General features: G+C 44.4%; 182 protein-coding genes, 8 pseudogenes and 2 riboswitches (2 of these 192 running past the window's edge). Of the genes and pseudogenes, 91 read left to right on the top strand and 99 right to left on the bottom strand.

What is annotated here, in order from left to right; translation table 11 throughout:
* Positions 1–971, bottom strand: the 5' portion of a protein-coding gene (locus R7Z78_RS08780; protein WP_047101282.1) for a type VI secretion system-associated FHA domain protein. The gene continues 523 nt to the left of window position 1, outside the view; 971 of the gene's 1494 nt are visible here — the first part of the coding sequence; it begins with the start codon at positions 969–971; its stop codon lies beyond the left edge, outside the window.
* Positions 972–980: 9 nt separating this feature from the next.
* Positions 981–1580, bottom strand: a complete 600-nt coding sequence (locus R7Z78_RS08775) for a hypothetical protein (RefSeq protein WP_017633753.1) — start codon at positions 1578–1580, stop codon at positions 981–983.
* 503 nt (positions 1581–2083) lie between these two features.
* Between R7Z78_RS08775 and R7Z78_RS08770 the strand changes: the two genes are divergently transcribed.
* From R7Z78_RS08770 to R7Z78_RS08760, 3 genes are read left to right on the top strand one after another with little or no spacing between them, the layout of a single operon-like run.
* Complete coding sequence (locus R7Z78_RS08770; protein ID WP_017633754.1) at positions 2084–3397, top strand: type VI secretion system ImpA family N-terminal domain-containing protein; 1314 nt, start codon at positions 2084–2086, stop codon at positions 3395–3397.
* A gap of 27 nt (positions 3398–3424) precedes the next feature.
* Entirely contained in the window at positions 3425–6814 is a 3390-nt protein-coding gene (tssM, locus tag R7Z78_RS08765; RefSeq protein WP_104976197.1) for a type VI secretion system membrane subunit TssM, read from the top strand.
* 31 nt (positions 6815–6845) lie between these two features.
* The gene (locus tag R7Z78_RS08760; protein WP_005373369.1) at positions 6846–7298 is read left to right on the top strand and encodes an Lrp/AsnC family transcriptional regulator; all 453 of its coding nucleotides are present in this window, start codon (positions 6846–6848) and stop codon (positions 7296–7298) included.
* Between the two features lie 54 nt (positions 7299–7352).
* Here the strand turns inward: R7Z78_RS08760 and tssG are convergent, their stop codons facing one another.
* The 13 genes from tssG to R7Z78_RS08695 all read right to left on the bottom strand — a co-directional run bounded on the left by tssG (position 7353) and on the right by R7Z78_RS08695 (position 22873).
* On the bottom strand, positions 7353–8351 hold the full coding sequence (tssG, locus tag R7Z78_RS08755; RefSeq protein ID WP_042523537.1) for a type VI secretion system baseplate subunit TssG: 999 nt from the start codon (positions 8349–8351) through the stop codon (positions 7353–7355).
* Complete coding sequence (gene tssF, locus R7Z78_RS08750; protein WP_064376649.1) at positions 8348–10096, bottom strand: type VI secretion system baseplate subunit TssF; 1749 nt, start codon at positions 10094–10096, stop codon at positions 8348–8350. The genes tssG and tssF overlap by 4 nt, the downstream gene beginning before the upstream one ends.
* A gap of 10 nt (positions 10097–10106) precedes the next feature.
* The gene (gene tssE, locus R7Z78_RS08745) at positions 10107–10517 is read right to left on the bottom strand and encodes a type VI secretion system baseplate subunit TssE (protein ID WP_033906409.1); all 411 of its coding nucleotides are present in this window, start codon (positions 10515–10517) and stop codon (positions 10107–10109) included.
* 61 nt (positions 10518–10578) lie between these two features.
* Complete coding sequence (gene tssC / locus R7Z78_RS08740) at positions 10579–12054, bottom strand: type VI secretion system contractile sheath large subunit (protein ID WP_005373378.1); 1476 nt, start codon at positions 12052–12054, stop codon at positions 10579–10581.
* 8 nt (positions 12055–12062) lie between these two features.
* Positions 12063–12569 carry a type VI secretion system contractile sheath small subunit gene (tssB, locus tag R7Z78_RS08735; RefSeq protein ID WP_005373381.1) on the bottom strand — a complete coding sequence of 169 codons (507 nt, stop codon included), beginning with the start codon at positions 12567–12569 and terminating at the stop codon, positions 12063–12065.
* Positions 12570–12595: 26 nt separating this feature from the next.
* Positions 12596–14170, bottom strand: coding sequence for a type VI secretion system protein TssA (gene tssA, locus R7Z78_RS08730; protein ID WP_017633757.1), 1575 nt, complete (start codon positions 14168–14170; stop codon positions 12596–12598).
* Positions 14157–16157 (bottom strand): serine/threonine protein kinase, encoded by a 2001-nt coding sequence (locus R7Z78_RS08725; RefSeq protein ID WP_053349228.1) that lies wholly within the window; start codon positions 16155–16157, stop codon positions 14157–14159. Before R7Z78_RS08725 ends, tssA begins: the two co-directional genes overlap by 14 nt.
* 237 nt (positions 16158–16394) lie before the next feature.
* The gene (locus tag R7Z78_RS08720) at positions 16395–17339 is read right to left on the bottom strand and encodes a hypothetical protein (protein WP_033906406.1); all 945 of its coding nucleotides are present in this window, start codon (positions 17337–17339) and stop codon (positions 16395–16397) included.
* Complete coding sequence (locus R7Z78_RS08715; protein WP_053307562.1) at positions 17332–18324, bottom strand: DUF2169 domain-containing protein; 993 nt, start codon at positions 18322–18324, stop codon at positions 17332–17334. The genes R7Z78_RS08720 and R7Z78_RS08715 overlap by 8 nt, the downstream gene beginning before the upstream one ends.
* Positions 18305–19624, bottom strand: a complete 1320-nt coding sequence (locus tag R7Z78_RS08710; RefSeq protein ID WP_104976199.1) for a hypothetical protein — start codon at positions 19622–19624, stop codon at positions 18305–18307. The genes R7Z78_RS08715 and R7Z78_RS08710 overlap by 20 nt, the downstream gene beginning before the upstream one ends.
* 94 nt (positions 19625–19718) lie before the next feature.
* Positions 19719–20201: a hypothetical protein gene (locus R7Z78_RS08705; RefSeq protein WP_025767908.1), complete on the bottom strand. Its 483-nt coding sequence runs from the start codon at positions 20199–20201 to the stop codon at positions 19719–19721.
* A 2-nt stretch (positions 20202–20203) separates the two neighbouring features.
* On the bottom strand, positions 20204–22282 hold the full coding sequence (gene tssI / locus R7Z78_RS08700) for a type VI secretion system tip protein VgrG (RefSeq protein ID WP_042523523.1): 2079 nt from the start codon (positions 22280–22282) through the stop codon (positions 20204–20206).
* A 72-nt stretch (positions 22283–22354) separates the two neighbouring features.
* The gene (locus tag R7Z78_RS08695) at positions 22355–22873 is read right to left on the bottom strand and encodes an Hcp family type VI secretion system effector (protein ID WP_005373415.1); all 519 of its coding nucleotides are present in this window, start codon (positions 22871–22873) and stop codon (positions 22355–22357) included.
* A gap of 456 nt (positions 22874–23329) precedes the next feature.
* On the opposite strand from R7Z78_RS08695, the gene tssH reads away from it, so the two are divergent.
* Positions 23330–26008, top strand: coding sequence for a type VI secretion system ATPase TssH (gene tssH, locus R7Z78_RS08690; protein WP_104976596.1), 2679 nt, complete (start codon positions 23330–23332; stop codon positions 26006–26008).
* Positions 25995–27626, top strand: coding sequence for a sigma-54-dependent Fis family transcriptional regulator (locus R7Z78_RS08685; protein ID WP_104976201.1), 1632 nt, complete (start codon positions 25995–25997; stop codon positions 27624–27626). Before tssH ends, R7Z78_RS08685 begins: the two co-directional genes overlap by 14 nt.
* A gap of 132 nt (positions 27627–27758) precedes the next feature.
* On the opposite strand, the gene R7Z78_RS08680 is transcribed toward R7Z78_RS08685, so the two are convergent.
* The 4 genes from R7Z78_RS08680 to R7Z78_RS08665 all read right to left on the bottom strand — a co-directional run bounded on the left by R7Z78_RS08680 (position 27759) and on the right by R7Z78_RS08665 (position 46128).
* On the bottom strand, positions 27759–32450 hold the full coding sequence (locus R7Z78_RS08680; RefSeq protein WP_169644419.1) for an OmpA family protein: 4692 nt from the start codon (positions 32448–32450) through the stop codon (positions 27759–27761).
* Positions 32443–33678 carry a TolB family protein gene (locus R7Z78_RS08675; RefSeq protein ID WP_054574686.1) on the bottom strand — a complete coding sequence of 412 codons (1236 nt, stop codon included), beginning with the start codon at positions 33676–33678 and terminating at the stop codon, positions 32443–32445. The genes R7Z78_RS08680 and R7Z78_RS08675 overlap by 8 nt, the downstream gene beginning before the upstream one ends.
* A 1-nt stretch (position 33679) precedes the next feature.
* Positions 33680–35398: a hypothetical protein gene (locus R7Z78_RS08670; RefSeq protein WP_104976203.1), complete on the bottom strand. Its 1719-nt coding sequence runs from the start codon at positions 35396–35398 to the stop codon at positions 33680–33682.
* A gap of 767 nt (positions 35399–36165) precedes the next feature.
* Positions 36166–46128 (bottom strand): tandem large repeat, encoded by a 9963-nt coding sequence (locus R7Z78_RS08665; protein ID WP_225467860.1) that lies wholly within the window; start codon positions 46126–46128, stop codon positions 36166–36168.
* A 253-nt stretch (positions 46129–46381) separates the two neighbouring features.
* On the opposite strand from R7Z78_RS08665, the gene R7Z78_RS08660 reads away from it, so the two are divergent.
* Complete coding sequence (locus tag R7Z78_RS08660) at positions 46382–47344, top strand: peptidoglycan DD-metalloendopeptidase family protein (RefSeq protein WP_104976204.1); 963 nt, start codon at positions 46382–46384, stop codon at positions 47342–47344.
* Positions 47345–47666: 322 nt separating this feature from the next.
* Here R7Z78_RS08660 and R7Z78_RS08655 read toward each other — a convergent pair whose 3' ends face one another.
* From R7Z78_RS08655 to R7Z78_RS08635, 6 genes and pseudogenes are all read right to left on the bottom strand, one after another.
* Positions 47667–48242: a hypothetical protein gene (locus R7Z78_RS08655; RefSeq protein ID WP_064354833.1), complete on the bottom strand. Its 576-nt coding sequence runs from the start codon at positions 48240–48242 to the stop codon at positions 47667–47669.
* 544 nt (positions 48243–48786) lie between these two features.
* Complete coding sequence (locus tag R7Z78_RS25020; RefSeq protein WP_372059719.1) at positions 48787–48927, bottom strand: hypothetical protein; 141 nt, start codon at positions 48925–48927, stop codon at positions 48787–48789.
* 87 nt (positions 48928–49014) lie between these two features.
* Positions 49015–49245: a mechanosensitive ion channel domain-containing protein gene (locus R7Z78_RS25015; protein ID WP_372059718.1), complete on the bottom strand. Its 231-nt coding sequence runs from the start codon at positions 49243–49245 to the stop codon at positions 49015–49017.
* 222 nt (positions 49246–49467) lie between these two features.
* A pseudogene (locus R7Z78_RS08645) lies at positions 49468–50118 on the bottom strand (sodium:calcium antiporter); the annotation flags it as partial.
* A 316-nt stretch (positions 50119–50434) separates the two neighbouring features.
* Positions 50435–51213 (bottom strand): annotated as a pseudogene (locus R7Z78_RS08640) (IS5 family transposase).
* A gap of 132 nt (positions 51214–51345) precedes the next feature.
* Positions 51346–53214 (bottom strand): fructose-specific PTS transporter subunit EIIC, encoded by a 1869-nt coding sequence (locus tag R7Z78_RS08635; RefSeq protein ID WP_104976205.1) that lies wholly within the window; start codon positions 53212–53214, stop codon positions 51346–51348.
* Between the two features lie 267 nt (positions 53215–53481).
* Between R7Z78_RS08635 and R7Z78_RS08630 the strand changes: the two genes are divergently transcribed.
* Together R7Z78_RS08630 and R7Z78_RS08625 are read left to right on the top strand one after the other, a co-directional pair.
* Positions 53482–53784, top strand: a complete 303-nt coding sequence (locus tag R7Z78_RS08630; RefSeq protein ID WP_104976206.1) for a PTS fructose transporter subunit IIB — start codon at positions 53482–53484, stop codon at positions 53782–53784.
* A gap of 8 nt (positions 53785–53792) precedes the next feature.
* Complete coding sequence (locus R7Z78_RS08625; protein WP_104976207.1) at positions 53793–54569, top strand: PTS sugar transporter subunit IIA; 777 nt, start codon at positions 53793–53795, stop codon at positions 54567–54569.
* 34 nt (positions 54570–54603) lie between these two features.
* Here the strand turns inward: R7Z78_RS08625 and R7Z78_RS08620 are convergent, their stop codons facing one another.
* On the bottom strand, positions 54604–55446 hold the full coding sequence (locus R7Z78_RS08620; protein ID WP_104976208.1) for a helix-turn-helix transcriptional regulator: 843 nt from the start codon (positions 55444–55446) through the stop codon (positions 54604–54606).
* Positions 55447–55831: 385 nt separating this feature from the next.
* Here R7Z78_RS08620 and R7Z78_RS08615 point away from each other — a divergent pair, with 385 nt between their 5' ends.
* From R7Z78_RS08615 to R7Z78_RS08575, 9 genes are all read left to right on the top strand, one after another.
* Entirely contained in the window at positions 55832–57739 is a 1908-nt protein-coding gene (locus R7Z78_RS08615; RefSeq protein WP_104976209.1) for a fructose-specific PTS transporter subunit EIIC, read from the top strand.
* Positions 57740–57829: 90 nt separating this feature from the next.
* Positions 57830–59047 (top strand): mannose-6-phosphate isomerase, class I, encoded by a 1218-nt coding sequence (gene manA / locus R7Z78_RS08610; protein WP_373924801.1) that lies wholly within the window; start codon positions 57830–57832, stop codon positions 59045–59047.
* Between the two features lie 233 nt (positions 59048–59280).
* Positions 59281–59721 (top strand): PTS sugar transporter subunit IIA, encoded by a 441-nt coding sequence (locus tag R7Z78_RS08605; RefSeq protein ID WP_104976211.1) that lies wholly within the window; start codon positions 59281–59283, stop codon positions 59719–59721.
* Between the two features lie 11 nt (positions 59722–59732).
* Positions 59733–61133, top strand: a complete 1401-nt coding sequence (locus R7Z78_RS08600; RefSeq protein WP_005453038.1) for a fructose-specific PTS transporter subunit EIIC — start codon at positions 59733–59735, stop codon at positions 61131–61133.
* 121 nt (positions 61134–61254) lie between these two features.
* Positions 61255–64086, top strand: coding sequence for a GH92 family glycosyl hydrolase (locus tag R7Z78_RS08595; protein ID WP_104976212.1), 2832 nt, complete (start codon positions 61255–61257; stop codon positions 64084–64086).
* Positions 64087–64219: 133 nt separating this feature from the next.
* Positions 64220–66640, top strand: a complete 2421-nt coding sequence (locus tag R7Z78_RS08590; protein ID WP_023583928.1) for a GH92 family glycosyl hydrolase — start codon at positions 64220–64222, stop codon at positions 66638–66640.
* Between the two features lie 47 nt (positions 66641–66687).
* Positions 66688–69393 (top strand): GH92 family glycosyl hydrolase, encoded by a 2706-nt coding sequence (locus R7Z78_RS08585; protein WP_104976213.1) that lies wholly within the window; start codon positions 66688–66690, stop codon positions 69391–69393.
* Positions 69394–69465: 72 nt separating this feature from the next.
* Positions 69466–71922 (top strand): GH92 family glycosyl hydrolase, encoded by a 2457-nt coding sequence (locus R7Z78_RS08580; protein ID WP_169644417.1) that lies wholly within the window; start codon positions 69466–69468, stop codon positions 71920–71922.
* An 89-nt stretch (positions 71923–72011) separates the two neighbouring features.
* On the top strand, positions 72012–74492 hold the full coding sequence (locus R7Z78_RS08575; protein ID WP_104976215.1) for a GH92 family glycosyl hydrolase: 2481 nt from the start codon (positions 72012–72014) through the stop codon (positions 74490–74492).
* A 364-nt stretch (positions 74493–74856) separates the two neighbouring features.
* Here the strand turns inward: R7Z78_RS08575 and R7Z78_RS08570 are convergent.
* From R7Z78_RS08570 to R7Z78_RS08540, 7 genes and pseudogenes are all read right to left on the bottom strand, one after another.
* Positions 74857–75037: pseudogene (locus R7Z78_RS08570) on the bottom strand (IS5/IS1182 family transposase); the annotation flags it as partial.
* Between the two features lie 207 nt (positions 75038–75244).
* Positions 75245–75655 (bottom strand): hypothetical protein, encoded by a 411-nt coding sequence (locus R7Z78_RS08565; RefSeq protein WP_225452424.1) that lies wholly within the window; start codon positions 75653–75655, stop codon positions 75245–75247.
* A 1177-nt stretch (positions 75656–76832) separates the two neighbouring features.
* On the bottom strand, positions 76833–77876 hold the full coding sequence (locus R7Z78_RS08560; protein ID WP_005373458.1) for a GMP reductase: 1044 nt from the start codon (positions 77874–77876) through the stop codon (positions 76833–76835).
* 436 nt (positions 77877–78312) lie between these two features.
* Positions 78313–79854 carry an NAD(P)H-hydrate dehydratase gene (locus R7Z78_RS08555; protein WP_104976216.1) on the bottom strand — a complete coding sequence of 514 codons (1542 nt, stop codon included), beginning with the start codon at positions 79852–79854 and terminating at the stop codon, positions 78313–78315.
* 86 nt (positions 79855–79940) lie between these two features.
* Entirely contained in the window at positions 79941–80378 is a 438-nt protein-coding gene (locus R7Z78_RS08550) for a PAS domain-containing protein (RefSeq protein ID WP_005373463.1), read from the bottom strand.
* Positions 80378–81382: a response regulator gene (locus tag R7Z78_RS08545; RefSeq protein ID WP_005373466.1), complete on the bottom strand. Its 1005-nt coding sequence runs from the start codon at positions 81380–81382 to the stop codon at positions 80378–80380. Before R7Z78_RS08545 ends, R7Z78_RS08550 begins: the two co-directional genes overlap by 1 nt.
* Positions 81383–81749: 367 nt before the next feature.
* On the bottom strand, positions 81750–82658 hold the full coding sequence (locus R7Z78_RS08540; protein WP_025767917.1) for an aldo/keto reductase: 909 nt from the start codon (positions 82656–82658) through the stop codon (positions 81750–81752).
* A 95-nt stretch (positions 82659–82753) separates the two neighbouring features.
* Between R7Z78_RS08540 and R7Z78_RS08535 the strand changes: the two genes are divergently transcribed.
* Positions 82754–83167, top strand: coding sequence for a helix-turn-helix domain-containing protein (locus tag R7Z78_RS08535; RefSeq protein ID WP_005387686.1), 414 nt, complete (start codon positions 82754–82756; stop codon positions 83165–83167).
* Here the strand turns inward: R7Z78_RS08535 and R7Z78_RS08530 are convergent.
* Positions 83148–83762 (bottom strand): hypothetical protein, encoded by a 615-nt coding sequence (locus R7Z78_RS08530; protein ID WP_080996737.1) that lies wholly within the window; start codon positions 83760–83762, stop codon positions 83148–83150. The genes R7Z78_RS08535 and R7Z78_RS08530 overlap by 20 nt on opposite strands.
* Positions 83763–84232: 470 nt before the next feature.
* On the opposite strand from R7Z78_RS08530, the gene clcA reads away from it, so the two are divergent.
* On the top strand, positions 84233–85636 hold the full coding sequence (gene clcA, locus R7Z78_RS08525; RefSeq protein WP_005373473.1) for a H(+)/Cl(-) exchange transporter ClcA: 1404 nt from the start codon (positions 84233–84235) through the stop codon (positions 85634–85636).
* Between the two features lie 261 nt (positions 85637–85897).
* Entirely contained in the window at positions 85898–86845 is a 948-nt protein-coding gene (locus R7Z78_RS08520; protein ID WP_017819907.1) for a TDT family transporter, read from the top strand.
* A gap of 45 nt (positions 86846–86890) precedes the next feature.
* On the opposite strand, the gene folE is transcribed toward R7Z78_RS08520, so the two are convergent.
* Positions 86891–87544, bottom strand: coding sequence for a GTP cyclohydrolase I FolE (folE, locus tag R7Z78_RS08515; protein ID WP_005373478.1), 654 nt, complete (start codon positions 87542–87544; stop codon positions 86891–86893).
* Between the two features lie 287 nt (positions 87545–87831).
* Between folE and moeA the strand changes: the two genes are divergently transcribed.
* From moeA to R7Z78_RS08490, 5 genes are all read left to right on the top strand, one after another.
* Entirely contained in the window at positions 87832–89067 is a 1236-nt protein-coding gene (gene moeA / locus R7Z78_RS08510; protein ID WP_017635208.1) for a molybdopterin molybdotransferase MoeA, read from the top strand.
* Between the two features lie 9 nt (positions 89068–89076).
* Positions 89077–89826: a molybdopterin-synthase adenylyltransferase MoeB gene (moeB, locus tag R7Z78_RS08505; RefSeq protein WP_104976217.1), complete on the top strand. Its 750-nt coding sequence runs from the start codon at positions 89077–89079 to the stop codon at positions 89824–89826.
* Positions 89827–90001: 175 nt separating this feature from the next.
* On the top strand, positions 90002–92107 hold the full coding sequence (locus R7Z78_RS08500; protein WP_104976218.1) for an LruC domain-containing protein: 2106 nt from the start codon (positions 90002–90004) through the stop codon (positions 92105–92107).
* Positions 92108–92119: 12 nt separating this feature from the next.
* Positions 92120–92614 (top strand): hypothetical protein, encoded by a 495-nt coding sequence (locus tag R7Z78_RS08495; protein WP_104976219.1) that lies wholly within the window; start codon positions 92120–92122, stop codon positions 92612–92614.
* A 129-nt stretch (positions 92615–92743) separates the two neighbouring features.
* Complete coding sequence (locus R7Z78_RS08490) at positions 92744–93574, top strand: sulfurtransferase (RefSeq protein ID WP_054574699.1); 831 nt, start codon at positions 92744–92746, stop codon at positions 93572–93574.
* A gap of 165 nt (positions 93575–93739) precedes the next feature.
* Here R7Z78_RS08490 and R7Z78_RS08485 read toward each other — a convergent pair whose 3' ends face one another.
* Positions 93740–94741, bottom strand: a complete 1002-nt coding sequence (locus R7Z78_RS08485; RefSeq protein ID WP_005387670.1) for a sugar-binding transcriptional regulator — start codon at positions 94739–94741, stop codon at positions 93740–93742.
* 466 nt (positions 94742–95207) lie between these two features.
* Between R7Z78_RS08485 and tal the strand changes: the two genes are divergently transcribed.
* Entirely contained in the window at positions 95208–96158 is a 951-nt protein-coding gene (gene tal, locus R7Z78_RS08480) for a transaldolase (protein WP_005373488.1), read from the top strand.
* A 125-nt stretch (positions 96159–96283) separates the two neighbouring features.
* The gene (tkt, locus tag R7Z78_RS08475) at positions 96284–98275 is read left to right on the top strand and encodes a transketolase (RefSeq protein WP_104976220.1); all 1992 of its coding nucleotides are present in this window, start codon (positions 96284–96286) and stop codon (positions 98273–98275) included.
* A 141-nt stretch (positions 98276–98416) separates the two neighbouring features.
* On the opposite strand, the gene R7Z78_RS08470 is transcribed toward tkt, so the two are convergent.
* The 3 genes from R7Z78_RS08470 to aroG all read right to left on the bottom strand — a co-directional run bounded on the left by R7Z78_RS08470 (position 98417) and on the right by aroG (position 102573).
* Positions 98417–99979 (bottom strand): methyl-accepting chemotaxis protein, encoded by a 1563-nt coding sequence (locus R7Z78_RS08470; protein ID WP_017819900.1) that lies wholly within the window; start codon positions 99977–99979, stop codon positions 98417–98419.
* 209 nt (positions 99980–100188) lie between these two features.
* Complete coding sequence (locus R7Z78_RS08465; protein ID WP_021035943.1) at positions 100189–101361, bottom strand: MFS transporter; 1173 nt, start codon at positions 101359–101361, stop codon at positions 100189–100191.
* A gap of 159 nt (positions 101362–101520) precedes the next feature.
* Complete coding sequence (gene aroG / locus R7Z78_RS08460; RefSeq protein ID WP_017635200.1) at positions 101521–102573, bottom strand: 3-deoxy-7-phosphoheptulonate synthase AroG; 1053 nt, start codon at positions 102571–102573, stop codon at positions 101521–101523.
* A gap of 459 nt (positions 102574–103032) precedes the next feature.
* Here aroG and R7Z78_RS08455 point away from each other — a divergent pair, with 459 nt between their 5' ends.
* Positions 103033–104025, top strand: a complete 993-nt coding sequence (locus R7Z78_RS08455; RefSeq protein WP_017819897.1) for an OmpA family protein — start codon at positions 103033–103035, stop codon at positions 104023–104025.
* Between the two features lie 88 nt (positions 104026–104113).
* Here the strand turns inward: R7Z78_RS08455 and R7Z78_RS08450 are convergent, their stop codons facing one another.
* Positions 104114–104716: a beta-phosphoglucomutase family hydrolase gene (locus R7Z78_RS08450; RefSeq protein ID WP_017819896.1), complete on the bottom strand. Its 603-nt coding sequence runs from the start codon at positions 104714–104716 to the stop codon at positions 104114–104116.
* 76 nt (positions 104717–104792) lie between these two features.
* On the opposite strand from R7Z78_RS08450, the gene arfB reads away from it, so the two are divergent.
* Both arfB and R7Z78_RS08440 read left to right on the top strand, forming a co-directional pair.
* Entirely contained in the window at positions 104793–105206 is a 414-nt protein-coding gene (gene arfB, locus R7Z78_RS08445) for an alternative ribosome rescue aminoacyl-tRNA hydrolase ArfB (RefSeq protein ID WP_017635196.1), read from the top strand.
* Positions 105207–105306: 100 nt separating this feature from the next.
* Positions 105307–107076: a methyl-accepting chemotaxis protein gene (locus tag R7Z78_RS08440; RefSeq protein WP_025767924.1), complete on the top strand. Its 1770-nt coding sequence runs from the start codon at positions 105307–105309 to the stop codon at positions 107074–107076.
* Between the two features lie 89 nt (positions 107077–107165).
* On the opposite strand, the gene vmeZ is transcribed toward R7Z78_RS08440, so the two are convergent.
* Together vmeZ and vmeY are read right to left on the bottom strand one after the other, a co-directional pair.
* The gene (gene vmeZ / locus R7Z78_RS08435) at positions 107166–110318 is read right to left on the bottom strand and encodes a multidrug efflux RND transporter permease subunit VmeZ (protein WP_064354852.1); all 3153 of its coding nucleotides are present in this window, start codon (positions 110316–110318) and stop codon (positions 107166–107168) included.
* 8 nt (positions 110319–110326) lie between these two features.
* Positions 110327–111448: a multidrug efflux RND transporter periplasmic adaptor subunit VmeY gene (vmeY, locus tag R7Z78_RS08430; RefSeq protein ID WP_169644415.1), complete on the bottom strand. Its 1122-nt coding sequence runs from the start codon at positions 111446–111448 to the stop codon at positions 110327–110329.
* Between the two features lie 419 nt (positions 111449–111867).
* Between vmeY and R7Z78_RS08425 the strand changes: the two genes are divergently transcribed.
* Positions 111868–112332 (top strand): dCMP deaminase family protein, encoded by a 465-nt coding sequence (locus R7Z78_RS08425; RefSeq protein WP_005373515.1) that lies wholly within the window; start codon positions 111868–111870, stop codon positions 112330–112332.
* Positions 112333–112414: 82 nt separating this feature from the next.
* On the opposite strand, the gene pepT is transcribed toward R7Z78_RS08425, so the two are convergent.
* Both pepT and R7Z78_RS08415 read right to left on the bottom strand, forming a co-directional pair.
* Entirely contained in the window at positions 112415–113644 is a 1230-nt protein-coding gene (gene pepT / locus R7Z78_RS08420; protein WP_033906377.1) for a peptidase T, read from the bottom strand.
* A gap of 170 nt (positions 113645–113814) precedes the next feature.
* The gene (locus R7Z78_RS08415) at positions 113815–114678 is read right to left on the bottom strand and encodes a DUF6279 family lipoprotein (protein ID WP_005389049.1); all 864 of its coding nucleotides are present in this window, start codon (positions 114676–114678) and stop codon (positions 113815–113817) included.
* 261 nt (positions 114679–114939) lie between these two features.
* Here R7Z78_RS08415 and R7Z78_RS08410 point away from each other — a divergent pair, with 261 nt between their 5' ends.
* Positions 114940–115113 (top strand): hypothetical protein, encoded by a 174-nt coding sequence (locus R7Z78_RS08410; RefSeq protein ID WP_005373524.1) that lies wholly within the window; start codon positions 114940–114942, stop codon positions 115111–115113.
* A 91-nt stretch (positions 115114–115204) separates the two neighbouring features.
* Here the strand turns inward: R7Z78_RS08410 and R7Z78_RS08405 are convergent, their stop codons facing one another.
* Positions 115205–115819 carry a response regulator gene (locus R7Z78_RS08405; protein ID WP_031777156.1) on the bottom strand — a complete coding sequence of 205 codons (615 nt, stop codon included), beginning with the start codon at positions 115817–115819 and terminating at the stop codon, positions 115205–115207.
* A gap of 4 nt (positions 115820–115823) precedes the next feature.
* A complete protein-coding gene (gene narQ / locus R7Z78_RS08400) occupies positions 115824–117560 on the bottom strand; it encodes a nitrate/nitrite two-component system sensor histidine kinase NarQ (RefSeq protein ID WP_025767926.1) in 1737 nt (578 codons plus the stop codon).
* Between the two features lie 247 nt (positions 117561–117807).
* On the opposite strand from narQ, the gene napF reads away from it, so the two are divergent.
* The 6 genes from napF (at position 117808) to R7Z78_RS08370 (ending at position 122422) form a co-directional block, all read left to right on the top strand.
* Entirely contained in the window at positions 117808–118293 is a 486-nt protein-coding gene (gene napF, locus R7Z78_RS08395; protein ID WP_005373529.1) for a ferredoxin-type protein NapF, read from the top strand.
* A gap of 47 nt (positions 118294–118340) precedes the next feature.
* Positions 118341–118649 (top strand): chaperone NapD, encoded by a 309-nt coding sequence (locus R7Z78_RS08390; RefSeq protein WP_005373535.1) that lies wholly within the window; start codon positions 118341–118343, stop codon positions 118647–118649.
* A complete protein-coding gene (gene napA / locus R7Z78_RS08385; protein ID WP_005389060.1) occupies positions 118646–121135 on the top strand; it encodes a periplasmic nitrate reductase subunit alpha in 2490 nt (829 codons plus the stop codon). Before R7Z78_RS08390 ends, napA begins: the two co-directional genes overlap by 4 nt.
* A gap of 78 nt (positions 121136–121213) precedes the next feature.
* Positions 121214–121669 carry a nitrate reductase cytochrome c-type subunit gene (locus R7Z78_RS08380; protein ID WP_005389061.1) on the top strand — a complete coding sequence of 152 codons (456 nt, stop codon included), beginning with the start codon at positions 121214–121216 and terminating at the stop codon, positions 121667–121669.
* Positions 121670–121697: 28 nt separating this feature from the next.
* Positions 121698–122276, top strand: a complete 579-nt coding sequence (locus R7Z78_RS08375; protein ID WP_005373542.1) for a NapC/NirT family cytochrome c — start codon at positions 121698–121700, stop codon at positions 122274–122276.
* Positions 122277–122287: 11 nt separating this feature from the next.
* Positions 122288–122422: a TIGR02808 family protein gene (locus R7Z78_RS08370; protein ID WP_005373546.1), complete on the top strand. Its 135-nt coding sequence runs from the start codon at positions 122288–122290 to the stop codon at positions 122420–122422.
* A gap of 172 nt (positions 122423–122594) precedes the next feature.
* Here R7Z78_RS08370 and phaC read toward each other — a convergent pair whose 3' ends face one another.
* The 4 genes from phaC to R7Z78_RS08350 all read right to left on the bottom strand — a co-directional run bounded on the left by phaC (position 122595) and on the right by R7Z78_RS08350 (position 126791).
* The gene (phaC, locus tag R7Z78_RS08365; protein ID WP_017819891.1) at positions 122595–124370 is read right to left on the bottom strand and encodes a class I poly(R)-hydroxyalkanoic acid synthase; all 1776 of its coding nucleotides are present in this window, start codon (positions 124368–124370) and stop codon (positions 122595–122597) included.
* Between the two features lie 66 nt (positions 124371–124436).
* Positions 124437–124784 (bottom strand): phasin family protein, encoded by a 348-nt coding sequence (locus R7Z78_RS08360; RefSeq protein ID WP_005373550.1) that lies wholly within the window; start codon positions 124782–124784, stop codon positions 124437–124439.
* A gap of 45 nt (positions 124785–124829) precedes the next feature.
* Positions 124830–126038 carry an acetyl-CoA C-acetyltransferase gene (locus R7Z78_RS08355; RefSeq protein ID WP_031777157.1) on the bottom strand — a complete coding sequence of 403 codons (1209 nt, stop codon included), beginning with the start codon at positions 126036–126038 and terminating at the stop codon, positions 124830–124832.
* 12 nt (positions 126039–126050) lie between these two features.
* Complete coding sequence (locus tag R7Z78_RS08350) at positions 126051–126791, bottom strand: SDR family oxidoreductase (RefSeq protein ID WP_005373555.1); 741 nt, start codon at positions 126789–126791, stop codon at positions 126051–126053.
* 739 nt (positions 126792–127530) lie between these two features.
* Between R7Z78_RS08350 and R7Z78_RS08345 the strand changes: the two genes are divergently transcribed.
* Positions 127531–128151 (top strand): LysE family translocator, encoded by a 621-nt coding sequence (locus R7Z78_RS08345; RefSeq protein ID WP_021035942.1) that lies wholly within the window; start codon positions 127531–127533, stop codon positions 128149–128151.
* Between the two features lie 15 nt (positions 128152–128166).
* On the top strand, positions 128167–128433 hold the full coding sequence (locus R7Z78_RS08340) for a hypothetical protein (RefSeq protein ID WP_017635186.1): 267 nt from the start codon (positions 128167–128169) through the stop codon (positions 128431–128433).
* A 58-nt stretch (positions 128434–128491) separates the two neighbouring features.
* Here the strand turns inward: R7Z78_RS08340 and secF are convergent, their stop codons facing one another.
* From secF to R7Z78_RS08320, 4 genes are all read right to left on the bottom strand, one after another.
* Entirely contained in the window at positions 128492–129394 is a 903-nt protein-coding gene (secF, locus tag R7Z78_RS08335) for a protein translocase subunit SecF (protein WP_169644413.1), read from the bottom strand.
* 2 nt (positions 129395–129396) lie between these two features.
* The gene (gene secD / locus R7Z78_RS08330) at positions 129397–131235 is read right to left on the bottom strand and encodes a protein translocase subunit SecD (protein ID WP_169644411.1); all 1839 of its coding nucleotides are present in this window, start codon (positions 131233–131235) and stop codon (positions 129397–129399) included.
* A gap of 164 nt (positions 131236–131399) precedes the next feature.
* Entirely contained in the window at positions 131400–131879 is a 480-nt protein-coding gene (locus R7Z78_RS08325; protein WP_169644410.1) for a hypothetical protein, read from the bottom strand.
* 168 nt (positions 131880–132047) lie between these two features.
* Entirely contained in the window at positions 132048–132716 is a 669-nt protein-coding gene (locus R7Z78_RS08320) for an SH3 domain-containing protein (RefSeq protein WP_005373574.1), read from the bottom strand.
* A gap of 103 nt (positions 132717–132819) precedes the next feature.
* On the opposite strand from R7Z78_RS08320, the gene R7Z78_RS08315 reads away from it, so the two are divergent.
* Entirely contained in the window at positions 132820–133368 is a 549-nt protein-coding gene (locus R7Z78_RS08315) for an ATPase (RefSeq protein ID WP_169644408.1), read from the top strand.
* 526 nt (positions 133369–133894) lie between these two features.
* Here the strand turns inward: R7Z78_RS08315 and R7Z78_RS08305 are convergent.
* A pseudogene (locus R7Z78_RS08305) lies at positions 133895–134517 on the bottom strand (class I SAM-dependent methyltransferase).
* Between the two features lie 5 nt (positions 134518–134522).
* Positions 134523–134978, bottom strand: a complete 456-nt coding sequence (locus tag R7Z78_RS08300; RefSeq protein ID WP_005373581.1) for an Lrp/AsnC family transcriptional regulator — start codon at positions 134976–134978, stop codon at positions 134523–134525.
* A gap of 148 nt (positions 134979–135126) precedes the next feature.
* Here R7Z78_RS08300 and R7Z78_RS08295 point away from each other — a divergent pair, with 148 nt between their 5' ends.
* Positions 135127–136053: a DMT family transporter gene (locus R7Z78_RS08295; protein WP_169644446.1), complete on the top strand. Its 927-nt coding sequence runs from the start codon at positions 135127–135129 to the stop codon at positions 136051–136053.
* Between the two features lie 94 nt (positions 136054–136147).
* Positions 136148–136810 carry a flagellar brake protein gene (locus R7Z78_RS08290; RefSeq protein WP_047101201.1) on the top strand — a complete coding sequence of 221 codons (663 nt, stop codon included), beginning with the start codon at positions 136148–136150 and terminating at the stop codon, positions 136808–136810.
* Between the two features lie 2 nt (positions 136811–136812).
* Here R7Z78_RS08290 and R7Z78_RS08285 read toward each other — a convergent pair whose 3' ends face one another.
* From R7Z78_RS08285 to R7Z78_RS08250, 8 genes are all read right to left on the bottom strand, one after another.
* On the bottom strand, positions 136813–137850 hold the full coding sequence (locus tag R7Z78_RS08285) for a DUF2955 domain-containing protein (protein ID WP_054574592.1): 1038 nt from the start codon (positions 137848–137850) through the stop codon (positions 136813–136815).
* Positions 137851–137862: 12 nt separating this feature from the next.
* Entirely contained in the window at positions 137863–138921 is a 1059-nt protein-coding gene (locus R7Z78_RS08280) for an HlyD family secretion protein (RefSeq protein ID WP_005373588.1), read from the bottom strand.
* Between the two features lie 38 nt (positions 138922–138959).
* On the bottom strand, positions 138960–139412 hold the full coding sequence (slyA, locus tag R7Z78_RS08275) for a transcriptional regulator SlyA (RefSeq protein ID WP_169644406.1): 453 nt from the start codon (positions 139410–139412) through the stop codon (positions 138960–138962).
* A 331-nt stretch (positions 139413–139743) separates the two neighbouring features.
* The gene (gene luxQ, locus R7Z78_RS08270; RefSeq protein ID WP_169644399.1) at positions 139744–142320 is read right to left on the bottom strand and encodes a quorum-sensing autoinducer 2 sensor kinase/phosphatase LuxQ; all 2577 of its coding nucleotides are present in this window, start codon (positions 142318–142320) and stop codon (positions 139744–139746) included.
* The gene (locus R7Z78_RS08265) at positions 142320–143417 is read right to left on the bottom strand and encodes an autoinducer 2-binding periplasmic protein LuxP (RefSeq protein ID WP_005385634.1); all 1098 of its coding nucleotides are present in this window, start codon (positions 143415–143417) and stop codon (positions 142320–142322) included. The genes luxQ and R7Z78_RS08265 overlap by 1 nt, the downstream gene beginning before the upstream one ends.
* Positions 143418–143748: 331 nt before the next feature.
* Positions 143749–144066: a GIY-YIG nuclease family protein gene (locus R7Z78_RS08260; RefSeq protein ID WP_132937186.1), complete on the bottom strand. Its 318-nt coding sequence runs from the start codon at positions 144064–144066 to the stop codon at positions 143749–143751.
* Positions 144063–144713, bottom strand: coding sequence for a YceH family protein (locus R7Z78_RS08255; protein WP_169644397.1), 651 nt, complete (start codon positions 144711–144713; stop codon positions 144063–144065). Before R7Z78_RS08255 ends, R7Z78_RS08260 begins: the two co-directional genes overlap by 4 nt.
* 165 nt (positions 144714–144878) lie before the next feature.
* On the bottom strand, positions 144879–145082 hold the full coding sequence (locus R7Z78_RS08250) for a hypothetical protein (protein ID WP_031777159.1): 204 nt from the start codon (positions 145080–145082) through the stop codon (positions 144879–144881).
* Positions 145083–145323: 241 nt separating this feature from the next.
* Between R7Z78_RS08250 and R7Z78_RS08245 the strand changes: the two genes are divergently transcribed.
* Both R7Z78_RS08245 and R7Z78_RS08240 read left to right on the top strand, forming a co-directional pair.
* Positions 145324–145638 carry a DUF496 family protein gene (locus R7Z78_RS08245; RefSeq protein WP_005373603.1) on the top strand — a complete coding sequence of 105 codons (315 nt, stop codon included), beginning with the start codon at positions 145324–145326 and terminating at the stop codon, positions 145636–145638.
* 121 nt (positions 145639–145759) lie between these two features.
* Entirely contained in the window at positions 145760–147103 is a 1344-nt protein-coding gene (locus R7Z78_RS08240) for an MATE family efflux transporter (protein ID WP_025767935.1), read from the top strand.
* Positions 147104–147171: 68 nt separating this feature from the next.
* Here R7Z78_RS08240 and R7Z78_RS08235 read toward each other — a convergent pair whose 3' ends face one another.
* The gene (locus R7Z78_RS08235) at positions 147172–149808 is read right to left on the bottom strand and encodes an ATP-binding protein (RefSeq protein WP_115386534.1); all 2637 of its coding nucleotides are present in this window, start codon (positions 149806–149808) and stop codon (positions 147172–147174) included.
* Positions 149809–150423: 615 nt separating this feature from the next.
* Here R7Z78_RS08235 and R7Z78_RS08230 point away from each other — a divergent pair.
* Both R7Z78_RS08230 and R7Z78_RS08225 read left to right on the top strand, forming a co-directional pair.
* Positions 150424–151857, top strand: coding sequence for a glyceraldehyde-3-phosphate dehydrogenase (locus R7Z78_RS08230; RefSeq protein WP_005373606.1), 1434 nt, complete (start codon positions 150424–150426; stop codon positions 151855–151857).
* Between the two features lie 240 nt (positions 151858–152097).
* The gene (locus R7Z78_RS08225) at positions 152098–152319 is read left to right on the top strand and encodes a hypothetical protein (RefSeq protein ID WP_005373607.1); all 222 of its coding nucleotides are present in this window, start codon (positions 152098–152100) and stop codon (positions 152317–152319) included.
* A gap of 125 nt (positions 152320–152444) precedes the next feature.
* On the opposite strand, the gene R7Z78_RS08220 is transcribed toward R7Z78_RS08225, so the two are convergent.
* From R7Z78_RS08220 to R7Z78_RS08205, 4 genes are all read right to left on the bottom strand, one after another.
* Positions 152445–152774, bottom strand: a complete 330-nt coding sequence (locus R7Z78_RS08220) for a hypothetical protein (protein ID WP_005373609.1) — start codon at positions 152772–152774, stop codon at positions 152445–152447.
* A gap of 329 nt (positions 152775–153103) precedes the next feature.
* Complete coding sequence (locus tag R7Z78_RS08215) at positions 153104–153718, bottom strand: LysE family translocator (RefSeq protein ID WP_005373611.1); 615 nt, start codon at positions 153716–153718, stop codon at positions 153104–153106.
* 109 nt (positions 153719–153827) lie between these two features.
* Positions 153828–154742 carry a LysR family transcriptional regulator gene (locus R7Z78_RS08210; RefSeq protein ID WP_017819875.1) on the bottom strand — a complete coding sequence of 305 codons (915 nt, stop codon included), beginning with the start codon at positions 154740–154742 and terminating at the stop codon, positions 153828–153830.
* Positions 154743–154782: 40 nt separating this feature from the next.
* On the bottom strand, positions 154783–155238 hold the full coding sequence (locus R7Z78_RS08205) for an Lrp/AsnC family transcriptional regulator (RefSeq protein ID WP_005373615.1): 456 nt from the start codon (positions 155236–155238) through the stop codon (positions 154783–154785).
* Positions 155239–155565: 327 nt separating this feature from the next.
* On the opposite strand from R7Z78_RS08205, the gene yjeH reads away from it, so the two are divergent.
* Positions 155566–156828 (top strand): L-methionine/branched-chain amino acid transporter, encoded by a 1263-nt coding sequence (gene yjeH / locus R7Z78_RS08200; RefSeq protein WP_005373616.1) that lies wholly within the window; start codon positions 155566–155568, stop codon positions 156826–156828.
* Here yjeH and R7Z78_RS08195 read toward each other — a convergent pair whose 3' ends face one another.
* The gene (locus R7Z78_RS08195) at positions 156829–158274 is read right to left on the bottom strand and encodes a PLP-dependent aminotransferase family protein (protein WP_104976236.1); all 1446 of its coding nucleotides are present in this window, start codon (positions 158272–158274) and stop codon (positions 156829–156831) included. It abuts the gene before it with no gap.
* Positions 158275–158374: 100 nt separating this feature from the next.
* Between R7Z78_RS08195 and R7Z78_RS08190 the strand changes: the two genes are divergently transcribed.
* On the top strand, positions 158375–159031 hold the full coding sequence (locus tag R7Z78_RS08190; protein ID WP_005385609.1) for a pyridoxamine 5'-phosphate oxidase family protein: 657 nt from the start codon (positions 158375–158377) through the stop codon (positions 159029–159031).
* On the opposite strand, the gene R7Z78_RS08185 is transcribed toward R7Z78_RS08190, so the two are convergent.
* The 3 genes and pseudogenes from R7Z78_RS08185 to R7Z78_RS08175 all read right to left on the bottom strand — a co-directional run.
* Positions 159012–160334 (bottom strand): ATP-binding protein, encoded by a 1323-nt coding sequence (locus R7Z78_RS08185; RefSeq protein ID WP_005373622.1) that lies wholly within the window; start codon positions 160332–160334, stop codon positions 159012–159014. The genes R7Z78_RS08190 and R7Z78_RS08185 overlap by 20 nt on opposite strands.
* A 3-nt stretch (positions 160335–160337) precedes the next feature.
* Positions 160338–161030 carry a response regulator transcription factor gene (locus R7Z78_RS08180; RefSeq protein WP_005373624.1) on the bottom strand — a complete coding sequence of 231 codons (693 nt, stop codon included), beginning with the start codon at positions 161028–161030 and terminating at the stop codon, positions 160338–160340.
* 123 nt (positions 161031–161153) lie between these two features.
* Positions 161154–161333, bottom strand: a pseudogene (locus R7Z78_RS08175) (transposase); the annotation flags it as partial.
* A 421-nt stretch (positions 161334–161754) separates the two neighbouring features.
* On the opposite strand from R7Z78_RS08175, the gene R7Z78_RS08170 reads away from it, so the two are divergent.
* Positions 161755–163296: a hypothetical protein gene (locus R7Z78_RS08170; RefSeq protein ID WP_031777160.1), complete on the top strand. Its 1542-nt coding sequence runs from the start codon at positions 161755–161757 to the stop codon at positions 163294–163296.
* Between the two features lie 12 nt (positions 163297–163308).
* Positions 163309–163998 (top strand): annotated as a pseudogene (locus R7Z78_RS08165) (hypothetical protein).
* A 91-nt stretch (positions 163999–164089) separates the two neighbouring features.
* Here R7Z78_RS08165 and R7Z78_RS08160 read toward each other — a convergent pair.
* Positions 164090–165091, bottom strand: a complete 1002-nt coding sequence (locus tag R7Z78_RS08160) for an AraC family transcriptional regulator (RefSeq protein ID WP_104976237.1) — start codon at positions 165089–165091, stop codon at positions 164090–164092.
* 107 nt (positions 165092–165198) lie between these two features.
* Here R7Z78_RS08160 and R7Z78_RS08155 point away from each other — a divergent pair, with 107 nt between their 5' ends.
* The 14 genes from R7Z78_RS08155 (at position 165199) to R7Z78_RS08090 (ending at position 179860) form a co-directional block, all read left to right on the top strand.
* On the top strand, positions 165199–165525 hold the full coding sequence (locus R7Z78_RS08155) for an MFS transporter (protein ID WP_005442452.1): 327 nt from the start codon (positions 165199–165201) through the stop codon (positions 165523–165525).
* Positions 165525–166748 carry an HlyD family secretion protein gene (locus tag R7Z78_RS08150; RefSeq protein WP_104976238.1) on the top strand — a complete coding sequence of 408 codons (1224 nt, stop codon included), beginning with the start codon at positions 165525–165527 and terminating at the stop codon, positions 166746–166748. The genes R7Z78_RS08155 and R7Z78_RS08150 overlap by 1 nt, the downstream gene beginning before the upstream one ends.
* A gap of 101 nt (positions 166749–166849) precedes the next feature.
* On the top strand, positions 166850–168172 hold the full coding sequence (locus tag R7Z78_RS08145) for an ABC1 kinase family protein (protein ID WP_104976239.1): 1323 nt from the start codon (positions 166850–166852) through the stop codon (positions 168170–168172).
* Between the two features lie 112 nt (positions 168173–168284).
* The gene (locus R7Z78_RS08140; protein WP_104976240.1) at positions 168285–169631 is read left to right on the top strand and encodes a magnesium transporter; all 1347 of its coding nucleotides are present in this window, start codon (positions 168285–168287) and stop codon (positions 169629–169631) included.
* Between the two features lie 805 nt (positions 169632–170436).
* Positions 170437–171675 carry a cytosine permease gene (gene codB, locus R7Z78_RS08135; RefSeq protein WP_047101164.1) on the top strand — a complete coding sequence of 413 codons (1239 nt, stop codon included), beginning with the start codon at positions 170437–170439 and terminating at the stop codon, positions 171673–171675.
* 9 nt (positions 171676–171684) lie between these two features.
* The gene (locus R7Z78_RS08130) at positions 171685–172962 is read left to right on the top strand and encodes a cytosine deaminase (RefSeq protein WP_104976241.1); all 1278 of its coding nucleotides are present in this window, start codon (positions 171685–171687) and stop codon (positions 172960–172962) included.
* A 248-nt stretch (positions 172963–173210) separates the two neighbouring features.
* Positions 173211–173849, top strand: coding sequence for an HD domain-containing protein (locus tag R7Z78_RS08125; RefSeq protein ID WP_017819864.1), 639 nt, complete (start codon positions 173211–173213; stop codon positions 173847–173849).
* Positions 173850–174608, top strand: coding sequence for a helix-turn-helix domain-containing protein (locus R7Z78_RS08120; protein WP_104976242.1), 759 nt, complete (start codon positions 173850–173852; stop codon positions 174606–174608). It begins immediately after the preceding gene.
* A 146-nt stretch (positions 174609–174754) separates the two neighbouring features.
* Positions 174755–176608: an MFS transporter gene (locus R7Z78_RS08115; RefSeq protein WP_104976243.1), complete on the top strand. Its 1854-nt coding sequence runs from the start codon at positions 174755–174757 to the stop codon at positions 176606–176608.
* Positions 176609–176724: 116 nt separating this feature from the next.
* On the top strand, positions 176725–177342 hold the full coding sequence (locus R7Z78_RS08110; RefSeq protein ID WP_005385580.1) for a cob(I)alamin adenolsyltransferase/cobinamide ATP-dependent adenolsyltransferase: 618 nt from the start codon (positions 176725–176727) through the stop codon (positions 177340–177342).
* Between the two features lie 104 nt (positions 177343–177446).
* Positions 177447–177587, top strand: a riboswitch (FMN riboswitch).
* Positions 177588–177700: 113 nt separating this feature from the next.
* On the top strand, positions 177701–178357 hold the full coding sequence (ribB, locus tag R7Z78_RS08105) for a 3,4-dihydroxy-2-butanone-4-phosphate synthase (protein WP_005373655.1): 657 nt from the start codon (positions 177701–177703) through the stop codon (positions 178355–178357).
* Positions 178358–178462: 105 nt separating this feature from the next.
* On the top strand, positions 178463–179008 hold the full coding sequence (locus R7Z78_RS08100) for a glutathione peroxidase (protein WP_025767949.1): 546 nt from the start codon (positions 178463–178465) through the stop codon (positions 179006–179008).
* A gap of 10 nt (positions 179009–179018) precedes the next feature.
* Positions 179019–179462, top strand: coding sequence for a DUF3429 domain-containing protein (locus R7Z78_RS08095; RefSeq protein ID WP_005373660.1), 444 nt, complete (start codon positions 179019–179021; stop codon positions 179460–179462).
* Between the two features lie 152 nt (positions 179463–179614).
* Complete coding sequence (locus R7Z78_RS08090; protein WP_033906357.1) at positions 179615–179860, top strand: hypothetical protein; 246 nt, start codon at positions 179615–179617, stop codon at positions 179858–179860.
* Between the two features lie 70 nt (positions 179861–179930).
* On the opposite strand, the gene R7Z78_RS08085 is transcribed toward R7Z78_RS08090, so the two are convergent.
* Together R7Z78_RS08085 and R7Z78_RS08080 are read right to left on the bottom strand one after the other, a co-directional pair.
* Positions 179931–180530 carry a thiol:disulfide interchange protein DsbA/DsbL gene (locus R7Z78_RS08085; RefSeq protein ID WP_005373667.1) on the bottom strand — a complete coding sequence of 200 codons (600 nt, stop codon included), beginning with the start codon at positions 180528–180530 and terminating at the stop codon, positions 179931–179933.
* 83 nt (positions 180531–180613) lie between these two features.
* Positions 180614–180994 (bottom strand): hypothetical protein, encoded by a 381-nt coding sequence (locus R7Z78_RS08080; RefSeq protein WP_033906356.1) that lies wholly within the window; start codon positions 180992–180994, stop codon positions 180614–180616.
* 278 nt (positions 180995–181272) lie between these two features.
* Here R7Z78_RS08080 and R7Z78_RS08075 point away from each other — a divergent pair, with 278 nt between their 5' ends.
* The 10 genes from R7Z78_RS08075 to R7Z78_RS08030 all read left to right on the top strand — a co-directional run bounded on the left by R7Z78_RS08075 (position 181273) and on the right by R7Z78_RS08030 (position 190302).
* Positions 181273–181563: an isoamylase early set domain-containing protein gene (locus tag R7Z78_RS08075; RefSeq protein ID WP_104976244.1), complete on the top strand. Its 291-nt coding sequence runs from the start codon at positions 181273–181275 to the stop codon at positions 181561–181563.
* Between the two features lie 213 nt (positions 181564–181776).
* Positions 181777–182490 (top strand): response regulator, encoded by a 714-nt coding sequence (locus R7Z78_RS08070; protein ID WP_005373673.1) that lies wholly within the window; start codon positions 181777–181779, stop codon positions 182488–182490.
* Positions 182490–183788, top strand: coding sequence for an ATP-binding protein (locus R7Z78_RS08065; protein WP_005373675.1), 1299 nt, complete (start codon positions 182490–182492; stop codon positions 183786–183788). The genes R7Z78_RS08070 and R7Z78_RS08065 overlap by 1 nt, the downstream gene beginning before the upstream one ends.
* Before the next feature lie 119 nt (positions 183789–183907).
* Positions 183908–184300, top strand: coding sequence for a hypothetical protein (locus R7Z78_RS08060; RefSeq protein ID WP_053304549.1), 393 nt, complete (start codon positions 183908–183910; stop codon positions 184298–184300).
* A 127-nt stretch (positions 184301–184427) separates the two neighbouring features.
* Positions 184428–184784: a diacylglycerol kinase gene (locus R7Z78_RS08055; RefSeq protein ID WP_017635149.1), complete on the top strand. Its 357-nt coding sequence runs from the start codon at positions 184428–184430 to the stop codon at positions 184782–184784.
* A 21-nt stretch (positions 184785–184805) separates the two neighbouring features.
* On the top strand, positions 184806–186461 hold the full coding sequence (locus tag R7Z78_RS08050; RefSeq protein WP_104976246.1) for a phosphoethanolamine transferase: 1656 nt from the start codon (positions 184806–184808) through the stop codon (positions 186459–186461).
* A gap of 123 nt (positions 186462–186584) precedes the next feature.
* Positions 186585–187517, top strand: a complete 933-nt coding sequence (locus tag R7Z78_RS08045; RefSeq protein WP_053304552.1) for a Gfo/Idh/MocA family protein — start codon at positions 186585–186587, stop codon at positions 187515–187517.
* 218 nt (positions 187518–187735) lie between these two features.
* Positions 187736–188167, top strand: a complete 432-nt coding sequence (locus tag R7Z78_RS08040; protein ID WP_005373685.1) for a YccF domain-containing protein — start codon at positions 187736–187738, stop codon at positions 188165–188167.
* A gap of 690 nt (positions 188168–188857) precedes the next feature.
* Positions 188858–189196: a hypothetical protein gene (locus R7Z78_RS08035; protein ID WP_053304554.1), complete on the top strand. Its 339-nt coding sequence runs from the start codon at positions 188858–188860 to the stop codon at positions 189194–189196.
* A gap of 257 nt (positions 189197–189453) precedes the next feature.
* Complete coding sequence (locus R7Z78_RS08030) at positions 189454–190302, top strand: patatin family protein (protein ID WP_054576131.1); 849 nt, start codon at positions 189454–189456, stop codon at positions 190300–190302.
* Positions 190303–190444: 142 nt separating this feature from the next.
* On the opposite strand, the gene R7Z78_RS08025 is transcribed toward R7Z78_RS08030, so the two are convergent.
* Positions 190445–191293 carry a pirin family protein gene (locus tag R7Z78_RS08025; protein ID WP_104976247.1) on the bottom strand — a complete coding sequence of 283 codons (849 nt, stop codon included), beginning with the start codon at positions 191291–191293 and terminating at the stop codon, positions 190445–190447.
* 401 nt (positions 191294–191694) lie between these two features.
* Here R7Z78_RS08025 and R7Z78_RS08020 point away from each other — a divergent pair, with 401 nt between their 5' ends.
* The 5 genes from R7Z78_RS08020 (at position 191695) to R7Z78_RS08000 (ending at position 194588) form a co-directional block, all read left to right on the top strand.
* Positions 191695–191904, top strand: coding sequence for a cold-shock protein (locus R7Z78_RS08020; protein ID WP_005373691.1), 210 nt, complete (start codon positions 191695–191697; stop codon positions 191902–191904).
* Positions 191905–192144: 240 nt separating this feature from the next.
* On the top strand, positions 192145–192354 hold the full coding sequence (locus R7Z78_RS08015) for a hypothetical protein (protein WP_005373692.1): 210 nt from the start codon (positions 192145–192147) through the stop codon (positions 192352–192354).
* A gap of 50 nt (positions 192355–192404) precedes the next feature.
* Positions 192405–192545: a PA3496 family putative envelope integrity protein gene (locus R7Z78_RS08010; RefSeq protein WP_017633782.1), complete on the top strand. Its 141-nt coding sequence runs from the start codon at positions 192405–192407 to the stop codon at positions 192543–192545.
* Between the two features lie 237 nt (positions 192546–192782).
* Positions 192783–192882: riboswitch (purine riboswitch) on the top strand.
* A gap of 89 nt (positions 192883–192971) precedes the next feature.
* Entirely contained in the window at positions 192972–193988 is a 1017-nt protein-coding gene (locus R7Z78_RS08005; protein ID WP_169644395.1) for an adenosine deaminase, read from the top strand.
* Positions 193989–194114: 126 nt separating this feature from the next.
* Positions 194115–194588: a peroxiredoxin gene (locus R7Z78_RS08000; protein ID WP_005373699.1), complete on the top strand. Its 474-nt coding sequence runs from the start codon at positions 194115–194117 to the stop codon at positions 194586–194588.
* Between the two features lie 50 nt (positions 194589–194638).
* On the opposite strand, the gene R7Z78_RS07995 is transcribed toward R7Z78_RS08000, so the two are convergent.
* From R7Z78_RS07995 to yghU, 3 genes are all read right to left on the bottom strand, one after another.
* Positions 194639–195046, bottom strand: a complete 408-nt coding sequence (locus tag R7Z78_RS07995; RefSeq protein ID WP_005373701.1) for an SPOR domain-containing protein — start codon at positions 195044–195046, stop codon at positions 194639–194641.
* A gap of 212 nt (positions 195047–195258) precedes the next feature.
* Positions 195259–196428 (bottom strand): D-alanyl-D-alanine carboxypeptidase family protein, encoded by a 1170-nt coding sequence (locus R7Z78_RS07990; protein WP_017819852.1) that lies wholly within the window; start codon positions 196426–196428, stop codon positions 195259–195261.
* A gap of 1184 nt (positions 196429–197612) precedes the next feature.
* Positions 197613–198470 (bottom strand): glutathione-dependent disulfide-bond oxidoreductase, encoded by an 858-nt coding sequence (gene yghU / locus R7Z78_RS07985; protein WP_053349291.1) that lies wholly within the window; start codon positions 198468–198470, stop codon positions 197613–197615.
* Positions 198471–198723: 253 nt separating this feature from the next.
* Between yghU and R7Z78_RS07980 the strand changes: the two are divergent.
* A pseudogene (locus R7Z78_RS07980) lies at positions 198724–198843 on the top strand (dihydrofolate reductase); the annotation flags it as partial.
* 64 nt (positions 198844–198907) lie between these two features.
* On the opposite strand, the gene R7Z78_RS07975 reads toward R7Z78_RS07980, so the two are convergent.
* The 3 genes from R7Z78_RS07975 to R7Z78_RS07965 form a co-directional block, all read right to left on the bottom strand.
* Positions 198908–200362 carry a sucrose-6-phosphate hydrolase gene (locus tag R7Z78_RS07975; RefSeq protein WP_042523221.1) on the bottom strand — a complete coding sequence of 485 codons (1455 nt, stop codon included), beginning with the start codon at positions 200360–200362 and terminating at the stop codon, positions 198908–198910.
* Between the two features lie 31 nt (positions 200363–200393).
* Positions 200394–201317 carry an aminoimidazole riboside kinase gene (locus R7Z78_RS07970; protein WP_053349293.1) on the bottom strand — a complete coding sequence of 308 codons (924 nt, stop codon included), beginning with the start codon at positions 201315–201317 and terminating at the stop codon, positions 200394–200396.
* A 165-nt stretch (positions 201318–201482) separates the two neighbouring features.
* Positions 201483–202922, bottom strand: a complete 1440-nt coding sequence (locus R7Z78_RS07965) for a sucrose-specific PTS transporter subunit IIBC (protein WP_031778838.1) — start codon at positions 202920–202922, stop codon at positions 201483–201485.
* 235 nt (positions 202923–203157) lie between these two features.
* On the opposite strand from R7Z78_RS07965, the gene R7Z78_RS07960 reads away from it, so the two are divergent.
* On the top strand, positions 203158–204144 hold the full coding sequence (locus R7Z78_RS07960; RefSeq protein WP_017819847.1) for a LacI family DNA-binding transcriptional regulator: 987 nt from the start codon (positions 203158–203160) through the stop codon (positions 204142–204144).
* A gap of 63 nt (positions 204145–204207) precedes the next feature.
* On the opposite strand, the gene R7Z78_RS07955 is transcribed toward R7Z78_RS07960, so the two are convergent.
* From R7Z78_RS07955 to R7Z78_RS07925, 7 genes are all read right to left on the bottom strand, one after another.
* Entirely contained in the window at positions 204208–205581 is a 1374-nt protein-coding gene (locus tag R7Z78_RS07955) for a carbohydrate porin (RefSeq protein ID WP_104976248.1), read from the bottom strand.
* Positions 205582–206573: 992 nt separating this feature from the next.
* The gene (locus R7Z78_RS07950) at positions 206574–207149 is read right to left on the bottom strand and encodes a hypothetical protein (RefSeq protein WP_033906347.1); all 576 of its coding nucleotides are present in this window, start codon (positions 207147–207149) and stop codon (positions 206574–206576) included.
* A complete protein-coding gene (locus R7Z78_RS07945; protein WP_050550087.1) occupies positions 207146–207697 on the bottom strand; it encodes an AHH domain-containing protein in 552 nt (183 codons plus the stop codon). Before R7Z78_RS07945 ends, R7Z78_RS07950 begins: the two co-directional genes overlap by 4 nt.
* A 440-nt stretch (positions 207698–208137) precedes the next feature.
* The gene (gene fabG / locus R7Z78_RS07940; RefSeq protein WP_017633598.1) at positions 208138–208857 is read right to left on the bottom strand and encodes a 3-oxoacyl-ACP reductase FabG; all 720 of its coding nucleotides are present in this window, start codon (positions 208855–208857) and stop codon (positions 208138–208140) included.
* Between the two features lie 300 nt (positions 208858–209157).
* On the bottom strand, positions 209158–209952 hold the full coding sequence (locus tag R7Z78_RS07935; protein ID WP_104976249.1) for a metal ABC transporter permease: 795 nt from the start codon (positions 209950–209952) through the stop codon (positions 209158–209160).
* A gap of 2 nt (positions 209953–209954) precedes the next feature.
* Entirely contained in the window at positions 209955–210881 is a 927-nt protein-coding gene (locus R7Z78_RS07930; RefSeq protein WP_169644445.1) for a metal ABC transporter solute-binding protein, Zn/Mn family, read from the bottom strand.
* Entirely contained in the window at positions 210871–212013 is a 1143-nt protein-coding gene (locus R7Z78_RS07925; protein WP_104976251.1) for a hypothetical protein, read from the bottom strand. Before R7Z78_RS07925 ends, R7Z78_RS07930 begins: the two co-directional genes overlap by 11 nt.
* A 208-nt stretch (positions 212014–212221) precedes the next feature.
* Here R7Z78_RS07925 and R7Z78_RS07920 point away from each other — a divergent pair, with 208 nt between their 5' ends.
* The gene (locus tag R7Z78_RS07920; RefSeq protein ID WP_017819838.1) at positions 212222–212893 is read left to right on the top strand and encodes a cupin domain-containing protein; all 672 of its coding nucleotides are present in this window, start codon (positions 212222–212224) and stop codon (positions 212891–212893) included.
* Between the two features lie 73 nt (positions 212894–212966).
* Here the strand turns inward: R7Z78_RS07920 and R7Z78_RS07915 are convergent, their stop codons facing one another.
* Entirely contained in the window at positions 212967–213206 is a 240-nt protein-coding gene (locus R7Z78_RS07915) for a YdcH family protein (protein WP_005373737.1), read from the bottom strand.
* Positions 213207–213434: 228 nt separating this feature from the next.
* Between R7Z78_RS07915 and R7Z78_RS07910 the strand changes: the two genes are divergently transcribed.
* Positions 213435–214238, top strand: a complete 804-nt coding sequence (locus R7Z78_RS07910) for an SDR family NAD(P)-dependent oxidoreductase (RefSeq protein ID WP_047102747.1) — start codon at positions 213435–213437, stop codon at positions 214236–214238.
* 77 nt (positions 214239–214315) lie between these two features.
* Here the strand turns inward: R7Z78_RS07910 and R7Z78_RS07905 are convergent, their stop codons facing one another.
* Positions 214316–215218: a LysR family transcriptional regulator gene (locus tag R7Z78_RS07905; RefSeq protein WP_005373741.1), complete on the bottom strand. Its 903-nt coding sequence runs from the start codon at positions 215216–215218 to the stop codon at positions 214316–214318.
* Positions 215219–215298: 80 nt separating this feature from the next.
* Entirely contained in the window at positions 215299–216168 is an 870-nt protein-coding gene (locus R7Z78_RS07900; protein ID WP_005387011.1) for an AraC family transcriptional regulator, read from the bottom strand.
* Between the two features lie 103 nt (positions 216169–216271).
* Between R7Z78_RS07900 and R7Z78_RS07895 the strand changes: the two genes are divergently transcribed.
* Together R7Z78_RS07895 and R7Z78_RS07890 are read left to right on the top strand one after the other, a co-directional pair.
* Positions 216272–217420, top strand: a complete 1149-nt coding sequence (locus R7Z78_RS07895; protein WP_017819834.1) for a PLP-dependent aminotransferase family protein — start codon at positions 216272–216274, stop codon at positions 217418–217420.
* Between the two features lie 411 nt (positions 217421–217831).
* Positions 217832–218860, top strand: coding sequence for a hypothetical protein (locus R7Z78_RS07890; protein ID WP_047102748.1), 1029 nt, complete (start codon positions 217832–217834; stop codon positions 218858–218860).
* 79 nt (positions 218861–218939) lie between these two features.
* Here the strand turns inward: R7Z78_RS07890 and R7Z78_RS07885 are convergent, their stop codons facing one another.
* Entirely contained in the window at positions 218940–219266 is a 327-nt protein-coding gene (locus R7Z78_RS07885) for a DUF4156 domain-containing protein (RefSeq protein ID WP_017633591.1), read from the bottom strand.
* Between the two features lie 224 nt (positions 219267–219490).
* Here R7Z78_RS07885 and R7Z78_RS07880 point away from each other — a divergent pair, with 224 nt between their 5' ends.
* A complete protein-coding gene (locus R7Z78_RS07880) occupies positions 219491–220201 on the top strand; it encodes a biotin/lipoate A/B protein ligase family protein (RefSeq protein WP_005373753.1) in 711 nt (236 codons plus the stop codon).
* 59 nt (positions 220202–220260) lie between these two features.
* On the opposite strand, the pseudogene R7Z78_RS25010 reads toward R7Z78_RS07880, so the two are convergent.
* A pseudogene (locus R7Z78_RS25010) lies at positions 220261–220338 on the bottom strand (VOC family protein); the annotation flags it as partial.
* 148 nt (positions 220339–220486) lie between these two features.
* On the opposite strand from R7Z78_RS25010, the gene R7Z78_RS07875 reads away from it, so the two are divergent.
* Positions 220487–222055, top strand: a complete 1569-nt coding sequence (locus tag R7Z78_RS07875) for a DEAD/DEAH box helicase (protein ID WP_047102749.1) — start codon at positions 220487–220489, stop codon at positions 222053–222055.
* Between the two features lie 106 nt (positions 222056–222161).
* Here R7Z78_RS07875 and R7Z78_RS07870 read toward each other — a convergent pair whose 3' ends face one another.
* Positions 222162–225041 carry an MGH1-like glycoside hydrolase domain-containing protein gene (locus R7Z78_RS07870; RefSeq protein WP_047102750.1) on the bottom strand — a complete coding sequence of 960 codons (2880 nt, stop codon included), beginning with the start codon at positions 225039–225041 and terminating at the stop codon, positions 222162–222164.
* 220 nt (positions 225042–225261) lie between these two features.
* On the opposite strand from R7Z78_RS07870, the gene R7Z78_RS07865 reads away from it, so the two are divergent.
* On the top strand, positions 225262–226173 hold the full coding sequence (locus R7Z78_RS07865; protein ID WP_020834969.1) for a LysR family transcriptional regulator: 912 nt from the start codon (positions 225262–225264) through the stop codon (positions 226171–226173).
* On the opposite strand, the gene R7Z78_RS07860 is transcribed toward R7Z78_RS07865, so the two are convergent.
* The gene (locus R7Z78_RS07860) at positions 226126–227061 is read right to left on the bottom strand and encodes a LysR family transcriptional regulator (RefSeq protein ID WP_025767969.1); all 936 of its coding nucleotides are present in this window, start codon (positions 227059–227061) and stop codon (positions 226126–226128) included. The two genes, R7Z78_RS07865 and R7Z78_RS07860, sit on opposite strands and share 48 nt — an antisense overlap.
* Before the next feature lie 216 nt (positions 227062–227277).
* Between R7Z78_RS07860 and grxB the strand changes: the two genes are divergently transcribed.
* Both grxB and R7Z78_RS07850 read left to right on the top strand, forming a co-directional pair.
* On the top strand, positions 227278–227907 hold the full coding sequence (gene grxB, locus R7Z78_RS07855) for a glutaredoxin 2 (RefSeq protein WP_104976252.1): 630 nt from the start codon (positions 227278–227280) through the stop codon (positions 227905–227907).
* A 10-nt stretch (positions 227908–227917) separates the two neighbouring features.
* A complete protein-coding gene (locus R7Z78_RS07850; RefSeq protein WP_104976253.1) occupies positions 227918–229042 on the top strand; it encodes an alkene reductase in 1125 nt (374 codons plus the stop codon).
* An 83-nt stretch (positions 229043–229125) separates the two neighbouring features.
* Here the strand turns inward: R7Z78_RS07850 and R7Z78_RS07845 are convergent, their stop codons facing one another.
* Both R7Z78_RS07845 and R7Z78_RS07840 read right to left on the bottom strand, forming a co-directional pair.
* Positions 229126–230184, bottom strand: a complete 1059-nt coding sequence (locus tag R7Z78_RS07845; RefSeq protein WP_104976254.1) for a zinc-binding dehydrogenase — start codon at positions 230182–230184, stop codon at positions 229126–229128.
* Positions 230185–230188: 4 nt separating this feature from the next.
* Positions 230189–230686, bottom strand: partial view of a 2,4'-dihydroxyacetophenone dioxygenase family protein gene (locus R7Z78_RS07840; protein ID WP_104976255.1) — the 3' portion only. It continues 15 nt past the right edge of the window; 498 of the gene's 513 nt are visible here — the last part of the coding sequence; the start codon falls outside the window, past its right edge; the stop codon is at positions 230189–230191.

The raw sequence follows: 230686 nt of genomic DNA, 5'->3' as shown, positions 1-230686 counted from the left end.
GCATCAGTATCGACTTGTGCTTTCGTCGTACTGTTTATCGCGTGCTCTGCCGTAGGTATTTGAAGTTGCTGATTAGTGTTAGGAGAAGGCGTAAAAGATTGGGTCATCTCTTCCCATTTTGACCCTGTGTTAGCCTGCTCTACGACCATCTCAGTAACATTAGGCGTACGATGTTGTCTTTGAATCGTGCTATCTGGGGCTACCGTGCCAGGTTGCATCACCTCAGCTGAGGCAATATCGGCTCTATGTGCCTTACCGCTTTCTGGCGCTAATGCATCATTGACTGATGCGTTACTCTTGGTTTCCGCAGCCATCCAGTCTTCAGGGATTAGGCTTGGCTGATCGAATTCGGAATATATACTGAAACTGTCATCGACCACCTGACGCGTGCTTTCCACGGTTCTAGGTTGTTCAGATTCTGTACGCTCATTATCACGAATTAAGTAATCGTCATCTCGCTGCATCGAAAAGTTAAGGTGAGCAACAGGATCATGACAATCAATGTCATCCTGTTTAGTCTCCATAAACAAATCTTCTAAGGCACCGACTTTTTCTTCCTCTTCGACAACCGCATCTCCTAGACTAACCAGAGGATCGCTAGATACTCGCTCAGGAGCAATATCAGCGGCGATGTCTAGTGTTGAGGTAACGTGCTCAAGAGAAACACCAATCTCATATTGCCCTAAAGAAATGATGTCGCCATCAACTATCGCAACGGGTTGATTTTTTAGTATTTTATTCCCATTTACCATTGTGCCATTAGTTGATACGTCACTTATATAGTAGGTATCTCCATACACGCTGAGCAAACAATGAGTGCCCGATATAAAGCGGTTGTGATCGGCTAAAGACACGCTACAGCTTGGGGAACGACCTATCGAACCACCACTTTCAGGCATTTCAATATGCTTTGCACCGGTGTATTCCTCTGGACACTTTGAGATAAATAAAACTAGCTGATTTGAGTACATTTACGAACCTCAAAAGAGCAAAGAAACTGATAGTTCAAGCCCACCAATTCCATCATTTACAACCGGAAGGATATAAGAGGCCTGCGGGATAATTTGTATATGGGCGTCAGGATTACTGCCTAACTTTATAGCAGTACCAAGGGTCACAACCGCACCTAACTCAAACTGGTCGATGTCTTCAACACTCTCATAACGATAGCCCTCTTGGTCTACTTGCCAGCGATTAGAATATTGCGAGTAACCGACAGACAAGCCCGCACCAACGTATGGCGTGAAAACACTCCAAGAAGTCAACGCATATTGAGGAACAACACGAAGTTCATAGTTCGTCGCTTCTTGATATAAGCCGTTTGCTGGCGCTTCAATATCTTCTGCTAGATAGTTTAGCCCTAACCACCAACGCCAACGGTTATTGTTTTCATCAATAGGACGAGTATGAACCAAGCCGAACCTAAGCGTATCCTGCTCACCACTTTTACCTTCATCGTATTTAATGCTATCGATAGTCAACATACTGGTAGAGAGTCCATATCGCTCCCCTTTTGCCATTGCAACAGAAGAAAATAGACACATGGCTGAAATCAGCCCAATTTGACTTGGTTTTAGCATTTCGTCCCTCTAGGAAAACCGATATTCTACTTAGAGGCGAAAGATATCAATTATATTCTCTTTTTCAATAAGCCTAAAAAAACACCTATAATTTAATACATTTCAACTATCAGGTTGGTTGTTTTACCTACAAACAAAAACTAAAGAACCGACTACAGATTAAGTGACGAGACAGTAAATCTTTCTATTTAAATAGAAGTAACAGAATTTGATTGCTAATTGAACAAAACGTAATCTCCGATAACAATTTAGTTACTTTTTAATCAACGTTCTTATCTTCATATATAAGTTTCTTCTTATAAATAGACTTAACTATTGATATTAATATTATGAACAAAGATCACACTAAAAGTAATTTAATTTCTTTTAATGAATTTTTATTATCTAATCCGCTTATTTTGTCTATAGAATTGCGGCAGATGTGCACTGCTTATAATTTAATATAACAGTAGTGAAATCCTATATAACTTAATACTTCTATATGATCAGTTGGAACTTTCCTTATGTTTTTTACCGACTTCGCTCGAAGACCAATCGATGAAAATAACCCAAGCGGCTCTAATCCTAATGGTTCTGAGGATTTTGACGAAATTAAACGTCAAATAAACAACCTGAATAAAGTCACAGGGAGAGTCTCGTGGAAAACGGTTCAAACACTCTCAAAAAAGATCTTGAGTACCCAAGCGAAAGACCTACGTTGTTGCTGTTACTTTACCGTTGCGTCAACCTATAACGACGGCTTAAGAGGCCTTGTTGAAGGGTTAAACTCAATACTTGATGTGTGTGTCGTATATTGGTTCAACGCGTATCCAGAGCATTCAAAGTCAAAGGCACGAATGAGCGCTATTGAATGGATGGTAGAGCATACTGAAAAACGAATTAATAAGCATCGGGCGTTACCAGAAGAGCTTCCATTGATAGAGGCAGCACATCAATTATGCTTGAGGATTGAGGAAGAGCTTCGTCTTCATTACGGTATTGAAGCGCCGTCATTAGGTCGCATTCGCCGTATTTTGAATCAATGGATTGAGCAGATAAAAGAACAACAAATTGCGGCTGAGTTACGCGAGAAAAAACAAGCCAACACTAGCGCTCCTGCAGCAACGCAGAAGGCACCTGAAATTAAAGTGAATGTGTCTCCCTCTCCCTCACCGGTGTCATCACCCAACCTAAATAGCCAAGAGAAAGCATCACCGGCAAAGTCTGGTCGATTTATGATCTACTTCGTTATTGGTTTGATTGTTACTGCGATATGTTCACATTTCATGTACGAGCAACAACGTTATCGAACATTGGAGCAAAAAATTAATCAAGCTTCACTTAATGAACTTGTAAATTTGGTCGCCTCGTTAGATTACGAAAATAAAAAATATGCTCAGTCATTGAAAACGCAGGCCATTAATCGTGTCGATATTATGATGAATAACTGGTTTTTAGACTCGGCAAAAGTAAGTAACGTCAGCGAGCTCGATAGCTTGACCAATGAATTAATCGCAATCTATCCGGATTCGTCTTCTGCACAGCAGCTACGTCAAAACTTTTTGACACAGAGCGCCCATTTAGAAGACCAGTTTATGGATGTTTATAAGCGATTCTCAGACGCAAGAACGGTGTTTGCCAACGTAGCTAGACAGAATGTAGATAAGAACTCTGAAAAGGCGTACGAATACAGTAACTCGTTATTCCCGCTTTTAGGTCGTATTGAATACGCTGAAAAGTATTCACAGCAAAAGGAAATTGACCGCGCAACCCTTTTACTGAACATCTACCTATATAAATTGAGTCAGCTACAAGCTGAAAAAACTGACAATAAATAACAATACAATTAAAGAAGTTTTAGGCTTATGTTCAAACAAAAACTGTTTAGAAATCCAGTGGTGATTTCTACTATATTGATGTTTTTAGTGGTTGCAATTATCACCACTATTTATCTGCTTTTTCTTGACGAAATCGATCAACTTTATCTTTGGCTGACCCTTGGTGCTATCGCCATTGTTTACGTCACTTTTCAATTCACATTATGGTTGAAGAAAAAGAACAACGCTAAAGCTCAACATTTGGAAACCGAGGAAGAAGCACTTTCTATGGTTATCCAGCCTCTTCTTGCTAACTCAGGCAAGAAACCAATTTACCTGATGCTTGGTAATAAAGGGTCAGGGCGACGTCAATTTTTATTTAATTCTAGTGCAATTAAACCGATGGATCGCACTAGAACCGCTAAGAATGACTTTTTTGAATGGTACGAATCTGACAGCGCTGTGTACATCAAACCAGACCAACGCTTAGTGTTCCAGGAAGTATCAAGCAGTGATGCTTCTTTATGGAATACGTTCATTGAAGAAGTTATTCATCATCGACCTCGAAAGCCATTTTCTGGGTGTCTATTCTTCACCGATTTCGAGTTCATGATCGTCTCTGAGCCAGAGCAAAAAGAGTACACCATTTCGTCGTTATTGGCGCGCTTGAGTACCATCAACTCTAAAACGTCTTCAGCATTGCCAATCTATTTGATTATGTCAAAGCTAGACAAGTTAGATGGCTTTAAAGAATACATGCACTTTAGCTCTCTCAAGACACGTGTTGAGTTCCTCTCTATCCCACTAAAAGAAGCCAAAGGTGTATTTGCAGAGTACTACCGCGATAGCTATCGAAATCTAGTGAGAGTGCTTGAAAGTAATGCGCTAGATGCATCCGCTAATTCAACGGACATTGATGAGAAACAAGCAATACTCGCTTTCCCTAAGCAGTTTGAGCTATGTCAGTCTGAAGTCAGCTATGTGCTTGAGCGTCTATGTGATGTTAACAACGGTGTCTATTCACTAGACATCCGTGAGATTTTCTTTAGTTCGAGTCTGCAAGGCGGTCGCAAGTACAATTTACTTGCAAAAAGTTGTAGTAATTACTTCAACTTACCTATTATCGCGTCAGAGCATACTCAGTTAACAGAAACGCCTTATTTCTCTCGCTTTCTGATTGATTCACAAATATTGCCGGAAAGCGACTTTGCGGGCGAAAACAAGACGTATCTTCGTCTAATTCAGAGACAAAGCCGTTTGGCAATACTCGGCTCTATTATCCTGCTTACTGGGGGCAGTTACTTCTTTTTCACGACATTAGACAGTAACTTACATGTGATGAATCAACTCTTGAGTATCGATGACAAATCACAAGTGGAGCAAGATGCAAGATTCGATGAGCTTTTAGCGAAGGCGACGAAAGCAATAGAGCCTTCTTATGGGGCGTGGCTTAAAGGTTCTAAGGCTTTGGATGAAGAGATATTACCACTCAACATTAGCCGTTTGGATCAAAGCACTCGCATCGCTTACGAAGCATTACTTAAGGACGTTGCTCAACAGTTGATACCTCTCATTGAGAAAGGTTACCGTCTACAACTGACACAAAATCAAAACACTTTTACACGCGCTTTACCTCTATTGAAGGGGTATCTAATGCTAAACGATCCAACAAAGCGTGATATCCGTTTTTTGCGTCATCAAACTCTCCAAATGATGAACGACTTGAGCAACCAAAATGACGTCGTCAATCAGGCGATGCGCTATTTGGACGCTTACTTTCGCACACAGTTTGATCCAATTGATATCAATATGGATCTTGTTCGCGCAACACGTCGCTCATTGCTAGCAAATTCGAATGTTGATCTCGTTTATGCAGGCATTTTAAACGAAGCAAATTCGATTGATTTAGGAACCCTAGATCTGCAACGAGCTGTGGGTTTTGAGTTTAGTAATGTGTTCAACACACCAATCGATAGCGAACGCTTGATCGTAGATAAGATCTATACCTCCACTGGTTTTAGCACTTTTTATCGACCACGCGTGGACCTAATGTCACAACAAGTCATCAGTGACAACTGGGTTTTAGGTCTGTCACAACACGTTATTCCTACTAGTGAAGAACAAGAAGCCTTCAAAGAGGAAGTACGTAAAAAATATACTGACGACTACATCAGTAATTGGCGCAATGCGCTGAGTGAACTAAAAGTCCAGAACTATGACAATGTCGGCGATCTAACGAACGCGATAGACTTAATCTCGGGCCCTTCTTCACCAATGACAACCGTACTGAAGCAGGTCTATGCCAACACACAATTTTCACCCGTTGGTGAAAAAAATGCTCTGATTTCAAAGCTAGACCCGAAACTCGTGGCAGCGGCAGACTCCGCATCAGACGCAGTAGAGGAAGTAGTTAAGCCTGATTACTTGTTGATGAAACGTGTTGAACAAGCTTTTCACTTATTAAACCAACTTCAGGTCAGTGAAACACCAAACTCCCCTACTCCTTGGGATGAGACCGTAACAGCGCTAAGCCGTGTTCGCACGTATATGAAAGACATTGCTGATGCACCTGACCCGCAAATGGCGGCGCTAGCGGCAGCTCAGCATCGAATGAACAGCAGTGAAGCTGACCCATTAATAAAACTTAAACAGATTGCCCAAAAATCACCGGAACCCGTTCGTAGCTGGTTGTTAGATGTGGTTCAACAAAGCTGGTCAGTCATGATTAAAGAGTCCGCTAAAGGCATTCAAACCCAATGGTACAGCGAGATTTACACCAAGTTTAAAGAGATAGGGCTAGGACGATACCCATTTGATCTAACAGCGACCGAGGAAATCTCAATTGAAGATTTTGAATTACTGTTTGCTTCAGGTGGCTTGTTAGACACATTTATTCAGAAAAATTTTGCACCGTTCTACGATACCAATTTGTGGACGCCAAAACAGGTGGATGGCGAGACGATGCCAATCTCTCCGGCTCTGTTAGTGCAACTGCGTAACTATAACGTTATTCGAGACACATTAATTAATAAAAGCACTAACCGCGTTCATATTCCGTTTAGTGCAAGAGTACTCGATCTTGATTCTAGTGCGATTAGAGCGAGCTTAAAAATTGCAGATACCAATATAAGTTACTACCACGGTCCAAGCCGCATTCGTGAAATGGCATGGCCACCGCAAAATGGTGACTTCAATATTAGTATCACACTCCAGGATGTAACCGATGAAGGCAGACAGCACGTTTTAAATAAGAGTGGTCAATGGGCGATATACAGATTGCTAGGTGACTCGACCTTGACAAACACTCATAACGGCAGCTTTGTCAGTGACATAAAAGTGTCAGGGAGGGACTTGAGCTTACGCATCACTCCGTTGACACAGAAAAACCCATTCACTCTTGCTGAGCTGTATAACTTTACGCTCCCTGAGTCGATTTAATAACAATATAAAAACAAAATAGGCAGAACACATGATTTCAAACATGACTTTACAAGGTTTAGATAAATTAGATCGAAAAATACTTTCAAGTCTATTGTCGAATGGGCGAGAGTCGATTGCGAATCTATCCCGAAACATTGGTTTGTCTCGAACAGCAGTAGCAGAAAGAATTAATCGTTTAGAAAAGACCGGTATTATCAAAGGCTATACCGCACAGATTCGTGTAGAAAATGAAGGGCGAAAAGCCGCTAGTTATCTACTGATCTCTTGTGAAAAGGGTAAGAAGAATGATGTAACGAATGCACTTAAAGAAATCCCTGAGGTTCGCTTAACGAGCGTTGTTGGTGGCAACTTTGATATTATTGCCCTAATTGAAGCGCCCGACCTGCAGTCTATTCATCATCTTTGTAATGAAATTGAATCATTTAACGGCATTCAAAGGCTTGATACTACCGTTGTACTGCACCAGCCGATCAGTCGTTAAGCTTTTCTGACCTCTTCGAGGAAAACATAAAGGGCCGCTCGTTGAGCGGCTTTCTTATATGCTTCCGATAAGTCGAATTTTGGCGTCTTTATCACCTGGGTTACCAAGCCAGAACGTTTGACCTAGTTGGTTCCCTTCTCCATTACCCAGTTTGTTTTCTGGAATACTGTCGAGGTTAACTGTCAACTTTAGGTCCCACGACATTGGGTCACGCAGAATAAAGCGCATCAAGCCCACCAGCGTCTTATGTAACTCACCATCGTAGGAAAACTGCTTAAACGTTTCAAAATCAATGTTGTCGATACACAAGTTAAACTTGCCGTTCAAATCCGCAATGCTTTGTCCCAAGTGTAAGCTTTGCCCCAATACACAATTGGAACGATTGAGTTTGTTACGCTGGCTTTCAGCGATTTCTACGCGTCTATAAACCCATTCTTCGATTCGCACATTCGGCAGTGAAAAGTAGTGCGAAACAATACCGGAAATAAGCTTAGGTGAACGTGTACGCGTAGATAACTGGTTCACGTAAGACAGAACTTTCGCTCGATCTAACTCCGCGACTTCACAATCTTGCATAACGCTAGAGAGACCAGCCAAATGCAGTATGCGCCCAGAAAACGCATCGCTTGCCCCGCTTTTGTACTGCACGTGATATCGGTATTTCTTCCAAACACGATACAGTAAGCTTGTATAGCGGTTGTGGAAAAAGTCGAAGAAATCCTTCACTGGGTTATCATCGGGATCACGACCGACGAGTTTCTCAGTGTAAGACGCTGGCAGGGGCGAGCTTGAACCATGCAAGCCAAGAAAGTTCGTCTCAATACGTGAATATTGCTTTCCGTTTCTTTCCATATGAGTAATAAAATCCATATCACTCTTTGGAAAGCACAGGTTTGGCGACACGCTGAACTCAATTCGCTCTTGATGGAAGTATTTGTTCTCGCCCACGGCAACAAAATTTGAGTTTGGCTCCAACTGGTAGTGTTTCTCTAACAGCAACACCGCTTGGTAGAAACTAAACTCATTCGACTTATCAGAAAGTGTGTTAATCATAGTATCGTCTGCTGCCCGATTAGGCTTGCCCAGTTGTAAACCTCGCCCGTCGCTTCATCGAACACCTCTAGTTCGGTAAAGGAGTTCACACTCGAATACAAACGGATAAATTCATTCAATACCGTGGCCATAAGGAACATATCGCCTTCATTTACGAAGAACTTAGAGTCCGTCACGAGCTTGAATTGGTTACCACGCACAGATACACCACGAAATACGCGATCGATTGGTTTCATCTCTGAAGAAATAATGCCATCAAGTCGATGAATCGACGCGCGGTGGGCTTGTCTATCGACTCGAGAGTGGAAGTCGTAAGTCGAGAGCAACACTTTCAACACATCGATATTGGCCAAAGACAAGTAGTTGAGCGACATGTTGGCAATCAACTGCCATTGAAGTTCACCATTAACCTGAGGACTTACTGACTGTGTTGGCTTAGTAATGTTTTTAAACGTCGCATACGTTGGCGATTTGTGCGTCGCGTACGTGATATCTCCTACTGACAGGCGCTCCGCTAAGTCTGCGTTACTGCATTGCAGTTTCATCAATACTGTTTCAGTCCCTAAATCCGCGATGTCGCCATTGTGAGTATGGAATGAGATATAGCGCTCTAACCCTCTTCCGCTTACTCGCTCGCCCACTTTGGATTTGTAGAATTCTCGCTTATCACGCTGGTTGATTTGGTGCTCAAACGATTCAAATTCAATCAGTGGTTTTCGGCGACGCTCGTCTTTACTCCAGCTCTCCACTTGCTCAATGGAATAAACCTCGTAATGCTCCTGAGTGTTACTTTGTGGACGCACCTTGTACTCGTTTCGTCGATGCTCTAAGCGGATTGGATCGCCGTCTTTTTCAAACAAGTTAACCGCAGGTGTGCAGTGCAACCTTAAGTGTTTATCTTTAAGTACCACTTCTGAAGGCAAAGCACGCTTAAAGTGGAATTTGATTTTGACCGTGCTGCGTTGCGGAATGCCTTTTAGCCACTCTAAGCCCTTGATGTCGAAGAACATGAACTTATCTGGCAAAGAGAAGAATTCTTGCAGCAAACGGTAGCCTGCAAAGGAATTTTTGCTGTAAGGCAACAGCGCCTCGTCCTCTTCATGCCCGGCTGGCTTAACGTATTCTGGCCCTAAACGATGTTTGTAGCCGCCACCAACATCCAGCTCGACGTAATCTAGATAACGGAACATCCATAAGAAGACGGTGCGAGTAATATGAATCTCACCATGCAGATGCAATCGCAGCGTGTCTAAGCCGATCCGAGACAGTTCCAGGCCATGCTCCGTCGATAACGTCACATCAATCATCGAACTGGTGCGGCTGTTAGTTTGTTCAATGTTAGTAATCGTAATTGGGTATAGATTGACGTCATAACAAGTACGGAACAAACACTGCGTGCCTTCTACCTGCTCGCTGGCCATTTCCGCACCACGTTTCACCACGGTTTTCTCAGTAACACTTCCGGTATGCGGTTTTAGTTCGCTAATGCACAAAGACGGGATCGAACGCATGTAATGTGGCCACAGCAAAGTCATCAGAGATTGCGTTAGCTCAGGAAGTTCATCGTCAATCTTTTCGCGGATGCGTCCGGTCAAAAAAGCAAAACCTTCCAGCAGTCGTTCGACATCTGGATCAAAAGTTCCTTCAGAGAGAAAGTGAGTTAACTTCGGATGATATTTGGCAAACTCACTACCCGACTCGCGTAAATACGTGAGTTCATCTTGAAAGTATTTACTGTTACTCAAGTGGCACCTACTAAACGTTAAATTGGCCGTCGGTTCCCATGTAGACATCGATCGACATTGGGACTTTACCGCCGTTATGGGAAACTTCGCCGCGAATACCAAAGCCGAGTTGTAATGGATTATGGTGGTCTTCACGGTAATGAACCTCGACATTAAACAGTCGGGGCTCAAAGCGTTCTATGGTTGACGTGATGTTTTTTTGAATATGGCGAACGAGGTTTGTGTTGTTAGAAAGTACGTCGTTAAAATCTGGCAGACCATACTCATTGTCGATCATTGCGTTGCCGGAGTGCGTATTCAACAAGTCAGCGAGATGCGAGTGAATGGATTCAATCAAATGCTTATGAGACACCACTTTCTCGTAGCAGTTTTTTGGTTCTCCTAGCTCGATCCGCTCTAAAAGACGGTAACCTTTTTCCATATGCGGTCCTACGAAAAAAGCAGCCAGTCTTCACTGGCTGCTTGATGGTTTCAGTAATGGGTTATTGGTCTAGCTTACCAACTAGAGACAAGTCGAAGCTTGCGCCCATGTACTTGAAGTGAGGACGTACAGACATCGATACTTTGTACCAGCCTGGATCGCCTTCTACGTCTGATACTTCAACCTTCGCAGCACGAAGCGGACGGCGACCACGAACTTCCGCTGGCGGGTTCTCTTGGTCAGAAACGTATTGACGAATCCACTTGTTCAATTCGATTTCTAGGTCAGAACGCTCTTTCCAAGAACCAATTTGCTCACGCTGTAGCACTTTTATGTAGTGCGCTAAACGGTTGATAATGAACATGTAAGGAAGCTGAGTACCTAGCTTGTAGTTCATCTCGGCTTGTTTGCCTTCCGGCGTGTTCGCAAACACTTTTGGTTTTTGAACAGAGTTTGCAGAGAAGAACGCCGCATTGTCAGAACCTTTACGCATGGTTAGCGCAATGAAACCTTCTTCTGCTAGCTCATACTCACGACGGTCAGAAACCAGGATCTCGGTTGGGATCTTAGTCTCGATTTGACCCATAGCTTCAAAGTTGTAAACCGGTAGATCTTGTACAGTACCACCGCTTTGAGGACCAATAATATTCGGACACCAACGGTACTTAGCAAATGATTCACTGATCTTAGACGCCATCGCGTACGCTGAGTTGCCCCATAGGTAGTTATCATGGCTGTCTGTTACTTGCTCATCGTAGTCAAACGCCTTGATTGGGTTATCTTCAACAGAGTAAGGTGTACGTAGCATAAAGCGAGACGTACATAGACCTAGGTAGCGCGCATCTTCGTGCTCACGCAGACCACGCCATTTCGCGTACTGTGGACCTTCGAATACAGACTTCAGATCTTTTAGGTTTGGCAGCTCTTCGTAGCTGTCTAGACCAAAGAATTTAGCCGATGCCGACGTGATGAATGGTGCGTGAGACATTGCACCTACGTTAGCCATGTATTCCATCAATTTGATGTCAGGCGACGAAGCTGACATAGCGTAATCACAAATGACGGCGCCAACAGGTTTACCACCGAACTGGCCGTATTCACGTGTGTAGATTTGCTTGTACAGGCCAGACTTCACCACCTCTGGAGCGTCTTCGAAGTCATCAAGAACTTCGTCTTTCTTCGCAGAGATCAGTTCAATTTGAATGTTCTCGCGGAAGTCAGTGTGATCAACCAGGTACTTAAGGCCACGCCACGTTGATTCAATCGCTTGAACTTCTTCGTTGTGAAGAATTGCATCAACTTGCTTAGACAATTTTTGGTCGATTTCAGAGATCATCAGATCAACCAGAGATTGGTCGACTTTCTCTGTGTTCGAACTGCTTAGTAGCTCACTGATGAATGCTTCTACGCCGCGTTTTGCAACGTCAAAACCTTCATCACTTGGCTTTAAACGTGTTTCGTTAAGAATGCTATCCAGAAGTGAGCCTGATTCAACTAAGGCTGCTTCTTGTTCTGGCGCTTGTGCTTCTGCAGACATGATATCCCTTACTCTTCTTTCGCGTCTTGGTCGTTGCCAATGCTTAGTTCATCCAACAGTTTCTTTCTCGCTTCTTCATCTTGAAGAACCGATGCGATCTTCTTACGGAACGCAGGCACGTTTCCTAGAGGACCTTTAAGTGCAACCAAGGCTTCGCGAAGCTCAAGTAGGCTGTTTAGTTCAGGTACACTTTTCGCGATCGCTTCAGGAGAGAAGTCCTTCATGTTTTGGAAGGTCAGATCAACACCAATCTGGCCGCCTTCTTCATCAGAAAGACGGTTTTCAACGTTGACTTTAACGTTTGGAGACATGCCCTCTAGCACTTCGTTAAAGTTGTCTTTGTCGATGTTAATTGGAGTACGTTCTTCAATTGGTGTCTCATCTGCACGCGCAGTAAAGTCGCCAACTACCATCATGCTTAGCGGCAGCTCTACGTCTTCTTGCGTATCGCCAGTTGCTGGAACATAACGGATATTAATTCGCTCTTTAGGAGCCACCGAGCCGTCACGTGACATAATTCGTTCCTTATCTAACTCTTTAATTAGTCGTAAATTGCTTTCCACTCTTCATACTTCTCAGGTAGAAGATCCTTGCTTCCAAATAACCGATGGAGTGTTTTTCGAATTAGGTCTTCTAACTGTGACGATAAGTGGGGTTCCCAGCTCGCGAGATTAAACGCTTTTTGTACTTCCCACCCCTTCTCAAGATACGGCAAACACAACGGGTATAATCCAACAGACTGGTAAGCTGCTATCAATTGTAAATACAGCATGAACTGCCCACGTCCCGAGCTATCCAGCTCAAGTTTACGGGCAAGCTCTGCGGCACATTCCCCTAGATTTTCTAGAGTGATATCCTCCATTGGCAGCGAGTCTTCCTGCGAAATCACAACCGTTTGAACAACGGGTTGAGAAGTCGAAGAAGTAGTATCTTGAGTCGATAACCAGCTCAAGGTCGCTTCATCTGCAAATGGTATAGAATTCTTAAATGAGAGGTGCTCGATGCCCTCTAGCGATTCAACAAAACGCGTCACTTCTTGTTTCACAGCAAACGCTGCATCATCAAAGCCCAAGTTATTAAGCATCGAATACACGAAGTAATGGCCCGTCAGCCAAAACGGCGCATCCGTTAATGTGCGCTCCAAACGCTTAATGGTGTCGATGTCGCTTTCTTGGTCAGCTTTATCTCGGTATTCCGCTTGTTGATCGGACGACACTGCCAAGCTCAAAGGCGTTTGATTATTTTGGTGGTCGGGTAGACCATCAATGTCATCCCAAGTCAGATGACGATAAATCCGGTAAGCCAGCGGATCACTTGGGTTCGCATGAAGCATGACTTCCGCAACCTTCTTCAAGGTGCGCTTAGAAGCCGTCGGCGAAGAGAAGTCCGTATCGACATCCACTTCTTTTGCCACCGCTTTCTTAACTGGCGCAGGTTTAGGGGCCGGCGGAACCGCCTTCACCGGTGCGGTTTGCACTTCACTCTGCGCTGGCGTTTCTGCGGCAGCAGGCTGCGTAGCTGGTGCAGGCGCCGCTTGTTCGACGTTAACGACTGCTTCATCGCTCTGCTCATCAGCCGCCGCTTGTTGAGATAAAACATTGAGTTGAGTGCGAATCTCAAAGAAATCCGCTTCTGAGTCTTGATAAACCTCGTCGTACTGACGCTGCACTTCTTCAATAGTCGAAATGCAGTTTGATACCAAATCCCATGACTGAGCGCTTTCCGCTAACTTGCTGCTGACCAGTTTAAACTGATGGTTCAACCATTCGACCGCGCCATCTCGACCCCGCTTTCGCGAAGGATACAGTTCAACGCCAAAGCGATTTAACGCCTCACTAAGCAGCTTCAACCCTTGTTCAAAGCCTTGCAGACCAAACTCTTCTGTTAGCGCGCGAACGAGGTAACAAATGGCTTTTAAGTCTTTACTGTGGTGCTCTAGAACTTCAGTCGCGTGCGTTTTTACCACGCTCCAATCTACTGTTTCGCCAAACAAGGAACCGAATTTCTTCACTTCGGACTCCATCATTTCATAGCAAAACTCGTAACGGGCATCGTTTCCCACTGGAGATTCATCAGAAATAGGATTAAGCAGACGATCGATATCAATGTTGGACAAAATTCACGTCTCCTTCAGTCAAGTAATCTCTCAACGCACGCGCTACCGCAATTGCGCCATTTGCTGGCTTAGATAATCGATGGCTCTGCTCAATCGCATCCGACGCCATGCTATCTAGAATTTTCGTGATTTCTGTAAATTTACTTGGTGCATTCCGTTCTAAATCGGCAAGGGATTCATGTAGCTTTTGTTTGTCGTAAACGGATTGCTCCATCACGGTGCTAAACAAAATAAATTCGCTTCTTGCGACGATTAAATCCTTTATTTTTTTGTCTAGTTCTGGCGTATTACCGAAGTAGGCTTTGGCTAATTCGGCTTCTTCAATTGCTTTGGTGTAAAAGTGCGCCTCTGCATGTTTATCGATGGAGTCATTAATATTTTCCATCACAGCCTTTGGTAAGATTTGGTTGTAAAAATAGGCTTGTGACTGGTTTAACAACCATGCCTCTTTCATTTCATTTTCTGCGAGCTTAGCTTCACCATCTAAAATTAAGCGAGCAATCTGCTTATCTCGACTGCCAGCTATGGCAGATACTTTCATGGAATCGATAGACGCGACATTTAACCCAGACATCACTTTAGTCAACGCCTCATCCGCATATGGAAACAGAGCACCGTCACGAACAAGGGTTTCTCGCAAGGTGACAAGCTCCTTACGTAATTCGACTAATGCCATTGGTAAGCCATCCGCTAACGATTGATACGACGTTAACTGAGCCTGTTTTTCTTCATATAAATTCGAGAGGCTTAACTGCTGAGCTTGATATGCTGTTCGATAAGCTTCTGTCATATCAATACTCTGAGTAGCTTGAGACAATTCTTCTTTGATTTTCCATGGAGGCTGAGCCAAAAAAGAAGCCGTTTCAGAGGGCGTAATAACGTGAGTTACAGTAGTGACACCTCGGGAAAAAATGGCATCCAATTGATCTTTATTCTGTTGATACAAATAACTTCCTGCTGTTGCCAGCACACTCAACACTAAGCTCGCCTCTAATATTTTAAAGCGACCATACGCCGTTTTATCATTTGGCTTACAGTGTGTAAGCAGCAAGTCCGCGTTACGCAAGCTACTGAAAATTGGTGCGTTAGAATTTGAGCTAATTGATTGCGTATCGATTCGCGCTAACTGTTGAGCAAAAGAAATAGCGGTATAGCCATGCCCTCTTGGTTTGTTGATGACTTCTTTCAGCAATTTCCAAATATGAGCCGGGATCAAAGCCGGACGCTTTCGATCTTTTAACTGCTTATTCCAAGCATCACCAAATATTGATCCTAAAAATAGGTGTCCAGCGAGCAAAGCGAGAGAGTAAACATCATCTTGCGGTTCCGCGATGCCAGTTTCTATATAAAGAGGGGAAGCGTAGCTCAAGCTTGCTTCTGCGTAAGGTTCTGTCTCTCCAATGTAACGAGCAGCGCCGAAATCAATGAGCTTAACGTAATCGCCTTCACTCACTAATACGTTAGATGGTTTAATATCAAGATGGCAGATACCTCTTGTATGCATAAACTCTAGAGCGCCAGCGAGTTGATACACCAACCAAGCGATGTGGTCGTGGCGGAAGCCTTTAGAAGAATGACGCTCCATTTTTTCTGCCAGTGATTCACCTTGGATCCACTCGTACATCAAATATGGGCGTTCGAATTCGTTGCCGATTTTTACAAAGTTAGCCACGCTAGGGTGTTGAGAAAGCTCCAGCCTGCTCGCTTCGTTAATCAACATTTTGCTCGCAAATTCTGGCGAGTCATCATTGATAACTTTGCAACAGATTTGCTTCTCTGGCTGCCCTTTTTTTGCAAGATGGTAAACCGTTGTCTTACCATTTTTAGAAGGAAGCTTGTCTAATACATCAAACTGTGAAAAAAGCACGTACTCAAGCTTCGGCTTATTTTTTTCTGCTAGCCTTTGCTCATTCAGTTTCTTTTTCTCAATAGCTTTAACAACCAACTGATCGATATATCCTTTGGCTGTACTCTGATTATTAGACACTTAGTACTCTTTGATAGAATAAATATTATTAGAGTTGAATAATATTTTCTTGAACGTACTTGTATCAAGGTTGGTATTTAAAACAAACAGTAAGCCTATTATTTTAGTTATTATTACTAACTTATTAGACCTTTTTACTTACGCTTTCACTGCATGAGTTATACGCTTTTTCGTGTTACAAACTTCAACCTAATAATATGAGTATATTTTCATTGCCATTTGATCGATGAGTGCCCACTAACATTGCAGTAATTGGAGAACTCCTTTGTCACCATGAAAGTCGAACATTAACAATGTAGTTGGTTGCTTAAAGTGGTGCTCTCTGACCGCAAAGGCAATTAAAGCGAGAGAAGAACAACTACCCATTGTGCCCCACAACTCATTGATAAGCTGCGGTTGTTCTGGGTTCGTGAATCGTTCTGCTTTCGCCCCCAGAGCAAAGCCGTAATCTTCCGAATGCATGCGCAGGTTCGTCATATCGGAATACACTTCACCAAATGAATCGAGCTTTTTACTCGCACGTTGAACAAGTCGAAACATGCCTCTTCGGTCTGAAGTGTTTAATTCCGTATCAATGTAGCCAAGCTGCGCTTGAGGCTTAAGTTTCAATGTTTCTACGGTGTTTTTTCGACAAAGAATTAAACCCGCCCCACCCTCGCTCGGAATAACGCCCCATGGATTATTGGTACTCATTACCATCGCATCGTCGATGAGTGTTTGCATCGAACTCACCAAGGAATCGACACTGATACACATCATAGCATCATATTTATCCAATGATTTCATGGCCTGGAGAACGAAACTGGGCCCACTGGCATGAACAGCATTCACCACAGAGAGAAATTCAGCATAGTTACTTTCACCAAGCCATTCTTGCACCTTTACTAGTGAAACAGACGCAGGCACAGCTATAAGCAAAGGTATTGGTCTCAATGAACGTGGTAACTGTGCTAACAATGAATCAAGCAAGTGGGTGATTAATTCACACGTTTTCTCAAACTGCTCACTTTCTTTGGTGTATTCGATTTTGGCGTAAGTAAAACGCTCGATACCATCATCCCCTACACATTGGTCGAATCTTCCTAAATCAGCATACGAAACTGCACTAGCAATATCTAAATTCATACCGGTTGGCGTCATCACTTCCATCCCTAGCACGTAACGGCCTGTTGAATTATGCATGCTCGCTTACCTCTTCCAACTTAGTGATCGATGTCGACACCAACAAATGCTCCTTGCCCTGACAAGGAAACGCAGCCGTGTAACTGATTGATATAGTTTTCTTTTCCGCATCAACGAATAAGGTGTACATCGCCATATCAGCTTGATAACTTTGACCTTTAAACGTCGCGATCGCACGGTATTTTTCTTTAGGAATTCGAAATGAAAGCGTGTCATCATGACAAAAACCACTCATCATCAAACGCTCCCCCCCACGAAGGAAGCCTTTGCACTGTTGATCAATAGGCGCGCTTTGGAAGAACCGCTTATCAAAATCGAGTGGCAACATTGGCTTGCGATTCTCAATCCAATCGTCATCGAACGTGCCGGCCAGCTTCTGGCGCGCCTCAAAGAACGGAGGCACTGGCCCGAACCCCGCAACGCGTAGTTTTTTCGCGGCGGCACTCCAGTCCTCTCGGGGATAAAAAATCGAGGGCACTTTCTGTTCAAGCAATTCTTTGTTGGAATCGGCAACACCACCGCCTATTCGGTTACGTAAATCACCGCCTACCGCGCAAGTGTAATCAATGTCTTTTTCAATAAATGGGACTGGATTGCTCAGCGTGATACTGCCAGCATGCTCAACCCATACGCGTTCCCCGTGAATAGCGAGAGTCTTATCGATATGACCATCAATCAGCACACGACACTCTTGGTATGTCACTGGCTTTTTCGCGTAGCTGCGCGCTTTGCCGTAAACAAGTACATCTGTGTTTTCTTTGGTATACGCGAACTCGTGGTCAACTTTCATCGCAGAGAAGCCTTCTTCGCCCAAATATTGGGGATCATCGAAGATTTCACTTTCACCTAATTCGTGCCAAACCACACCATCGAATTGCCATGTGCGTTTGGCGACTACAACCCAGACTTCATCGCCGTTTTCGTCACGTTGAAAACGACCTTTAAGTGATAGCTCAGGGTGCGCCTCAATATCCCATAACTGCATTGCTATTCCTTAAGTTGAATCGTTCGCTCGCAGAAGGTGCGGCCTTTAAATTGTTGAAGTTCCAGTCTTGTTGATGAATCGGCATTGCCATATCCCAAGGCACGTAGGCTCTGGATTGAATACAGAGTTGACGCCATAGCCAATCTCGGAACAGCACATCAACGTTAGCATCTTGCATCGCAGCTAACGTAGACTCGAAGCTCAATGCGTAACCCAAGCGGCTTGGTAGATTTTGGATGTATTTTTCATCTTCCACCCACTCATTGAGCAGATCGACGATCTCTTCCCATTCATACTCGACACCAACATCTTGCGGATTCAGAGGAAGAAGCTTTCCGTAGACGACATACAAGGCTTGAAGCCAAATTTCACCTTCAGCTTCCTCCAGACTTTCCAAGTGCTCGATGATTTGGGGCACCAGTTTCCAATTACCACCCAGCGCAAAATCAACAGGTGCTAATGAAGAAGAGATATCAAACGCCTCAAACTCTTTTAACTCAAGTAACTTGGCATAAGTGAGCACTTGCGCTGATGGTAATCCATTTGGTTCGATGCCAAAGCACTGACGGAACCAAGTGCCTCTGTCACGTTTGGTAATCAAACGTTCAAATAGATATTGTTCGCTGCCTGCATTGTCATTGAGCCAATCAATCCCCTCTTTCACGTCTTGTAAAGCGAGCAGTGGCAAAGCAACATGAGAGCTAATGATGCTGGCTTTGTGCCAGCGCTTGATGAGAGAAACACTTAATGTTTGACGTACACGTAAGCATTCAAAGTAAAACGCACTGGATGTCGCATTACCCTCAATAAGCTCCGAAAGCGTGCTATCCATAGATTCAACCGGAGATTGTACGGCAATGACCATTGCGGTTTTAGCGTCAATATCTTCGAGTAAACTCAATCCGCACAAAAGGTTATCCAACTCTGAGCCCAACTCGCCCTGTAGCATCAGCCAGCTGTAGATTTCTGGCTCCTGGCCTCTTAACTGATGAATCAACCCCGGTGCTAGCCGATAAAACGACAAGTACACCTGCTTCAGTTCTTCAATTTGGCGTTCGATCAGCTTGAGATACGCCAACTCACGACTTGGATAACCCCTTTTGTGAATTTGAACTCGCTGCCTGATTAAAAACCCGATACTTTCAGAAGCAATGGACAGCTTTTCATTACAGAAATCCAGCCATATTACTGGCAACTGGGAAAGGTCATTCACAGCGCGATCAGCTTTTGCTAACGCGCCTTCGACTTCTTGATTGGTTATGGGTGCCTTTAGGTGCTCGACACCGATTCTTTGTCGCATCTAGTTATCCGTTATTAGCGTGCCATAACGCGATTGCAATTAGTTAATACAAAGTAATTAGCTAACTCGACGTAAATTAGCTAATGCTAGGTAATTAGTTAATTGCGATCGTTCCGCCTTGAATTTTTTGTGCTTTTTCTGCTTGAGAAGTGACGTACTTCGCTTTAGTGGTAATTCGTCCATCGCGCCCGCTATAGCGAGTTTCTGTCTCACCACTTTTGACTACCAACTCTTGTTCTGTCTCGATAACCATCTTCTTCGCTCGCAATACAAACTCGTCAGAGTCATCCAGAATGGAGAAGAAAATGTCCGTCACAAGAGGCAAGCTTAAGTCGTCGTTCAAAAATTCAACTCGACAACTTAATCGATTATCGATAGCCATTTGCAGCTCAGAACGACGAAAGCCACGTCCTAGTCTCGCAGTGAGTGGCTGCTTAAATGGGTTACCATCAAAATCAACTCGCACACTGCCCGTAGACTCATTGATAGCCACTATTCTTCCAAAACGCGAAAAGCAAGCCGTTGATTCGGCTTGCTGCTCTGATATTACTTCTGTTGTAAGAGGTTGTTTTTCCATTGTTAGTTAACCACTACGTTGCCACCTTTCACGACGACTTTGTCACTGCCTTCGATCGTAATAGCCGAGCCTGATAACTTTATTGAACCATCACTGTTCATCACTAAAGAGGAACCACCCGTTTTCAATACAATCTTGTCGCCACTGATAATTTGCGTTGCACCATCGGCTTTATAAGCGGTGTTCCCTTTCACTGATACCGTTAAGTTGCCACCAATCGTCTGGTTATCATCCGCACCAATATCTGAACTCTTAGACGCACCGATAGTAAGGTTACTGTTTTCGCCAATATCTAAGTCATCATTTTTACCGATCTTAGTCGTACGGTTATCACCAATTTCTAAGTCAGAATTGTTTTTCACATACTGGGCTTCGTTCGCGTTGTATGTGACGGTAACGTCTTGCTCGACTGTCTCGGTAAACGTACTGTTTACTTGTGTCGTTTTATGTCCATGAATGGTTTCTTTATGGTCACCATGAACTTCATTCGTTTGGTGACGTGCAACCTTCAAGAATTCATCTTGACCGATATCACGGTAACGGTTGTTGAGCACCTTGGTCGACATGTCTTTTTGAGCGTGAATATAGACTTCTTCTTGGTTCGCTTCGTCTTCAAAACTCAACTCGTTGTAACCTGTTCCTTTGTGCGTTTGCGTGCGGAACGTGGTACGAGTTTTGTTTTCTGGCAAAGAGTACGGTGGGAAATGCAAACCGTTGTAAACTGCGCCCGTAACTAACGGACGATCTGGATCCCCCTCAAGGAAAGTCACTACGACTTCATGGCCAATACGCGGCAAATAAACTGCGCCCCATGTTGGCGCCGCCATGGATTGGCTTACACGAATCCAACAGCTTGAATGTTCGTTGTTATCACCGTAGCGATCCCAATGGAACTGTACTTTCACTCGACCAAGCTTGTCGGTGTAAATCTCTTCACCTTCTGGTCCTACAACAACCGCCGTTTGAGGGCCATCAACCACTGGTGCTGCTAGTTTAGGCGCTTTAAACACCACATCACGTGGAATACACGAGAACTGGTTGTAGTAAGTGGTTGGCATACCACTCGCTTCATCTTCATGCACTTGCGGATCTTGACCTGTGTGCATTACAGACAACATAAGGTAATCGCGGTTAATCTCAGAACGCGGGTGGTCACTGACGTTAAAGCTGTAACCAGATGCTAAGCGCATTACGTCACTCGTTGCTTCCACTTGTTGATTATCGACTATGTGTTCCGACATCCACTCCGTGGTTCTCACCTGACCCATCAGCGGGTCAACGTATCGTCCAGGATAATCAAACTGCTTGAGATCTTGGTCTAGCTCGCCAGCCTGTGTCATCTCTTGTGGAATTTTAGGGTGTTCGTAGTTGTAATCTGTGTACGTAACCTGTCCTGTTCTAACGCGGTTAACTAACTCGAGATCAGAGATATGTTCGCGATCGGCAACACCGCCACCATCGGCATGATAAACAATCGGCCCAATGTAAGAAGCATTTAGTGGCGAGCTTATCAAAGGTGCAATCGCGTCATTACTGTCGACAATGACCATCGTATGATTTGAATCGCTATGGTCAAAGTAATACCACATACCGTGTTCAGCCATCATACGCTGCACGAAGTGCAAGTCAGACTCACGGTATTGCAGAACGTATTCTTTTGGAGGATAAGTACCCGACACTTCAAATCGGTAATCGGTGACTGCCCCATCATCGAGTACTTCTGTGATGATGTCTTGCGCTGACTTTTGCTGGAAAATACGACAATCTTGGCGCTGAGATAAGAACCAAGCTTGAGGAACCAAGACTAATTGATAACGAGAAAAACGACGTCCAGTCCCTAAGTAACGAACTTCATTCACCACGCCGTTGAACACGCGCGCAGCCCCAACACCTTGTCCGTAAAGTGTCAACGTTCCTGCTTTACGTATTAACTCATCGAACGAGATATCTGGATCAAGTGAAAGTAATGAGAGATTGATGTGGAAAGGCTTAGATAACTCTTCATGAACATGAAAGCTCTCAACCCGAAATTCATGCCCACATCCAGGCACTTCAAATTTAAATTCTACGTCATTCACCATATCTTTTACCTGATACAAATAATCGAATTAGGGCCAACAATCGTTGGCCCTGAATCTTTACGCGACGAGCAATTAAGCTTCGCGTGGAGCACGCCAGTCGTCGTTACCCGCAGTACCACAGTTTTCGTGAGTTACTTCGATCGCACGGTAAGTGAACTTAAGCACTTCTTCTGTCACGCGGTCAGCTGTTGCTGCGTCTTGACAGTGGTTCATACGAGTTTGGATATCGACAAGTAGCGCATCAATCAATTTGATTGAGTAGTAGTGCTCTTGTTTACCTTGAACTGAAGTACGGTAGAAGCGGATCACACACTCAGGAAGTTTTTCGCCAGATACTAGTGCGTTGAATAGTAGTGGAGATGAGCGATCTTGAACTTTAGTTACAACAAGTGGACGGTGTACACGTTGACCAGTTGGCTGACCACTTTGTGGATCACGTGGAACTGTTAGCACGTGATCAAGTTCTTGTACTAGGAACTCATCAACATGAGCTTCTTGCCATGTGTTACCTACTGAATCTGCAGAGTAAGTATCTTTAGTAATATGGCCTTGAGTCTCACCTTGGATAGACATATATGCTGGAGTTGGCATCGCTATTTCCTTTTCTAAAATCTGTTTTGTTTAAATCACCAAATCGCTTATCACCGCGACCACTTGGTATAATCAAAGTCCGTGCCAACTTTAAAAATGTAATAAAAACAACAATTTAAATAAATTAAGACATTATTCACTAATATCTTGAGTACAATTTATTGGATAAAAAACCAAAAAGTTGGATTAAGATAATAATAAATTGTTCTAACTTTAAAAAGTGAAAATAACCATATAAAACCGTGTAAATAAAGTCATTAAAACTAATAAATCCGACACTTTTACTATCAATTAATTTAGAATAACAACGCCATTAAAATAACCACAAACATTAATGTCACAATAATCATTAAAAATAACCAACAAACGATAGTCAAAATATCTTGATAAAAAAAGAACGCAATCACTTTTAGTATAATAGCTGCTACCTCTTTTCCTCTAAAGAATAAAATGGCTATGATAAATATAAACCTTTCTTCATTAATTCAGCGTCTACACCCGATTGCAAAAGTAGCATTAGAAGACGCCGCTGCACTTGCAGTCTCTGAAAAAGCAAACGAAGTTCAAATTGAGCATTATTTACTGAGTCTATTAGAAAGGCCAAATAGTGATTTTGACGTCTTATTAAGTCATTTTGATTGTTCTGAGAACTTATTAAGACAATCGGTTCGATCCACACTCGACACCAACGCCAAAGGAAATGGCAGCAAACCTGTTTTTTCTGCTTTATTAATCGAATGGTTGCAAGAAAGTTGGCTGGTTTCTTCTTTAGATCTATCCGAAACACAAATCCGCTCTGGTGCCTTACTCCTTACTCTTGTTAGCAACCCTCTCCGTTACGGCCAACATGGTTATGCCTCTATCCTTGAAGCGGTAAACCCTGACAGCCTTAAGCGTAACTTTGCAGAGCTAACAAGCCACTCTATTGAGGCGCAAGTTGCTACTTCAGAGAAAACACAAGCTCGTGAGGATGGCTCAGCACTGAGCAAGTTCACAACCGACTTCACTGGTAAAGCACGCAAAGGCGAAATCGACCCTGTTTTCTGCCGCGACCAAGAAATCCGCCAAATCGTGGACATTCTTGCTCGTCGCCGTAAAAACAACCCTATTGCTGTTGGTGAACCGGGCGTTGGTAAAACCGCAGTAGTAGAAGGTTTGGCACTTAAGATTGTACAAGGTGACGTACCAGACAACCTCAAAGGTGTTGAGCTTTACGGCCTGGACATGGGTCTTCTGCAAGCTGGTGCAAGCGTAAAAGGCGAATTCGAAAAACGCCTAAACGCAGTATTGGATGAAGTGAAAAACTCGCCAACCCCTATCATTCTTTTCATCGATGAAGCACACACCCTTGTTGGCGGCGGTAACCAAGCGGGCGGCAGTGACGCGGCAAACTTGCTAAAACCAGCCCTAGCACGTGGTGAAGTGAAAACCATCGCCGCAACAACATGGTCGGAATACAAGAAGTACTTCGAGAAAGATCCTGCCCTTGCACGTCGTTTCCAATTGGTGAAACTCGACGAACCATCTCCTGAACAAGCAGCATTGATCATTCGTGGTCTGCGCCCTGCTTATGAAAAATCACATAACGTTTACGTGCGTGACGATGCTATCACTGCTGCGGCAGCACTTTCTGCTCGTTACATCTCTGGCCGTCAACTGCCAGACAAAGCGATCGATGTACTAGATACGGCGTGTGCACGAGTGAACATCAGCCTTAATGCCATTCCTGCTTCTGTTGAGACTCTGCAGCAAGAACTTGCAGCTCAACAGCGCGAGCTAGAAGCTCTTGAGCGTGACGCTCTGCAGCAAACTGGCGACAAGCACAGCCTTGCTAACATTCCAGATCTAAAACAGGCAATGGAAGCAACGAAAGAAGAGCTAGCAGAACAAGAAGTGCAATGGCACAAAGAAAAAGAGCAGATCCAAGAGATGATTGCTCTACGCTCTCGCTTACATGAACTGGTCTTTGGCGAAACAAATGAAGAAGAGCTTGTTGCAGACGAAGATTCAGAACAAGAGCAAGACGTTTCTCCATATGCAGAAATGGATGAAGAAGCCGTTCGCATTGCCATTTCGGCCTGCCAAGAACAGCTAGATGTAATCCGCAATGGCAACCCACTGGTTCACTTTGAAGTGGGCCCAGATGAAGTCAGCCATGTGATCTCGGACTGGACTGGTATTCCAATGGGTAAGATGCTTCAAGACGAAGCAGAAACCACGCTAAAACTGAAAGAAAGCCTAACACAAAGCATCAAAGGCCAAGAATACGCTATCGATGCACTGTCTGAAGGCATTCAAACTGCGAAAGCTGGTCTAGGTAACCCAGACGCACCAACAGGCGTATTCCTGCTGGTTGGCCCAAGTGGCGTGGGTAAAACCGAAACGGCCCGTGCGATCGCAGATCAAATGTTTGGTGGTGAGCGCTTTATGACGACCATTAACATGTCTGAGTTCCAAGAGAAGCACACGGTATCTCGCCTAATCGGTTCACCTCCGGGTTACGTAGGTTACGGCGAAGGCGGCATGCTGACAGAAGCGGTTCGTCAACGTCCATATTCTGTTGTTCTTCTTGATGAAGTGGAAAAAGCCGACCCTGAAGTGTTGAACCTGTTCTACCAAGTGTTCGACAAAGGCACGCTGAACGACGGCGAAGGCCGCACAATCGACTTCAAGAACACGCTGATCATCATGACCAGTAACCTTGCGACGCATGAGATCGAATCTTTGGTTCATCAATCCAAAGACATCGATGCAAACATCATCGCAGAAGCTATTCGCCCTACTTTGAACCAACACTTCAAGCCGGCGCTGTTGGCACGTATGTCAGTACTACCATTTGTTCCGCTGTCTGATGAAGCAATGACAGAAATTATTCACCACAAGCTGAACAAAGTTTCTCAGCGTCTACAGAGCCATCACAAGTTGTCTCTGAGCTACGAAGAAAGCTTGGTTGAGTTCGTACTAGGTAACTGTCGCCTTGCTGAAACGGGCGCGCGTAACATCGACGCGGTCATCAACCGTCAGTTACTGCCGCAACTATCGACTCAGCTATTAGTGCATGACAAGGATGATTCACATACGCAAATCGAAGTGTCTGTCGATGAGCAAGGAACACTAACCTATGCGTTCAGCTAACCATAGCGAACTTAGTAACGCCCTACTTGCGATCAGTCAGTCTTTGGCTGATCGCAGCCAGCTTACCCAAACCTTGGATGCCGTGTTGACCGCTGCGAGACAAATGACCCTCGCAAAGCACGGCATCATTTACGTTTTGGACCAGACTGGGCAGGCGTTGATTCCAAGTACCGCTCACCATAACGATAAAACTATCGTTTCCCACCCTTGGGAAGCATTACAGTTAGACTCAGCCAGTGAGAACGATCCATTCAACTTTGCCATTCGTAATGGTGAAGTGGTGTTGATTAACGAGTTGTATAAGTACAACGGCTATGACTGCGAAAGCATCTATCAAACAGAACAGACACTGGGATTAAAAAGCGAGAACTTACTGGCTTGGCCTTTGATTGATAGCGAAAGCAAAACCATTGGGCTGTTAGTCTTACTCGATTTGAACGTCATCGACAACGAGGCAGCCTTGACGGAGTTTTGTCGAATGGCAGCGAGTAATATTCGCCAAGCCGTTTGGTTAGAGCAATACGGGCAAGTAATAAAAAATCTCAATGCCGACAATCAAGCCCTAGTGCGCGAGAACACTCAGCTCAAAAAACGTACCCAGAAAGCCTATCAAGGTCCTATTGCAGAGAGCGAAGAAATGCTCAATGTCTTGAATCGCCTTGATAAGGTGCTATCTCTTCCTGTCGACGTTCTGTTACATGGTGAGACTGGTGCCGGTAAAGAAGTGATCGCGAAATACATTCACGAAAACTCTAACCGAGCAGAACAACCCTTGATCGTTCAAAACTGTGCGGCTATTCCAGAGCAGTTATTGGAATCTGAGCTTTTTGGGCATAAGAAAGGTTCATTTACGGGCGCGGACAAAGACAAAGTCGGTTTGTTTGAAGCAGCCAACGGCGGCACGCTTTTCCTAGATGAAATTGGCGATATGCCAATGCTACTACAAGCGAAGTTACTGCGTGTACTGCAAGAGCGTAAAGTTCGCCCTATCGGTACCAGCAAAGAGATTGAAGTGGACGTGCGCGTTATCGCTGCAACCCACTGTAATCTTATGCAGCAAATCAAAGATGGCGGATTCCGTGCCGACTTGTTCTATCGCTTAAATGTCTTCCCTATTACATTGCCGCCCCTGAGAGCCCGTAAGTCGGACATTATTCCCCTTGCTGAACATTTCGTGCAACACACAACCAACACGCTAGGTTTGCCGCAAGCGCCAGGGTTAAGTGCCAATGTACGTAAACAGCTGCTTGCCTACCAATACCCAGGGAACGTGCGTGAGCTTAAAAACATCATCGAGCGCTCGGTACTACTGTCCGATTTTGAAACCATCACTCATATCGAGTTTGGTGAACAAATCCCAGAAGATGTACCAAGTATCGACATGAAAGCAGCTTCACCTACCCCAGAGCAACCTGCTTACGAGCAGCAAGCACAAGTGGATTTAGAAGACGTTTCAAAGAGCCTTAAGGACGTTGTCAGCCAATACGAGCGTACAGTAATCATCGATTGCTTAAATGCCTGCAATTGGCACACCAAGAAGGCCGCTGAGCAATTGGCGCTGCCAATGAGCACACTCAACCACAAGATGAAGAAATACGACATTTCTGCAGCGGGTTAAGCGAGAAGCGAGAAGCGAGAAGCGAGAAGCGAGAAGCGAGAAGCGAGAAGCGAGAAGCGAGAAGCGAGAAGCGAGAAATCTTACTTCAGTTTCCATTGATAAGAAAAGAAAAACCGCCCGAAGGCGGTTTTTTTATTTATTGAGAATCGACGCTTCAATGATAGTTGCTAAGTATGGGTCTCTAATCCAAGTTACCAAACGTTCTGTACGCTCTTCAGGTTTCAGTTTTGCCCAGTTGATGTACATATCTTTATCAACTTTATAGCTTGGGTCTTCACAATCAGAAAAATAAGATAACTCATCTACATTTTTGTACTGCCTGCCCAACGACATCTCAAAGCTTTCAAGTTTAAACGGCGTTTTTTCCGCTGTATTACGTTGTACTAGAGAGGACACCTTTAGAACTGCTTCTTGGAATCGACCAGATGTCGAGACAACGGGTCCAAATGGTCGAAGCCCCTTGATTTCTTGCCCGTTCAGCGCTTTAAATGCGAACTCGAAACGAGACGCGTAGACCACCTTACCATCGAAATCTTCATCCATGTCTATGTTGGATAGAGCCTCAGAGACAAAATCTGCGTCTATATTTTTGTTAATCACATCGCTGTCATCTAGCGTCCATTTAGAACCGTCTTTCTTTAGTATCCCAATATAAGTAAGGTTACTTAGATACTCAGGACCAGCGGTAGTTTCAGATCCGAATACGGCTTCATTATCAAAAGTAGTAGATAGCTTTAGTGAAACTGGAACACTTTGCCATTCGAGGTTTTGTCCCTCATACGACTCTTTTCTGTGCTTGCCACCAATAAGCATAACTTCCATAGCGAATGACTTATTCGAAGTCCAATCAAAACCTTTGAGCTCATCAGCAGTAGTGAACATACTGTCTTCGTTCATAAACTGTCGTTTATTTCCGTAGTTGACCGCAATCGCACTGTGCTTAATGTCATCGATAACAGGCTTTGTCGGGCCTTTATGAACTTTACTATGTAAGACAAAATCTAGCGTTAACAAATCTTTCTCTGACACACTATTTCCGTTCGCAATAAAGCCCGATTTAGCAGAGAGTGTATAGTTATGGTTTGTATCGACTCCTACAGGAATCTGTCTAGGTGACGTAATAAATCGTCCGACTGTCTTGTCCACTCGTACTGGTAGCTTATAGTTGCTTCCAGATAGAGTGAACTCATAGGTCATATTTTTGAAGCCACCGCTGTTTACATATTCTTTGAGTACATCTTGTTGGGAGTCAATTTTTATCACCTGCCCAAAAATCGGACCGAGAGCAACTTGAGATAAGTATCCGCTATAATCGACTAAATCGTGCTTAGCGATCAAAGGCTTCACTCCAGAGAAGACATCATCGCCAAAGTAAAAATACGGTTCAAACTCACAACCAATAAGGACTTTGCCGTCTGCTTTTTCCGCCTCAAAAAATTCGGCCAACTCACCTTTGGGATCTACACTAAATTCCTCGTGTTTCATCGGCTTGAACATCAAATTAAACTTAGGTCCACTGGTATTAAGTAAACCGTCAGTGCGCTGATAAGACATCTCACACTGAAACACATTTGACGTCATCTGTTTCAGACTTTGTTTGCCTAACACCATTTGCCACTTCAAACGGTGGAAAGGCGATAATCGCACCTTTTTATTTGCTTTTAATCGTACCTTCTCCCACTCATCAAAGGTGACCCATTTAGAGTTGTCATGAGGCTCAGAGACTAATAACCTAACGAACCCTAGGTCCTCTTCTGATAATTTTTTAGACTCAACATTAAACTGTGTCGCAAACTCCACTAAGCCTCGTTGTTGATCGCGATTATAGAGCTTGTCTTGCACTGGAAACGCGACATTAAACGCCCCAGAAACGTCTTTCCTTTTTGGAGCAATATAGTTGGCTTTGTTACGAGTAATGATTTGTTCAGCTATTTCTTCACCGTAACTTTCAACTAATTGCTTGCGTCCCTCACGACGCATGAGTTCTTGGATCCACAAGTTGCACAAGTTTTCTTTTAACTCTGTGTTTAATATCCAACCATCGGTTTCAATATATCGCTGAATGTATTCATCGATAGCTAATATTCGCCACTGTTCTGTGAACTCTTGTTCGCCCTCAGCACAAGCTCTTTGAATCAAAAGCACCAAACCATTAATAGCAAGTGCACGGCGTTGATAGCGCTTAATCAGCTCCTTTGCACCCGTAGCTTTTCCTAAGTGCTCAACTAACGCATCTGATGACGTAAAATACACCTCAGTCAATTGCGTATTAATCTCAGCCAATGAATCAATAATCTCTGTGGTTTCATGGCTAAGTTGTTCAATTGCAGATACGCTTTTTCTAACCTCGTTGTAAGAAGACAAGTAATAATCAAAGAGTGCAGAGTCAAGCAACTGGGCACCACTCATCAGCATTTTTCCGCCTTCTTTGACAACGAAAAAGCCTCTTGCTGCCTGCCCTATTATCGGAGCATAGCAAGCCATACCAACGATCATCTCGAAGATAGCTAGCTTGAGCTCTTTTGCAATTGCTTCTTCTCCCAAGTTCGCATTTAACTGAGCTAAACGCGCTTGCTCCATAGCCTTAAAGCCGAGTCGACTCGGTGGAATTCTCGCCGCAAACTCTTGTAGGTAGATTCGAACCTCAACACGTCGGTTAATATTAAGTTGCGCGTTTTCGCGTTTGATTTCGTTGTTTGGTACCTCGACTATCGGTCGACGTTCGCCAAAAAATCGAATGTCACTAACTGAAGAAAAGAACTCAGCAACATGCTGCGCTCGCTGCTGCGAAAGGTTTTGGTTATATTCTGAATCACCGTTTTGACAGGCATGCCCTTCGATTTCAACAACGGCATTTGGAATCTTAGATAATTCTTTATCGACAGCAGCCAAATATGACAAGTGAGGGGCTTGAACCTGGTTGTTATCAAAAGGAAAAACCAAACGTAAACCGGCACCTTTATGGTCTTTAACAAACATTGCACTGTCTTCAGCAACGTCATTAGGAATGCTGTCAGTAAACGTTACATTGTCGCCTAACTTATCTATGATTTGCTTAAGTAGTAATTCCCCGCTCTTCAGACTTTCTTTCCAGACAGGTACCCAGTTCAGATAATCGCGTGATACCTGCTCAAAATAACTTTTCCTGAGTTTAGCTTTCTCTTCTGCTAAGCGTAATTGCTCGCTTTTGTCAGTGATCGCTTTTATCTCATAGAAGGTGTTGATTGCATTGAGCCCTGCACCAGCAAAGGGCGACAAAAAGCTTTTGATACTGCCGTTACCTGTCAACCACGTTCTAGCAGCACTCCCCGCCACAACGTGGGCATTACCATTTCTCGCAGGTTCAATCACCTTGGTAAAGAACTTACTTTTGTCAAACCCCTTCTCTTTGAGGAGCACTTTTAAGCCCACTTGTGCTGCACGCTCGGATTCCGATGCCGCTTGGCGTAAATCTTGAAGAGTTTGGTAAGCTGCTGCGGTAGCCGATACCCCAAATGAAAACTCCAATGCCGAAATCATGGCTGGAGGTAATGCGCCCTTATCTACTTGCCCCCAAAACGTGTTTGCTAAACTTCCAACCACGTCGTGTTTACTGGAGGGATTTTGATGAATATTAATGCCAGCATTAACCAAACTTGGCGTAACTTTTGTACCAATCTCCCACAGCGCAGCACTCATACTGGCAGTCGTTCCGCTATTCTCTAGTTTTTCAAGCTCTCCCATTCGGAAGGCTTGTAGAGCTTTAAACTGCGTAGGAAATTGGTATATCAAAGACTCTTCAAGTGAGATCATGTCGCCCGCAACAACCGCGATCTTACCAAACGGTGTCGTTTGGCTAAGCGTGATGTACTCTCGTAGCTCGTAGGTGACTCTGGAGATAAGTCCAAACTCATCATACTCTTTGGTTACATTAGTGGCATTCTGGGCAAATTCGGGAATTTTACCTGCTAACTCTCGGTCGAAAACCACTTCAATGGTGTACATGCCATCAGTAAAATCCTCTGACGCCAACGGAAACAACGCGATTGGACGATGCGAACCGCTGATTTTATCAAGTTTAGCCTGCGTTACAGTGTCCTCTTCTTGTAAGCTTTTATGTGTACTCGTTGTCTCGTCGAAACGCTTTACATCAACAATAGCGAGGTCATAATCATCGGTTGAAAACGCTACAGCGAGAAATGAAAAAGTTGGCACGATAAAACCACGAATGGGCTTATCTTCAGGTACAGAGTCATACCATTTGTTATATGTAACTTGCTCATCAGTTAGCGCTTGAGTACCTACTTCATATTTTGGTGCGAGCTGTGAACGCTTTACTTCTGTAACAGCATATTCCACTTTTTTTTCTAGCGAGTTAAGCGTTTGATCACCGCCATACCCCTTTAGCTTTTCTAAGATAGAAGCGAGGTCTGCGCACGCCTTTTTGATTGGGCGAGCCTTACTCTGCGCACCAATCGCCAACTCTGTAAGCATTGACCATTCAGGAAAAGACAGCTTATACGTCTTCTGTGTTAGTTCATGTACGGGCGAACGCAGTGCCAAAACCTGATTGACGTTGGTTTTTGGGTTTTTCTGCGTTGAATCACCGAGTACATGTAAACGGCCTAAATCGTCTGTCGCCCAAAGAGCAGCGCTTTCCTCACCTAAATTTATGGCAATAGGAAGACGTGACATAGGGCGGATATTTTTCAACTCTTCTAATGAGGTCAGATCTTTTTCGATATTAATCGCTCTATATTGAGGGGTCTGTGCATCCCCAATATTAGGAAAATCGACACCGAACAAATAGACATCTGTTGGTAAATACTTAAAGTTATTACTCATCGTTATCTACCTCCAGAAAGCGTCCATAATTAGCATCGGCATTATATAACACTGGTGTTATCGTGTTTTGACCAGATTGAATCACCTTCCATGACTGAGCACCATTTCCATTCATTTCATAACGGAGATCTGGCCCATAACGTCTTATGGTTATTATTGCTGCTCCTCTTTGTGTTTCATTACCGTTGTTACTGATATTGCCCACTTTAGCATAAACGTTCTTTTCATCGCCTTCCTTAGAAAACGCAAGCCACGTTTTTTCTTCAACGTTGATCAACACTTTACGGTACGAGTTTACTGCCCACACGTATTTTCCATTAGGGCTGATGGCAATTTGGCGGTAGATACGCTTTTCAATATCGACGGAGTCTTCAAACTCTTTTTCAGGTAAAATCGTGTATAAGCGTTTGAGTGTCTTGGCGTCATAAACTCCCACCCCCAAGCCCGCGGCATTGATTAACTTGCCATCTACAATGACCGTATCTTCAGACAACGGTACATCTACCTCTTCTTTGGTTCCCGTAGCTAGTGTGTATTTAAAACGCTTAAAACCATCTGAGAAATAGATGTAACTAGAGTCGTCCGCCCAGACTAAATATGGCTTGGTGCGCGCACTGCCCAACTGAATGGTCTGTTGCGTTTTTAAGTCAAAGATCGCTTTTATCAGAGGCTCGCCATAACTGTATGCGTATGCCACATAACGATTATTAGGGGAACGGCTCGTCACAAAGGTCTGAGGTGACGCCATACTTGGCATATCATCCGTAACTAAACGTAAATCTGTCCCATCAATTTTCACGCTCCAAATTTTGTAGCCATTTTCGTAATCGTTTACGAGAGGGTCTCGTGAGCTGACATTATTCCACCAAAACTGAATTCGAGGTTTGTCATAAGAGCTCGCATCAGACAAGTCTTCACGAGGCCACTCTTTTGCTCTGCGAACAGCATAGCCTGGTTTTACGGGAAGTGTACCTGGGTATTCAGGCTTGGACAGATCTTCAGAGTAAACAATAAAGTTGTGCTCACTTTGCCATTGGCAGCGTGGTCCGGTTACATCTATGCGATCGAGTGACGTTGTTTCACCGACATCGTAACAAGCCTTCTGAGTAGGTTCTTTTTCTACGGATTGTGTTGTTACCGTATTCGAAGTTTGATTACTTTCTTCACCACAGCCATTTAATAACATAACTGTCGAAAGAAGCGTGATACTTAACGTTGTTCGTTTCATTTTATAATAGTTCCGTGAGTTCAATGTCTTGATAAATAACTGACATTAAGACCGTTTTATCTGAGTTATGAGATCGGCAATGACGAGTGAGATTGACCCTTTTAACTTCTGGTAACCAACCGCTAAACACGACTTCTTTACAATACTCATCCACAAACTCAGCCTCGCGCAAAAAAATCTTTTGGCTCCATATTTCATCAACACACGCCAGTTGGAAAAAATCATCCGGTTGATCGCACTGAGGGTTACTTTTATATGTGATTACAATGCCTTCACTTGGTGAGTTAACAACAGCGGCAGCAACACCTTGCTCGTTTTGGCTGATGATATTGTAATCTGATTTGCTTGGCGCTTGAGTATCTAGATTCGGCAGCGAAATCACAGGTTCAGAGCTCGCATCAAAGTTGTGAGCGGAAGAATAATCACTGAGGTTAACTTTAACCGCTTTTTCATTATTTCCACTCTTTAATTCATTGAGTTGCTGAGTATTGAGTTGAGTCCGAGAATAGAAGAGAGCAACATCACTTTGTACGCTACCGTTTATTTTGTATGGAAGCCAAATATGAGGCAAAGGAACACCAAGAGGCTCTCTCTTTGTTTTACTTCCAGCCTTAAATGGACTCAATTCGGTTTGAAGTAATTCTGTGTATGTTTCGCCTTCGTTGGGCCAACCCGCAACCACTACCTCAACTTCTTCTGCAGTAAGACCAAAAACACGGGCGCAAGCATATTCGTCCAACACACCCTCAAAGACTTTTTTACCGTCTTGGTACAACTGAAACGCTTCCCCTGACAGAAATGCTTCGGAGTCTTCGTCATATAAGCTAATATCGACTGATCTTTGAGGCGAGGACTTAGTGCTTTGGTAGAGTGATAGATCGACATCAGAAAAGCGTCCGTCGTTTTGAACTTGGATTTCTCGCCAAACTTCTGATTGCCAAACGACATAAATATAACCGCGATCGATAGATACATACCCTGAATCACTCTTATGAACTGGAACTACTGGCACCAACACGTTGTCCCACTCATCCATCTGAGTTTCTTTATCAACGGGTTGCAGGTCTTCGGCGAGTTTAAGCAAGATTGGCTGAGGCTGGTCGGAGCAAGGAATTTTGATATAAAGCGTTTTACCTTCAGCATCGAGATCTTTAAACGTCGCGAGGCTGCGGTGTTTGTTTTCTGTATCAGCCTTGCCTACAGTCACTTTTTCTTTTTGAGCTTCGGTTTTTCCCAACATCAAACATGCCGCGTTGCTAGACCACTGCCCTGCAAACTCGACAACGATTTTTTGATCTGGGCTTGGCTCAGAGGGGACATGCGTGTAACTACGAACTAAAGCAACATCGTCGGTAACCTGCTTGTATCCTGCTTTAAAAGCTTTGCTTTCATTCGAAGCAGGTACAGAGTCAACGAGTGATTTAAGTCTAGGGAAGCTTTGCAGCTGAGAGTCCGTCAATGGCGACCGACGTGCAACGGTAGATAATGACACCCAATTGCCTTTTCCCAATTCGATTCTTATAGCAGCTAGTAATGCGCTGGTCGTTTTTTTGGCAGAGATGGAAATCTTTTGCGCCAATTCTTTAGGGAGGTTTCTAAGGATGTCATCTGAATTTCGCAAACGCGAAAGCTGTCCTATACACTCGTCCGGTGTAAGAACATAAGATAGCTCGTTGGAGGATAGCTTCGAGCTAGGTATAAATTTGCAAACTAAATGCATTTGAATTCTCCACAACCAACATCGTAAATATGGCTGCGGTGACAATTAAGCTGATAAGGCTTACAAGTACGATTTGGTCTGCGTATCCTACTTACTTAGCCATTTATTTTCAACGAGATAGAAAAATCGCCCGAAATCAAAAACACCAAAAAAATGGTGATTTTTACTATTAAAACATGCGATTTGACCACAATAAAAGCCAGTAACATCACCCACTCTGTCAAAATGGTAAAATCTTACTATCTAAAAAAATTTAATTTATGGACTGAAGTTAACAAAAATCGTAGTAACGTGTGCTTCAGGTAAGCACGAGGAAATTCAGAAGTTTATGAGGTGCCCTCCTCAGCAACAAACAACAAATTGACTGTTACTGAGGAAGTTTAAATAAAAAGGTGAGCGCATTACGCACTCACAAAAGTAACTGCTCTGAAGCTTGCTAGGATTAAATTTGCTTCATCGCGAGTTAAAGAGGTGAGGTATTACCCATCGACCTCATGCAGAACACTATACTCAGAGTATAGAAACGAGCGTAAATATATAATATTTAAAAAGATTTTCAACGCGACACATTCACCACAGCTCCTGCCGAGCGACCATCACAATCACGTCATACACACCTAAAAGCAACATTGGCCTAGTTATTATAGTTATTCAGCCTTGTATTAAGACGATTCATTAATTCGAGTAACTTATCAATAAAGGCAATTATTTTGATAAATATCACAAAAAGTCCCAAAGAAATAAAGCGAGCTAAACGCTCGCTTTATTTATGCCGCATTTTTTAAAGTTTTGTTATCACTAAAATATCGGTTGTAAACAGCACCTAAGGAGGCTGTACTTGCGAAACGATCATAGTTAAATGTTGCTTGAGCCTCTTCGGCAGAGGCGGAAAGCTTGTTGGTACCATTTACATAAATCGTCACTACCCCCTCCTTCAGTCCTGAAAGATCTAAATCAGTTGTCCATGAGTCTGAAAGCACGGTAGCCATGCCTGTGGCTTCTGTACCATCAGCGTCGACTGCTTTGATATCTATGAACTCACCATCTTCAAATCGTTCACTGCTACCACTTACTGTCACGCTTTCCACTCCAGTAACATCGTTGATAACGTCTAGGTGTATTGTCGGTGTAATTGGCATGGAGTAAGCCGTGTTCTGACTACCGGTATTTCCTGATAAGTCTTGGTAGTCACGAACAAGCAACGCCACATTGAGCTCCGACGTACTTGGTACCACCACATCACCAGTCCAAACGCTTGGGTCCGCGGTTGCCACTAATGAGGTGATCGTCGTGCCACCTAACTCCGCCGCGGCGGACTGCAGATCTTTATCGAATTCTAGCGTTACCGTCACGCTTTGGCCGATGGCTTGGTGCTCAGGCGTAAACGTCACGTTAGTCAGCGTTGGCAGAGACTGCGCCAGTGTAAAGCTCTGGCTTTCACTCACTTCAATGCCCGCTGAGTTCGTCCCCGTCACCATCACAGTATAAGTGCCATTGGTTTGGTGACTCATATCCATTGCGTCACTGACCCAAGTGCCACCAGCTTGTACCGTTGCACTGCTGCTTTTTAGTACCGTCGCGCTGCCTTGGGCTTTCACTTCAAGACGCAGGGACTGGCCGTCAAAACGTGTCGACGTGCCTTCGAATTGTAGCGTGGCGGCATGCGCTTCATCCACACTGCCCACTGGCGTAATAGCTAAGGCTGGTGTAATCGGCATGGAGTAAGCCGTGCTCTGACTTCCGGTATTCCCTGAGAAGTCTTGGTAGTCACGAACAAGCAACGCCACATTGAGCTCTGACGTGCTTGGTACCACCACATCACCAGTCCAAACGCTTGGGTCCGCGGTTGCCACTAATGAGGTGATCGTCGTGCCACCTAACTCCGCCGCGGCGGACTGCAGATCTTTATCGAATTCCAGCGTTACCGTCACGCTTTGGCCGATGGCTTGGTGCTCAGGCGTAAACGTCACGTTAGTCAGCGTTGGCAAAGACTGCGCCAGTGTAAAGCTCTGACTTTCACTCACTTCAATGCCCGCTGAGTTCGTCCCCGTCACCATCACGATGTAAGTGCCATTGGTTTGATGACTCATATCCATTGCGTCACTGACCCAAGTGCCACCAGCTTGTACCGTTGCACTGCTGCTTTTTAGTACCGTCGCGCTGCCTTGGGCTTTCACTTCAAGACGCAGGGACTGGCCGTCAAAACGTGTCGACGTGCCTTCGAATTGTAGCGTGGCGGCATGCGCTTCATCCACACTGCCCACTGGCGTAATAGCTAAGGCTGGTGTAATCGGCATGGAGTAAGCCGTGCTCTGACTTCCGGTATTCCCTGAGAAGTCTTGGTAGTCACGAACAAGCAACGCCACATTGAGCTCTGACGTGCTTGGTACCACCACATCACCAGTCCAAACACTTGGGTCCGCGGTTGCCACTAATGAAGTGATCGTTGTACCACCTAACTCCGCTGCGGCGGATTGCAGATCTTTATCGAATTCCAGCGTCACCGTCACGCTTTGGCCGATGGCTTGGTGCTCAGGCGTAAACGTCACGTTAGTCAGCGTTGGCAGAGACTGCGCGAGTGTAAAGCTCTGGCTTTCACTCACTTCAATGCCCGCTGAGTTCGTCCCCGTCACCATCACGATGTAAGTGCCATTGGTTTGATGACTCATATCAATCGCGTTACTGGTCCAAGTGCCACCGGCTTGTACTGTCGCGCTGCTGCTTTTCAATACCGTCGCGCTGCCTTGGGCTTTCACTTCAAGACGCAGGGACTGGCCGTCAAAACGTGTCGACGTACCTTCGAATTGTAGCGTGGCGGCATGCGTTTCATCCACACTGCCCACTGGCGTAATAGCTAAGGTTGGCGTGATTGGCAATTCGTGAGCGGTGTTATCCTCACCTATGTTGCCAGTCAAATCTTTAAACTGACTAACAACCAAGTCGACACTTAACAGCGCGGTGCTCGGAACTTGTACATCACCAACCCAGACCTTTTTATCTGCCGTTGCTGACAGAGAACTAATGCGATTGCCGCCAAGCGTAGCGGTCGCCTCTTGGATCTCTTTGTCAAACTCAAGCGATACATTCACGCTTTGACCCACACTCTGATGCTCGGGGCTAAATGTCACATTGGTCAGTTTTGGTAAGGTTCCTTCAACCGCGATACTTAAGCTGCTTCCTTTTCCAGGAATGGTGTTGGTACTTTGGTAGCTATCGTCCTCTACCTGTATTGTTATGTTTTTATCTTGCTTTTCTGGACTGATGTAATTAACCGTCCACGTAACGTTGTCTGAAGTGGACCACGTATCTTGCTTTAACGTTCCTGTTGCGCCGTTATCACTAGCGACAAGATGGACATCTGAGATATCAAAGTTCGTAACTTCTTCTGTAAAGTTAAACGCGAGCGTAATCTCTTCGCCTCCAAAAAGAGGGGCGCTTGAAGCAGCAGATATACTTAGCCCGGGAACGGTTGCAGCTTCCACATGCGCGTCAATAGAACTCTCGTTCTTATTATCCACTTTGTCTGTTGCTGCCACCGTGATCGTATGATCGCCTTTCGGTAACAAATAGCTTATAACATAAGGCCCCGCTTCAGTTGTCGGCTCAGTAATCGCTTGAGGAGCCACAGTGCTGCCACCACTCACCGCTTTTGACGTGACGAGGTTTAAATTTTTATCTGTAATGTATGCGCTAATTTCTAGCTGATACTTATCGTTTGTCGGCACCTTAGAGGTTTGATTAGCACTTAAGCCCGAAATACTTGGAGCGTCATAATCAACAATAGATTCGATAACCTTTCCATCATAACTTTTGCCTAGTAATTCAAAGCTTGTATTCTCTCTTCCAACTGAGTCCGTCACCGTCACCTTAAGGGTATATGACCCTTGGTTATCGACGGCAAAGTTCATCATTCCATTACCACTAGATGAGATAACATCACCTGAGTAACGCAAGGAATCACCGAGGCTTGGAATAAGCTCCACAGAATATTGTGAAGCTTTCACTCTTTCTCCTTCCACCGTAGATACCGTAAACGGCTGGCTTGCCTTGGTTAAAAACAGTTTCCCACCCTGCAAACTCGTAATTCCATCGAAATCAACTGTGACTTTAGGAACACTAATATCAATGACTTTTCTGATATCAGAATACAGTCCGACGCTATCTGTCGCTTTGATATCAACCGTGATTGAACCACGCCCCTCTAACTGAGATTTCGGTAGTTCAAAGTACGTAGATGAACCGTTCCCATCCTCTACTCTTTCTTCTTGATAGCTTGGGTTTAAAACCGAATAGTTTACTTTTGCCAGGCTGCTACCAGTGTCCGTTATGTCGAAACGAAAACGAACATTATCTGGATTTGTTGGCGATTCAGTTACGATAATCTCATCGCCAACACTTGGAGGTGTGTTGTCAACTTTAATATCAACGGTCGCTTCACCGACTCTCGACCACACATCCGTTGCAGTAATCGTTGTCCTGATCGTTTTTCCATCCGCATCGCTAGGAAGTTCACTTGTAAATGTTGAACACTTGTAGGTTGGATCATCTGCACACACCTCTAATTGTGCAAACTTCTCCGGATTATCTTTATAGTTGTAGGATTCCGTTCCAAATCTGGCCATCACATTGTCTAGTCTAGAGTTTTCATACAGCTTAATTCTGAACTTGGCGACAAGCTGCTGACCATTAATGGTTGTGTTTCCAACCGGATCAGTAATTTCGACGACTACCGAACCTTTAGGTAATTCAAGCAGTAGATCGTGCTCTGGCGTCAAGTTTCCTGCTAAATCAGATAAGTTCTTGATTTTGTATTCTTGAGTTGTACTCAGGCCATCAATAATATCGGCATAGGATTCAGAATACGTACACTTGATATTTCCAACACCTTTGGCACAAGTCGTTGGTGTATAAGCTTTGTTGCCAAGATTACGAACCAACTTTGGATATTCATCTGAACTTTCGGTATTCACGCCTGATAAAGCATCATTGAAAGAGAGCTCAAATGTGAGCATCTTCTTCTTCAAAGCTTCATCAAACCAAACATCACTTCCTTTAAAACTGTATGAGTTACCATCTACGACTGTCGGTGCATCAATATCCACCATCGAGAAATTGAACTTGTTGATCGTTTCACGCCCATTTGTACCCAAGGTTTTAGTGATCAAAGTAACAGGTGCTTTGGTCATGTTTTGCCCAACATTGACACTACAACTGTAAGGTTCTTGCGATACGTTGATAACACCAGAAGTTGGTTGCTCATTAGTTGGTGGCGCATCTAGAGAGTTGTATTCTTCACGAACCCAACACTCTAACGTTTTGGCTTTGACCGCACTCAATGTAGTAAAGGTGACATCAAGAACACCATCAGATAAGTAATTTTGGAAGTCCAGCGGGCTTTCAACTGTTAGAACCACGCCTTCACGCTGTACGCTAAAGGTTTGGTTTACTTTTCCAACCTTTCGGTCTTTTTCATCAAGGTAACGAACTTTGTTATAAACTTTGATATCAAGTTCATAATTACCATCTTTGGCAATTTGTGTAGAAAGCAACGTTGCAGTCCAAGTGCCATCTGCGGTTTCTGAGAACGTAAAGTTAGTCCCGTTTTGCTCTCCAGAGAATCTATACGTTGAGTCAATTCGATCAACGCCACTATCATCAACAATATCAAGCGTAAGTACGATATTCCCATCTTGATAGATGGTGTTGTTTGTAATTGGCGTTCCATCCGTGTAACTCATCGCCAGCGTCACCTGCGGGATTGAGTTGTACACTTTGACGGTAAAATCTTGCTCATCACTGGTTAAGGTTGTGTTGCCACGAACATCAGACCCTTTTAAACGAATCTTGTGTGTACCCGAACCTAAATCACCAAGACTCACTTTGAGATCCTCATTGATTTTTGTACCAGGAGAGCCAGGTAATGGTTCCAGATCGCTAAACGTCCAATACTCTAGGCTTTCTCTATTTACGCCATTAATTGAAACATCACCGTTTGCATTTAGGTCTAGCGCCGTTAGGTCAAAGACATAGTTACCTAAGTAGTAGTCATTCGCATTGAAACCACTTAATCCTAATGTTGGTCCATCACGATCAAGAATAACCTTGTGCGCGTTAGAACTAGACTCAAAACCATAAATATCGGTTGCTTTTACATATAATGACGTTGTTTTTTCATCTTCAGAAATGTCTATTTTATCTGTGTCACTCTTGATAAGAGACATGACAAACTCTTTAGATGAATCCGTTGGCACAATTGTCTTAATTGGCGAATCTTTACCACTTTGATACAGCGAGACTTGCTCAAGGTCTGAATCGTCTATTACGGATTTAAATCGCACGTTGAACTCACGCCCTATAACATAGTTCTCTTTGGACAATGTGTCTTCAACCCAAGGCGTATTTAGGATGATTTCAGGGCCTTTGTTATCGACTTGGAAGGTAAATTTCCCTGTTGTACTAACATTGGCAGGGTAAGCGTTGTCCGTCGCAGTGACGTAAAATTCATTCCATTCATCGTAATCAAATGCTTTTGAAACCAGTTGGACTTTGACGTCAGGCTGTTCACCAACTAGGTATGGTACGTCACACGCCTCTGTTAGAGGGTCACAGCTTTCTAATGTCAGAGCCTGACCAGATCCGCGGCGCAAATCTATTTTTACGTTATTGCCAGAGCTTAACGTCCCCCAATCAATGACAGGTGTCCATTGGTTATTACCACCTAAACGGCTTTGAACCTGCTCACTTTTTACAATAGGAGCTTCAGAGTCGATACGAATATTGAATCTCGGAGCGGTGCTAGTTAACTCTGAAACGGAGTTACCTAAGTTGTCCTCTGCTGCGGCAACAACTAACCAATCTCCATCACCAGGATAAATCGTAGAGCCTTGATTTGAACAAATCTCTCCCGTACATAGTTTGACTTTAAACGCGTCTTTCGAGTTACTTGCAAAGTTTTCTGGTGTGTATGTTACTTTTTCACCGGTTTGCTGGTAGAAAACAAGGCCCCTCGAGGCAAGCTTATCACCAACAATATCCTCAACCTTGAAGGTTAATTCATGAGTATTGTTCGCATTTAAATAAATACCGTTTTCTACAGGTTTACCATCGACATCATTGGGTGGAAGGTAACTGGCCTTAGGGAAATCGTTATCAATAAACACCGATTCTATAAACGGAGATTTACCATTATAACCATACGCATTGCCATGTGGGTCCATAGCACTGGTCTCCACGGCAAACTCTATAATGTCTTTTAGTTCACTAGACTGGGAGTTAAGGGTGAAGAAGTACTCTTTTCGATAAGCATTGCTGTTGCCTGAGTTTTCTACGATGTTGATGTCCAGTGGTATTTCAATATTTGGCTCATTGGCTTGATACCACATCGTGCTAAACTTCGGACCGTAAGCGTCGGTTCCTACAATACCAGAAGGATCGTCTAGGACAATTTTAGAAACAACCTCGCCAGCGATATAAAGCCTATTACCAACCATCGTCTCTCTACCGCTTTCAATGGTTAATTTTGGCTGCGGAGGCAAGGTATCGATACTGCTACCCTCTGTATCAAAAATGTTCTTACCATTTAAGTCAGGATTAGCCATCGAAATATCATCAGCATAGAGCTGCGCGATATTGGTCTCAATACCGTATTTGCTCGCCATGATTTCATAATAGGATTGCGCCAGATCTTTTCGGTAAGTTTCAGCGCCAAACGTGTAAGAATCGAGCGTAACTTGACTTCCTCCTGCCCCTACACCATTTGCTTTTCCATCGTAGCTAAAATCATCGTAAATAGCAGATGCAAAATCTAATGAGTTATTTCTTGGCATTCTCTCGGCAATACTATCAATTGCTTCAACAAGGAATCGGTGTAGATAGTCATTTGATGGCTTGTCTGGAATCGCTTTAGTCGCAAGCATTTCATTGGTTGCATAAGACACAACCGTTGGGTCAAACCCAAAGAATGAGTTGTTATTCGTACCTGATAACGCGTAGCGCACCTCATCAAGAATTTGAATCGCACGTTCTGAAGTTTTCTCTCCCGCTGTCACTTGATCCCACTGGAAATCAAACAAACCAGTCTGATATGTCGATAGTTCAGTAATATAGTAAGTTTGAGAACCTTTGAGCTTAAAATACACACCAATATTGGCCTTGTTTAAGTCAACCGTTACTTTCTTGGTCCCTGGATCTCTTTTCCATTGGTAATAGTATGGCTCACTGCCTTCGATACCAATTAAACGAACACGCATGAAATCATAATTCACTACGTCAGTTGTGGTTTCACAACTCGCTACGTCAAGAGCCATGGACTGGTCACTTTCCAGTTGCTGGATAGTGGTACAACTTGCAAGTGAAGTGAATTCACCACTTGGGCTCAACCCTTCAAGTTGAGCTCGCGCACCAATAAATGGTGTCACCACTTTTATGGTTGGTAGGTCAAAGCTACTTCTAAAATATACTTCTCTTGGAGTGCTTTCGTTATCAGACTCATCGATGGTTTGAATGACTAACTTTTGACTACTGTTTTCTGATACCGATTTAAAGCTGTCACCCAAAATATCTCTTACAAATGGAATGTAATAAATGACATCCTCAACTCGCCCATTGCTATCTAACAGCGTTTCGTGCGGAATTTTTGCGATGTAATCGTCATCTGATGCCGTTGTATCAATAACTTGCTGAAGTGAGTAGTTGTTATCGTTGTTTTGGCTTACGTAGTACTTGACGACGAGCTTAAGCTTATTAGCGTTGGAGCCTAAAACCGTATCGGTATTTACGTCTGATACTTTCACACGAACATAAGGGATTTTATTCTCTTTCAATAAATTAGCGTTGAAGTTACTAAAATCTATCCCTTTTAATGAGCTCTGAATCCCTAAACTTGCATACGCATAGTCAATCTTCAGGAAATCGCGGCTTGCTTGAACATTGTCTGGGGTGTACGTATCTTGAGAGTAGATACCATCGTAAGTGGTTCGTTCACCATCTAACCCCACATTTACGTACGTCATTGACGTACCTTCAGGATAGGTTATCGTCTGTGCTGGCGCTTGATCGTCACGACTTACTGCATGCTGCGCAGAGCCCGTATTGCCTTTGCTATCCCTCGCTCGAACCTCAAAGACCGTCGTAGATAGGAATTCATCAGTTGGGTAAGCCTTACTAAACTCACAAGCATTTCCAGACTCTACAGTGACAGGAGAACATGTGACGCCCTCATGTAAGCCATCTTTAAATGAAATACTGACCGAACTAATCTCTTGCGAGCTTTCTTTTACAACCCCTTTCAGAACGTATTCTTTAAGTTGGTTATTAATTGCACTCGCCGATGTAATATCGATAACAGGCGCATCGTTATCCCACTCAAAGTTGATATGAAGACCCGAATGGCTGCCTGGAATTAACTCATTACCCAGTACATCCGCTGTATATAAGACTAACCGTGCTGCTGTTACGTTTGAGAGCCCAGTGGCAGGGTTTATATCTACACTATCGATCTCTTTGGTATTAATGTTAACTTTAACGTTGGTCTCTCGAAGGCCAACTTCAAAATCATCAAATTCAACCGAACAGAATGTGCTTCCAAAATCTTGTATGTCGTTACATTGAAATTCACCAGACCAAGAGCCATTAATCTGATACTGAATAAAGGCGGATACGTCTTCTACACCGATATCATCAACAATTTTTAGGTCAACTTTATCGGTGCCTGCAAGTACATCACGGTCAATGCGTGTCACGATAGGCGCTGTGGTATCAATCTCCGTCCCATCTCGCGGTAGAATGACGCCATCTGTACTGCCATATGTACCTAAGTCATTAAGCTTCTTACTAAAGTCGACATAGTCGGCAGCATCAGTACCTGAAATATTGATACTTGGGTCGTTTACCACGATCAAAACGTGCTGAGATAAGTCACGTGTGTAAACGTCGCTGTTTATCTTTTTCTGTCCAAAGCTGAGGGGAGTCACTGCTCCTGAAGTCTTGCTCACTTCAAGACCATCAAGAACACCATCTGCAATAACATCCCGATATTGGATGTCAGCGAAGTGCATCGAAGTGTAGACGTTATCGCTGTTGCCGTATTTTTTTATAAGATCGTAAGAGTAAGACGAGTATGCTGTTAATAAAGCACCGTATTGATGCCCAGTACTAGCAAAACTGCTTTGCCCACCTTTGGTAATATCAATAGGTTTGGTCTCATTTACGTCAAAACCATACATGCTATTGATACTATCCAAAGCGGTTGAAAAGGCACTCTCATCTGTGGCCCCCTGAGAAATTTTGTACTTTGCCAAGCCTGCTGCCAAGTTCGACAGCGGAGTAAGCATTAACTTTTGCTCACTCCCCTCTTTAAAGTTCACAACACCTTCAAATTTAAGTGTCTTCGCATTACTCACAGATACCGTTTCATTTGTAAACGGATCGGTATAACTCCCCTCTTTTGCAACAACAAAAAGAGGCATTGACGACGATTCAAACTCTAGCAGATAGTTTCCGAAGGCATCAGACGTCGTGTTAGCCAACTTCCGACCTAAGTTTCCATTTTTGAACTCGAAAACCTCAATCTTGGCGCCATTGACTGGGGCGTCAAACACCATACCGGAAATGCTTCCTTTGCTTCTAGCTGGAGGTGTGTTGTCTCCTCCATCACCACCACCACATGCACTCAATAAAAGAGATGTAAGCGTAAGACCTAATGTTAATTTCAGCGTATTTTTAGCGAACATAGTAATTTGGCAAAATATATTTTCCCGAGATTATATTATTGAAAAATATTTTCTCAACGTGACATTAACACCAACAAAATAGGCATAAACACCAAGCCAACCGTCACTTTGACTGAATTATTAAAATTATTTTTACATCCTATAATCATTAACTTAGTTAAAACAGAGGAATTACTCATGCTTTAATGCTAGTTTTTATTTAAAATATTATACTCTACGCACAACTGTCAGTATTGATAAACCAACAAAACTAATGACTATTTTAATAATAAAAAGGAGTGTGCAAGCTCCTACCGTAGCCCTTATCACTACTGCGTTAATCATATTGATTAGCGTATCGCTTTCTCACTACTTCCTCACTCCTGTGGATAGGCTACCTACCATCAAGCCTTTAGAATTCGAAAGTGAGAATGTGCAGCCACCAATTAAAAAGAATACTCGTAGGCAAAAAATCACTATCGGTGTTGTTGAATACTCTTTTGTCGCTTCATTATTAAAATCAGGAGTGAGTCAAAAAGAGATCAACTTGCTATTAGCACTTATCAAAAGCAAGTTTAATATTATTGACTCTATTAAAAGAGGTGATAACTTTATCTTAAGAACTAAATTAAATAGTAAAAATGAAACTTACATTAGTTCTTTTTACTATTTAGGCAGTAAAACTGATTTATTTATTATCAATGATGGTCACGGTAACGTATTTGATGAGCATGGTGTGTCGATAAATAATCAGTTCATGTTTTCTTCACCCTTTGATAAAAACTACAGAGTGAGCTCTGACTATGACTTAAAGCGAACACATCCAGTGACCAATATAACGACTCCGCACTTAGGCACTGATTATGCCACACCTGTAGGTACACCGATTCGTAGTATTGCTGATGGCATCGTTTTAAAGTCCCGCTACAACCATTTTGCAGGCAACTACATTAATATCCGCCACACAAATGGCTCTGTATCACGCTACCTACACTTATCTCAGCGCAACGTCCATGTTGGTGAGAAGATTAGCCGAGGACAAGTGATAGGGAAAACGGGTAACACAGGAAGAACAACAGGGCCGCATTTACATCTTGAACTGCACATCAATGGTGTTCCGGTTGATTACGAGCGATACATTCAAAGGCACCCAAACACTGACGTAAATATAGAAATGCTGATTGCAGCGAGAAAAGAAAAAGCAGAATTAACAGCGGAATGGCAACGGTATAAGTAGTCAAACAGGTAACAACAGCCACTTCGATTCGCTCTTTCTTCATTTATCTGAAGCGAGTCCTCGTAACCCTCTGAGCGCTTCGTAGTCTGTCGCACTAACCAATTTCAGGATCAAAAAGAGCCGCTACATGCGGCTCTTAATGATTCTAATCTTTATTTACATACCCATGAATTGATACTTTGTGACATCACGTTTCAAACTCAGAAATTCAACCATAAACGTTATTACATAAAAGAAACTCATAACTAGTATTACTAAGTAGTCATAGAAAAAATCAATTGGTAACTACGAGACAATAAAAATGAAACGGCTTACTAGTATACTAGTAGTCGAACACATCTAGTAGATCGAGATCGAATTCGACACCACGCAGGTCATGCTCATTACACAAGTTCTTTAGCTTGTCATCGCAATAAAGCAACGCACATCCTTCCATCAACGACTTGAAAACGTACTTATCTGCAACGCTCAACTCGATGAACTTAAGCGACTTCAAGCCAACCGGATGCTCATCAATATACTCGTGTTTCGTATTTTCCTGGTCTTCTTCTCCAAAACTCATGACATTGAAAACCTGAAACTTCTCACCATCAATCACTATAGGTAAAAACTCACCATCTGTTTCAATGTATGGTTTAAGCACTTCAGCCGCTCGCAGCGTCAGCACTAAACACGTTCCCCAAACAGATATGTCAGGTTTTTTTACCGATGTCTTGTAGTGAGCCGTAAATTGAACACTCTCTTCTACCCAAACATCAGACAAGCCCTCTGCTCTTACTGGCTCATTGAAAAGCCTATTCAACAGGTCATCATCGCCCGCATCTATGGCCCTCTGATACGGATCATGCTCAAGAACTTTAAAGTAACGATTGAGGTTTCTTACCTGGTATATACTCATTAAGCTGGTTTCCAAACTGGTTCTTTCTTCACAAGAATTTGAAGATAATGACAAATATTATCTTCATGACACTTAATTCTAGTCCCAAAAACGCGTTTACAGTTTCAAATTTCGACTAATATTCCAACCTATCTCTAAAAACCGTTGCATGTATACACGAATACATCGCCGCTAAGAAAACTGAGACAAAAAGAGCGCTACTTACGGCTCATAATGATTCAAACCTCCTATCGAAACAACCATAAAGTGATATCTACGATTTCTTTCACTTCAATAGCTTACTCAAAAAGCAACCATTTGTTGATATCACTTAAAGGAACCATAAGTTGATATTTTTGTGAACCCGACAGTTTACTAAAAAACCATAGGTAAGAAAGTTACCTTCAGTATTACTGTACAACCACTTCATGTAAAGATTTCTCTGCGGGAAAAGGAATATAGCTAACCCAGCCGTATTGATATTTAGCTTCACTTGCTTCTGCACCGACCAATAGGTTTCTCAGTATTTATCCGTTGGACGTCAGACGCAAAGCTGGAGGCCAATCTAACTATCAGCCAGCATGCGAACAATTACTTGAGACTCAGGATCTTTAATAATATGCGCTTGGGATAACGCCAGTTCTTTAAGTACATTCAACCCGACCTCGACTAAATATTGGTAAGAGATACCAACCATGATATACATACGACGTTTGTTGCTATGACTAAAATTACAAACAGTTGAGCTCCAAATAACACTGTACTAACTAGAAATGTAAAGGCCATCTGCCGTCTAAAACACGGGAGTGAATAAACCAATATCAACCAAGCTACCTGAGCAGCTTCCGAATTCAACAAACCCACCTTTTTTGTTCGGCTTCAGAAATAAAATCATGGTACCTGCGGCAGTGTTGCTCAGGGTGCCTTTCAGAGCCAAACCAATCGCTAAACCCGCTGCCCCCACTAAAGCTACCAAACTGGCAACATCTACAAGTGCGACTAAACAAACCGCATAAGAAGCCACTTGAGACAGCGAGCGATAATTTCATCTCCACCACTGACTTTGTCTGTCTTTTTAAATATCCCGAGGTTGACGAGCTTGGATACCACATAAGCCAAGATAAAATTGTCAAGAGCGTATTTTGCAAGATCAGCACAACGAGTGCCTAATGCGTATCATAAAAAACCGTAATGTGTTCCATAGTTACTGCGTGACTCAATAAGTTCACTGTTCAATATTTATGTATTAAAGCGCTCCATAGATTAGATAACTGTTGTATCCCAAATAACACACCAACAGAACAACGCCCTCACTGAGAGAAATTGTCTGTGATTTGCCAAAACGAGCAGCGGTCAACAACAGTAATCCCGTGACAAAAAGCATCGATGTCCAGTCACGCCAGAAGACTTCAGCACCAATATTGGCAATAGGTGTAATGGTGCCCGCAATACCGATGACTGCTAAGGAGTTAAACATATTTGAGCCTACCACATTACCCACAGCTATATCATGCTCGCCTTTACGAGCCGCCACTATAGATGCCGCTAATTAGGGTAACGACATTCCTAAGGTCACAATAGTTAGGCCAATCAATAAATCGCTGACACCGAGTTGTTGTGGGATTTCCACAGCTCCCCACACCAAAATGCGCGAGCTGATAATCAGTAACACTAACCCTGTAAACAGCCAGAAAATGGAAGACTTCTGTGACATACGTTGGCTAGAGAGTTCGTAGCCCATCTATTGCTCTAAGTAGTCTCCCTTTGAGCGTAGTGCGCTCCAGATTGACCAACCAATCAAAAGCATGAATCCACCAATCAAAGTCCAGGCTTCTAACGTGCTGATATGGTGATTCCATAGCATTGCACCAACGCCAAGCGTAATGACTAAAAGTATGGAAAAAGTCCCTTACGAGAGTATTCAGTATCAATGGATCAGAACAAATCCATTGCACCGTAAACACTAAACTCAATTTTAACTGGTAATGCCACGTGTTTCGAATCAATATTAAATACTTTGTTAAATAGCTAGGCGAAACCTATAAGCCTATATCTCGATTCATTTTCTCTCCTCGGTTAAATTTATTTGATTCTGTTTTAGCTAACTCTTCATATTCTTCACATCGGTAGTCCAGACGAGTGCTTTTAGAACCAAGCGGGTCTTTGTTGCGTAATTCGGTCAGAGCACCAAACTGCCTGAAGTTGAGCAATTCTTATACAGTACACTGAGTTTCAGGCATACCAAACCCTGTAAGTTTGTTCAACTCTTTAATCATGGCGTAAGTTTCATCAACCTGAGCATTGTAGTTTCTCTGGCTTAACCGCTCAACTAACAACTTCTTCACTCGATACATTGCTGTCTCTGATAGTGAGCGTTTATGGTAGCCGTATCGTTTTTTTCCACTTACACTTGGATACGTATGACATCGTGACAATCCCCTGTGTCATAAGCGCCATCACCTAATATCGCTATGATTTTACGACTTGTTTGCTTGAGCAAGTAAGGGAGGACTTCTGCATAGGTAACATTAGATAAAATCAGTTCTGCCGCAACGATTTCGTAAGTGCTGGTATCGATAGCTCAATGCCATTTTCTCCAGACTCTACACTTCCCGCCAGTCCATGCTTCTTGACCTTCCGTTTACCTTCACCATAGACCTTGAGACCTGCCGCATCGAGGGCTAGATGATATATTACACATCTAGTCTTTGGTTTAAATAAAACCTCGACTTGCTTAGCTCTTCGACTGATACAACTGTAATGTGGACAGGCTATAGGGACGTTAGCCAATGAAAAAAACAGAATCGATAAACCCTTGCAATGTTCTCAACGGTATTGAGAAAACTCGTTTCACTATAAGCACAGTGATAATGGCTAAACCTCTGAACTGACAAGGTTTACCACGTTTACCTTGCTTATTCTACTTCCACTTGCGAATGGCTTCTTCATCAATCCAGAAAGTGAGAGAACCACGGTTGATTAGAGATGTCATCCATGGCCAAACTGGTTTCAAGATCGTACTACTCTGAGGTAGTGCTCGATAGTCCAAATTGGAGCCAGTTTACCGACTTAGTCGACCAAATATATAGTAAATTTAACGAAGAAAGTGCTAACTAAAAGATAGCTATTCATTCTTGTTTTGCAATAAAGCAATGGGATGAAGCAAGGCATCCTTAGTACTGACATCCAACACTTTTACTTTTCGAAAACGTTCCGGTTCTTTGATCGCGACATCATGAGCAAAGATCACAAACTTCGCTTTCTCGATGTCTTTCTCGGTAATTCGGTTGATGACGCCATTCGCCCCTTGGGTTTCGACTTTAATCTTAATGCCGAGTGCACAAGCCGCTTTTTCCAATGACTTCGCCGCTAAGAACGTATGTGCCACTCCTGATGGGCAAGATGTAACCGCCAAAACATCCGCCTCACCTTCGCCTTGAACGGAGCCATATACTTGAGAATGACCTGTATAACTCTCATCTTCGGTCACGGTTTTCTTTAGTGCAATCACGATCAACGCGGTGGTAACAGAACCAGCAATCGTGCCGATGATGTAACCGATTTTTCCATCCACAACAGGGAGAACAATCCAACCACCCCACGGTGCATGGTTCATTACGTGGAACATAAAGCCAATCACGTTACCGACAATGCCACCCGCCACAATAGCGGGTAACACTCGTGCAGGGTCGCCAGCGGCAAAAGGAATCGCACCTTCGCTAATACCGATCATCCCCATAATACCTGCGGCTTTCCCCGCTTCGCGTTCATCTCGCTTGAATTTACTCGGCGCCAAAAACGTGGCTAGTGCCATACCCAATGGCGGCGTACAAATCGCAATACCGACCCCGCCCATCAACCATGGTTGCGTGTTCACTTGGGTTTGAGCAAACAACGTCGCCACTTTGTTAATTGGGCCGCCCATATCAAACGCGGTCATTGCCCCAAGCACAGTACCGAGCATCACCTTGCCCGAGCCCGCCATGCCCGTCAGCACCTCGTTCATGCTGGTCATTGCGCTGGCAATAGGAGCACCTATCACCCACATCACCGCGCCGCAAGTAACAAACGTCCCCACTAGCGGATAAATAAAAATCGAGCCGAGTGAACTCATGCTGTCTGGTAGCTGAATTTTCTTTAATAGCCAAACGACAAAGCCAGCAAAAAAGCCGACCACAATCGCACCTAAAAAACCCGTATTGTAATGACTGACCGAAATCCAAGATCCAATCATACCCGGCGCAAGGCCCGGCTTGTCGGCAATGGAATAAGCAATGTAACCGCCAAGCACGGCAGTAAACAATGTCAGGCCAGCAATCCCCATTTGGGCAATATCGGCCAGAATGCCCTCTTGTGGTACACCACCGTGACCAGAGATCATCACCGACAACGACAACAGCACACCGCCCGCAACGATAAACGGGATCATGTGGGATGTGCCAAACAGCAGGTGCTCTTTAATGCGACCAAGTTTTTGCGCCCAAGGGCTCAGGGGTTCTGATGCAAATTCTAAAGAAGTTGGGAGAAATTCATTGGATTGGGTTTGAATATCAGTCAGCATCTCAAGCGCTTCTTCTCGCGATTGAGCCAACTTGAGCTTTTCAACAAAGCCGTCTTCGATAATTTTGGTGGAAATTTGTGCCAATACTTCAATGTGATGATGGTCATCACCATCTGGAGACGCCAGCATGAAAAACACATCGGACAGCTCGCCATCTTCGGCACCATAATCAATCCCATTACAGCTGATCCCGACCGCGACAGCCGGTTTCGCTACAGCATCACTTTTGGCATGAGGGATCGCAATACCATCATCAAATCCTGTGTTACCGATCTCTTCTCGTTTCCAGATATCTGCCAAGAACTGGCTTTGACTATTGAGCTTGCCGGCGGCCTCTAGCATCTCGACCAGCTCTTTGAGCGCTTCATCTTTGGTTTGAGCTTTTAGATCTAAACATATCGTTTCCAGCTCAATTAGGTTTGTGATGTCCATTGTTTTACCTTCCAATATTCACGCTCGAATATATACCCAAGTGAGTTTGAGATACAGGATCCCCTGGCTCGTATGCGTTCCTACTCATTTTATGAGGGCATAGATTAACCAGTGCCTACCCTTTGATATATAGGACTAAAAGTGCATTAACTGGATTAATGTAACATGAGATTCAAACTGTGATAGAGCTCTTGCGTTAATCCAGCTCAAATCAATTCAATCTGCGGTGGCTGTGCTAATATCCACAAAAAATAAAATGGATAGAACATGAAAATCGTAGCGGTGACAGCATGCCCTACAGGCATCGCTCATACTTATATGGCGGCAGATGCACTCATGAAAGCTGCGCCAAAACATAACGTGCAAATTAAAGTAGAAACTCAAGGTGCGATGGGGATAGAAAATCAGCTCACTCCTCACGATATCGCTCAAGCGGATCGGGTTTTGATCGTGTCGGATATTGAGATAGAACAACCAGGCCGATTCGAAGGGACACGCAAAATTCAAATCCCCATTGAAGAGGCTTTGCTAAACGTCGACAAAGTATTCCTCGCCCACTGCCGCGACTAAATTTGTAGATGAACGAATACCAAATCACCTTTTTCGTCGATAATGCAAATGCCAGTGCGCATGTTGCTCTGCCACTCAATCGAGTGGCAAAAAAGTTCAAAAGTACCTTACATATCATTAATGTAACGCAAAATCGTGTTGCGGAACTCACCAAGTCCGTGGCGATTTTGCAAGCAGGTCTACAAAAAGGTGATTTGTGTCAAATCACAGCGATTGGCATTGACGCAGAGCTGGCCTGCTTCGTCATCAAAGACATAATTGCTGAACACTTTACTGTGGTGGGGTCTCATATCAACTATCAGTTTTCTAGCCAACTAGCCGAGCGTTTACCGCAGATTTGCCCACCTTGTGAAATCAAATGGCAGTACGCCAAAGCGCATACCGAGCTCACCAAGTTTGAATGCCTCAAAGGACTAGCTCAGCTCATCCACCCCATTTATCCCGACGAACTGATTCTTGCTTTTATTAAACGCGAAGAACGTTCATCAACTTGCGTGACTCCGGGGATCGCTCTACCTCATGTAATGTTTTCAGGTGTTGACCATATTTCCATTGCCGTTATTGCAAATGAAAAGTCGATGGATTGGGCTTCGAAAATGGGCGATGTTCATCTGGCTATAGCACTGGTGATACCAGAAAAGCCGACCCGAGAACAGATCATTGTGGCTACTAACCTCACACGAAATCTGCTTACCGAACAAATGGCGGAACGCCTACTACTAACAAAAAGCAGCGTCGACTTACAAGCGCTGCTGATGTACGCCATGTCGAGGCTGCTTGCTTAAACTTCTCTATGATCTACGCTCTCAGAGTGAAAGCTCAAATCGAACCACGATATTCCGTCGGCGTTCTGCCTGTACGGCTCTTAAATACTCGGCAGAAATAGTTCACGTCTTTAAATCCACAGCGCACTGACACGTCATTGAGTTTGAAGTTGTATTTCTTGAGCATAAACTTCGCGCGATCCACGCGCACCCAAGTAATGTAGTCTGCCAAGGTCATGTGCCCCTGCTGACGGAACAAGCGCGACAAATGGTTCGAGGAAATACAGAATCTCGACGCAATGCTGTCACGCGTGATTGGGCGATGGAAGTTCTCTTGAATGTAGATGCAGATCCCTTGATAGAGATCTTGCACACGGCTATGTGACTGCTGCTCGACTGGTGCATCCAACATCGTCTTCGCGTATTGCAGCAATGCTTGCAGTAAAAGCTCATCCATTGGTTTTTTAGTATTCTCACGAGCCAGTGAGCTCAACGCTTCTAAGATGTTATCTATCGCAAATCCTGAGCGCGTTTGGATGCTATGCTTTTGAATATCGTAAAAGTTTGCCTCACCTTTGCGTTTGCTCACCAAACTCAACCCAAGTTGTCGACGCCCAAACAAAATACTTAACACTGAGCAATTGGTATCCCAGTCTGGTTTATTCCAACAGTTAGGTGCAATAAATATCGCGTCGCCTTTTTTAGCAACGATGTGCGTTACTTTTCGATCATGACTTTCCATTTCATTAATATATTCCCCATCCAGAACCAACTCTAGGCGAGAGAAATTAACTTGATAGCTAAATTCAGGCGGCGTATGAAAATCTCCTGCAAACCAAATATTATGAAATGGCTCTCTTTCATTTAATACCGCTGAAATTAAATCATGAAAAATCATTGTTTCACACTCTATATATGCATCAATGATGCTATTTACTATAGATATACACCGGACTGGACTCTTGTGCTATTGAGCAAAATCACACTTCCACTTTGATGTTACAAAAATCCAGTTAACACATCAAATTTCCAGTAACAAAAACTCTATCAACAACACTCAATCCCTTTTCAAATGGGAGAAAAACCACATTTCACTTATCGTTTAGCTTCTTATCCATCATGTCACAGATATGCAGGTAGATTTGCCCAGTGAACGATCTAAATCACACTATAGTTAGTCGGTTACAATCCTCCAGTAAATGCATTTTTTCTTCACTACAGTCTTTTTCTCTGTAATTTAAAAATACCCCTGAAATAAAAATTATATTTATAGGGGTTCGACAATGATCACCAAACTAATAAATGAAGACTTAATTAAGCTTGATCTTAAAGCGTCTTCAAAAGAAGACGTATTTAAAGAACTGGTTGCCGTTCTTCATGACCAAGGTCGTATTTCTGACCAAAAACAATTTCTTGCAGATATAAAAGCACGTGAAGAATTAGGAAATACCGGATTTGAAGATGGCGTGGCAATTCCACACGCGAAAAGCGCCGCTGTGATTGAACCGGCGGTTGTGATCGGCGTAAGCAAATCAGGTATCGAATACGGCGCGGAAGACGGTTTGCCTTCAAAGCTGTTCTTCATGATCGCTTCTCCAGACGGTGGCGATAACCACCACATCGAAGTACTTGCAGAACTGTCTTCAAAACTGATTGAAGATGGTTTCATCGATGCGTTCTTAGACGCAGCAAACAGCCAAGACGCACTGGCACTCCTTCTTGCTAAAGAAGAACCGCAACCAGTGACAGATGCTCCAGCGAACCAAGGTTTCATCATTGGTGTTACCGGTTGTCCTGCGGGCGTTGCTCACACCTACCTAGCAGCAGAAGCGCTAGAGAAAGGCGCCGCGGCGATGGGTTACGAAATCAAGGTTGAAACGAACGGTTCAATCGGTGTGAAAAACAGCCCAACCGCAGGAGAAATCGAGCGTGCAGATGCCATCATCGTCGCATGTGACAAGCAAGTTGACATGAACCGCTTCGCGGGAAAACGCGTGGTTAAAACCAACGTAAAAGCCCCAATCCGCGATGCTCAAGGACTGATTAATGAAGCGTTAAACGCACCGACGTACCAAGCTGAGTCCAATGGCAATACGCAAGCGTCGGTTGCCGACAAAGCTTCTCAAGCTCGTTCTGACTTATATCGCTACTTGATGAACGGCGTATCACACATGATCCCATTCGTCGTAACCGGTGGTCTGCTGATTGCCCTTGCTCTTGCTGTAGGCGGTCAGCCAAGTGAAGCGGGCATGGCGATTCCTGAAGGCAGCATGTGGAACCAAATCCTCAATGTCGGTGTGGTTGCCTTTACGCTGATGATCCCAATCCTTGCCGGTTACATTGCTTACGCGATTGCTGACCGCCCAGCTCTAGCTCCTGGCTTGATCGGTGGTTGGATTGCAAACAACGGTTCTTTCTACGGCGCAGACGCTGGTACAGGCTTTATCGGTGCCATCATCGCAGGTCTGCTTGTGGGTTACTTCGTGAAGTGGATTACGTCGATTAACTACCACAAATTCATCCAACCTTTGGTGCCAATCATGATCGCACCAATCACAGGTTCGCTATTCATCGCAGCTCTATTCATCTTCGTTATCGGCGCGCCAATCGCAAGCCTAATGGACGGTCTGACTGCGCTACTAACTAGCATGAGTACAGGTAACGTCGTTCTACTGGGTATCGTACTTGGTGGTATGGCTGGCTTCGATATGGGTGGTCCATTCAACAAGGTCGCATTCCTATTCTCTGTGGGCATGATTGCGAGCGGTCAAACTCAATTTATGGGTGCGATGGCGTGTGCAATCCCTGTTGCACCTCTAGGCATGGCACTGGCAACGGCGCTTGGTCGTAAGTTCGACCTGTTCGAAGAATCAGAAACCGAAGCAGGTAAAGCCGCAGGTGCAATGGGCCTGGTGGGTATCTCTGAGGGTGCTATTCCATTCGCAGCGCAAGATCCAATGTCAGTGATTCCTGCAAACGTACTTGGCTCAATGGTGGCGGCAGTAATGGCGTTCTCATTCGGCATCACCAACAGCGTTGCTCACGGCGGTCCCGTGGTCGCTCTACTTGGCGCGATGAACCACCCAGTCCTTGCTCTGATTTGTATGGCAGCTGGCGCAACGGTTACCGCAGTAACGTGTGTAACGTTGAAGAAAGTACGTAAAGCAAAAATGATGCAAGCAGCTGCTTAATCCCCCTCCCCCAAATGGCTCCTATGGCTTGGGCAATGTCGCCCAAGCCATGATTTTCTCTCATGGTGACACTCTATGTCTGATTTAACGATGTCCGATACACAAACGATTCAAACTCAAGCTGCGCATCCGACGTTTTTCCTGATGAACAACGTGATTCAAAACTACGCTTGGGGCAGTACTACTTCTGTTAACCAACTGTTTGGCATTGAAAACCCAACGGGCGAACCACAAGCAGAAGTATGGATGGGCGCGCATCCCAACGGTTGCTCATTGGTGATGGTAAACGGTGAGGAGACCAAACTGTCTTCACTGATTACTCAAGACATGAATGCCTTTCTGAGTGAAGAAGTCGCAAACCGTTTTGGTGAACTTCCATACCTGTTTAAAGTGCTTGCTGCTGAGAAAGCGCTGTCGATTCAGGTTCACCCAAACAAACAACAAGCAGAATTAGGCTTTGCACTGGAAGAAAAACAAGGCATCCCCCTAACCGCTGCAAACCGTAACTACAAAGATCCAAACCACAAACCTGAGTTGGTTTACGCGCTAACCGAATACCAAGCGATGAATGGCTTCCGCCCAACAAGTGAAATCATCAGCTTCTTCTCTGAGCTGGCGATTCCTGAGCTGCAAGGCTTGGTGGATGATCTTATCGCAAACCAAACACCAACGGGCTTGGCGACGTTCTTCTCGGGTCTACTGTCACTAGAGGGCGAACAGAAAGAGATGGCGTTGACGGTGCTATTGGCTCAAGCTCGCATCACCGACTTACCTCTGTTCAACCTCATTCTTGAACTAGAGAAGCAATACCCTGGCGATATTGGTTTGTTTGCGCCACTTATGCTTAATGTGATTACCCTACAACCGGGTGATGCCATGTTCTTGGATGCAGAAACGCCACACGCTTACTTGAAGGGTACGGGGCTTGAGATCATGGCAAACTCAGACAACGTACTGCGCGCGGGTCTGACACCAAAATACATGGACGTGAAAGAACTTGTTGCATGCACACGTTTCAACGAGAAGCCGTTCGACAGCCTATTGCTCGCACCAACTGAAATCGACGATATGTTGGAATACCCAATCCCAGTCGACGATTTCAAATTCGCCATCGTTAAACAAGCTCACCAGCGTACTCTTGACGTTCAAACCGCTGAGATCCTTATGCCTCTGGATAACAAGCTTGTGCTAACTCACGCAAACGGCGAAACATGCGTGGTTGAAAAAGGACAATCTGTTTTCATTCCGGCTTACGCAAAACAGGTCACTTTGGATTGTGAAGGTCGTGTTGTGCGCGCTTACAGTTAGTGAACGCTAATTAAGCTTCCTTCATACTGTTACATTTTATAGTTCAGCCAATAACCGCCGTTATTGGCTTTTGATATTCATTCATCCTAGTTTTATATTGATATATTGGAGAGCTAAATCACACTTAAGCTTGTGTGATACAAAAATATAGTTATTGGATTTTTTTTACTATTTCAGAAAACCGTAACATTAATTAAATTTGCCTCATTACTTCAGTACCAATGAGTCAAAAAATGATAACAGAACTAACAAACGTCAATTTAATTAAAGGCAACCTTCAAGATAATAATAAAAAAGAAGTCTTTGAAGAGCTAGCGCAAATGCTATTCGAAAATAATCGAATCAGCAGCAGAGAGGCTTTTTTAACCGACATCGAAGCGCGTGAAGCATTAAGCGTAACTTCAATGGACGGCATCGCTTACCCACACGCAAAAAGCAAAGCGGTTACAGAGCCTGCAACCGCTGTTGGCGTAAAGCGCGAAGGCATCGAGTATGGCGACGAAGAGGGAGTCAAACCGACCGTATTCTTCATGATTGCCTCACCAGATAACGGTGCCGACCACCATATTTATGTTCTTCAAGAATTATTCGGTAAATTTAGCGAAGAGTTTATTGAAGATATTCATAACGCAAAAGACGAAAACCAAATACTAAATATTTTAATTAATTCATAAGGCGTGAAATTATGAGTACAATCACAGCTCAAGCTAGTAATAATAGCGATTTCAAAAAAATCCTAAGTACCATGAAAGGTCACCTTTTATTCGGTACTTCTCACATGCTTCCATTTATCGTTGCGGGTGGTGTACTACTGGCGCTAGCGGTAATGGCATCAGGTAAAGGTGCGGTTCCTGCGGACGGTTTATTGGCTGATATTTCTAATATCGGTATTAAAGGTCTGGTGCTGTTCCCAATTATTCTTGGTGGCTTCATCGGTTACTCAATTGCAGACAAACCAGCACTAGCTCCAGCGATGATCTCTTCTGGCATCATGGCTGACATGGGCGGCGGCTTCCTTGGTTGTATCGTAGCGGGCTTCATCGCTGGTGGTGTGGTATTCCAACTTAAGAAGATCCCTCTTTCTGCTAACATGACTGCGTTGGGCGCTTACTTCATCTACCCTCTACTAGGTACGCTTATCTCTGCAGGTATCGTTCTATGGGGTATCGGTGAGCCAATCAAGATCTTCATGGCTTCTATGAACGAATTCCTAGCTTCTATGGCTGGCGCTTCTAAAGTGGTTCTAGGTACGATTCTTGGTGGTATGACTGCTTTCGATATGGGCGGTCCAATCAACAAAGTAGCAACGCTATTCGCTCAAACTCAAGTTGATACTCAACCATGGCTAATGGGTGGTGTTGGTATCGCAATCTGTACGCCTCCTCTAGGTATGGCGCTAGCAACATTCCTATTCAAGAAGAAGTTCACTAAGCAAGAACAAGAAGCAGGTAAAGCAGCAGCAATCATGGGTTCTATCGGTATCTCTGAAGGTGCTATCCCATTCGCAGCAAACGACCCTGTACGCGTTCTTCCTTCAATCGTTGCTGGCGGTATCGTTGGCTGTGTGTTCGGCTTCCTAACAGACGTACTACTACACGCACCATGGGGCGGTCTAATCACAGCTCCTGTATCAAGCAACATCCCAATGTACGTTGTGGGTATCGCACTAGGCTCACTAACAACAGCAGTTATCGTTGGCTTCTGGAAACCAGTTGCTGAAGAAGAAGCAGAAGACGAAATCGTTGAAGCAGCACCTGCACAAGCTCAAGCGGCTCCAGCAGCAGGCGAAGGCGAGTACGACATCGTAGCAGTAACATGTTGCCCATCTGGCGTAGCACACACATTCATGGCAGCGAAAGCACTAGAGAAAGCAGGTGCGGCAGCTGGTCTGAAAATCAAAGTAGAAACTCAAGGTCAAAACGGTATCCAGAACCGCATCACTGACCTAGATGTAGCAAACGCGAAGCTGGTTATTCTAGCTCACGATATCCAAGTAAAAGACGCTCACCGCTTTGCAAAAGCAAACGTTGTTGAGTGTTCAACGAAAGAAGCGATGCGTAACGCAGCGACTCTTGTGAAAGCTTAAACCTTAAGCTCCTCCCCCTAAGAGCCCTTTCCCCCAAAGGGCTCTATTTCAAGTTTTTAAGTTTTAGTAATACCCCTGATTTTTTTAATTATATAACCCTACAATTTACAAGGCTTTAAAAATGAAATTCAAACCTTCCCTACTCGCTTGCGCAGTTCTCAGTGGTCTAGTCGGTCTGACTGGCTGTAACGACGACACAACCAACATTTATGAAGGCGGTGACACCAACCCTGCACTGCCGGATATTCCTGACGGCGGCAAGCCAGTATGTCCTCCAGTTGGCGATGGCGACTGTGATGACAAGCCAAACCCAGAAACACCTGAAATCGACATGGGCGTTCACATCCCGGTAGATTTCGCCGATATGGACGTAACACGCTACGTCAACCCATTCATCGGCACAGGTAACCTAGGCAACACCTACCCTGGTGCAACCACACCACACGGCATGGTGCAGCTTTCTCCAAACAACGGTTCTAACGGCTGGGAATACATTTCAGGCTACTACTACCACGACGCACGTACTTCCGGTTTCTCTCATACCCACCTTTCCGGAGCAGGTGCTGGCGACTTGAACGACATTCTCGTCATGCCAATCAACTCGCGTTCGGATTACATGATTGATGAAGGTTCGGCAACGCTAAACCTAGAAGCGTCTCGCTTCCAACATCGTGACGAGCAAGCTACGGCAGGCTACTACAAAGTCGATCTATTGGATTACGACATCAAAGCAGAATTGACGGCGTCGGATCGCGTTGGTGTACACCGTTACACCTTCCCTCGTGATGAGAAGTCAGAAATCATCGTGAACACTGGCTTCAAAATTAACTGGGACTACACCTCAGATTCTTACTTGAAATGGGACAAAGACAATAACCGTCTTGAAGGTCACCGTTTCTCTGACGGCTGGGCACCAAGCCAAAAAGAATTCTTCGTGATGGAATTCGACCAACCAATCAAAAACGTTCGCTTTACTTACTACGATAAAGAGCAAGGTCGTTACATGGACGTGCCAGAAGGCATTACAGAAATCGGAAACGAAACACGCGGCAAGTACCAATACGCGCGCGCTTACGTTGAGTTCGACACATCCAAAGACGGCTTAACGGTTGAAGCGAAATTGGCGCTATCAAACGTTGAGATCGGCGAGAATGGCAAGTCTGGTGCTTCTCTTAACATGACAGAAGTTGCGGGCATGAACTTCGACCAAGTACGCGAAGCGGCAACGAAGAAATGGGAAGACGAACTCGGCAAGATCCAAGTATCTGGCGACGAAGATTACAAACAGACCTTCTACACCGCGATGTACCACTCGTACCTAGGTCAAACCATTCACTCTGACTTAGATGGTCGCTACCGCCAAGTTCACCAAGGTCGCAACGCTTACCCAGATGGCAACACACCTTGGGGCGATAAGATTGATACGCTGAAAGAGTCGATCCGCACTGCCGATGCCAACAAAGATGGCAAAGCAGACTTCACGCGCTACGACACTTTCTCTTTGTGGGATACCTACCGCGCAGTTCAACCGTTGTCTTCGATTCTTGAGCCAGACCGCTTAGCAGACGTGGTGCTGTCTATGCTGTCTTACGCCGAAGAAGAATGGGTGGATGACAAAGGCAACGTGCGCAAAGGTCGTCTGCCTGAGTGGACATTCAAAGGCAACGAAACCGGCATGATGATGGGCATGCACTCAACGCCTGTGATTCACGATGTGTTGTCGAAAGGCTCACTAGAAAAACGCATGATCGATCTTGTCTTTACAGAAGCAGAGCGCAAAGACGTGAAAGAGCGCTTGGTTGAAGCGATGATCACTGACGCGCGCGCCGCAACGAGCCAAGGCGTAGCATGGATCAAAGAGTACGAAGAACAAGGTTACGTGCCAGCGCAATTGCACGACACTCCACCAGATTCTTACGGCAGTCACTCACCATTTAAAGACTCTTGGACAGCATCTTACTCGCTTGAATACTCAATGAACGACTGGGCAATCGCGCAATCGATCAAAGAAGTATTTGGTGAAGAAGATCCACGCTACACTGAGTTCGCTAACCGTTCTAAAAACTGGCAAGCGCAATTCGACTTCGGTGGTAAGCAATACCAAGGTTGGTTCAAAGCCCGTGACTACGATGGCGAGTTTATCGATGCAAGTTGGGTAGACCCAATCACTGGTCGCGCGGTTGGTAAAGACTGGCGTCCAGACATGTTTAACTGGGCATTCTCTGAATCGAATGGCTGGCAATACTCGTTCAGTGTTCAGCACGACATTCATGGCTTGATTGACCTGATGACACGCTTCGACAAGACACAAAACCCTGAAGCAGAACGCGGTGACTTGTTCGCAGCTCGCTTGGATGAATACTGGTCAACCTACCCAGATCGCAACGCAGGCGACAACCAATTCCCAGTGTTCAACACAGGTAACGTTGGTCAGCACGTTCAAGGTAACGAACCAGATATCCACGTGCCGTACTTGTACAACTACGTCGGTCAGCCTTGGAAAGGTCAGGCAGCCATCGCCGCAGCAACCAACATTTGCTACAAGAACACCGCTGACGGCATTTGTGGTAACGACGACTTCGGTACGCTCTCTGCGTGGTTCGTGTTCCGTGCGCTTGGTTTCTACCCAGTAAACGCTTCTTCTGGCATCTACGAAATCGGTACTCCGCTGTTTGAAAGCGCGTCTATCGATGTCGGCAACAACCAGAAGTTCACGGTGACCGCGAAGAACGTTAACCGCGAAAACATCTTCATTCAATCGGCTCGCTACAACGGCAAAGACTTCAACCGCAGTTACCTAACTCATGACGAAATCATGTACGGCGGTGAGTTGGAGTTCGTGATGGGCGACAAACCAAATCAACGTTGGGGCTCTCTAGAGCAAGATCTTCCACCAGCACAAGGCATCGGTGAGTTCTTGCATGAAGACGAGATGCCAGCAGGTTCTCGTTAATCCCAATAGTGACAACTCAGCCGGGGGAACGCATCTCCCGGCTATCCCTACAAGCAAATTTTATAAGCAGTCCTTTATAAACAGTCTCTTATAAACACTTTTTATATACGAATAACGACAAAACGGTATGCACATGTTTAAACGTAATCTTATCTCTTTGGCTATCCTGGTTGGTCTGACGGGTGGCTTAGCTGGCTGTAACAGCGACAACGATTCTTCCTCTTCACTGCCGGGTGATCCAATTGTTGATCTTGCGGTATTGAAATACGTCGATCCTATGATCGGCACAGCAGCTTCTGGTCATACATTCCCGGGCGCGACGGTACCGGCAGGTATGGTTCAACTGTCTCCAGATACTTTCATCGGTTCTAACACAGACCATGAATCAGGACTTAACCCTTGGCACTCGGCATCTGGCTACTGGGATTCATCCAACTACGAAACTGGCGAAGTGGTTAACACTGACGTTCCGCTGTACGGCTTCTCACATACTCACCTTTCAGGTACAGGCGCAACGGACTTAGGCGACATCTTGGTTCTGCCATACGCAGACATGGCGAACACACAACTGAACTCTTTCGACAAAGCCAATGAAGAAGCAAGCGCAGGCTACTACAAAACCAAGCTAAACCAAGGTCAAATCGAAGTAGAACTGAGCGCAACTAAACGCGTTGGTTTGCACAAATACACCTTTGCTGATGGCGCAGACCGCAACGTGAAGTTCGATTTGGGTCATACCCTAATGAACAACAACGGCAAGTCTTTGAAGAACAAAGTAGAAGTGGTGGACGAATACACCATTCGCGGTCGTAAAACATCAACAGGCTGGTTCCAAGGGCAAGATCACCAAGGTCAAGACATCTTCTTCTACGCGAAATTCAACCAACCAATCGCCAAGGCAATGTTGGGCGAACAAGACCTAGAGCCAACGCGCGAAATGCGTGATGGTGCGGTTTACTCAGGCGATGACCTGACGGCTTACCTAAACTTCGGCACAGGCGAAGAGCCAATTGAGATCCGCGTGGGTATCTCTCCTGTAAACTGGCAAGGCGCACAGAAAAACTTAGAAGCGGAAGCACCAAGTTTCGATCTAGCAAAAGTGAAAGAAGACGCGGAATACGCGTGGGCTGAGAAGCTGGCGAAAATCAAAGTAGAAGGCGGCACAGACGCAGAGAAAACCAACTTCTACACTGGCATGTACCACATGATGATCGCGCCAATCGAGTTCTACGATGTGGATGGTCAATACGTGGATATGCTTGGCACGGTGCGCACACTGAAAGATGGCGACACGCCAAACTACTCGATTTACTCAACGTGGGATACGTTCCGCGCGGTTCACCCAATGTGGACCATCATCGACCCAGACCAAGCAACGCTTTACGTGAAAGACTTGATTCGTAAATCCAACGACGAGTTTGGTCTATTGCCGAAATGGGAAGGTCACGGCTCAGAAACCGGCACCATGATCGGCTACCCATCGGCAGCGATTCTGGGCGATGCGGTAACCAAAGGCTTGATTGATGCAGAGCAGGCTTACACGGCGTCGGTGAAATCAGCACGTTACACACCGCATGAGTACCCACAGATTCATGACGACATCCTAAGCTCACTTATGGCAGGTCAGTTGAACTACCACGAGAAAGAACAGTGTGTTCGTTACCCGAACTGGAACTCAGTGTCGTACTCGTTGGAATTCTCCTTCTACGATTGGACGATCGCAGAAATGGCAAAAGCCGCTGGCGATATGGACGCGTACGAAGAGTTCAAAGCTCGTTCTTACAACTCTTTGAAACACTGGGATGCAAAAGCAGGTAACGCAGACGGCACGGGCTTCTTTGTACCAACAGAATTGAAAGAAGGCGATCCATGTGCACTGAAATACGCTTCAACTGACTTCGACCCTTACAAATCTGACGCGTTCTACTACACAGAAGGTAACGCGTGGCAATGGCAATGGGCGTTCATGCAAGACTTAGACAAGCTGACTGAAATCATGGGCGGCACACAAGGTCTGAACGACAAGCTGAACAACCTATTTACTGCCGATCCAAATGGCGGCGAAGCGCACCAAGATATGACAGGCTACATCGGTCAGTACATTCACGGCAATGAGCCTTCGCACCACGTCATCTACTTGTACAACCGTACTGAAGAATCTTACAAGGCGCAGGAATACCTAGACCAAGTTTACGACCAGTTCTACAAACCGACACCAGACGGCATCATCGGTAACGAAGACGTGGGTCAAATGTCGGCGTGGTACTTGATGTCAGCACTGGGCTTCTACCAAATCTCGCCAACCGATCCAACCTACAGCATCGGTCGTCCAATCTTCGACAAAGCGACGGTAGACATTGGCTCTGGCACCTTCACGGTAACGGCTGAGAACAACGGTCCAGACAACATGTACATCAAAGAAGTAACCATCAACGGTAAGCCTCTGGATGTGTACAACACCTTCCAGCACAGCGAATTCAAAGCAGGCGGCGAACTGCACTTCGTGATGACAGCTGACAAGTCTGAAGCAATGCAAGCCAACCTAGGCGAATAATGATTTTGAGGGGACCTCGTGTCCCCTTTTCTCGTGGAATAAAAACAATGAAACTAAAAAGAACCCTACTCTCTACTGCAGTGTTAACCGCCATGCTTGGTCTTGCTGGTTGTGGCAGCGACTCTGATCCAGAAACTCCAGTTATCTCTACCCCTACTTTGGAATTCGTTGATACCTTGATCGGCACTAAAGGTCTTGGCAACGTTAACCCTTCTCCAGTTATGCCAGAAGGTATGATTCAACCTTCACCAGATAACTTCGATCCAAACGGTTGGAATGGGAAAGGCTCGCCTGTTGAATACGATCCTGTGCACAGCCTGCTTTCTGGCTTCTCAATGACCCACATTTCCGGCGCAGGTAAAGGCGACCTAAACGACTTCGCTTTCTTGCCATACACAGGCTTTAATACCGATGCCGTGACCATGGATAAAAGCTCGGAAGTGGCAGAAGTTGGTTACTACTCGGTTGACCTTGTAGAAACTGGCGTAAAAGCCGAGCTTTCGGCAACTGACCGCGTGGCGTTCCAACGTTACACTTTCAAACCGGGTGAAGACCGCAAAGTACGTATCGATCTTCAACACGAACTGTTGGAGCAATACGGCAACCACTCTCGCAGCATCTACTACAAACGCGTTAACGATACCACCGTCGTAGGCGCGCGTACCTCAAACGAATGGGGTCAATGGCAAACCGTGTTCTTCGCGGCAGAATTCTCTGATCCAATCATTGAAGAGAACCTGTACACCAAGCTGGCTTCTGAAAGCAAACTGACTCCAACTGACGCTACCGAAGTCGGCTTGGAAGATTACCGTGGTTACGCAGAGCACAAACCAATGCCGGGCGAACCAGAACCTGATCCAGAACGTTTGGCGAAACGCGCAAACGATGTCCTGACGCATTTGAACTTTGGTAAGAGCGATGAGCCATTGGTGGTCAAAGTAGCGACTTCTGGCACTGGCGTTGACGGCGCACTGAAAAACCTAGAAGCAGACACTAACGGCTGGGACTTCGACAACGTCGTACAACAAAACCGCGTGGCTTGGGAAAACATCCTTGGCGAGTTTGAACTAGAAGGCGGCAACAAAGCCGACAAAACCATGTTCTACACCTCGCTCTACCGTACGTTTGTTGCTCCATTCCTATACCAAGATGTGGATGGCAAATACCGTGGCATGGATGGCAAAGTGCACCAAGCAGAAGACGGCTTAGTGAACTACTCAGTGTACTCAATGTGGGATACCTTCCGCGCCGCACACCCACTGAAAACCATCATAGATAAAGACCGCGCGATTGAACACGCACGCGATCTATTGAACAAATACCAAACAGGTGGTGTGCTGCCAAAATGGGAACTGCACTCGGATTACACTGGTGAAATGGTCGGTCATCCTGCAGTCTCAGTTATCGCCGATATCATGGTCAAACACCCAGAAGCCTTTACTGCTGCCGAGTTTGATTTGGCGTTGAAAGCCGCTGACGAAACGGTCAACTTCAATCTTGATAAAACTGAAAGCTGGGTGCCTTACCAAGACGCTTGGAACGGTGACAAACGCTTTACGGTCATGACGCGTCATAACGACTACCAAGAAGACGTCGGCTTTATTCCAGCTAACACCAAATGGGCGCCGGATTCTGGTGACAAACCGGGTTACGTAGAAGGCTTGAAAGTCGATAAGTACGACGAGCTTGTGAACGAATCGGTGTCTTACGGTCTTGAGAACGCTTACTACGACTGGTGTATCGCTCAGATCGCTAAACTTGCGGGCAACGACCAACAGTACGACCGTTACATGGCACGCTCAGAATCGTTCAAGAACTACTTCGATTACAACCCAGAACAATACGGCAAGTTGCAAGACACCAAAGGCAACGCATTGGGTGCGACGGGCTTTATGCGTCCGGCTTACATGAACAGTGGCAGCAAGGTTTGGGCAAACAACCTGAAAGCCGAATGTTTGGACGAGAACATGGCGCTGTCTATCCCAGACGGTATGGACTACAACGCGTGTAAAGACCGCAAAGCACTCAACGAAAGTGACGTGTTCTGGCCTTACCGCGCCGAGCACCGTGGTGAAGACTTCACCGAAGGCAATACATGGCAATGGACATGGTTTGCACCGCACAACTTGAACGGTCTAGCCAACGTGATGGGCGGCGAGCACATCGACCGCACTGACTTCTCTCTTCCTGAAGACGTAACCGAACAAGGCAAAGCGGCATTCTTAGCCAACTTGAATGCGCTGTTTAATGCGGACTCCAACGCTGATACGAGCCAATCACACGACATGTCTGGCTACATCGGCCAGTTCGTGATGGGTAACGAGCCTGATCACCACGTACCTTACCTCTACAACTGGACGGCAGAGCCTTGGAAGACACAAGAAATCGTCGACCAAGCGATGAACGAGTTCTACCACCCAACGCATGAAGGTCTGATCGGTAACGAAGACGTCGGTCAGATGTCGGCGTGGTATGTGATGTCTGCATTGGGCTTCTACCAAGTCACTCCGGGCGAAGCAAGCTACACCATCGGTCGTCCTTTGTTCGACAAAGCCGTGATTCCAGTCGCGGACGGTAAATTCACCATCACCTCAGAAAATAACAGCCAAGAGAGCATCTACGTTAAGTCGGTGACCATCAACGGCAAACAATTGAGTGACAACTTCAGCTTCGCGCACAGCGATTTGAAAGACGGTGGTGAGCTGCATTTCGTCATGACTTCAGACAAATCTGAAGCGATGAAAGCGCAGTAACCGATACCCATCCAAATAACGAAAGGGGGCACCTAGCCCCCTAAAAAACTTCACTTCAGTGGAACCATAAAAATGAAACTAAAAAGAACCCTTATCTCTACCGCTATACTCGCTGCCATGTTTGGTCTTGCTGGTTGTAACAGTGATGACGACAACAGCAAATCTGGTACTCCATCCTTCGACACCACACTAACTCAATACGTCAATCCATTGATTGGTACAGGCGCAGATGGTCACACCTTCCCAGGGGCGGTTGTGCCTTACGGTTTAGTGCAACTTTCTCCTGATACCGAAATGGAAGGCTGGGGCTCTGCCGCAGGCTACTTCGACCACGGCAAGCTGACTGAAATCCCAGTATATGGCTTCTCCCACACTCACCTTTCTGGCACAGGCATCACCGACCTTGGTGATATCTTAGTTCTGCCTTTCACCAAGAAAGAAAACGCCGTTTTCAACACCTTCGATAAAGACAACGAAACCGCAGAAGCAGGCTACTACGCGGTTGAACTGAACAAAGGCGAAATCAAAGCCGAGCTAACCACCACACAACGTGTTGGCTTTCACCGCTACACCTTCAAAGAAGGCACTACGCCACATATTAAGTTCGATTTAGACCACACACTCAACAAAGGTCACTTCAACAACCGCACTATGAAGGGTGATTTAGAGTTCATCGACGCTTACACCATTCGCGGTTTACGTAGCTCAAACGGATGGGCGAACAACCAACACGTGTACTTCTACGCCACCTTCAACCAACCTATCGTCAAAGCCATTGCTTTAGTTGACGGCGCAGAAACGGAAATCGATGTAAACAACGACAACATCGACGCAGTGAAAACCATCGCTTACCTAGAATTCGCACCATCATCAACACCGCTAGAAATCCAAGTAGGCTTGTCACCCACAGGCACAGAAGGTGCGGAGAAGAACCTAGAGGCAGAAGCGAAAGACGTGTCATTTGATACTGCGCGCGCTCAAGCCAACGATGCATGGCACCAAGAGCTTAGCCGCATGATGGTATCTGGCGGCACAGAAGATCAGAAAGAGATCTTCTACACCGCGCTTTACCACGCCTCTATCGCGCCAATGATTTTCCAAGATGTCGACGGTCAATACCCTGCGATGCGTACTCGCATTCAAAAAGACGCGGGCGACACACCAAACTACTCTGTGTACTCCATGTGGGATACCTTCCGTGCAGCGCACCCACTGAAAACCATCATCGACCCAGAACGTGCCGAAGAGTTTGCCAACGACTTGATTCGTAAATACGAAGACGGTGGCATCTTGCCGAAATGGGAACTGCACAGCCATTACACGGGCACTATGATCGGCTTCCCTGCGGTTTCTATCATTGCTGACGCGATGGCGAAAGGCTTAGACATCGACCCACAACTTGCCAAAGAAGCGGCTGAGTTTACGGTGCGTTACCACGAGGCGTCTGAATTCCCAGATTGGACGGAAGACAACAACATCGGCGCAGCAAACGTTGTGCAAGTGAAAGTGTACGAAGAAAACGGCTTTGTTCATCATGGCTACTGGAACAGTGCCTCTTACACGCTTGAATTTGCTTATGGCGACTGGGCAATGGCAGAAATCGCGCGCATGGCTGGCGATGTAAAACTGCAAGAAGAGTTTATGACTCGTGCCGACAACTGGCTTAACCATTGGGATGCAGAGACAGGCTTCTTACGTCCGAAAAACCACCCGCAGAGCTCATCACCAAACAAACCGCCTTTGGAGTTCAACCAACCAATTGATGAAGAGCGTTTGGATGAGTGTGAAATGGTTGAATGGCCTGAAGGCTCAGGTGTAATGAAAGAGAAATTCCCACTGCTACCATTCGACCCTTACTACGTGGACGAGTTTGCCTACACCGAAGGGAACGCGTGGCAATGGAAGTTCCAACCAATGCACGATTTCAACCGTCTGAAACAAGAAATCTACCAAGCAGACTTGGCACAAGGCAAAGACACCACGCCAGAGAAAGCCTTCCGTGAAGACTTGGACGAGCTATTCAATGCGCGTTCTTCAAACACAGGTGAAGAGCTGCCAGATCTAACGGGTTACATCGGTCAGTACATGCACGGTAACGAGCCATCGCACCACATTCCTTACCTATATGCGCTAACGGATGAGCCATGGAAAGCGCAAGAGTACCTAGACCGCATCATGTCAGAGATGTACACCAGCGAGCCAACCGGGTTGATTGGTAACGAAGACGTGGGTCAGATGAGCTCTTGGTACTTGATGTCGGCAATGGGCTTCTACCAAGTGACGCCTGCGGATCCGGTCTACACCATCGGTCGTCCTATGTTTGATGAAATCACCATTCCAGTAGAAGGCGGCGAATTCACAGTCATCGCAGACAACAACAGCCCACACAACAAGTACGTGAAGTCCGTAACCATCAACGGCAAACCGCTGGATGCCAACTTCACCTTCAAGCACAGCGAAATCAAAGCGGGCGGCGAGCTTCACTTCGTCATGACGGGTGACAAGCAAGAAGCGCTTCAAGCTCAGTAACGTTTTATGTAATTCGTGTTTAAAGAATAAGCAGATAGATTAACTCAGTGGCAGGAAGTGACGCGCTTCCAGCCTAAGGAATCAAGATTATGAACTTTACGAAAACCGCTATCGCCACCGCTGTGATTGCAAGTGTTATTGGTTTGGCTGGCTGCAACGATGACGACGATAACACCTCACCAAGCGTCGATACTTCCAACCTAAAATACGTCGACCCATTCATTGGGACAGGGTTTAACGGACACACCTTCCCGGGTCCTGTTGTGCCAGAAGGCATGGTGCAACTTTCTCCAGATACCGAGCTGATCGGCTGGCACTCTTCATCAGGTTACCACTTCGATAAAAAGACCCTATTTGGCTTCTCCCACACTCACCTATCTGGCACGGGTATGGGCGGCTTAGGTGACATTCTGTTCCTGCCGTTTACCGAAGATAAAGCTAAATACATCGAAGACAGCGACGACTACCGCGAAGCGATTTCGGTCAAGATGGACAAAACCTCTGAAGTGGCAGAAGCAGGTTACTACTCTGTGAAGATTGCAGAAAACGGCATCAAAGCTGAGCTTACTGCTTCTGAACGTGTCGGCTTCCATCGTTACACCTACCCGCAAGGTCAACCACAACGTTTGAAGATTGACCTCAACTCCATCCTCAACAGCGACTGGGGTTCGACCTCTCTGCGCAACAAACTGACGGTGAGCGAAGACGGTCATACCATCACGGGTGAGCGCGATGCAGCGCACTTCTCTGGTTGGGCGAAAAACCAAAAAATCTTCTTCTATGCGACTTTCGATAAGAAGATCAAAGACGTTTACATCCTTGCCAATGGCGAACCTGTTGACGGCCTAACGGCAGAGCACGTTTCTGAATTGATTTACGATGACCAAGGTAATCCAGTTAAGCGTGTCAAAGCGGACGTTACTGCCTACATCGAATTTGAAGATGAAGGCTCACAAGAGTTGAATGCGCAAGTGGCGTTATCTGCGGTTGACCCACAAGGCGCAGAAAACAACTACGATGCCGAAGCGAATGTCTCTTTCGATACTGCGCGCAACAACGCACGTGAGAAATGGGCAAAAGCGCTCAACTTCTCTATCGAAGGGGGCACAGAAGATCAGAAAGAGATCTTCTACACTGCGCTTTACCACACCAAGATTGCGCCGATGGTGCATCAAGATGTAGATGGTCGATTCCGTGGCATGGGCAAAGGCTCGATTCGTGAAGGTGAAAGGGAATACTCCATCGCTTATGGTCAAGCGACAGAAGAGCAGCCAAACTTCTCGGTTTACTCTCTATGGGATACCCAACGTGCATTACACCCACTAAAAACCATCACAGAGCCAACCCGCGCGGTGCAATACGCGAAGAACCTAGTTCAGAAGTACACTGAAAGCGGCTTGCTGCCGAAATGGGAGCACTTAGGTGACGAAACAGGCACCATGGTCGGCTATCCAGCGGTAGCAGTTATTGCGGATGCGATCACCAAATTCCCAGAAGAGTTTACTCAACAAGAGAAAGACCTGGCGCTGAAAGCCGCGATCGACTCTTCGACTTACGACAACTACCCTGCACTGCAAGCCGATTGGGATCAGGGCGTATTGGATCGCACTTTAACCAAGCACATCGACTACATTGAGAAAAACGGCTTCACGCCAGCTATCCAACGTGTCGATGGTGAGCCAGTATTTGAAGACTACACGGTTGAGTCTGTTTCTTACGGTCTGGAAAACGCATTCTACGATTGGGCTATCGCACAAATCGCCAAAGCAGCCGGTGATACTCAAGCAGAAGAGCAATACCTTGAACGCTCAAAAGGCTACAAAAAATACTTCGATTACAACCCAACGGAATACGCAGAACATGGCGTGACGGGCTTTATGCGCCCAGTGATGATTGATGAAACCTTCATGACGCCATTCGACCCATACGGCACAGAACACGAGACAGGCAACTACACCGAAGGTAACGCGTGGCAGTGGACTTGGTTTGTACCGCATGACATCGCGGGCTTAAAAACCATCATGGGTGGCGATGCTGAGTTCCAGAAAAACCTAGAAGCCACCTTCACCGCAGAAAGCCAAGGTACAGAAACACCGGATATGTCTGGTTTGATTGGTCAAGTTGCGTTTGGTAACGAGCCTTCGCACCACATTCCTTACCTATTCAACTGGACAGCAGAACCATGGAAGACACAACAAGTCGTCGACCACATTCTTGATGACATGTACTTTGCAGCGCCAGAAGGCGTCATTGGTAACGAAGACGTGGGCGCCATGTCCGCTTGGTATGTGATGTCTGCATTAGGCTTCTACCAAGTGAACGCGGCAGAACCTATCTACACTGTGGGTCGTCCGCTATTCGACAAAGCGGTGATTCCGGTGAAAGGCGGCACGTTCACCATCACCACAGAGAACAACGCCGATGACAACATGTACATCAAGTCTGTCACCATCAATGGCAAAGCTTTGGATAACGGTTTCTTCTTCGACCATTCCGAGTTCAAACCGGGTGGTGAGTTACACTTCGTGATGACGGGCGAGCAATCTGAAGCGATGAAAGCGCCTCAATAAGCTTCACTTGAAATGTATTCCTCAGGCTAAAATAGCTTGAAGAATACAGGGGGATTTGATGTGATGAACGTATCTCCTATCTAGCTTCGTTGCGCCAAACTAATGGCGCACTTAGTATGAGTAGAAGTAACGGACAGCGTGTTGACAAAATCGGTCGAACCTTTCCAATGCTGAATTCTGCGATTTGATCTCATATGTAGATAGTTCAAGTCTCAACTCTATCTTAATGCACTTAGTAGCTTTGATGTGATCTTCGCACCTCCCTTCTAGCACCGTTGTACCAAACTAATGGTGCAACCAGTAAGAACAGGAGTAATCATCATGTCTATTAACGTTGTCGCATCGATATAACCAAAAACCTCTTTCAAGTATGCGTGTTGAGTGCTTTGATAATGGCGTATGCCTCCCCAACTTGTGCGTTGTAATTTCGAAGCGTGAGTGAAGCGCCTAGTAGTTGTTTTACGCGATACATAGCGGTCTCCGACGATGAAGGCCTGTGGTAACCATACTTTCGTTCCCACTTTTTTCGAACCATAGAGCTTTTGGTAAGAAAACAACTTCTCAATGTTTCACCTGAGCATAATCGCACCGTCAGCAATATTAATTATGTGTTAGTTAAATTGGTCAAGAGCGGTTCAACTTCAGTTGCAGTCGAAATATTGGAATCAATCTTAACTGTAGGTATGGAAGTCACGGACTTAGGTTATTTATCTAATGAGTTACTGAGCAAACATCGAGATTTACTTAACCACCTAATTACAAGGTGGTTCAAACCCTAGGTAAAAACCAATAACAACTTTGCTGTAACAATCAACTAATTGAGTAAGCCAAGGCCGGCCCAATGACTTGCAATGCTCTTCATGTACAACAAAGCGTTCCACCACCGTATGATCTATTTCTACCCTCTCAAAGACGTAAAAACTCAACATCTTTTTCCCCATCCGACGAAACTCTATTTTCACGACTCGCTCCCCCTTCTCCGCGGTCAGTAATTCGAAAGGGGCCTTCTTTTTAACCCGTTTCCGAAGGGATTCATAAGTTGGGTATTTGTACTTCGTTCCATTGTTCAGATTATGCTGACGTAATTGCCTTCGCACGCGCTTGTAGGCCCTTCTGATACGCGCTTTTCGCCCAAAGATAACTTTTTCTACAGCTTGTTTCATCAAAGCATCAACGAATGTTAGTTCTAGACTTTACTATTACCCTTATCTTTATTCCTTGGATCTATATGATCAGATACTCTGAAAACCAACCACCGGTGTATTGATATTGCACTTGGAATAATCCTGTCATATAACCGTTGTAGTACAACACGATGTGGTTCAATAGTCTTTGGAATGATTTTTCGCACTTACAGTGCTAAATAACGAAGAATGCTTAGACGAAAAGTAATTTGAGTGGCTATATTGTCAGGAAATGCAGATATATCTCGATATGTTTCTTCATCAACATCGCTGGTATCGACACCCTCTCATTTGGCTCAGGCTTTTCTTGCTGAAGTGCCGACTTCCGATGAAAACTCGAGAACGATTTCTTAGGCATAACAACCCAATTCAGATTCGAGAGGAGGTGAGGTCTCTAAGCTTGTTTTCAGTAGGCTTCGAGAGAGCAAATCACACAGGAATGGAAATATTTTTCTTCCATTTAGACAGAGGTGATGTCCTAAACTTTTCGCTGTTTGGGTACCATTCAGTTTTAACATCGTAAGGAGAGTTTGATGAAAGTGGTTCGGTTATCTCTTGAGGAATATCGATGCAAAAGTTTAAGGTTGCTAGAGATAACCTCATCCAGTATTTCTTCCTCTGTAACCAGTTCTAGCTCCAAACCTAACGCAAACGCGCCTTGTACTTTTGCTTCCCATTCACATTGAAATGCCGATTTTGAACTCTCCATATCGGATTTTACTTTATACAGCGTATATTCACCGGTATCAAACTGATACTAGAAAGTCTGGAACATAGGTATGGGTTTTGCTATTGAAGCAGTATGAAAGCCGTATCGGCTAGGAGCAAAAACGAACGATGCTAAGCTCGAAATCAAAATGATAACAAGCGGCACATTCTAAAATGATTCTACCGTGACTCTTTTTCCCATCTTAGCACTGACGTAACGGTGTATGTTTTTCACGTGATTTAGTTTAGTTTCGAGCAGGAGTGTCAAACGCAGTTTCAAGTTAAAGCAGGCTGGCTGTAGAAGGGGAAGGTAAAGCAGACATAAAACTGCCTCTTCAAAAATGTCATAAACATAAAAAGCAATAGACTTATGAAGAGGCAATATCAAATTATGGTTGCACCAAGTATCAATATATGGTTGCTTTTACACTTTTTACATTCAGTCGATTTACTCTTTACCGAACACGTTGTTCTCTTGTTCTTGAACGCGGATGAATGTAGTACGCTTGGTTAGCTCTTTAAGCTTTGCTGCACCTACGTATGTACATGTTGAGCGAACGCCTCCAAGGATGTCTTGAATAGTGCCGTGAACGCTACCACGGTATGGCAATAATACGGTTTTACCTTCAGCCGCACGGTAGCCAGCGACACCACCTGAGTGCTTGTCCATCGCGCTCTTCGACGACATGCCATAGAATTTCATGAACTTCTCGCCGTCTTTCTCGATCACTTCGCCGCCTGACTCTTCGTGACCCGCTAGCATCCCACCTAGCATTACGAAATCCGCGCCACCACCGAATGCTTTCGCTACGTCACCCGCACAAGAACAGCCACCGTCACCGACGATCATGCCACCAAGGCCGTGCGCTGCATCACCACACTCGATGATTGCAGAAAGCTGCGGGTAACCAACACCCGTTTTTACACGAGTTGTACATACAGAGCCTGGGCCGATACCCACTTTAACGATGTCTGCACCAGCTAGGATTAGCTCTTCACACATATCACCAGTAACCACGTTGCCTGCAGAAATGACCTTGTCTGGGAACTCTGCTCGCACGCGTTCAACATACTCGACCAAATGCTCTGAGTAACCATTTGCAATGTCGATACAAATGAAAATAAATTCATCTGAAAGTGCCATGATGTCTTTGGTTTTTTGGAAGTCTGCGTCAGATGTCCCAGTAGACACCATAACGTTATTCATGGTTACTTTATCTGCTGATTTAGCAAACTCAGCCCAATCTTCTACCGTGTAATGTTTGTGAACAGCGGTCATTACACCATGCTCAGCTAGGGCTTTAGCCATTGCAAAGCTACCAACCGAATCCATGTTTGCTGCGATTACTGGCACACCAGACCATTGACGACCACTATGCTTGAATGTAAAATCGCGGGTTAAATTTACTTGAGAACGGCTCTTAAGGGTAGAACGTTTCGGGCGAAACAGTACATCTTTAAAACCTAACTTAAGTTCTTGTTCGATACGCATTGTGTAATTCCTTGATTCATATGTATATGTGTCATTTCAGAGTGCGTAGTGATTTCGTTGGCAGACGAGTTCACTGTTCTTCGGACACAAAAAAACCGGAGCGTTGGCAGACGCTCCGGTTTTCAGCATTATAGGCTGTGATTTATTTCCTACAAGTCTGATATTTGAATTTTTTTTGTGATACCATCTTGAAAATCGCATATCAAAAACGCTCCCCAAGTCACCAAAACCTCTTATTATTTATAACTATCAACAACTTGAGAAAGCACTTAAGTTAACCCATTGCGCAAACCTTTGCGTCATATCTTAAAAATTAAAACGCATCACCTCTCAAATCTGCCTAAAACTCAATCACCTAATACTAAGATGCCCTGCTAATTCGTAAAAAAGTACTCAAAAAAATCGACCAATTTTCTCAAAAATGCATGAAATCTAATTAAACTCGATAGAGCTCTTGGGTGATAGCGGTACGAAGAGTGCTAACGACATCACTTGCCAAAAGACCAATTTGACCATTCTGACTCACGTTTATATCAGCAGCATGACTGTGAAGTACCACACCTAAACGTGCGGCAACAGAAATTGGTAAACCTTTGGCTAGTAATGCACTAATGACTCCAGATAACACATCTCCCATTCCCCCCGTCGCCATTCCGGCGTTACCCGCTAGACAGACGTACATTCTCGTTCCATCGTAAATAAGCGTCCCCGCGCCTTTTAAAACCACTACACCGCCATAACGCTCTTGCAGTTGTCTTGCCGCAGAGTATCGGTCACTTTCTATTTGTTGAATGGTTACATTTAGTAGTCGAGCTGCCTCTCCAGGATGCGGCGTGATCACTCGATGGTTGTCGCAAACCAGAGTGACATCGCACCGCTGGCTCAGCATCGCTAGAATATTGAGGCCATCAGCATCAACAACTTTAGGTTTCTGCTCTTGAGCCAGATATTGATAGGCTTGATAAGCCCACTCATCATCTCCAAAGCCAGGACCAAACACTAATACGTCAGCCCAGCGAATGCGTTTAGTTAAGTCGTTCTCAGTATCCCTGAGTAAGTCAGCGGTGATGCTCTGGCTCATTACTTCTGGGCAACCAACCTGCAGTGGAATAAGGCTACTCGTGTGAGTAATTGCGGCAGTTAAACCCGCTCCGGCTCTAATCGCAGCGGAGGAACATAAACGAATCGCTCCAGACATCCCTTGATTGCCACCAACACAAAGCAACTTCCCGTTGTCACCTTTATGGACCGTTGGATTTGGCTTGGGCATTAATCTTGAAACAACCTGATGATCAATACCTAATGCACTTTCTACTTCGATAGTATCAAACTTAGTATTGACGCCTAAACCACAAAAGTAGAGCTCGCCAACTCGATCTCTCGCTTGTCCAGTGCATAAGCCTTGTTTAACCCCAATGAAGGTTACAGTATGCTCGGCACGAATAGCATCACCTAAAACTGCACCTGTATTAGCACACAGACCAGAAGGAACGTCGACTGCAATCACAGGGGTATGAATTTGATTAATTTGGTCAATATAGCGACGATACTCCGAACGAACCTCACCGCTTAAACCAGTGCCTAACATGGCATCGATGATCACATCTGCTTCTAGCAATGCGGTATTCCATTCATCCCAATCATTGTTAACACCGTCGATTGACTGCCAGTCTTGGTATGCGCGCAAAGCATCACCTTTTAGCACAGATACATCACCAATTTGGAAAACATGTACATTGAGTTGAGCTTGTTTCGCAAGAGATGCAAATACGTAACCATCGCCACCGTTATTCCCTTTACCGCAAATCACTAAGATATTTTTTGATTTAGGATACAGATGTAAAAAGCGCTCATACACGGCCATACCAGCGCGTTGCATTAAGCTATACATAGAAACACCAGCCATTTGCGCAGCCAGCGTTTCACCGTTTTTTACTTGCTCTGCAGTGTAGAGTTTTAGGGCGAGATTAAAGTCCATATTCACGTTCTACGCATTGGGAAACACAATTATAAGTATACAAAAAAGCCAAGGCGGACCTTGGCTTTTGAGAAAGTTTTTTATCGCTATTGATTCTGAGACATCAGAGCTTCAGCCGTCGCGTCTTGTATAGACAAAAACAACGAGTTGATTTTTCCAGTCGGTGTGCGCATTGGGTTCAACGTAACATTCTGGTACATAAACTCCGCTTGCTGCGTAACTGGTCGAACATTGCGACAGCAGAATAAGTAAGGTCGTTGTCGCCATGTGATGAAGCTGCGACAGCCTAGGTCATACACTGGTTTTGTTTTTAATTTAAACCACTCCTGTGGGATTTCAGGGAAGATATCAAATATAGAACGACCTATCGCATCATGAGACTGCAAACCACTGTGATGAGTCATAAACCCATTCCAGACCTGTACATTGTAATCTCGATCAATGACCACTAAGCCCATGTCAACGTTTTGTACCATATCCACCATCCAATGGAATTGTTCAAACTCTGCTGGCATATTCAACATTAGAACTCCTCCATTAGATAAGACAGTTTGTTATCAAGCAGCGGCAAGGATTCGTCCACAAACATAAACAACAAGTCACAACGAATCGACGTTCCTTCAATGTTGTAGCTCACTTCGAATGTCATCGTGCGGCTGAATGCTCCAGTTGTAGATTCAATGATCGAGTCAATTGAGATGTGCTGACCAAGGAGTACCGGTGGACTTTGGAAGAATCGGACTTCAGACTGCTCGCCTAAACCATTTAAGAACGACCCCACCAAAATATTAGAAATATCCATTAGCAGCTCAAGCTCTTCTAGCTCTTCGCTGTCTGCTGGTACTTTCATCAACTTTTTGAGATCAGATACGCTTGAATCACTCAAAATCACTAGCGCTTCGCCAGCAATACCTTCGCCACAAAATCCCTGACAAACGCCCGATACGTTGTCATGCGACGCCAAGTCGCGTAGGGCCATGTGAAGTTCGCTCACTTCAAAGATATTGACGTTCGGCAGAGGTAGTTGCACAAACACATCAAAGTGACGCGCCAACGCATCGGCTGCTCGACCAATTGAAACGTTAGCCACTTCCATGTAAATATCGCGACGACGTAAAATCGGTAACTCAATAGAGACAGGCGTGATAATTTGAGGGCGAGGTTCTGGCTCGACCAACTCTTTAAGCGCCTTCTTGAGTTCATCTTTGGCGATCGGTTTTTGAATAAACGCTTTTGCACCCAGTGCGAACACACGCTCTTTCGCTTTAGGTTGGATATCCCCCGACACAACAACCACCGGAGTTTTATCCCCCAACCGTTGCATGTGCTCTAGTGTTTCAAAGCCATCCATTTCTGGCATGGTCAAATCAAGAAACATCAATTTAAACTCGTTTTTTTCGAGTTCTTCTAGCGCGTTTTTTCCGTGGATAGCAAACGTAATATCGGCATTCAATGTGGCTGGTAGTGATCTCGCCATCTGTTTGCGTGCTAACGCTGAATCATCACAGATGAGTACGGGAAAAGACATTCAATCACCTTTTTAAATTCCACAATCTGCGCCGGAGTCTAACAGATTGTTACAGCATGTAATACGAGAAAACTGACGAGTTTTTTATTTCTTTATTATTCAATAAGCATACGCAATATGAATGAATGAGTGAACAAAATGACTAAAAAGCAAGCATCACATTCGCTGTTTAGTGACATAAAACAAACATGGGTAAAACTCCTCCACCCAAAGTAAGCAAAAAGTTGCATCTAACATCCAAAGCCCATTTTTGCTCGAATTTCATTCTTTCCATTTCCATAATGGGTAAACAGTAACGCGCTAAAACTAAAAAGGCACCCTGCTAGAGGATGCCTTTAATAATAATTTCATCGATAAGATATCAATTCTATGGCACACCATGGCCTTTAGAAGCCACCCATACGCGATACCATTGCTCTCGAGTAAGTTCGATGTTCAATGCATTAACTGCAGTTTGCACACGCTCGATTTTACCAGAACCAATGATTGGAATAGGGTTAGATGGCAAACGACGTACCCAGGCATAAATTACTTGGTCAATACTCGCTGCGCCCACTTCTTCACGAATTGCTTCTAATTCGTTACGGACACGAACAGCTTGCTCAGTTTCACCGCTAAAAATTGAACCACCACCGAGGCAAGACCAAGCCATTGGTCGCGTGCGCAACATTTGCATTTGATCAAGCGTTCCATCGTGAGCAACCTCAAAGTTAAGTGGGTTGATTTCCACTTGGTTAGTAACCAACGGCTTACCTAAGCGAGATTGCAGCAGTTCAAACTGGCGTGGAGTGAAGTTAGACACACCAAAGTGCTTCACTTTGCCGACTTTGTGAAGCTCAGAAAATGCTTCTGCAACCTCGTCTGCATCCATTAACACGTCAGGACGATGAATTAAAAGTACGTCGATTTCATCCACATTCAAACGTTCTAGCGAGTTATTCACCGATTGGTAGATATGTGCTGAGCTCGTGTCGTAGTGATTGATCTTACGCTCTGGCGTTTTATCGCCACACAAATTGATGTCGCATTTCGTCACGATCTGAATTTGTTCACGAACACTCTTGTCTAAAGCTAGCGCTTCACCAAACAACGCCTCACACTCGTAATTACCGTAGATGTCGGCGTGATCGACTGTCGTAATGCCTAACTCAATGTGTTGCTTGAGGAATGACAAACGCTCTTGAGCCGTCATTCCCCACTCAACTGCACGCCAATATCCTTGAACCAGCTCTGAGAACTCTGGGCCTTTTGGTGCAGTTACTACTTTTGCAACCATGGGTTTTCTCCTTCAATTGATCTGCATTCATCGTAGTCTTGTTTTCGTACCGGCTCAACGGGTAAACTTTCGCAATTCGAACTGGAGTACGAAATATGTCTTTTGCCCAACGCCTAGCCACCCTGATCGGAGAAGAAAGCATCAGCGGGTTCGCTCGACGCGTCGATGTGTCTGAAGCTTTAATACGCAAATACCTTAAAGGCAGTGAACCTAGCCTAACTAAAGCAAATCAAATTGCAATGCGCGCCAATTGCTCTCTCGAATGGTTAGCAACGGGATGCGGTTATTTATATCGCCGTGCTGAAGTCGTGGATATGGATGCGTACAAACTTGCCTTTCAACACGTTATGAATCAGCCGTTGTCAGACGATGCAGAAGAGCTACACCGCAAGCTAATTGCAGGATATCAATACCTGCGCGCTCACAAAAAATCGGATGGTTTTTTGGATGAATCAGCAATGGCGACCTTCCTATCTCTCCATAAAGAATCTAAAAACGAGTCACTTTGACCTCGATAATTTCGCCATCACTGCGCAAGTGCACATTTAAGGACGGTGATGGCGTCAGAAACTCGTCCGGTTTTACCCAAAGCAAACTTCGAATCGTTTCTTGTGGATAGCGGTTCATCAACAAAATAACTTCTTTATCGACAAGCTCGGAAGATTTCTTTTCCAGAGCTTCAACGACATCATATTGCTCTTTTCCGATAGTGACTCTGCGTAAAACTAACCCATCCTTTCTTAAGTTGAGAAGTAAGTCATTCAGACGCTGCCACTCGTATTCAGTAAGAAACGAGAACTGAGCACTTTCTCTTCTCAAAATCACTTCACCATACAAGTGCTGCTGGTAGTACGAAAAATCATCCAAACAAAATGCGTTGATAAACGTTGAGTTGTCTCGCAACTGCACTTCGCAACCATACCAGCTTCCACTTTTTTCTATACGTTCTTTTAAATTGGAATATGGCATTGCTGACAACGTGTCTTGCCACCAGCTCGGCGTTGAAAGTGCCGGAAACGTTACCGAACAACAACATAAAGAAAGTAAGAGTCGAAGATAAAAGCGCATGCACTGCTCTAGTTGGTTGACATCGAACCAAGACATTACTAACTGCAAGAAAATGTTCAAGAGAAAAATAGTGGCAGGTGGCGATGAAAGTTATGGTGATGAAAGTTATAACGCAGAAATTAAGAAGGCGCACATGTTCGTGCGCCTCTACCTCGTTACTCAATCGTGAGTGTGCGAATCGGCGATGTCTATTGATGCATCCCGAACATAAAACGAGGACTTACCGTAGGGTTTGAATCCATCCAAATTGTGTGTAAAACCTCACATCCCTCCTTCTGAAGCAGTCATGTTGCTTTACAATTAAAGCATGGTTCATTTTTCTCAAAAAACAAGTTTTTTATCCTAAATTATGAGAGCAATAGCACAATCTGAGTGAATGAATAATATCGCGACACTTCGAACACTCAATAGTGAAAAGCTAAATTGCATCTTTATTGATTAGGTCTAGACTCTGCGAAGCGTATACTTTCTTTCGTCCCTTCCCCCAGCAACAGGAGAGCTTGTTAATGACCAAACGCGAGAGAATTGTGAAATCTGTGTTGGCGCACGTACCGAAAGATGCGATTAACCAGTTTGTCTCTCGAGGGTCAACACCATTTTCTGTTCTCATTATGGCCGCCATTGTGGGTACGTTGGCTGGTTTTGTCGGTACGTATTTCGAGCTTGCCGTTCATTTCGTTTCTGAAACACGAACAGAATGGTTAAGAAGCGAAATTGGTAATGTTCTACCGTTGTGGCTGGCAGCGGTTCTCATTAGCGCACTTTTAGCTTTTATTGGCTATTTTCTTGTGCACCGCTTTGCGCCAGAAGCGGCAGGTTCTGGTATTCCTGAAATCGAAGGGGCAATGGATAATATTCGTCCAGTGCGCTGGTGGCGAGTTCTACCAGTAAAATTCTTCGGCGGCATGGGCGCACTTGGCTCAGGTATGGTGCTGGGTCGTGAAGGCCCAACCGTTCAAATGGGTGGTGCTGTAGGTCGAATGGTGACCGATATATTCCGGGTAAAGGATGACGATACCCGCCACTCCCTGCTCGCTTCTGGTGCTGCTGGCGGTTTGGCTGCGGCTTTTAATGCCCCACTCGCAGGCATTATGTTCGTTGTGGAGGAAATGCGACCTCAGTTTCGCTACTCTTTGATCTCAATTCGCGCAGTGATCATTTCTGCCATTATGGCGAACATAGTGTTTCGCGCCATCAACGGGCAAGACGCCGTTATCACTATGCCGCAATACCAGTCGCCAGAGCTTCAAACCCTATGGCTGTTTTTATTGCTTGGCGCATTGTTTGGCGTGTTTGGCGTGATCTTCAATAAACTGATTACCGTGGCACAAGACAGTTTTGTCGCAATTCACAAAAACGATCGTAAGCGCTACTTGATTGTAGGTTCGTTACTGGGAGGCGTGTTTGGCTTGCTTCTTTTGTACGTACCCCAACTAACTGGTGGTGGTATCGGCCTTATTCCTGACATTACTAACGGTAACTACTCGGTATCCATTTTAGTTTTGCTTTTCTTTGGTCGTGTAATTACAACCCTGCTCTGTTTTGGTTCTGGTGCGCCGGGAGGCATCTTTGCACCTATGCTTGCTCTGGGAACCTTATTTGGTTATGCGTTCGGAGCAAGTGCTGATGTCTTGCTCCCTGCGCTTGATATCGAGCCTGGTGTATTTGCGATTGCAGGCATGGGTGCCCTGTTTGCTGCGACGGTACGTGCACCGATTACAGGTATTCTGTTAGTGATTGAAATGACGAATAACTACTACTTAATCCTGCCATTGATCATTACTTGTTTGGGCGCTGTGATTATTGCTCAATTGTTGGGTGGACAACCTATTTACAGCCAGCTGCTGCATCGCACAATCAAAAACGAAAAGTTACGCCAACAGGATCTACCGGAGAATCAATCAACATAACATTCTCTTTGTTATCACTTCGCTCCAGACTATCGAAGAGTTTGGAGCGATAAACTCTGCATTTTTACATCTTTTCCCAAATATTCGATACCAAACTCACAAAATTATCATTCTCTGATATTTGCTCACCACCTTTCATGAGAAACCCCTCTCCATACTTGTTAGTATTCGCTACTTAAATAGAGCATTTCATCCAAATCGTCATGTTTCGTTTCATTCAGGCAAAAATCAAATGGAGTAGATTTGAACTGGAGAAGACTTGTGCAGTTTTATAGTGTCCCGCCGTCTCAAGCCGCGTTGGCACTAGGTATGATAGGTTTAGGGCAAGCTTGGGCACTCTATGTTCCTGAGATTGGTGAACCGATACGTCCATTTTTGGCGTCACTCGGCGCACTTTTACTCGCCCCTGTACTCATAAAATATGCCGCTAATCCACGATTATTCATGGTCGACATTCGTCACCCACTGAGTGGTAGTTTAATGGCACCAATGAGTATGGCGTTACTGATCCTTGCAGATTATCTTGCCGCTGTAGCGCCTATCATCGCTTATCCACTTTGGTTTATGGCGCTTTTGCTGCATTTTACTATGATGGTGCTGTTTTTTAGCTTTCAGCTAATGAACTTCAAAATGTCCAATATCGTACCGAGTTGGTTTCTTTATCCGGTGGGGCTAATCAGTAGTTCACTAGCCGGTTCTCAACTAGGTCACAACTTATTCTCCGAAACATTAGCGATGATGTGCATCGGCATTTATTTCTTCATGCTGCCACTCGTGTTGTATCGTTTGGTGTTTTTCGGCTCTCTACCAAGGCGAGCAAGACCGACCCTCGCGATTATGGCCGCGCCGGTAAACTTGTCATTAGCAGCATACTTGGTGAACTTTCCCTTACCTGATCCGATACTGACAGGCGCATTGGCCGGGATCGCCATCACTATGACTTTATTGATCTACTTATGTTACTTCCGCTTACTTCGCTTGAAGTTTCAACCTTCTATCGCGGCAGTAACCTTTCCTTCCGTGATCAGCGCTATCGCAATGCATCGCTTAACCTCTTTTTTTGCCGAATCGCACCCTCACTGGCACTGGCTACACGACTTTGGTTTTCTAGAGCTCAGTATCGCGACTGTATTGGTTGTTTGGGTATCGGCAGGTTACGTCAAAATGTATTGGCCAGAAATCATGAAGTCATTTTCTAAACAAGTATAAAAAAAGGATGGCGTTTGCCATCCTCTTAGAAACTTGCTTAGTTACCTAGCGTAAACCGTGCAGAAATTCGGCACGCGTTGCTGGGTTGCTCTTGAAGATGCCACCCAATGCAGTTGTTGTCGTTTCGCTAGTTGCATCCATCACACCGCGAGATTTCACGCAGTAGTGTGTTGCGTCAATCGTCACTGCCACATCATCGGACTCAAGCAGCGTTTGAAGTGCAACAAGAATCTGCTGAGTCATACGCTCTTGTACTTGTGGACGCTGAGCAAAGAAGCGAACGATACGGTTGATCTTTGACAGGCCAATGATCTTTCCACGTGGAATGTAAGCCACAGCGGCCTTGCCATCAATGGTCACAAGGTGGTGTTCACAAGTACTGGTTACGGTGATGTCCTTCACGCGAACCATCTCGCTCACGTTCATCTTGTTCTCAATCACTGTGATTTTAGGAAAGTTGGAGTAATCCAGACCAGAGAAGATTTCGTCAACGTACATCTTAGCAATGCGGTGAGGGGTTTCTTCTAGGCTATCGTCGGTAAGGTCAAGTTGAAGTAGACCTAAGATCTCACGCATGTGGTGTTCGATCTTCTCTTTCTTCTCTTCACGACTTACGTTGTTTGGACGCATTGGCGTTTCCAAACCGCGTTGCTCTAGCGCTTCTTTTACTAACTTCGCTGACTCGCTCAGACCTGACATTCCACTTCCTCTTTTGTTTTACTTCAGCCTTCGTACAAACCCAATCAAAATTGCATTCATACTTTTCGCTTTGAGTTGCTCAGTTCGTGTCTTTACACCAAGTCACATCAGATGAAGGTACTGAGCTGATTTTCTTGAGCTCCGCAGGTTTTTTACCCCTTTTGGATGGCTGACAAGGATACTCGGATTTTTGAATAATTACACCCATATTTTATAGGTGGACATTCTTACTCAGTCCCCTTTTATGGTAAAGTTGCCACAAAACAAAAGAACACAGGATTTTCTCAATGGGCTGCTGCGACGCACCTGGCTTGATGCCAATTGAAGAAGCGATGGACAAAATGTTATCGCGAATCAAACCTATCCAAACAACGCTTTCTCTTCCACTTGCTGAAGCACTCGGTTTTGTACTGGCAGAAGACATCCTGTCTCCTATTCACGTACCGCCATTCGATAACTCAGCAATGGATGGCTACGCTATTCGCATTCAAGATCTTGAGTCATCTTCTGTATTGCCTCTGGCAGGTAAATCATTTGCAGGACAACCTTTTGAAGGTGAATGGCCTCAAGGTACCTGTGTTCGCATCATGACTGGCGCAAAAATCCCACAGGGTTGTGATGCCGTTATCATGCAAGAAAACACTGAAGTAACAGATGCTGGCATTCAGTTCAACCAAACCGACGTGAAGCCACAAAACAACATCCGCCCAACAGGTGACGACATCAAACAAGGCGACATCGTACTGGCAAAAGGTGCACGTTTGACACCTCGCGATATTCCGATGATTGCGTCGCTTGGTGTTAGCCATGTGACAGTAGTACGTAAGCCAAAAGTTGCTTTCTTCTCTACTGGTGATGAACTTAAACCACTGGGCGAACCGCTAGACGAAGGTCAGATCTACGACAGCAACCGTTACGGTATTAAACCACTTATCGAGAACTTCGGTTGTGAAGCCGTTGATCTTGGTATCATTCCAGATTGCCCAGAGACTCTGAAAGCAACCTTTGAACAAGCGCAAACATTGGCAGATGTGGTTGTGACCTCAGGCGGTGTTAGTGTGGGCGAAGCGGATTACACCAAAGACATTCTTGAAGAGCTTGGTGAAATCGGTTTCTGGAAGTTAGCAATCAAGCCGGGTAAACCTTTCGCATTTGGTAAGCTAAGTACAGCTTGGTTCTGTGGGCTGCCGGGTAACCCTGTTTCTGCAGTTCTTACTATGTACGTACTTGTTCAACCAATGCTGGCAAAACTTGCAGGCCATACAGAATGGAAAGCACCCGAATCTATTCCAGCAACAACCAAAACCGCCTTTAAGAAAGCGCCAGGTCGTACCGATTACCAACGTGGTATCTATACATTGGAAGATGGCAAGTTTGTCGTTGAAACAACCGGTAACCAAAGCTCTGGTGCATTCCGCTCAATGAGCCTAGCGAACTGTTTTGTTGTATTAGAACGTGAACGCGGCCGAGTTGAAGTGGGCGAAACGGTTCAGATTCAACTATTCAACTCAACCCTTTACTAGGAAGACGTTGTGGACATTCTTTCCGATCAGGAAATGTTGCGTTACAACCGCCAAATCATTCTTCGTCAATTCGACTTTGATGGGCAAGAAGCACTCAAACAAGCATCGGTACTGATGCTTGGTGCTGGCGGTTTAGGCTGCGCATCAAGCCAATATTTGGCCACTGCTGGTGTCGGTAAAATTACGCTGATTGATGATGATATCGTCGAGTTGTCTAATCTTCAGCGACAAGTTCTGCACCACGATGCGGATATTGGTCGTAAGAAGGTCGAATCGGCGGCCGATGCACTGCACGAACTTAACCCGCACATTATTGTAGATACCATCGCAAAACGTCTTGATGATACCGCGTTAGAGAGTCTGATTAAGCAGCACACTATTGTTGTCGATGCATCAGATAACGTCGATACGCGCAATCAACTTAACCGCCTATGTTTTGCGACCAAAACACCGCTGATTTCAGGCGCGGCCATTCGCATGGAAGGCCAAGTGAGTGTGTTTACTTACGATGATCCAGCGCAACCATGTTACCAGTGCTTAAGTGCCCTCTTCGGCAGCGATGCGCTAAGTTGTGTCGAAGCCGGAGTAATGGCGCCTGTTGTGGGTATTGTTGGCGCAGTGCAAGCGATGGAAGCGATTAAAGTGATTGCTGATTACGGCCAACCAAAGAAAGGAAAAATTCTGATTTTGGATGCGCTCAGCATGTCTTGGCGAGAAATGAATCTGATGAAAATGCCCTCCTGTCCGGTTTGTAGTTAGTTCTATACCTCTAATCATTCCCAAAAAGCCCAACTCGATGTTGGGCTTTTTCTCATTTTGACAATCAGATTTACAACCCTTCTTCTTACAAATCTTAGCTCTATAAAATTCAACAACTTAAAAGTTGGCACATTCCTTTCATTGCATATATCACGAACCAATGAGAGGGCGAATTATGAAAAGGACATCACTACTACTTGGGTCTCTAATAGCGAGCGCTTACGCACAAGCGGCGCCATTTGATACGTGCCCAAGCCAAGCATACCTATTCCAATCAACCCCGGTTCAAATCTATGGCGTCAATTTGGTTACAGGCTCTACGACTCTTTTAGAGGACGACACAGGTTTGGCTTCGGGCATCAACGGTGTAGGCTTTAACTTCACTGACCGTTATATCTACGGCTACGACACCACAAACAAAAAGATTGTTCGTCTTGGTAAAGACTTCCAAGCAGAAACGCTTGATGTTTCGGGCCTTCCTACCGACCACACGTTTTACGTAGGTGACGTTTACAACCACGTCTACTACTTGTACCGCAAAGGCAAAGGACTTTTCTCCATTGACCTTTCTCCGCTCGATTCTAAACCAAATGCGACATTGAGCATCGTGAAAATTAGCTCAACAGCGACAGTGAACCTGACCGACTTTGCATTCCATCCAGGCGATGGTTCCCTTTACGGCATCGACAATAACTCCGGAGTGCTATACCAGTTCAACCCATCAAATGGTAGCGCAACTGCGATAGGTGACACAGGTGAGAAAGGCACATTTGGTGCTGGCTACTTCGATGTAAACGGCAACTACTATGTGTCACGTAACCAAGATGGCAAAATCTATCGCGTTGACCTTTCGGAAGGTAACGCAGCCAATATCGCAGCAGGTATCGTTCCTGCGGTTGAGTTTGTATCCAACGGTCCAAGCTCAAGCCAAAATGACGGTGCACGTTGTGCAAATGCTCCGGTGATTAACGAAGACGAGCCAATTGATTTCGGTGATGCTCCAGACAGCTACCACACAACACTTGCGTCAAACGGCCCTCGTCACGAAGTGGACGGTGTAACTTGGCTTGGTTCCGTCGCTCCAGACGGTGATGCCGACGGTCAAGCAAACGACAACTCTGTGGGCACAGCCGATGAAGATGGTGTTGGTTTTGTATCCGCACTTGATCCAGGCTTAAGCTCAATTGTGAATGTGACAGCTTCTACTTCTGGCTACCTATCAGCATGGTTTGACTGGAACCGCGATGGTGACTTTGATGATGAAGGCGAACAGGTCTTTACTGACCAATTACTGTCTGCGGGTAATAATCCCCTACCGTTTGTCGTTTCAACCGCTGCAACGGAAGGTTCAAGCTGGAGTCGATTCCGCTTTAGCCAACAAACCGGATTAAACTACGATGGTGGTTCGACATCTGGTGAGGTGGAAGATTACCCAATTACTATCACTGGTAATGGCTACTCAGTGGAATATTTCCCGAGTGCAGAAGATTACGCCACCGTGGCTTATGAAGATAATTGGCCATACACTGCAGACTACGACATGAACGATGTGGTCGTGAAATTCCGCATCACTGAAACCAGTCTTGCTGGTCATGTTGAGAATATTCAGATTACAGGTGACCTAGCGGCTTACGGCGCAAGCTACAAAAATGGCTTCGCAATCCGACTACCGGGTGTATTGAGAAGCTCGATTGAAAATGGATTAACGACGCTATCCTTCAATGGTGTAGAGCAAGCATCTAATGGCTTGGAAAGTATTTCTGATGAAGCCATTTTCATCATCAGTGAAGACTTAAGCACACACGCGGCGAGCAGCTGTAGCTACTTCCGTACCGAGTCTGGCTGTGATGATAACGTTTCACTCACCTTTACCTTGAATGTGTACTTCACCGAAGGCTCTGACCGTTCAGCCATTCAAGCCATGCCATACGACCCGTTCATCTTCGCAACGCCGGGGACTTACCATGGCGACGGGATTACCTTCCAACCAGGTCGTAAATGGGAAGTTCACTTAGCAGACCAAGCACCAACAGAACAGTTTGATGACCAAAACCTCTTCGGTGTCGGCGTCGATGCAAGTGACCCTGCACAAGGTGTGTACTTCAAAACAGCAAACAACTTACCTTGGGCACTGTTGATAGTAGAGGATTGGGATTGGCCGCTAGAGCGTGTAGACATGGTCGATGCATACCCTCAATTCCAAACTTGGGCTGAGTCTGGTGGCGAACTAAGCACAGATTGGCACACCGCTCCAACACCTAACAAATGCTACATTCCATAGGGAGATAACATTATGAAAGCACTTATCACAATCATCATGGGATTAGCACTATCAGCTTGTGGCGGTGGCGGCGGTGGTGGTAACAGTACACCACCTCCACCAGCTCAAACGACCGTTGTAGAGGAAGACACTACCCAACAGGAAGAAACAACCGTAGAAGAGACTACCGTAACTGTAGAAGATGCAACCATGCAGGACCTAGTAGTACCGGATGGCTTTAGCTACAACCCAGTGACGGAAGGTACGCTCAATGTAGACATCAGTGGTTTCTCTTCTCAACGAGCGCACCTAAGCGTGTACAAAGAGTTCGTCGAGAACAGTTCAGGTAACTACGATGCAAAATACCCAAGCAAAGTCGCATCGGTTCCACTCAACAATGGTACAGCAAATGTCGACTTTAATGTTTCTGATAGCCAAGGTAGCCTACTTGTTGAAATTTGGTTCTATGACGGCAGTGACCCAATTCAGAAAGTCATTACTTCAGGAGACAACACTTGGACCATGTAACTGGGTAAATCGAAAGCTGTCTTTCAGAACAAATCTTCAATCTTTAACTTAAAAATCGCATCGTTCTTTTGAACATGCGATTTTTTTGTTGTAAAACAGTAAGATTATCCACCTAGCAAACTCAAGACAATGCAAGCACTGATTAGTACTGATGAACTCAATAGCCTTCTCGGCCAACCTAACGTCAAGCTCCTCGACGCTAGTATTGCGTTTCAAATCCCTTCTGAAGGCAAAAAGATTCAAGATAAGTGGATTCCAAATACTTTACGCTTCGATTACGACAATGACTTTTGCTTACCCGGTTCTTCCCTGCCGCATATGATGCCAACAGAAGAAGGCTTCAACCAAAGTGCGCAACAACTCTGTTTGAACAACGAAGATTTGATTGTGGTTTACGACAACTCTGGCACTTTAGCCGCGCCAAGAGCTTGGTGGATGTTCAAAGCTATGGGACATGATAATGTTCGAGTCTTAAATGGCGGTCTTCCTGCTTGGATTGAAGCCGGATTCCCTGTTGAAAGTACCCTATCGCAACCAAGCGAAAGAGGTAACTTTGCGGGTAAGCTCAACCAAAATGCCTTTTTGAGTGCACAAGATGTTCTTGCTCATTCAACCAATAAAAGTGCCAACATCATCGATGCCAGAGCCAAAGCACGATTCCTTGGTGAAGTGCCTGAGCCACGAGAAGGTCTACGTAGTGGGCACATTCCAAATTCGGTTTGCTTACCGTTTCAAGAACTCTTGACCAACGGTCACATTAAACCAAACTCAGAGTTGCAACAGATATTTAGCGCACTAACGATAGATAGTGACAATTCGATTATTTTTAGTTGCGGTTCCGGTGTAACCGCATGCATTTTATTACTCGCGGCGTATCAAATTGGTCTAGACAATCTGTCGGTGTACGACGGTTCTTGGACCGAATGGGGTGCTGACCACTCTCTACCTATCGAGCGTTAAGACAAGTGTCTGTTTAACAAAGTATCTTACGTTTATCTAAAGATGGTGTGTTCCAATAAACTAAACGCAGCTTCTAAACCAAACTTGTCGTTTCGAAATAGAAACTGGCTATGAGTGATTTGTCATCCCTCATAGCCTGACTACATCAAAAGCCGACTATTTCCGTTAGCGTTCAGATGTCGCGTTGCCGTGCATTTGCTCATCTAAGTTGAGCACGGTTAATGCGTTGCTAACGCTCGTGGCGATCACGTCTATCGCTCCAGTTCTTAATGCTCCGAGTAGAGCGAGTGGCTTGCTGTTCTCAGCTGCGATCGCAATGACTTCCGAGATCGGCCGAAACTCTTCAATACCAAGTCCAATTACTCGGTCACTCATTACCGTGTTCGCTACATTACCGTGAATATCAAAGAAGTCATAACCTGCAAAATCCCCTACCACACCTTGTTGAAGTCTCGACTGAACCACTTCATCAGGCGTAAACCAACCTAAGTCGACCATGTAACTGTTTTCGCTCATGTCACCAATACCAACCAAAGCGACATCGGCTTTACGTGCTAGGTCGAGCGTTTGTTTCACGGTTGCATTTTGCATAAAGGCCAACTTCTGTTCTCTGTTTTCTGCGTAAGCCGGCGCATAAAGTGTTTCAGAGGTTCCCCCATATTTCTTCGCCAACTGACGACAAATATGGTCGGCGTTATACATACCGCCACGCGGATGAATACCACCAATGCCACACACAAATTTACAATCACGCGGCGTAATAACACCAATATGGTGAGCGACAGACGACACGTTGCGCCCTTGTCCGACCGTCACCACCATGCCGTTTTTGAGCGTGCTAGTGAGATAATTGGACACCAATCCCGATACCTGTAGTCGTTGCGCTTCTTCATTCGGTTGATCAAGAGCAACAAGCGCGCGCTTAACGCCGAATCGTTCGATCAAACGTTGTTCGATCTTGGCGCTGAACACCGGATGATATTTAACGGTAATTTCAACAATGCCTTCATCACGCGCCTGCTTGAGCATTCGCCCAACCTTTGCGCGTGATATGGCAAATTTTCTCGATATCTCTTCCTGAGTCGCACCGTCTTGATAATACGCGACGGAAATCTCTGTCAACAAATCCGTGTTTTCAATGGAAATATCTTGATTAGAACTGCTCATGGTTTCTCTCGCCCTTTAAGAGGATCGATATTGTATGCAATAAGTGAACATATGCTCATTGACTTAGCATATGTTCTTTATCAATTTAAACGCTACATTTGCTCATCGCAATAACATTTTCTCACTACAATTTTTTACCCTCTTGGACAACGCTCAAGCTTTGAACAATAAGGGCAAACGTTTATTTGGGTTAACCACTAAACACACAGTAAAAAAACGTTGATGAAGTTCACTATAAGTCCATTTCAGCGATTGACTTTCAGCATAGATAGGATAAATATGGACACATCATTTACTCAGCTATCGATCAAATGTTCATAGCATTTGTTCGGTAACGAAATTTTCCGTAGTTGGCTGAGCAGATGTCTCATTAAATGCGATGAGACGGTTAGCTAACTCGCTTGCAAATGCACAAGCTGTGATAACAAAAATCACGCTTAAGCCCATTTAAATAGGATGATCGATTATGAGCAACAAGTTAGAGCAACTTCGTAAACTAACGACTGTAGTAGCAGACACTGGCGAGATTGATGCAATTAAAAAGTATCAGCCAGAAGACGCAACAACTAACCCTTCTCTTATCCTTAAAGCCGCTCAAATCGCAGAGTACGCACCTCTAATCGATGCTTCAATCGAATACGCTAAAGCACAGAGCAATGACAAAGCTCAACAAGTTCAAGACACTTGTGACATGCTTGCAGTAAACATCGGTAAAGAAATCCTAAAAACTATCCCAGGTCGTATCTCTACAGAAGTAGACGCTCGTCTATCTTACGATATGGAAGGCAGCGTAGCGAAAGCTCGTCAACTAGTGAAAATGTACAACGATGCTGGCATCACTAACGACCGTATCCTTATCAAACTGGCTTCAACTTGGGAAGGCATTCGCGCAGCTGAGATCCTAGAAAAAGAAGGCATCAACTGTAACCTAACGCTTCTATTCTCGTTCGCTCAAGCACGTGCTTGTGCAGAAGCGGGTGTATTCCTAATCTCGCCATTCGTTGGTCGTATCATGGACTGGTACAAAGCGAAAGAAGGCCGTGACTTCGAAGCTCAAGAAGATCCAGGCGTACTATCTGTAACTAAGATCTACAACTACTACAAAGAATACGGCTACAAAACTGTAGTTATGGGCGCAAGCTTCCGTAATATCGGTGAGATCTTAGAACTAGCTGGTTGTGACCGTCTAACTATCGCTCCTGCTCTACTTGCAGAGCTAGAAGCAGCTGAAGGTGAAGTAGTTGAGAAACTAGTTGATTCTAAAGGCGCAGCTGAGCGTCCAGCACCAATGACTCACGCTGAATTCCTATGGGAACATAACCAAGACCCAATGGCTGTTGAGAAGCTGGCTGAGGGTATCCGCAACTTCGCCGTTGACCAAGGCAAACTAGAAGCGATGATCGAAGCTAAGCTTTAATTGCTTACCAAAAGCGAGTAGCCCGTCTACTCGCTTTTACCATCAACACTATTTTCAAAAAATTCTATTTGAACTTGTTTCGGCGAGTTCCCTCTATTTAAATCAAATATCGAGAAGTAATCACTATGGATCGTAAACATCTAGCAAATGCAATCCGTGCGCTAAGCATGGATGGTGTTCAACAAGCTAACTCTGGTCACCCAGGTGCACCTATGGGTATGGCTGACATCGCTGAAGTTCTTTGGCGCTCTCATCTAAACCACAACCCATCAAACCCTGAGTGGGCAGACCGCGACCGTTTCGTGCTGTCTAACGGCCACGGCTCAATGCTGATTTACTCTCTACTGCACCTTGCAGGTTACGAGTTGTCTATCGACGATCTGAGAAACTTCCGTCAGCTTCACTCTAAAACTCCTGGTCACCCAGAGTATGGTTACGCGCCAGGTATCGAGACCACAACGGGTCCGCTAGGTCAAGGCATCACTAACGCGGTTGGTATGGCTCTAGCTGAAAAAGCGCTAGCAGCGCAATTCAACAAAGAAGGCCACGACATCGTTGACCACTTCACTTACGTGTTCATGGGCGACGGCTGTCTGATGGAAGGTATTTCGCACGAGGCATGTTCTCTTGCAGGTACTCTAGGTCTAGGCAAGCTGATCGCGTTCTGGGATGACAACGGCATCTCTATCGACGGTCACGTTGAAGGTTGGTTCTCTGACGATACACCTAAACGTTTCGAAGCTTACGGCTGGCACGTAATTCCAGCAGTAGACGGTCACGATGCTGACGCAATCAACGCAGCAATTGAAGCAGCGAAAGCGGATCCACGTCCTACACTTATCTGTACTAAGACTATCATCGGTTTTGGTTCACCAAACAAATCTGGTTCACACGATTGTCACGGTGCGCCATTAGGTGCAGAAGAAATCGCAGCAACACGCAAAGAACTAGGTTGGGAGCACGGTCCTTTTGAAATTCCGCAAGAAGTCTACGCAGAATGGTCAGCGAAAGAAACAGGCGCAGCTAAGGAAGCAGCGTGGAACGAGAAATTTGCAGCTTATGAAGCAGCGTACCCTGAGCTGGCAGCTGAATTTAAACGCCGCGTAAACGGTGAGCTTCCTGCACAGTGGGAAGAGAAAGCAAGCCAAATCATTGCTGATCTTCAAGCTAACCCAGCAAACATTGCATCACGTAAAGCGTCTCAAAATGCTCTAGAAGCATTTGGTGCTCTACTACCAGAGTTCATGGGTGGCTCTGCTGACCTAGCACCTTCTAACCTAACAATGTGGTCTGGTTCTAAGTCTCTAGAAGCAAGCGACTTCTCTGGTAACTACATCCACTACGGCGTACGTGAATTCGGTATGACAGCGATCATGAACGGTATCGCGCTACACGGTGGTTTCGTTCCTTACGGCGCAACATTCCTAATGTTCATGGAGTACGCACGTAACGCAATGCGTATGGCTGCGCTGATGAAAATTCAGAACATCCAAGTGTACACGCATGACTCTATCGGTCTTGGCGAAGATGGTCCAACTCACCAACCAGTTGAGCAAATGGCATCGCTACGCCTAACACCAAACATGAGCACATGGCGTCCATGTGACCAAGTTGAGTCCGCTGTAGCTTGGAAACTAGCGATTGAACGTAAAGATGCACCGACAGCACTTATCTTCTCTCGTCAAAACCTTGCGCAACAAGAGCGCACAGCAGAACAAGTAGCAGACATCGCGAAAGGTGCTTACATTCTGAAAGATTGCGAAGGCAAGCCAGAGCTAATCCTTATCGCAACAGGTTCTGAAGTTGAACTAGCAGTAGAAGCAGCAGCACAGCTAACTGCTGAAGGTAAGAAAGTACGCGTTGTTTCAATGCCATCAACAGACGCATTCGACAAACAAGACGCCGCTTACCGTGAAGCTGTACTGCCATCAGACGTAACAGCGCGTATCGCAATTGAAGCAGGTATTGCTGACTTCTGGTACAAGTACGTAGGCTTCGACGGTCGCATCATTGGTATGACTTCATTCGGTGAATCTGCACCAGCCGGCGAACTATTCAAAATGTTTGGTTTCACGACTGAAAACGTAGTGAACACAGCAAAAGAGCTACTCGCGTAATTGCAGTAAAAAGATAATCAGTTTTCTCTATTGCGAATGTGAAAACTGAAAAGCCCCACCAGCAATGGCGGGGCTTTCTTTTATCTGGCTCCTATTCGCATAAACGCAGCCAGGACATAAACATCACAACTTTCGTTACGACTATTTGTCTTCAAATCGAAGTGCGAGCTGATAGAAATCTTGTACTTGGTCTTTCAACTGTCGGCTATTTTGCTCAACTGAATGTGTTGCTGCCAAGTTTTGTTCTGCGGTCGAAGCGATAGAATGAATGTGCTGGTTTACATCACTAGATAGCTTTAACTGGTTATTCGCCGCTTCTGCTACATCAACCATCAGCCCACTCATGGTTTGCATCATCTGTTCAACTTCAGACAAACGTAACGCACTTTGTTCTGCTACTTGAGAACAGGCATCGGTTTGCTCTTTGTTTGCCAGAATATCTTTCTGCCAACTTTGAATCGTTGCCAACATAGTGGAGATAGAGGCTTGGATTTGTTCAGTTGCATTGGATGTTCGCCCAGAAAGCGCGCGGACCTCATCAGCTACAACAGCAAAACCACGACCTTGCTCCCCTGCTCTTGCCGCTTCAATCGCCGCGTTGAGTGCCAGTAAATTGGTTTGCTCTGCGATCCCACCAATCTCTTCCATCAAATGGTTCACCTTCTGCGCCTGATCACTCAGTTGATACGTCGTTTCCGTCGCTTTTTCAGCTTGAAGGCTTAACTTCGCTAGATTGGTGTGCGTTTGATCGATGGTCTCCTTCGCCATCAAGCATGACTTCAATGTATCATCAATCAACATATGGGCATCATTAGTACTCGAAGAAACCGAATTTGCCGACGACTCCACCTCTTGGGTAGCATCTCGCACACGATGAATATCGGTATTTTGCTGATTTAATGCAGCCGAGACTTCTGCCGTTGTTTGACTAAGCTCTTCGGCGCAATGCTGCAAAGGCAATGCGGAGTCAGTCATCCTTCCTAACACGGTTCGAATTCTTGCGGATAGCATTTTGATATGGAAATCGGCAATCGAAAATGCCGTGTTACCGGAATAGATCAAGCGACTTACGCTGTCATATTGCTTTTGTAACTTTTTAAGTTGCTGAGGTGTATCAATTAACTCTTGGCGGAATAACAGAGCCAGAACACTTGCAGGTAACGCACTTGCAAGCCAAGCCAACGGCCCTTCAACAGACAACGCATATGCGGTTGCAGGTGCGGTTAGTGCACCAAGTAGAATCGCATAGCGAATGGTTTCATTGATTTTCAACGACCAAGTTCGACCAGACTTCTCTGCAGCACGCATGCTTTTGTAGGCTTTTGTCGCAATATCAACCCACTCTCGCTTTGGTTTCACGCGCACTGATTGATACCCAACAACATGGTTGTCTTCGTAGATAGGGGTGACATAAGCATCAACCCAATAGTAACCGCCAGACTTAGTGGCATTCTTAACCATTCCACGCCAGGCTTTACCTTGTTTAAGGCGTGCCCACATATCACCGAAAGCGGCTTTAGGCATATCATTATGACGAACTATATTGTGGTTCTGACCGACAAGTTCTTCGTGAGTGTATTCAGCAACGCGGCAAAAGGCTTCATTACAATATGTAATAACACCTTGTAAGTTCGTTGTTGAGACGAGTTCCTCAGACTCCCTCACGAGAGTTTCTTGAGCTTTATGAGAAATATTGGCTGACATAGACGAAACTTCTTTAGTTTTTATTGATTTTCGGCAAGATATATACAGGATTTTTATTTTTATTACAAAAAGTTAGATAAAAAGTCTTATCAAATCGACATTTTTATTGTGGGAATTCACATTATCGATAAAAAGATAAAGAAGAGATTGTTGATTTGAGCTAATAAACAAACCCGACACGATCGGCCGGGTTATATATTAAGCCTCAATTAAGCGGTTTGTGATTCTGGCTTTTTATTCGTTTTTAACGCAAACATCGCGATAACGAGTAACACAAATGGAAGAACATACAAATTAAGATTCTGCCAACCTACGGTAGACTCAAGCCAACCAGATAGTAATGCGGTGATGGTGACACAACTGAACACGAAGAATTCATTAAACGCTTGAGCCTTGCTTCTGTTTTTCGCTTCATAACTTTGACTAAACAGCCCGGTTGCTGCGATAAACATAAAGTTCCACCCTATTCCTAACAGGATTAAAGCAAGACTAAAATGCCAGATAGACACTCCATGTATATTAATTCCAATACAAGCAACAAATAGCAATCCACCCGCCAAAATCATATTCTTAGCGCCAAACCGCTCTATCAGACGGCCCGTGACAAACGCAGGTGCAAACATACCCAACACGTGCCATTCGATCACTCCCGCCGCTTTATCAAAATCAAAGCCACAACCAATCATCGCTAAAGGAGTTGCTGTCATTAAAATGTTCATCACCGCGTACGCAACCATTGCCGCGATAACTGCCAGCATGAAATTAGGTCGACGAATAATCAGTCTCAGCTTATCCGCCTTAGCGTGTAGCGCCTGCGTGTGTGCAGGTGGAAAACGAATGGTTTGTAGCACAACCAACGCGGTTATATAAAGCACGACAAGCACAGCAAATGCACTAATGTATAAGCCATCATCTGACCACTGCTGCGAGTACACGGCCAGATTAGGCCCAAGGATCGCCGCTAACACCCCACCCGCCATAGATATCGAAATCGCCCTATGCCTTGCCGACTCTTCACACACTTCAATGGCAGCAAACCTGTATAGAGTACCGAAACCTATACCAACACCAAGCAAAAACGTAGACATGCAGAACAGATAGAAGTTTTGTTGACTTAATGCATACGTCGCTAGACTAGCACCCAAAATGCCAATGACATTACCAAGGCTAAAACCAAGGCGACGCCCTAACTTGCCCATAATTAGCGACGCAGGAATTGTCGCGGCCATCAGTCCCAAAAACTGCAGTGCAACTGGTAATGTGATAAAACTTGATGACGGCGCAAGTGTTTTGCCAATAAGGGCAATAACAGATATGAGTAAAATATTCCCTGTCATTAATAAGGCTTGGCAGAGGGATAGAAGCCATACATTACGATTCAATTCCAAATTCCTTTTGGTTACAACGTATACAGATAACATATAGGAAAGCAGAAACAATAGAAAGATATGAGAGTAATTCTCAACAAAAAGAGCCAGAGGCATAGTACCTCTGGCTCTTCACTATTCACTTTTCGCTTTTAAAAAGTTTTTCTGTTGAGCTTACTTGTTGCGGCGCGCTTTTACTGCATCAGAAAGCTGACGAAGTACCGTTTCCGTATCTTCCCAACCAATACATGCATCAGTAATCGACTGACCATAAGTGGCTGCTTTGCCATCCACTAAGTCTTGGCGACCTTCAACTAAATGAGACTCGATCATCACTCCAAAAATGGCTTCTTCGCCAGCAGAGATTTGCTCGGATACATCATCAGACACTAGCATTTGACGCTTGAACTGCTTCGAGCTGTTAGCATGGCTAAAATCAATCATCACTTTTTTCGGCAGACCTGCGGTGTCCAGCTCATCTTTAATTTGAGCTACATGTGCTGCACTGTAGTTTGGTTCTTTACCGCCACGTAGAATAATATGGCAGTCTGGATTACCAGCGGTTTCTACGATCGCGGAATGACCGTATTTTGTTACTGAAAGGAAGTGATGGGAAGCGCTTGCAGAACGAATCGCGTCGCTCGCTATTTTAATATTCCCGTCTGTACCGTTTTTGAAACCTACAGGACAAGAAAGACCAGAAGCTAGCTCGCGGTGAACCTGAGATTCTGTCGTACGAGCACCGATAGCGCCCCAACTGATCAAATCCGCCACGTACTGAGGTGTGATCATATCTAAGAATTCACTTGCCGTTGGCAAGCCCATATCGGTTAGATCAAGAAGAAGTTTACGTCCGATACGTAGACCATCATTTAGCTTATAGGTGTCATTTAAGTAAGGGTCATTGATAAGGCCTTTCCAACCAACGGTCGTACGCGGCTTTTCAAAATAAACTCGCATAACAACCTCAAGCTGCTCGCCCAGTTCATCACGTAATACTTTTAGCTTTTTACCGTACTCAACCGCGGCAGCCGGATCGTGAATAGAACACGGGCCAACGATCACGAGTAATCGATCGTCTTTTCCTTCAAGAATATTGTGAATGGCGTTACGGCAATCAAAAGTGGTCGAAGAAGCGGTTTCAGTCGCTGGGAACTTCTCTAATACTGCAACAGGTGGCAATAATTCTTTTACTCTATTTATTCTTACATCATCAGTTTGAAACATTACTTCTACTTCCTGGTTTTATTTCCGACCCCATTTTTACCAACTGAACTCATTGCAACATTGTTCACAAAGCGAGCAGCATCAAGGGCTGTGGTCATTTTCTGTCTAGCGTTTAAGTAACTTATCGGCTTAGGCGTAGACTTGCAATCAGTTTTTGCAAATAAATGCAAATAAAAGCCACCTGTTAACTACTGCGCACAATGTAAAGTAAAGTTTACGAAAAAAAGTTCAAAATAATCATCAATTTTCTTATGCACCAAAAAATCTTTACTACAATGTAAGAAATATCAGAAGTTTGTGAGGTATTTTTGGGTAGTAAATGTTGATCAAGTTCAAATATATTGTTGCTTGATATAAAATGATTAGAATATTAAACTAATTTCTTATAAACGCTGGTTTTTTCTAATTTTTTGATAAAACGAAGTAGAAGTTAATATGCAATCAATACAAGGAAACATTATGAACAAAGTAGCAATTGCAGTAGCAGCAGTGGTAGCTGGTAGTAGCGCGCTTTTAAACTCTGCTCAAGCTGAAATGTACATCGGGGGCAAAGTGGGCATGACTACACTTGACGACGCTTGCTATCTAAATAGCCCTTGTGATGATGAAGCGTTTGGTGCAGGACTACATATCGGTTATGACTTTACCGATATCATTGGGCTAGAGTACGGCGTAGACTTCTTAGGCGACTACAAAGCTAACTCGATGTCAGGGGCTAACACGGTTAATACGATTGACGGCAATCTAACGGCTTTAACACTTGCACCTAAATTCAACTGGCACTTAAACGACTCTTGGAATCTGTTTGCTAAGATCGGTGGTGCTTACATGATGTCTGATGACGAAACAGACTTTGTCCCAACAGGTTCTTTGGGTGCTGAATACTCGATCGATAGAAACTGGAGTGTTCGCGCTGAATACCAACGTTACCAAGACATGTCTGACGACGTGTGGGACGACATGGATGCTAACTTCTTTGGTATCGGTGTTAACTACAAATTTGCAGCAGCTCCAGTTGTTGCAGCAGTTGTAACGGAAGAAGTGATCGAGCCAGATCCAGAACCAGTGATGATGAGCAAGGTGCACAAAGAAGAGTACGGTACAGGTACGTTTGAATTCGATAGTGCTAAGTTAACAGAGTCCGTTTCTGAACGTCTGGACAACTTTGTTTCATTCTTGAACGAATATCCTCAAGCTCAAGTAGAGATTACTGGTTACACGGATAGCTCAGGCCCTGCGGCATACAACCAAAAACTGTCTGAGCGTCGTGCTCAATCTGTTGCTGATTACCTAACCGCAGCTGGCATTGGTTCAGATCGTTTGACAGTTAAAGGTATGGGTGAAGAAAACCCAGTTGCTGACAACAGCACTCGCGAAGGTCGTGAGAAAAACCGTCGCGTAGAAGTTGTGGTACCTTCATTTGAATACCAAGAGCTAGTTCAACCAGAATAAGCATCTATGATTCATGATCGATGATGTGGTAAAAATTAATGGGGTGCATTTGCACCCCATTTTGATCTCATATTAAGGGATATTGCCACTATGGTTTTGGGAAAAAGATCAACTCATTATCTTGCACCATAACGCAATCCATACCAGCTGCATGCGCCGCTCGCTTCCCCAGCTCAGTATCCTCGAACACAAGACACTGTGACGCCTCCAAGTCGAGTTGTTCCGCGGCCACCAAAAAGGTATCTGGAAAGGGTTTATGGTTCTCTACATCACTCGCGGTTACTACAACATCCAACTTGTCTAATAAACCTGCATGACTTAATAAGCGCATGGCACTTTCTCGTTGGCTGCCAGTCCCGACTGCAATTTTCTTATGGCCTAAATATTCCTCTAACACGATGTTCGTGCAAGGAATAACGTCACCATGAAGCTCCATAGCAGCGAATGTTTCCATTTTAAATGTCGCGACAGTTTTAGGATCTAACGAAAGCTCATGCACACGATTTAGTTCCTCAACAATTTTAAAGCTCGGCATCCCTCCCAAACTGTGAAACCATTCCTGGCAAAACGGAAAATCAAAACGCTCAGCAGTTGCTTGCCAAGCTGCCAAGTGGGCTGGCATGGTATCGATTAGAGTACCATCCATATCAAATATGAATCCCTCATAGGGTCTAAAATCAATCGTGCTCATGTCTTTTCTTCTATTTGTGCATCTGTAATGTTAATTTATCAGCTCTTTCAATCGTCCTTACCGGCATTTACTTATCATGCTCAAAATTTCGAACTCCGTCACAATTCAAGAGTGGGAAATTCAATTATCCCCAATTAGAGCTCAAGGAAATGGTGGCCAGAACGTTAACAAGGTAGCGTCCGCTATACACCTGCGCTTTGATATCCGGCATTCAAGCTTACCTGACTTTTACAAAGAGCGATTACTTGCACTTTCTGATAGTCGTATAAGTAAAGATGGCGTGATCATCATCAAAGCGCAACAATTTCGGACACAAGAACAAAATAAGGAAGACGCCCTAAATCGGCTTCAAGCATTGATAAAAGCTGCCGCTTTACAGGAGAAGAAGCGTATTAAAACGAAACCAACCCGCGCTTCTCAACGCCGACGACTTGATACAAAAAACAAGCACGGAGCGAAAAAACAGCAACGTAAAAAAGTGCTGTATTAGTGCATGTCGTTTTCTCGACATGTTAGTTGAACAACGTTTGCTAGCCCTTGGAAATCTCATTGGATTTCTCTTTTTAGTTACTTATTCAGGAAACAACAATATGACTATTAGGCAAAAACTCTACTTCCTCGGAGTTATCGCCATTTTAGGCATCGTGGCCCTTTTGGGTACGTCATCCCATTTTGAAAATAAGAGCAATGACCTTAATCACGCCATCAAACTCGTTGGTGATCTAGAAATACGCTTACTCAACTTACGCAGAAATGAAAAAGATTTCCTACTACGTAGTAATGACAAATATCTAAATAAGTTTGACGCCAATGTTGACAAGTTTATAGACACAGAAAAAGAGCTTGCGAACATACTCAAGAGTAATGAATTACCTTCCAGTCAACAATTTAAGCAAGACTTGCTCGCATACCAAAGGGGCTTTCAGAATCTGGTCAGCGCTTACCAACGATACGGGCTTGATTCAAAGAGTGGGCTTCTCGCTGGTTACGAACAAGCACTATTAGAAGCAAAACAACGTTCAGACCACCAGCAGTTATTGGCATTAGTCCGTTTTGACTCTGCGGTAAAAGCAGGACTATTCAATAGTGACTTGCTTGAGGGGCAATATGCTCCTGAGCTTATCAAAACAGGTAAGCAATTGGCGGCCCAAAAGCAAGTTGTTGGGGTTGCTTATGACAAAGGCCTACTCGGTGAAACTCGCGCATTATCTCATGCCGTAGAAGAGCAATTTGAAACCTTTTCCACAGCCCTTAGCTCTGCTGCCGCACAACGTGATGAACAAATGTCGACCATCAAGCAGGTCATTACAGCTCTGATCTTAGTCGTTATTTTCGCATTGATTTGGCAAATTTCACGTTCAATCAATACGCGAGTGAATAGCTTACTTGGCACCATTCGAAGTATCAGCGAAACGAACAACATGGGACTTCGATCTGATTTGAAAGGTCAAGACGAGCTATTTGATATCAGTCATCACCTCAATGACCTATTGGATAAGCTTGAGCATCTAATTAGTAGTACCCAAGAAAAATCGGCGCAACTCACTGCAAGTACCGATAATATGCATCGTGAGTTAGAAGGCGTTATGGAGCAATTCCACACTCAAACTGACCACACTGCATCAATGGCGACGGCAGTTCAGCAAATGGTTGCCACAATAGGTGAAATCTCTGAAAGCACATCAGTTGCGGTAGAAGGCGTACATCAGGCAGCGAATAATGCCGAACAAGGTCGAGGAGTTGTTGAGGCGACGGTAACCAACATCGGTCAACTAACCACGATTTTATCAAACAGCCAGCAGTCGATTGGCTCGCTGAATCAGCATGTAGATAAAATTGGTGGTGCCGTGAACATCATCCAAGAAATAGCAGAGCAAACCAACCTACTAGCTCTCAACGCAGCAATTGAAGCCGCGCGAGCAGGCGAACAAGGCCGCGGGTTTGCAGTTGTCGCCGATGAAGTACGCGCCCTAGCTAGCCGAACTCATCAATCCACAGAGGAAATCACGCGGGTCGTTGCAGACATTCAAACTCAAATGTCTACAGTTGTTGCTGATATTGATCAATGTAACGATCAAGGGCAACAAACACTTAATGCTTCTGAAAAACTGGATTCTAGCCTGCAACAGATCATTACTGACATGCATTCAATTCAAGGTAATTCGGAGCGCATAGCTTCAGCAATTGAAGAACAAGGTATCGTGATGAACCAAGTTAGCGGTTCAATCACCGAGCTAAACGCAATATCTGAGAATAACATGCAATCCGCTCAGGAATGCTTGCACGAAGTGAACTCTGTCTCTGCTCAAGCTCATGATATGGATGAAGCCGTTGCACAATTCAAAACTGCGCTAAAATAACCCTTTTCAAAATAGAAAGCCCGAGGCAATCATCGCTTCGGGCTTTTTTTCAATTGTCACTTCGTGCTTACTGCGCACTTCGGATGTGATTATTCATCATCAAGAGGAACCAGCTTGGTGTTGCCGCCATGAACTTTCTCACGCTGTCTTTGCACCAGGGCGTAGAAGCCTGGGATCAAGAATGTACCTGCTAGAAGCACACACAATAGACCACCAATCAGCGACACGCCGAGTGAGTTTTGACTCACGTGCCCCGCACCAGCGGCAAAGATAAGCGGGAAGATACCCAGGATAAATGACCAAGATGTCATATTCACAGCGCGGAAACGTAACGTGCCTCCTTTAACCGCTGCACTATCGATATCAGCATCTTTTTCTTCACGCTCTTGCTTGGCGAACTCCACAATCAAAATTGCGTTTTTCGCCGCCAAGGCTATGAGCAAAACAAGACCAATTTGGGCATACAAGTTAAGCGGCGTGCCAGTTAGATTCAACGCAAGGAAGGAACCTAACGTTGCTACTGGGACCACCAAAATAATAGCCAGTGGAATACTCCAACTCTCATACTGAGCCACCATAAACAAGTAAATGAAGATCAAAGCCAGCGCAAACGCATAAATGGCTTGGTTACCCGCAAGCACTTCCTGATAAGCCATACCTGTCCATTCATACGTGTACCCTTGCGGAAGAACTTCAGCAGCAACGCGTTCCATTGCTGCAATCGCATCACCACTAGAGTAACCCGGAGCTGGTTGGCCTTGAATGATAGCACTGCGGTACATGTTGTAACGCCACGCCACATCAGGCTCAAACACTTGCTCGTAGCTCACTAGCGTACTTAACGGGACCATATCACCGTTCGAAGAACGAACATGAAAACGCTCTAGATCTTCCATGCTGCTACGGTGCTGGCTATCAGCTTGCATGGTTACGCGGAAGTTCTTACCAAACATGGTGAAGTCATTCACATAAAGCGAACCTAAGTTGCCTTGCAAGGTTTGGAAAATAGACGACAGCGAAATACCTAATTGCTGCGCTTTCTCACGATCGATATCAACGTAGTAGTGCGGAACATTCGCGCGGAACGTGCTAAACGTGTAGGCAATTTCAGGCGCTTGGTTAGCCGCTTGGATCATTTCTCCCATGACCATCGACAAGTCGGTACGACTTCGCCCTAACGTGTCTTCAAGCACAAACTCAAAACCAGACGCAGCGCCCATACCTGGAACCGCCGGTGGTCCCATCGCAAAAACAACCGCTTGAGGTAACTCTGTCGCCGCTCGCCCGTTAATACGTGCCGCGATAGCATTAGCAGAGTGCTCTCCTTGCAGCGAGTTACGAGTATCCCAGTCATGCAATTTGATAAATACAGAAGCACCGTTTGATGCTGCTGCGCCTGTCATAAACGAGTAACCGTTCGCAACCGTCACACCATCCACACCAGGCTCTTCACCGATCATTTTCATTAAATCATTGGTGACTTCTTCAGTACGTGATAAAGAGGCTGAATCTGGTAGCTGTACGTTAACCAGCAAAATGCCTTTATCTTCTTGAGGAACAAACGCTGTAGAGGTGGTTTTCGCAAAGAAAGTGACCGCTGCGATAGCAACTATAAAGAACGTCACGAGCAGTAAAGACTTCTTCACCAAGAAACCAGCGATCTGGCCATAACGCGTAGTGATGCGCTCTAAGCCTCGGTTGAAAGCCTGGAACCAGTTAGCGGTATTGCCCCCACCCTGCTTCAATACCAGAGAACAAAGTGCTGGAGACAGCGTCAATGCATTGATGGATGAAATCACAACCGAAATACAGATGGTCAAAGCGAACTGGCGATACATGATACCGGTGATACCTGGCAGCATGGCGACGGGTATGAATACCGCAAGTAGAACCAAGGTCGACGTGATGATTGGTCCCGTTACTTCTTTCATCGCTAGCAACGTCGCTTTACGCGGTGAAATGGTTGGGTCTTTCGCCATGGTAGTATCGACGTTTTCGATAACCAGAATCGCATCGTCCACCACGATACCAATCGCAAGGATCAAGCCAAACAAAGTAACCGTATTAATGGTGAAGCCCGTTGCCTGCATGATGGCAAACGTACCAATCAGAGAAACGGGGATCGCGACAACAGGAATCAACGTTGCACGCGCACTACCCAAGAACAAGTAAGTTACAGCAATCACCAATAGAATCGCTTCAATCAGTGTTTTTACTACCCCTTTGATCGATTCAGATACGAACACGGTTGTATCGTAGCTGGTCTCGTATTCCATTCCCTCTGGGAAGTTTTTGCTCAAGCCTTCAAGGAGCTCCATGACGGCCTGACCACTTTCTAACGCATTCGCATCCGATTGAAGAGACAACGTAACGATTGACGCGTCCTGGCCACGGAACTTACCGTTACCATCGTAGAACTTTTTGCCTAGTTCAACGCGAGCAACATCTTTCAGATAAACCGTAGAGCCATTGGGATTAGCTCGAAGGACTACGTTCTCAAACTCACTCACGCTTTCCAAGCGACCTTTGGTCACAAGGTTAAACTGAACTTCTTGCGGATTGTTGTATGGTGCTGCACCTACACGCCCTGCCGCAACTTGAACGTTCTGTTCAGCCAAAGCGGCGTATACGTCTGACGTGGTTAGCTTAAGGTTGGCCATTTTTTCAGGATCTAACCAAACACGCATTGCGTATTCGCCACCACCAATCACGTTAACTTCACTGATACCTTTCGCACGAGCCAACTGATCTTTTACATTCAAGTTAATGTAGTTAATCAAGAACTGATCATCGTATTTGCCATCAGGTGAATAGAAGTTAAGTACCATCAGCAAGTCAGGTGAACGCTTTTTCACCGTCACACCAACCATGCGAACTTCTTGAGGCAATTTTGACTCAATCTGTGACACGCGGTTTTGCACGTTAACTTGCGCCATATCTGGGTCGGTGCCGACATCGAACGTGACGTTTAGGCTGTAAGAGCCATCGTTCGCGCTCTTTGAAGACATGTATATCATATCCTCAACGCCGTTGACTGAGGTCTCTATGGGGTCCGCAATGGCCTGCTCGACAACTTCCGCACTCGCGCCGGTGTAGTAAGCCGAAACGCTTACTGATGGCGGGCTTATCTGTGGATACTCAGCCACTGGCAAAATCGCCAGTGAGATCGCGCCGGCTAGCGTTAATATGATCGAAATAACCAGCGCGAATTTAGGTCTCTGAATAAAGAAACGACTTAACATAGTGCCCCCTACTGCTTATCTTCAGCAGGTGTTTGAAGGCGCACTTCTACACCATTACGCACACGCTGTAGGCCTTGTGTAATAACCGTATCTTCCTGATCGAGCCCTTCTCGAATGATAATGCCTTGTTCAACCTGAGGTCCAAGCTCGACGTTACGACGCTCTGCCACACTTCCCTCAGCCATCACCATCACAAAGTCACCTTCTAAGTCAGTCTGTACGGCACGTCGTGGGATAACAATAACGTCTTTCGTGTTCTTGTCTCTCAAGTTCACTTTGATGTGCTGACCCGGAAGTAACTTCTGCTCTGGGTTTGGAACGAGCGCACGCATAGCAATCGTACCCGTTTTGGTGTCAATACGATTACCTAAGAAATCAAGCTTACCGAGATGCTCAAAAAACTGTCCATTTTCCAGTTCAAGCTGAACTTCAACGCGGTTTGATTCAGCCGAGCCATCACCTTTTACTTGATCCATACCCATAGCTAAACGCTCACTCACACTAAATGAGGTATGAACTGGATCTAAACTCACCAGAGTTGTCAGCACGCCAGATGATGGAGAAACCAGATCACCCGTACTAACTTTGGTATCACTAATACGTCCGCTAAAAGGTGCTCGGATTTGAGTATAGGAAAGGTTAACTTCAGCAAGTTTAAGTTGAGCATTTGCCGCTTCTAGCTCTGCTCTCGCACCAAGAAGTGCCGCAGTTAAAGCATCAAACTCAGATTGAGAGATACTACCGCGAGGCAACAAGTTTTTACCTCGAGTATGATCTAATTCGGCTTTTTTTAGCGCCGCTTTAGCTTGTGCAAGTGCGGCTTTAGCACTCGCGACTTGGGCTTCAAAAGAAGATGGCTCGATAGAGTAAAGGAGCTGCCCTTTTTCTACCATTTGCCCCTCTTCAAAGTGACGAGCTTTTAAGTAGCCAGAAATCTGCGCGGTAATATTGGTATCTTCTACTGCTTCAATGCGACCGATATAAGACTTGCTCGGTTGGTAGTCGATAACCGTGACATCCTGAGTCACTACGAGAGGCGCTTGACCTTTCGTTTGGGCATTATTAGCTTCCCCGCATCCAGCGAGGATTGCTGTAGCCGCCATTAGTGCGACAAGTGGTTTCTTTTGCATGTATTTACCGTCTTTATAGAACAGGATATTGTTGAATTCCTATCAACCTTACTCCTTGCTGCCACTGAAAACTTCACTGAAAAGCACCCAAGGTGTTTCTAAATGTAAACATGAGAAACAAAAGGAAAATAAAGTAATTTAGTTAACAGTGGTATTCAATGAGCAATATACATACAACTCAATCATAACTATTTAATATACGCCTTAGGAGATCGCGAATTTTAGCGTGAGCTTGGAAACACTAACGGGAGTATTGTATTCGGGCGTAAAGTGAGATTCAGTGCTCAAGATAAGAACGTTTTATGGCTAAAAAGGTAAAAAGTGACGCCTTCATACTCAAGACCCCGATTTTGACTATTTTTTTAATGTAAATGGGTTATCATTCAATTAATTCAACGCCTTCGACAGAGAGGATGACTATGATTTCTAAATGGGCGAAACGCTTTTACCAGATGGCAGAACTAGTGGCGTCTTGGAGTAAGGACCCATCAACACAAGTCGGTGCCGTTATTACTAAACAGAATCGCATTGTATCTGTTGGATTTAATGGCTATCCGCATGGTGTTTCTGACAGTGTCGACACCGATGAGCGCGAGTTGAAATACCTTAAAACACTGCACGCGGAAGAGAACGCAATTTTGTTCTCAAAACGTGACTTAGACGGATGTGATATTTGGGTAACGCATTTTCCTTGCCCTAACTGCGCGGCAAAGATCATTCAAACAGGGATCTCACACGTACACTGCCCTGAGCAGTCTGAAGACTTTTTATCTCGCTGGGGAGATAAAATCCAAGTCAGTCAAGATATGTTCGATCAAGCGGGTGTGAAAGTCGACTGGTTACCACTAGAAGACATTGAAATTGAAGACAAAGACGTGCGCTAGTATCCCATCTTAATAGTTAAATAGCCCAGGAAGATCTGGGCTATTTTGTTATTAAATCTGCAAGAGGTCTCGACGTAGTCTTTTAACTGTGTTTTTTTGCTGTGAGCTCAGCAATTTTGACAATAACGAGTACTGATTTTTCCATCATTTCAACAGAAATAAACTCATGAATTCCGTGGAAGTTAAAACCACCGGTGAAGATATTCGGGCACGGCAAACCCATAAAAGATAAACGAGCACCATCTGTACCACCACGAATAGGTTTTATAATCGGTTCCACATCACACGCTTCCATCGCTTGCTTTGCCAGCTCAATGATATGAGGGTAAGGCTCAACCATTTCTCTCATATTGTAATAGCTGTCTTTTATTTTTAGCTCTACAGAACCATGGCGTAAACCCGTGTTCATTTCATCGACGAGTTTCTGCATAAAGGCTTTTCGATCCTCAAGTCTTTGACGGTCAAAGTCTCTAATAATGTAACCTAGCTCGCTTCGTGCAACGCCCATTTCTGCCGATTTTAGATGGAAGAACCCTTCGTAACCTTCGGTTGTTTCCGGAGTTTGATCTTGGGGCATTTGAACTTGAAATTTCGCAGCCAAGTTCATCGCATTGACCATTTTGCCTTTTGCAGTACCTGGATGAACGCTAACACCATGAAAAATTACATCAGCGTTTGCTGCATTAAAGTTTTCGTATTCCAACTCACCTTGCGGGCCACCATCTATAGTGTATGCCCATTTCGCGCCAAATTTTTTAACATTAAACAAATCTGCACCACGACCGATTTCTTCATCTGGAGTAAAACCGATACAAATGTCGCCGTGTGGAATGTCTGGGTTTTCCAGTAGCAGAGCTACCGCGGAAAGAATCTCTGCGATACCGGCTTTGTTATCCGCGCCAAGTAATGTAGTGCCATCGGTAGTAATAAGATTGTGGCCATGTAGGTGATGTAAATCGGGGTATTGCACGGGAGATAACACTTCATCCCCCAACCCTAATGCAATATCGCCACCTTGGTAATCTTCGATGAATTGCGGCTTTACGTTTTTGCCAGATGCATCCGGCGCGGTATCCATATGGGCAATGAAGCCGATAGGAGGAACCTCATAGTCAATATTGGCTGGCAGTTTAGCCATCAAATAGCCATTTTTATCCAAAGTCACGTCACTTAAACCAAGCTCGATCATCTCTTTTTTAAGTAACTCAGCAAACACAAGCTGACCAGGTGAACTTGGGCAAAGCGTCACATGTGGATTGGATTGGGTATCAAACGTGACGTATCGAAGAAATCTTTCAACTAAATGTTTCATATTTATTCTCATTGTTTTGTACGATGAGGCCTTATCACGCATTGATAAGCTGACGTTGCCTCATCAAACCTCACGCTATGTTACGCTCTTAGTTCAATAAGAATTTGCTTTGAATCATTTTTTGATAAGAAAGGCTTTTGCGCTTTGCTTCCGCTCATTGAAGCATGAATTTAATCTAAAAGTTCCTCTGCCAGTACTCGCCACTCTTTAACCTTTTCACGAAAATGACGCCATTGCTTATCGGTCATCGAACGAGAAACATCTAATGTCAGTTGATCAACCAATGCAAAGTTAGAATCAATATTCAGAGAAAGCTGCTCACTATAATAACTCTCTGGCTCGAACAAGAGTCGCATAAATATATCTTGATAAGTCACAACATTAGATTTGTTGTCGAACAAGTATTCGAGCTCTTGATATACCGTGGCTCGATAATCTCTCCATAAAGGGCTGTTTAAAATAACTTGCTGAGAAAATCTTTGAGCTAATTGACGCTGATTTCCTGATAGATTCCCTAGCCATTCTTCCATCCACTCTTCAGTGTTATCCAGAATAATTTCACGCACTTCGTCTTCTGTCTTATCGGCATATTTTGCGTTTCGCTCTTGATAATGTTCTTGTACATTACTCAAAAACTCGCGTTCTTGCTCTTTCGTTAATTGCAAACTTAACGCAAAAAGATCTGGTGCTGCTTTGCTTACCACTCTATCGTAATGCGCTCGCATTCTATCTCGATTTTGTTGTAAGTAATTTAAGGTGATATCGCTCGCTTTTAATCTCTCAAGGTCTTTTAAATGTTCGATATATAATGGTAACTCCTCTTTCTTGTGCCAGTCTGCCAACAATAATAAGCGCTCTTCCACCAGGACTTCTTGTTCCCCTTGCAACGAGACATAGTCCTCTAAGTAATCGAGCACGAACCAATCGATATTGCTGTATAAAAACTTTTTCGCACAACCGGCAAGCAGAAATACGAAACAAAATAGAAGGCCATAACGAAGCGCCTTATTAGATACATCTTTTAATTTAGTCACTTATTCGTATTCCCTTTTCTGTTGATTAAGTTCTATACTCAACCTGTATCACTTAGTATTGCGGCAAACTTACACCAGTGTGACAAATATTGATTGCCACCTTAATAATATATAGAGTTTGAAATTAACTTTTTGATCACAGCTATCCGCAAAAAAGTGAGTTAGAGCGCAATTATCGGCTAAAAAACGTACCGAACGACGCTCCCTATAACGGCATATAATTTGCATGGATGTTTTTTGGATGGTTTATGGAGGCGAAGTATGGCAGCCGCTGAGCAACTTGATACCAGTGTAGAATATGAGATTCGATATTTTGAACAGGGGAAAATGCACTGCATGAGAGTCATTGCTGAAAGCAAAAAAGTGGCTTATCAGTACTATTTGGAGTGTGGTAAGCACAACAGTGACTTGTACTCTATTCGCCCAGACAAGTAAAAAAAACCGCCTAACAGGCGGTTTTTTTATTCGTCAGAATCAATATAACTGTTTGATTTTATTTATTATTACAGATTCAAATCCAACAATGTTATTTGATGTCGCCAAAGCGCTCAAGATAAAGGACGGTTGCTGCAGTACGAGAAGGAACTTGAAGCTTTTTAAGTAAACTCTTCATATGTACTTTAACCGTAGACTCAGAGATAAAAAGACGATCGGCAATTTGCTTGTTGCGGAAACCTCTTGCCACCTCTCTTAAGATCTGCGATTCACGATCGGTCAGTGTATCAAACACGTCCTCTTGCTCTGAACGTTCACTCAAATACTTAGAAACTTCTTGGCTGTATGCCTTGTCCCCTTGGTGCGCTTGTTTTAGCAACTCAACCAACTCATCGGGCTCAGTGTCTTTCAATAAATAGCCATCGGCACCACTTCGAACTATTGCTTCTATATCTGCTGGACTATCCGAAACGGTTAGAATGACAATTCTGGCTTCACAGCCATCTGCACGCAGTGCTTGCAAAGTATCAAGGCCAGACATGCCTTTCATATTAAGATCAAGAAGTACAAGATCCAGTTCCAGCTCATGCGCTTTCGCTACTGCATCCGCGCCATTACTTGCTTCTGCAATGACCTCAAACTCAGGCTCAAAGCTTAAAAGCTGGTGGATACCTCTTCGCATGAGTGGATGATCATCCACCAGCATTACTTTACACACTGTCACTGTTTACTTCCTTACTATGTTGGAATTCTAATTTTACGGTACAACCTTTGTTTATCGATGCTTCGATGTGAAGATCGGCATGCAGTCTAGCGGCCCGCTCTTGCATGATACTCATACCGTAATGATTTAATTTTTCGTCTTGATGTTCAAAGCCTATTCCATCGTCGCTAACGGTTACTGTGACTTTTCCATCATTATCGAGACATTGAATGTGAATATTATCTGCTTGCGCATGTTTGATAGCATTAATTGCCGCTTCTCTTATCAACTGTAGTAAATGAACCTGCTGATGTGCATCCAGTTCAGTTGATGAAAGTCTATTTTTTAGCGTAATGTCCGCAGCAGTTTGTTCACTGAGCGTTTCAACCATGTCTTGCAATGCTTGGCCAAAACTGCCCTCTTTAATCGTAAGACGAAACGTCGTCAGTAACTCGCGTAACTGCGTATAAGCGGCAGATAAGCCCGTATCTAGCTCGGCAATAACTTGATTAGCCTGCGCGATCGCCTTTTCGTCAGGCAAGTTCTTTACGCTTCTCTTCAACAAAGCGACCTGAATTTTCAAGTAAGAGAGTGCTTGAGCCAATGAATCATGCAACTCCCGAGCAATAGTGGCTCGCTCTTCCATCAGCAGAATTTGTTCTGCTTGGCGCTGCGCCCGATTGTAATACACGGCGCGTGATAAAATCTGCACGAAGTTGTCAATAAGAGCCTCGTTCGGACAAGGTAACCCTGCTTTCCAATATAAATAGCCCAAGTGCTCACCATCTAGCATCAGGGCTTTACCGTGGCAATCTTCATCACAATCTTGGCAGCATTCTTCTCCTTCCATCAATATCCAGCTCGGTTCTCCCAGCTGCTCGATTTCAAGTTTGACCGCTTTAATGCCCTCAAGACTGACGATATGCTGCAAAATCGCCTGGAAATTGTCTTGATTAATACGCGACGCCGTGAGTTCTTTTGACGAGTCATACAGCACCTCTAAAGACTGGTTGGCATGCTGCAATTTACGTGTTTTCTCATCAACCGCTTGTTCTAATCCTCGGTACAACTTACCAAGGTCTGTCGCCATCCGATTAAAGGTTCGAGTCAGTATTCCCATTTCATTATCGCTAGATACATTGAGCGATATATTAAATGAGCGATTTTTAATTTGCTCGCTAGCAAAAACTAAAGCACGCAGAGGCCGAACAACTTCGAGGCGCACAAAATGAACGACAAACATACTGACACAAAGAATGCCACCCAACCCTAACCCGCCGATCCAGGCTAAGTTAATCAGTTTTTGCTCCGAAAAGCTTTGTAGCTTAAATACAAACTCATCGATTTGTTCAACAAAACCGGCCACTAGGAGTTGATATTCTGCCGGGTTGTCTCCTCTCAGCACCGCCTTGAGTTCATGCCATCTGATAATAAGACGGTAGTAATCGTGAGTGATGTCTTCTGGCACAGACCAATGCTGAAGCGCTTTCATTGAAGGTGAATATATCGAATGTTCAAATGCGTCAATATGTGAAGAATAGTCAACAGATTTAACCTGAATATCATTCGCCAGACGGTAGCTTTGCATTCGCATCGAGCCAGCAACATTGACGGCTTCAGCATCGTTCAAACTGGACGCTAACGTAAAAATTGCAAAACCAGTCGTAGCGACTGAGAGCAGCAAAATAAGAAGCATCGCGGACGCAATCGTGCGCGTCACCGACTTTTTCACATTTTTAAACAATCTGAGTTCCTCGCCCATTAACAATCCTATTTGTACGTGCAATGAACCCATTACCTTTCAACTTTATCAATATGTGATCACCTGCGACGGAATTTATTGATCCAAAACAATATTGCATACCATTTACCCCCTAAGAGGTATTTATACAAATATGTCAAAAACTACAATTTCGTTAGTTTAAATGACAGTTTATTAATGAAAATTGTGGACTATGCTTAGTTTGGGTTCCAAGTTTCGAGGTGACTAAGTGGTAGACCTTTCCAGAAGAAGACTCTTTGCAAGAAAAGCGCACCCCGACAACGCCGTACGTTTGCCTTGGTTAACTAAACCGCAACAGTTTACGGACGATTGCACTCGCTGCGGTAAATGCATTGAGGCCTGTGAAACAAAGATTATAACCAAAAGTGATGGCGGATTCCCCTCGGTCGATTTTTCCATCGATGAATGCACATTTTGCTATCAATGTGCAAACGCCTGTCCTGAGCCCCTTTTCTTGCCAGAAACAGAACAACCTTGGCAAGCAAAAGCAAGTATCAACGATAACTGCTTAGCAAAACAAAATGTCGAATGCCGAAGCTGTGGGGATATGTGCGACCCGATGGCAATTCAGTTCAAATTAGAACTGGGGAAAGTAGCACAACCCAATTTAGACCTTGATGAGTGTAACGGCTGCGGCGCCTGTGTTTCAGTGTGCCCGACTTCATCCATCAATGTGAGCAATACAACAGCCTAAGCCGAATGTCGTCGGCCAAAGGCAATAAAAATAAATGAGAGAGCTATATGTCACTAAATGAAGTGCATATTTCAAGTTTGGTAGTACATGTGCTGCCGGAACATTTGGACGAAATCAAACAAAAGATAGAAGCACACGAAAATGCGGAAATCTATGGTGACAGTCCTGAAGGCAAGATTATCGTCGTACTTGAAACTGAGAACCAAGGTTTCATCACAGACACTATCGATGCCATTAATAATTTACCGAACGTCTTAAGCACGGTATTGGTTTATCACCAAATCGAAACTGGGCTTGAAGAAACGGATGAAGAAGACACTGGAACACAACATTCCCAAATCGAGGGTGAAGTATGAAAATGACAAGACGTGCGTTTGTGAAAGCAAACGCGGCTGCATCAGCTGCTGCTGTCGCAGGTGTGACACTACCAGCATCTGCAGCCAACCTGATTGCAAGCTCTGATCAAACCAAAATCACATGGGACAAAGCACCTTGTCGTTTCTGTGGTACAGGCTGTTCTGTTCTTGTTGGCACTCAAAACGGCAAAGTGGTAGCAACACAGGGTGACCCAGAAGCACCAGTAAACAAAGGTCTGAACTGCATCAAAGGTTACTTCCTTTCTAAGATCATGTACGGTCAAGACCGTCTAACTCAACCGATGCTACGAATGAAAGATGGCAAATTCCACAAAGATGGTGAATTTACACCTATCTCTTGGGATGACGCTTTCGACATCATGGCTGAGAAATGGAAAGCTTCCCTCGAGAAAAAAGGCCCAACAAGCGTAGGTATGTTTGGCTCAGGCCAATGGACAGTAATGGAAGGCTACGCTGCGTCAAAGTTAATGAAAGCAGGCTTCCGATCAAACAACATTGATCCAAACGCTCGTCACTGTATGGCTTCTGCCGTTGTAGGTTTCATGCGCGCATTCGGTATCGATGAGCCAATGGGTTGTTACGATGACTTTGAGAACGCAGACGCTTTCGTTCTTTGGGGCTCAAACATGGCAGAGATGCACCCGGTTCTATGGACTCGCATTACTGACCGCCGCCTAAGCCACCCTCACGTTAAAGTGAACGTGCTTTCTACTTACTACCATCGTTCATTTGAGTTGGCAGACCACGGCTACATTTTCAATCCTCAGTCTGACCTTGCAATTGCTAACTTCATCGCAAACTATATCATCGAAAACGATGCAGTAAACTGGGACTTCGTGAACAAACACACGAACTTCACTCAAGCAGACACTGACATAGGCTACGGTCTACGTGACGATGATCCGCTACAAAAAGCAGCGAAGAACCCGAACTCTGGCAAACTCACTTCTATCTCATTCGAAGAGTACAAGAAATCAGTAGCGCCATACACAGTAGAGAAAGCATCTGAAATCTCTGGTGTTGAGAAAGAGAAGCTTATCGAGCTTGCGAAGCAATACGCGGATCCAAACACGAAAGTGATGTCTCTATGGACAATGGGTATGAACCAGCATACTCGTGGTGTATGGATGAATAACTTGGTTTACAACATCCACCTACTAACCGGTAAGATCTCGACTCCGGGGAACAGCCCATTCTCACTAACGGGCCAACCATCAGCATGTGGTACCGCTCGTGAGGTTGGTACGTTTGCTCACCGCCTACCAGCGGACATGGTGGTTGCTAACCCTAAACACCGTAAGATTGCAGAAGACATCTGGAAACTGCCAGAAGGTACGATTCCACCAAAACCTGGCTTCCACGCCGTATTGCAAGACCGTATGCTGAATGACGGCGTTCTGAACTGTTACTGGGTTCAATGTAACAACAACATGCAAGCAGGTCCAAACATCAACACAGAACGTCTTCCAGGTTACCGCAACCCAGAAAACTTCATCGTTGTGTCTGACCCATACCCGACAGCAACAGCACAAGCAGCAGACCTTATTCTTCCTACCGCAATGTGGATTGAAAAAGAAGGTGCTTACGGTAACGCAGAGCGTCGTACTCAAGCTTGGTACCAACAAGTGGGCACGGTCGGTCAAGCAAAATCCGACCTTTGGCAGCTAATGGAGTTCTCGAAACGCTTCAAAATGGAAGAAGTGTGGCCTGAAGAGCTTCTAGCGAAAGCGCCTCAATACCGTGGTAAAACAATGTACGACGTACTTTACCGCAATGGTAACGTCGACAAATTCCCTATCGAAGAAGCTCGTGAACTGAATGACGATGCTCACCACTTCGGTTTCTATGTTCAAAAAGGTCTGTTTGAGGAATACGCAACATTTGGCCGTGGTCACGGTCATGATTTGGCTCCATACGACCGCTACCACCAAGTGCGTGGTCTACGTTGGCCTGTTGTTGATGGTAAGGAAACACAGTGGCGCTTTAAAGAAGGTTCAGACCCATACGCGAAAGAAGGTTCTGGTTGGGACTTCTACGGCAATGCTGACGGCAAAGCGAAGATCATTTCCGCGCCATACGAAGCGCCACCAGAAGTACCGAACGATGAATTTGATATGTGGTTATGTACTGGTCGTGTTCTTGAGCATTGGCACACAGGCACCATGACTCGTCGTGTACCTGAATTATACAAAGCAGTACCAGACGCAGTGTGTTACATGCACCCAGAAGACGCAAAAGCACGCAATGTTCGTCGTGGTGAAGAAGTACTCATGGCAAACAAACGCGGTGAAGTACGCGTTCGTGTTGAAACTCGCGGTCGTAACCGTCCGCCAAAAGGCTTGGTATTCGTACCGTTCTTTGATGCACGTATTTTGATTAACAAGCTTATCCTAGATGCGACTGATCCACTGTCTAAACAGACAGACTTTAAGAAGTGCCCAGTCAAAATCACTAAGATTGCTTAACCTTCAGATACTGAATGCTACGGCCGTCATTATGGCGGCCTAATAAAGAATTTAAGCCATAAAGGCGGAGATGAAATGATGAAAAAATTACTTGTCGCAGTTTTATCTGTAGGTGCGTTAGTGACAGGCATTGCGCAAGCTGAGTTGGATAATCCAGGTGGTATTGGTGGTCTAGAATCTTTACGTGGAATGTCTCAATTGGAAGATACGCGTCCAGCAGACGAGTTCAAAGACTTCCCTAAAGATCAAATCGTTGAAGACAGCTATGTTTATCAACCACCGTTGATCCCACACAGCATTCGTCACTACGAAATTTCGTTAAATGCTAACAAGTGTCTTGCATGCCATAGCTGGAAAAATGCAAAAGAGTCAGGTGCGACTAAAATTAGCGTAACGCACTATGTAAACAGAGAAGATGCGGTACTGGCAGATATGTCTCCTCGTCGTTACTTCTGTTTACAATGTCACGTTCCACAAACGGATGCAAAACCACTAGTGGAAAACGAGTTTAAGGCAGTCGATTCGCTTCAGTAATTGAAACGCGAGTACTAAGAGGTTACTTATGAAAATACTTAAAGCGTTTTGGAAGAGACTGTCGAGCCCGAGTAAAGCTGCCGCTGGTGTGGTTTTATTTCTAGGCTTCGCTGGTGGCCTTCTATTTTGGGGCGCATTCAACACAGGTATGGAAGCAACCAACACAGAAGAGTTCTGTTCTGGCTGTCACGCGCCGATCGTTGCTGAAATTCAAGAAACAATTCACTACTCCAACCGATCTGGTGTTCGTGCGATTTGTTCAGACTGTCACGTTCCTCATGAATGGACGGATAAGATCGTTCGTAAAGTACAGGCATCTAAAGAGCTATTTGCACACTTCGTAACCAAGACGATCGATACGCCAGAGAAGTTCCAAGAGCGTCGTGGACACCTCGCAGAGCGAGAGTGGGCACGTATGAAAAAGAATGACTCTCTTGAATGTCGTAACTGTCATGAGTTTGATTTCATGGATTACTCTCAGCAAGGATCACGTGCGGCAGAACAGCACTCCACCGCTCTCGCTTCAGGCGAGAAAACATGTGTAGACTGTCACAAAGGTATTGCGCACAAACTACCAGACATGAGCGGCGTTGAAGGCTGGCACTAAGGAGACTTACCATGAGTACATTAGAATCTGTAATTTGGCATATCCTTGGCTACAGTGCTATGCCAGTGATTATTCTTTCCGGCTTTGTGGCGGTAGCAGCAATCTCTCTCTGGCTGCTGTCATTTGGTAAGGATAAAGAGGTGTAACGTAATGCATCTCTACTCGTCAACTAGCCTATTTGTTGACACTGAGCGCCGAGCAAATGCTCGGCGCTTTTTTTATTTATTGCTCAATGGTACTTGCCAACCATAAACAAGCAATCATACATAAAAAAAGCGACCATAAAGGCCGCTAATATTTACTGCTATAGGGAGTCGTTTAAGATTCTTTTACTGGCAGAACCTGTTTGACGTATTGTCCTGGCGCTTCATCAATAACCGGATGGTTTTCTGAGCCAATAGGGAAAGGCTCAACTTGCTCTTTAGGGTTGAATTGGAGTAACCACTCGTTCCAGTGTGTCCACCACGATCCCTCTTTGTGTTCCGCGTTATTCAACCACTCATCAGCAGAGTCATCCAAATTATCGTTCAACCAATAACCATACTTATTTTTAGCTGGCGGGTTCACGATGCCCGCAATATGACCAGACTCACCGAGGACAAATGTTTTGTTACCACCCGTGTTCAGCGCACCACGGTAAGTTCCCTGCCATAACGCAATATGGTCTTCTTTCGTTGACACAAAATAGCTAGGAATTTTGATCTTATTTAGATCAATCCATACTCCACCAATTTTGACGCCTTTATCTTGCACCAGCTTGTTCTCTAAATAGAGCTCGCGAAGCAAGAAATTGTGAGATGCAGCGCTGACGTTGGTGCTATCGCTATTCCAGTACAACAAGTCGAAATCAACCGGACTGTTACCCTTCAAGTAATTGTCGACGTAGTAGTTCCAGTACAAGCTGTTTTCACGCAGTAAACTAAACGTCACGCTTAAGGAACGGCCGTCCATATACCCTTTTGCGTTATTTTGCGCTTCAATTGCACTAACAATGGTGTCATTGATATACGCGCCGACTTCACCTGGTTGAGAGAAGTCGAGCAACGTGGTGAAGAAAGTGGCAGACTTAATGCGCTTCTTCATACGTTTTGCAGCGTAGTACGCAACCGTGCTTGCTAAAACAGTACCACCAATACAATAACCAGCCGCATTAATTTGCTCTTGTCCTGTTATATCTTCAATTGCAGCGACGGCTTTCACCACGCCTTCTGTCACGTAGTCACCAAACTCTATGTGCGCTTGTGCCTTGCCTGGGTTACGCCAAGACATCATAAATACACTGTGCCCCTGCTCTAACAACCATCGAACCATTGAGTTCTTTGCTGTTAAATCAAGGATGTAGTATTTATTGATGAAAGGTGGGACGATGAGCAGCGGCGTCGCATTCACTTTCTCTGTTAGAGGTCGATATTGAATCAACTCAAACAATTCGTTTTGAAAAACCACATTGCCCTGTGTCGTCGCAACGTCATCGCCCACGCGGAATGCATTGTTATTCGTCATACGAATTTTTAAAATGTCTGCGCTCGACTCAACGTCTTCTTTCAACTGCTCTAAGCCTGCCAGTAAGTTTTGACCGTTTTGCTCAAGTGTCAGCTTCAAAAGCTCTGGGTTAGTGGCGATGAAGTTGGAAGGAGAAAGGGCGTTAATGGCTTGGCGAGAGAAAAAAATAATACGTTCTTTCGTCTTTTCATCTAAGCCTTCCAAAGACTCGATGGTGTCCAGATAGGTCTTACTAAATAAAAGGTAGGATTGTTTGATGAAGCTATACATGGCTTCATTTTGCCACGCTTCGTTTGAGAAACGCTTATCCCCTTTTTCAGCTTCGACGATTTGTGCTTGGTTCCCTGCCAATGCAACATTCTGCCAAATTTGCAGCTGCTGTTCCCACCACTGTGCTTGCAGCTTTAAAATCGCAGCAGGCTGATTCGCAGCTTGTTCGAACAGTTTGGCAGTATCCTCAAAGTTCACTTCTTGCATGGCCTTGTTTAAAGGAGAGTTCACGACTGCCTTGTTCACTTCGAAATCATGCCACCACTGATGATTGGTTTCCTGAAGCTTCACAAGATAGTCCGAAAAGAAGTGTTGAAACATAGTCTTACTCCTATATTCGGAAAAAACAACGCCGCCCAAATCTAGGGGCGGCGAGAATCGGACAAATTACGCTGGAGTAACAGTCTTTAGATTTTCCGAAGTCATTTTCTCAACGTCTTCTTTGAACTCTTTTGCAATCGCTTGAAGCTTGTTGCTGTCATCCATCATTTGTTGAGAAAGTTTAGTAAGTACGCTTAGTTGCTGACTGTTGAAAGCAGTCAATGACGTTACGTCTTTGATTTCTGTCGCTGCTTTCATCTGGTTTAGACCCACTTCACTGTATGTGCGAATGGCGTTCAATTGAAGCTCGGTCAACACTTCTACGTTTTTTGTCACTAGCTTGTTGAACTTCAAGTAAGGTTCTAGATTTTTTTCAGTTTGATCGCTAAATGTTTTGAAGAAATCTGTGTACATGGTTTGTCTCCTAGAGAAAGAATTAAAAAATGTCCGTTTAAATAATTACTTAACTGTCTTTACAACCACAGCCGTGCCCATGCCGCCGCCCACACAAAGTGAAGCAACGCCATATTGACCATTTTGCTTATGCAGCTCGTGAACCAGCGTGACTAAGATTCGGTTGCCAGATGCACCAAGCGGGTGTCCTAGCGCGATAGCACCACCGTTAAAGTTCGCTTTATCTTGAATCGCGTTAACTGGAACTTGGTTTGTTTCCGCCAACTGATGAATCACGCCAAGTGCTTGCGCTGCAAATGCTTCGTTTAACTCGTAAACGTCGATATCATTTACTGTGAGTTCTGCTTTTTCGAGTGCTTTATTGACCGACTCAACAGGACCTAGGCCCATGATCTTCGGATCAAGACCCGATTGCGCGTAGCTTACGATCTCAGCAAGCGGCGTTAATCCATGCGCTTTAACTGCGCTTTCAGACGCCACGATAATCGCACTCGCTCCATCGTTAATGCCTGATGCATTACCCGCAGTCACAGTGCCTTCGCGGTCAAAAGCAGGACGTAGCTTGCTTAAGGCTTCCATTGTCGCGTTCGCTTTTGGGTATTCATCCGTATCAAACATCACGGTTTCACGGCGTTGCTTTACTTCCACTGGCACAATTTCGTCTTGAAATTTGCCAGCTTCGATAGCGGCTACCGCTTTCTGTTGGCTAGACAGCGCGTATTCGTCTTGCTGCTGGCGAGTTAAGCCGATTTGTTTTGCTACGTTTTCTGCCGTCACACCCATGTGATATTGGTTGTAAACATCGGTTAAACCGTCCGCTACGAGCAGATCTTTTAGCTCCAGATTGCCCATTTTGTTGCCATCACGAATGCTGCTTGGTGCAGCAAACGGAATCTGAGACATGACTTCAACACCCGCTGCTACAACGATCTCAGCATCGCCACTACGGATATGGGACACGGCATCCATGACCGTTTTCATGCCACTACCGCAAACCATGTTTACGCCATATGCAGGAACAGATTCAGGAATCCCCGCAAACAGTGCCGCTTGGCGGCCAACACCCATTCCTTGACCTGCACCAACAACGTTGCCAACAATCACTTCGTCAACCTTGTCGCCAGGCAACTTTGCCGCTTCCAACGCGCCTTTAATCGCTACTGCTGCCAGATCGCCAGCAGAAGTATTTTTCAGGCTGCCACCAAAAGCACCAATTGGAGTACGCTTCGCCGCTACGATAAATACTTTTTCCATCATCTTCTCTCCTTAGTGCATGTATAGGCCGCCGTTCACCGACAAAGTCTCTCCGGTGATGTAGGCGCCCGCATCGCTGACCAAGAAGCTCACTGATGCTGCAATTTCTTCTGGTGTCGCAAGACGTTTCATTGGAATTTGGTTCGTGATGGATTCCAGCACTTCTGGCTTCATTTGCTCAACCATTGGCGTACCCGTGTAACCCGGAGCGATAACATTAACTGTCACACCCGAGCGAGCACCTTCGTATGCTAAGGCTTTAGAGAAACCGATCATCCCAGCTTTCGCCGCCGAGTAGTTTGCTTGACCAAACTGCCCTTTAAGACCATTGACTGAAGAGATATTGATGACACGACCACCGCCTTTTTCGCACATTGCTGCAAAGAGGGGTTGCGTAACGTTGAATAAGCTATTGAGGTTGGTATTGATGACATCATTCCAAGCTTGCGCAGTCATCTTTTTAAACACGCCATCACGTGTGATTCCTGCGTTGTTGACAACAACATCAATGGTTCCTTCCTCCCCAAGCAATTGCGCCAATTTCTCTGCACACTCTGTCGTGTTTGTTACATCCAACTCAAAAAGGCGAACCTGATCTTTGGTAAACCCTTTGCTGTTGAACCACTCCAGCGCACATTCGTAGTTACCTGTGAAATAAGTAGCGATTACACGGTAACCGTCATTGACTAATTGAGAGGAAATAGCAGAACCAATTCCGCCTTTTGATCCAGTGATCAAAGCGACTTTCTTCATTGAAGACTCCATTCTTAACGGCATTTAAAAAGCAAACTTAATACACTGATGAAATAGTTCACCAACTGACGTGTTTATTTATTCTTTTGACAACCAATCCCGTGCTGCCTTTATTTTAAGTTAACCTAGAAATATTACATTTCAAATAAAAAACTCACCCAATTGCATAAGATTGATTTAGATCTCATTACCCGTGAAATGTTATAAAATGGTTAACTTTACATAAGTCATTGTTTTAAATCACACTTCCACAAAAGCTACACCAACAGAAATAGAAACATAATTATTAAATATCATGCACTTACATACAGAATGGTAGACGTTACATTATGTCATGATTTAAGATCTGAATTTTAAGCCTATATGATTACAACAAACTTGAGATTAGAATAATAATTCAATTATCAGTAAAAATAATTATCAAACATATCATTTAATTACTGCATTTAATGATAATTTAGTTATCAATTCGATTATTTTAATACAGTGATGATTAATACCGATAAAATATAATAAATTAAATATATTTAATCTAAAAATGATATAAGAGCTTGTCTCATACTGGTGCAATACGCACTATTATGACGCATAGATTAAAATATAATTTCATTTTAAATTTATATATTCGAAGAACATCAACTAGCTACTAGTGAAAGTAATCGTTCGCTTTGTAGTAGCATCCTTTTCCACTTTGCACTATCTTTGTGGCTTCTCTTTAATCACTAAATCATCAACAGATATGAATCTTGCATTGCTCAGTATGTTCATCCCTACTTTCTTTTTTGTCTCAATCACGCCTGGTATGTGCATGACTCTCGCCCTAACGTTAGGTATGAGTATCGGTTATCGTCGCACGTTATGGATGATGATAGGAGAGCTTCTCGGTGTTGCGCTGGTGTCAGTCTCTGCGGTGTTAGGTATCGCTGCGATTATGCTCAATTATCCTTGGATGTTTATCGCGTTAAAGTTCATTGGTGGCGGTTATTTACTCTATCTTGGAGTTGAAATGTGGCGGTCGCGAGGGAAACTTGCGATTAATGTCGACAACTTAGAAACACCAAAGAGTGACAATATCGCACTGATCATGCAAGGCTTCGTTACCGCAATCGCAAACCCAAAAGGCTGGGCATTTATGATTTCTCTTTTACCGCCTTTTATAGACCAAAACGCAGCACTTGCACCGCAACTGATCATACTTGTCTCCATTATTTTACTGTTTGAGTTCATTTGCATGTCTCTGTACGCTACTGGTGGTAAAGGGTTGAAACACGTATTAGGTCAGTCTAAGAATGTACGCCTAATGAACCGTATCGCAGGCACTTTAATGATGGGAGTTGGTGTCTGGTTGCTACTAAGCTAAGGCAAACTGGAAACAATGAAAAATATTCTGAATAAAATCGCTAAAGTCATGGGTGAAGTATTGGACTTTCAAGCCCGAGTTTGGGTTGTGAACGTCTATAGCGGTGAGCATAAAGGCGAGTCTTATGTCGTTAATGAAGATGCTTTCTCTGTACCTCTTCAGTGGATGAAGAAGAAAGGCTACCAAGAGTCAATGTTGAATAAAGTCGAAGCAATGAAGCGCTCACAAGTCTTAGAGTTCGATTTGGGACTTGTGAAACATCGCTTGATGCGCGTGAAATAAGCACAAAAAAGCGCCACTCAAGATGAGTGGCGCAAGCACTTTTACCTTAAACATAATGCTACGGCGCAGCGTCGATCTCAACTGGAAGATAATGTTTCGGCTCCAGTTTCAACCACTCAGGCAGCACAGTACCAATCGAAATCGAAGACCATGTACCCGACAGAACGCCAATAAACATGGCGGTTGAGAAACCAGCCAAAGGCGCTCCTCCCATAATCCATAATGCACCAACAGTGATCAATGTCGTACCAGATGTCACCATAGTGCGTGAAAACGTCGCGATAACAGCTTGGTCATTGATGTCTTCTGTTTTCCAACTCTGTTTCGCAATCAACAGCTCACGGATTCGGTCTGCAATGATGATCGAGTCATTCAATGAGTAACCTAAAATTGCTAACACCGCTGCAAAAACGGTTAAGTTGAACTCCATTTGAGTAATTGCAAAGAAGCCAAGCACTAAGATCACATCATGGGCCAAAGCAAACAGTGAACCACTCGCTAAACGCCACTCAAAACGGAAACACAAGTAACCGAGAATACTCAACACACAAATCAACAATGCTAAGCCACCTTGTTCAAACAAGTCTTGGCCAACTTGAGCGCCAACTATACTGTTGCTGACAACATCAACTTGGTGAGAGATTGGCTTCAACACCTCTTCTACACTTGGCAACGTTTGTCCATCTTCCGGCGCAGAGTAACGAATCACCCAACGGCCATCTTCACCAGAGCGTGTCACTGACGCAGATTCACCAAGCTCTGGTTGCAGAACGTCAAGCAGATCATGGTTAGTTAGCTGCTTATCTACCTTTACTTCTGTCACCATACCGCCAGTGAAGTCCAAACCTAGGTTCAACCCTTTAAAGCCTAGAGCGACTAACGCAATCACCGTTAAAATGATGGAAACTAGCGTAGTAAAGTAGCGAATTTTACGAATATTTTGTTTTAGCATTTCGACCATGATTAAACCCTCACATCACGACGGGCATCGCGGCCCCAAATTAAATTGATCATTGCTCGAGAGGCAAATACGCCTGTAAACATACTGGTTAACAAACCTAATCCGAGTGTTAAGGCAAAGCCTTGGATTGGGCCATTACCGATGGCGTACAAAATCACGGCGGTGATCATGGTAGTAATGTTGGCATCAAGGATGGTCGAGAATGCGCTGTCAAAGCCTAGATCAATTGCTTGAGCGAAGCTGCGGCCTTCACGCATTTTGTCCTTAATACGTTCGAAAATAATAACGTTGGTGTCCACTGCCATACCGACGGTTAACACTAAACCGGCAATACCCGGAAGCGTTAGAACCGCTCCTGGTAACAAGGCGATTAAGCCAAGCAAACAAAGCATGTTGGCACAAAGCGCCACGTTTGCTACCCAACCTAAGCGGCGGTACCAAAGTGCCATAAAGGTCAGTGTTAGTCCCATACCTAAAGCCAGTGCTGCAAAACCGTTTTCAATGTTTTCTGCCCCCAGAGAAGCACCGATTGTTCGCTCTTCCACAATAGTAACCGGCGCAGTTAGTGAACCCGCTCGAAGTAATAGCGCTAACTGCTGTGCATCGTCCATGCTACCAGCCCCAGTAATACGGAACTGGCTACCAAGTTGAGATTGAATAGTTGCGACGCTGATAACTCGCTCACTACGCTCAGTTACACCGCGATCGTTTGTTTTGTACTCTCGGTAAACGGTCGCCATTGGCTTGTCGATGTGAGTTGCTGAGAAGTCACTCATTTTCTTACCACCAGCGTGGTCAAGAGAAATATTTACCTCTGACATGCCCATTTTGTCGACACCAGCACGAGCGTTCACGATGTGCTCGCCCGTTAGAACTGGTCGTTTTGCCAAAATCACAGTACGACCGTCATTATCTTGAAGAACAAGATCTTGGCTGCTGTGTGCTTGGCTCGCATCTTTCACTTCATAAAACGCCAAGCTTGCTGTTGCACCAATAACGTTTTTCGCTTGAGCAGGATCTTGTACACCAGGGAGCTCAATTCGAATGCTCTCTTTACCTTGGCGTTGCACTAGTGCCTCTGTGATACCAAGTTCTTCAATACGACCACGCATGATCTTCAGGTTTTGTTGAAGAGTCGACGATTGAAATTCTTGGATATTTTGTTCACTCGGTTCAAGCACAAAGCCACGAGATGAACTTTTTGAAATCCAGCCCGGGTAGTTTTGACGCAAGAACTTGTTCACTTCCGACAATGCTTGCTCGCTGTCACTGTTTACCGTAATTCGGTTGCCACTTTCTGCTCGAACTTGAACACCACGAACACGTTGATCACGTAGATTCGCTTTGATTTCATCAATCAACGCATCACGTTGTTCTTCAAACGCTTTATTCACATCAACATTCAACAGAAACTGAACGCCACCACGAAGGTCAAGACCGAGCTTAATTGGGCTAAAGCCCATCTCATTCAACCATTCTGGCGCAACCGATACGTATGAGAAAGTGATGCTGTCGTCTTTATTTAGCTCTTTGTTTAACAACGCACGAGCTTTACTTTGCGCATCTTCACCATCGAATACAATGGTTGTTTTGCCGTCTTTTTCGATGATTTTGTCGGCTGAAATATGGTTGGTTTTTAGCAGTTGATTCAGATGAACAACCGACATTTCACTGTTGTTTTGATCCGCAAACGTCAACTGGATAGAAGGCTGTTCGCCAAACCAAGTTGGTATAGCACTTAGGGTTAAAATAATGACTGTCGTGATTAATACGACATATTTCCAAGCTGAGTAGTGATTCATCAGCTTTCTGTTCTTTTGCTGCTTTGGTGTTTTTTTCATGTAAACATCATCCCTTCACAATGAAGTGAAGCTTTTAATAACAAGGCTTAACACACGACAGATGCTCCCAGGATAAATTCAGGGTATGACATGCTCAGAACGCTCACGTCCTGTCAAATACAATCGTCGTGTTAAGAGTGCACAATGGTGCAAATAGATGGTGTTTAGGCAGAAAACTGACTATTGAGTGCGACGTACATAGCATTGGTATCTTTCCAACCAGAAATGCGATGATCGCTTGTGAAATGATAAAATGTGGACTGGTTGTGACGCCAGTTAATGTCCATCAAGCTGTATGCGTAACCCGCATCAGCGTAAAACGGAGTAGTGAGATCGCCGACAAAATCTACGTGCTCGTCATCAAGCCCTTCCCGTAAGTAAGACGTCCAGCGCTGAGAGTTAAACAAAGCAACGGAATCGAGACTTGCATGGCCTTCAGATACTGGAGATTGAGAGCTTTCTTCTGAAACTTCAGAAAAATCGACGGAAGAGTTTGGCGATACACTTGCGGCTACAAAAGGTTGTAGCTTAGAAAAGTGCGGTACGTGAGCCTTGTGGTCGATTTGCGCAGCAGATACATGCACTGGTAGCAATACCATTGCAAATAGCAGCAAAATCAACTTTCTAAGGTAAATCCAAGGCATAGGAACTCACTAAAAACACAAAGAGCCAAGTTAGGTCACTTGACTCGTTGATAGTATTCCTATTGATTATGGTTCACAACTAAAAAGTTATAAATCTCTGATTTCAGGTTTGCATCGTTATTGCATTTATCAAAACGTCTTTAGAGAACGAGTGTAATTGGTGGTGAGTTATCGATAAAAAATATCGCCCTTATCAACATCTAAGTAGATCTTATTCTCTTGCTCCAAACCGCCACAATAGATGAAGTAAACGTTGCGCTTTTTGAACGTCACAGAACGCACCCAACCCCCGAGCTCCTCAAAATCACTCGGATCACAGGTTTCATCGTCTAACAATTGCTGTGTTTTCTTACGGAAAATATCCAAGTGAACTTTTAAATCATCCGACTTCTGTAGGTATTCATCCAATATCTCTAAGCGCTCTTGCTCTTTAATAACTGGCTCTGCATCCGATAACCCTTCAGCATTCAACCATTCGGCTTTTTCTTCTCCACCCTCTTCATAGACAAGATAGCCGGAGATTCGGTACCACCCATCTACTTTTTCTAACACCGATACTTTTTCTCCCTTATAGAGCGTATCGACAACTAAAGCATTAAGGTTAGGCTTGTTGTAAACATTGACACGACGCTCAATAACGTAGTACTCGGTAACTTCCGGGGGAGCGGCTTCTAAATCCAGAATCGGTTTGGATGTTTCTTTTTGCAGTGACGATTGCTCGACTTGTGTAGCCTTTGGTGCTTCAGGTTCATCTTTCTGCATAAAGAAGAAATAGTATCCAGCCCCCGCTCCGCCGAGCAACAGCATGACAATCAATGCGACGAGAATTTTCTTCATGCCCTTTTCCTTTTCATTCTTTATTCTTATCCCACCAGCAGCACGCATGTCGTAGAAATTTGGGTATATACTCAAAAGAGCAGGTCAACTAACGCGAGCAATAATGATCAACAGACTCAATTGGATACTACTATTTCTTCTGTTCCCGATAACGGGGCACGCCAATATTCAATGTAACCCATCGTCGTGGAATGACAATCTTACCCAATTCAATCGTTTAGAGTCCAATTACAATCAGCATGTTGAGGTATTCAATACACTTTTAACCGAACATAAACAGCGTCAGTTATTGTCCGAAACCTTTTCACTGCATGAGCTCGTGCTACTTTGGCGTGCCAAGTCGAACCAAAATGTGTTCAAAGCGCAATTAAAAGCATCGATTCAATACAAAGAAGAGCTCACAACTAAAGCGAACCAGCTGCTTAAATTGAGCACACAATCCCAATGGTCAGCAAATGGGTGGGAGATACTGGCCCAAAAGTGCCGCGAGTCAAACAAAATAGCCAATCAAATAACCGCGGAATGGTATAACACCAACGCTTTGGAACTTGCTGAAGATTACAAGAGCCTCTCTTCACAATATCAAACTCTGTCACAAGTCTATGATAAAGAAGCTCGAGCGCTTCAATACGCTCAAGATGTTTCGAAGTAAAAACAGAGCCAGTTTTGAATAGACGATGTTGGTTTTTCACTCCAATATTGGACGTTATTCGTGCTTTTTATCTTTCCTTAGTCGTGAATGATATCAAATGTAAATAATGGGATTGTTCCCTTTGACAAACTTGACTAAACCATGACCAAGACAATCAATTTATAGAGACATACGTCACATTAATGCTTTACTTATGGACATTTTTTGGTTAGTTTAGCCATTAATAAAATTTAATAAAAAGTCACATTTGGCTGGAGATGATGCTACAAACATGGTTATCAATCGATTAAGTAACAGGGAATGTCCTAATGCTACCAAAGCCAAGTTTTTGTCAGTAGTTAGGCACGTAAAAGAGTTCGGTTCAATCAGTGATTTGGATCTGTGTAAAATCTTCGGAGAAACAATATGGAGTGATGGGAGGGAATACCATTCAGCCGCGTTCTCATTCAAGGTTGATAGATACACAGGTAACTGTGAAATCTCACAATACAAAAACCAATAAGGCTTAAGAATTTATAAAGCGGAGTCAGGAAACGGACTCCGCTTTTTTGATCATGGCAATCGTAAAGTCGTGCTCGGAGTATCCCTCAATCAATCGTGTATTCGGACACAGCAACCGACAATAGCGAAAGACACCTTCTTTATTGTGCGACGCTAACATTTTCATGCTAGGTAGTTTGGATTCATCCAACAAGTTAAACACACAACCTTTCTCTGTCGCTCGGTACATTTTCTCAATCATTTCAATGGTGTGATTTGGGTTGGTGGATTGATAGTTCAATGATCCGGAAGCAAAAACAAAATCGCAACGAGACAATACCAACGTTGAAAAGTCACCGCATATAAACTTACTTTGCGTGCGAAAATCTCGTTTTCTGGCTTCAGAGATAAACTGTTTTTGCTGATCAATGCCAATATAGCTTTGAGGAAGCCCCCCGTAAGTTCGATAAACGCTAACAAGTCTCCGTAGCCGCACCCAATATCTAAAATACTTGAACCGTCTAACGTTAACCCTCGGCACAACGCCTCAAAACGGCTGATCTGACTATACTTATCTGCCCATCCCAGAGTTCGGGCTCTGTCTTTACCAAACTGTCTATATCGCTTTCGATGATAGTGGGCAATCTTAAGTCTATCGAAAAATTTCATCTTTCTTATGCATAAATCGGCAAACTGCCATTTCCTTTCACTTGTCTAATCGCCAGGTGGGTATGAATATCTTTCACATTTTCTAATCGCTGTAACTTTCTAGTAAATGTTTCATAACCAGCGAGATCTTTACTGACCACCTCTAACAGGTAATCATAGGCCCCTGATACGACATGGCATGAGATCACTTCATCCATCTCAACAACGGCATGTTCAAACTCATCAATCGAAGAAGCTTGGTGGTTATTTAAACTCACTTCAACAAATACAGTCATCGCGATGCCTACAGTATCTCTGGACACAATAGCTCGATAACCACTAATTACACCTTCCTGCTCCAAACGCTTAATGCGTCTTGCACAAGGTGATGCCGACAGCCCTACTTGGTCAGCAAGTTCTGCCGTTGTCAGAGTGGCATCCTTCTGCATTAGGTTGATAAGTTGCCTGTCAATTTTATCCATTTATTCTTCCGTGCCTTTAATCACCAATAATTAACACTTATACGTAATTTATCACCAACATCAAGCCTAATTACGTCAAACTTTGCCTCCCTTTGGCAAGAGTTTTATTCAACAATTAACACATCATTTACAAATGGACATGTCGATAATGATCTTGGGATACGCATCTATATTAACGACCTTACTGCTTTGGTCTGGTTTCTTTATTTCTTTAAAAGGGGGCGCAATTTCTGCCTTGCAGCCAGCCGATATCGCGTTAGTTCGCTTTCTAATCCCAAGTATAATTTTATTACCATTTGTGATTAAGCATAAACAGCCGCTGCGCGTAGTGCCTAAACGCTACCTGGTTGGTGTTGTGGTTGGAAGCGGCCTTCCCTATCTTCTGGTCGTCGGAACGGCTATGCATTTCGCTCCCGTGGCGCACGGCAGTGCATTAGTACCTGGCACTTTGCCATTGTTTGTTTCTGCTATCGCGGTACTTTGTTATCAACAGTCGCTGAGTGCTCACCGCTTAATCGGGCTTTCTACGGTGCTGTTAGGGATTTTCGTATTCCTTCTTTCTAATAGCGGCGCAGAGTACAACTGGTCTCAATTACAAGGGCATATCCTGTTTCTAACTGGCAGCATCATGTGGGCTGCTTTCACCATCAGCGCTCGTGTCGCCAATCTTAATGCACACGTCTGTGCAGGATTCGTTGCAATCGCGTCTTTGGCTCTGCTCATCATCGCCGTTGGTTTCGGGTGGGTAGACAGTTATTTGGTGGTAACACCGTTCAGCCAGTGGCCATGGGAGGAGTTATTTGGCCACGCGATGCTACAAGGTGTTGGCGCAGGTTTAATCGCTTCTTTCACTTTCATTTATGCAATTAGGATCATCGGTGCCGAAGCCAGCGCTGCTTTTGGTTCATTAACTCCAGTCGTCGCGACACTTCTTGCCGTTCCAATTTTTGGTGAACAACCAGATTCTCTCACTTGGTTAGCGCTGATGTTGGTCACATGCGGCAGTATTGTGGCAAGCCAAATCTTTATGAAAGGTGGAATGAACCAAACTTATCGCCCACCACTTCACAGATAGCGATGATTTTACAAAAACTTATGCCTTACTATCTTGAATAACAAAATGGCGTTTTGATAGCCTCAGCTTAACTAAAAATTAAAACGCCAATGTGATGCCAGCCACTCATAGTAAAGATGAACTGCATAGGTTTCTCAAACCGGGAATGAAACTTTCTACTAATTTCGAATTTGGGCCTAAGGATCAATATACGTATTCCACCACCTATCTTGGGATGAAAGAAAATGCTTATTTGATTCTTGATATACCAATGCGTTTGCTTGAAGAGCAAGTGATGAGGAAACTCCCCAACGCCGATGTCATCGTGCGTGGTGTATCAGATACGGAGTTAGGCCATGTCATTGCGTTTAAGTCCAGCGTACTGACGACGACCGTTCGACCATCCCCCCTTTTGTTTATCCGCATTCCAGGAACATTTGCAACCAAACCAGTTCGAGAACATGAGCGTTACAAGTTGCAAATGGACTGTAACGTTATTCATGCAGGGAATGTCTACGACGGTAGCCTTATCGATTTCTCTCTAGCAGGTGTTGGTATATCAACCTTGATTGAGCCCGAATTCAACGTGGGTGAGAGTGTTACCATCGAATGCCCGTTAAGCCACTATATCGGAGAAGAAAATCGATGTGTCATTGCCAACATTAAGAAATTGGCGAAGGGATGGGTAGTTGGAATTAAGTTTGCTAGTTCCATTGAGATGACTCACGAACTAAAAACAGAGTTACTGGAGCAATCCTTTCTAACCAGTAACGTCTGAGCTTACTGCTCGCTAAAGCGCGTCGCCTCAAAGCTGTTGAGTATTCTGTGAACCGTATAGGTCACAAGCAGCGTCGCAACAATAGCAAACAAAATACTGCTCACGCGATACAGCGCACTGAACATTAAGTCACCATCCGGAGTAAGATATTGGCCGAACAAAATGCCTAATGTGGTTAAACCGCCAAATCCGGCTCCCGAACCGCTAGACTCTTTCACGTGCATATAACTGAACATCATTGCACCAATCCAAAGCAATGGGACGATAAACAATAAGGTATCCGACCAATCGTATAATACAAGTTGTCCGACAACACCAAAGGTCACCCCCATCAAGGTCCCCATTGCTCTTTTTCGCGCATACCCTAAAGCACCGTTCCAATGCATAGGAAACAATAAAAGTAAGGTTGTCGCCTGAGCAGACATAGAGTCACTGAGGTCAAATAGCTGGAATACAAGGAAAGACATTGTAGCGATACTCGCCCCCATAAGGGCTTCATGACGCATGCGATGACTCTGTTTAGGCTGCGACGGTTTCGCTGGTGGCTGACGAGGTTCCGCATCGGGAATCAAAAATGTCACCACATAAGCAACGATCACTGAAATAACATTCGCTTGCAGATTGCTAAATATTAGGTCATTTAAGTCAGTGGTTGGATAACTCGCAAAATGCAGCATGATGCTTAAGCTCAGTACGCTGTTCGCTCCAAATAAGAATAAGCTCCCTTTTGACATACAGGCGAATTTATACAGAAACAACCCGAATGCAATGATTGTCATCATGCCAGGGTGCCCACCAAATAACCCACCAAGAACACCAACTTCTAATCCACACACAACCGCTGAAAAAATCAGTTGTCGTGCGGCATGTAGACTCATGACTGGCACCATTCCAAGTAACAGCATCGGGGTTACAGTAAAGAACACGCCATAGTTCCAACCAAATATTTTACATAAAGTGAAACCAATGGTCGCACCAGTTGCAATGCGCAAACACTGCCGGAAGTCGTTTTCCGACATGGGGTGGTCCCATAACTTCATATCGCCTCCTCGTTAATAAATATAATGAAGAAGACTCAAGAATTGGATCTGGCATCTCGCTAACCAGCCAGATAATGCGTTTTCTGGCAACAACTGCACGGTTGCTCGTGCCCCTGCTGGAAATGCGCGCTGCTGAGGTTCATCGATAGCTAAATGTAAACGTAAGCGCTGCGCGTCTCTCACCCAACGGTTTGAGTCAGTTGGTGTTGCTAAGCGACCATCCGCATCGAACTGACCCGAGCTGACCCCAGCATCCACACTCGTAATACGAGCTTCAAATACATCACCAGGTAAGCTATCAAAAGCCACTAACGCACGGCTGTTCTGATTAAAGTGTCGTAAACTCTTTTCACGAAAGTCGGCAATGATATCCACGTCATCGGAGACTAAAGCGACAAGAGGTGTACCAGCTGCCGCATAGGCCCCCGTCTCCAGCTGCAAGTTAGCGACAACGCCATCATGTTCCGCCGAGACTTGAGTGTAAGACAGATTAAGTTCCGCTTGTTTTAGCTGGTTTTGCGCCACGCGGATATTCACATTCGTCGCGCCTAAATCACCGCGGTTTACTTCCAACTCTTTTAAACGAGCACGTGCGGCCAGTAAGTTCGCTTTAGCTGCCGTTGCACTGCTCTGTGCGTCATCGCGCTGCTGTTGCGAAGTACCATTACGGTGAAACAGGGTATTAAGACGTTTCGCTTCGCGAACTTTTTGTTCCGCCACGATTTTGCTCGCTTCAACGTCTGCTTTTGCCGCCGCAATAGAAGCATCAAGTTGTTCGTTGTTTTGAATCACACGCTCAAGGTTAAGTTGAGCCTTTTCTACGGCGAGCTGATAAGGCTGGGGATCAATCTGAAATAGTAGATCGCCTTGGCTTATTTCTTGGTTGTTGGCAACATAAAGATGTGTAATCTGCCCACTCACACGGGGGGCCACTTTAGTTACCACACGCGTTGCCATTGCCTGAGGCGTCAACGGCATGGCGAGATCTGCAACTAGAAAATAGGCAAAGACAAGGACAAACGCGACGCAAGAATATTTGATCCAACGTGCGAATTTTTGATCTGGAGTCATAGGCGTTTACTTCTCTTTTTATTCGGTTTTCTGACTTATTAGCTAAGTGAATCAAGCGCATTGTGAGCAATCTGATCAAGAATCAATGAAAGCTGCTGAAGTTCCTGGTCGTTGATGTCCGTTAGGAGCTTGCTTCGAACTTGAAGAATTCGAGCCTCCATTTGCTTTAGTAGGGTTTTCCCCTCTTCTGTGAGGCTAACAATACGTGCTCGCTTATCGTGTTCACAGCAATGGCGAACGATCAGAGATTGCTCTTCTAATAATTTTAATGTTCGCATCAACGACGCTAACTCGATCTCAAGCGCTTCAGCCAAATGCTTCTGACTGATGTTGTCACCCATTCGATAAAGCTTCCATAACGCAGTCCAACGCGGATACGTTAGGTTTAAAGGCTCTAACTCGCGATCTGCAACCATTTTCCATAAACGAGCAACACGAGATAATTTTTCAGCCAGAGAAAGGTCTCGCAAACTGTTGATGTCTTGAATCATAAGATCTACTCAATTACTTAGCGTGCTAAGCAATATAAAATAGTTAGCACGCTAAGTAAATGTCTTTTTGTGATTGAAATCACGTTGGGTGTGTCAGTGAAGGGGCAGAAATCTAAGTAATACAACACTATGTTTGAATTTGAAATGCTGCGATGTACACAACAAACGTCGAGACCAATAAAGTCTGAAAAGTCTGAAAAGTCTGAAAAGTCTGAAAAGTCTGATTTGTATAAGAGTAAAAGGGGCAGATACAAAAAAGCACAACCCACAGTCATGGTGTTGTGCTTTTCAGATAATGAGTAATTGGGTTATCCCGTAGTGAGCCAATTCCTTATGTTCGCTCAACTAAGAACCGCTGTTTAAAATCCACAAATGCTTCATGGAGCGCATTTTCTTTAATCGGCTTGAGAAGCACGTAATTCGCACCCGATTCCATAAAGGCGTCACTGGTTTCTTTCGCGGTGTCAGCAGTACACGCATAAATTGGCGTGCCTAGTTTTAGCTTTTGTCGGATCTCTTTGGTCGTTTCAATTCCACCAAGATGCGGAAGTTGGTTGTCCATCAGTATCAAATCGTAAGTATGATCTTTTAAGAATTCCATTGCTTCTAACCCATCTTTCGCCCAATCAACCTGCATTTTGTACTTGTTACAAAACGCTTTTAGAATGAATGCGTTAGTATGGTTATCCTCTACCAACAACACTTTGAGACTCTCTGCAAATAGTTCACCTGGCTTAACTCGCAAACTCGAATCAAGAGGGGTGAGTACTCGCTCACGATCTTTCACTGGCATTGTAATGACAAAAGTCGTTCCTAAGCCTTTCTGACTGCGGACTTGAACATCACCTTCCAGCATGTCGACAAGGCTCTTCACAATGGTCAGCCCTAAGCCACTGCCACCGTATTCTCGAGTCGTTGTTGCTTCTTCTTGAACAAAAGGTTCGAACATTTGGTCGAGTTTGTCAGACTCGATGCCGATACCTGTATCCGTAATTTCCACGACCAGTACACTATTGTCAGCGCCATAGAACTGCTCAAGTTCCGCATGCAAGCGCACGCTACCCGAGGGCGTAAACTTTACTGAGTTACTGACTAGGTTGAATAAAATTTGGTTCAGACGAACTTGGTCAGTAAAGATTTCAACATTGGGATCTATTTTGTTTTCAATGACAAGGTTGACGCCTTTACTTTCACAAATAGGACGATAAATGTTTTCTAACGTTCGAATTGTATCAGTGAAAGAAAACGGGTGCTTTTGGATATTAAACTTACCCTGCTCAATCTTCGAAAAGTCCAAAATATCATTCAAAACAGCAAGTAAGTGCTCACCACTATGTCGAAGTACGTCAATTTGGTTATTCTGCTCTTCTGTTTCCACAGAGTCTTTTAGCAATTGAGCAACCCCTAAAATTCCATTGATTGGCGTTCGGATCTCATGGCTCATTTTAGCCAGAAAGTCGGCACGGGCTTGAGCAGATTTCTCTGCTTCTTTGCGCGCCAAGTTACTCTGTTTTTCCGCCTCAATTAGCGTGGTTATATCCTGACCTTGAACAATAATACCGCTAATATCTCCATCAACTCGAATCGGCGATAAGTTCCAGCGATATACTTTGTCTCCAATTGGCACATTAACGCCTGTCAACGTAGCTCCCTGAGCCGCCATGCGAAGGTGTGGCATCAACTTTTCTTTGAAACCTTTGAACACTGGGTGCATGGTTTCAATATCGTTTTCCATGACTAACTCTTTGCGTGCTGCCGGATTGATTTGGACAAGCACACCCGATTCAGACCACACCATAATAGGAGATAACGCAAAGTTAAACAGGTCGCGGAAAGAGCGCTTTTGTGCTTCAAGCTCTTCAAAAGTGTTTTCTAGTGTCGAACCAATATGATCGAATTCCTCAATATCTGACCCCTCAAAACGCTCAAATCCTTTTTCTTCACGAGCCGAGCGGGTATATGCCATCAGGGATCCTAACTCTTCAACTACTCGATTCTCGATCCATTCTTTAGTCATTAGCGCAATCATGACCATACCGATAACTGAGGCTAGCATTGCTAGCAGGTGTTGGATTTGCAATGTCACCACGCTCTGATTGTCTTGCACAGTAAGCAAGCACAAGTCAGTCTCGGCGGCATTTACCTCAATAGGGGTTTTGATGATCAATAATTGGTCAAGCTTGTGCTGGGACTCTCGTCGTTTGAGTACGTCAAATATTTGATAAGCCTCATCTCCTACTAATGAGCTTGCCAATGGTGTGTTGTTAGCGACCAACACAACATTGTCGACGTTGCCTTCATTTTTTAACCTTTCCATCAACCCAAAGTTATTATCTAAAACAACAACATTGTAAGAGTACCCCATCACTTCACCGGTTTTAGGTTGTAAAACGGGTACGCGACGAAGTAACAGATGGCGAGTTCCCATCGGGGTCTGTGAGGGTAGATAATACCAGTTGTTGCTAAAGGTCACCTGACTGGCAAGTCGGCTAAGTATCAGATTGTTGATGCCATAGAAATGCGCGTTGCCATCGTCCCAAATAATACCTTGATGATCGGTTAGGAAACGAAACTCTGGTGTATGGGAAGGATCACTCTGGTCAATACTCATGAAAAAGTAATTGAGTGCCTCTTCATCACGTTCTGTATAAAAATCCAATACAACATCACTTTTCGAATTGCTGTTGTGATGAATCTGAATCGCTGCAAAATGGCTATCAAAAATGTTCAGGATCAGGGCAGAGGTCTGCTGCTTGGTTCGGTCGACTTCCTGCCAAATAATCTGCTTCGAGAAGTAATAACTCTGAACAAAGATGCCTAGAATGATCGGAGCAAGTACGAGAATAATTATTTTGGTAATAAGCGTCGACAGTGAGCGACGCTTTCTTGTTTTTGATGTAGTTGTCATCAATTATCTGAGTATCTAAATGCACGTTTTCTTAATGCTTCAATTCTTTCTGGAGAGTCCGATTTGGTAACGACTTCAAAATCACCAGAGTAAACGGTGGGAACTGGCTTTCCTTCTAAATCCCACTTAATGGCCTCAGCCATTGCAATACCTGTATCATCGTTCATACGCATAACGGTAACGTCTAACTCCCCTTTAGAAAGCGCCTCTAACTCTGCTGAACCGCCGCCCCAACCATTGATCATGACATCATCACGACCTAACTCTTTAAGAGCGTCAACAGCACCTAATGCTACATCGGTAGAACACGCGTAAATGAAGTCAACGTCCGGATACTTCTCCAAACTGGCTTTTGCAGCTTCATACCCAGATTGCTTTGTTGCTTTGGTGTAGTAAGCAGATTGTAGTTCAAATTGATTATCGCGGTTCACTTGGTTGATAAAAGTGTTGCCTCTGATGTCACTAATGTAGCCCTCCGAGAAATAGAGAACACTATAGTGGCTATGTTTAGGGAAACGCTTGCCAAACTCAACGGCCAATTCACGACTTCCTTCTGCGTGGTCGAAACCAACATAAAGAAACGGCTGATGATGTTCCCAATCCCTAACAGGTGTGGTGATATTTTGTAAAATTAACTTGGTTTTCTTTGAATCTAAGACATGCTCAACAAACTTACGATGTCTTGTGGTATCTAGAGTAAAGATCAAGTAATCGGAGTTGCTTTTCAGCGCCTCCATTAAAGACAAACTTTGCTGCTTTATATCTGCATTAGGACGAGTAAACACTTGATTTAGTTGATAGTCGATATCAAGCTTATCTAGGCGTTTTTCAAACGCGTCGATGTTTCGAATCCAATAATCAGAGATCTGCTGCCCTGGATAAACAACAGAAATTTTCAGTGGACGCTTCTTGTCTTTTGCTACGGGTACAGGGGTTTCTCTTACCACTTCAGCCAACGCACTAGTTAGCTGCTTCTGTTGTGGAAACTGGTCTAAAAACTCTTGATATGCCCAATACCCATTAAGAACTTGGGTGGCCTGCACATTCGGCGCAAAAGCGGCCATTGAAATCAGGGAGAATACTAACGCTTTTTTCATCTACTGCTCTTTTAGCTTTTTTATGAGCCTAATTCAGCTCTATTCATTACCTAGCCGAGTCATCCTATACTCTTGTAATCTACCTTCCTCTTAGTGCCTGTTTCAATAGTAAATTAGTTCTTGGTCTGAGTGGATGCAAATGAAAGTACATTGAGTCGCTTCCTTTGTCTCGATGACGCAAAGACATTTCGCGCTTTTCATATTCAGGACCTGTAAACAGAACACCAGCCCATTATGCGTCAGTTTATTCCTACATGGTACTCCAAAAACAAAAAGAAACCGCCAATGTGACATGGGCGGTTTCCGTGTATCTTTGCGTAGCAAGGGCTTATCAGAGTGCCACTATCTCTAACATCATTTGTTGATGTTCGTCGACGACAATATTTGCTTTTGACATAACGAGCAGCTCTTTTTTCGCTTTAGTTAGTTGCTTAATATAGTACTCTGCTCGCATGGCAAGCGTCTTTGAGTCAAAATCCAATGACCATTCCAATACCAAAGGGCCTTTTCCCTTCAAAGCTTTCGCTCCTTTTCCGGTTTGGTGCTGATTGAATCTTCGTTCAACATCATTGGTAACACCACAATACAACGCGTTGCGGTTATTTCGTATCAGGTAGACACTCCAACGCTGCGTTGTATTTTCCATCATGAAAGCAGTGACTCAACCTTAGCTTTTAATTCATCCAGCTCTTCTTTCAGCTGAGCGACTTCGAGCTCTAGTTGACTTACTCGATCGGAGCTCGAGCTTGCAGCAGACACATGCGCTGCAAGTTCGGACGCATCAACATCACCACAGAACAAATGCATATAACGCGACTCCCGCTTACCAGCCTCACGTGGTAATTTGACCACTAATGGTCCTTTCTCTTCACTTGCTAAATGCTCAAGGACCATTTCCACTTCTTTTACATCATGAAATGTCGCGAGACGATTAGTACGAGTACGAATTTCCCCAGGTGTTTGAGCACCGCGCAAAAGCATACAGCATACAATGCCCTTCTCCTGCTCTGTCAGCTTTAAATCACCAAATTCCGTATTACAGAAACGGTGTTGATACTTGCTGACGCGGCTGTTGAACGCACTTTCGTCACTGACGAGCCTGCGCTCAATAAGAGCATCAACGGCATCGAGTACGTCTGACTCTGAGAGTGACATCACGGGATCACGGTTGCTTTTTTGATTACACGCGTTGGTTAATGCGTTTAGGCTGAGGGGGTAAAGATCTGGGGTAGTGACTTCTTTTTCGATCAAGCAACCAATAACTCGTGCTTCAATTGCCGTTAGCTCAACTTTCATAATGCATTTCCTTATTATTTTTGCATTTGACTTTGTACCTAAATCGCTTCGAAATCATACGCCATAAATTCACACAGCAGTGCAAGAAGCGTTAGCGGTTCAGGTGTTGGTGTCAGGCTAAAGCATAGCGTAAGACCTGACACCCCTTACGAATAGGGTCAGGTATCAATGCTCCGAGAGAATCGGCACTCTCGTCAAATTGCCATCTTGGTCGACCATCATTATTTTTGAACGATTAAGCTCAACTTCGATGATTTCGAGTTGCTCGCGTGCGTTGATATACGCCGTTTTTAACTTTTCAGCCACAGAGCGAGTGACTTGCTCATTATCTTGACTATTTACTTGCTCCGCAGTGTTACCAGAGTCCATATCAAGTTCATCATTTTGCATTCAATGGTGTTGATAATATAGTGAAGGCCACGTTATGACAATGAATCGATGGATTCTACGATGTTGGCCAAAACTCGAAGAAAGCAGCACGATTATATGGACACAGCGCAATTGGTTGAGAAATGTTCAACTCTGCATTGCTATTGATCTAAAGACTGTTATGCCACTGGATGTTGTGCTTTAATCGAGGAAGATATTCATAAAATTAGGAAAGAGAACTATGAGTAGCGTATTTGAAATCGTTAACCAAGCTCGTCGTAAAAACAAATTAAAACGTGAGCTTCTTGATAACGAGAAGAAAGTTCGTGATAACCGTAAACGTGTTGATCTTCTAGAAAACCTTCTAGACTACATCAAACCAGAAATGACTCACGATGAAATCGTCGCAATCATCAAAAATATGAAAGCAGACTATGAAGATCGTGTTGATGACCACATCATTAAAAGCGCTGAGATCTCTAAAGCACGTCGTGACATCAGCCGTCGCATTCGTGAGCTGACTGAAGAAGACAAGCAAACTAGCGGCAAAAAATAAACGCGTAAGCTAGATTTTCGAACCCCGAGCAAGAATATCTTCCTCGGGGTTTATTTTTGTCTCTAAACTAACCGCCGTGTACAATCAATCTAACTCTTATTCCTAACGCATTCAGCTTTCTATGTCTTCAACTACGACAAGTACACAACCAACGCTTGCAAAACAATTATTTACGATGACCTGGCCAATGCTATTTGGCGTTCTGTCTTTAATGAGCTTTCAGCTTGTGGATAGTGCGTTTATCGGTCAGCTCGGCGTTTTACCGTTAGCCGCTCAAGGTTTCACTCTGCCTTTGCAAATGGTCATTATCGGCATTCAAGTCGGTCTAGGGATCGCAACGACAGCGGTCATTTCTAAAGCTCTTGGGGCGAATGAAAGTCGGTATGCCAAACAACTGGGCGGATTAGTATTGATGATCGGCTCAATTGGTGTCGCTATTTTTGGCGGGCTAATTTGGCTTTTGCGCTACCCCATTTTAGCTCTATTAAGCGCTCCAGAATCTGTTATGCCGATAATCGACAGTTACTGGCCTTGGTGGTTATTAAGCTCATGGACTGGTGCAGTTTTGTATTTTTACTACAGTATCTGCCGAGCTAATGGCAATACAATGTTACCTGGCACAATGATGATGATAACCAGCGGCGTGAACCTTGTGCTCGATCCGCTATTTATTTTCACATTTGACTTGGGTATTAACGGAGCGGCAATAGCAACCATCGTCGCTTTTGGGTTTGGTATTTTAGTCGTCGCTCCTCGCGTGAAAAAGAATCACTGGGCAACGACACAATGGCAAGATCTTAACGTAGCCAAAAGTGTTGCATCTATCGGTAACATTATGGGCCCTGCGATGATTAGCCAACTGCTGCCACCGTTGTCTTCCATGCTAGCAACAAAATTATTGGCAAGCTTTGGAACCGCAGCAGTCGCCGCTTGGGCGCTTGGTTCACGCTATGAGTTCTTTGCTATCGTTTCGGTCTTGGCGCTGACAATGTCTATGCCTCCAATGGTTGGACGCTTACTTGGGGCAAAGAACTATGAAGATATCCAAAGGCTCGTCAGTATTGCCGTAAAATTCATTCTAGGTTTCCAACTTTTGATTGCTGCCATTACATTTGCCGTCGCAAACCCACTCGCATTATTGATGACAAGTGATGTGCAAGTGGAGCAAGTCTTGGAAATGCATTTACTGATAGTGCCGATCAGTTTGGGTTCATTAGGGGTTTGTATGCTAATGGTTTCTCTTTGTAATGCATTAGGCAAATCTTACACCGCGCTCACTATTTCAGCGCTGCGCTTGTTTGTCTTTTTCCTACCGTGCTTGTGGGTTGGCGCTCAAATGGATGGAATCCGAGGTTTACTCTTAGGCGCTTGTATCGGCAACCTGTTAGCTGGTGTTTCCGCATACCTAACCTATCGCCAAACCATACGCAAACTCGCAGGCGCTCAAGCCAACGCACAACAATGAATAATCAGAACTAAGCCCCTGAAGTGGGGCTTTATCGTTTTGACGCCTTGTCTAAGTTGAAATGTTAGCTAGGCGAGTTTTAATTCACTAAAGAGCTCAAATAACTGGTTCGATTTATACGGCTTAGGTAAATAAGCATCCATGCCTGCCGCAAAACAGTTGTGGATGTCTTCTTCCAAAACACTCGCAGTGAGTGCGATAATCATTGTTTTTTCACGTCCTGCTTTCTTTTCCCAACGACGAATTTCTTTCGTCGCGGTCAGTCCATCCATCACGGGCATCATGCAGTCCATTAAAATTGCATCGAATTCTTCTCCCTTTGTGATGGCTTCTAACGCTTCTTGACCGTTGCTTGTTATCAAATAGTCATAACCTGCTTTATCCAGAAAAAAACTCGCTATTTTCTGGTTCATCAAATTATCCTCCGCAATTAAGATCCTCCGATGAGAGCGCGACGCTCGATATTCAGAGCTGACAACATTATTGGTGACATTGTCACTTGATATAGTCTTTTCAACCTTAGCTAAATCATCAATGACATGCTTAAATCGATTGCCAAGGAAAGGTAATGTGAGTACGGCATGTACTTTTTCTGCATTTTCGTAGGGAGTGGATAAATGATGCTGGCAAATAATCACACGGCGAAGATCGTAATTAAATGATAGATTATCCAAGATTTCATCGGTATTAGCATCGTTACTGTGGCACAGAAATATGACATCAAAGTCATCATTTATCGCTTGCACTTCATTCACATTATTAACACCAAAGAGATTGATTTTCGCTAAGCGACACTCTTTTAATACTTGGTCGGCGTAGTCGTAATTTGAGCAGATCAAAAGCCCTCTATTAATCACCTCCGAACGCCAGCCAAACACCGGAATTGCTTCAACCTCAATCGAGAATTCAAAGCATGTGCCCACTCCTTTTGTAGATGTTGCTACGAGCTTGCCCCCCATCATCGACACAAGCTGACAACAAATTGCCAAACCCAACCCTGTGCCGCCAAATTGCCTCGACACTCCTTCATCTTCCTGAGTAAAGGGTTCAAAAATCGTGGTTAACTTATCTTGATCAATGCCTATTCCGGTATCTTCTACTTTAAACGTCAGCACTCCACGTTCTTTCTCAAGTAACTCCTCATAACTAACATCAACGCATACATGCCCACTTTCGGTAAACTTAACCGCATTCGATACCAGATTCGTAACTACCTGTTTGACACGATGATCATCGACCATCACGCGAATGGGGATATTTTCAGCTAAATTAATACCTAACTTTAGCTGTTTAGATGTTGCTTTGGATTGGAATAAAATCATCGACTGATACACGACTTCTCGGATATCCGCTTCTACTAGTGACAGCTCCAATCGTCCAGACTCGATTTTAGAGAGATCCAATATATCGTTAAGTAAAGTGAGCAGTGTTTGAGATGAGGAGTCAATGTCATCAACAACTTCTTGTTGATGCGAAGACAACTCACTTTGAGAGAGTATTTCTGTCATGCCCATGATCCCGTTAAGGGGCGTGCGTATTTCATGTGACATGTTGGCAAGAAACACAGATTTTGCACGATTAGCCGATACTGCTGACTCTTTTGCATGTAGTATTTCTTCAGTTTGTCTCTGCATTTCTTCAACCACTCGATTCACTTGCTGAGCAAAAATGGTCAGTTCATCACTCCCATCAACTTTGACTTTTGTTTGCTTCTCTTCGGAGTTGATCAACGCGTTTAAAGTGTGAATGATCGCATCGAGTTTGCTGTTAACTCGGAACCAAGTACTAAATCCGAGCCAACAAAGCAGGATAACCACTAAGGCAACGCCAAAACTGATCATCGCTATATTGGCCTTTTGTTCATGAACCTGCGTGAGAAGCGACTGCTCAGTTTGTTTGGTGAACCCATCAATGAGCACTTGTAAGCGCTGCACACGAAAATCGAGTTCTTTTAAATACGCGGCGTAGTCACTTTGTGACATGTCTCCTGACATTAATTGTCCGCGAGACGCCAAGTTTCTCTGATATCTCGGCGAAGTAAACAAGCCAAGCAATTTATCCACTTGCTCGTATGACCCACCTAAGTTTAAAAACGCATCCAAATTTTGCTGCTGTCGGTCAATCGCCTGATAAAACATACTTTGACTTAGCCGACTCTCAGGGTCTTGGACTAAACGGTTCGTCAGCCAAGCTTCTTTCTGTGTCCAAAAAGAGAGCTGAGCAAGGTAGGCAATAAAATTTTGCATGCGAATGCCGTCGTCACTGCCATACCATTGATGATTTTGCAACAAAGAGCGCGACATATTTTGGAGCTGTTGAAATGCCCAATCACCCAGGTCGTCCATCTCACTCAATCTACCTGACAATACCCCCAGCATGGCTTCTTTCAGTTCATCAGCATACTCAGCAGTATTAGGGTTACTCACAAACTTTTGATGCAAAGAAGAAATAACTTCACCTTGTTCTTCAATATTAATGGCTGCAGAGACTTGAAGATCAGGCTGTCGGCGTACTTTCTCTATGGAGTAAATAAAGTGGGAGGCCTTGGATATCAATTGGAAACCTTGAATATTGCTAACCGTTTGATTGAGACGGCTCACGCGCAACGCATTATCAGAAAACTGCTGAACTGCAAATACCACTATTACCACAGCGGGTAATAGTGCGAGGAGTGCTAAGCGTGTTTTTATTGATAATCTCAACATCCATCAGCCTAATGGTTGATTTCATCCGTTTATTTAATATTAGACTAGTTTCTTGCATTGAAAGGCATATACGACATTGTTACTTTCAAACAACATTCACCTACCTAGACTATGGTTATTGTGAGTGTTTTATCATCGGCTAATGCGGTAAAAATTGTGATTTAAGTCATATTTTTTGATCTTAAAGTTGGATGCAAACAATAAAGTTTCACTCACAACTAAGAGTCGCATCACTTTTCAGGAAATCATCTATTGTATGTTTACCTATTGAGTTGCCTTATCGAGTTAAATCACACAAAAATGCAAAATATCCATTTTTGTCAACAAAACTAATTTGAAAGCAAACGTTATCATCGCAAAAAAAGTAAGTTACTTTCTAAATGTCAATACGTGAAAACCACTGCTTTAGTCACATTAATCCACCACTAACGTTCCCTTAAGTAGTGTTTTACACTGGATTTAATTTTCCTAGCAGAATAAGGACTCCGACCTTAGAATCCGCACACATAACTATTACAACCCGATTACATAACCCACCACACTCTTGCACGCTGCCGAAGAGGCAACAGCAGAGAGTATGGTTAGCCCCCAAAACGTGAAAGGTCTAATACAACAATGAGTCCAGAGAAATATCTCCAAGACTGGCAAACTAGCCAAACGATTGCTGAATCTATTTCCCCTCTAATTGGTAAGCTATATCGTCAAAAAGGAATCGAAGTGGTTCTGTTTGGTAAAACGCTTATTAATGCTACTACTATAGACATTCTCAAAACTCATCGCGTTGCAAGACGTTATACCGGTAACCCACTTTCGCTTGAGCACACGATGCCTATTATTCAAGCGCTTTGTGAAATGAGCATTTCTTCATGCCGTGTCGATGTTGGCCAATTGGCAACTATGTACTGGAATGAACATGACGATACAAGCTCTCTAAACGATTTCCTTATCACTGCACTTGATGGTGCTCGCGACGCAGATTCTTCATTGAAAGCGCGTGATGTGGTTCTTTACGGGTTCGGTCGCATTGGTCGACTACTTACTCGCCTTCTCATTGAGAAAAGTGGTCCAGGTTACCCACTAAGACTACGTGCGATTGTGGTTCGTGGCGGTAAAAAAGGCGATTTGGAGAAGCGTGCTAGCTTGCTGCGTCGTGACTCAGTTCACGGCCAGTTCAACGGTAGTATTGTTATCGATGAAGAGCGTAAAGCACTGATCGTTAACGGCAACTACATCCAAATTATCTACGCAAATAACCCAAGCGAAGTGGATTACTCAGCTTTCGGTATCAATAACGCGCTAGTTGTTGATAACACAGGTGTTTGGCGTGATTCTGAAGGCCTGAGCCAACACTTAGCGTGTCAAGGCGCAGAGAAAGTACTGCTAACAGCACCAGGTAAAGGTGACATCAAAAACGTTGTATTCGGTGTAAATGAGTCGGTAATTAAAGAAGATGACACCATCATCTCTGCGGCAAGCTGTACAACAAATGCAATCACGCCAGTCCTTAAGGCTCTGAACGATAAATATGGTGTTCTTTCTGGCCATATTGAAACCGTGCACTCATACACAAACGACCAAAATTTGATCGACAACTTCCACTCTGGTGACCGTCGCGGACGTAGTGCTTCACTAAACATGGTTCTGACTTCAACAGGTGCGGCAAAAGCAGTTGCTAAAGCATTGCCAGAGCTTGCAGGCAAGCTAACAGGCAACGCGATTCGCGTACCGACACCAAACGTTTCTATGGCAGTCGCTAATCTAAACTTAGGTGAAGACGTAGACCGTGATTCACTGAACGATTACTTGCGTGAAATGGCGTTGAACTCTGAGCTTTCGGCACAGATTGACTACACCGATTCAACAGAAATTGTATCAACTGACTTAGTTGGTTCTCGTCATGCAGGCGTCGTAGATGGTCAAGCGACTATCGCACAAGACAAGCGTTGTGTACTTTACATCTGGTACGACAACGAATTCGGTTACAGCTGCCAAGTTGTGCACTGTATGGAACAAATGATGGGTGTTCGTTACCAAACATTCCCTCGATAGGTGAACTTTGCTCCACAACGTTAACCACATAGCGTAGCGGACAATATCTCATATTTGTTCTAAATAATAAGCGCCATGCGCATTACTAATATTTTTCCCCGTTTATACGCCTGATCACCCTCAGGCGTTTTTTCGTTTCATTCATTTGACACTCTCCGGACAAAGTGAACGTCAGCATTCATGTTTTGTTCATGTTCACAGCATTAATCTGAGCACATAAATTACAGAGAGGTCATGATTATGAATCGGATTATTGTAACTGCACTAGCACTGATTACCGGTTTTTTTACGTTAGTATTTAGCTTGATCATTGCGATTCCGTTGACCATCGCAGCATTAATTACCGGTAAACGTATTGAAAAGCGCGTCAAGAAAATGCAGAGAGAAATGCACGAAGAGTATGAGTTTAATACAGGTAAAGCAGATGCGATTGAAGGTGAATTTGAAGAGGTTCGCCGGTAAGTAAATAAGATTTAGATGAGTTTCTCTCCCCCGACCGCTCCTGAGAAACTTCTTGCTTTCACCCTGTCCTTAAAATGGCAGGGTGCTTTTTTGAAAAGCACAATATTGAATAAGCACCTAGCGGTTTATTGCTTTATCTTTTTGTTGTAGGAGGCTGTGTAACCAGCCTCCCATAAATCACCATCGACACCAGAGTATGGGTTGGATTCTTTCGGAGCGCCGCTTAGGCAAGCATCTTTGCCTTCCTTCTTAATTTCATCGATGTGATTTAAAACAAAGTCAAAGTGTTTAGGATCAGCCTTTTGTAGTAACCCGTACAAAAGGCCAAAGCCAAGCATCGTAAATACAAACAGTTCAAAAAACACCCAAATGCTCTTTGTTGAAAAGAATATCCAAGCAACGCTGCAAACACTGGTCAAAATTACTACTGGAGCTAAATCTACTATTCTTTGCATATTGCTCTCACCTTCTAAACGGTCATGAAGTCTCTACCCCTTTCATAGGGTAAGTAAGAGGAAAGTCCGTTTTTATCCAATAAAGCACTCTCGACTTAATATGCGACACTGTTAGTATTAACGTTAAGTGGCTATCGTTCTCATTATAACAATGCGTTGGAAAGTAGCTTTCACAGCAAATGAGAATATGAACCAAAGTAACACTATTGATAATATTAATTTTAGCAACGTTTAGCGTCAGAATTACGTAAATTGTGTAAGGGTTACTGAGAGTAGACAAAAAAGCAGCCACACGGGCTGCTTTTAGTATTTCTGTCTTGCGAGCTTGTCTATACCGTTACGACCACTCTAAGAGCCAGCAGCATGAGTACTACTCCTGACAAACGATCAATCAACACTGCCTTAGAGCGAATTCTGTCAACGACTTTAGAGCTCGATAGCACTAGGGTAATAAAGGTGTACCAAAGCCCATCCACAACAAACGGCGTGGCAACAATGATCATCTGATTACTCAAATCATTACCGAGCGCGACAAACTGACTGAATAATGCGATAAAAAACAAAGCAATTTTGGGACTTAAAATCGAGATAAAAAAGCCTTCTCGCGCAGACTGGATTACCGTTGTTTCCTCACCTGACTCCAACTTCGCAGCCACACCACCTTTTGAACGCAAAGCATTAAACCCTAAATACGCAAGATATGCCGCACCCACAAGGCTAATCGTCTTGAACAGCATCGGGCTTTGCTGCAAAACAACAGCGAGCCCAATCAAGGTAATAAACGCATATATACCAATGCCAAACGCATGAGCCCAAGCCGTAGCTAATCCATTGATACGTCCACCAGCCAACGAGTGCTTAGCGACAATAGCTAAGCTGGGACCTGGTGACATAGCCCCTAATAAACACACGGTAAAAAGTGATAACCAAACTGTTAGTGTCATAAGAATCTCCCCTCTTTGAAGCTCACTCTATCAACGGAAGAGGTATAATTAGAAATCAAAGTTATTCATACTAATCATGACTTCAAGTCATAGCTAAACGGTGTACGTATTAGCGAATGGAATATTCAGAAATTTGCATTACTGAGCGAATCTCTTCTCGCACCCATTTATGCGCAGGATCCGTGTCGTATTTGGGGTGCCACATTAACCAATATTGATGAATAGGTGTTTCGAGTGGTAATGCTTTATGGGTTAAGTCCCAATGCTTAGCGAGGTTAACGGCAATATGTTCAGGAGCCACCATCAGGTGCTCGCTTGCAACTAAGCGATTGATCGCAGCAGAGAAGAATGGAACCTTAAAGGTAACGTGGCGGGTGTGCCCTAGCTCTTTCAATGCTAAATCAGTGTAGGAATCTTTGTCTCCGCCGCCAGTCACTTTGATGTGTGAATATGAAATCAAGTCTTCAATACTGATCTGGTCCTGCTTTGCTAACGGATGAGAAGATTTCATCAAACAAACTGATGAATCCTCACCAATTTTAACGCTCGACACGCTCTGTGGTTTTTCTGGATACATAGAAGACGCGATATGGATGCCCGTCTCATGAAGTTTATCAAGAAAGTTGGGTTGCCACAGTCGGTACGCCATATCTAACTGTGGCGCTTGTTCACCCAAGTGAGAGGCAATATCGGGCAATACGTATTGCGCCACGTAGTCACTAGAAGCAATAACAAGCTCACCTTGCCACTGCCGCGGCTCAAAAGGTTGGTCATCGAGTAAATGGTCAAACTCAGCCAGTAATGCATCAAGCTTTGATTTTAACGCTATTGCTCGTGGCGTTGGTATCAGTTGATTACCTTGACGAATAAGCAGTGGGTCACCACACAGATCGCGCAATTGTGCAAGCTGTCGACTGACAGCTGACTGCGTAATGTGCAAACGGTCTGCGGTCCGGCTGACATGACACTCCTCTAAAAGTACATGCAAGGATCTAAGTAGATTCAAATTAATGTTGTTTAACATATTCGCTCAGAAGGGTTTTCAACATGGCATCCATTCATGGTCACTTCACAAACAGGTTCCCAGTCGTGTTAAAGAATTCAGCTAAGACGGTATGAGTCATCAGGTTTCGAAGCTCTGGATATCGTTGAATTTGATCTCTGATTTCGTTCAAGCGAGCCATCGTAGGCACTTCGACAAAAACCATCATGTCCGTCTCACCGCTGATCGCATGACACCATTTTACGCCATCAATTTTGTATAACTCGTCCGCGTATGATTCGCAATAATACGTAGAGGTTGATTTATCGAACTTTAAGGCAAAATAGGCGCAAATCGAATCCCCACCCGAAGGCGCAATTTCAGCGTGATACCCTAGAATCACTTTGTCATGCTCTAGCTTACGAATACGGGCCGTTACCGCAGAACGAGAAAGGTTTACTTTATCCGCAATTTCAGTCACCGACAGCCGAGCGTTGTGCCTGAGCAGATCCACAATCTTATGATCAAACTTGTCCATACCGTTACCAAGCTTTCCTTATTTTTCTCATTCTATACCGATTCTAACTGCATAAGAAACCAACATTTTGTTGGAATTATTTAAAACAACCGTCATATTGACGGTTTAGTAAATCATTTTGTTATTAACATTTTGGATATGCTATTTGGCGGGCATGAGATGAGTGCTGTTATCCATTTCAACAGAAAATAGATAACACATTGAAATCAAATTCCCAACTTAAGTACTCAGCACATAAATAGCATCGCTTAAACACATAAAACGAAATAACCAGAAGCCACAAGCTTTTTCGTAATAAGCCTCATAACATTGGATGAATCAATTCGCATGGAAGAGCTCAAAAAAGACATTTCACTCACATCAGGTATCGCACAGTTATCCACCACATTAATGGGAACTGGGCTGTTTATGATCCCGGCTATCGCAGCAGGTATAGCTGGCCATTTTTCACTATGGGCTTGGATTTTATTGTTCATCGCGATTTGTCCTATTGCGCTGACTTTTGCTCAACTGGGTAAACGATACCCCAACGCGGGCGGAACAGCCTTTTTTGTACGCAAAGCCTTTAACGCCAAACTGGAAAGTAGTGTCGCTTGGCTATTTGTTAGTGTCATTCCGGTAGGGGTTCCGGCCGCGATTGCACTCGCCGCAGGCTTCCTACAACAAATATTGCCAGAGCCTATTAGCAACAATCTGTTTGCACAAGTTCTCACGGTAGTACTTCTTGTGTTCGTCAACTTGATGGGCACAAAATCATCAGGTCATTTACAAACTCTTATTGCTTTGAGTGTCTTCGCACTTGTTGGCGCATTTTTATGGAAAGGCGACGTTAACAACGCCGATCTTGTGATGCCCGCCATCACACAAGAGTCAATTTGGCCTATTACCGCAGCGTTAGGCGTGATGTTCTGGTGTTTTGTTGGCATAGAGGCTTTTGCCCATATGGGGGAAGAGTTCAAAAACCCTCAAAGAGATTTCCCTATTGCCATTGTGGTCGGTTGTTTTGTAGCAGGGGCTACCTATTGGGCATGCTCTGTCGTTATTTTAAAATTTGGCGCGTATGGTAACGCTCAATTTGATAACGCATCCATCCCCTGGCTTAGTGCCCAACTACTAGGCGATGGAGCCAAATGGATAATCAGCTTGATAGGTTTCTCCGCTTGTTTCGCGAGCGTTAACTTATACACACAGAGCCTAGCGCGAATGGTCTGGGCTCAAGCTCGTGAACATCGTCCTTCTAGTCCACTAGCCAAGATTTCACGTCGTGGTGTCCCTTTCTCAGCCACCATATTAGTTGGCGGCATATTATTGATATCTTGTGTGATAGGAACCCTATCACAGCTCGATCTGGAGTTTTTCCTAAAACTCGCAAACAGTGTATTCGTTCTGGTTTACATGTTGGCGATGTTAGCCGCTTTCAAATTGCTTCGAGGATTTGGTAAAACACTTGCGGGACTGTCCCTACTGCTTTGTACCGGTGTTTTTATATGTTTAGGCTGGTCAATGTTTTATGCACTTGGCATTTTTACTCTACTTTTACTGCCTTGGAAACAGTGGCGACATAAGCGACAAACACGTGTAGTTGAATAGTCATCGCTTCCCATTTCGAAATATGTGAGCTAAACGTTGGATACCAGCGTCTATGTTCTCTAACGCGATATTGCCGTAACCAAGCACGGCACCATGCCAGTGACGTGCTTGAAAATCTGGGTGTTCATAATAGCTCAAAGGTCGCAAGATGATCCCTTCATGCTCTGCTAGTTTCGTAAAACGCTGCTCATCCATACCGTCTTGCCATTTCAACGTAATATGAAGCCCCGCCGCTTGGCTAACGACGCAAACACGGTCGCCAAAATGCTGTTGAATGGATAAATGCATCTGTTCATGCTTAGTTTTGTACAGTCGACGCATTTTTCGAATATGACGTAATAACCCACCTTCAGTAATAAAATCTGCCAATGCTTCTTGTGTATGCGTCGGCGAATCACCACTTAACGCGTCCTTAACCACTAAGCATTGCTCTACTAAACGTTCAGGAACTACAAGGTAGCCAAGCCGCAATCCGTTAAACATCACTTTACTGAAGGAACCCACATACAACACGCGATCATCTCGACCCATTTGAGCTGCTAGCCCCTGTAAACTGGTATAGGGACGATGAGCAAACTGAAATTCGCTGTCATAATCGTCCTCGATGATCCAACTTGATTGTTCGACCGCCCAGTTGATGATCTTTCCTCTTTGCTCGGTATTGAGTGTGGTGCCCATCGGATATTGATTACTTGGTGTAATATACAGCGCATCGGCATCGCTTGAGGTCACCGCTTCCACATCAAAACCTAATTTCTCTCTTACGAACAAAGGCTCAAATTGATAGTTTTGGAACTGAATCAACTTCCGCATTTGCGCGTAACCTGGTTGCTCCATCAGAACCTTATCACCTTGTTTGAGCACTACCATCGTCGCAATTGACAACGCTTGCTGCGCCCCAGAGGTAATAATAATGCGCTCTGGAGAACAATTCACTGAACGGCTAGATGCAAGGTAGTCAGCTAAAGCACAGCGTAATGTCCAACTGCCCTGAATATCTTGATTCCCCAACAAGCAAGTACGAGACATATGGCGAGTGAGTAACTTTTGCCATTGCGCCATCGGAAATGCGTCCAAATCCGGCACACCCGGTGCAAATGCGCGGTTGATATCAAAGTGAGCTTTCGGTGATGAGTCTCTCTGAACTGAACTAGGTTCAGGCAAGTACTGCTCTGGCAGTTCTACGGCAACATAAAAACCAGAACCTTTTTGGCTGTTCAAGTACCCTTCCGCCACTAACTGTTCGTAGGCAGAAATCACGGTATTCCTACTTAGATTAAGCTCTTGTGAAAGCTTCCGCGTAGAAGGCAGCTTCCCATTCTTCATCCACAGTCCTTGAACAATTTTCTTGCGAATAGCAAAAAACAACGCTTGCTGACGCGTTCCATCACTGTCTTTTAAATGCAGGTCACCGATATCAATCAAAGACAAACTGGATCCATCCATTAGTTAAAAGTGGCTCTCTTTAAGCTACCAGTTAAACGCTACATTGCAATCAAAGAATGAGGATCAATCGCTCGTAATCGTGAGCAAACAAGGAGAGAAAATGCTATCCAACACCAATAGAACGGAAATTAAGAAAGGCGCACATAAAGCCGTCTCTGATGTTAGCAAACTGCACGCCATCATAGATGAAAGCCTAATCGCTCATATTGCGATAACCAACGAGTCAGGCCCTGTGGTCATCCCTATGCTGGCATGGCGTGTCGATGATTACGTGTATATCCATGGTGCCAACAACAGTCGACTGTTACGCTCACTCAAACAAGGAGTGCAAACGTGCTTAACCTTTACTTTGTTTGATGGTTGGGTATTGGCTCGAAGTGCGTTTCACCACAGTGCGCATTATCGCAGTGCTGTGGTCTTTGGCCAGTTTGAGGTGGTGGAAGATAACCAAGAGAAAGACAGGTTGCTGAATCACTTTATTGAACAGATCGCTCCGGGGAGAACAGAACAAGTCCGTTTGAGTAATGAAAAAGAACTCAAAGCCACCATGCTACTGCGTATCCCGCTCACGGAGGCATCAGTGAAAATCAGCAATTTTGGCGTCAACGACGATGCGGAAGACATGGACATCCCTGTTTGGGCAGGTGTCCTACCCTACCGAACCGTCGTAGGTCCACTGCAAGCTTGTGACGATTTGTATGAAGGTATCGCAGAGCCAGACTACCGCAGTGCCTACTCTAACCGTTGGCAGGAATAAGCACCGTAAAACGTGCGCCGCCTAAGTGACTCTCGCCGACAGAAAGCTCCCACCCCAGTTGCCGCGCTGCACTGGTAGCGATGGCAAGCCCTAAACCAAAGCCTTTCATGTCGGCGTTGCGGCTTTTGTCTAAGCGCGAAAATGGCATAAATACTTCTTCTCGCATCGCCTCAGGGATGCCCGGACCATCGTCCTCAATATCGATGCTCCAGCAATCCGCTACCGTTCGAATCGTCACCTCAACGCAGGACTCACCATAACGCTTGGCGTTTTGCAGTAAATTATCGAGGACAAGGTTACCCAAAGTAGGCTGAAAGTGAATCAATTGGTTCGCGAGTTTATTTTCTGCTCTCAACATGGCGGACTCTAAGCCTAGGTAATTCATGCGGCTTTTACACCAAAGTGGCAGTTCCATGGTTTCAACAGAATCGATCCATGAGTGGTTTTTCACACTCAAGCGAGACAGCATGACAATGTCGGACGTTAAATCCGTCACGACATCAACGTATCGTTCAATATCGTCATGTAACTCTGCCTGCATTTCACCACTCGTGCGTCGAGCTAAATCCGTCGCTAGCTGAATACGACTCAGCGGAGTGCGCACTTCATGAGGAATAGCTTGAGTAAAGATGTGTGTTTGGCGCACTCGTCTCTCAATCTCTTCAGACATGCAGTTGAAGCCTTGGGCGAGCTCTTTCACGGGTTGCGAAAATTGCTTTAGCTCGACTCGCGTATTCAACTCACCAGAACCAAATTGTTGTTGCGCAGCCGTTAGTTGCCGAATTTGGCGGTCAAGACGTCGTACAGGTATGTAAACCATAATGCCTAAACTGCATACAACAACCAAAAGTAGAGTAAGTATAAATACAATCTCAGAATCTTCATTCCAATCAACGTGTGGGCTAAAGAAATCCGTTTTTTCTTTGAAAACTAAACTCTTCGAAGTGTTAGGCAAAGGGAATACCGCAGCATAGGTACTGCCATCAATAAGATAAACAGGTATCCCTTGCATACGGTACAGCAGATTACAATCTCGACAAGGCGGTGATCCGTCCCAGTTTTCAACCAATGTTAAATCAAAGATAAAGAAATCTTGCTTGCCGTTTTCGGTTAACTTCTTGTAGAGAGAATCCGGAGTGCCTCGTTGCTCAATGTATTGATCGACAAAATAAGCACCGTCACTCAAAAAAACACCGACTTCTGTTTTGCGCATGTACTCTTCCCCCATAAAGAGAAACAAAGCAACAGTCAGCGCAAGGCCAGTTACTAACCCCACATATAGACGAGTAAACAGGGAAAACATGCGTCATTTACCTGTCAGCATGTAGCCGTGGTGACGTATGGTTTTAATGGTAGCCGTATGGATATGAGCCTTAGAGAATTTCTTCCTTAGTGAGGATATACGCATATCAATCGAACGATCAGTAATACAGTATTCAATGCCTCGGGCAAGACGGCAACATGATTCACGAGATACTGGCTTATCGACATTCAGCATCAGGAGCTCTAAAATTTCAAACTCAGAACTCGTTAAACCAATATCTTTTTGCAAATAAAATGCTTGGGAGCGACGAAGACAAAGACTAATGCCATATCGGCTCAGCTTTTCTTCTTCAACGATATCAACTTGACGACAATAGCGACGCAACGCTGCTTCAATACGGGCGAGCAAAATATTACCTTTTATCGGTTTGGTAAGGTAATCATCAGCACCGAACTTAAATAAGCTCACCTCGCTCATTTCATCATCGGTCGCAGTCAAAACAATGATAATACCATGATAAAACTTACGCGCCTCTTGGCATATTTCTGCGCCATTTTTTCCTGGTAACATCAAATCTAACAGCACTAGGTCCGGCTTGAGCCCCTTAATCGTTTCTAATGCATTTTGACCGTTATCGATGACAGTTACCGTATATCCTTCGGCTTCGAGGTACATTTTGGTTAATCGAGCAATCTCTGAGTCGTCTTCTACCAGTAAGATTGTATTACCCACCATGAATCATTTACTCCACCAATATGATGGAGGGAGTATATCGCTCGTCCTATACTGCGCAACCTACTTAAATGATAATTTTAGTAAATTACCACCTTCTAAAGAAGGTGGCTTTGTATGAGCCCCCTAAAAGGGGGCCTTTGTTTCGTCCAGCGCCAATTGCTGCTGCTCTACTCGCTCTTGCTTCTCTTGATGTCTTACATATCGGCGTATTATTTCTTCATTGATTCCAACACTATCGACAAAATAGCCTCTTTGCCAAAAGTGATTACCCCAAAGCCTGTTCTTCCTAAGGTGAGGAAACTTGATTGTATCTACTCATGTTATTTGTCCTCTTCGAATTCTGGAAAAATCAAAGATGCATTTAGCATGAGTAGATTTACAGGCAAAGCCGAAGCGGATGATAACCACCTACTGAAGTAGGTGGTTTAGGGCTGAAAATAAAACGCAGGCTTACATACGCTTACAAACCATACATATACGATAATCCTAATCATTCTATACCCCTAAAACCATGCAATAACCTGAGGTTTTATTCATTATCAGAATATAGCTTCACATAGAAAATAAAATTCGGAATAAAAATCCACTATATTTTTTAAATATATCGAATAATAGGTCTTACCAAAAAACAATATCAACATATATGACTTAGTTTGCTTATATAGACAGGACTTTATGTTGCTTCTAAGTTTCCTGCTCTAATAAAGTCTACGAGTAACATGAAATGAGATATTCCAAATTAACACCTTTAGCCATATTTTGCGCGATAAGTCTAACTGCTTGTGGCGGCAGTGAATCTAATTCGAAACCATCGACAACGACACCTCCAACACCACCAATGCCAACATTGAGCACTGTCACAATCCCAACTGTCGTTTCTACAGAGTTTCCGGCCAAGTTAAAAGTGGCTGCTGATTCGGGCTTCACCCACTATGTGAAAATCTCCCTTTCCGAAGCAAACAACAACGATACATTTCACATTGTGGCTGTTGATGACGGTGCGAATAATGAAAAAATCTTTCGTGCAGCCAAAATCATCCAACACCTTCTCACAAACCAACCAGACTCTAAGTACGGTGCTGACAAGTCTCGTATCGCTAAGACATTAGCCGAGCGTGATGCCACACTAATGCTGACCGAAAACGACGAACAGAATGATGAGATGTTAACCAAAATCTTTATCAACGAACTGATTCGCCAAGGCAAATTGAACGATGCAGTTACAAGCTCGGGCTTAGCACACTCTTTTGATACTAGTTCTCTAGAAAAGTTTGTTGTAAGCATGATGGTACTTAACGAAGATGATATGGATACACTTGTCACATCTATCGCGTCAACATTAGTAACTAGTAAAGAAACACCAAACTGGCTAAGGAATAGCCAATCTTTAATGTATCGAGAACTGACAGTTGAAGGCGATTGCCATTACATGAGTAATTTTGCCGATTACTGCGCCAATCTTGGTAAAAAAGCCGAACGAGACGCCGCTTTTGAAGAAATTTTACACTTGGTCCAAGCGCAAGGTATTGCACCTAACACGGCGACTGCGGCACTGCAAAATGACATTCAAGCTCATGCGTTAAGCATCTATAACGATATTCAATCGGGCAAACCGACGGTGTGGCGCCCTACTCAGTATGACTGGGACGATTGGAAATCGGACGACTTCGATCCTGAAAGTGTGAAACAAACGGGCCCTTCATATTCTCACGAATATTTTGCTGCCGCTTTTGAAGCTTACATGGGTGTAGCAAAAGCAAACGGACATGGTTTAGATGGCTACCAAGCGTTAACGCGTGAAGAAATGCAAACCCAAGATCCACAAGCCGTTGATTGGATCAGTGGCTTATTCCACGGATACTTGCAATATACCGCGAATATCGACTCTGCGGGCGTCAAGCTCTACACAGAAAAGACAAGTCCAGGCACAGTACCTACCTTCCGTATGGCTCCCAACAAAGACGGTTTGATAGAAGCGTACACCTACAAATCTCAGTGGCTAACAAAAGTGAAGATCATTGGCGGCGACGCGATGAATGTGATCGGTAATGATCAAAACAATACTTTTGAAGGCAACAGCAAAGACAACAGCATTTATGGTGAAGGCGGTATCAACACCTATATCGTGCCACACAAACTGGCGGAATGTACTGTTATCAAAGCAAAGAGCGTTTCTGTTGAGTGCCCGAGTACAGGCACTGACGAGTTGTACGACATTCAGAACATCCAATTCACCGACCAAACCCTAGATGTAACCAAGCTATAAACAATGAAAAACATGAAGAAACTTATTCTATTCGCTCCCTTGCTCCTTGCTGGTTGTGGTGGCCTAGCCGTCATGGATCGTACTGATGCCGTAAAAGCACAACCAGAAATGCTGATCAAAACCGACGGTGATTTTTGAGGATTCGGTGCAGATGGCCATTTTGATTTTGCTGGTAAGTACAAAGGCAAGTATTCACGCAGTGCTTCTAACTCAAGTTGGTTTAACCGTATCTCTTTCAAAGAAGGTTCAATGGGCGCAGAAGTGACTCGTATCGACAGCGGAGAAACTTGGCTTTTGAACTGCACCGGAGGCGGTATGTCGGTTAACTACATGGGCGTCGATTTTGGTGGGAATGATCCTTACACCTGTGACATTACTCAAGATGGTAAAAAAGTCGGTGAGTTTGCGATGGAGCCAAAATCGGCTCTCATCGACATCAGCTTTGAAAAAAAAGAGACAGGCGTAGTGCGTATTGGTAGCACCCACTTTAATGTAGAAACTGTACATACTAGTCCTGACGCCATGATGGCGGTAGACATTCCATTGGGTTATAGCTTTAAGGAGGGCACACAAGAAATTGCCGCAGTGCAGACGAACGGTACCATTGCGGTACAGATGCTCCCTGAACTTAGCGAACAAAAAAAGGATGTAATTGCCATCGGCGCTGTTGCAAGTGCACTAAGTTGGCGCCCTAAAAAATAGCCATTACATAAAACAACAACACACAAAAAAACAAAGCCCTCTACTTTTTTGAGGGCTTTTATTGCTTGTACTCATAGAGATAAGTGGAGCACTACTTCTCTAATCTTCCCGTATACTGCTTGGGCGTTAATCCACGATGTTTCTTAAACATACGATTGAAGCTCGCCACATTGGTGTAACCAAGGCGCGTGGCAATGTCATCAATACTCACGCGCTTACTCAACAAACCAGCTGCAATATTACTCAATACATAGCCAGAAACCGTCGAAAAATTGAGCCCTAATTTATGCAAACGACGTTGAAACTGCTGTTCAGATAAATCAAGCAGAGAAGACACGCGCTCTAACGTTGGCAATCCATAATGGCTGCTGTAGTTCACCACTTCATAAATCACTTTCAACTCATCTTCTGGGTCGGGCATATTAAGCAAATCATCCAAATCGGAAAAACTCATCGCTAGACGGTTGTCTTCTCGATGGCTCACTTGGCGAGAAGCTAGTCGGTCATCTCCCGGGATCCATATCTCTGTTTTTGGCTGACTCCATTCCACCTCGCAGCCGAAATATTCCCGGTATCTCTCAGTATTTTTTCTCGAGCCTGAAACCTTGACACGTAAAGGCTGGTAATCTTTGCCAAGAAATTCGCGTAACACCTTAATCATAAATACCGCACAGCGGATACTATCGTGCACCTTTACTGACATTTCTATAAACGGGTTGTGGTAAGTCCATTTGATGATTTTACCCGACTGTTCGCCAGCAAAAAACGCCCCTGATTGTAGGTTGCTCACACCATAATTCACTCGCCGAATGGTACTGGCTAAATCATTGCCGGAGAATAACCAACGTCCCACTGGCCCTAGCTTTTGCAGTTCAATACCTCGGCTGAGACTCAACACCACATCCGGGTCACCACTGGCTTGTTCAACACAACGATACCATTCCGCAACGGCTTTTAGCGGGATCAGTGTCATTGGGTTACGAAACACCGATGCTGGGATCCCTAACTCATCCGAGTCCAAATTGTATTTAGATAACGCGAGGTTATGCATGTTTAGAATGCCCATCGCGCGAATAAACCGAACCGTTTTCATAACCAATCACATCAAATTTAATCCTGTAGTGATTGAATCTGTCACAAAGAAAGCCGCAAATCAAATTCAGATCACAATACGCCAACATTTTGATAGAGGAGCGTTTAATGAGTTTACTGAGTGTCCCATTTGTCGGTACAGGCGCAGATACGGCGTTACATGTTGTCGCTGCTGTCGTTTTAATCGCGAGTGTCGCGGGCGCGTGTTACGGCTTTTGGAAAATCCATGAATTACCTATCAATAAAGCACACAGCAAAGACCATCATCAGATAGGGCTCATCACTGCGCTGACCTGGATAGGGTTTGTCTGGCACTGGGTTTGGGTGCTAGCCGTGATCTTTGCATTCGTTGATATGGAAAAAGCCATCATCAATCTGCGTGATACATGGAAAAGTAAACCGCAAACAGAAGCACAGCCACAAGAGGAGGCGTAATGTTAGAAGGTTTAGCGGTTTGGGCACTCTTCATCTATTTGCTGCGTTTAATCGGCATGCCTTGGAACAAAGCGACCAAATCGTTCGCTTATCTTGGCGGTTTGGGTTGGCTGATGTTCGTATGGGTGGGTCTGATTAACTTCACACCGATGGATTTATCCGGCGGTTCAGTGGTGCAATCTCCTCATGTTCAATTGCGTCCAGATTCAACGAACGTGAAAGGCAAAGTTGACCACATTTACATCAAGCCGAATCAACAAGTTGAAAAAGGTCAGCTCATTTATGAACTTGACCCAACGCAATACGAAATTGCATTAAATCAAGCGAACGTATCCGCTGATTCTGCTCGCGTCGCACTAGCGACAGCAAAAGGCGACATCGAGATTGAAGAAGCTAACCACGAAGCGCTAGTGCAAGATCTGGAAACATCAAAGAGCCAATTAGAAGCCGCGAAAGTTGACTACAAATTGCAGAAAAAGATGCTAGATCGTTATGTTGAGCAAAACCGAGTGGTGCAAAACACCATCACGGAAAGCGACATCGACAAACAGTCGAGCACAGTAGACATGGCTCGCCACAATGTGTTGACTCTTGAGTCTCAAATCAAAAAGAAACAAGTCGATATCTCACGTGCAAAGCTGGCGATTCATAAAGCGGAGTTAGCGGTTGAAACGAAACAGGCTGAATTGCGTCAAGCGGAAGAGCAAATTGCAAAAGCACAATGGGATTTGAACAGCACCAAAGTGCATGCACCTAGTGATGGCTTTGTGACTAACTTTATCTTGCGTGAAGGCCAGCGTGTATCAGCAATGCCGCGTATCAATATGTACACCAACGAGAAGTACGTACTGATGCGAGTGAACCACCAAGCGATTCGTAACATCAAACCGGGTCAGCCAGCGGAATTCTCTTCGTCCGTTTACCCAGGTAAGATCTTCTCAGCGACCGTCGAAGGCATTGTTGAAGCAACAGGTGAGTCACAAGGTAATCTACTGGGTTTCGATGATTCCGTACGTGTCACCACTGGAAAGAACTTACAGAACAAACACCACTTTGTTCGTCTTAAGATTGATGAGCCAGAAGGCTACGACATCCCTGTTGGCTCTGTTGGCCTCGCATGGGTCAGCGGTGAAAAACCGATAGGCTTCATGGCCTTCTTAGATGTGATTCGCGGGATCATCATCCGAATGAAGTCTCAACTGTACTTCTTCTACTCTATCTAAACTCGCAAACCGCCAGTTACGCTGGCGGTTTTCTTTTCATTTGTATCCAAACATATCCTTTTCCCGTATAACAATTAGTTAGTAAATAGCGGAGAAGATTCATGTCGGCAAAGGAAAGAAGCCTACCTACACATCGCATCTCAAGATTCAGCAAGTTCGCTTCACTTGCTACCCGTGTCGCAGGCAATGTGATTGCAGAAGGCACGAAGCAGATAGCCAAAGGCAACAAACCAAAAGCGAAAGACCTCTTGCTGACGCCACAGAACATCGCGCGTTTAACCGACCAACTTGCTCACCTACGTGGCGCTGCAATGAAGCTTGGACAAATGCTATCAATGGATGCTGGTGATGTTTTAGAACCTGAACTCGCCGATATTCTTTCCCGTCTTCGTTCCAACGCAGACCCAATGCCTGCAAAACAACTCAACGCAGTAATGGAAAGTTCGCTAGGAACGAATTGGAAAGCTGAGTTTCTGTCATTTAACTTCAAACCAATCGCCAGTGCATCAATAGGACAAGTGCACCAAGCCTACAGCGATGCGGGCGATAACCTAGCCGTCAAAGTGCAATATCCGGGCATACGGAAAAGTATCGATAGCGACGTCGATAATGTCGGTACACTGCTCAAGGTCGTTGGGTTGATTCCCGAGTCTGTCGACTACAAAGGATTGCTCGAAGAAGCGAAAAAGCAGCTACATGACGAGGCCGATTACGCACGAGAGGCACAATTTGCCATTCGTTATCATGACGCTTTGAAGGAGCACCCTCATTTTGTGGTGCCCAAGATTCATACTGAAAGTTGCTCAGACTCCGTTCTCGCGATGGAATTCATTGATGGCAGTCCGATTGAGCAAATCGAACATTATGATCAGAGTACGCGAGATTTTGTCATGCACAGCCTACTCGAATTACTGTTTCGAGAGCTGTTCGAATTTAAGATGGTACAAACCGACCCAAATTTCGCCAACTACTTATATATCGAAAACACTCGTCAAATCGGCTTGCTAGATTTCGGGGCCACTCGCGAGTACAGCGAGCGGTTCAGCACTGGTTATCGCCAAGCTTTCGCATCTGTCGTTAACAATGACGAACAAGGCTTGAATAATGCGCTTGAACAAATAGGCTTCTTCAGCCAAACCATCCTTCCAGACCAACGCCAAGCGATTCTCGATCTAGTGAAAATGGCATGTGAACCTATGTTGGTCGATGAGCCCTATGATTTCAAAGTCAGCGGCTTAGCACAAAAGCTTCGCGAGGCTGGCACCATTCTAAGCATGGAGCAAGAATACTGGCATACTCCACCAGCAGATGCCCTATTTTTACACAGAAAAATCGGCGGAATGTACTTGCTGGCAGCCCGTATTGGCGCAAAAGTGAACATTCGCCAATTGGTACAGCCATATCTCACCATCAACAGCGAATAGCCTATTGTTTTTCTGTTACTTTCAAGTACCTTGAGCAAGGTTAAGATGCATAGTTGTGCATCTCAATAACATGCCATACTTCCATAAAACGAATTAACTATCGGGGTACTCGGTGAGCAAGTTTCAAGATCTCTCCACTCTAATCCAGCAAATTGGCCAAGCCGAAGAAGCGGATCAAGTCGCAACGCTCAATGAATCTATTGAAGCGGGCCTCGAGCCCGGCGCGGTTGCCCTGATTCTAGAAGCATTTCCAATCGACGATCGTGTTCGCTTATGGCGAGCTTTACCACTAGAGCTACATATCGACGTGTTAACGGAAATGCGTGCGGACGTACGTTTCTCTATCATCAATGCGTTATCTGAAGTCGAGCTAAAGCTCACTCTCGCTAAACTCGACAACTTGTCGCTCATCGAATGGGCCGATTCGTTGCCAGAGTCGATCATCAACGAAGCGCTCTCGTTGATAGAAAAAGATGAGTTGGAACTTTACGATCAAGCAAACGAGTATGCTGATGAAGAACTCGGCCACTGGGCTGAACGTAAGATCATCACCCTGCCCTTCAACATTACGATTGGGACAGCTAAGCAGTTAATGGAGCGCTATAGCTACGACACGCCTCAACAGGTGTATCTGATTAATCGTAATAAACAGTATCGTGGAACGGTCAACTACTTCGATATCTTGCGTGGTGACCCCGATACTCGCTTAAAAACACTCGTTATTGAGGCTGTGACGGTGCTAGACAGTAAAATGATGCTTCCTGAAGCGGTAGAGGCATTAGAACACAGCACACTGCCCGCTCTCCCTGTAACTGATGCAGACCAAACACTGATCGGTGAAGTCGATTGGCAGTTTGCATTGAGTACACAGCGTGAAATCTACGAAGCACGTTTGATGGCCGGTACAGGTATGGATGAAGGCGATGACTTGTTTGCGCCAGTATTAAAAAGCTCGCATAAGCGCGGTGTTTGGTTAGGCATCAATTTGCTTACTGCGATTTTGGCGTCTGTCACTATCGGACTATTTGAAGATGTAATTGCTCAGGTAGTGGCTTTGGCGGTGCTCATGCCAATTGTTGCATCCATGGGGGGCATTGCTGGCAGCCAAACGCTCACTCTAATGATTCGTGCGATGGCGCTTAATCAGATCACCCCAGGTAACCGCTTCAAGCTTTTGAAAAATGAGTTGGGTATTGGCTCTCTGAACGGCATTGCTTGGGCGTTAATCATCGGCGGGCTCGCCGGATTGTGGTTTCAATCTCCGGTTCTAGGGGGAACCATCGCGCTCGCCATTATCGTCAATATTATTACCGCAACTTTATTTGGTGTGCTGATTCCCATTATTCTGGATAAGTTTAAATTGGACCCCGCTTTGGCTGGCTCGGTGATTCTAACAACAGTGACAGATGTCGTTGGTTTTTTCGCCTTTTTAGGAACGGCGAGTTTAGTCATGCTTTAAAAGGTTCATTGTTTATTAATCAATCATTAGCATAATAGAGTCAAATTGCATAACGCAGTTGCAAATTGCAAACATACTCAAACTTTAAGCAACGCATGTCACAGAAACTACGTATTTTAGGGCATATTAAAGTTGGCACAGTAACTGCATTATATAAATCGACCCTTCTTAAGCCGAGGGTCACCTAGCCAACTGACGTTGTTAGTGAACTTGATTTTGTTCACATGTATATAAGCCAATCGCACTCTTTGCGGTTGGCTATTTTTTTATGTGGCTATTGCTCTCTCATCCTCTGACCGAGCTCGGTTGTACTTTTTTTGCCCACAACAGATTGTTTACTGTTTATAAAATTCAAATATTTGCCCACTAAACCATTAGAAATACTAGTTTCAACAAAAATAAATCACCTACACAAAATAAAACCAAGAAAGCACACCCAAGAAAAGAACAAATAACGTCCAAACCAAAAATCTCATCATGAAAACGTTTTCTTTTCATAGAAATCGACTGAACAATCCAGAGTTATAGATAAATTTAATCCATAAAAACAAATAGCAATTCAAAACATTCATTTTACATAGAAAACCTGTCTATAAATCATAAAAAATACGTAAAACCAATCTTTTCAATTTTACAAATTAAAAACTAAGCCATTGTTATTAAAGGAAAAAACAAACACAAAAAACTAAGCAAACGTTTAAATTGCAATTTTATCATTGACTATTAAATTTACATCACGATAATACGCGCCGTTTGCCTGAAAATCAGGTGCTATAATTTAATGTTTAAATGTGCGGAGGTAATAATGGCTGGAGACAATAACTACAGTCTTGGACCAGTTCCCAACACGGCCAGAAAAGGCGTGGCGTCACTAACCATGGTGATGTTAGGACTCACTTTTTTCTCCGCAAGTATGTGGACTGGGGGTTCTCTCGGTACTGGGCTCTCCTTTAATGATTTTTTCCTCGCTGTTCTCATCGGTAACCTAATCCTCGGTATTTACACTTCTTTCCTCGGTTACATCGGCGCTTCTACTGGTCTCTCTACTCACCTTCTTGCTCGTTTCTCTTTTGGTTCTAAAGGCTCTTGGCTTCCTTCTGCTCTTCTTGGCGGTACTCAAGTTGGGTGGTTTGGAGTTGGTGTCGCGATGTTTGCGATTCCGGTGCACAAAGCAACGGGCATCGATACCAATACTTTGATCCTCGTCTCCGGTTTGCTCATGACCGCGACCGTTTACTTTGGCATCTCCGCACTGATGGTGTTGTCAGCAATCGCCGTTCCTGCCATTGCACTACTTGGCGGCTACTCTGTCATCGAGGCAGTAAATAGCGTTGGTGGTATTGGCGAACTACAACAAGTTCAACCAACCGAGCCACTCGATTTTTCAATAGCTCTCGCGATGGTTGTCGGCTCTTTTGTCAGTGCTGGTACATTAACGGCGGATTTCGTACGCTTTGGTAAAAAGCCGCGCAGCGCCGTGATGATCACCATGGTGGCATTTTTCATCGGTAACTCGTTAATGTTTATCTTTGGCGCGGCAGGTGCGTCGGTGACGGGTCAATCAGACATTTCTGAAGTGATGATCGCGCAAGGTCTTCTTATTCCAGCTATCATCGTTCTTGGCTTGAACATCTGGACGACCAACGACAACGCGCTCTACGCATCGGGTCTTGGATTTTCCAACATCACAGGCTTACCAAGTAAATACATCTCAATGGCGAACGGTCTTGTTGGCACACTTTGCGCTCTCTGGCTCTACAATAACTTTGTTGGCTGGCTGACCTTCTTATCGTTGGCAATTCCACCGATTGGCGGTGTGATCATCGCTGACTTCTTCACGAACCGTAAACGCTACGCAAACTTTGAAGCCGCCCAATTCCAAAACGTTAACTGGGCTGGCATTATAGCTGTCGTGATTGGCGTTGGTGCGGGACACTTCCTGCCTGGCGTAGTGCCGATTAACGCTGTACTTGGCGGCGCAATTAGCTTCCTGATTCTTAATCCTATTCTTAACAAAAAAGCACTGGCTACACAGCCAGCGTAAGGAACCATCATGACAACACTACTGATCAAAAACGTAACGCTAAAAGGACAAGAAGGTCTGCAGCAAATTTTGATTGAAGATGGTCAATTCAAGCGCATTGAAAGCAACGATGTGGAGCTTAGTCATAACGGTGACATCATCGATGCTGAAGGCGGTATGGCGGTTGCGCCTTTCTGCGAGCCACACATTCACTTAGATACAACTCAAACCGCAGGCGAGCCTAGCTGGAACATCTCTGGCACATTGTTTGAGGGTATTGAACGTTGGGCTGAGCGCAAAGAAATGCTGTCGATTGAAGACGTGAAAGCGCGCGCAAAACAAACCTTAAAATGGCAGATAGCAAACGGCGTACAACACGTTCGTACCCACGTCGATGTTTCAGACCCTACCCTAATTGCCCTAAAAGCGATGGTAGAAGTGCGTGAAGAGATGAAAGAATGGGTAGATATCCAAATCGTCGCCTTCCCGCAGGAAGGAATTCTCTCTTACCCAAATGGCAAAGAGCTGCTAGAAGAAGCCGTCAAATTAGGTGCGGACGTGATTGGCGCGATTCCACACTTTGAATTCACACGCGAATATGGCATTGAATCGCTGCACTACGTGTTCGAATTAGCGCAAAAATACGACCGTCTGATCGACGTGCATTGTGATGAAATCGATGACGAACAATCTCGCTTCGTTGAAACACTGGCAGCATTAGCGCACAAGTTTGATATGGGGAATAAAGTCACGGCCAGTCACACCACAGCGATGGGTTCCTACAACGGTGCATACGCATCTCGCCTGTTCCGTTTATTACGCATGTCCGGTATCAACTTCGTGGCAAATCCATTGGTGAACATTCACTTACAAGGCCGTTTTGATGATTACCCAAAACGTCGCGGCGTAACACGAGTGAAAGAGATGCTGAATGCCAACATCAACGTCTGCTTTGGACACGATGATGTATTTGACCCTTGGTACCCACTAGGCACTGCAAACATGCTGCAAGTGCTGCATATGGGTCTGCACGTGTGCCAGGTGATGGGTTACGACCAAATCAACAACTCACTGGATCTGATCAGCACCAATTCAGCACGTACACTGAACATTCAAGATAAGCACGGCATTGAAGAAGGCAAACTAGGTAGTTTACTGATTCTTCCCGCAGAAAATGGTTTTGACGCAGTACGTCGCCAAGTGCCGGTTCGTTACTCTGTTCGTCACGGTAAAGTGATTGCAGAAACACAGCCTGCGACAACTCATATTCATCTTGAACAAGCAGAGCAAGTAACGTTCAAACGCTAGAAAGATCGGCGAAACGAAAAAGGCCTGACGACATCATCAGGCCTTTTTTCTACTGGTAAACATCACTGCTCGCTCTGTCTATTCTTGTCTCATAAACCACTGAACACATTGAAAGGCCATATAAAACGGCTCAGTACCAAACGTTGCACAAGGTTCTGGTGGCTGAATCTCAATTACACCATCGCACTTGGAAATTATTCTAAGCGTTGGGCATACTTCTGACTTCATTTTAGTTGTAGATATGAACCATGACGTCATTAAGCCAGATAGAACCGCAATTTTTGGAATTTATGCAGCAAGAGATGCAAGTAGATGCAGCTCATGATCTTAAACACGTAAAACGCGTGGTCAAAACAGCGAAACAGCTCTGCAAAGAAGAAAATGCAGACATCGCGATTGTATTACCGGCTGCCTATTTGCATGATTGCTTTACTTACCCGAAAGATCACCCAAATCGCAAAGAGAGCTCAATCATCGCAGCGAAAAAAGCGGTCGCATTTTTAGAGAGTATCGATTATCCGCAGCAATATCATGATGCCATTGCTCATGCGATAGAGGCACACAGCTTTAGCGCAAACATCAGGCCAAATACGTTGGAAGCCAAAATCGTCCAAGATGCCGACCGTCTGGACGCTTTAGGCGCAATTGGCGTGACGCGATGCATTCAAGTCAGCACTCAATTTAACGCGCAACTTTACAACGACAGCGATATATTTGCCGAAGAACGTGAACTTAACGATAAACAATTCACTCTGGATCACTTTCAAACCAAGTTATTCAAAATCGCTGAAACCATGAACACAGAGTCAGCAAGACGCGAAGCGCAAAAACGCAAAACCTTTATGCAAACGTACCTAGAGCAGTTACACGACGAGGTAACAGCGTAAATGTCAGAGAGCTATACGTTAATTAAAGAGCTTAAACGCCAACTAAAGTTAGCTGGGCTGCATTATGCCGATGTTGCACAACACCTTGATTTAAGTGAAGGAAGCGTCAAACGTTTACTCGCTGAAGGTCAACACATTAGTCTTGAACGCTTAGAACGCATTTGCCAATTGATTGGTTTAGAAATGGCGGAACTATTTAAGCTCGCGGCTGCGCACAATAAAGGTCTGGAGTCGCTAACGTTAGAGCAAGAAAAGCAGTTGGTTGATGATAAAGCCCTGCTACTCGTGGCAATCTGTGTTGTAAATGGCTATCAGTTTGAGCAAATCGTTCAGCAATACACCTTCAATGAGTTTGAACTGGTGCAAAAGCTTGCTCATTTGGATCGTCTGAACATCATCGACTTGCAGCCAAATAACAAAATTCGTTTGCGTATATCTCCGACATTTAAGTGGCAGATGGGCGGCCCTATTCAACGGTTCTTCCAACAGCAAGTTCAAGACGCCTTTTTCCAAAGCTACTTTTCTGGTGAAGATGAAAAGTTCTCCATGGCAACAGGACTGATGAGTGTACCAAGCAACAAGAAGCTACAACAGAAACTGCAAAAGGTCATCGATGAGTTTTATCAGGCTTGCCAAAGTGATAGCTCTCTCGATATGGACGAAAAACACGGCACCTCTCTGATTATTGCGATGCGTCGCTGGACGTTCCCTTTATTTGAACCATGGGAAAGAAAACTCACCAATAAGTCTCGCAATTAGTAACTCAATAAACAAATGGAAATAAAAGTAACGAATTTCGTTACTTTTGGTGGCATACAACGTCACTTGAAAGAGAAAGCTGGTTTAATCGTTCATTGAGCATAAAGTGCTCCCATCTCATTCGACTTTGTTTAATCGGGGCCCGTATGTTTTTCTCAAAACGCTTTTTTCCTTACTTTGTGACGCAATGCCTTGGCGCACTCAATGACAACATCTACAAAAACGTTCTGTTATTGATGGTGACATACAGCCAAATTGATAACCTACCAATATCTGTCAATCTATTCGTTAATTTGGCGGCAGGCTTATTCATCCTACCTTTCTTTCTATTCTCAGCGCATGCTGGTGCCGTCGCTGACAGCATGGACAAAGCCAAATTAATCCGACGTCTAAAGCTCATCGAACTAGCTATCATGTCTTGCGCAGCAACCGCTATTGCCACCCAAAGTGCCATGCTGATGCTGGTTCTGCTGTTTATGACAGGCACTCAATCGGCCTATTTTGGTCCCGTGAAATACGCCTTGCTACCACAAGCGCTCAAACCAAATGAGCTTGTTAAAGGAAATGCTTGGGTTGAAATGGGCACGTTTCTTTCGATTCTTATAGGTACGCTTAGCGCAGGCCTGCTGCTAGCCATTCCTAATGGTACCTTGATTGCTTCTTGTACCGTGATTGCCTTGTCTTTGCTTGGGTTCATGAGCAGCGTGAATATTCCAGCGATGCCTAGCCAATCAAATGACAAAGCGAAATTTGAACCGATTTCTGGTTTAAAGAACACGTTAAAAGTGGCAAAAAAGCAGAGAGGCATCTGGATGTCTATTCTTGCCATCAGTTGGTTCTGGTTCATGGGTGCGACTTACCTAACTCAATTCCCTAACTTCGCACGCGAACATTTGTTCGCAGATAGCACTGTCGTTTCTTTACTGTTGGCATTGTTTTCCATTGGTATCGCGACAGGCTCTTGGTTGTGTGAAAAGCTCTCTTTCAACCACGTTGAGCTTGGTATTTTGCCATTCGGTATCCTTGGTCTGACAGTCTTTGGCGTCGACTTGCTATGGGCAGTCCCAAGTTATCCATCACTTCCGGTGCACTTTTATGATGTTCAAAGCTTCGTTGCTGAATCAAAACATCTACGCGTCATGATTGACCTGTTCCTTGTTGGTGTAAGCGGCGGTGTCTTTATTGTTCCTCTTTATGCGTTCATCCAATCGCGTTCAAACAAAGGGGAGTGTGCACGTGCCATTGCTGCTAACAACATCATGAATGCGTTGTTTATGGTGGTGTCTGCTTTGGTTTCGATCGTTGTACTCAGCGTACTAGAGCTTTCTATTGTGGAACTGTTTGTCATGATGGCAATAGGTAACTTCTTCGTGGCAATCTATGTCTATCGTCAAGTACCGGAATTCACACAACGCTTTATCAGTTATTTACTCAGCCATTGTATGTATCGTGTGTCCGTAAAGGGGCGCCAACATATTCCTGAACAAGGTGCTGCGTTAATCGTGGCTAACCATGTTAGCTATGTCGATGCATTGATTTTGATGGGAACCTCTACTCGCCCGGTTCGTTTTGTGATGGACAAGTCCATCAGCGAGCTACCTGTTCTTAAATATGTATTCCGTCATGCCGGTGTTATCCCGATCTGTTCTCCACGTAAGTGTGCCGACACTTACCGACGAGCATTTGAACAGATTGAACAAGCACTTAACGACGGTGAGGTTGTCTGTATCTTCCCTGAGGGTCGTTTAACGTCTAACGGTCAATTGGGTGAGTTTCGCCCTGGTGTGGAAAAAATCCTTGAACGTAACCCTGTTCCTGTCATCCCTATGGCGTTAAAAGGGCTTTGGGGTTCTTTTTTCAGCCACAAAGGCGGACATGCTCTCACAAAACGACCGACTCGTTTTTGGTCAAAAGTGGATGTTGTAATCGGTGAAGTGTTAAGTCCTGCGTCTTTAAATCGTCATCAATTGCAACAACAAGTACAGGATTTACTGGGCTGAGTCGCTTGCTACAGCAGTCAAACTTTGCAGCAAAACGTAAATATGCACCACAAAGCACAAGTAGTTTCTTGTCAATTAGAGTAGGATATTACGACGTCATAAATCTAGGAGGTATTATGAAAATCATCATCTTACATGGTCTTTATATGCATGGGCTGGTCATGCAGCCTCTTAGCCAAAAGCTGAGAAAACTCGGATACGAAACGCAAGTACTCAGCTATAACACTGTTGCTATCGATGAGTCTTCACTGTTTGATTCTATTGATCATTCGCTTAATCCACTGACCACAAACGTCCTCGTGGGACACAGCTTGGGAGGCTTGATGATTAAGCGCTATCTCGCCAACAGAAAACCGAGCACTAACTTAATCTCTCATGTTGTCGCTATCGGTTCGCCTCTTAAAGGCGCGTCCATTGTAGGCCGAATTCAAGATCTCGGATTGGGTGCAATTTTAGGCAATTCGCCACACCACGGATTAAACAAACATGATGACGCTTGGGATCTCCCTCAAAAACTCGGCAGTATCGCAGGAACGATGCCGATTGGTGCTCGCCCATTGTTGATCCGTAATGACAACACCATGTCGGACGGTACCGTTACCGTAGAAGAGACAAGACTGGACGGTATGCAAGATCATATCGAAGTGAAGCAAACGCATACGAGCCTGATTTACAACACCTTCGTGCCGCAGCAGATTGATCACTTTATTCGCACAGATTATTTCCGTCGATAGCACACTTTTCCATCATACAGATGGAATCGACTTTCCAAGCTATTCAGTTCGCAGTACTATCCTAGCTCCACTTCTTCACAACTTGGATGAAGTGGTACATTTTTAATTGTTCTCAGGGCGGGGCGAAATTCCCCACCGGCGGTATACTTTTTCAAGTGAGCCCGCGAGCGCTCGATTCGTCGAGGTCAGCAGATCTGGTGAGATGCCAGAGCCGACGGTTATAGTCCGGATGAAAGAGAATAAGAATACACCAGCATAGCGAGTCAGATCGCTAAGAATGCTGGTGCACTTCTTTTTGATCGTATTTTACGGCGATCTCTCATACCGCCCTGATTCTGGTGAAATTTAGGAGTTAACCATGAATCAGTCATCACTACTTGCCGAATTCGGCGACCCAATTACTCGCGTTGAAAACGCACTTATCGCTTTAAAAGAAGGCCGTGGCGTACTGCTTCTTGATGATGAAGATCGCGAAAACGAAGGCGATATCATTTATTCAGTCGAGCACCTCACTAACGAGCAAATGGCATTGATGATCCGCGAATGTAGCGGCATCGTTTGTTTGTGCTTAACAGATGCTCAAGCAGACAAACTGGAACTGCCTCCAATGGTGGTAAACAACAACAGTGCAAACCAAACCGCATTTACGGTTTCTATTGAAGCGAAAGTTGGTGTAACAACGGGTGTTTCAGCAGCAGACCGCGTAACGACCATTAAAACGGCGGCAAACCCGCACGCAAAACCGGAAGATCTTGCTCGCCCGGGTCACGTATTCCCTCTGCGCGCACGTCCAGGTGGTGTAATGACTCGCCGTGGTCACACAGAAGGTACGATTGATCTGATGCAAATGGCAGGGCTTCAACCCGCTGGCGTACTGTGTGAAGTGACCAATCCAGATGGCACGATGGCAAAGGCACCGGAGATCGTAGCATTCGGTCGCCTGCACAACATGCCGGTACTGACGATTGAAGACATGGTAATGTACCTGAACCAGTTCGAGTTGAAACTGGCATAGTCAGATCTCAGCTCTAGAAAAAAGCCGCGCATTTGTGCGGCTTTTTTGATCGATCCTCTTTGCACTTAAGTAGTTATACTTATTGAAAACAAGGGGAACAACACCATGAAAGGATTACTGAACTTCGCCGCTCTTGTTAGCTTTCTCTCCATGAATTCGCTTGCTCTTGCATCTGAGTGCCCTGATATTCTTCAAGGTAAGCAAAGGTTGTTAAACTCAACGGAAGAAGTCGATCTATGCGAAAGCTTTAAGGGAAAGACACTACTAGTCGTCAATACAGCAAGCCAGTGCGGCTTCACTCCTCAGTTCGAACAGTTAGAAACCCTCTATCAAACTTACAAAGACCAAAACTTCACCGTTATCGGTTTCCCGAGCAATGACTTTCGACAAGATAGAGGAAGCGAAACAAACACAGCGAAAGTCTGTTATCTCGATTACGGGGTAACCTTTCCAATGATGGCTCGCTCTTCAGTATTAGGTGTAGATGCGAATCCAGTCTTCAACCAGATTACTAACCAAGCAGGCATAAAACCAAAATGGAACTTCTACAAGTTTCTAATTAGCTCTGAAGGTAAAGTTATTGCGACTTTTCCAAGCTCCACATCACCGACAAGTACTACGCTTACCAATATGATAGAGCAACAATTATAAGGTGACGACCATGACAACACGCTCAACCATGCTACAACTCGGTTACTTAGGCCTAGTTCCATTTGTGTTTAGTTTAGGGCTGATTTTCGCTGACATCTCACTCTTCAATTTAAGTGGTCAGCAATTTTTCATCGCATATAGCGCCGTTATATTAAGTTTTTTATCCGGCATCCTTTGGGGTAATGGCATTGAGCATTACTACCATCGCCTTAGCCGAAATATATTAATTCTCAGCAACCTTTTTGTCTTACTGGCTTGGGGTGCATTACTGCAGGGCCACAAACATTACGCGGTCGCTACCCTACTCTTAGCAATTGGGTATCTTGCTGTTTGGTATGCAGAAAAGCTCGTGAGGAAAGTCGAACAAGACGCCGAGCCCAAGGGATATCAAGGAATGAGGAGCAAACTGACCTTCGGCGTAATCGTAATGCACGGATTAGCTTTAGTTTCATAACCTGGTCTGTCCAGTACTAAGATCACAAAAAAACGTCTTTTTATAAAACAATGTTCATTTCGTGAATGCACACATATTTTGAACACTGTTTTGTTTCATTTATGAATCAATCCACATATAAGTAATTCAAAGCATTCACAAAGGATATGAATATGTTTTTTCGCAAACTTTTGTTTAGCACTGCGATGATCAATGCAACGACAGGTTGCGTGTCTTACCAGGCACAACAAGCCGCCGCTCAAACAGTAAATAATACAGGCGCTGTGCTTACCAATGTGATTAAAACCACGATTGCTCAGCCATGTAATGTTGCAATCACTGCTGCTAGCTTGTTTTATCCGCATGCCATATTTATGACTAGTGTTCCGGCTCAAGCATGTACAAGCGTTCTTAGATAATACGAAAGTGATAAGCATAAAAAATGGCGACTCTACCGTCGCCATTTTTAAGCTTCAATGCTATTTATAGTTACAGCGTCAATAAGTAATTAACTAATTGATTGTACTCGTCGTAAGTACGAATTTCGTTGGCCAAAACAATGTATTTATTGTTCACAACCACACCCGGAACCCCTCTCAACGTGCTAGCAGAGAATTGCTTATCAAAACCTTTCTGCATTGAGTTTACGGCGAAACTGTTGTAAGCCGCATCAAACTTCTTACCTTCTACGCCATTATCAACGAAGAGTTGTTTCAGCTCAGCTTCGTCTTTTGGCGCTTGTCGCTTTTGATGAATTTGGGCAAACATGGCAGGAATCATTGTATCTTCAACCCCGAGCGACACCATCGTCGCGTAGGACTTGGCCATCGGAATCGCCATATCTCCGCCCATGAACCCCACATGTACCTTTTCAAACTTTGCCTCTTTTGGCAGAGCAGGTTTTAAACGCTCAATAAGCGACTCAAACTTGTAGCAATGTGGGCAATAAAAAGAAAAGAATTCCGTCACAACAGGTTTCGATGCTTTCTTAACATCCAGAACTTTGTAGTGCTTCCCTTCTTCAAATTGCGCTGCATGAGCGGTAAAAGTCAGTAAAAGTGCACTACATAAGGCAAGTAGTTTTTTCATTGTTTATTTCCTTGTGGCATTCAAATGCCAAATCATTTCATTTGGTAAAAAGGGGTAAACCCCAAGTAATTTGAGATGAGGAATTAAACAATCGGAGGACGATAAAGCTTGGTGATCACAGTCACTACTTTTTCGACTAGAGGCCTACCAATCAAGGCAAGGCTATAAGGAAGAAGCAGTAAGTCGTTTTGAGATAAGTTGGCGGGAATTTTGACCATGCAGGAAGAGCTACAACTCGTGTGAGATTGTTGTGCCTTATTGATGGCTGACTCATCGTGATGTGATTCTACGCAGTCGTCGTTGACGCCAAGTTGTTTGTGCAGAGCAGCCTGTTGAACAATAAGATCGCGTACTTCAATTGTTTTCATCGGAGCGGAAGCCTGCGCCACAGGAGCGACACTACTCAAAAGCATAGCAACTAAGCAAACTATCGCAGTCAACAATGTACGGTTAAACTTCAACATAGCTACATCAAGGAAAATGGTGATTTAAGATAATACATGATAACGGTTTGACTTCAAGATACGGACTCTCGGCTCGCTAACAAACTCTGTTCTTTGACTATTTTAGGCTAGTGAATTTTCTCTCTAACGCTCCCTCAGTACACGAAACCAGCACAACGAGCTATTCACCGTTCGGATACTCCCCTCATCAGATACCAGCAACAATTCTATAAAACTTGAAATCATTATGAAACACGAGTAATAGTTAGAACAGTTTTTGTACGAACAAGGAAAGATCAATGCTTAAAAAAAGATTCTTTAAGACAAAAGATGAAGTCGAAGTCACGTTCGAGCTAGATAAAGATCAGTGGGACTCTGTCCAAATTGCTGGAGACTTCAACAACTGGCAGCCAGAACCGATGAAATTAGTGAAGCGTCAGTTTAAATTTAAAACCCGCTTACCTAAAGCGCGGAATGTTCAGTTCCGTTACTTGCTCGATGACGCGAAGTGGGAAAATGACCCACAAGCTGATGCTTACGTTCCAAATGCATTTGGCAGCGACAACAGCGTCGTATGTACCACCGAATAAGCGGTAATTTCGCTTTAAGATTCCATACCTAGGCGCAAACGTTGCGCCTTTTTACATCTCTCGAAATGTGATTGGTGATTAGATTTAAATCATTAATTGGCAATTTTATCCAGTTAACTCATCCGATAACCTTATTCTGAGAAAGCTTTATTTGAAATAATTCGTAAATTTGTTTAAGTTCCATTGATATTAAATATTGTATACATCACTTAAATGAACGCACAACAAATCAAACCATCTCTAATCATTGTGGAAGACGATCCCAAATTACAAACTATGTTGGGAGAGTATTTTGTTGAACAAGGTTTTCAGGTCAAATGTATCGACAATGGGACGGACGCACCCAATGCGATTATTGACACACAACCAGACGTGGTGCTGTTAGATTTGATGCTACCCGGGCAAGATGGTCTGAGTGTATGTCGTCAAATCCGAGAATGCTACAAAGGCAAAGTGTTGATGCTGACAGCAAGTGATGATGACTTCGATCATGTCGCCGCATTAGAAATAGGCGCAGATGACTTTGTTACTAAACCCATCAAACCTCGCGTATTGCTGGCTCGTATTCGCATGCTATTAAGAAGAAAAGAGGCGGCGCCTACCGAGTCCGAAAACGGCCTACAAATTGGTGTTCTGTGTTTAAACCGATTGCGTAAATCGTGCGTAATGAACCAAGAAGAAATTGCGCTGACAGACGGCGAGTTCGATTTGTTGTGGGTTCTTGCTACGCATGCTGAAAAAACACTATCACGTGAGTGGCTGACCAAAACACTACGTGGTATTGAATACGATGGAACAGACCGCACCATTGATAATCGCATAGTGACACTGAGAAAGAAGCTAGGCGATGCTTCTTGCTCACCACAAAAAATCATTACCGTTCGCGGCAAAGGCTACCTATTTATGCCTGATGCATGGAATGAATAATGAGACGGATTTATCTGGAAAGCTTTGTTGGCCTTATCATTCTGTTTATGGCTAGCTTGTGGGGATACGAGTTCTTAGTTTATGAGATCAACACAGATTATGACTACCTATTACAAGAGCATGAGGGTCAAGCTTTTCACGATCTGATCTACCCTATCTATAAAGAACACGGATTAGAATATACTCAACAACAGTTGGAACAATTTGCCACATCAAGCCATCGTTTGTTGGTGCCTCATACGCTTGAAGAGCTTCCAACAGACATCAAAAAGGCGTTTGAAAGTGATACCTCCGTTAACGTCGCTTACGATGAAGAAAGGGATATCTGGTTCCGCCTAGATGCGAGCACGCCTATCTTTAAAATGAGCGATAATCCGAATAGTCCTGTGGTTAAAGCTGCCAACTTTGATGACAATATCGTTTGGTTGTTCTTTTTAGCTGGATTTGCTCTGTATTGCATATTGTTGATCTGGTTCTTAAGCCGTCGGATTCGAGAGCTAGAGAGAGTGACCGTTGAGTTTGCCTCAGGTAACTTCAAGGCTCGAGCTAGTACCTCAAGCGCTAAGTCTGTTGGGACGTTAAACAAAAGCTTTAACACGATGGCCGATAAAGTATCTCGCTTGATCACTAGCAATAAAATGCTAACTAACGCCGTTGCACATGAATTGCGTACCCCAATCTTCCGCTTACAATGGCAAGCAGATTTGTTATCGGATTCAACCTTAACTGAACAACAGAAAAAGTATGTTTACAGTATCGTCGAAGACATTGACGAGATGGAAGAAATGGTTGAAGAATTGCTTTACTACGCAAAGATGGAGCGTCCTGACACAGCATTACAAACTCAAGAAGAAGTCGTCCTATTCAACTTAGTCAAAGAATTACGACAGAGATGGCAAAAAGAGACTACGCTCGCTATCTCGCTTCAAGAAGTAAACTCAGAAAACGTTCTCGCGTTTGCTGACCCAAAATTGTTAAAGCGAGCCTTAGATAACTTGCTGCGCAATGCAATGCGGTACGCGGATAAGCAGATTTTAGTAGAGATAAAACACGATCAGCACCGCTGCTTCATCAATGTTCATGATGATGGCATAGGTATTGAAGAAAAGCATTGGCCTCATCTATTCGAACCATTTTACAGTGCGGATGAATCTCGCAACAAAAAGACGAGCGGGTTTGGGCTCGGCTTGGCGATTGTCAGACAGATAATGGAGCTTCAACGTGGAGAAGTTTCGATTTGCCATAGCCCACTTGGAGGAGCTTGCTTCACACTTAGCCTCAAAAAATCAGACAGTTAACTTAACCTTCCTACCCCATTTACAGAAGACGACACTTCAATACACTCAAGCGACAGAGCCCAACAATAAAACAGTGTACATTTAATCCATAAGATTCACACACTAAATGGATAGTACTCATGTATAAATCTTTTATCCTGATTATGGCGCTTACTCCTACGCTTACAGCTTGCGCCTACAATCAAAAACCTGTCGTCGACATGACCAATGTCGACCCTAGTACATATGAACAAGACTTTCTTTACTGCCAAGGCTATGCAGAAAATGTCGACAAATCAGAGGCAGCGAAATCTGAAGCCACTAATGGGGCGGTTACAGGCGCATTGATCGGCGCAGCTGCTGGTGCGCTAGAAGACGGATTAGGTGGAGCGGCTGTCGGTGCTGCTGCCGGCGGAGCTGTAGGAGCTGGAGCTGGTGCTTTGAGTGGAACAAATGATTCAACCAAAACCCAATCTCTCGTATTGCGTAAATGTCTCCAGAACAAAGGCTATACCGTCTACGATCTTGATTAAATAAGCACTTTTCTTAAATTATCGCGCGATGGATTCTATTCACAAATGTTTCACGCTGTAACGATTAATCTCGTTACCTCTCTGGGATATGTGTTCCATCCCAATGCTTAAATAGTAAGGTCATATTTTGAAGCCAGGTAAAACAGGTATACGCCGTGTCATGGATGCGACCGGCTATTCATTTCAAGGATTGAAAGCCGCATGGACACACGAAGCCGCTTTTAGACAAGAATTGATTCTCGCCTTGGTGCTTTCCGTCTGTGCTTTTTTCCTTCCTGTCACCACATATGAAAGAGTGCTGATGATCAGTAGCCTGTTCTTGGTATTGATCGTCGAACTCATTAATTCCGCCGTAGAAGCGGTTGTCGACCGTGTTAGCGATGACTGGCACGAGCTCAGTGGTAGAGCCAAAGATATTGGCTCAGCAGCAGTATTTGTTGCGTTAACTCTTGCCCTTTTTATTTGGGCTTCGTTCTTGCTCTAATTTTTATTCAAGACACTCATTATGAAGACACATGATTTACAACAGAGAGGTATCTCTTACGTTACCTTTACTTTCCTGTTGGCGCTGTATTTCGCTCTCGTCGTAAATATCCCTATTTATAAAGAACTGATCGGCATCTTTACACACTTAGATAATGTCAAAATTGGATTTATTATCACAATACCAATTTTCTTTCTTGCCGCGCTCAATTTCCTTTTTAATTTATTTAGTTGGCCTTGGATCGGCAAGCCGTTCTTTATAATTTTAATTATTGTTTCAAGTATGGTGAGCTACGCAAGCTATAACTATGGCACACTTTTCGATTCTGGAATGATTGCCAATATTGTTGAAACCGATTCGAGCGAGGCGAGTTCTTACCTGAGTGCTCACTCTGTAATTTGGACGCTGATTATGGGAGTTATCCCAGCGATAATTGTCTTTAAGGTCAAGCTGCAATCTCAACGTCACCAATTACTGTACTTCTCTGTTACCAAATTAGTATCGATGCTGTCGTCGCTAGCTGTCATCGCCGTCATTGCCAGCGTGTACTATCAAGACTACGCATCTGTAGGGCGCAACAATAGCCACCTAAAAAAAATCATCATACCCACCCAGTTCGTTTACAGCGCGACCGGGTATGTGAAGGAAAAATATTTCACCACGCCAGAGCCATATCGAGAAATCGGCACAGATGCAAAGCAGTCAAATAGCGCCGTACAGCAAGCACAGAGCAAACCAACACTACTGGTTTTTGTCGTAGGAGAAACCGCTCGAACTCAGAACTACCAACTCAATGGCTATACACGAGAGACAAACCCTTATACTAGTAAACTGGATGTTATCTCATTTCAAGACGTCGCGTCTTGTGGCACCGCGACTGCTGTATCTGTGCCTTGTATGTTTTCACAGCTCACGCGAAACGAGTTTGAACGCGCCAAAGCGGATAACCAGGACAATGCTCTCGATATAATGCAGCGCGCCGGGGTTGACCTCATTTGGAAAGAAAATGACGGTGGGGATAAAGAAGTAGCCCACAAGATCAAGAAAATCGAAGTGGATCGAAAGCAAGTAAGCCCTATGTGTAATGGCCAAACTTGTTACGACATGGCGCTATTAGATCATTTTGATCAGGAAGTCGCGGATATGCACGGTAACCGAGTGGTCGCCATGCACCTTATAGGAAGCCACGGTCCGACCTACTTTCAGCGTTACCCAAGAGACAACGCCTTCTTTAAACCAGACTGTCCACGTGCAGATATCGAAAACTGTAGCATCGAACAAATAGTGAACACATATGACAATACAATACGCTACACCGATCTTGTATTGGCAGAAACCATCAAAAAACTTAAAGCGTTAGAGTCTGAGTATAATACCGCGCTAATTTACATATCGGATCACGGTGAGTCACTAGGCGAAAACGGATTGTTCTTACGTGGTATGCCTTATGGCCTTGCACCAGATTTCCAAAAACGCGTTCCTTTGATTATGTGGCTGTCTTCGGGCTTTAAACAAGCGAAGCAGATCAATACCGACTGTTTGTATATACAAGCACAGAATGCAGGCCAATACTCACATGATAACGTGTTCCACTCTTTATTAGGCATTATGGATGTACAAACTCAAGCCTACGATAGCAAGTTAGATATATTCAAAGCCTGCCGAGCCGTTTCCTAAATCATTCAATAAAGCCTGGCTCAAAGTGTGAATCAGGCTTTTTCTAACAAGGTATTTAAACTCATCGCCGCGCCAAGCGTTATACTGACAGTCCGCGATCCATACATCGAGATAAGGACTAGGATGAAAATTGGTATTATTGGTCTAGGGGATATCGCTCAGAAAGCATACCTTCCTGTTATCACTCAGCTTCCAAATATCGAACTTGTATTTTGTACCCGCAACCCAAACACACTTGAGAGCCTGGCTAAGCAGTATCGAATCTCAGAGATCTGCCAGGACTACCAACAACTTCTGCACTTTGGCGTCGATGCCGTCATGATTCATGCGGCAACAAGCGTACACCTTCAAATAGCGGCATTTTTTCTGCAACATGGAATCCCAACCTTTGTCGACAAACCATTAGCGAACAGTGCTGATGACGTCGAAAAGCTGTACGATATTGCCGAAAAAGAGAGACAGCCACTCTATGTGGGCTTTAACCGTCGTCACATTCCACTTTATAACCAACATATGCCACAAGTGCAGCAAGGCAACATATCTGACTTAAAGTCGCTACGCTGGGAAAAGAACCGTCACCAACTACCGGGGGATGTTCGTACCTTTATATTTGATGATTTTATTCACCCATTAGACAGCGTTAACGTCACAGCCAAAGCAGATCTAAAAGATGCTTATGTAACTCATCAACTTGAAGGTGGTCAGTTGGCGCGTTTAGATATTCAGTGGCAACATGGAGATACTTTGCTCCACGCCTCGATGAATCGCCACTTCGGTATCACTACAGAGCGCGTTCAAGCTTGTTATGCAAACAAGGCAGTTGAGTTCGACTCCTTCGTTGAAGGCAAACTATGGCAAGCTAACCAAGAGCAAAAAATCAATTTGAAAGACTGGACGCCAATGCTGACGAGTAAAGGTTTCCACTCGATGTTGCTCGATTGGTTTGGCGTCGTTGAGTCTGGAAATATTGCTGATGAAGTAGTAACACGCAACATTGCCAGCCATCGATTGGCAGAGCAAATTTGTCAATATCTCGAGAAAGTTGTCTCTAGATAATGCGATTCTTGGCTATATGCTTGATTGAGTATTACGCTCTATACTAAAAAGACTTGCCTTAAGGAAGGCATTCATTCTCTGTTAAGACTACTGCGATTATTCTATCAATCAGGTGAATGAGGGCACAAAAGCACACATCGACAAAACAGACGGTTTAGATTTGTTTTACGGTGCTCTCAGGTATCTGAATCATCACATTCAAGAATAAAGGAAATAGAATGAGAACACTTGGTAACATCATTTGGTTTGTATTTGGTGGCGTATTTATGGGGTTGCTATGGTGGTTTTTTGGTATTTTGGCCTTTATTAGCATCATCGGAATACCTTGGGGGCGTGCGTGTATCGTTATGGGTAATTTTTCCTTTTTCCCATTCGGTAAAGAGGCCATCTCACGCGATGAATTGACCAATGAAATGGACATTGGCACGAGTCCGCTCGGCGTTATTGGTAACGTCCTTTGGTTTGTATTTGCAGGCCTTTGGTTAGCTATCGGTCACGTACTTTCTGCCGCAGCATGCTTTGTCACCATAATCGGCATTCCGTTTGCGCTCCAACACCTCAAGCTAGCGGTTATTTCACTCGCACCAATTGGTAAAACGGTTGTATCGTCAGAAGAAGCTGCAATGGCTCGATACAACATCAATCGTTAGCAAAAAGCTAATGCGCTTTCTATCCTCTGGGCAGTCATGCTCAGAGGGTAACGCCCGTCAAAAGTAAGCCTATAATCGCTATCGCATATTCAATAATGGCTGATTGTATATTCATACCGTCACCTTTACGTTGAAGTTTATCCTAGCTCAGCACTGCTTTACTTTTATAATTAATCAATACACCCAAGTGAGTTCAAGATGCTAGACTCATAGCGTCGTCACTGATTCAAACTCCAAGAACGACGTAACGAAAAAGCGAGCTATCCTATGCTCGAAATATGGGTTCTTTCCCCCTCGAAGTAGAGTTCAACAACAAAAAAGACGAACTATAAGCATAGCCAAAATTAATGCTTTTCGACCTAAAATATCTCACATCAATCAAAGAAAGCTTCTAAGATTTTCTCTTTTTGAGTAAATATAGACAGTTACAGTAGCGAAATTCTTCTCGGTAAAACTCCCCACTCAATCTCATGATCAGTTTTTTTAAAAACAACAAAAATTCGTTGTTATCTAGAGTAATTATTTTATTTGTCGCAGAGCAATTCCATCAATATCATTTGCGACATCGGAGTGCTAGAGCATTGAACTTTTTAGCATTTATCACAGGTATAGAACGTAAAAAACCTTTTATTACTTATTTTTCTTTTTACATATGTTCTAACTCAACGTCTATTCAGACAGGAATATACCGTGGATAAATATCAAGCAGCTTATGCTAAGCGTCTAGAGAAACTAAATGGGGATCCATCTCCTAAAACGATAGCCCGCCTTTCGGCTTGGGATGCGTTTTTTAACAAGGAGTACGAGCTCCAAGACTTGGAATACCAGCTATCGGACGCTGCGCACCAGCACTATGAACAGTCGCATGCGAAGAGCGACATTAGCTTCAAAGAATTCAAACGAGCGTTCTATTATGAATCCATCAAAATTTACAATTTAACTGATGGCGCTTCTATCCAGAAAGTATTCACCCCATTACTTTTGCTTACAACGCTCTGGATAGTGTTCGTATGCCTATTTAACAAGTGATCATCAAACTATTCCAACAACGATCAGTATGGGACTACAGGTATGGCTCTATGTAAGGGGGCTAATTGGCTCGGTCTCCTTCACTAAATTAGCGACTCAATTACCCGCAATTCCATAGGCTAAAAGTGACAAGGGCATCCGTTGATGCCCTTTTTATTCAAAAGAACGCAACCTAGACCTTTGGCCCACTTGGGTATAAAACCATTATGCGTTAAGCTGCACGCTATTATCCGATTGATAAAGAGTGGAGCGAAGTGATGGAAAAAGTAGGCTCTCGAGCATTGATTGTCGAAGGTGGAGCCATGCGAGGCGTATTTTCATGCGGCATACTCGATCATTTTCTTGCTAGCGAGTTCTCTCCATTTGATAGCTTTTGGGGAGTGTCTGCGGGTGCTAGCAACTTGGCTGCCTACTTAGCTAAAATGCCCGGACGTAACTTAAAAATCTACCTCGATTACAGCTTAAGAAAAGAATTTATCTCTCCATCTCAACTTCTACGTGGTGGTGATATGATGAACTTAGACTGGATGTGGAATGTCACCCTCGAAGAACTTGGCATCGATAAATCTGCGCTCAAAGCCGATTCACGACCCTTCTTTTTAGGCGTGACGCGTCAAGACAATGGGCAAGCGGAGTACCACCTTCCTGATGTCGACGACTTGGCAGAAACAATGAAAGCCAGCAGCGCACTGCCTGTACTTTACCGAAATGGCGTATCACTGAACGGAATTCAATACGTTGATGGTGGCGTCTCAGACGCACTTCCTGTTGCAGAAGCAATAAAGCGAGGAGCCAAAAAGATTATGGTTTTACGCAGTCAGCCCGCAAGCTATCAAAAGCCAAGAGGAAGATTCAGCGCCCTAACTAGGAAGATGTTGAAAGAAACGCCCGGATTAATTGAACCGATGTTGACACGTGAAGTTCGCTACAATCAGACCTTAGCGCTGATCAACAACCCACCACCTGGTATCGAAATCATTCAAGTGTGTCCTCCTGAAACATTCAAGTTGAAACGGCTGAGTCGATCGCCAGCACCACTGCGTCATGCTTATGAGTTAGGAATTGAAGCAGGAAAGGAAGCCATCATACGATGGAGTCAGAAGTAGAAAAAAGCCACGTGGATTAAACGTGGCTAACGCAAATTCGATGGCAGTGGATTATCGTATTTGCTTCTGGTCGAGCCCAATATTCAGGCTCAAAACTGTTTTAATTTGCTCGCTAACTGAAAAAGCGAGTAGGCAGTCCAAACTAGTAAGTTTCAAACAACCCAGAGTTGTAGTCTTGGATGGCTTGTTCTATCTCTTCCATGCTATTCATGACAAAAGGGCCATAATGCACCACGGGTTCATTAATTGGCTCACCAATAAAGATCAGTGCACCACTCTCTTTTTCGGCCTGCAATTCAACCCATTCACCTTTCGATAAAATGGCCATTTCGCCTCGATTGATCTCACGACCTTTTAATTGAATACGACCTTTATAGACATAGAGCATCATGTTGTTGTCTTGCTCCGTGTTCAAATTCAAAGCTTGACCAACCATCGCTCTCCAATCGGCTACCGTGGCAGCAACACCTGTCTCTGTTAGCGGCCCCTGAATTCGTTCGTTGTTTATAGTCATATGACCCGCAATCAAACGTACAACCCCCGTATTCGGAGTATCAAACTCAGTGATCGTTTCAGGTTGAAAGTCATGATATTGAGCTGGCTGCATCTTATTTTTCGCAGGCTGGTTAATCCAAATTTGGAAACCATGCAGTTCGCCTTCCTTCATAATAGGCATTTCGCTATGGATGACGCCTCTTCCTGCTGCCATCCACTGTGCACCACCGGAACGAAGCTCGCCAACATTATCCATATGATCACGATGCTGGAAATGACCTTTCAACATATAAGTAAGCGTCTCGATACCGCGGTGCGGATGCGGAGGGAAACCGCCGATATAGTCAGCACGGTCTTCTGATTTGAGTTCATCCATCATCAAAAATGGAGAAAAGCTAGCATGATTGAAACCCGCTACTCGGCGAATTTTCACTCCATCACCATCAGCAGTAGGTTGCGCAGGAATAAGCTGACGAATGTCTCTGAATGTACTCATACTAGTTCTCCTAGTTTATCTTTGTGACCGCTTGCAAATCGCATGTTCAATCTATGGCTATCGATAAGGTTCTATTTTAGGTTGATGAGCTAAAATTATGAGCCATACTATTCGTTCTACTTATTCAACTTTTTCGAACAATACAGTTTATCGAGTTAATAATGAGCACATTTAATTTATCTAAAATAAATGTAGCTATTTTCTAAACAAGGTGTATAGTGTGCCTTGGCTCTTAGAAGAGAGCTGTTAATGCAACATTTAGTTTAAGTTTCCTCTCAGTAAAATCTTGAATCCCCAATTCAGACACCTGCGTACAACTTCCTCTTGATTGAACATTCAATAGCTTAGAAAAGATCCACAAAACAAACCATAATTTTAATGTTTAATTCAAAGGTATTTTTATGTCTAAAGTAACTGGTTCAGTAAAATGGTTTAACGAAACTAAAGGCTTCGGTTTTCTATCTCAAGACAACGGCGGCCAAGATGTATTCGTACACTTTAACGCTATCGTTTCTGACGGTTTCAAAACACTGACTGAAGGTCAGAAAGTAAGCTTCAATGTAGAGCAAGGTAAAAAAGGTCCTCAAGCGACTGAAGTAACTCCTCTATAAGACTGCTTTTCTTGGTGTAGCATGCCCATGCTGCACCAAACCTCTCTCCTTCAAAAATATTCTTTCATCAATCACTCAGCCTAATTTTAGGCATTGCTTTGTGCTATCTAAAATAAACTGAATAGTACTGCTTAATTTATTATTTATAGGAAAAATCATGTCCTCAAAAAGAACTGGCCGTCAAAGGCATTGGTATCAATTACTTAACAAAGATAAAATCACTAAAAAACAGGAGAATAAATGTTAGAAATTGAATTTAATTTAGAACAACCTCAAACCTCTTGGAACGCTAAAATACATCAATTAAATGGTGATATTTTACGAAGACACGTATTACCGAAACTTCTTTCTCATAGCTTTATGATCGATTTTGAATATTGTGAGAAAACGCAATCTGGAACTATTCTCTGTGATTCAGGTTCAAAGTTAGGAAGTTTTACTGTTAACTGATTCAGTTTTCATGCATTAATGGATAATGCAACTAATTTGGAAGGTATCCAATGGCTAGAAAAAGTAAGAAGCAGTCAGAAAAAGACAAAAAAGAGTCTGAACAAAACGCGGCGGCGGTAAAGCAGAAAACTCGACGCCGCATAGAAGACATTATGGAACAAAGAGAATTTGATAAGTTATTCGATCTATAAATGCTCTCTAGTGCTTTCTCTGCCTTTATCGTTGTGCAAGGTACCGCCACCTACCTTTGCTCAAACGAATCTCCACTCTTTTAGACTACTCTTCTAATTACACGAGCCTCTCACACACGCAAAAACAACTGGCTCCTCTATACTCAAGTGACTTGCAAATAGTCGTTTCGCTCACAGGAAACCCCGTGACTAATGACAGCTAGGTTATTTGCGTATAGCCAAAGCGATATTTTTGCGTATAATCCCTCTCGTTTGCTTCGTATAACCCCAATGATATGGTTTGGGGGTCTCTACCAGTTCCCGAAAAGTGCTGATTACGAAGAGTTGAGATCATCGTGGGTCTTACTCTTTGTGATAGCGTTCGATTTATTTCTATCTATACCTATTCTTAGAGTAACTGCATCCACAATACACATAAGGTGGAATATGAACGCATTTATTCAAGGTCTTCCAAAAGTAGAGCTGCACTTACATATCGAAGGTTCACTTGAGCCGGAACTCTTATTCAAATTAGCAAAACGAAACGGCATCGAGATCCCTTACTCTTCTCCGAGTGAACTACGCAGCGCATATCAGTTTACAGACTTACAATCATTTCTCGACCTCTATTACCAAGGAGCGGGAGTTCTGCGTACGGAGCAAGATTTTTACGATCTCACTTGGGAATACTTACTGCACTGTAAAGAAGACAACGTTATTCATACCGAAATCTTTTTTGACCCTCAAACACACACAGAACGCGGCATAGACTTTGACACTGTTATCAATGGAATCGCTCGTGCGCTAAAAGATGGTCACGAAAAACTTGGCATTACCTCGCAAATTATTGCGTGTTTTCTCCGTCACCTTTCAGAAGAGAGCGCCATAGGGACCCTACAGGCTATTCTGAAACACCGTGATAAGATCATTGGTGTTGGACTAGATTCTTCAGAACAAGGTCATCCGCCAGCTAAATTCAAGCGCGTATTTAAACAAGCAGTAGAAGAAGGCTTACTTACCGTTGCTCACGCAGGTGAAGAAGGCCCCGCACAAAATATTAGCGATGCAATTGAAATGCTTTACGTGAGCCGCGTGGATCACGGTGTTCGCTGTGTTGATGATGAAGCATTAGTTGAATCCTTAATCGAAAGCCAAATGCCACTGACAGTGTGTCCGTTATCGAATCTTAAGCTATGTGTATTCGACGATATGAAAGATCACAATATTGTGGATTTGCTACGAAAAGGTGTCGCTGTAACGATTAACTCAGACGATCCTGTGTACTTTGGTGGCTACATGACGGATAACTTTCTGGCCGTCAACAACGCACATCCAATGAGTAAGAGTGAACTTGCCCAATTTACAATGAACGCGATTGATGCCAGCTTTATCGATAACGAGTTAAAGGCGAAATATCGTCACCTTGTTAGCCAATACGTAAACCAGCACGAAGCTTTGCAATAAAGGCATCAGTGCCACGCCTTAGGCCAAACGCGTAGGTATTAAAACCCTACAAAAACTCTGTGGTTAACCGCATTTATAAACGCTAGACTGAGAAAGCTAAACTAGCACACAAAAAGGAATAGAATCATGATTCAACAAGGCCAAGCTCTACCAGTTGCAACTCTAAGTGAGTTGACTGCCGATGGTATGGTGAACCACGACGTTACAGAACTGTTTGCGAACAAGAAAGTCGTACTCTTTGCTGTACCTGGCGCATTCACCCCTACCTGTTCAGAAGCCCATCTACCAGGCTATGTGGTATTAGCTGATGAGCTAAAGGCAAAAGGTGTTGATTTAATTGCGTGCGTTTCTGTAAACGATGCATTTGTGATGCAAGCGTGGGGCGAAGCTCAAAACGCTTCTGAGATTTTGATGTTGGGTGATGGCGACGCTAGCTTTACTAAAGCATTAGGTCTTGAAATGGATACAGGCGGCTTTGGTGGTATTCGCTCACAACGTTACGCAATGATCATTGAAAACGGCACAGTGACTAAGCTAAACGTTGAAGAGCCAAAAGAGTTTGAAGCAAGCAAAGCAGAAACGATTTTAGCGGCGCTTTAAGCTTACTCCTAAATACAAAAACGGAAGCCATCGCTTCCGTTTTTTGTTGGTTAACGCATTCTCACAACACTCGTTTGTTGCTTACGCTGCATTTCCGCAAAAGTCAGCACAAACGGGGATGACTGCTTTACACGGCTTGGTAATGAAGAAAGCGCATTGTAGGCATCCTGCTTCGTTTTAAAATCACCAACAGTTACCGTATACCAACGCGTGCCTCGGCTGTTTTTCCAGTTAACCCAAACCGGATGCTTAGGATCGATATAGCGAATATAATCTTTCACATCTTTTTCTTGCTTTAGCGCGAGTACCTGCATCGTGTAATGGTTTGGGTTTAAATAACCATATGCATCCTGAGAGGTCATGACTCCAACACATTGGCCGCTATCGACCTCCTGCTGGTAAGGCATAGCGCAGCCCATGAGCGATAAAATCAATGTCAAAGATAAAATCTTGTGCACGTGTCACTCCATTCTTGTTCTAGTTTCTTTTCTCTCGCACCCAAAAACACAAAACGCTCTTGGTCAGGTAAAAACACACCCTTACAAGAGGGCCTGTGTTTTAACGCAACGAGTATTCCAAAAACGTAAGGCGACCACGTTGGTCGCCTTAGTAAATTGATTTAATAGAACATTAACAAGATAGAGTGATATAGACAGAAGTTCGCTACTGTTTAGAACCAGCTAGCGACCAATTGCTTAAACCAGTCTAAAATTCGCTTGAATAAACTGCCTTCCTCCACGGACTCCAATGCAACGAGCTCGGCTTCATTTACGACCTTACCGTCGACTTTGTAAAGCACTTTACCAACCACTTGTTGCTCAGAAATTGGCGCAACTAAATCACCGTTGTATTCAACTTCCGCTTGCAGATTTTTTACATCTCCTTTTGGCAAAGTGAGATAAACATCGTTAGCTACGCCGACAGTAAGCTCGTCTTTTTCGCCCATCCAAACTCGAGCTTTCGCAAGTTCCGCACCCGCCTCAGTCGGCATTACCGTATCGTAAAAGCGGAAGCCATAACTCAACAGCTGCTTGCTTTCTGATTCACGAACATTCTCACTCTTCGCTCCCATCACTACGGCAATCAAACGCATATCACCTTGTGTTGCAGAAGTCGCTAGACTATAACCCGCGCCGCTTGTATAACCAGTTTTCATGCCATCGACATTCATACTACGATCACGAAGCAAGCCATTACGGTTGTATTGAGTGATGCCATTGTAAGTAAACGAGGTTTCGCTATACAGCGGATAGATATCAGGTAAGTCACGAATAATCGCTTGGCCCAACTTGGCAATATCATAAGGTGTCGAATATAAACCGTCACTGTCTAGGCCGTGAGGGTTGGTGAATGCCGTGTTAGACAATTCAAGCTTGGCGGCCCAACTATTCATCAAACTCACAAACCCTGATTCACTTCCCGCAACATGCTCAGCAATAGCGACACTGGCATCGTTACCAGATTGAACAATCAGACCACGGTATAAGTCAGACAAAGAAACGGAAGTATTGACTTCAATAAACATTTTTGAAGAATCTGGGAAATTTTTTGCCCAAGCATTTCGGCTGATGACAACCTCATCATTCAACGTAATATTGCCTGTATTAATTTCTTGACCAGCTACATAAGCAGTCATCAACTTCGTTAAACTCGCGGGGTTTAAACGTTTGTGGGCATCACGTTCAACCAGTACTTTCCCCGTATGGAAGTCCATCAAAACATAACCACGAGAACTGAGTTCCGGCGCATTTGGCACAACTGAAGGCGCAGCATAAGCCAACGAGGATACAGCAGCGAACCCTGTAATTAACACTGTGTGTAATATAGTACTTTTTCTCATCATGACATCTTATCTTAGTAGCATTTAAGGCTTACAAACGGTACCCGAATGAATTCAAAGCGCGGGATTACCTAGTTAAAAAACGAGTATATTGAAACGGCGCTCAGTTACAGCCACCTTGTTACGATTGGTTACTTTTACTCAATGTTTGTCGAAAATAATGAGAGGTAGGTAGAGCTTTCGTCTTGAAGAATGAAACAGGAGCGAAAATAATTCCGTAACGCTATGTTTTTTTGAGAGGAGAGAAAAAGCGCGCAAGTCAATTCAGGGAGTAAGTTGGTATAGGAAAAGTAGTTGAGCTTTTATCCATATCTAAATAGGAAACAACAAAAACAATCAACAATAAGCCCAGCTAATTATTTACCAAGAAAACATATTGAAAACGCATCATAAAATCGTAATTAATTATCGATAAATTTAAAAACCTAATATTATAATTTATGCAAATTTCATTTATTATTAAACTGGAGAAAAATACAGCTTTCCTTTTTTAAAACTAAGAGACGATTTTTTCGATGTTTTTAGGTTTATCTCATCAGAGAACTTGGTATAACAGTGAGGAATAAGGCATCCGGACTTAGCGCGAAAGGATAACCCACTGTTATTTAAGTTCACACGCTGCTTTTTAATGACTAGAGACTTTAAACTGCGGTTACCTTCGGTTTGTTCGGCTATTCTTTGACGTATCCCAACCCAGTACGACTCAAACGACGACATCATACATATCCTCTTTCATGATATAAGCATTAATAATTAAACATCGCTAAAAGCTAAGCTTGTCTTAAATAAAAGTACTAGAAATTAATTTTATTTCTTCAAAACAAATCAACTCGCATATTCCACATAAATTTAGAGGTTATGTCAAATATTAATTATCATTAATTTTATTTATAATGGATATAAAATCAGTTTATAATTTTTAAATAATTTAATTATTAGAAAGCAGTATGACCAGTCCATATTTAACATGGAAATATGAGCTTTGTTTTGCATCATAATATATAAATACATTAAAGATTCATCTACGAACTAAATGCTCTTCAAGAGGTGATATAAATTAGCATTTCGAGACTAAATGAGAATAAAAATAGCGCACCGTATATGGTGCGCTATAGATTTGATTAAGGTCACTGTATAAGCATAGATAAAACTAAACTCATTTGACGTAGCTAGGCCAAGATTGCTTATGGTTTAAGTTTCAATACTTTATCAATATCTTCTGCGCTGTGGCGCTCAGGTAACTGCTCCCATTCTTCACCCCATGAACGGTTCACAATTCGACCACGTTTTACCGCTTCACGCTCATCAATTACTTTTGCCCAACGCACAACGTTTTTGTAGCTTTCTACGTCTAAGAATTCAGCCGCATCGTAAGCACGACCCAACACAAGGTTGCCGTACCATGGCCATGTTGCGATATCAGCGATGCTGTACTCATCGCCACCTAGGAATTCATTGTTCGCAAGACGCTTGTCTAATACATCTAACTGACGTTTTGCTTCCATTGTAAAGCGGTTGATTGGGTACTCGAACTTCTCTGGTGCGTACGCGTAGAAGTGACCAAAACCACCGCCTAGGTATGGCGCAGAACCTTGCAGCCAGAATAACCAGTTCATTACCTCAGCACGCTTAGCGCCTTCTTTTGGTAAGAAATGATCAAATTTCTCTGCTAGATAAAACAAGATGTTGCCAGATTCAAACACGTTCACTGGCTCAGAACCCGAACGGTCAACCAATGCCGGAATTTTTGAGTTTGGGTTAACAGCTACAAAGCCAGAGCCAAACTGGTCACCATCGCCAATCTTAATCAGGTATGCATCGTATTCTGCTGCCGTTACGCCAGCCGCCAAAAGCTCTTCAAACATGATCGTCACTTTCTGACCATTTGGGGTACCCATTGAGTAAAGTTGGAATGGGTGCTCACCAATTGGAAGCTCTTGCTCATGACGTGCGCCAGAATCCGGACGGTTGATGCTCGCCCACTGACCGCCGTTTTCATTATCGTTTGTCCAAACTTTTGGTGGAATGTATTCGTTAGCCATTGTTTTCCCTTATTGTGTTTGAATGCATCTTCAAACTGACGGGTCTTACGCGCCAGCAAGCATTATTAACATCACCTCTTCGCCAACTGCGATTAGGCATACTCAAGATATTAGGTCGAATTCGCTAAATAAAAGTCCTGCAATCTCTTTTAGTTAGAACCTTTGGTTATGGGATTTTCTTTCACGCTATAAGTAAAAACGTCGCGATAATGTGAACTAGGTTCGAGATGCCAACGATGAGTAAGCTACACTCGGCGGCGCACCTCTATTTGGGGATTTAGAACAACCGCTAAACTTCAAAGTCACCAAGAATGAAGTTGTTCTGGATACCTTAGTTCAAACAACTTACGTGCGTGATAGGCAGTTAAGTTAGATAGTTAGAAAGAAAAACGCCCTTCACTAAATCAATGAAGGGCGTTTTAATGTATTCGAAACCGTTACTTAGCTGATTCAAACAAACCAGAAATACCTTTCAAAGGGAAAAGCCTTGCTTGCTCCAACCCTCTCAACGTTACCGTATTCAGGTCATCAATAAAGAAACGACTGGTCATCGTGTGTTTGCCACCATTAATGAAAATCTCGATGACAGAATTGTCGATATATATATCAATCGTCTGCTTAGCGTCCAATCTTGGTGCTTTTCGAATGCTACCAAATTCTTCTGCGTACAAATGAGACATGTGACGACGGTCCAGCATAAACTCGTGCTTTGTCGCACTAAAGACGATGTTGTCACCTTTGAGGTTACTCAGCTCAAGTTCAAAGCCATCGCCCTCAAGGTCTAATTGGATCAAACAACTTGTGCTTTCCAGTGTATGGGACTGTGCAAAGACTACCTCTTCTTTTCTTAAACTCTCCAATTCAGGGAGTGGAGTTTGAACAAGAAAACCATCTTTCAACGTTAGTTCTCTAGGAAGAGACAACATTCCTGCCCACTGGTGTGTGACCGATGGCGTGTCGATTTCTGGCAACCCTATCCATGCAATAAGAATGCGACGCCCATTCTCATCTAAATAGGTTTGTGGGGCGTAGAAATCAAACCCATAATCTGGCTGTAAAATATCTTGGTGGTTTTCTAAAGTCATCGACTCTAGGTTCAACTGATCACCCACGATATACGCGACAGAATAGATGTTTTTGAAATCATAAGGATTACTACTGCTCACGCCCTGTGGAGAAAACAGCATCACCGATTGACCATTAATCTCAAATAAATCAGGACACTCCCACATGTACCCAAGGTCAGAGAACTTGGTCTTGATAGGACCTTTATGCTGCCACGTTTTCAAATCTTTGCTTTGATAGAGCGCCATAGAACCATGCTCGGTTTTGGTTTGAGCACCCACCACCATCAAATAGTCGTCGCCTTTCTTCCAAACTTTTGGGTCACGAAAGTGCTCCGTGTAATGTTCGTTCTCAATGACTACACCGTGCTTTTCAATGCTGCCGTCTGAATCCATGGTGGCAAAACACTGTGTTGGGATTCGATTCCAGTTTTGGTCACGCTTGTTGCCAGTAAAAAACAGCAAAGCCTTGTTGTTTTCCACCAAAGCGCCGCCCGAATAGACACCATGTGAATCGTAGTCTTGGTCGGGATGAAGACCCACGCCATGATCAGTAAAATGGATGAAGTCTTTAGTAGAAAGGTGATACCAATACTTCATTCCATGGACTGGTCCCACAGGCGTCCACTGGTAAAAGATGTGGTGCTCACCATTGAAATAGCACAACCCATTTGGGTCATTTAACAGCCCAAATCTAGGGGCGATATGAAAACTAGGAAAGCCTTTATCTTGCTGACGTGAAAGTGTCATTTCTTCGATATCACACTGAGGGATTTGCTCAAGTCGGCGATATCTTTGCTCTACAGTCCAACGGTTGTTTAAGCTCATAATTTTTCTCAACTGAAATTGGATCTGAAGATCATTGCCCAATAAATTGCAGCAACTCTGTCTGGGTCGGAAGCGCGGTCATTGCGCCTTTTTGCGTCGTCGCTAATGCACCACAGCCATTTGCCCATTGAATCGCAGAGCTAACAACAGGATGATTTTTCCAATCGTCATGCCGAGACAGGCATGCCAGTAGCCCTCCGACAAAAGCATCACCCGCACCTGTGGTGTCAATCGGACTAACGACTTGACCTGTGATCAGTTCACTCTGACTTTCAAAGACGCGCCAAACACCTTTCGCACCTTGTGTCACCAAGACCAAAGCAATATTCAAAGAGGCTATTTGTTGTAAACCTTGCGCCATCGACGTTGAGTCAGTTAAGAACAAAAGCTCTTCTTCAGAGAACTTAACCACATCGGCCATCGCTACAGCCTTCATCACGACAGCTTGGATTTCTGATTGATCTTGCCACACTTCATCACGCAAGTTAGGGTCAAAGCTAATGAAACCACCAGCGGCTTTTGCTCTTTTGATCGCCTCAAATGTGCTGCTTCTACTTGGCTCATTTGCCAGTGAAATTGAGCAAACGTGTAGCCAGTCACCTTGCTTAAAGTTTGGGATGTCTTCAACAGACATAAACTGATCAGCGCTCGGTTTTACCATAAATGTAAAGCTGCGTTCCCCTTGATCGTCTAAATCTACCACCACTGTTGATGTTCTTTGCTCAGGGTCTTTAACGAGAAACTCCGTGCTCACGCCCTCTTGATCGAGCGTTGATTGCATGAAGCGACCAAATGGGTCATCACCTACACGTCCAAAAAACGCACTCTTACCAGATAGACGAGCAATTGCTACGGCGACATTCGCTGGTGCACCACCGGGACATTTGAGTAAAGAAGTCTCAGATTCCGGTATTAGATCGACAACAGCATCACCAGTTACCCACACTTGATTCATCTTGCTTACCTTGAAATTAAAGCCCTGATAGTCCAACGTGTTGAACACCTTCACTACCAAGTAAAAATTGAAAAAGGCTAGCCAAGCCATTAGTGCTTGGCTAGCACCCCAAACATTTAGGAAAAGAAGTGGATTTTGGGGGACTCCACCCTTAAGGAGTTCAGATTAAGCCGCTGCTTTTCTACCGGCTTTAGCGCGGTCACGCATACCAAGAACAATGGTGAGAACAAATGCGGTCAAGAACGCGATCACCATACCCGCGATGTAGTACCCAATCTTCTCTGGCGTAATAGAAATGATGCCTGGAAGACCTGCTGCACCCAATGCCTGAGCTTTCACATTAAACATTGTAATGAACGCGCTCGATAACGCCGCAGCGCAAACTGCCGCAATAAATGGGTAACGTAGTTTTAGATTAACACCAAACATGGCTGGCTCTGTAATACCCAGCAAACCCGTAACACCAGATGGAATCGCAATACCTTTCATCTTCTTATCTTTGCTCATCACGCCCACCGCCAACGCAGCCGCTCCTTGAGAAACGTTAGACATCGCCGCAATAGGAAAGATAAAGGTGCCGCCCGTCGTCGCAATATCCGCAAGAAGTTGAGTTTCAATAGCAATGAAGCTGTGATGCATACCAGTAATAACAAACGGCGCATAAATAAGACCAAATACCGCACCACCAACAAAGCCAGCAGTGTTGTATAGCCAGTTCAGACCATCACCCAATAGGAAACCGATATCACGCGTGAACGGACCGACGACAGTAAACGTCAGCAAACCCGCTATGAAAATCGCCAGTAATGGCGTTAAAAGGTTGTCTAAAACAGAAGGTATGACTTTACGTAAGCCTAGCTCAACCTTCGCAAGAATGAATGCCGATACCAAAACCGGTAACACTGAACCTTGGTAACCCACTTTTTGGATTTCAAAACCAAGAATATTCCAAACCGGAATGTTGCCAGACACAGATGCGCCGCCGAATCCCCAACCATTCAGCAAGTCAGGGTGAACCATCAACATACCTAGCGCTGCCCCTAAATATGGGTTGCCGCCAAACTTCTTGCTGGCTGAAAATGCCAACAGGATAGGCAGGTAAACAAACGGCGCGTTTGCAAACGTGTTGATCATGTTCGCCAAGTCTGTCAGTCCTGGGTTGGCATCAATCAAAGATTTGCCATCAATGAACAAGCCTTGGGCAGTCAATAGGTTATAGATACCCATCAACAAACCACCAGCGACGATTGCGGGAATGATTGGGACGAAAATATCAGACAGCCCTTTCACCGCGCGCTGAACGATGTTTTGTTTCTCTGCGCCAGCAGACGCAACGTCGTTGGTGGACATTTCACTCATACCCGTCAACTTCGCCATTTCTGCATAAACTTGGTTTACGATGCCTGATCCAAAAATGATTTGGTACTGACCCGCAACTTTGAACTGCCCTTTGACCCCTTCAAGGTTATCAATCGCTTGTTCATCTATTTTTTGCTCATCTGCAACGGCAAGGCGTAAGCGTGTCGCACAATGCGCAAGTGCGGTGATGTTGCTTTTACCACCTAATAGAGTTAACAACTCTTTTGCTACTGCCGGATAATTCATTTCATACCCCATTGGATTATTATCTGAGCTTGCGAAATTTTCGGGAACGTTTGCAAAACAGATTTTTGCTCAATAAAACCAAATGATCAAAGATAAAGCAGAGAGAATGTGAGAATGATCGTCAAATTCTCTCCCTAAGAGCAGTATAGGAGGTTAGAATCGCTACTTATCAAAGAGCTTTTCATCTTCTCTTTGCAAACAATCCCAAAAACGAAAAACAGAATGGATAGGAACAATGGCGAGTCTGCATGATGTCGCCCGTCTGGCTGGCGTATCAAAATCAACAGTGTCACGGGTTATAAACGATGAGTATGGCGTAAAAGAAGCGACAAAACAGAAGGTCCGCCAAGCAGTAGCGGAGTGTGGCTATGTGCCGAACCAAGTCGCTAAAGATCTAAAATCTCAAAAGACCAATCTGGTTGGTGTCATTGTTCCTCGGGTTTCCTCTCATGCCACATCCCAAGGTGTCGATGGATTAACCGATGTCCTTGAAAAAGCCGGGAAACATGTCTTACTTGCTAGCACTCACCAAGCCCACGAAAAAGAACTGGAGTACATTCAGATCTTTAACCAAAAACGGGTTGAAGGGATCATTCTTTACGCCACCCACCTCGATTCCAAACTGGTAAAAGCAATTCAAAACTCGGCCGTTCCAGTTGTGCTCGTCGGTCAAGATGGTTCCATGTTTAATATTCCAAGCATCATTCATGATGACGCACGAGTAGGGTTTGAAGCGGGAAATAGACTGGTTGCAAAAGGTTGCCAAACCATGGGTTTTATTGGTGTGCAAGGTGACGATATCGCGGTAGATAAGCAACGCTCTGAAGGATTTGTTCAAGCGCTACAGCATCATGGTTTTGAGATCGCCTTCCATGCTCGTGGTGACTTTACCATCGATTCTGGCTATTCATTGGCAAAACAACACTTAACAAAGAACCCTAAGCTAGATGGCTTGTTCTGTGCGACAGACCGTATTGCTATCGGTGCGATGAGAGCGATTCAAGAGCTCGGGTTAACACCGGGTAAAGACGTTTTAGTTCTAGGAGTTGGTGATGATGAGCTCGCATCAGTGTGCACCCCAACCTTATCAACATTTAACTATGCATTTGATAAAGCGGGTGAAAATGGTGCGAAACTGCTACTAGATAGAATTGCCAACAGAAGTTTTGAAATGAGTAAGATGGTACTAACATTCAAAACAATTGAGCGTCAGTCCTGTTAATGAAAAAGCGCCAACTGAAATCAGTTGGCGCTTTTCTTATTACTCTTTGTCGGTTAGATCCCTTTAGAACCAAGTTTCCATTTGCAGTGCAAACAGAACTTCACCACCATCACCCATCGTTGCAGCACCCGCATCCTGGCTAATCGAGTAGCCATTCAAGTCTTCGCTCCAATCAACGTAGCTAACTGCAAAACGTAGCTCCGGACGGTCAAAGAAACCTGCAGCGGTAGACATCTTAAGCGTTGGTGCAATTGTCGCTTTGTAAAAACTGCCACTTGCTTTATCAATCGCATTGTCTAGGTCCATGTATTGGTATGAGCCTTCATAAACCATCTCAAAGTTCTGCGTAAACTCTTGCGCTAAGCGGATGTTGAACGATGCCCACGTAAATTCATCATTTTTAGCAAAGCGATCTTGGCTGTGTTCTGCTAGCAACGCAGGTGCTACACGCCAGTTGTCGCCGATGCGTGTTACACCATAGCTGAACAAGCGTACGGCTTTTGCGTCTTCTAACAAATCTCCGTTTGAACCGATGCCTTTAAGTTCCGCACCCAGTCCATCACCCATCAAAATACCGGTTTTAGAGAAGCCTTCACTCATGCCAAAGAAGTTATCGCCATGGTAAGCAAACATCGCATGTAAACCTTTGTCCGCTCCGCCTTCTACGCGATCATTGTTATCAGCAGACGTCATGCCGCTCAGCATCAATTGCCAATTACCGAAGCGGTTGTTCATTGTCGCGATATAGTTTTCAACATCTGTTGACGAGCTATCAATCTCACCAAAATCACGACCATAGATCGAGAAGTTTGCTTTCCACGAATCGCTCATTTGGACGTCATACACACCAGCACCAGTACCAGATAAGAAAACAATATCCGAGTCAAAGAAGTGAATGTCAAAGTTATCACGGTCAAATCGTTTACCTGCCCAAAACGTTGCGTCAGCAAACGCACTTGATTCAGAGAACATGCTCAACTTGTTTAGCTCAGCATATATCTGACGAACGTTTAATTGACTCTCACTCGCTGTCCATTCGTTATTGGTTTCCGTACTATCTGCCAACATGATTCGGAACAATGCGCTGGAACCATCATCTGCAAAGCGTTTGTGAATAAGGTTTGCTTCCACATAATGATCATCCTCAACCCCTAATCGTCCAATTGGCGCGCCAATAGCACCAGCTGCCGTCATGTAAGGACCAGTACCCACTGCACCATTCAGATCATCATTAATGAGCAGCCCGGAACGAGCGTAGCCATGAAACTCAAAGCTTGAGGCTTTCTCATTTGCTTCTGTGGATGCTTTTTCTGTCTGCTCAAGTCTCTGTTCTAATTCATTAATTCGCTTTTCAAGAGCGTCAACATCTGTTGCTGCGAATACAGGTGCAGTAACCAGTCCAAGCGCTACTGCCATCGTCAAAGTGTGTAGTTTCATTTCCATAGTCTCACGTAAATTTATACTTAGGCATATTGCAAACGTTCCCAAGAAAAATCGCAAACTTATGGTGACTTTAAATGTCCATCTAAAGCCTGAATTTCAGAGCGCTCGTACTCAGAGCGTCTCTACTACTTATATCAATGAGGGCGATAATATATAAACTTTTCGGGAACGTTACCGTTAAGAGGCCATTTTGTTACTTCTATCACGTTCAATAGTGTTACTTACAGAAAAATCATTAACCAGCGCACATTTGAATTAATTGTTAGCGCTAGAGGAAGTAGTTTGAAGGTGACAGGCTACAAAGAAGGAGTTTAATGTTCATTTGAGAGAATACTCCCTCGCTTCCCTATGCTACTTGATGGTAACTCATCTCTATTTATTGATGAAAAGTAGCAGCTAAGGTTGAACGTAACTAAGAGCGAAGCGGATCTCGATACCTTGGTTCAAACAACATGAAAGGCTGTTAACGCCCTTAACTTTCGTGAAGAGCGCTTTGCTATTCTAATTCAAGCTAACGAAACTCATTTTTGGAAAATTGAGTTATAGATTTTGCTAAATTAGCATTTAATGGACAATTATAGATGTTACAAATCCTTTTGTCGGTTGGCCAAATCAACCCACTCACTACATATTAGAAAGGAATCTCGACTTAATAGTTCTTCTCGGGCTTTCTCAGCTTCTCATTTTCATTACGCTTATTAAAACTGCGCTAATTAGTGTATTCGATATAGTCGCCTGTAAAAAGCGGCTCCCCGTCCTCTTTGATACTAGAGATAAAGACTGCTTTGCAATCCCGCCACCTAACGCCTCGACTGCATGATTTCATATTCTACTGTTACTAAAGAAAAGACAGAACTAGCAATAAATGCAACTTCTAATTTGGCTCTACTGTGAAAAACCACGACCCGATTAACCCACTAACATTAGCTTAGGTATTGCAAATTTCTAGTGTAGTGGTTGGATTCATTAACCCCATTGGTCAACTACTAAAACGGATCCAGCAAATCTTCATCAAACTTAAGTCCTTCTAGTCCATGCTCTTCGCACAAAAGCTTGAAAGATTCTGTAGCATAGAGCACTGTACAGCCTTGTAAGCGAGATTTGAATACATAGCGTGGTTCGATATCCTCTTCATCAAATTCAATGGTTTCCAGACCATCTTCAAAACCATCGGTATGTTTCTTAAGGCACATAGACTCATCTTCAGCGCCAAAACTAAGGCAATTAAAAGCATATATGGTTTCGTCACCAACGTTTATAGGCAAGAACTCCCCCTCAGACGCTAGTACCGATTCTAGCTTATCGCATGCACCTGCAGTTAGCGCTAGATATGTGCTATACCATGTTGATATGTCCGGCATCGTAGAGTTTTTTCCTAAAACATCCTCAAAATCGCCAACCACACCATCTTTCCAAATTGGTAGTAAAGGCTCATTAGTAGAAGGCTGCAGTCGGAGTTGCCTTACTAGCTTTTTATTACCAAGCTGATTAGCAAGATTCATAATATCCAGAGTTAGAGTTTTAAACTCCTCAGGGCGTTGCTTTAACTGGTAGATTTTCATGATTGACCGCTCCAGCTAGTGTCTTTCTTTTCAATAATTTTCTGCGGATATCCACCATGCAGAAGTTTGTGCTTTACTCTTTGTAAGCGACTAATCATTGCCTGCTCAGGCAGCATTGGAGAACTAAACGTATTCACAATCCATGATTCATAGTTATACCGATGTATCTCTCGATGAGCTGGTGCTTCACTGCCTGCCCAGTGACCTTTGTCATTTTTATAGCGAGGTAGCCAAGCGCCATTCAACGGGTCATTGATTCCAATACCGTGAGCATGAAGAGCTAATCGTGTCACAACAAGTCTAACCTGCTGAAACCGCCCTTTACCCGGAATGATATGATGTGGGTCATGGATGCTACTCGGCTTAGGTTCACCAACTGCAGTGAGATTACGAGCCAGCACACAAGTCGGATGATGAGCCTCCTCGAACAACTCATCTTCATCTTTCAACTTGTTTTCAGCACGGCATGTTTCAAGATCCTGCTGTAGCATCACCTGAGAAGTGATCTTTTTTCGCTCATGCTGAAGGTGTGCCCAATCCTTTTCCAAAGCATCAGTACGCTGCTTGCAAGCTTCTTTAGATTCATTGTTAAGCGCAACACTATTCTTTTTGTCGTGATATTCAGGCCGCTTGACATTCGTAGTAATAAATAACCAACTCTAATGCAGATGGGTTGCTAGGTCGAATAGGCTTTGGCGTATACTTCACAATTCCTTCCTTGTATGTTTGGTCAATTAGATGTGACTGGCACAACAGCTTTAATAAGAGCTGTAAGCTACCAGAAAACAAGTGGCTACAAAACACTCAATACAATCAGTTTCTTCGCTAATAAAAGTAAGCAATTATACCTTCCATCACGTACTATTGACTGATTCCACTGAATCATTTAAGAGCAAAAAAATACCAGCAGGTCAATTAATGTTCCTCAAACAAAAACCCCCTTCACATAAATAAAGGGCGTTTGTTATTTGACGTTTTGATTAGCGAGCTATAACACCAGCCCACCGTCAATCTTGAGCACTTGGCCTGTGATGTAGGCGCTCTTGTCTGAGGTTAGGAAAGAGACGCCATTGGCAATATCTTGAACTGAGCCCATGCGCCCTAATGGGGTTTTGCCTTCCATCATTTGAATGACTTTCTCTGGCAGGTTCTTGGTCATGTCGGTGGCGATAAAGCCTGGCGCGACACAGTTGACGCGTATCTGTGCACCCTTTCTTGAAAGTTCTTTCGCCCAGCCTTTGCTCATTGAGATGACGCCGCCTTTACTTGCGCCGTAGTTGCTCTGGCCGATATTACCATCAGTTCCCACTATAGAAGAAATGCTAACAATACTGCCTGTGCCCTGCTCTAGCATGACAGGAGCAACACGTTGGGTGAGTAAGAACACCGCTTTTAGGTTCACGTCGATCACGCTGTCCCAGTCTTGCTCTAACATGTCTGGCAACAGTGCATCTCGAGTGATGCCCGCGTTGTTAACCAGAGCATCGATTCTTCCGTGCTGCTCTACAACACTTTCTACCACTTCACTGACAGCTTCGGCATCACACAAGTTGACTTGATAACTGCTTAGCTGCGCCGACTGGCTCCATTCCACGGGCGATATGTCTAGCCCGATTACGTGGAATCCATCCTCCAGTAATTGCTCACAAATAGCTTGGCCAATACCACGAGCCGCACCAGTGACTACTGCTACTTTTTCCGGTTTCATCTTGGTCTTCCTTAAATGTTGAGATTACAAATTCGCTTGTATCCCTAGCGTTTTTTGTTTTTATGCCTAGTCGCGTTACAGCTGCGCTTCTCATACGCAGGGTCTTTTATATCTTATAAAAACTATAGAAACAGTCTGGGAGTCGAATGTGAACTAATCAAGGCAACTTGATGACTATGGCAAGATCAACGTAAGAAAGTGTGTTGAAAGGCGCAAAGTTACACGATTGGAGGACTTGGATAGAAAAGTATTGGTCTGATTAATCAAATACTACTTCATCAGACCAATATTACTTGTCTCTTAATCTCTTACAAAAGCTGGTTTTGTTATTTTCACCAGAAAAGGCTGAAGCAAGAGATTAAACAACATGCCAGCAATAAACAGGGTGATCACAATACTCGCACCACTCGGTAAGTCATAGCGAGCCGATGCGGCAATACCCGATAAGATCCCAACAATACCAATGCTGATACTAGCGACAAAGAATCGAGTTCCCTTCAATGCTGCCGCACATAAAGCTGGAATAACCAACAAAGCAAATTCTAAATAAATGCCGGTTAACTTGACCGTAATGGGCATGAGGATTGCAAAGATCAGATAAAAACCACTACCGCACATAAACGCAGGTTTTAACCAAACCAATAGCAACATCGCAGCGGTAATGAGTGCCAAAGGCCAAACGTCTGCCCAAGTCGCCCATAACAATTGCCCATTAAGAATGCCTTGAATAAAGTCTCCGCCGTGTGGGTCTTTACTCACCGGCAGGATCGCCAGCGATGCAGATACGACAAACAAGCTGCCAATCATGGGCTCTAAATGTTGCTGGTATCGTTTCTCCATTAAGGCAATCAAACCGCAAAGCATCAAAGACATCACCCAAGGGCCAATCATTTCGCCAAAGAATGAGCCTGAGAACAGCGCGTATTGGCTTAACCAGTAGTGGCTTAGTGCTGCCCCCAATGCCGCGACTTGCGCCACCGCCAAATCTATAAAGATGATCTGACGATTAAGAACTTGTTGCCCCAGAACGATGTTGCCAACCAACGCAATTAAACCACACAAAACCGCAGGTAAAAGCCATGCATAATCCGCCATACTTAGATCTTCACAGGAACGGGCGGCACTAACACATCCAGTAAATCATCAATGACCTGATCGTACATCTCATCCAAGCTTTCACCCTCAGAAACGGTCAATGGCAGTTGAATCACAGGTTTGTCAGTATGATCTTGCAACCAGTTCGCTGGACGCTGATCCTGATGAGAGGAGTAAACAATCGCATCAAAACTGTCAGCATCTAACTTGGTAAGTGATTGCAGGTGAGATGTGGTCGGTGAAATGCCCGGTTTAGGTTCGAGATCGGCAATCTGCTTCATTCCGAGCCAATCGTACAAATAACGATACGTCGCGTGATAACCGACAACTTGCTTACCCTTTAAAGCCGCACCTTTCTCATTCCATTCTTTAAGCTTTTTACGCCAATGAGCACGAAACTTCATACCATTCACTTGGTAACTTTGTGCGTTGTCGGGATCAATCGCTTTTAGGCGATCCGTGACTTTACGAGATAATGGAATCATGTCATTTGCCGCAAATTGAACATGTGGGTTACCGTGAGCGTGTATATCTCCCATGCTACGGTCAACGTGAGCATGAGTATCTAACATGCGCACGAAGTCCGTCGCGTAGATCATGCTCGGCGCACCATTTTGCACCGCCGCATTGCTGCTACGAACTTGCAGCATAGGTAACCACCCAACCTCTAGTTCTGCGCCCGAACACATTGCCATGTCCGCTTGGCGCATCTTCGCAATCAAAGAAGGACGAGCTTGTACGTAATGTGGGTCTTGCTTAGCCGTTGTCGCTGAATAAATACTGGCATCTGGCGCGTGGCTTTCAAGAAAGGCTTTCCATTCTGGCTCACAAACGAAAATGTTTAGAGCCGAAGCAGGCGAAGCAATGATGGCAGCTCCTGCCGCCATCATCACCAAACTGCATTTATTTAATGTCAGCTTAGAACGCATGAGCACCGTGCGCTCCAAATGTCATCACGTATTGCAGAGTGAACACGTTGTCTGTCTCACTGTCTTGGTTATCAATGCGAGTGTATTGCGCACGGATAGTACCGAAGTGAGAAGAATCCCATGCGATCATCGCATCCATTTCTTTATCATTCAGCTCAGTAAAATGCATGTGGTCGCCATGTGCATGACCATCGTAGCTTTCTGCTTCGCCGTAACGTAGACCTGCTGACCAGCTTGGGTTGAAGCGATAAACACCCGAAACATAGTAAGCGCTTAAGTTGTCTGGTGACTCTGCATCGTTTTTATATTTGCTATCTACCACACCGTCTAACAGCATGTATTCAGCCGATAGCGTGAAGTTGCTGTATTTGTAATTACCGTCTGGTGCCCATTTCCAAACAAAATCAGCACCGTAAAGGTTCGCACCTGTCACTGCTGCGCCATGATGGTGATCGTGCTCCTGCTCTTCTTCATGACCGTGGTCGTGATCTTCGAATTCTTTAACCTTGCCGTTTTCGTTACGCAGGTAACTTAAACCAAACTGCCAACTTGAAGATTCGGAGAAGTCACTACCAAGCTTCAGCGTCGTGGTGTACACGCCAACTTCAGAACCATCTTCGACAGAAGACATTTTGCTACCACTGAGCGCTTCTACACCAAGTTTTACATAAAGGTCGGTTGGCAACACGATGTTTGCACGTACACCATCATCGTAGTAGTGCGAGCCAAGGAAAGTACGATAAGCAATTGGACGCTCAACAAAGCTATCGGTGTGCATGTGTTGGTTGTTCAGGTAACCAAAGTCAGATAGGAATCGGCCAGCGCGCACGTTTACACCATATGGCAATGCCAAAGTTTCGATGAATGCCTCTTCAAGCTCTAATTCTGTCTCATCACCATGACTTTCAAGAACCGCGGTCAATGCGCCGTAAAACTTGTCGTCGATATGTGATGAGAAGTTTAATTCCGTATGGCCTAGACCAAAGCCTTCTTCGCGCTCAGAATTATGACGTTGGCCATCTTGGTAGTAGCCATCAACAACAACACCAATCTGTGGGTTCGATAGTGTGTCGGCAAAAACAGGGGATGCAAAAATGCTACCGATCACGAGAGACACCAATTTCTTATTCACTACTATTTCCTTTTTGTTATGTTATAACATTTAATTTTGCGATGTTATAATATAACAATTCTCATTACACAAGCAGAAATTTAAATTAGGCTCCGATTTCATGTTCGTACTCAATCCATGAATTGGGCTATCAACAAATGAATCAATTGATGTTTTTTATACGTATACTAATGAGAATTAGTAATTAAATAAGTAACGGAATTTCAATATGTTGAATATGGATTTTTCAAAAAGAATCGTGATAGATACTGCTCAACAGGAGTGGATCGCCAGCCCTTCCAAAGGTGTGTGGCGCAAACCTTTGGAACGAGAAGCCAAAGAATCAGGGCATACCACCAGCGTCGTTAAGTACAAGCCAAATTCGCAGTTTTCGACTCATCCTCACCCTCGAGGAGAAGAAATATTGGTGCTCGAGGGAGTATTCTCTGACGAATACGGTGACTACCCTGCTGGCACTTACCTTCGTAACCCTCCAGGAAGTCAACACGCACCATTTAGCAAAGAAGGCTGTGTGATTTTAGTTAAACTAAATCAGTTCGAATCTGAGGATCTTGAAACAGTTCGCATTAATACAAACCAAGCGAGCTGGCAGAGTGGTGTCGGTGGGTTGCAAGTCATGCCTCTGCATCATTTTGAGCACGAACATGTCGCGTTGGTTAAATGGCCAAAAGGTGAGAAGTTTCAACCACCCCGTCACTTTGGTGGTGAAGAAATTTTCGTATTGTCAGGAGAGTTTAGAGACGAGCTAGGTACCTATCCCGCTCTCTCTTGGATCCGAAGCCCACATATGAGCGAGCATTTTCCTTTTGTAGAGCAAGAAACGATCATTTGGGTAAAAACTGGTCACCTGCCGCTCCAAGCTCCTGCTCAGCACTCCTAATGTTTGCACACTTGGCATCGTCCATTGGAACTAAAATCGGCCCGCAATTTACGAGCCGATGATCATTTCGTCACTAAGAACCCATTATTCGCGAGTGGAGCCAGTCTTTGAGCTCAGCCCGGTTATGTTTTAACACGTTCATTTCGTGATCATCAATCGGGCTTCCTTGAAGTTCTAGTACGCGGATTTCCTTATCTAAAGCATTGTAGTTTTTAACGGTTTCAGCAAATGATGCATCGTTTTCGGTAAGCTGAGTAATGGTATCCAAATGTTCTGGGAATTCATGAGTTAATGAGTGATTTTCACCTAACATAGAGACCTCTTGGCTATTATTTGAGTACAAAACAGTGCCTAATTTTTGAGCACCACATGTATAACCGTAGCATCTAATGAGACGTTAATTCGTCGCACCGTCCACAAAAAGAACAACAAAGTTATTTTCAATTTTTCCTAGAAAGTGTTTTCTTTTTAGTCTCAATAGTCGAATGCAAAAGATGCCACTATGATCGTTCTATAATAACCCTCAACAATGAGAGCGATCATGCGAAAGACAATTCTAGTTACTGGATCTACTGACGGTATTGGTTTAGAAACCGCGAAAATGTTAATTAAGCGTGAACAACACGTAATAATCCATGGCCGGAATATAGAGAAAATTCAACAAGTTGAGCAAAGTTTGAGGGAGATGAAAAGTGGTAAAGTTGAAAGCCTTGTTGCTGATTTATCCTCTCCCAATGCGGTAAAACAGATAGTGATGGAGATAACAGAACGGTTCAATCGTTTAGACGTCATCATTAACAATGCTGGTGTGTACGCAACACCAAATCCAAGAACTAAAGAGGGTCTTGATGTACGCTTCGCAGTCAACACCATTGCTCCCTACTTACTCACTAGAGAGCTATTGCCGTTGCTCGGTGATACGGGTCGTGTGGTTAATTTGTCTTCAGCTGCACAAACAACAGTAAACACTAGCGCTTTAGTCGGTAATAAACCATTGTCAGATGGCGAAGCATATGCCCAAAGCAAATTGGCATTAACGATGTGGTCACGAGCAATCGGACTAAAGCTTAAGAACACTGGCCCTATGTTGGTATCAGTAAACCCAAAATCATTCCTAGGTAGTAAGATGGTTAAAGATGCTTATGGGGTTGCTGGTGGTGATATCCGCTTAGGAGCAGATATTCTAACTCGCGCTGCGCTATCAGAAGAGTTTGCTCAAGCGCATGGTATGTACTTCGATAATGACATTGAAGCATTCGCGCCCCCACACCCTGATGCATTAGATCAAAGCAAAACACAGCAGATAATTGATAGTATTGAATTAATCCTAAGCAAACTCTATTAATAACAATTAAGAATTATCTTGAGGTTCGTTTTTATTCGGACCTTAAAAACAATGTATTCGATAAGTGAAGCTTGTTATCACTTTTCCGCAAACTCCCAATAAGGTGGCGTGCCATAGTATTCAGCAAAGTAATCAATAAAGGCACGCACCTTAGGCGCAATTAAACGAGAGCTTGGGTACACAGCCCAAATCCCAGCATCCATCGCTAAAGGGTGATCTTCGAGTACTTCCACTAGCTGACCACTTTGTAATTCTTGATAAACACTCCAAACCGAGTTGATAGAAATACCTAACCCGTTTACCGTCGCGTCTCTCATCGCATCACCATTATCGGTTTTAAAACGACCAGAAGTTCTTACATTGAACATTCCATCTTTTGTATTGAATGACCAATTATTCATTCCAACTAAGTTAATACACTCATGATTCGTCAAGTCTTGGGGCTTGTTGGGTCTCCCAAATTGTTCAATATAATCTGGTGATGCAACGATAATACGACGATCTGGCGCAAGCTTTCTTGCGACCAATGAAGAATCTTTCAACTCAGCGACACGAATGGCGACATCAAAACCTCCCTCAACCAGATCCATAATGGAATCAGAAAATCGGCAGTCCACGGTTAACCCTGGGTAACGCGCCATAAAACCTTTTAATGCGGGCACAATATGCAAGCGACCAAAAGTTGCAGAGGCGGTTATACGTAATACTCCCGTTGGCGCGCTCTGCCCTGAGCCAACAGCTCCCCTTGCTGCCTCCACTGTTGCAAGGACCTCCTCCGCGTGAGGTAAAAATGCCTGCCCCTCTTCAGTTAAGGAAACTTTGCGTGTGGTGCGATGAACTAAACGAACTCCTAAGCTGTCCTCAAGTTTATTGATGTGTGCGCTAGCGACAGCAGGAGAAAGTCCAAGCTCCTGACCAGCCATGCTGATGTTGTGTGTCGAAGCCAAACGGACAAATAGCTTTACATGATCGATGTTCATTTAATTTTCAATTATTTGTAAAAAATCACCATATAGAGCTTAGCATTTTCTTCCTTACGGATAGTAAATAAATACTCCAGTTAGAAAAAGCTGATGGGCAGATAGAAGTCCAGCTCAAACGCCTCATCATGGCTGAGGAAATGGTTTTTATGATAGTGAACATAAGCGGGAGTAGAACGCTGCTTAAAGCCTGAATTCGGCAACCACTTCTCTAACACCATACTCAATTGAGGAAGAAGCTCTCCATATACCCCTGTTAAGCGAAAAACAGCATGCAAACCACCCGGAATCGTCATTTGATTCACGACACCGCGTACTTTAAGCGGCTTATCAATCGCCATACAAGCCACATAGCGACACTTATCGAGCTCGACCCAAGCGGGGTTGGAGTGATGCAAACCGTATTGAACCGAAAAGTCCCGATTCTCAGAGCTTGCCCACGCCTTCAAAATCAGCCACGCATTGCGAATGGAACGGCTATAACCCTCATGCCGCACATAAGCCGCAAAGCGTTGTGGAACCTCCATAATTTTAGGTTCTGGCAACTCGCGTTTCGCAACCCGATGATAACCCGCAGCCACTTCCGGATCTTTTAGATACGGCTTTTCTGCGACTTGTAAATCATGCTTTCGCCACGCACCAGGAGACATAGCGAACGTTGCTTTAAACGCTCGGCTAAAAGAAGATACCGAGCTAAAGCCGCACTTGTTAGCAATGTCTAACACCGATGAGCTGGTATCAAACATCAGTTGATTGGCGGCGTATTCCATTCTTGTGCGACGGATATATTGATGGACAGACTCCCCTACCACATCTTTAAAAATACGATGGAAGTGCTGTTCAGAATAGGCTGCTACATCTGCTAGCTCTTTAGCCGATAAATCTCTGCTAATGTCCTGGTGAATGTAAAACAGCACGTCATTGATTCTGGAAACTTGTTGATGGCTCACGGAGTAAACTTTCGCTTAAATAGCATAAATGGACACACCAAGCTTGGCAATTTACCTATACTATTTCTGACATAAAAAAAGACAATTACGAGAAGCACAGCACATGGAAATCGCACAGTCATTACAACAAACTAAGTCATCCTACATCCGAGAGATCCTCGCAGCAGCAAGCGATAAGAACGTCATTTCTCTTGCAGGTGGCTTACCGGACGAAAAAACCTTCCCGATCGACTTAATGAAACCGACGCTAGAAAACCTCGCGAATATGCCAGAGGTGTTTCAATATGGCGCAACAGCAGGCTACGCACCGCTACTTAATTTTTTGACCGATTATTACCAGCTGCCAGAATCTCATTTGGCGATGATCACAACGGGCTCTCAGCAAGGGCTAGATTTGATTGCGCGTGCGTACGTGAATCCGGGCGATAAAGTGGTAATGGAAGCACCGAGCTACCTTGGTGCTATGCAAGTATTCGGTCTAGTGCAAGCCAACATCGTGACTGTTTCACAAACCGAGTGTGGTCCAAACCTTGAAGAACTTGAACAATGCTTTGCTACACAGCAACCGAAAATGTTCTATGCCGTGCCCGATTTTCACAACCCAACGGGCGTGTGCTGGGCGCTAGAGACTCGCCAAAAAGTTGCCGAGCTTTGTATACAATACGACGTGGCATTCATTGAAGACGCACCATACCGCGAGCTGCGTTTTTCTGGTGAAGCGCTTCCACTGGTTTCGGACTTCTGCCCACAGCACTCCATCGTATTGCGCTCTTTCTCCAAAATAGCTTCACCAGGCTTGCGTATTGGTGTAGTTACGGGCAAGAGTAGCTACCTTGAGCCACTCATCAAAATTAAACAAGGTGCCGATCTGCACTCTAGTATTCCTATGCAAGCTTTGCTGCATGGTCTACTGCAACATGACAACTTCGAAACGCACATTTCAACCATCTGTGCGCTTTACAAATCACGTTACGATGTCATGTTTGCTGAACTGCAAAAACAGCTGCCAGAAAGTTGCGTACTCAAACCCGTCGATGGTGGTATGTTCGTTTGGGTCGAGATTCCAGAATGCGACACCTTCGAACTGGCGAAAAACCTTCTCGCAAACTGGGTTGCTGTAGTGCCGAGCCCGGTCTTTTATCCAGAAGGTTCAAAGGTAAAAGCCGCTCTGCGTCTTAACTTTACCAATGCTACACCAGAAGAACTGACGACAGCTGTCTCTCGACTCGCGGATGTCCTCAACACGTTGTAATTGAACACGAGTGTAAGAACCTGCCTTTGAGATTCAAAAAAAATCTCAAAGGCAGCATCAAAAAAGTTCCCCAAAAAAATTTATATTTTTCCTTCAAATCAACTCTCTACAGTAAGTGCCTGTTTTCTCTTGAACCTCTCACTCATATAAAAATGAGAACTCAATCACGTATTTGATGGTTAGAAAAGTTACGTCTATCTTTCAGTCAAAGACATCAACTTCGCAGCGTTAATGCTCTCAATTTCAGACACTTTATCAATCGTGGCTTAGTGGTTGATAAACGACTAAAAAAGCATCTGTGGGCATACCCACTACGAAGGGTTGACCAGAACCATTCTGAATGTCGCGAGCCAATCTTTTGATTGGCAATTACGTCAGTGAATCGCACCAAATGACAGAGGGGTTATCAGGATGAATACTCGAACCACGACAGGACTCGTCACCATCGGCTGGTCCGTTACACTTTCACTTTTTACCGCATTCGCCGGGTATGCCAATACGTCGCCAAACTGTAGTGACGTATTAGTGGGCAACACAACCGCCGCATCGCAAAAAATGATAGTTTTATTAGGCGAAGACATCACCAAATCTAACCGTATCACTACGGTGATTCCTGCCGAAAACAATCCATTTGTGACCGAAGAACTGGTTTCGGTTTCTAACGACGTATCGCCAAACGGTCGTCTTTCACAAAAGAGTTTGGAAGAGATTCGGAAAGTCCGCTCAAATCTAGAGAAAGCAGCACAGGAAGTAAGCCGATTACAGGGCACTTTTGAAGTGGCTTTAATCAGTTTGATTGATGGTTACTGCCAATTTTCTAATCATAAACGTACTCAACATGCCAAAATCGACTTTGACCATTTGGAAGGCCTCACTTTGTATTCAATCCCCGCTTTAATAGCAATGGTCGATCAGTCGTACTCCATGGCAAAGAATCGAATCGCTAATGAGCAGAAACAGTTAAGCGACATTGAAAAAGAGAAACAGAGGCAGAAACAGCAAGCAACTGCGGCGGCAGCCGCTCGTTACCAAGACAGTAACGTACTTGTAAGAGTCGAGAACTTTGATGGCGCTAATGTGACATTTTCCGTTACTAACATTGGTTCACAAGGATCATTGCAACCAAATTTCAACTCGTTTAATGCATATCGCACAGAAAGTGGAGAATTAATCTACAAGTCAGAGTCTTTATTACACCTGGCGGATACTGCAGGTAACACACTTGAAACAATGGGTATCGCTGAGCTCTCATCACAAGGTGGAAGTGACATATCGATCTCTCCTGGAGAAACCCGAAAATTCGTTACTAGCATTGCTTCAGAAGTCGCGCCACATACGCAGTTGAGCTTAGAGTTTCCAGCCAAAGTGCTTAATACCGAGCGAGACTTTACATTGTCGTTTTCTGATACATCAGCGGTGGCGACAGCAAACGTTAATTAACGCAAAGTCTCCAGTATTTGTAGAACGCATCAAAGACAGGCGAGCAGCGCCTGTCTTTCAATTATGAGCAAGAAAATCGCTACTGTTTGCACTTGTAAGCATTTGCAAACATCGTCACTGACGTAGAAAAGCTCAACGGTTGATACAAGTACAAGGTATCTGCGCCTAAATCCACCGCCTTGATGCGCATTTGGTTTAGCGTCCCCCAAACCATGTCTTTATCTGCGTGAAACCAGTAATCGTAAAAGTGTCCTTCTGAGCCGATCACGGTACCCATTAGTTCACAGTTTTCAATCGCATTCACATTGTCCCAAAGCACCTGTACTTGCTCAGATTCTTGAGTTGGGAACGTCACACATCCCGTTAATGATGCCGCTAACGCGAGAGTCATCACTCGCTTTTTCATACTTATATCGCCAAAATTTTTCATAGATGGCAGATTTTATGAATGGCTGATGTGATGACTAGCAAAAACTTTTTATCGCGTGTTCAAGTAGAATTAATGGACAACGGAAAAGATCCAAAAGGTGATCATGCAGCTAGCGAGCAAAAACCTAATCACTCAGACCTAGCAATAAAGCTGTATCTGAGATACAACAGTAACGATTAAATAGCCGCGAGGGATAGAGTTTGGTTGCTAAAAATAAGCTAATTCGCTACACAGCTACGGAAGTCGCTGATGCATTTGACAAAGAAGATGAGCTCATTAAACAAGTTCAGTCCAACCAACTCTCGCAAGTGCTATTGCTTTGGCAAGTAAAAAGTCCAACGCTCGTGCTTCCCGCGGGTAAGAAATGGCCAGTGTCTAATGAGTTAGAACATGCGTTAAATACGTCTGGCTGGAAGCTCTTTTCTCGTAAAACCGGTGGTGCCCCAGTCCCTCAGGTGCCAGGTATTATCAATCTATCCCACATTTACCACTGGCCAGAAGGCGAGCCTTACAACATCAAAAAAGCGTATCTCGATTTATGTGCAATATTAACGGTTTTCTTTAAACAGCTCGGCGTGAAAGTGGATGTTCATGCTACGCCTTATTCCTACTGCGATGGCGAGTACAACCTCAACATTGGCGGGCAAAAAGTCGTGGGAACCGCGCAGCGTGTTTTACTTAAAAAAGGCGGCGGACAAGTGGTATTGTCACAAGCATGCATTCTGATTGATGCCGACGTCGAGAAGATTGTCGAACCAGTACGAATGTGTAATCAGCTTTGCGGTCACAGCGATGATATTCGTGGTGATGTCCACACACCGCTCTTCCATCATGTATCCGACCGCCCATCGGTAGATTCGCTCTTTCAGCAATTGACGAGTGCGTTTTTAACGCATGCAAAAGCGGAGTAATGAAAGGAGCAAGCCTCCCCCACACTCCGAACAGCATTTGATAAACTAAAACTGCATACCGTGATAGCGATGTAAGAATGGGCATCGCCAACGTAAAACCATTCAATCGATCGACCAAACCAGTTATCAGTTTTGCCTGCCAAAAAGAAATGAGATCCAGTTCAAATATTTATCCATGACGGAATTAGTTGAAGCCTGCGCGTAAAAGCCTCAGAATGTCGCACTTTTCGCACCGATTTGTTTTCGGCGCGTTGTTATCTAACTCTACAATTGAGAATCATACATATGGGTTTTACCTCGTTAGGTCTATCTGCTCCAATCCTTAAAGCTATTCAAGAGAAAGGCTACGACACCCCTTCGCCAATTCAGGCAAAAGCAATTCCTGCTATTTTGGAAGGGAAAGACGTAATGGCAGCAGCGCAGACTGGTACAGGTAAAACTGCAGGCTTTACGCTACCGATTCTTGAGCGTTTATCGAACGGCCCTCGCGTTCGTGCTAACCAAGTGCGTGCACTTATCCTGACGCCAACGCGTGAACTTGCGGCTCAGGTGCAAGAAAACGTGTTTATGTACGGCCGTCATCTTCCACTAAGCAGTGCGGTTGTTTTTGGTGGTGTGAAGATCAACCCGCAAATGCTGCGTCTTCGCAAAGGTGCGGATGTGTTGGTAGCAACACCAGGCCGCCTGATGGATTTGTACAACCAAAATGCAGTGAAGTTCGACCAACTAGAAGTTCTGGTACTGGATGAAGCTGACCGCATGTTGGATATGGGCTTTATCCGTGACATTCGTAAGATCCTAGCTCTGCTACCAAAACAACGTCAGAACCTACTGTTCTCGGCGACTTTCTCGGATGAGATCCGCGATCTTGCGAAAGGCTTGGTGAACAACCCGGTTGAGATTTCAGTGAACCCGGCAAACTCGACGGCGAGAACGGTTGAGCAAAGCATCTACCCAGCAGACGTGAAGAAAAAAGCACCGATGTTGGTTAAATTGATCAAAGACGGCGATTGGAAGCAAGTGCTGGTGTTTACGAAAACGAAACACGGCGCAAACCGTCTAGCGAAGTTCCTGATCGAACAAAATCTACCGGCTGCTGCCATCCACGGCAACAAGAGCCAAGGCGCACGTACCAAAGCACTGGCGGATTTCAAATCGGGTGAAATTCGTGTTTTGGTCGCGACGGACATTGCTGCGCGCGGTATTGATATTCCGCAATTACCGCAAGTGGTGAACTTTGAGCTACCGAAAGTGGCAGAAGACTACGTTCACCGTATTGGTCGTACTGGCCGCGCGGGCGAAGTAGGTAAAGCGATTTCACTGGTGTGTGCGCTAGAAGCATCTGAGTTGTTTGCGATTGAACGTTTGATTCAAGAAGTACTACCACGTAAAGAGTTGGAAGGTTTTGCGCCAACCAATGTGGTGCCAGAATCTAAACTGGATACTCGCCCAATCAAACCGAAAAAACCTAAGAAGCCGAAAAAACCAAAAGCGCCAAATGCTGCAAGTGAAAACGCCCCAGCAGCCGAAAAGAAAGCAGGCAATGGTGCAAACAAACCTAAACGTCGCTTCAACGGTGGTAACAACGGCAACAAAAACAGCACCAACCAAGGCGGTGCGGGCAAGCCTAAAGGCAACCGTGAAGGCCAAGGTCGTGCAAACAGTAAACCAGATGACCGTAAACCTAACGGCAACAAGCCAAATGGCAATAAACCGAGTGGAAATAAACCAAACGGTAATAAGAGTGGCAACGCTGGTAAACCGTCTGGTAACCGCAAGCCAAACAATGCTAAGCCTGCAGGAAACAAACCGTCAGGTCAGCGCCGTAAACCTCGTCCGCAGGCTGCAAACTAATCTGTAAACGGCCACCGATAGCAAATACAACAAAGCCGCTGATAATCTCAGCGGCTTTGTCTTTCTTAGAACACAGTTTTCTAAAACACAGCTTTGTTAAAACAACCTACATTAAAGGTGTGATTCGAATATCTGCGATTTGTGCTTCGTTCTTTTCACCCTCAATACCACCAGCGTAGATGTAGGTTTCATTCGATGTGAGGTAACTCATATTGAAGTGGTCCTTCAACGCGATCTGATAGGTTTTCCCCTGCTCCAACGCTACTTCAATTGGCGTTGAGTAACGCATACCTTGGTTTTCACCAATATGGCCCATCTGCAAGTAACCTTGGCCAACCACCTTACCTTCATCATCCAATACCTCTAACAATTTCACGGTGTTCGTGATGCCAGTATTAAGTTGTCCTAGGTTATTGTTGTACCAAGCATCGAACTGGTAAGTGCCCGTTACAGGAGCTGTAAACGACTCTGCACCTTTTACGATGCCACTGTCTTTGCTCACCGTAACCACTGAGACATTGTCTTTGAGTGGCTGATATTCGCCATCAAGTTTGATGCGGATCTCTTCACCGACACAAACCGGTTGGCTTGGGTTAGAACGGAAGCCTTTATCGTTAATGCTTTCAGCCAAATAACAAGCAAAACCTGTTGGCGTATCGGAATAAGATTGAGCAATCACGTTCTTTTGAATCAGCTCGCCATTGCGATACAAGTTCACGTTGTACTTGCTCGTCACGTCAATCGAAACCGAATTATCAACGCTTTTTACCACCAATGTTGGCTCTTGCGGAGAATAAACGCGACTGTCTTCACTCACATACGGTTTCACCCCAGAAACTAAAGTAATGCTGCTATCTACATTCACAAGCGCGCCCAGTGTCACGTGGAAATGCCCCTCTTCGTCCATCGTGACATTTTCAACTGGGTAGTAACCTGTTTCATCTTTGCTTACTTCAGGCAAATCAATGGTTACCGAGTAGTTCTTTCCTTTAAAGGCAAAGTTTTCCAACGTGATTTGTTCAGACTGAGCCAACAACTTATTGCGCACCCAACTTGTGATAAATGGCTTCACTTCCAACTTACCTGTTTCGGTATGGATGCCAAATAGGGTCTCTACCACCATGTTCAAGTAGCCACCCACAGACCAAAGCTGACGCTGAGAGTTAATCACTGGGCCATCCATGCTTGGATCTTCACCATGATCACTATGGATGATGAATGACTTACCAGAAAGCCACTCTAAGTTTTCCATGTTGGATAAGTTGGTTGCCGTACCACGAACCAACGATTGAATCGCATTGTTCGCCGCAGCCACGTTTTGTGTTTGATGCGCGGCGCGCAAGCTGTACGCGGTAACAAATGGCCAAATTGCGCGGTTATGGTACACAGGCACGTCCGGTTGTTGAGGGAAGTAAACCGGCACGCCAAACTCACTGTGTGGGTAATTGGCCATGATTTGTTTCGCCTGCGCATCACTTGCCACACCACTGATGATCGCCAGTGCTTCGCCCAACATGTCATATTTGTCGACCGCGATGTCTTTGCCATTATCAAACAAATAACTCACGTACATACCGCGTGCAGCATTCCAAAACTGATCGTTGATAGCGGTTTTTAGCTGTGCAGCCCACTCGGTGTATTTGACCGCGTTGGTTGAATCGTACTTCTCTGCCAACTTAGCCGCGAGCTGAATCGCGCGGTAGTGAACCACGTTTGTCGATAACGCTTTGCTGTTACCAATCGCGTTGACATCGTTTGGCGTCCACGTTGAGTAAGTTTGCTCACGCCAATCAAGGAATGATTGCTCACCAGTGTATAAACCAGATTTCGCATCAAAAGCCGCCAGGCGATCGGCTTCAAGTGTATTACTGATCGCTTTGTAAGCGCGCTCGGCAAATTGGTTGTACTCTTCCCCATCCAATGCCGAAAGTAAGCGTTCTGCACCAAGCGCCCAAGTCGTGCGGTCGGTACTGATTGGCCAGCTACCGCCAGTGCCCGTGTCTTGCACAATCTGCTCGCCATCGTATTGCTGATCGGTCGTATCGCGGAAGGCGGACAATTTGAAATTCAAACCATTTTGCACGCGAGTTGGATTCATCAATGCAAGCGAAAGGTCTGCTGCGTACGCCAAATCACGCGTCCATACGTAATGCCACTTCGCGCCCGTCTCAAAAACTTCCGCTTTGATTGGGTTGTTGTAGTTGTAATTGCCGTCTTTGATTTCAGAAACGGCAAGCTGGTCTAGCTCTTTCATCGTCAACGCAAACAACGCGTCAAACGCGACATCGCCCGACACCACTCGCGGCCCTGTTTGTTCATTGATCACTAAGCCTTGGTCGAGCGCATCACGCAATTCTGTCGTCGTTGAAATACCAAATTCACGCAGCTCAGCTTTAGGATCTTTCACCGAAAAAATCACGGTATCACTCGAGTCATCGTAATTGGCGAACAGTTTCACTTCTTTATTCTGATGCCCTTCATGCACCATTGCAGGGTCGAGAATCGCATCAGAGTAGTATTTTTCCGCTTCTTCTTGCGTTGCTTTCGTCACAGTCATTGTCGCGCGACTTTCATCGGCAAAGCTCACAGAAAACTTGTAATACCCTTTGTCTTCAAACGTGATCTCAGAGTTGCAATCACCGTTCATACACGCTTCATTCGTGTCTGGTTTTGGCAGGTACTCCTGAGCTTTATCGAACGCCGCGGGCTCCTCAAAATAGGTGTATTGGATCTGCCAACCCGGATCAGCAATCTTGAACTGATTGCTACCTCGAGCGACGCGCAGTACGGTTTCGTACTCGTTATTACCCAAATAGTTTAGCTTGGCATGCTCTGCCGTGCCCCAATCCCCATTTAAACCACGTAAATATAAGTCGGCTGAAATAATTGGTTTGTCGACCGGCACAGGCGCATCAGAGGAATCTGACCCACATCCAGCAAGACCAATACAAGACGCGACAGCAAGCGCAATAAAACTCGGTTTCATGTTCATCCCTTAGATTGTTGTTTTGGCGACAGTCTAAAGAACACCTTTTTGAGGGGAAAATAGGAAGTCAGGAGCGAGCTATAGATAACATCTATACGTCAAACCCCAACAGTGATGTAGATCTATGAAATGCGCATAATTTCAATCAAATGAGATTACAGATTTGTGATTTATAAATGAAATTGTGCAAAATACCCCTCGTTCTTAGAGGGGAAAGAAAATGGACAAATCTCTGCAGCAATTTTTACTGGTTGCACGCTGCCAAAGCATCAGCGCTGCGGCAAGAATGGCAGGGTTAAGCCAGCCAACGGTAACAAGCAATTTAAAGAAGCTGGAAGAGAATCTCGGCGTAACGCTGTTTGAACGCCATCCTAATGGCATGGTGTTGACCGAATACGGACGCATCCTCTATCGCCATAGCAACGCGATGCAGCATGAATACAACCAAATGATGCAAAGCATTGATGAACGGAAACAGTACCAAGTCGGAAAAATTAAAATGGGTACTGGCGATGCGTGGTGGCCGCTGTTCGTCAAACAAGCACTCAATGAACATCTGACCAAGCAGCCATCGGCATCTACACACGTCGAATTTGGCAACCACTTAGGCTTGATGGATTCATTAATCAACGAACAGATTGAATTCTTCATCGGCCACGAGATTGTCGGCTTGTCGTCTAAATGCGATGTTACGTTTATTCCGTTATTTCAAACGGTTGATGCCTATTTTGTTTCCCCAAGCCACCCACTTCTAGGGAAAACCGTCACCGAAGAGATGCTGCACGAATACCCCGCTCTTTCGGTCACTTATGACGCTAAGAAATTCGCTCACGTCATCGATAACCCAATCCCGAAACAAAATGAACGCGAAAGGCAGCAACTGGATGACAGACCGACTTACGAAGTGGATTCTCTGCTCGCCAGCATTGATGTACTGAAAGAAAGCGTCGCGGTGATGTCTTATACTCGCCATCTGCAACCGTATTTGGAATCCTTTGGCTTACGATGCTTAACCATGGAAAAAGAACCAAACCCTGGCACCGTCGGGATTTATCGCCACCGCCGAGAAACCTCTGAATCGCATCTAGAGCTGATTGCTGGCATCACTCAGCGCGCTAAATTGCTCAACTAGAAAGTCCAAAAACAGGCGAACTCTTTTCGGTTGATATTGACGGCTTTGATAAATGACATGCAGATCCGCTTCAGCGCCTTGCGAGAAGGCGCTGAAGTTTTTCATATACCCATCCAAAACCGTTACTAAACGTTGCTGTTTGAGGTCTTGTTGAATATCTAAAATCGATTTCAACGCAATCCCCGCCCCCTCCAACGCCCATTGTCGAATCACTTCACCATCATCAGAAAAGCGCTTTGGCGTGACCGTGATCGTTTGGTGAGACTCTTCATCTTTAAAGTGCCACGTTTTTAATTCTTCATTGCTACGCACCATGGCTAAGCAGCGATGATCCGCGAGATCTTGTGGACAGTTTGGGACACCTTGCTTCGACAAATAATCAGGTGACGCGCACAGCACACGTTGACTCGACGCCAGCTTGCGCGAAATGAGATTGCTGTCCGCTAACTCACCGTAACGAATCACTAAATCGAGCCCCGATTCAGCCAAGTTCGATAAATTGTCATTAAGATAAAGATAAGGCGTCACATCCGGATATTGCTCAGAAAAAGCCGACACCATCGGCGAAATAATTTGTTTGCCAATATCTCGTGGAGCTGAAATTTTCAACGTTCCGCGCACTTCCGAAATACCCGTTTGCAGTAAGTTTTCCGTCTCTTTCACGCTATCAATGATGTTCAGACAAGCCTGATGGTACATTGCCCCTGCGTCCGTGAGTGATACGTGGCGTGTGCTTCGGTTGAGCAGCTTTACGCCATAGCGTTCTTCTATCGCTTGCAGCCTTGCCGTTACCGTCGCCGGAGACAAACCTAACTCCCTTCCCGCCGCTGCCAGACCTTGATGTTTAACGATGCTGACAAACAACGTCATATCCGAAAACTTATCCACCTTCGCGCCCTTATTATTTGGAAAAACTGAATAATCAATTCAGATATTACCCAATTATCAAATTAAGTCGAATCCATATACTGACCCTATCGACATTGTTTAGACCCAGAACGTTATGTGACAGGGCAAAGTTAAACGCCGTCACGCTGTATTCGGCGTCACTGTGTTCAACGCACAACAACACGCCCTGCCCAGCCAAGAGATAGGAAACAAAAAATGAAACTGTACATTTATGAACATTGCCCCTTTAGCGCCCGCGTCCGTTTTGTTGCAGGCATGCTGAATATTCAGCTCGACGTCATCAACATTGCTTATGACGACGAGAGCACTACCACAAACCTCATCGGCGCAAAACAAGTTCCTCTTTTGATCAAAGACGATGGCGAAGCGATGGCGGAAAGCTTAGACATCATCAACTACTTCCTTGAATTGGCATCTTCCAATGAAAGCAGCCAACCCTCAGCACCGGTTTTAGACTGGCAAAAACAGGCGTTTTTACCGCTACAAAAAGTCGGGTATCCGCGTTGGTCAAACATGACGTTACCGGAATTTGCAACAGAAACCTCTAAACAAGCATGGCGTGCAAAAAAAGAAACCGAAGCATTAAATTTTGAAGCCTTGATTAACGATACACCTGCGATTGCGAAAGAAGTCGCCGCTTTGATAGAACAAACCAAATCCTTGCTCAACCTAAGTTCAGAAAAGCAAACGTCACTGGTTGATCAGGCCATTATGTTCTCCATTCTACGCGGTTTTTTCAGTGCACCCGAAGTGCAATGGGATCCAACCGTACTTCATTGGATGGCAACTGCTCGTAAAGCGACCAACGTGCCAGTACTTATCTAAGGAGCGCAACATGAAACAAAGACCAAATAAGCTGTTTGAACCAGCTCAACTAAAAGCGTTGTCACTACAAAACCGTATTGTCATGGCACCAATGACTCGCGCACGCACCACTCAACCGGGCAACATCCCGAATGAGATGATGGCAACGTATTATCAACAGCGCGCTTCTGCCGGACTGATCATTTCCGAAGCCACGCAAATTTCGGACGATTCTCAAGGCTATTCGTTCACCCCAGGCGTTTACACCGATGCGCAAGTGGCGGGCTGGCAAGGTGTGACCCAAGCGGTCAAATCACAAGGCGCAGTGATGTTTTGTCAGCTATGGCATGTGGGCAGAGTGTCTCACCCAACATTCCAAAATGGTGAACAGCCTATCGCGCCATCTGCGCTCGCTCCGGTAGAGACGCAAGTTTGGATTGCGGATGAACAAGGTAACGGCAATATGGTCGATTGTGTTGAGCCTCGCGCCATGACACAAGCAGATATCAACCGAGTTGTCGGTGATTTCGCGAACGCAGCCAAACGCGCCATTGAATCGGGTTTTGATGGTGTAGAAATCCACGGCGGGAATGGGTATCTGATCGATCAGTTCTTAAGAACCAACTCAAATCATCGAACAGACAACTACGGAGGTTCACGAGAAAATCGTATCCGTTTTCTTATCGAAGTAGTGGATGCAGTTATCGCCGCTGTTGGTGCGCATCGAGTTGGAGTGAGATTGGCACCATTCATTACGTTTAAAGATATGGACTGCCCAGATATCGTGCCAACGATCTTGGAAGCATCAAAACAGCTACAGGAGCGCGACATTGCCTACTTGCACTTGTCCGAGGCCGATTGGGCTGATGCACCAACGATTCCTGAGGCGTTTCGAATCGAACTTAGAAAGCGCTTTCGCAACGCTATCATTGTCGCAGGTCGCTACAATCCTCAACGAGCAAACAAAGTGTTAGAGAAAGGCTACGCGGATCTTGTCGCATTCGGACGACCATTCGTAGCAAACCCAGACTTAGTCTCTCGATTGCAACATCACCATCCGTTGGCAGAACTCGATGGCTCAACGTTGTTTGGCGGAAACGAACGAGGCTACACCGATTACCCTGCTCTGCAACAGGAATGCGCAGAACAGGCCTAACAAAAAAAGCCCCAACCTAGCTGCTACGGTTGGGGCTGTCACCAAACTAAAATTGGTTTTAGCTAGCTTAATCTGGCTAAGAGTTAAATCACTTCTAACGCGCCGCTGCGCCAAGGTTCGATAACGACTTTGATGTGATCATTTGGCGTCATTAACTTTGTAAATGCGTCTTCGACACCATCGATTCCCACTTTGGCGGTGAGCATTTTCTGCCAAGGCAACTTATGTTCGGCAATCGCTTGTAGGCATTGCTCAAACTCGTGCGGTTGGTAGTAGTAAGAGAATCTCAAATCGAGCTCTTTTACCGTCGCGTACGCGTAGTTGATGATTGCAGGTGTAGTATGGATACCCGAGATGACGATTCGCGCTCGGGCAGGAGCACGGCGCAGAAAATCGTCAATCAAGGTATGCTTGCCCACACACTCATAAATGACCAGACGTGAGTTCATCGCGTACTGCTCACCAACGGCGATCTCGTCTTCCTTGGTCGGGTTGATCAATCGATTTGCGCCAAACTCACTAGCAAGTTGCAGTTTCTCTTCCTGAAGATCGACCGCAAGAATATTGCTCACGCTACGTTGTTTCAGTGCAGCAATCACCGCCAGCCCTATAGGGCCGCAACCGACAACCAGCGCGGTTTCTTCCGTTTCGATTTCACTGCGATTGACCGCGTGCAAACCGACCGCCAGCGGCTCGGTTAACGCCGCCGCCTCAGACGGCATTTCGTCTGGGACAGGCAGCAATAACGCTTCATCAAGCAGGAAGTACTCAGAGTAAGCACCATAAGTACCCGGAGTAACACCAACGCCTGCGCCATTTTGACTGAGCAACATCGGCACAGAGGTGACTCGGCTACCAACGGACAACGTTTGCTGCGTACCGGCACCGTATTCGACAATTTCCGCACAGAACTCGTGCCCTAACATCACTTGAGCGTGCTCACCGGATTCATCAGGTATCAACCCGAGCTGGTGGAATACATCAAATACCTCATCCGCGTGTCGAGTAATGTGAAGGTCGGAGCCACAAATGCCACAGGCAAGGCTGCGAACCAACACTTGTCCCGCTGCAGGTTTGGGGATTTCGACTTGCTGCAGGCGGACACTACCATCCTGCATTATGATACTGTTCATCTGTTGCATGGGGTTACTCCGCTAGCTCATCGCTTAGGCCAGCAATCGCACCCGGTTTGATGTAGCGCGCGGTGAAGCCTTGTGCTTTCGCTGTTGCAATAACAACTTGCTCAATCCAACCTGCATCCATGATGTTGATGAAGTTACCCTCGTCGTCAAAGTTAATGTTCGCACCTTGGATCACCATAAAGCCATCTGCACCACCCGACTCTTCTGGACAGTGAAAGGTATGAATCGAACCGCCCGGCTCATATAAGTAGCTACCAGAAGTTTGGACTTGATCTGGGTACTCAATGTAGTGCCAAGCGCCACTCAGCGTATAGAAATGCACCACGCCAGTGTGGAAGTGCTTAGGCAGAGTGATACCCGGTTTGAATTTGGCACGAATCACCCAAGTACCATTTTCTGGGTCAAGAAACAATGGGTAAACATCCACACCCGGTAACGCGTCTTTGATGAGCGACTCCTCATTGGTATTAAGAGTTAATAAGAAATCTTGGTGCTGAATAAC

The organism is Vibrio sp. 1167 (assembly GCF_033340375.1).
Taxonomy (GTDB): domain Bacteria; phylum Pseudomonadota; class Gammaproteobacteria; order Enterobacterales; family Vibrionaceae; genus Vibrio; species Vibrio alginolyticus.
Note: the sequence above shows the minus strand (reverse complement) of the source record. Positions and strands in the feature narration are given on the sequence as shown.

Bases quoted from the DNA above. Each gene is read 5' to 3' on its own strand.
- R7Z78_RS08005 (WP_169644395.1), top strand. From the start codon at position 192,972: ATGAACGCATTTATTCAAGGTCTTCCAAAAGTAGAGCTGCACTTACAT.
- R7Z78_RS08170 (WP_031777160.1), top strand. From the start codon at position 161,755: ATGAGATATTCCAAATTAACACCTTTAGCCATATTTTGCGCGATAAGT.
- R7Z78_RS08555 (WP_104976216.1), bottom strand. From the start codon at position 79,854: ATGGACTTTAATCTCGCCCTAAAACTCTACACTGCAGAGCAAGTAAAA.
- R7Z78_RS08605 (WP_104976211.1), top strand. From the start codon at position 59,281: ATGATAACAGAACTAACAAACGTCAATTTAATTAAAGGCAACCTTCAA.
- R7Z78_RS07970 (WP_053349293.1), bottom strand. From the start codon at position 201,317: ATGAATCAAGTGTGGGTAACTGGTGATGCTGTTGTCGATCTAATACCG.
- codB (WP_047101164.1), top strand. From the start codon at position 170,437: ATGGCTGGAGACAATAACTACAGTCTTGGACCAGTTCCCAACACGGCC.
- R7Z78_RS08715 (WP_053307562.1), bottom strand. From the start codon at position 18,324: ATGCAGTTATGGGATATTGAGGCGCACCCTGAGCTATCACTTAAAGGT.
- R7Z78_RS08485 (WP_005387670.1), bottom strand. From the start codon at position 94,741: ATGAGCAGTTCTAATCAAGATATTTCCATTGAAAACACGGATTTGTTG.
- ribB (WP_005373655.1), top strand. From the start codon at position 177,701: ATGAATCAGTCATCACTACTTGCCGAATTCGGCGACCCAATTACTCGC.
- R7Z78_RS08340 (WP_017635186.1), top strand. From the start codon at position 128,167: ATGAAAAATATTCTGAATAAAATCGCTAAAGTCATGGGTGAAGTATTG.
- tkt (WP_104976220.1), top strand. From the start codon at position 96,284: ATGGATCGTAAACATCTAGCAAATGCAATCCGTGCGCTAAGCATGGAT.
- R7Z78_RS08720 (WP_033906406.1), bottom strand. From the start codon at position 17,339: ATGCATAATTCAACAGGCCGTTACGTGCTAGGGATGGAAGTGATGACG.
- R7Z78_RS08685 (WP_104976201.1), top strand. From the start codon at position 25,995: ATGCGTTCAGCTAACCATAGCGAACTTAGTAACGCCCTACTTGCGATC.
- R7Z78_RS08495 (WP_104976219.1), top strand. From the start codon at position 92,120: ATGAAAGCACTTATCACAATCATCATGGGATTAGCACTATCAGCTTGT.
- R7Z78_RS08015 (WP_005373692.1), top strand. From the start codon at position 192,145: ATGTTAGAAATTGAATTTAATTTAGAACAACCTCAAACCTCTTGGAAC.
- R7Z78_RS08095 (WP_005373660.1), top strand. From the start codon at position 179,019: ATGACAACACGCTCAACCATGCTACAACTCGGTTACTTAGGCCTAGTT.
- R7Z78_RS07865 (WP_020834969.1), top strand. From the start codon at position 225,262: ATGGACAAATCTCTGCAGCAATTTTTACTGGTTGCACGCTGCCAAAGC.
- R7Z78_RS07895 (WP_017819834.1), top strand. From the start codon at position 216,272: ATGGAAATCGCACAGTCATTACAACAAACTAAGTCATCCTACATCCGA.
- R7Z78_RS08630 (WP_104976206.1), top strand. From the start codon at position 53,482: ATGAAAATCGTAGCGGTGACAGCATGCCCTACAGGCATCGCTCATACT.
- R7Z78_RS08020 (WP_005373691.1), top strand. From the start codon at position 191,695: ATGTCTAAAGTAACTGGTTCAGTAAAATGGTTTAACGAAACTAAAGGC.
- R7Z78_RS08760 (WP_005373369.1), top strand. From the start codon at position 6,846: ATGATTTCAAACATGACTTTACAAGGTTTAGATAAATTAGATCGAAAA.
- aroG (WP_017635200.1), bottom strand. From the start codon at position 102,573: ATGTTTCAAACTGATGATGTAAGAATAAATAGAGTAAAAGAATTATTG.
- R7Z78_RS08375 (WP_005373542.1), top strand. From the start codon at position 121,698: ATGAAAATACTTAAAGCGTTTTGGAAGAGACTGTCGAGCCCGAGTAAA.
- R7Z78_RS08235 (WP_115386534.1), bottom strand. From the start codon at position 149,808: ATGTTGAGATTATCAATAAAAACACGCTTAGCACTCCTCGCACTATTA.
- R7Z78_RS08205 (WP_005373615.1), bottom strand. From the start codon at position 155,238: ATGGACAAGTTTGATCATAAGATTGTGGATCTGCTCAGGCACAACGCT.
- R7Z78_RS08585 (WP_104976213.1), top strand. From the start codon at position 66,688: ATGAAACTAAAAAGAACCCTACTCTCTACTGCAGTGTTAACCGCCATG.
- R7Z78_RS08655 (WP_064354833.1), bottom strand. From the start codon at position 48,242: ATGAGTATATACCAGGTAAGAAACCTCAATCGTTACTTTAAAGTTCTT.
- R7Z78_RS08190 (WP_005385609.1), top strand. From the start codon at position 158,375: ATGCTATCCAACACCAATAGAACGGAAATTAAGAAAGGCGCACATAAA.
- tssC (WP_005373378.1), bottom strand. From the start codon at position 12,054: ATGTCTGCAGAAGCACAAGCGCCAGAACAAGAAGCAGCCTTAGTTGAA.
- R7Z78_RS08110 (WP_005385580.1), top strand. From the start codon at position 176,725: ATGAAAATCATCATCTTACATGGTCTTTATATGCATGGGCTGGTCATG.
- arfB (WP_017635196.1), top strand. From the start codon at position 104,793: ATGCTCAAAATTTCGAACTCCGTCACAATTCAAGAGTGGGAAATTCAA.
- R7Z78_RS08770 (WP_017633754.1), top strand. From the start codon at position 2,084: ATGTTTTTTACCGACTTCGCTCGAAGACCAATCGATGAAAATAACCCA.
- R7Z78_RS08300 (WP_005373581.1), bottom strand. From the start codon at position 134,978: ATGGATAAAATTGACAGGCAACTTATCAACCTAATGCAGAAGGATGCC.
- R7Z78_RS08100 (WP_025767949.1), top strand. From the start codon at position 178,463: ATGAAAGGATTACTGAACTTCGCCGCTCTTGTTAGCTTTCTCTCCATG.
- R7Z78_RS08565 (WP_225452424.1), bottom strand. From the start codon at position 75,655: ATGAAACAAGCTGTAGAAAAAGTTATCTTTGGGCGAAAAGCGCGTATC.
- R7Z78_RS08065 (WP_005373675.1), top strand. From the start codon at position 182,490: ATGAGACGGATTTATCTGGAAAGCTTTGTTGGCCTTATCATTCTGTTT.
- R7Z78_RS07850 (WP_104976253.1), top strand. From the start codon at position 227,918: ATGAAACAAAGACCAAATAAGCTGTTTGAACCAGCTCAACTAAAAGCG.
- R7Z78_RS08080 (WP_033906356.1), bottom strand. From the start codon at position 180,994: ATGTTGAAGTTTAACCGTACATTGTTGACTGCGATAGTTTGCTTAGTT.
- R7Z78_RS07950 (WP_033906347.1), bottom strand. From the start codon at position 207,149: ATGAAAATCTACCAGTTAAAGCAACGCCCTGAGGAGTTTAAAACTCTA.
- R7Z78_RS08600 (WP_005453038.1), top strand. From the start codon at position 59,733: ATGAGTACAATCACAGCTCAAGCTAGTAATAATAGCGATTTCAAAAAA.
- R7Z78_RS08245 (WP_005373603.1), top strand. From the start codon at position 145,324: ATGAGTAGCGTATTTGAAATCGTTAACCAAGCTCGTCGTAAAAACAAA.
- R7Z78_RS08155 (WP_005442452.1), top strand. From the start codon at position 165,199: ATGAGTTTACTGAGTGTCCCATTTGTCGGTACAGGCGCAGATACGGCG.
- R7Z78_RS08530 (WP_080996737.1), bottom strand. From the start codon at position 83,762: ATGTCTTGGTTCGATGTCAACCAACTAGAGCAGTGCATGCGCTTTTAT.
- R7Z78_RS08210 (WP_017819875.1), bottom strand. From the start codon at position 154,742: ATGTTAAACAACATTAATTTGAATCTACTTAGATCCTTGCATGTACTT.
- R7Z78_RS08350 (WP_005373555.1), bottom strand. From the start codon at position 126,791: ATGAAGAAAGTCGCTTTGATCACTGGATCAAAAGGCGGAATTGGTTCT.
- R7Z78_RS08580 (WP_169644417.1), top strand. From the start codon at position 69,466: ATGAAACTAAAAAGAACCCTTATCTCTACCGCTATACTCGCTGCCATG.
- grxB (WP_104976252.1), top strand. From the start codon at position 227,278: ATGAAACTGTACATTTATGAACATTGCCCCTTTAGCGCCCGCGTCCGT.
- R7Z78_RS08040 (WP_005373685.1), top strand. From the start codon at position 187,736: ATGAGAACACTTGGTAACATCATTTGGTTTGTATTTGGTGGCGTATTT.
- R7Z78_RS07905 (WP_005373741.1), bottom strand. From the start codon at position 215,218: ATGAACATCGATCATGTAAAGCTATTTGTCCGTTTGGCTTCGACACAC.
- R7Z78_RS08070 (WP_005373673.1), top strand. From the start codon at position 181,777: ATGAACGCACAACAAATCAAACCATCTCTAATCATTGTGGAAGACGAT.
- R7Z78_RS08325 (WP_169644410.1), bottom strand. From the start codon at position 131,879: ATGCCTTGGATTTACCTTAGAAAGTTGATTTTGCTGCTATTTGCAATG.
- R7Z78_RS07845 (WP_104976254.1), bottom strand. From the start codon at position 230,184: ATGCAACAGATGAACAGTATCATAATGCAGGATGGTAGTGTCCGCCTG.
- R7Z78_RS08160 (WP_104976237.1), bottom strand. From the start codon at position 165,091: ATGAAAACGGTTCGGTTTATTCGCGCGATGGGCATTCTAAACATGCAT.
- R7Z78_RS08250 (WP_031777159.1), bottom strand. From the start codon at position 145,082: ATGGACTCTGGTAACACTGCGGAGCAAGTAAATAGTCAAGATAATGAG.
- manA (WP_373924801.1), top strand. From the start codon at position 57,830: ATGTCCGATACACAAACGATTCAAACTCAAGCTGCGCATCCGACGTTT.
- R7Z78_RS08370 (WP_005373546.1), top strand. From the start codon at position 122,288: ATGAGTACATTAGAATCTGTAATTTGGCATATCCTTGGCTACAGTGCT.
- R7Z78_RS08355 (WP_031777157.1), bottom strand. From the start codon at position 126,038: ATGGAAAAAGTATTTATCGTAGCGGCGAAGCGTACTCCAATTGGTGCT.
- R7Z78_RS08025 (WP_104976247.1), bottom strand. From the start codon at position 191,293: ATGAGTACATTCAGAGACATTCGTCAGCTTATTCCTGCGCAACCTACT.
- luxQ (WP_169644399.1), bottom strand. From the start codon at position 142,320: ATGACAACTACATCAAAAACAAGAAAGCGTCGCTCACTGTCGACGCTT.
- R7Z78_RS07965 (WP_031778838.1), bottom strand. From the start codon at position 202,922: ATGAATTATCCGGCAGTAGCAAAAGAGTTGTTAACTCTATTAGGTGGT.
- R7Z78_RS07935 (WP_104976249.1), bottom strand. From the start codon at position 209,952: ATGGCGGATTATGCATGGCTTTTACCTGCGGTTTTGTGTGGTTTAATT.
- R7Z78_RS08090 (WP_033906357.1), top strand. From the start codon at position 179,615: ATGTTTTTTCGCAAACTTTTGTTTAGCACTGCGATGATCAATGCAACG.
- napA (WP_005389060.1), top strand. From the start codon at position 118,646: ATGAAAATGACAAGACGTGCGTTTGTGAAAGCAAACGCGGCTGCATCA.
- R7Z78_RS08010 (WP_017633782.1), top strand. From the start codon at position 192,405: ATGGCTAGAAAAAGTAAGAAGCAGTCAGAAAAAGACAAAAAAGAGTCT.
- R7Z78_RS08360 (WP_005373550.1), bottom strand. From the start codon at position 124,784: ATGTACACAGATTTCTTCAAAACATTTAGCGATCAAACTGAAAAAAAT.
- R7Z78_RS25020 (WP_372059719.1), bottom strand. From the start codon at position 48,927: ATGTATATCATGGTTGGTATCTCTTACCAATATTTAGTCGAGGTCGGG.
- R7Z78_RS08000 (WP_005373699.1), top strand. From the start codon at position 194,115: ATGATTCAACAAGGCCAAGCTCTACCAGTTGCAACTCTAAGTGAGTTG.
- clcA (WP_005373473.1), top strand. From the start codon at position 84,233: ATGACCAAACGCGAGAGAATTGTGAAATCTGTGTTGGCGCACGTACCG.
- R7Z78_RS08680 (WP_169644419.1), bottom strand. From the start codon at position 32,450: ATGAGTAATAACTTTAAGTATTTACCAACAGATGTCTATTTGTTCGGT.
- R7Z78_RS08130 (WP_104976241.1), top strand. From the start codon at position 171,685: ATGACAACACTACTGATCAAAAACGTAACGCTAAAAGGACAAGAAGGT.
- R7Z78_RS08195 (WP_104976236.1), bottom strand. From the start codon at position 158,274: ATGGATGGATCCAGTTTGTCTTTGATTGATATCGGTGACCTGCATTTA.
- R7Z78_RS08120 (WP_104976242.1), top strand. From the start codon at position 173,850: ATGTCAGAGAGCTATACGTTAATTAAAGAGCTTAAACGCCAACTAAAG.
- R7Z78_RS08145 (WP_104976239.1), top strand. From the start codon at position 166,850: ATGTCGGCAAAGGAAAGAAGCCTACCTACACATCGCATCTCAAGATTC.
- R7Z78_RS08665 (WP_225467860.1), bottom strand. From the start codon at position 46,128: ATGTTCGCTAAAAATACGCTGAAATTAACATTAGGTCTTACGCTTACA.
- R7Z78_RS07915 (WP_005373737.1), bottom strand. From the start codon at position 213,206: ATGTTAGGTGAAAATCACTCATTAACTCATGAATTCCCAGAACATTTG.
- yjeH (WP_005373616.1), top strand. From the start codon at position 155,566: ATGGAAGAGCTCAAAAAAGACATTTCACTCACATCAGGTATCGCACAG.
- R7Z78_RS08075 (WP_104976244.1), top strand. From the start codon at position 181,273: ATGCTTAAAAAAAGATTCTTTAAGACAAAAGATGAAGTCGAAGTCACG.
- tssM (WP_104976197.1), top strand. From the start codon at position 3,425: ATGTTCAAACAAAAACTGTTTAGAAATCCAGTGGTGATTTCTACTATA.
- R7Z78_RS07960 (WP_017819847.1), top strand. From the start codon at position 203,158: ATGGCGAGTCTGCATGATGTCGCCCGTCTGGCTGGCGTATCAAAATCA.
- R7Z78_RS08615 (WP_104976209.1), top strand. From the start codon at position 55,832: ATGATCACCAAACTAATAAATGAAGACTTAATTAAGCTTGATCTTAAA.
- R7Z78_RS08380 (WP_005389061.1), top strand. From the start codon at position 121,214: ATGAAAAAATTACTTGTCGCAGTTTTATCTGTAGGTGCGTTAGTGACA.
- R7Z78_RS08150 (WP_104976238.1), top strand. From the start codon at position 165,525: ATGTTAGAAGGTTTAGCGGTTTGGGCACTCTTCATCTATTTGCTGCGT.
- R7Z78_RS08595 (WP_104976212.1), top strand. From the start codon at position 61,255: ATGAAATTCAAACCTTCCCTACTCGCTTGCGCAGTTCTCAGTGGTCTA.
- phaC (WP_017819891.1), bottom strand. From the start codon at position 124,370: ATGTTTCAACACTTCTTTTCGGACTATCTTGTGAAGCTTCAGGAAACC.
- R7Z78_RS08455 (WP_017819897.1), top strand. From the start codon at position 103,033: ATGAACAAAGTAGCAATTGCAGTAGCAGCAGTGGTAGCTGGTAGTAGC.
- R7Z78_RS08470 (WP_017819900.1), bottom strand. From the start codon at position 99,979: ATGTCAGCCAATATTTCTCATAAAGCTCAAGAAACTCTCGTGAGGGAG.
- R7Z78_RS08225 (WP_005373607.1), top strand. From the start codon at position 152,098: ATGAATCGGATTATTGTAACTGCACTAGCACTGATTACCGGTTTTTTT.
- R7Z78_RS08450 (WP_017819896.1), bottom strand. From the start codon at position 104,716: ATGAGCACGATTGATTTTAGACCCTATGAGGGATTCATATTTGATATG.
- slyA (WP_169644406.1), bottom strand. From the start codon at position 139,412: ATGATTCAAGACATCAACAGTTTGCGAGACCTTTCTCTGGCTGAAAAA.
- vmeZ (WP_064354852.1), bottom strand. From the start codon at position 110,318: ATGTTAAGTCGTTTCTTTATTCAGAGACCTAAATTCGCGCTGGTTATT.
- R7Z78_RS08230 (WP_005373606.1), top strand. From the start codon at position 150,424: ATGAGTCCAGAGAAATATCTCCAAGACTGGCAAACTAGCCAAACGATT.
- R7Z78_RS08545 (WP_005373466.1), bottom strand. From the start codon at position 81,382: ATGTCTTTTCCCGTACTCATCTGTGATGATTCAGCGTTAGCACGCAAA.
- R7Z78_RS08590 (WP_023583928.1), top strand. From the start codon at position 64,220: ATGTTTAAACGTAATCTTATCTCTTTGGCTATCCTGGTTGGTCTGACG.
- R7Z78_RS08710 (WP_104976199.1), bottom strand. From the start codon at position 19,624: ATGCGACAAAGAATCGGTGTCGAGCACCTAAAGGCACCCATAACCAAT.
- R7Z78_RS08060 (WP_053304549.1), top strand. From the start codon at position 183,908: ATGTATAAATCTTTTATCCTGATTATGGCGCTTACTCCTACGCTTACA.
- R7Z78_RS08550 (WP_005373463.1), bottom strand. From the start codon at position 80,378: ATGTTGAATATGCCAGCAGAGTTTGAACAATTCCATTGGATGGTGGAT.
- R7Z78_RS08660 (WP_104976204.1), top strand. From the start codon at position 46,382: ATGACTATTTTAATAATAAAAAGGAGTGTGCAAGCTCCTACCGTAGCC.
- R7Z78_RS08560 (WP_005373458.1), bottom strand. From the start codon at position 77,876: ATGCGTATCGAACAAGAACTTAAGTTAGGTTTTAAAGATGTACTGTTT.
- R7Z78_RS08405 (WP_031777156.1), bottom strand. From the start codon at position 115,819: ATGCTGGTGGATGATCATCCACTCATGCGAAGAGGTATCCACCAGCTT.
- R7Z78_RS08050 (WP_104976246.1), top strand. From the start codon at position 184,806: ATGAAGACACATGATTTACAACAGAGAGGTATCTCTTACGTTACCTTT.
- tssI (WP_042523523.1), bottom strand. From the start codon at position 22,282: ATGGTGAATGACGTAGAATTTAAATTTGAAGTGCCTGGATGTGGGCAT.
- tal (WP_005373488.1), top strand. From the start codon at position 95,208: ATGAGCAACAAGTTAGAGCAACTTCGTAAACTAACGACTGTAGTAGCA.
- R7Z78_RS07930 (WP_169644445.1), bottom strand. From the start codon at position 210,881: ATGCGTTCTAAGCTGACATTAAATAAATGCAGTTTGGTGATGATGGCG.
- R7Z78_RS08695 (WP_005373415.1), bottom strand. From the start codon at position 22,873: ATGCCAACTCCAGCATATATGTCTATCCAAGGTGAGACTCAAGGCCAT.
- R7Z78_RS08775 (WP_017633753.1), bottom strand. From the start codon at position 1,580: ATGCTAAAACCAAGTCAAATTGGGCTGATTTCAGCCATGTGTCTATTT.
- R7Z78_RS08280 (WP_005373588.1), bottom strand. From the start codon at position 138,921: ATGACTCCAGATCAAAAATTCGCACGTTGGATCAAATATTCTTGCGTC.
- R7Z78_RS08345 (WP_021035942.1), top strand. From the start codon at position 127,531: ATGAATCTTGCATTGCTCAGTATGTTCATCCCTACTTTCTTTTTTGTC.
- R7Z78_RS08265 (WP_005385634.1), bottom strand. From the start codon at position 143,417: ATGAAAAAAGCGTTAGTATTCTCCCTGATTTCAATGGCCGCTTTTGCG.
- R7Z78_RS07875 (WP_047102749.1), top strand. From the start codon at position 220,487: ATGGGTTTTACCTCGTTAGGTCTATCTGCTCCAATCCTTAAAGCTATT.
- R7Z78_RS08675 (WP_054574686.1), bottom strand. From the start codon at position 33,678: ATGAAACGAACAACGTTAAGTATCACGCTTCTTTCGACAGTTATGTTA.
- R7Z78_RS08635 (WP_104976205.1), bottom strand. From the start codon at position 53,214: ATGGACATCACAAACCTAATTGAGCTGGAAACGATATGTTTAGATCTA.
- R7Z78_RS08085 (WP_005373667.1), bottom strand. From the start codon at position 180,530: ATGAAAAAACTACTTGCCTTATGTAGTGCACTTTTACTGACTTTTACC.
- R7Z78_RS08295 (WP_169644446.1), top strand. From the start codon at position 135,127: ATGATCTTGGGATACGCATCTATATTAACGACCTTACTGCTTTGGTCT.
- R7Z78_RS08490 (WP_054574699.1), top strand. From the start codon at position 92,744: ATGCAAGCACTGATTAGTACTGATGAACTCAATAGCCTTCTCGGCCAA.
- R7Z78_RS08180 (WP_005373624.1), bottom strand. From the start codon at position 161,030: ATGGTGGGTAATACAATCTTACTGGTAGAAGACGACTCAGAGATTGCT.
- fabG (WP_017633598.1), bottom strand. From the start codon at position 208,857: ATGAAACCGGAAAAAGTAGCAGTAGTCACTGGTGCGGCTCGTGGTATT.
- tssG (WP_042523537.1), bottom strand. From the start codon at position 8,351: ATGATTAACACACTTTCTGATAAGTCGAATGAGTTTAGTTTCTACCAA.
- tssH (WP_104976596.1), top strand. From the start codon at position 23,330: ATGATAAATATAAACCTTTCTTCATTAATTCAGCGTCTACACCCGATT.
- vmeY (WP_169644415.1), bottom strand. From the start codon at position 111,448: ATGCAAAAGAAACCACTTGTCGCACTAATGGCGGCTACAGCAATCCTC.
- R7Z78_RS08290 (WP_047101201.1), top strand. From the start codon at position 136,148: ATGCCAGCCACTCATAGTAAAGATGAACTGCATAGGTTTCTCAAACCG.
- R7Z78_RS08705 (WP_025767908.1), bottom strand. From the start codon at position 20,201: ATGGAAAAACAACCTCTTACAACAGAAGTAATATCAGAGCAGCAAGCC.
- R7Z78_RS08255 (WP_169644397.1), bottom strand. From the start codon at position 144,713: ATGAAAGTTGAGCTAACGGCAATTGAAGCACGAGTTATTGGTTGCTTG.
- R7Z78_RS08390 (WP_005373535.1), top strand. From the start codon at position 118,341: ATGTCACTAAATGAAGTGCATATTTCAAGTTTGGTAGTACATGTGCTG.
- R7Z78_RS08670 (WP_104976203.1), bottom strand. From the start codon at position 35,398: ATGCATTTAGTTTGCAAATTTATACCTAGCTCGAAGCTATCCTCCAAC.
- R7Z78_RS08425 (WP_005373515.1), top strand. From the start codon at position 111,868: ATGATTTCTAAATGGGCGAAACGCTTTTACCAGATGGCAGAACTAGTG.
- R7Z78_RS08285 (WP_054574592.1), bottom strand. From the start codon at position 137,850: ATGAAGTTATGGGACCACCCCATGTCGGAAAACGACTTCCGGCAGTGT.
- R7Z78_RS07920 (WP_017819838.1), top strand. From the start codon at position 212,222: ATGTTGAATATGGATTTTTCAAAAAGAATCGTGATAGATACTGCTCAA.
- R7Z78_RS08240 (WP_025767935.1), top strand. From the start codon at position 145,760: ATGTCTTCAACTACGACAAGTACACAACCAACGCTTGCAAAACAATTA.
- R7Z78_RS08260 (WP_132937186.1), bottom strand. From the start codon at position 144,066: ATGATGGAAAATACAACGCAGCGTTGGAGTGTCTACCTGATACGAAAT.
- R7Z78_RS08575 (WP_104976215.1), top strand. From the start codon at position 72,012: ATGAACTTTACGAAAACCGCTATCGCCACCGCTGTGATTGCAAGTGTT.
- moeA (WP_017635208.1), top strand. From the start codon at position 87,832: ATGGGCTGCTGCGACGCACCTGGCTTGATGCCAATTGAAGAAGCGATG.
- R7Z78_RS08500 (WP_104976218.1), top strand. From the start codon at position 90,002: ATGAAAAGGACATCACTACTACTTGGGTCTCTAATAGCGAGCGCTTAC.
- R7Z78_RS08625 (WP_104976207.1), top strand. From the start codon at position 53,793: ATGAACGAATACCAAATCACCTTTTTCGTCGATAATGCAAATGCCAGT.
- R7Z78_RS07975 (WP_042523221.1), bottom strand. From the start codon at position 200,362: ATGAGCTTAAACAACCGTTGGACTGTAGAGCAAAGATATCGCCGACTT.
- secD (WP_169644411.1), bottom strand. From the start codon at position 131,235: ATGAAAAAAACACCAAAGCAGCAAAAGAACAGAAAGCTGATGAATCAC.
- R7Z78_RS08315 (WP_169644408.1), top strand. From the start codon at position 132,820: ATGATCAACAGACTCAATTGGATACTACTATTTCTTCTGTTCCCGATA.
- R7Z78_RS07885 (WP_017633591.1), bottom strand. From the start codon at position 219,266: ATGAAAAAGCGAGTGATGACTCTCGCGTTAGCGGCATCATTAACGGGA.
- secF (WP_169644413.1), bottom strand. From the start codon at position 129,394: ATGGTCGAAATGCTAAAACAAAATATTCGTAAAATTCGCTACTTTACT.
- tssB (WP_005373381.1), bottom strand. From the start codon at position 12,569: ATGTCACGTGACGGCTCGGTGGCTCCTAAAGAGCGAATTAATATCCGT.
- R7Z78_RS07890 (WP_047102748.1), top strand. From the start codon at position 217,832: ATGAATACTCGAACCACGACAGGACTCGTCACCATCGGCTGGTCCGTT.
- R7Z78_RS08115 (WP_104976243.1), top strand. From the start codon at position 174,755: ATGTTTTTCTCAAAACGCTTTTTTCCTTACTTTGTGACGCAATGCCTT.
- R7Z78_RS07990 (WP_017819852.1), bottom strand. From the start codon at position 196,428: ATGAGAAAAAGTACTATATTACACACAGTGTTAATTACAGGGTTCGCT.
- R7Z78_RS08535 (WP_005387686.1), top strand. From the start codon at position 82,754: ATGTCTTTTGCCCAACGCCTAGCCACCCTGATCGGAGAAGAAAGCATC.
- tssE (WP_033906409.1), bottom strand. From the start codon at position 10,517: ATGGAAAAAGGTTACCGTCTTTTAGAGCGGATCGAGCTAGGAGAACCA.
- R7Z78_RS08185 (WP_005373622.1), bottom strand. From the start codon at position 160,334: ATGTTTTCCCTGTTTACTCGTCTATATGTGGGGTTAGTAACTGGCCTT.
- R7Z78_RS07910 (WP_047102747.1), top strand. From the start codon at position 213,435: ATGCGAAAGACAATTCTAGTTACTGGATCTACTGACGGTATTGGTTTA.
- R7Z78_RS08440 (WP_025767924.1), top strand. From the start codon at position 105,307: ATGACTATTAGGCAAAAACTCTACTTCCTCGGAGTTATCGCCATTTTA.
- R7Z78_RS08220 (WP_005373609.1), bottom strand. From the start codon at position 152,774: ATGCAAAGAATAGTAGATTTAGCTCCAGTAGTAATTTTGACCAGTGTT.
- R7Z78_RS07955 (WP_104976248.1), bottom strand. From the start codon at position 205,581: ATGAAACTACACACTTTGACGATGGCAGTAGCGCTTGGACTGGTTACT.
- R7Z78_RS08045 (WP_053304552.1), top strand. From the start codon at position 186,585: ATGAAAATTGGTATTATTGGTCTAGGGGATATCGCTCAGAAAGCATAC.
- R7Z78_RS08320 (WP_005373574.1), bottom strand. From the start codon at position 132,716: ATGAAGAAAATTCTCGTCGCATTGATTGTCATGCTGTTGCTCGGCGGA.
- R7Z78_RS08030 (WP_054576131.1), top strand. From the start codon at position 189,454: ATGGAAAAAGTAGGCTCTCGAGCATTGATTGTCGAAGGTGGAGCCATG.
- R7Z78_RS08125 (WP_017819864.1), top strand. From the start codon at position 173,211: ATGACGTCATTAAGCCAGATAGAACCGCAATTTTTGGAATTTATGCAG.
- yghU (WP_053349291.1), bottom strand. From the start codon at position 198,470: ATGGCTAACGAATACATTCCACCAAAAGTTTGGACAAACGATAATGAA.
- R7Z78_RS07870 (WP_047102750.1), bottom strand. From the start codon at position 225,041: ATGAAACCGAGTTTTATTGCGCTTGCTGTCGCGTCTTGTATTGGTCTT.
- R7Z78_RS08540 (WP_025767917.1), bottom strand. From the start codon at position 82,658: ATGGTTGCAAAAGTAGTAACTGCACCAAAAGGCCCAGAGTTCTCAGAG.
- folE (WP_005373478.1), bottom strand. From the start codon at position 87,544: ATGTCAGGTCTGAGCGAGTCAGCGAAGTTAGTAAAAGAAGCGCTAGAG.
- R7Z78_RS08215 (WP_005373611.1), bottom strand. From the start codon at position 153,718: ATGACACTAACAGTTTGGTTATCACTTTTTACCGTGTGTTTATTAGGG.
- pepT (WP_033906377.1), bottom strand. From the start codon at position 113,644: ATGAAACATTTAGTTGAAAGATTTCTTCGATACGTCACGTTTGATACC.
- R7Z78_RS08410 (WP_005373524.1), top strand. From the start codon at position 114,940: ATGGCAGCCGCTGAGCAACTTGATACCAGTGTAGAATATGAGATTCGA.
- R7Z78_RS08620 (WP_104976208.1), bottom strand. From the start codon at position 55,446: ATGATTTTTCATGATTTAATTTCAGCGGTATTAAATGAAAGAGAGCCA.